The following is a 230,686-nucleotide window of genomic DNA, read 5'->3' as shown; positions in this document are numbered from 1 at the left end:
GTACAGCACTCTCCAAAAAGCCCCTACCCTACAATCACCAGCCGCTTACCTTCAAGCCTAAACTGGATATCCCCCGAACGCAAAATCTTCAGGATACTCGACAAGGGCAAACTTCTTTGAATTTTCCCTTTAAATATGCGGTCCGGTACTTTGCCTTCATAAACGATTTCCAAGTCATACCAACGGCCAATTTGCCTTAGTATTACCGGCAGCGGCGTTTGATCGAACTGGAAGTAACCGTTTACCCATGCAACGGACTGATCCACTTTTGCAGGTGCAATGGAAAGTTGCCCGGCCTTGTTATAGTTCGCTGCCTCTCCCGGGGACAGTTGCCCGGCCTGGTTCCCGGCTGTAATTTTCACCGAACCTTCCAACAAGGAAGTTTTAACCTCCGCTTCATCATCATAAGCATTAATATTAAAATGGGTACCAAGCACCGCTACATCAATTCCCTTGGCAAGTACATGAAAAGGTTTCGTCTTATCCTTGGCGACCTCGAAATAGGCTTCCCCGGTAATTTCCACAGTACGGGTAGATTCGATAAAGCTGGTGGGAAATTTTATCGAAGAGGCGGCATTTAACCAAACCTTAGTGCCATCTCTCAAAATTAATTGATACTGATTCGCTTTGGCAGTTGTTACCATGTTATAACCTGCTTTCGAGTTATTGCCAGCATTGCCACCTTCGTATGCAAGTTGCCCGTTCAGGTTTATGATCTTTACATTTCCCTGTTGGCTGATCGTGCCGGTAGCAGTGCTATCTAAAACAATCTCCTGCCCGTTGGCCAAGGTTAATACTGCTTGCTGAATACCGGGCTTTACCTTTCGGGCAGCTTCCATATTGTTGAGCGCTAACGTTTGTTTGCCCGGAGATTCTTTCCCCAGGTACATTATAGCAGCCGTTACAATTACTCCGGTCAACATAGCTGCCGCTGCGATTTTCCACCAATTTAACTGTATTACCGGGCGGGCATCCCGCTGTTCAGACTGAATAATAGCATGGTATAATTTCTCTTTATCGAATGATTTCAGGCTATTCGCATTATCTTTATTGGAAGATTTCAACCAAAGTTCATATAAAGGGGCAGAAAGTGTTACCGTATCTTCTTCGGGAATAGAAGATACCAGGACTAACAGCTCTTCCCATTCTTCGGGGCTACAGGTACCTTGCAGGTATTTATCAAACAAATGGTTTATATGTTCTTGTAAAGTCATCAATTTATCAGTTTACTGGTGGATGAAAACAGGCACCCCGGTTAACGTACATGCCAACCCGGAAAATAAGCGCTACCTATAAGAGCCTGGAATGACCGGATTGGTACTAATGTAGTAGCCATTTTTATTCACTCTTTTAAAATAGCATGCAAAATGCTGAAAACAAGCATGAATTGCTTGAATTTGTGATATTAATTGGTATTATTGTTATATAAATTTGCTCAGAAAATATGCCCGGCCACCTTTCCGAACCACTGCAAGATGAACAAGCTTTTAGAACGCTGTATGATGAGTATGCAGAAAGGGTGTACCAATATGCAAATGCCTTTACCCGCTCCCCCGAGCTAGCCGAAGATATTACGCAGGAGCTCTTTCTCATCCTTTGGCGGAAAAGGGATGATCTTCACCAGGTTGAAAATATGGACGGTTATATTTTCAGGATCGCCCGCAATCTTGCTATCAAGCTACTGAAAAAAGCAGCGCTGGATATCCAGCTTTCGGTAGAATTGTACCGCCATGCCATAAAGGAAAATAACGCGATAGATGAAGCTTTAGGTAGTAAAGCAGTTAAAGACTTACTCGAAAAAGCCGTTTTGGAACTGCCTCCGCAACCCAGGAAAATTTACTTGCTCAGCCGCAAAGAATTTATGAATTTCGACGAGATAGCTGAAGTAACCGGTTTGTCAAGAAATACCGTGAAAAATCATTTGCAAAAAGCATTGAATGAAATCCGCGATTACCTGGTAAAACATGGTTATCAAATCAGTATTGCGGCATTGATCGTCCGCGAATTTTACTTATTCTGATCGGGCACCCTGCCAACTGCTTACAAGAAGCGGTTTTTGTAATTCGTATGACCACTCCTTACAAAAACCGCTATACCCTGCTTATCTACAATTTTATTTAATATACCGCTGTAGTTGCTCCAACAGATCTTCCCCGCGCAAGTTTTTGGCGATTATTTTCCCTGAAGGATCTACTAAAACATTCTGCGGGATCGCTGTAATACCATACTTTACCGCGAGATCGCTTTTAAAGCCCTTCAGATCACTGACTTGTTTCCAAGGCATCCCGTCTTGCTCAACTGCATGCAGCCAACCTTTCTTTCCTTCATCCAGGGAAACACCTACGATCGTAAAGTTTTTGTCTTTCAAATGTTGATAGGCTTTCAATAAGTTCGGATTCTCGGCACGGCAAGGCTTGCACCAGCTTGCCCAGAAATCTACCAGGACGTATTGTCCCCTCAGTGACGAAAGCGTAAACTCCTTACCCTCAACATCAGTTTGGGTGAAGTCAATCGACTTCCCGATGAACAATTGCTTGGCTTTTTCATATTTCGCCGCTAACTTTTTACCATTGAAACTTTCCAATAAGGCCGGGTTCAATGATTTGTAGATGGGATCAAATTTTTCAGGCTCGATTACACTTGTTTTATTATAGTATACCAAATCTAACGATACGTAAGAGTCGGGATGATTATAAATAAAAGCATCCAATGTTGAATCCATCTTGTGCATCACGGGCGGCGCTGTTTGTTTCAACTTCTGCAACGTGGCGCTATCTTTTGCCCGGGATGCCGTATTATACTCATCCACGATGGCCCGCCATTGTTTCATCAAGGGATCCATCTGGGTATTATATGCTTTGAAATCTTCTTGTACCGGTGTACCCTTGATGTCAGCGCCGGAAATATGACCGGTACCTTTCACGGTATAATTACCTTTTGCGAGGTAAAAGTCCTGGCCATCGTAGGTTCTGCGCCGGGTCGTATCACGTTTTACCGGTTCTAACGAGAGGTAGGCTTTGTTTCCGTAAGCCGTAAAACCTTCAAATGAGAACCGCCCTTTTTTTAATAAGCAGGTGTCATTGACCTTTTCTCCATTACTATCTAAGTAATCCAACACGACCATCTTGTTGCCCTCGATACCGGAGATTTTCCCGGAGATTTTGAACTTATCCTGGGCCATTACCAAACCGGGCAACAATAGTAATAATCCCCACCAACTTTTATTATTCATCATTAATATTTTATTTTCATTATTGTCCGACTAAATTTTAACCGGGGAGCACTTGTGATCCCTCAATAGTTGGATTCAATGTTCTTCTGCCCGTTTCTTGTACTTTTTTGCTTGCTCAAAAAAGGGCACAAATTGGCCATCACGGCCGCCAATTTGATCGCTCGATCCAGCTTTTGTACTACTGTAACGCCCAGCTACCGTTCGCTATTAAAAGTGCGAAGTTCCACGGTTTTGTTGGCGGGGCTGAATAGATCATCTTTCGCTTATATCCTCGGCTAGAAAAGGATTTCAAGTACTTTTGAAGCAATTTTAGTCGGACAACAATATTTTATTTTATATACTTCTTTACCTGTTCCGTCAAGTTTTCGCCACGCAAGTTTTTAGCAACAACTTTTCCATCCGGATCTACTAAAACATTCTGCGGGATGGCCGAGATGCCATAATCTACGGCGATACCGGTTTTAAACCCTGTCATATTACATACTTGTTTCCATGGTAAACCATCTTGCTTTACTGCATACAACCAACCTGCTTTACTTTCATCTAACGAAACGCTGACGATCGTAAAGTTTTGATCTTTCAGGTCTTGGTAAGCTTTCAACAAGTTGGGGTTTTCCGCGCGGCAAGGTTTACACCAGCTTGCCCAGAAATCCACCAAAACATATTGCCCCCTGAGCGATGATAATTTAAATGGCTTCCCCTCTTCATCCATCTGGGTAAAATCCACGGTTTTACCGGCAAACAATTGCTTGGCGTTGTCGTATGTTGTTACCAATTTTTTCCCGGTGAAACTTTGCAGTAAGGCGGGGTTCAACGCATTGAATAGCGGATCAAAAGTTGCTGGTTCGATGGTTCCCGTCCGGTAGAAATACACCAAATCCACCGACAGGTAAGAATCCGGATGACTGTAAATGAACCCGTTCATCGTATCATCCAGTTTCTGTCTCAATCCGGGCGCTTCCTTTCTCAACTTCTGAATGGTTAGGCTGTCCTTTTCTTTAACAGCTTCGCTATACTCATCCGTTAACTTAATCCAGGCATTGGTAACCGGGTCCATCTTGGAACGGTACTCTTTAAATTCTTCCTGAACTTGAGTCCCGCTGATCTCAGCCGCGGACATTTTGCCATCCGAACCAGTAACTGTATAGTTTCCCTTGGCGAGATAAAATTCTTTTACATCGTAAACTCTACGCCGGGTAGTATCCCGCTTTAGCGGTTCTAAGGCAAGATGCGCCCTGTTGGCATAGGCAGTAAAACCATTAAAGGAAAATTTGCCACCGTGTAACAGGCTCGTATCGCGCATTTCCTTGCCATGATTATCAAGGTAACTTAAGACGACCATCTTTTGTCCTTCTACGCTACTGATATTTCCAGAAATCGTGAATTTATCTTGGGCTATTGCCATTGTTGGAAACAATAGCAATATGCTCCACCATTTTTTCAGTCTCATAAGTAATATTTAATAATTGGTTTCTTAAAAGTTTGGATTTTCCGCTAATATCTTCGGTGGAATATCGAACACGAAATCTTCCGGGTTATCAAAATTGATTGTTTGCGAAATTTCTCCCGCTTCCGAATACACGTAATGTTGAAAATTCTTATTACCGAATAAAGGATCCACAGATAAACGGCGCATATCGAACCAGCGGTAACCTTGCGTTGCAAATTCACGGATCCTTTCATCCATGATAAATTGTAACAGGGGGATCTTCGATGTAGCAATATTTGTAGGCACCATGGCTTTATCTGCCGGCATACGGTGTTTCCTGAAAAACTCCAAGTCGGCAACCGCACCTTGAAGATCATCTAAGCGGGCTTTCACCTCCGCCCTCAACAGGTATAATTCACCTACGCGAACGCCGATAGAAGTAGTGAAGGTATTCGCCCTTTTATATAAAGTAAGTCCGTTTGGATAAGTGTTCGTGATATACCATTTTTGCAATCTCAGGTCCGTTGAATCATACAAAGCAGCCACTTCCGGTTTTAACCAAAGTACACGGTTCGAGGTTCCGGTATAAGAGTTAAAAACTGTTTTGGCATAAACATTTTCGTAATCATTGACTACTGTCGGAAAGCCTTGAAACTCCGTATTAAAATCAACCAGTTTCGTCGTCGTCGTCGATGCATCAATATCATCTAATGCTTCATTTAGCACTGGCAAAGCATCCGGATAACGACCCATGAAAACATACACCTTTGCTAAAACTCCTTTTGCCGCGGCTTTAGACATCCTGATTCTATGCCAGGGCCCTACTGAAGATAAATTTGGGATAGCTGTTTGCAGGTCGCTGACAATGTGTTCATACACCGCTTGCACGGAAGCACGGGTAAAATTCTTCGTGTTGATATCCGCCTTGGTAATGATCGGGAATCCCGGATCTGTAGCCGCAGTTGCAGGATCATAAGGTTTGCCGTAATAATTGATCAGCAAGAAGTTTGTCCAGGCACGACCGGCATAAGCTTCGGCTTGCAAAGATTTCTTAGCGGCCTCGGTGCCATTAGTAGCATCCATTACTTCTGCGATGATCTTATTATACACGTATAATCCTTTAACCGGTGCAAGCGTTTCCTTGGCATCTTCATCCGCCCCGTAAACATCAGATTTCCATTGAAACAATTGTTTATCCCTGAAAGAAGCACCGGTCCAGATCGGCTCTATGGAAACCAGCTCATCTCCCATGGGAATAGAGCCATCAGCACCGATGTTAATCAGGTCAAGGTTATTTAACAGTAGGTCATAGTCAGAAGTTTTCGAAGCGATGACCTTTCCTTTAGGCTTTACCTCCAAGAATGATTTTTTACAGGATACGGCTAATGCCAATAGGGCAATCATACCGATCCAGCTACCTGTATGTTTATATATTTTCAGCATCGTAACATTTTTTATTATTAGAAACTAACATGGGCGCCTAATGTCAATGAATTTTGCTCACTAGGCAGTACTAAGCCTTGGAATTCGGGATCTATGCCCTGGTGATTCGCTTTCCAGATCATGACATTCGAAACTTGCGCGCGGAATGTAATACCATCTACTTTTACCCTGCTGAGCAGGCGCTTCGGCAAATCGTAGAACAAGGTGATATCCCTTAATTTAATAAAAGATGCATCCAGCACGTTCCTACTACCCTTCCTGAAATAATCGTAGTTCGCGAAACCGGAATTAGGGTTGGCATTCGTTATATAGGGCGGGATATCAGTCACCAATTCATCTCCTTTTTGCTGCCATCTTTCCAGGAAATCAACAGAAACATTTCTTTGGAATTGTCCGCCGAATGTGAGGTTACGCTCCCACCGCATTTTGTGTCCCATGTTATAAATCATATTTGCAGACAAGCGGAAATTTTTATAGCGGAAGTTGTTCATGAAACCGCCATTCCAAATGGGTTGCGTAGAACCCATGTATAATAGATCTTCAGGAGTTGTGATTAGCCTGTCTGTAGTAATTGTACCATCGGCCAACTCCACCAATGGAGCGCCCGTCTCGTCCAAGCCTGCATAGTTATAGGCAAAAAGTGTAAACGCGGGATAACCTTCTTTCACGATGGCATTCACCTGCTGGGCCCCCGTTGTAAAGGGCGCACCGGAAGTCAGCTTAATAATCTTGTTCTTATTGTATGCAAATACCAAGTTGGTACTCCAGCTAAAATCCCGGGTTCTGACATTCACCGAAGTCAGGCTTAGTTCGATCCCCCTATTGGAAAGGCTCCCCTGGTTGCCCACTACGGCTGGCCATCCCGTTAAGCTGTTCGGATAAATTAAACCGAGTAAGTTATCCGTTTTCTTATAATACAGATCCACACTTCCGCTCAAACGGCTGTCCAGGACCGCGAAATCAATACCCAGGTTGGTAGTCTTAGTACTTTCCCAGGATAATTGACCATTTCCCGGGGTCGTAATCCTCATCCCAATATTGCTGGGAAAGAAGGCGCTCCCGGAAGGACTGGTAATATCCTGCGAAGCGGCTACCCCCGGGTTCGGGGAGTTGCCCGTGATACCGTACGTCAACCGTAAAGACAAGCGATCTACCCAGGTAACCGGCTGCATAAATGCTTCGTTATAGGCATTCCACCTAATACCGGCGCTCCAAACCGGTTTATTTTGAGCAGCCTTATCTTTACCGAATAAGTTACTTTGATCAATACGCCAACTACCATTAATAGCATACCTACGGTCAAATGTATAAGACATATTAGCGTAGTATGATGTAAAGCGGGAAATCACTTCTGATGAGCGGAAATTATCATTAGACATGGTGCTTCCGTAGATGCTGTAGTTAGGCCAAACGGTGTTCAGGATCAAGCCTGTCAAGGTGTTATAATCAACGGAACCGTAAGTCAGCAAGTCTTCATCAAAACCGCGGACTACCGTTGTTTGGGAGGTAGACATCTGTTCTTGCGCTTCCTGCCCGGCCAACAATTTTAGTTCATGTTTATCCCAAGTATTATCATATACCAATTGATTCCGGATTGTCCAATTGCGTTGATCCGCGTTGCCCGTGGTTAACCTGCCACCATTGGTTGGCAAATAATATTTCGGAGTCGTGTTAGGATCGGGCGCCACGGTAAAAGTCACTATTTCCTTACGAACAGCAAAGCTCTGCAAGCTTTCGAACTGCCTTTGCTTATTATTCCCCTTGATATAACCATAATTGCCTTCAAACCTCAATCCTTTAGCAATGTCCAAGGTAGCTCCCGCATTAATCCTGGCCATCAATTGATCGTTCTTGGTATAACCATAATTAAACTCGTCCAAGGGATTATAATCCAGGCTGATGCGGCTACGCGCTTCCAAGGAAGCCAGGGTAGAATCAGACAATCCCGTCAAAAACGGAAGGGAAAGATTATTGCCATCAGCATCCCTGAACAGTTGGTAAGGGTAGAAATAATAATCTATATCCCTATTCCTTTTAGAAGAAGCGCTGTTGGTAGATAAATCGGTAATGACATGGAACCGTAAAAACTTGGCCGCCTTGATATCCTGGCGGAGATTTACCTTGTAAGTATTGTTTTTATCCCCCGGCTGATTACTTACATTATTTGTATAACTCAATGATCCGTAGAATGAATAGTTTTCACTACCGCCCGATAAAGAAATGGTATGATTCGTTAACAAGGCATTCCTATAAAACAGGTCGTTGATCTGCCCGTGGTTACTAATAGCAGCTAAGCTGTCCAGGCTTTTTTGCGCTTGTTCGGCAGAAATGAGTCCCCGTTGTTGATTGTATAAAATTAATTCGTGGGGTGCAATGCCGCTACCTCCGCCGCCGATAACCGATACCTGCGACCATGGGTATTGCTCGGCATAACCCGGCGTATTAAAAACATCCACCGCCGCATCGATATATTGGCGGGAATTGAGCATATCAAGATATCCCAGGTCCGGTTTGCCCTTGAAGCTAACGAAACCATCGTAGTTCACGCGCAACTTACTATTGAACGTTCCTTTTTTGGTGGTGATCACGATGACCCCGTTGGCTGCGCGGGAGCCCCAAATGGAGGCCGCGGTAGCATCTTTTAACACGGTGATATCCTTGACATCTTGCGGATTAATGGCAGAGATATCTTCCATCACCAAGCCATCAACTACGAAGAGCGGTTGGGGACTGGTGCCGCTATAATAACCGACGCCGTTAAGATCCGGCGCCCCGATCGTAGCCAAACCGCGGATCAGGAATTGGTTCTTGTTGGGAGCGTTATTGACCACCAAGCCTGGAATCAAGCCGTCCAGGCTCTGGATGATATTCATGGAAGTGGAGCGGTTGGCGACCACATCCATATCGGCCTGGGCAAAAGAGCCGGCGCTTCTTTCACGGGCCAGGGTTTGGTAACCCGTGTTCACGGTGACATTAATTTCATCGAGATCCGAAATCCTGCTTTTCGCTTTCAATACCCCGAGGTTTGCCCTGTTCTTTACAGCAACTTCCAGGCGATGGATTCCTAGTGCGGAAATGATCAAGGTGGCGTTCTGATCAATACTTTCCAGGTGGAAAACACCGAGGCTGTCGGTTGTCGTACCGGTATTGGTACCCTTTACGATCACCGTTGCCATGACAACGGGCTTCCCTTGATCATCCACGACCTTGCCGGTAACATCAATGGGTTGAGCCAGCAATACTTTATCTAAAGTAGATGAGAGGATACTTTTATTATCCTTGGCTATCACGATGGTTTTATCCTCGATAGCATAAGTAAATGGTTGGTTTTTGAAACATAAGTTCAGGAAAGTTGCCAAGGGCAAATTTTTTACATCGATAGATATAGGTTTTGCTCCAACAATTTGGCGGTAATCGTAAAAGACCACGTAACCGGTTTGTTTTTCTACCGCGGAGAAAGCGGTTTCCAGGGAAACATTTTTCCCGGAGAAAGTAATGGTTTGGGACCAGGCTCTAGCGTTGACGTGCAATGCGAATACCAGGAGCACAAAAGTCGTTAACTTCATAACCCGAAGCATTTTGGCGATAAAAGGCATAATTTTGTCTCTCAATTTTGGTTCTAAAATGGTTGCTATCCCGCCCAGCAGGATCAGCAGTCAAATTTGATGGGGCCACTGTTTCGCCTGCAACGCGGAACGGTGGCTTTTTACATCCCAAGTAAACCAAAGAGTTACAAAATCGTATTTAGTACTAACTAGGTACTAAATTTTTATTAAGTTTTCATTGTTGTTCGACTAAAAATGCTTTAAAGGTACTTGAATTCCTTACCTGGTCAAGGATATAAGCGAAGGATGATACATTCCCCCCCCGCCAAGAGAACCGCGGAACTTCGCACTGTTGATAGCGAAGGGTAGCTGGGCCATACAGTAGTAGAAAGACCGGATCGAGCGATCAAATTGCTTCCCGGTTAAAATTTAGTCGGACAATAATATTAAGTTTTTATAAAAAAGGGAGCTAAAGGATAAATGTTAGGCTAAATGAGCAGTTGGACATTGAATAGAACTTTCGAAGGGAGATGATAATTATTGAAAATTTAGTCGGGCAATAATAACAAAATATATAAATAATAATTAACATGAAGTCGTGGGGAAGCCATATGATTATAGCTTCGATGATTCATTTGCATTTTTGATTAACTGAAGGAATTGAAGTACTTGTCTATTAATAAATATACCTGACGAATCTCAAATCCCATATATACTCCCTGGTAGAGTTGCCATGAGATTGTACATATTGCCAAGAGCGACAAGGAACTTTGATTTTATCATCCCTTTAAAGCAAGAGAATATTAGCCAATTTATTGAACATTTCCAAGATGCCAAAAACCCATTATAAAAATATTTATATGCACATGCCATCAAAAGGGTGATATAGTCTTACCTATTTGAATATCTTTACATAAGCCATTCTTTCCAATAAGAGCGTAAGCAACACAGGTTAACTTATACATAGCACAATATTTCATCAAACTACAAAAGTCAATATTATTTGTCTATGAAAAAAATGAGCAGCACTAAGAAAATATTGATCATATTATTACTGGTCTTTATCGTTATACAAGTTATCAGGCCCGGCAAAAACGAAGGACAAGCAATGGGAACGGAAGATATTACTTCCGTGGTCCAGGTTCCGGATAGTATAATGGTTATCCTGAAAGCATCCTGTTACGACTGTCATTCCGATCATAGCGAATATCCCTGGTTCGACCAGGTAACCCCGGTCAATTGGTGGGTTAACCACCATATAAATGAAGGGAAATCCGAATTGAATTTTACCCACTTCGGTACCTATTCAGCCAAAAAGATGCATCATAAGTTGGATGAGATAGCCGAAACGGTTGAAAAAGGGGAAATGCCCCTTCCTTCTTACCTGTGGATGCACGGCGAAGCCAAGTTAAGTCCCGCTCAAAGAGAAGCCATCATCAATTGGGCTAAATCGGCTCAAGGTTCGCTGCAACTTCAGCAACCTTAAACGGGAGATAGATCTCCCCCGGAACAGTTATTAAAAACGGGATAAAAAACAAGGCAAACAATTATAAACCGTTTGCCCGGCGAGGTGCAATTTGATATTTTTACAAAAGTTAAGCAAAAGCCACTAATTTGTCCCCATGTAGCCCTTTCGATCGTCATAAAGATGAACAAAACTTTTTAAAATGAAAGAATTTGCATTGATCTTCAGGCTAAAAGACATCGATGATTTCAGGCCTTCCCCCGAACAAATGCAGGAGCGGATGAATTGGCTAGCCAACATTGCCGCCCAAAACAAGCTGGTAGATAAAGGCAATACCCTGATTCCCGCCGCGGGTAGCGCCAAAGTTGTCGGGAAGGATAAAATGGTAACCGATGGACCGTATACTGAAATCAAGGAGTTCATCAGCGGTTATATTGTTATCAGGGCAGAAAACATAGAAGAAGCCGTTGAACTCGCCAAGGGAAATCCCATTTACAAGGTCGGCGGAAATATCGAGATCCGGGAAATACTTAAACGCGATTAACATTGGCCCAAAACCCGGCATATAAAGAATTGTTACCGCATTTATTCCGGCAGGAATATGCTAAAATGACGGCAGTATTGTGCCGTCATTTTGGTTTAAAACATATAGAGATAGCCGAAGATATTGCCAGTGATACCTTCTTAAAGGCTTCTGAGCAATGGGCCATAGACGGCATTCCCAGCAACCCGGTAGCATGGTTATACACGGTAGCTAAAAATAAAGCCAAAGATTATTTCAAGCATGAAAGTATTTTTGAATCGAAGGTTAAGAACGGGTTAACTCCCGGCACTTATTCGTACGAAACTGGTTTTGAATTTAACCACCAAATTATTGCAGATAGTCAATTGGCCATGATCTTCGCAGTATGCAATCCCGCCAACACGCCGGAAAGTCAAATCTGCCTGGCCCTACAAATACTCTGCGGTTTTAGCGTTGAAGAAATCGCCAATGCTTTCCTAAGCAATAACGAAACGATTAAGAAACGCTTGTACCGCGCCAGGGCTAATCTTCGCAACAATAATTTCCAAATACATAATCTAGGCGGAGCAGACATTGAAGAACGTTTAGAAGTCGTGCTTAAGACATTATATTTATTGTTTAACGAAGGTTATTATTCGAAATCCGGCAACCAGGTTATCCGCGGGGAGCTATGCTCCGAGGCAATCCGCTTGGCGGTATTTTTGAGTGGAAACCCGCTAACTTTGAATACCAAGGTACAGGCGCTAATTGCCTTGATGTATTATCAAAGTTCCAGGTTATCGGCAAGAACCGGCGAACATGGCGAAGTCATATTATTTGATAACCAAGATCGACGCCAGTGGGATTCATCACTCATTGCACAGGGCCATTACTACCTGGTTAATGCATGCACAGGCGAGCAAATCTCAAAATATCATTTAGAAGCGGGCATCGCCTATTGGCATACCACCCCGGCTGATCAAAATAAGTGGCCACACATCCTGCAATTATATAATCAACTGATCCTCGTTGAATATTCACCAATCACTGCACTGAACCGGCTATTCGCCTATGCTAAAGTGTACGGAGCAGCAAGAACGATCCCGGAAGCGGAGCAATTACAATTAACGGATATCCATTATTACCACGAGTTACTAGGCTACCTCTATACAGAAATTGACACCTTCAAAGCGATTGAACATTATGAAAATGCTATCCAGCTAACGAAATCTCCGGTGGAAAGGGAGATGATTTTAAAGGAGCTGGGGAGGTTAAGGGAGGAAAAGATATAAAGCGGGTCCTGGTTACTACAAGTAAATTAAACTGATTCACATACATCAAATACATTCGTTTCCTTATGTATCGATTCCCAATTTCGACTTTAGTACGAAATAACAATCTTTTTTCTCGTCATATTTCACTCAAACTTGTTTCTCACGAATATTTATTTTAGTTTTGTAACTAAACTATTTAGTGAATGAACAAAAAAACTAAAGAGGAATTCCGGTCTGCGAGCCGTGGTTATTCGGATGCATCGATTTTTATGCATGAAGCTATTGCCCGGAAAGCAGGATTAACAGGTGCAGATCACAAGTACCTGGGACTGATCTTACAACATGAAAAGCTGACTGCCGGGGAACTTTCAAAACTCACGGGGTTAACGAAAGGGGCAGTAACGGGATTAATTGACCGGCTATTGGAAAAAAAACTCGTAGAAAGACAATTCGTTGAAAATGACCGGAGGAAAGTAATCATAGTACCCAATGTAGAGAATAGTATGAAGCTTTTGCAACCGTTTTTTACAGAACTGCAAGAAAAGACGGCCAAGCTCCTAAAGACTTTCTCCGAAACCGAAATACAGGCGATACAACGTTATTTTGTTGAAGCAACCAACATAATGAAAGCCACGACCGAAAAATTAAATAACAGCTAAATTTATAAAAATGCAACAGGTTACAACGAATTACTTAACGAAAGCAGAAATATGGCTCGGCCTCTCCATACTACTCTATTTCTTAATGAATGGTGCGCAAATCTTCGAAACATTTGTTTTCGTGCCTAAGTGGGTAGCTTCCCCTCCCCATAATTTCAACCTCTTGGTAGACGGGCAAGGCGCCAGTTTAAAGTTCTTTTGGATCATCATGCATTCATTACATGAAATTACCTTTATCCTGGCAATTATTTTCTGTTGGAAAATTGCCATGGTTAGAAATTGGCTGTTGATCTTATTCGCGATCCACTTTGCAGTGCGCGTTTGGACCCTTTCCTATTTTGCACCCAATATTATCGCGTTCCAGGGAATGGCAGAAAATCCTTCCTTAGCGAAAGACCTGGTAAGCAGCACCAAGTTATGGCAAACGCTGAACTACATTAGGGTCGCCATTTTTATTGCTGTTTCATTGGGTTTAATCCCGGTATGGTTGAAGTTGGTAGGGTTGAGAGGATGATAAATTCAAAACGTAGCCAATCAAGATTTTTTCCATGGTCAATTATGTTGAATTCCCACGCAAATCCTTGGTATGTGACCCGAAGATTTAGAAAATCTTCCATCTTGAGCATTCATCATTACAATAGTACAACGTTATTTAAAACATTGTCTTCGTTATAGAAGTCATGCTAATATTCACCAAATCTCCGTATATATCCGCAGTCAATAAAATTATTTGTACAGCTTTAAAGGAAGGGAACGATCTCTCTTTTTGTAACTATAAATTTACCAAGTAAAGTCAATGTTATTAGCATTGGCTTTTTTTGTATTTTAGTATTCCGACTTTAGCTTTTGTCAATAATTAAACACGTAAAACTTTATCCAACCTGAAAGTGCTGCGACATTCGTAATAACTCTATGCTTAATTAACCTTTTGAAAAATAAAATGATGACATTCAAAAAAAGGATCTATTTATTTTTTGTATTCATATTATGTATATCAAATGCTGTGGCACAGGTTAAAAATAATATGTTAGACAGCCTTACGGCAGATTTAGCCAGAGGAAAATATAACAACATTGATGGCATTATCTTATCTCAAAACGGAAGTATTTTTTACGAAAAATATTTTAACAATTACCATAAAGACAGTTTACATGATAGCCGTTCTGCATTTAAGTCAATAACGAGCTTGCTTATTGGGATAGCTATTGACAAAGGTTATATAAAAAGTGTCCGGGAAAAAGTATACCCTTTTTTCAATAATTATAAACCTTCGGGGAATTGGGATGAAAGGAAAAATAGCATGACCCTTCAACATTTATTGGAAATGAAATCTGGCTATGACTGTGAAGAATGGAATGGAAGTAAGGATTGTGAAAGCGAAATGGAAAACGCTAAGGATTGGATTCAATTCTCATTGGATTTGCCCTTAGCGGAACGTCCGGGGCAAAAATGGTCATACGCTTCTTCTAATGCGATGATTTTGGGTGGAGTTTTATCAAAATCGTCAAAAATGACGGTTACTGAATTCGCAAATAAATTCTTGTTTCAACCTTTAGACATTCAAAACTATCGTTGGACAAAAGACCCATCCGGACAAGAAATGACAGCAGGGTCATTTTACGTATTACCAAAAGATTTTCTTAAGATCGGAGAGCTAGTATTAAATAAGGGTACATACAAAAATCAAGCTATAGTTTCTAGCACCTGGATTACCCAATCTACAAAACCTATAACCGAGATTGAAGGCTTTTCTAATGTCAAAATCTCGAAAACAAATTTAGCCATCCCCCAACCAACATATTATGGTTATGGATGGTATAATGAGAAGATAAAAACTGATAAATACAATTACGATCTGATTTTTGCCTCAGGGAACGGTGGACAATACATAATGATCCTTCAAGAATTAAACCTGGTAGCGGTATTCACCGGCAATAGTTACAACTCATCAAAATCCAAATTACCTTTCGAGGTGCTGATAAAATATATTTTACCGTATCTACGACAAAATTAGTTTAAAAGACATCGTACAAAATCGTTGCAACAACCGGACGTAAAAAATGTCCGACAACATTAAATCGTTATCTTTGTGACGGCTAAGGAGTTCAGTTTGAACCTTCGGCCTCCCAAGCACCCACACGGGTGCTTTTTTTGTGACCAGCTTGTTTCTAGTATTAAAATATCCAATTGTCCGTCCAGTCGATCATTAGGCACTCCCCCCGATTTTTAAGTTTACACACTTATTGAAATAGTCCCCCATCGAGCTGCGGTCTAAAATACAAAGCTTCCTTTGGCTTATCTAACCTGGTAAAACCGTAGAGGTGCTGCTCAAGCTGGCAAAAGTCTTTAATGTCAGCGTAGATTTCCTCTTCGGAGAAGCTGAGCTGGCTAACTATTAATATTTTATAATTTTAGAAATTTGCTTAATGCTTTAAGTACTGAGGCACTTAATTCGACTTTTCTATAAATCTCCACCCATTTTCTAATATGAGCACGTTTCTAAATGGAATGTCAACCCATACTTTCACTCTAGGCAATTCTAGAAATACTGCAATCAAAATTAGCTTTCAATTTTGCCAACTTATTTACTATCAACTTATTTAAATGAAAACCGGGATTATTATCATCTATATATTCAACCTCAACATGTATGTTCAAGTTGTTGAATAAAACCAGGGGCTCAGATTCCGAATAAAAAATTAAGAATACCCTATTGATAAAATGTTCTATAAGAAATTCAACATTTCCTTCACATGGTAAATATTCTTCCGAATATTCATAAAACACATTTTGCTCTTTATAAAGAGTTTCTTTTAAAAACTCTTTTGAGGCTGTCTTTTGCAGCAAATCAACATTTATTCTGAAACGATCTTTAGACCCTAAAAAAATTTTATTTTCTTCAGCAACCCTTATTGCAATAATAGTTTTCTGCATGTTTTCTTAAATTAAATACTATCCGATCTAAAATAAAGATCCACATCAATTTCAGCACCTGTATTAGTCAAAAGATTAAATTCGTCTCTAGAAAATTGAAATCTCGCTTTATCATATTTAACAAAATATCCAGTTACAAAAAAAACAATATTAGCATACTTTTTAAGTTCTTTAAACCTATCCTCTCTTGTTCTTATAATACGGCTGATAAAATCCTTGGTATGATAAATATCATGGTCAATGTATTCTTCTCTATACTCCCAAAAATCATGATTCCACATCTTTCTTAAATGACCATTTTGGGTATTTAAAGTATATAAATCCCCCTTTCTATGGCTATAAGTTGGCTGAATATTTAGTAGAGCAGACACCTCTTCCATTGCAAGACTGCTTGATGTAATCTTAATTGCCAATGATATTTTACTCATGAAACTATAAGTCTTTAATATTATATTCTGTTTATCCCCCTGGTGCATTAGGGTTATTTATGGGTTTTATAAAAATATCACCAGTTTGTTCTTCAATAAATAAATCAACTTTTCCGGCATTATTACCGGACATCGTTTTCAACTTTTCAATAAACTTTTCCTCTCCTTCTCCATATTTATCAACTAACAACATTATCTGCCTATCTGTCAATTTTAAAAATGTGATTTTTTATTATCTCCAACTGCACCGTTATCATTATCTCTCTTTCTTCTTAATATTTCATCTTGATACAAATAATCTTGTACTACTGCTGTTCCATCCTTAATCCTTGCTTCTACTTCTTTATAATAAAAATTTGGCAACTTTGATGGATCATCGGTAACTAATATTAAAGGATCATCAGATGCAATTATAGGATGCTTCTTTGAAGATGAACCAGCATCATCATAATTGGCAGGGGCAAATACCAGGCAGGTAAACAATAGAAAAGGAGATTGGGTAACTGCGCGTACCGCAACTGTTTTAATTAATGCCTTTGTTGCCTCTCTTCTCAAAGTACTTCTCCCTAACCTTTCAACCTCTTCTAGAAGCTCCTTAGCTTCCTTTGTATTCAAGGTAGGGATTAATTTGAGGATATATGGTTTATTCGTTGCCGATAATTTTTCAGCCCCTTCCAGATCTATATTCCTAATAGGTTCATTTTCAGCAAAAGAATAACTACTATTCCACGGATATTCCCTCGTCAACGGATCCACGCTCAAAAACCGCCCTAACCTCGGATCATACACCCGCATCCCGTAATCCTGCTGGTTTCCTTCTCCCTTCACCTCGTTATCATTCTCCTGCCCATTAAACCCTTACCGATACCCTCCACCGTTAAACACCCCCCCGGCATCTGTATACCGAAAGGGTAATAATCCACCGCGCACTATAACACAAACCAAAGCTGGCTTTAAAAGCAAAACATTATACTGACTGAAAATGTAACCTTGGGGGAACTATATTTTCTTCAAAAATCTCCACAAATTAATCAACAAACAAACCCAATTTCTCGATCTTTGGCCACAGTGAACTTTCAATCTTCTTATTAGATATAAAATACATGTAATAGTCGTAACCAAATTCCACTCTACTCTTCTTATCTAATGACACTAATTCGCACCATATATACGCCCTTAGGTTCATTCTCACAATCATGGACAACTTGTCTAAAGAGTAAACTTGTTCATTAATAGCTTCTTCATAATTTTTAATATCTTCGCTTGCTAAATTTTCAATTCCATATTTTTCCAATTTTAACACCAGAAATTGGGTAATTCCTAATTCCTTAAAAAACAAATCAACAGCATTTATATATGCTCCTTCAACTTTCAAATATTCTTCTATACTTAGTACATTACCCCCTATATTTTCCCCAACATCAGTATAAGATGTCCATTCATCCTTGAGAAATCTCCCGGAAGTATCTCTATAGATTGGATTATATTTTGTTATTCTTTTTTCAGTAATAAATAATTTTTCAGGCATAATTTTAATTACCAATTTTATTTAAATCAGAATCATAAGTCTCATCTCTATGTTTTTTATTTTTACCAACATCATTTGGATTATCATATACTTTCCAAACCCCTCCATTATGCCCATCTTTATCAGGAGTAATCCACCGTTTGCCATCCGAATATACTTTCTGTTCATGAGAAACCAGATTAGTTTTTTTAAACCCTTTAGGTAGTTTTATAACTATTTTTTTAGCATTTGAACCAATCCCTTGTATAAATTGGACTATTTCATTCTCCTCCTTACCACTTAAATTACCTTTCTTCCTCTTTTTGATTTCATCCTGATATTGATAGTCTTGAGGAATTGCAGTACCATTATTAATCCTAGCGTCAACTTCCTTTAAATAAAAATCTGGTATTGCTACCCTGTAAATGCAGAAAGCCTACAGTTGCAACGGCTTCACTAACATTTTAGACACTATTTCACAAACAAAAACTTTCGGTATTTCTCTATTTCATTCTTCTCTTCTGCCACTTTTACTGTTGTTCTTTCACAAACATCTGTGTATAAAAAGGTTTTTACTTTAGGCCCTTCATTAAAATATCTTTTTCTTTTGTTTGCATATACAACATAACTCTTCCCGATTTCAAATTTATATCCACAATCACCGCTACCAACTCCCGTAGTAATTTCTATAGCACTCGTTTTAACTTTTCCTTTGTACCGTTTTTCTATCGTGAATGTGAACCTGTAGAAGTAATGATTAATATTTGTTTCTGTACCTGAAAGATTTTGTGTTATAGTGATTTTTTCCATAGATATCACTTTACCAATAAATACTATGTCGTTTTTTTTGAGAGCCTTTTTTACACTCATTTCACCTACACAACTACAAGCCCAAGTGCTACTATGAGCAAACAGCAAAAGTATTCCAAACATGAGACCTATTTGTCTATTCATTATCTTTTTTGTTAATGGTTGACTTTCTGTTAAATTAATTTTTCCGACTTAAAAAACGCTGCCATATCCGATTTAAACCGCTCCTTTTCAAAATCTTTTACTTTCTTGGGCAAGGCATCTAAATTGGATAAAGAGTTTAGAATTTCTTGGGCTAATATCTTTCTGCTTTCTGTTTCAGAAGCTGAAACAAACTCTTTAAATCGCTCACCTGTAACTTTTATACTGTAATGAAATTGCTTTTCTATTTCCATTTTATCTCCTGAAAATTTATTAATCAAAGCTTTATATTCAGTATATTTTGGTTTAAAATCTTTATGTAAATGCTCATACCCTTTTGGGGGATTGACTATGTACAAACTGACTAAGTATTGATAAATATCATTGCCGTATTTACGGTCTTTGATATAGCTATTTATCTGTCCAAAAAAATCATTTATGAGAAGCGACTTCTTTTGGGCTTCACTTTCTCCCATTGAGTGAGAATCTATCGTAAGTGCTAAAGAAAACTCCATCTTATCTAAATATTTTATTTCCTGGTGGCAAATGTCCATTTTGCAAGAAGTAACCGTAAATCTTGGTTTTCTCCATTACTTTTATTTGAACCTGATTGCCAAAAAACTCATCAAACTGTTGAACGCCCATACCATTTTTAAAAGATTCGGAATACCTTGTTGCAGGATTAATTGTTTCCCCATATTTCCATACATCACCTACACCTAAATTCATTGTTCCACTTCCACAAGTATAACAAGTATAAGGGCCTGTTGCTGTTGCCCTTAAAGAATATTGCACACCTTGTGGCCCTCCTGCACGTCTCATTATGCCTTCTATTTCGCCCTCCATCTTAGCAACATAATAAGCGGCTATACCGCCTGCAACCGCATAAGCTGCCCATTTCGGCCAGGCTGCATCCGTTGGTTCTGGTATTGCTGCATCTGTTGATATAAATCCTATAACTCCTGCAGAAGCTGTATAATTTCCTCTAACACCTGCAATTTGGCTTTGAGCATTTGCCATTGCTTGGGTTGGGTTTGTATATGCTAATGAATTTTGAGCTAAATCAGGTGACGAGAATATTTGTCCATTACTCTTAAAAAAGCCATAATCACCCAATTCAATATTTGCACCATTTGACGCAGTGTACGTATATCCGTTTGGTCTATAAGTCGCTCCTTCTCCATATAGAGCTGTTGCATCTGCCTGATTGGCTACCCTGTTATCATACATCATTTTACCGTCTTTCTCAATCCAATCTTCTGGGGCCATTCCTGTCGGGTCGGTAAATCGTAACGGATTATTATTGAACGCAGCATATGGTGACATATGAGGAAAGGAACTTGCTAATGGGTCAACAGATAAAAATTTTCCAATTCTGGGATCATATATCCTGAACCCATAATCGTATTGGTTTCCCACTCCCTTCACCTCATTATCATTCTCTTTCCCATTAAACCCATAACGATACCCACCACCGTTAAACACCCTTCCCGGCATCTGCATACCGAAAGGATAATAATCCACCGCGCTCAACAAATCTACATCATAATACGCAACCGTCATACCATCATTTTCATAAACCGGGATGCGCTTATCGCTGATCGTGGCCAGCACGTTGCCCAGGTGGTTCGTCAGCTCGTAGGTGCGGCGGCCTTCGGAGAGCCAGCTCGTGTCGATATCGAAGGTCGTACTTAGGTCCAAGCGGGGGTTCCACAGGCCGAGGCGGCTGCTGCCGTAGAGGTGCTGCTCCGCCCAGCGCGGCCCGCTGCTGCCGCTCTCCTGCTCGTACACGGCCAGCACATTGCCCGATGGCTCCCGGAGGTACCAGGTCGTCTTCGTGGCCTCGCCCGGCGGCGTGAAGGCTTTCGATACCCGCTGGCCACCGGCATCGTAGCCGTAATCGAGGATGCCGCCACCCGATTTCGTGATCTTCCCGATCTTGCCGTACACCGTCCAGCTGATCTTGTCGATGCCGCCGGAAAAATCCTTGACGAGGTTGCCCACGCGGTCGTAGGCATAGTTCTCCGGCACCTGCGTCTCGATATCGCCGCCGTAGGCGGCATCGTTCACCGCGTCCTCGACGTAGTTCAGGCGGTTGTCCAGGAGGCGGCCGTCCATGCCGCGGTTGTAGCGGTAAGAGAGGCGGTCCATCTCCGTGCCGTTGCCGCGGAAGCGGCGGTAAGTAAGGATGTTGCCGTTCGCATCGTAGGCGATATCCTCGGCGTAGGATTGCCCGGGCGAGAGCGCGTGCCAGGTCGTGGCTCCCGGCGACAGTGACCGTTGCCGCATCGATACCAGGCGGTTGAGCTGGTCGTAACCGTACAGGTTGCCCACCGTGGCGCCGTTGCCGATTCCCTTGATCGCAACGTTCATCCGCGAGATGTTCCCGTTGAACAGGTCACGGCCGATCGTATCGGCGCCGTTGACCTGGAAATGCAAGGGGAAGGCCCCCGCGTTATTACCCCCGATCGGCAGGTAATCCCCAGCGTAATAATCCAGCGCGTAGGCGTACGCATCGCGGGCCACCGTGGCCATCGGGCTACCGGGCTGCCCGTCGCCCCCCATCTCGGAAGATGCGTCCAGGTAATGGCCGTTCACACCTTTCAGCCATCCCTGCAAGGTGTAGGCATAATCGACACCCTGCACCTTGTTATCCCCCAACTCCAGGCGTGCCAGCGGCCCGTGCAAGTAATAGCGGTACTCGGCATCCGTTTTAGGGCTGTTGATCTTGTAACCGTCGAAGTTAGCGTGGACGCCGCTGGTCGCTTTCACCAGGCGGTTTTCCGCGTCGTACTCGTAATTGTACAGGAAATGATCCTTGGCGGAACTGTAGCTTAAGAGGACTATTCAAACCCTAAGAATTGTTTAGCAAACTCAAATAAATACTAAAATAGCAAACCCGGCCTTTGTACCGGGTTTTGTAAAAGATTAAATTTTATTAAAAAATCAACTTGTTTTAGTCCAAAAAGGTTTAAACATAATAGTTACGAGCTTTTTCATAAAGGTAATGTACCCTCAACTTTTTACGCTTCCAACCTCATTACTAAGTCGAGTAAGCAACACTGTCCAAATTATTGGAGCAATTAAAAACAAATACAACAACCAAAATACATTCCCAACCGCACTCAAATGCGTTACATAAGTGCCTAGTTCAGTAAACACATATATTCCGTAAGTAAGCAAAAATGTTAAAAGATAGCTTAAAAAAAATATCAAAACTTTACTGTATCCTTTACTAAAGGATAATTTATTAACCAGTATTATAACAATAGGTATCCAGACTAAAATTGGTAAAAAATACATGTATTGCTTATTTTAGTTTTCCCCTTCCCCCTCTCCTCGCTCTAGATCGGGAGCAGGCTTTTTATCAAAATTCAATTTATTCCAAGCACTTATCGTTGTCTCATTCCACGCTCCTTTTTCGCCCCCAAGCCACATCTTTCCAGTAAAATTACCTTTTGCATCTAGTTCAAATCTGAAAGATAGCGAACGCCTATAATCATATGAAGGGTTTAAGAGCTCCTTACCTAACTGCAACCTATCCGGCGCTGAATAAGTATGTAAAAAAACTTTCATTCCTGCTTCATCTTGTATAAAGCTTTCATAAGCAGGAAAAGCCTTACCTTTTACATTTCCAGCCACTTCCAATAATGTGGGTGTTACTACCGTAAACTTAAGCTCTATTTTCCAATCTATATCTGGCGCTACGCTTACTAAAGGATCTGACCCTTCGACCTGTTGTATTAAATTATTATTCTTAAAACTTTCTTTACCACTTGGTTTCGCAAATGCACTGTTTCTCTTGCCTTCCAACAAAATTTTTATAGCCAGTGGTTATACTAGCAAAGTGACCTTCTTCACTAACGCCATCTGTTCCTAAAGTAAACTTTGCCATGGAGTGCAAACGTGCCGTAGCTTTCATCACATCCCATCGAGAACCTGACTCAAACAAGGAAAAACCACGATCATCACCTTTAAAGCTTTTCTTAAATGTACCAAATGCATCTCCAAATCGTCTCCAGGGAGCAAATGATCTCTGAGTAACTTTAAACGCCTCCAACCCGTCTAAATCAACAGCCCAAATAGGCATATTAGTAGCGAACTGACAGGGTGTTAATTCAGGATATTGCTTAGTTATCGGATCCACGGATAAAAACCGCCCCAACCTCGGATCATACACCCGCATCCCGTAATCCTGCTGGCTCCCTTCTCCCTTCACCTCGTTATCATTCTCTTTCCCATTAAACCCATACCGATACCCACCACCGTTAAACACCCTACCCGGCATCTGCATACCGAAAGGGTAATAATCCACCGCGCTCAACAAATCTACATCATAATACGCAACCGTCGTACCATCATTTTCATAAACCGGGATGCGTTTATCGCTGATCGTGGCCAGCACGTTGCCCAGGTGGTTCGTCAGCTCGTAGGTGCGGCGGCCTTCGGAGAGCCAGCTCGTGTCGATATCGAAAGTCGTACTTAGGTCCAAGCCGGGGTTCCACAAGCCGAGGCGGCGGCTGCCGTAGAGGTGCTGATCCGACCAACGTGGGCCACCGTGGCCATCGGGCTACAGGTTTGGCCATTGTCTCCAACCTCAGAGGACGCCTTCAGGTAATGCCCGTTTACACCTTTCAGCCATCCCTGGAAGGTGTAGGCATAATCGCCCCCCTGTAGCTACCCATTGAGAGAAAACGAACAGGCTGACCTTTTTAAAGATTCCGCTATGCTCAAACGGTTTCAGGATATTGTAACGCTCCCCGAAAAGGAAAAGGAATGCCTGCTCACTACCGTTGACCACTTTATCAAAGCAAGTAAAATTTATCTGCAAAAATACTGCCCCTGTAAATGCAGAAAGCCGCTACAAGTGCAGCGGCTTATACAGTTCATTACAATCCCTAAAAAGTATCAGATAAAATTTCATACTATTGATAGCCTGTTACAAAATGCCAGAACTAAAAAGGCGTTCTCTCATAAATGATAAAACCCGGTCGTTAAACCGGGCTTTATCATTTTTTACCACTAAACAATTATTTTATTTTCTTTAAATAATCTTCTCTAATAGAGTCTGCACGATAAATGTATGAGTAATGATCAGAAACATAAATATAAAATTGATAATAAAATTCATTAACACTATCTACTGTCTTTTTGTCTAAGGTAGCCATATACCCATTACCATAAAGTGCTTCAATATAATGAATTTTAAAATACCTGTTCTCTAGTATAAATTTGCTGTCACATATAACCCGGGCATTATAATAATCAATATGAGCATGATTAGTCTCCATACACTTACAATATTTCTCCGCCACAGCAGCTCCGTCAAAGGAAGATTCTTTACATCCAATAACAAACAAAAAAGAAACTAACAAAATAACTTTAGTTCTAATTACTTTCATATCATTTACCATTAAGGTGATTCTTTATCATTATTTCCAGTTACAGTCCTATCTCCTGTCTGTCCTGTAGGAACCGGCGCCTTTTTCACACTATTATAGTAGTTATAAAAATTAGGAACGGTAGACATCCCAAAAGTAGTTGGTGTTCCCTTAAGCTTTCCAAATACCCCTTTAAGGATATCCATGTCTCTACGCTGTAGTTGAGCATCAGCAACCCTTGGATGTCTATAGCTAAATCTAGTACCAAAAGCATTGGCTTCAAATTCTGCCTCAGCTTCATTACTATAATCATCATCTCGCTGTCGTCCATTATTACCCCCCCATAATGTGCTGATTCATGCATAATAGTAGTCGTAACTATAAACATTGTCTCTGCAATTGCATCTTCATCGCCTTTCTTAACGGCAGTTTCCAAATTCTCAATCAGGCCATATCCTATAAATAGATTCTCAGGAAAGTAATTTCCATCAAATTCTCCTCCACCATCACCTGAAAAAACCTTATTTATTATAGGAATTCTATCTGTCTTTGCCTCTGACTCTGGTCGGGTAGGGCTTATCCATGGTCCATTACCATAAGTCACCATTTCATCAAAAGCTTTCCCTCCTGCCTCAATATCCTTATATCCAGAAGATTTTATCCAGGCATCTCTTACTGCGGGATTATCTTTAAGCAACGGCAGATAATATTTTATGATTTTAGCTAAAGTCGGATAACGTTTTGCAAAGAAGGGTGATATTTTAAACATCCCATTATAATCTACGTATGACACGGGGTTATTTCCTGCAAATCCGTATGGAGATTCTTCCAGAAACTTTCTCTCAAAGGGATCTGTAGATAAGAACCTTCCCAATCTCGGATCATAAATTCTCGCACCGAAGTCTAAACTATTCCCATCTCCCTTTACCTCGTTATCATTCTCCTGCCCATTAAACCCATACCGATACCCAACACCGTTAAACACCCTACCCGGCATCTGCATACCGAAAGGGTAATAATCCACCGCGCTCAACAAATCTACATCATAATACGCAACCGTCATACCATCATTTTCATAAACCGGGATGCGTTTATCGCTGATCGTGGCCAGCACGTTGCCCAGGTGGTTCGTCAGCTCGTAGGTGCGGCGGCCTTCGGAGAGCCAGCTCGTGTCGATATCGAAGGTCGTACTTAGGTCCAAGCCGGGGTTCCACAGGCCGAGGCGGTTGCTGCCGTAGAGGTGCTGCTCCGCCCAGCGCGGCCCGATGGCTCCCGGAGGTACCAGGTCGTCTTCGTGGCCTCGCCCGGCGGCGTGAAGGCTTTCGATACCCGCTGGCCACCGGCGGCGTAGCCGTAATCGAGGATGCCGCCACCCGATTTCGTGATCTTCCCGATCTTGCCGTACACCATCCAGCTGATCTTGTCGATGCCGCCGGAAAAATCCTTGACGAGGTTGCCCACGCGGTCGTAGGCATAGGCATCGCGGGCCACCGTGCCCATCACTCCTCATCTCGGAAGACGCCTTCAGGTAATGCCCGTTTACATCTTCAGCTAACCCTGCAAGGTGTAGGCATAAACGATCCTCTTGTAGCTACCTGTTAAGAGAAAACGAACAGGCTGACCTTTTTAAAGACACCGCTATGGTCAAACGGTTCCGGGTAATTCTCAATATCTTTCTCGATCTGTATTGGATCTCATTGAAATGACAATAGAATCACACATCATGCTACAGCGCAAGCAGAAAAATATCTCCCGGCTTGGCAAACGCATCAGCACCTCCGTAGATATCATCGGGCGCTATGAACGCGATGCCATGATGCCTTTTATCGAGGTCATTATTAAAATTGCGGATATACTGGATATCTCTATAGACTACCTGGTGGGCAAAACAAACCTGGTACTAGATCAGGCTACGCTTAAAAGACTGGAGGATATTAATGCGCTGGCACCGGATGCTAAAATTTATATCCTCGAACATATTGATATGACGATCAGGGATTTTAAAAATAAAACGGCTTACAGTAGGTAAGAACGCAGTATATTAACAGCATTCTTACTTACTATTAGTTATAATCATTCCACATTAAAGAAAAGTAAATTTGCACTGCTATCCAATACGCATGTATTAATGTCGCACATTTTTGAGATAAACCTCGCTAACCATAGAGAAAGATCATGCATTTGCCCAAGAGATAACTCATCACTACTCAACTCTGTCTGCATTTCGATTACATAGCCGTAGCCAGGTATTATACTAGCTTCATTTAACCAAATCTCAAAACCTAATGCCTCACATGAACCGGTAAGCTCATATGGAGGCTCTTCTCTAAATTTAACCGTAAAATTAGATAACAGTAACCCTTTACTAAGCACCTTTGATAGCCCTTCGAGGTTATCCTCATACTTCATAAACACTTTGGCTTGAGCTCCAAATATTTTACTCATACAATACTCTTTCTTCGATGGTTTAAATTTTATAGAGAATCCTTCTTTGTTAGGCTTTACTCCTTCAAATCCTGGAGTTTCACTTCATATCTTCCTAAATTCTGGATCCGCCCTAAGATTAGATCCATATTTTTCATACAAAATATCACTCTCAATCCAGAAATCAATATCAAATTTATTTAAGTCAACAGCTTGTCCAAAGGAAGCCTTATTGGGATTTCCAACCTTACCTGTTTTGAAAGATCCGGTATATCCGGATTTTAAATTAGGATCGTCTTTCAAATATTTTGGCAATAATTTCTGATTAACTAATTCCTCAAATGAACTCTGAAGGTTAAACAAACGCGTTTCAGCGACATCTACTACAGCCGCACTTAGTTGTGCCGTTTTAGGTGCAGTTACAAGCTTTGTACCTAACCAAATTTGCACCACAGCCTCATAAGACGACATGTTAGTTGCAGCCTCACCCAAATCAGAAAGCCGCTGTTTTAGTGGTGTCTTCGTAAAATACCTGGTAGCATCTTCCTGTGCTACCATAAAGTTATCAATCAAATCCTTTCCGGATACATGGTTGTATTCCCCTTTAAACAATCCAACACCAAAATTCCACACACTTTTTTCTGCCTCCATAAAACCGCCACCAGTGCTATTCCAGCACAGGGCAATAACATTATGAAGGGCATTCCCAATTCCATCTATTACAGTCGGAGCTTTTAGTACCGGTTTGTAATCTAACGTATACTGCGTAGAAACCTTTTCTTCCGCACCGTCTAGGTCTACTGCCCAAATCGGCTTATTCCCCGCGAACTGATAAGGCGTGTACCAAGGGAAGGACTTAATTAACGGGTCAACACTCAGGAACTTAGCAATACGTGGATCATAGACTCTTAGTCCATAATCCTGCTGATTCCCATCGCCTTTAACTTCATCATCATTCTCCTTCCCATTAAACCCATAACGATACCCACCACCGTTAAACAGCCTACCCGGCATCTGCATACCGAAAGGGTAATAATCCACCGCGCTCAACAAATCTACATCATAATACGCAACCGTCATACCATCATTTTCATAAACCGGGATGCGTTTATCGCTGATCGTGGCCAGCACGTTGCCCAGGTGGTTCGTCAGCTCGTAGGTGCGGCGGCCTTCGGAGAGCCAGCTCGTGTCGATATCGAAAGTCGTACTTAGGTCCAAGCCGGGGTTCCACAGGCCGAGGCTGCTGCTGCTGTAGAGGTGCTGATCCGCCCAGCGCGGCCCGATGGCTCCCGGAGGTACCAGGTCGTCTTCGTGGCCTCGCCCGGCGGCGTGAAGGCTTTCGATACCCGCTGGCCACCGGCATCGTAGCCGTAATCGAGGATGCCGCCACCCTGGAACAGATCCAGTTCATCAACGAACTGGACAAGGAAGTAGAAACCTTTCTCCTTAAACTCATGGAAACATTCGTCTCAAAAAAGCGCTTCAAAGATTACCTGCAAAAAATATTACTGCCCTGTAAATACAGAAAGCCGCTGATTACTCAACGGCTCCTATGTTCCATTTTTTATACTTACAGTTTGAACTTGTCCAACTCGATATCTATGCTTTGAGCAATAGTTATTTTTGTTTTCTCAACAAAGGATTCCAAAAATTCAGCATACGGGATATAAACCCTGCCTTTATTGTCCTTTACAACAGGTCGATAATAATTTGTTCCGCTAATCGGCTCCACATCCACTGATCCATTTATCTCTGCGGCGCATGCCTCACAGCTATAATACAAGATTGCATAAAACAATTCCCTTTCCTTCGCGATGTTTTCTATTTTTAATTTACTCACTGCTGATAAAGATTGCTGGCTGTAATCAAGGATCTTTCCTGCTTTCTCTTTAAGTAGCTGCAAACTTTTCTCTTTAATTGTTGGTAGGTTCTCTTTACTTTTAATCCAGCCCGTCATGTTAAATACCTCTGTTTCTTTCTCCACTTTAACCATAATTTCATTGACTTGTTCTAAAGATTTCCAATAAGCTCCTTTCCCATCCGGATTTTTGAAAATCACTCTGCCATCAGAAAATTTATATACTTCCATAAATTTTTCTTTAGACAGAGCCGTATCGTATACAGCCTCTCCGCTTTCAATAAAAGACTGTACTTCTTTTTTAGATAGCATTCTTGGAAATTTTTCTTCCTTCATCGTTTGTGATTTTAATTCACAGCTATAACAAAGCAACACAATTGCTAATATTTGCTTTAATGTACTCATTGTTCTACCTCCTCTACATCTGGATTTTTAGGATTCTCAGGTCTTACCCACCTTGGATTTAGCATGTATCCAAATTTTATATCAACAAGCTTTACAATTGGCGTTACATCAATTGGAACATTTTTCCCATTGACTGGAAGCGCTAAAGGAATAGGCGGAGAAAAGTGTATAGAGTTATCGTCTGTTTCTTGAAAAGAAAATACCTGATATACTTTCAGTTTGTTGGCCATTGCATATTCAATCACATCAGGTCCAATAACCGTATTAGCTGTTGTAATAAATGTCATTGTGCCAACGCCGGCCTTCCCGCCCGCTGTATTTTTTAATGCATCAAGCTCACCCCGTATTTGATGATTATTACTTGATAAACTTATAACCCCATTTACTGCTTTTACTTCAGCAAATGAACTATTAGGATAAATACTAGTCTTTAATCCAGGAGGAATCAGTCTGATCTGTATTTTTTTTGCAGACCGAACGCCATCGGGAATAACTGATGTACTTGTACCGGCAGTTGCGTAGCTTCTCTCGGTTGATGTGAAGCGTGTTGTATTCTCAGAACCAAATCCTCCGCCATAAAGCCCAATCATTTCAAATGCCTTACCTACTTTTCTATTAAACACAATACCAGTTCCAGTAAAACCAGTTTTCCTGGCCATATCCCTTAAAACATGAGTGGTTAATGGTCTTAGTGTATCGCCTAAAGGATCTGCATTAAAGATCGGATTATTTGCAAAAGCTGCGTAATCGCTAATGCCAACTGTAGGTTTAAGGTCAACATTCCAGCGACTTCCCAATCGTGGGTCATATTCCCAAAATTTAGCAGTATAGCTATTTCCTTCTCCTTTTATTTCATTTGACTTCTCCTGCCCATTAAACCCATACCGATACCCAACACCGTTAAACACCCTACCCGGCATCTGCATACCGAAAGGGTAATAATCCACCGCGCTCAACAAATTATCCTCATTCCCCGACTTTTGAATTTACACAGTTTATGAAATAGTGTTTTTTAAAAGAAAGTAATCATTAAGGCGAATCGTTCTTATTTGTTCTCTTGCGAAGAGACCGATTTACAACTCTTTATTTGGAATGAAAAAAATCCGCGTATTTAATCATTTCATCAATCGTAGATTTGCTATACTTATAAGGGATCAAAAGATTAATGACAACCTTTCTTTTGGTATTAAAATCAAAATCAGACCAGTTATTCAAACGCTCCAAATAACTTTCAACAACTTGTCGTTCATGTTCTCGATGCTCAATATATAATTGTTCCCCTATCACATTCGGACTATGCGACAATTTAATCAACTCTTCCTCTAATGCCCTATTTACTCGTTCAAAAACCCTTCCATAAAGCGGGCTATTAATCAGATCAACAACGTCCTCTTCCTTTCCAAATTTAAACACATATAAACACTGCCTGAGAACATTTAACTCTGCGAGATCATTTATAGAAAACATATCTTCTTTATTTCTCTTCATCTTTTTTAGGATTTGGGCCAATATAGATTAGATTCTTCTCCCTAATTTTCAGCGTACCACGATCATAAATGTATTCAAGAATATTAGATGGATCAGCCTGAATATTAGTATCTTGATCAGGATCAACAGCAAAAACAACCATATACTTACCTTTACCTTTCTTGTCGGGAATACCTAAAAATAAAAGTTCCTCAACCTGCTTTTCTGTTAATAAAGCTTTTGTTAAATAAACCTTATTTTTTTGTTTGGAATTAATACTCGAGTTCCCGCAATCTCAACAATACTTTTCCTGTCGGAATAATGTATATAAACATTTTTCTTCTCTTCATCTTTTGTAACATCCTCCTTTAAAGGTAATCCCATAAAATGCCCTTGCCTCTCCATTTCAGAATCCCATCCTGGTAAGTCTTTTCGATCAACAACGGGATCATTTTTGGGATTTATTCCTTTATACAATTCATCAGCTGTATGCTGATCGTTAGGAGAAGTAAAAAGCTCCATCACAATACTTAATGCCAGCCCTATAAGAGTAGAGCTCTTAGGCGATCCTACTTTCTTTGCTGCCTCCTCTGCCATTCTCTTAGCAGATTCAGCAGCCATCTTCTCAGCAGCCTTTTTCGCTTGTTCTTTAAGCACATGATCGGTCACCTTCTTCAGCGCAGCCTTACCCCGTTTAGTAGCAGTAACTACATTTGAATTTGCGTCCTCCAATCCATCTACATCTATATTTGTAACAGGACTGTTATTAGCATACTGATAAGGCGTAAGTTCTGGATAATCAGGCGATAAAGGATCCACGGATAAAAACCGCCCCAACCTCGGATCATACACCCGCATCCCGTAATCCTGCTGGTTCCCTTCCCCCTTCACCTCGTTATCATTCTCCTTCCCATTAAACCCATAACGATACCCTCCACCGTTAAACTCCCTTCCCGGCATCTGCATACCGAAAGGGTAATAATCCACCGCGCTCAACAAATCTACATCATAATAAGCAACCGTCATACCTTCATTTTCAAAAACCGGGATGCGTTTATCGCTGATCGTGGCCAGCACGTTGCCCAGGTGGTTCGTCAGCTCGTAGGTGCGGCGGCCCTCGGAGAGCCAGCTCGTGTCGATATCGAAGGTCGTACTTAAGTCCAAGCCGGGGTTCCACAGGCCGAGGCGGCTGCTGCCGTAGAGGTGCTCTTCCGCCCAACGCGGGCCGCTGCCGCCGCACTACTGCTCGTACACTGCCAGCACATTGCCTGATGGCTCCCGGAGGTACCAGGTCGTCTTCGTGGCCTCGCCCGGCGGCGTGAAGGCTTTCGATACCCGCTGGCCACCGGCGGCGTAGCTGTAATCGAGGATGCCGCCACCCGATTTCGTGATCTTGCCGATCTTGTCGATACCGCCGGAAAAATCCTTGACAAGGTTGCCCACGCAGTCGTAGACGTAGGCATCGCGGGCCCCACCGCACCCATCACTCCACATCTCGGAAGACGCCTTCAGGTAATGCCTTTCACATCTTCAGCTAACCCTGCATTGTGTAGGCATAAACGATCCTCTTGTAGCTACCTGCTAAGTGGAAACGAACAGGCTGACCTATTTAAAGACACCGCTATGGTCAAACGGTTCCGGGTAATTCTCAATAACTTTCTCGATCTGTATTGGATCACAGTAAAATGACAATAGGATCACACATCATGCTACTGCCCAAGCAGAAAAATATCTCCCGGCTTGGCAAACACATCAGCACCTCCGGAGATATCATCGGGCGCTATGAACGCGATGCCATGATGCCTTCTATCGAAGTCATTATTAAAATTGCGGATATGCTGGATATTTCTATAGACAACCTGGTGAGCAAATCAGACCTGGTGCTCGATCAGGCTACATTTAAAAGACTGGAGGATATTAATGCACTCCCACCGGAAGCTAAAGAGTACGTACTCGGACACATCGAAATCATGATCCGGGATTTCAAAAACAAAGTTTCCGGGGCAAACGTCTTCAAAAATCTCTGCAACCCATCTTTACACAGGTAGTATTACTATTATGCGAAGAAGGTGTTTTGAGTTTGAAAGAGCTTTACACCGACGGCACTAAAATCGAAGCGAATGCAAACAGGTACACTTTTGTATGGGGCAACTCCATAAAAACCAATAAAGCAAAGATAAAACCCATACCGGACAGACAAACTTACCTATAACCAGGAAAAAGACAGATATATATGCCCGTGTGGCAAAACGATGAAAAATATAGGTAGTTATGAACATGTTACCAAGGCGGGCTTTAAACAAACAATCACAAAATACAGGGCTGGGAACTGCAATGGATGCCCATTGCGCAGTGATTGCCATGGACAAAAGGATAATCGAATAATAGAGGTGAATCATAATCTAAATCGCCTGAAAAGACAAGCGGAAAAGAGATTGAAAACGAAGCGGGGCATCCAAAAACGTAAGCAAAGATGCCATGACACTGAACCCGTTTTTGCCAATATCAAGCATAATCACCTATTTAAACGATTTATGATGCGTGGTCTGGATAAAGTGAGTATTGAGGCGGGATTATTAGCATTAGCACATAATCTGCGTAAGAGGACCGCTTAAAATGACAGGCGAAGCCTTTATTTTTTCAATTCTAACATCAAATTGATAGAAATATTATTATAAACATAAGAAGCTGCCTCAATATTTATGAGACAGCTTCTCTTGCCTTTTATTACCGGCTTTTTCTTTATCCCCTTTTACCTCTCAACATTTATAGTACAAACGGAACGCTTGCACATGGTTCATGAATATTTACAACCTTGCGCCTGATTTGGGATATCTTCTTAGCATAATTACTAAATGTGCTGTAAAGCAAAATATCCAAAAGGCTATCAATAAATCTAATCTCTTGAATGTATTATATGCACTGTCTGTAAAAATATAGTTTATCGTTAATCCATAAGCAATAACCAATGCCACATCGTAAATGTTTATTTTAAATGAAAAAAACAGGTAGAATAATAATAAATAAACTAATCCATTGAACGGTAAAAAAGTTACTCGCCTAAAATCCAATAATAAGGAATAATTTTTTGATAAATATGCAATGGTGACAAAAAACAAAAATGTTCCAGCTATCACAAACCCTATGACGTTTGAGCTATTAGCAAAAGAATTATATTGGATAATTTTAACTAACAGAATTGAAAACCATATACCGAAAGTAGCAATAAAAAAAAGCCATATTGCCATATTAATTTGGGGCAGTAAATAATATAGTAGCCCAAATATGACACTACTGATAATTGGGATTAGAAATTGCTTAATCGTCATTGCCATATCTTTCTTTATAATATCTACCTGTGTCTTCTGTTGCATTATTCATAATAGTTTGTTTTGCTTTGTCGTCAATCTTTTGTCCGTGCATCTGATACATTAAAACTTGTCCTATAACCATTCTGTGTTTTATGCTTCCAAAATCAATATCACCACCTATGACTGAACTTGCAACGTTTAAGTAATGGTCTTTACCTTTGATAGCCTGAAATACTTTGAACCCTGCGTTGTATTCTCTTAAGTATTTGTCCAAGTCTTTTACATCAAGCGAATACATAAAATCTTGTATTTTGGATTGTTCATTATACAGCAATTCTCTGTCTAATGCCATTCCTCCTGTTTTACTATTAAAAGAACCTATGGAATTTAATTGGTTATATACTCCCATATTTTCTTTAAGCACTAAAGAGCCAATGTTGTTTAAAAATCCTTTCGTGTCTTTTGATAACATTACACCTGGGTCTAACTCTGTCAATCCTACCTCAAAAGGTCCAACAATTTTAGCATCCATTGAAAACCATTGAGTATTTACTTTCTTGTCATTCATTTGACTTTGTGCCCACTTATAATATTCCTCCTTTTGACCGAATGAAGAGTAAAACTGTGTATTAAGATTTACAGTATTAAATTGAGCAGCACTACTAAACGTTTTAGGGTCAGTTACATAAGTCGTATGACTACCAGACAAACCATTGTTTATATAGCTATAAACAAGCCACTGTGAAGATTTAGTAATTTTAGGATTACCTACTTTAATTCCATTAGCAAAATTGACATATAAGGGTTCAGCACCATCTAAATCTATCGCCTGTATAGGTGTATTACCTGCAAATTGGTATGGACTATACCACGGGAACTTACGTGTCAATGGATCCACACTTAAAAACCTTCCCATCCGGGTATCATAAATCCGCATGCCATAGTCCTGCTGGTTGCCCCATCCTTTTACCTCATTATCCTGTTCTTTGCCATTAAACCCATAACGATAACCACCACCGTTAAACACCCTCCCCGGCATCTGCATACCGAAAGGATAATAATCCACCGCGCTCAACAAATCTACATCATAATACGCAACCGTCATAGCATCATTTTCATAAACCGGGATGCGTTTATCGCTGATCGTAGCCAGCACGTTGCCCAGGTGGTTCGTCAGCTCGTAAGTGCGGCGGCCCTCGGAAAGCCAGCTCGTGTCGATATCGAAGGTCGTACTTAGGTCCAAGCCGGGGTTCCACAGGCCGAGGCGGCTGCTGCCGTAGAGGTGCTGCTCCGCCCAGCGCGGCCCGATGGCTCCCGGAGGTACCAGGTCGTCTTCGTGGCCTCGCCCGGCGGCGTGAAAGCTTTCGATACCCGCTGGCCACCGGCATCGTAGCCGTAATCGAGGATGCCGCCACCCGATTTCGTGATCTTCCCGATCTTGCCGTACACCGTCCAGCTGATCTTGTCGATGCCGCCGGAAAAATCCTTGACGAGGTTGCCCACGCGGTCGTAGGCATAGTTCTCCGGCACCTGCGTCTCGATATCGCCGCCGTAGGCGGCATCGTTCACCGCGTCCTCGACGTAGTTCAGGCGGTTGTCCAGGAGGCGGCCGTCCGTGCCACGGTTGTAGCGGTAAGAGAGGCGGTCCATCTCCGTGCCGTTGCCGCGGAAGCGGCGGTAAGTAAGGATGTTGCCGTTCGCATCGTAGGCGATATCCTCGGCGTAGGATTGGCCGGGCGAGAGCGCGTGCCAGGTCGTCGCTCCCGGCGACAGTGACCGTTGCCGCATCGATACCAGGCGGTTGAGCTGGTCGTAACCGTACAGGTTGCCCACCGTGGCGCCGTTGCCGATTCCCTTGATCGCAACGTTCATCAGCGAGATGTTCCCGTTGAACAGGTCACGGCCGATCGTATCGGCACCGTTGACCTGGAAATGCAAGGGGAAGGCCCCCGCGTTATTACCCCCGATCGGCAGGTAATCCCCAGCGTAATAATCCAGCGCGTAGGCGTAGGCATCGCGGGCCACCGTGGCCATCGGGCTACCGGGCTGCCCGTCGCCCCCCATCTCGGAAGATGCGTCCAGGTAATGGCCGTTCACACCTTTCAGCCATCCCTGCAAGGTGTAGGCATAATCGACACCCTGCACCTTGTTATCCCCCAACTCCAGGCGTGCCAGCGGCCCGTGCAAGTAATAGCGGTACTCGGCATCCGTTTTAGGGCTGTTGATCTTGTAACCGTCGAAGTTAGCGTGGACGCCGCTGGTCGCTTTCACCAGGCGGTTTTCCGCGTCGTACTCGTAATTGTACAGGAAATGATCCTTGGCGGAACTGTAGCTTAAGAGGACTATTCAAACCCTAAGAATTGTTTAGCAAACTCAAATAAATACTAAAATAGCAAACCCGGCCTTTGTACCGGGTTTTGTAAAAGATTAAATTTTATTAAAAAATCAACTTGTTTTAGTCCAAAAAGGTTTAAACATAATAGTTACGAGCTTTTTCATAAAGGTAATGTACCCTCAACTTTTTACGCTTCCAACCTCATTACTAAGTCGAGTAAGCAACACTGTCCAAATTATTGGAGCAATTAAAAACAAATACAACAACCAAAATACATTCCCAACCGCACTCAAATGCGTTACATAAGTGCCTAGTTCAGTAAACACATATATTCCGTAAGTAAGCAAAAATGTTAAAAGATAGCTTAAAAAAAATATCAAAACTTTACTGTATCCTTTACTAAAGGATAATTTATTAACCAGTATTATAACAATAGGTATCCAGACTAAAATTGGTAAAAAATACATGTATTGCTTATTTTAGTTTTCCCCTTCCCCCTCTCCTCGCTCTAGATCGGGAGCAGGCTTTTTATCAAAATTCAATTTATTCCAAGCACTTATCGTTGTCTCATTCCACGCTCCTTCTTCGCCCCCAAGCCACATCTTTCCAGTAAAATTACCTTTTGCATCTAGTTCAAATCTGAAAGATAGCGAACGCCTATAATCATATGAAGGGTTTAAGAGCTCCTTACCTAACTGCAACCTATCCGGCGCTGAATAAGTATGTAAAAAAACTTTCATTCCTGCTTCATCTTGTATAAAGCTTTCATAAGCAGGAAAAGCCTTACCTTTTACATTTCCAGCCACTTCCAATAATGTGGGTGTTACTACCGTAAACTTAAGCTCTATTTTCCAATCTATATCTGGCGCTACGCTTACTAAAGGATCTGACCCTACGACCTGTTGTATTAAATTATTATTCTTAAAACTTTCTTTACCACTTGGTTTCGCAAATGCACTGTTTCTCTTGCCTTCCAACAAAATTTTTATAGCCAGTGGTTATACTAGCAAAGTGACCTTCTTCACTAACGCCATCTGTTCCTAAAGTAAACTTTGCCATGGAGTGCAAACGTGCCGTAGCTTTCATCACATCCCATCGAGAACCTGACTCAAACAAGGAAAAACCACGATCATCACCTTTAAAGCTTTTCTTAAATGTACCAAATGCATCTCCAAATCGTCTCCAGGGAGCAAATGATCTCTGAGTAACTTTAAACGCCTCCAACCCGTCTAAATCAACAGCCCAAATAGGCATATTAGTAGCGAACTGACAGGGTGTTAATTCAGGATATTGCTTAGTTATCGGATCCACGGATAAAAACCGCCCCAACCTCGGATCATACACCCGCATCCCGTAATCCTGCTGGTTCCCTTCTCCCTTCACCTCGTTATCATTCTCTTTCCCATTAAACCCATACCGATACCCACCACCATTAAACTCCCTTCCCGGCATCTGCATACCGAAAGGGTAATAATCCACCGCGCTCAACAAATCTACATCATAATAAGCAACCGTCATACCTTCATTTTCAAAAACCGGGATGCGTTTATCGCTGATCGTGGCCAGCACGTTGCCCAGGTGGTTCGTCAGCTCGTAGGTGCGGCGGCCTTCGGAGAGCCAGCTCGTGTCGATATCGAAGGTCGTACTTAGATCCAAGCCGGGGTTCCACAGGCTGAGGCGGCTGCTGCCGTAGAGGTGCTGCTCAAGCTGGTAAAATAACAAAAGTGACACTGTCAGAATATCTAATAATGCAAATGGCTTTTATAAGCCTTCCCATAATCTACATAATATTCAAAATTATAATTGCCTTCTGAGTATCCACTACTTAATAAAAAAATATATTTTTTCTCTCTATTGTGGATAGTATCTTTCAAATAGTTATTTTCATAAAACTCAAAAATTTGATTTGTACTATCCTTACTTACGAGTTCATAAAAAGTAAATGTTTGATTTGGGTATGCCGTCCCTTGCTTAATAGGCAAAGCACTTAAACATTTTCCATCTTTAGGAATAGAATAAACAATACACCCATCTTTATCATACTGTTTTTGACCGTTCTTTTGATTAAAATAAACAGTAACCTTTCCAACATATCCACTTGGAATAAAATGTTTTTCGCAATGCAATGTGTGATCGCATGACATCAGCATAAAACTTAAACCAACAACAATAACCCATAAACTTATTTTCATACTAAGGAATTTTTTTTCCAGGTAAATCTCTCGCTGGAGAGGCATTGGATATTTGAGCATTATAAGTCGCAGGACTCACAACAACATCATTTCCATTTCTATCCTTGGTATAAACACCATTAAAATTTCCATCTAGATCTGTTGATATCTTGGTATTAAATGTTCTTGAAAGAGATAGCTCTGAACCTGATAATGCTTGAAGTATATTACTTTTTGCAGGCGAAGTATAGGCGCCTATAAACAATTTTGTACCCTTTGCATCTTCAATAAATGATTCAAATGCAGGAAAACCTTTCCCAATCAAACTATAAGAAACATTTATATATCCATCTGATATATGATTATCTATAGATGTTTTCCCTGTCCAAACTATCGGTTGATCAATCAATGAACTAATCGGGTCAAGTATAGGAAAGGGTACAAGTGGAGCCTGCCCCTCAATTCTGGCCTTTACTGAAACTTCACTCTCATTACGTTGTGCATTCCACATGATAACTTCTGGATTTACTATTGGCGCGGTCTTCAATGCCTCACCTGTTTCTCCATCATACCTTATTGTATTGCCAAATTGCTTGGCAACTGTTAAGGTAGCTTTTGCAGCAGATATATCTACAGTTATTGCAGTGGACACTTTAGTCTTGATCATATTATCTGACAAAATAGAAAATCCACGATGATCTCCAGAATACTTATACTGCCCTCCGCTAGCTATCTCTCCGAAAAACTCCCAAGGAGCAAAACTTCTTTGGTGTATAATATATTTTTCTAGCCCATCTAAATCTATACTTCTAATTACATCCCCCTCAGCGTACGAATATGGACAATTCCAGGGATAAGATTTCGCCAACGGATCTACAGATAAAAATTTTCCAATTCTGGGATCATATATCCTGAACCCATAATCGTATTGGTTTCCCACCCCCTTCACCTCGTTATCATTCTCCTTCCCATTAAACCCATACCGATACCCACCACCGTTAAACACCCTACCCGGCATCTGCATACCGAAAGGGTAATAATCCACCGCGCTCAACAAATCTACATCTTAATACGCAACCGTCGTATCATCATTTTCATAAACCGGGATGCGCTTATCGCTGATCGTGGCCAGCACGTTGCCCAGGTGGTTCGTCAGCTCGTAGATGCGGCGGCCTTCGGAGAGCCAGCTCGTGTCGATATCGAAGGATGTACTTAGGTCCAAGCCGAGGTTCCACAGGCCGAGGCGGCGGCTGCCGTAGAGGTGCTGCTCAAGCTGGCCAAAGTCTTTAATGTCAGCGTAGATTTCCTCTTCGGAGAAGCTGAGCTGGCTAACTATTAATATTTTATAATTTTAGAAATTCGCATAATGCTTTAAGTACTGAGGCACTTAATTCGACTTTTCTATAAATCTCCACCCATTTTCTAATATGAGCACGTTTCTAAATGGAATGTCAACCCATACTTTCACTCTAGGCAATTCTAGAAATACTGCAATCAAAATTAGCTTTCAATTTTGCCAACTTATTTACTATCAACTTATTTAAATGAAAACCGGGATTATTATCATCTATATATTCAACCTCAACATGTATGTTCAAGTTGTTGAATAAAACCAGGGGCTCAGATTCTGAATAAAAAATTAAGAATACCCTATTGATAAAATGTTCTATAAGAAATTCAACATTTCCTTCACATGGTAAATATTCTTCCGAATATTCATAAAACACATTTTGCTCTTTATAAAGAGTTTCTTTTAAAAACTCTTTTGAGGCTGTCTTTTGCAGCAAATCAACATTTATTCTGAAACGATCTTTAGACCCTAAAAAAATTTTATTTTCTTCAGCAACCCTTATTGCAATAATAGTTTTCTGCATGTTTTCTTAAATTAAATACTATCCGATCTAAAATAAAGATCCACATCAATTTCAGCACCTGTATTAGTCAAAAGATTAAATTCGTCTCTAGAAAATTGAAATCTCGCTTTATCATATTTAACAAAATATCCAGTTACAAAAAAAACAATATTAGCATACTTTTTAAGTTCTTTAAACCTATCCTCTCTTGTTCTTATAATACGGCTGATAAAATCCTTGGTATGATAAATATCATGGTCAATGTATTCTTCTCTATACTCCCAAAAATCATGATTCCACATCTTTCTTAAATGACCATTTTGGGTATTTAAAGTATATAAATCCCCCTTTCTATGGCTATAAGTTGGCTGAATATTTAGTAGAGCAGACACCTCTTCCATTGCAAGACTGCTTGATGTAATCTTAATTGCCAATGATATTTTACTCATGAAACTATAAGTCTTTAATATTATATTCTGTTTATCCCCCTGGTGCATTAGGGTTATTTATGGGTTTTATAAAAATATCACCAGTTTGTTCTTCAAAAAATAAATCAACTTTTCCGGCATTATTACCGGACATAGTTTTCAACTTTTCAATAAACTTTTCCTCTCCTTCTCCATATTTATCAACTAACAACATTATCTGCCTATCTGTCAATTTTAAAAATGTGATTTTTTTATCATCTCCAACTGCACTGTTATCATTATCTCTCTTTCTTCTTAATATTTCATCTTGATACAAATAATCTTGTACAACTGCTGTTCCATCCTTAATCCTTGCTTCTACTTCTTTAAAATAAAAATTTGGCAACTTTGATGGATCATCGGTAACTAATATATTAAAGGATCATCAGATGCAATTATAGGATGCTTCTTTGAAGATGAACCAGCATCATCATAATTGGCAGGGGTAAATACCAGGCAGGTAAACAATAGAAAAGGAGATTTGGTAACTGCGCGTACCGCAACTGTTTTAATTAATGCCCCACGGATATTCCCTCGTCAACGGATCCACGCTCAAAAACCGCCCTAACCTCGGATCACACACCCGCATTCCGTAATCCTGTTGATTCCATTCTCCCTTCACCTCGTTATCATTCTCCTGCCCATTAAACCCATACCGAAACCCTCCACCGTTAAACACCCTTCCCGGCATCTGCATACCGAAAGGGTAATAATCCTCCGCGATCTATAAACACAAACCAAAGCTGACTTTAAAAGCAAAACATTATACTGACTGAAAATGTAACCTTGGGGCGAACTATATTTTCTTCAAAAATCTCCACAAATTAATCAACAAACAAACCCAATTTCTCGATCTTAGACCAAAGTGAACTTTCAATCTTTTTATTAGATATAAAATACATATAATAGTCGTAACCAAATTCCACTCTGCTCTTCTTATCTAATGACACTAATTCGCACCAAATATACGCCCTTAGGTTCATTCTCACAATCATGGACAACTTGTCTAAAGAGTAAACTTGTTCATTAATAGCCTCTTTATAATTTTTAATATCTTCGCTTGCTAAATTTTCAATTCCATATTTTTCCAATTTTAGCACTAGAAATTGGGTAATTCCTAATTCCTTAAAAAACAAATCAACAGCATTTATATATGCTCCTTCAACTTTCAGATATTCTTCTATACTTAGTACCTTACCCCCTATATTTTCCCCAACATCAGTATAAGATGTCCATTCATCCTTGAGAAATCTCCCGGAAGTATCTCTATAGATTGGATTATATTTTGTAATTCTTTTTTCAGTAATAAATAATTTTTCAGTCATAATTTTAATTACCAATTTTATTTAAATCAGAATCATAAGTTCCATCTCTATGTTTTTTATTTTTACCAACATCATTTGGATTATCATATACTTTCCAAACCCCTCCATTATGCCCATCTTTATCAGGAGTAATCCACCGTTTGACATCCGAATATACTTTCTGTCCATGAGAAACCAGATTAGTTTTTTTAAACCCTTTAGGTAGTTTTATAACTATTTTTTTAGCATTTGAACCAATCCCTTGAATAAATTGGACTATTTCATTCTCCTCCTTACCACTTAAATTACCTTTCTTCCTCTTTTTGATTTCATCCTGATATTGATAGTCTTGAGGAATTGCAGTACCATTATTAATCCTAGCGTCAACTTCCTTTAAATAAAAATCTGGTATTGCTACCCTGTAAATGCAGAAAGCCGCTACAGTGCAAGCGATATTGTCAGAAAATAACTTAATCCTCAAACTGATAAAGAAGGAAGTTCTATAATATCCAGTTCTTTAAAATCCTCAAAATCTGTTTTATTTGCCCCATATATGTCCTCAATAATTCTAAACTCCTGAACGCTGTGCTTAAAATCTAAGTTAAGAATATACTCAATCGCCAAAATAAACTTACCCGATATTAATAAGTACATGTTACTATCATAGGTTATACGCACCTCATCAATATAAAGCTTCCCATACTTATTTCTTAGATTATCAATCTCACTACCACGATTCATTTCTCCAAACTCATTAAATTTTCTAAAGTCCAAACTTGTAATATTATATTTAAGCACCCCAAAGTTTGTTTCAAAAAAGATGTCCATGTACCCAGGAATATCTTTATTCTGGCGGTAAAATATATTTATTAATTCTAACTTACTCATGCTTCTTTTATTTGGCACTAACTTCTTTTGTAAATATATAATCATAAACAATCTGGGTTGCTGTTGAACCTGCCCAATAACCTAGAATGCCTCCAATAATACCTCCTCCTATTGCTCCGACTGCATTCCCCGCACCAGGCAAAATTGTTCCGCCTCCACCACCAACACTTGCTCCGTAACTTGCTCCAGCCAAAGCTCCTGCCCAACCTCCTACCTTTATATTTATGGTTTTAATAGCTCATTTATTGTCTGTATTTTTGCACAATCAAAGAGTTAAAGGCTTTTTAGTACCATAAATGCGTAGAACATGGATACATTCGGTAAAAAACTAAGGGAAGGAAGGGAAGCCAAGGGGTTTTCTCAGGCGGAACTGGCAAGGCAAATCAAGTCTCACCATTCCATTGTGGGCAAGTATGAACGGGACGAAGTAAAACCTACTATTGACGTGGTTAAAAAACTGGCGGATGTACTCGATACTACCGTAGGTTATCTGTTGGGGGAAACAGAGGACAGGGAACTTTTAAAAGATCCTTCCATGATGAAGCGGCTCAACGATATTGCAAAGTTACCTGAACAGGACAAACAATGTATCCCCTACGCCCTCGATGCCATGATTAATAATGTGAAGCTTAAAGCTATTCAATAAAAAAGCCCGGCAAGTCCGGGCTTTTGATTATGCTGTAAGTTCTGAACTCTTTAATTGCGATATTTTTTTGTCCTGCTTGTTTGCTTCTATCTGCTTTAAAAATTCATCTCTGTTAGATATTGTTGTCTGCAAACTTTGAAGCCATTCGTTTACATCTACACCACATGCTTTAAAGTGGTTTGTGTCCCAGTTTCTTTTGTTGATTTGCTCCAATACACTTTGAGCCTCTGTAACGCCTATAAACAAAGCCGTTTTTAGTTTTGCTTCCTGAAGGGCTGCCTGCAAGTAGGAGTTAGGAGCGGCACTCAATGGCGGTGTTTTGGAATGTTCATCTATTACAGATACTATTTTCTTTAAAGAAATATTGCTATCAAAGGGCAATGGAGTCTGTTTCTTTACACTTTCTATCACATCACTAATGAAAGTACTGTGCTTTGTATAAGGTATATCATATTGAAAACCCTTTTTGTTGGAATATTCTTGTAGTAATATTGGGCCGGCCAAACAAGCCTTAACATCATTTCCCATTTTATTACCAAATAAAGAATAGACAACAAAGTGCGGTCTGTATTCTTCTGTTCTTGGCAGCTTTATCAACTCTAAACCGATTATTACCGGGCCTACCACCTTATATAGTTTGTCTTGAGCATACAAAGTCAATTGAGGAAAGGCATTTTGCCAATCCTCAATCACTTTCTTTTTTAATTCTTTATCTATCGCCATTCTTAAATTAAGGTCTGATTATTTGGATTGAATATCCCTGAAAATTGTTTGAGTATTTCAGGAATTGACTGTTACTCATGACAGCATTACCAAACTTGTAATCATAAATTGTCATTGTTTGTCTGTTAATTACATCTAAGAAACCTCTGTTTCCGGGGCCATACAAAGCGTTGTTGTTAAAGTATTGATTAAATCTTAAACCTCTATCTCCGTAAATGCTCTGATAACGGCTTAATAGATTGTTGGCGTAAGTATGTTTAGCTGTTCCTGCAAACCTTCCTGTCCCTCCAATTGCAGTTTCCGCTTTCTGTGCTGCCCTTGTTACGAGCTGCAAATCGGTCATTCCCCCCTTAGCGGCTGTAGCCCCAGCTTTTGTTACTGTTACTTCCGCCTTGACCACTGTCGATGTAGCCTTTGCCGTATTCGCACCTACAGCCTCCAATCCGCCTATTGGAACCAATGATGTCCCTGCCGTCACAAATGCGGAAATATTTTCGCTTACTGTTGTTGATCCACCACCTAAATGATACGCATTGCCATCCCCAAAGGTATTCTTTATAAATAAATTTTGCGCGGTTACGTAAAAATCATCGGCAAAAGAATACGATACTGCTGCAAAAAAGTTCTTACTTTGACCCCAGTTATACAAAGCATTAGGTTTCCATTCATTGACCTCACCTGCCGGGTTTACTAAACTACCATTCTTATTAAAATATTGAGAACCTGACCAAACGTTTACAACACCATCCGAACCTGTAAAACTTTTTTGATATCTCACATATATGGACCGCTTCCAAATATTTTTAACTTCACCGCCGGTTCTCTCTGCAAATTCTCTCGCTGATTGCCGTTGAGAAGATGTAGAACCAAATAAACCCCAAAAATAATCCCCCTTGATATCTACATTATTAACTGGATTATTCCCCAAGGTCGAATAATCACTTAATGTAACCTGGGGCATAGGATCCAAATTCCACCTCCTTCCTAACCTCGGATCATACTCCCAAAACTGCGCTGTATAACTATTTCCAACACCCTTGATCTCATCACTCTTCTCCTGCCCATTAAACCCATAACGATAACCACCACCGTTAAACACCCTCCCCGGCATCTGCATACCGAAAGGGTAATAATCCACCGCGCTCAACAAATCTACATCATAATAAGCAACCGTCATACCATCATTTTCATAAACGGGGATACGTTTATCGCTGATCGTGGCCAACACGTTGCCCAGGTGGTTCGTCAGCTCGTAGGAACGGCGGCCTTCAGACTGCCAGCTCGTGTCGATATCGAAGGTCGTGCTTATATGCCAGGTAATACAACTTACTATAATAGTAAAACCCGGCACGACGGCCGGGTTTTACGTGGTATGTTAGATTAAGATGGTTGATATTCTTCAAAAACCACTATATTAATTTTTGATAATTCGCAAACATCCTCAATTACTTCCTTTACATCACCCCAATTTAGCCCGCCCAACCCTGCTCCAATACGAGGCAGGCCTATTTCCGCTATGCCGTATTGCTCAGCAGCACTTAGCATCTTTTTTAGACTTTCTCTAATTGCGGGCAACTCCGCCTTCGTACGCCAAGATTGCTGGGTTCCCAAGTTAAAAATGATAAATGGATCAGCCCTATAAATAAACACGCTTCCCAATACAAAATCGCCAATAGTACAAAGTGATTTATACTCCTTATACATTTCAGGGAAACGATTTTTAAACTCAACTGCGATCCCTTTCCCCATAGCACCTTTACAATTACAACCGTGAGCTAACGCTTTAAGGTTAGGCGTGTTAAACAAATCCCCCTTTACAAAAACTACAGACATATTACTTTCGGGTATTCCATATTTGAAAAAATTCTTCAGCACTTATTATATCAGACGGATCATAATCAAAATAACGTATTGATTGATCACCAAGCATATGCCCCTCTATCTCCGGATTAGCTTCGTCCAAAAAAAAGGTTGCTGTTGGATAAACCTCTATTTGCCTTATTATGTAATCTGCCTCAAACTCAAAGTAAAAAACAACCCACCCTTCATCTAACTCCGTTCCCTTTTTAAAATATTGCTTGTCTTTCATAGTATATTTTTTATTATCCCCCGCCTAATGTAAGACCACTACCCTTAATTCTTCCCCCTAAGTTCAAATTAGTATTTGATTTATTCAAAAATATCCCTGGTTTAGGATTAGATATATCAAGCCCTTTCACGTCAATCTGGATATAGTGTGTCATCTTTTTTGCATTATATGGTATACCATATAATTTTTGCGATGCCTGCCCTAATGAAATTTGACCAGAAGATATTTGCTCGGCTGACAAATCTTTCTTAGCGAAAGTAACAATATTATCAGGTGACATATCTGTAAAATACTGCCCATCACCATGTCGCGCATTCTTATAACCAATCGATGGTCTGAACTCCTGAGACTCCAAGATGCCATTGTATCCAGCCTCGTCTGTATAATGTGTTAATATTTGAGCTCCGTCATCAACAAGATCGCCTGTCACTTTGGATGGCGGCATAAATTTCAGACCTAACCAAAGTTGAGTTACCGCCTCATAAGACGACATATTTGTGGCAGCCTCGCCTAAATCAGAAAGCTGCTGTTTTAATGGTGTCTTCGTAAAATACCTGGCAACATCTTCCTGTGCAACCATAAAGTTGTCAACCAAATCCTTTCCGGACACATGATTGTACTCCCCGTTAAACAATCCAACACCAAAATTCCATACAGCTTTCTCTCCCTCCATAAAGCCACCACCAGTGCTATTCCAGCCCAGAGCAATAACATTATGAAGGGCATTGCCAATTCCATCTATGACAGTCGGCGCATTTAATACTGGTTTATAATCGAGCGTGTACTGCGTTGTAACCTTTTCCTCTGCACCATCTAGGTCTACTGCCCAAATTGGTTTATTACCTGCAAACTGATAAGGCGTATACCAAGGGAAGGACTTAGTTAAAGGGTCCACACTCAAGAACTTCGCAATTCGAGGATCATACATCCGCATCCCGTAATCCTGCTGGTTCCCATCTCCCTTCACTTCATCATCATTCTCCTTCCCGTTAAAACCATACCGATACCCACCACCATTAAACACCCTCCCCGGCATCTGCATACCGAAAGGGTAATAATCCACCGCGCTCAACAAATCTACATCATAATACGCAACCGTCGTACCATCATTTTCATAAACCGGGATGCGCTTATCGCTGATCGTGGCCAGCACGTTGCCCAGGTGGTTCGTCAACTCGTAAGTGCGGCGGCCTTCGGAGAGCCAGCTCGTGTCGATATCGAAGGTCGTACTTAGGTCCAAGCCGGGGTTCCACAGGCCGAGGCGGCTGCTGCCGTAGAGGTGCTGCTCCGCCCAGCGCGGCCCGCTGCTGCCGCTCTCCTGCTCGTACACCGCCAGCACGTTGCCCGATGGCTCCCGGAGGTACCAGGTCGTCTTCGTGGCCTCGCCCGGCGGCGTGAAGGCTTTCGATACCCGCTGGCCACCGGCATCGTAGCCGTAATCGAGGATGCCGCCACCCGATTTCGTGATCTTGCCGATCTTGCCGTACACCGTCCAGCCGATCTTGTCGATGCCGCCGGAAAAATCCTTGACGAGGTTACCCACGCGGTCGTAGGCGTAGGCATCGCGGGCCACTGTGCCCATCACTCCCCCAACTCGGAAGACGCCTTCAGGTAATGCCCGTTTACATCTTCAGCTAACCCTGCAAGGTGTAGGCATAAACGATCCTCTTGTAGCTACCTGTTAAGTGGAAACGAACAGGCTGACCTATTTAAAGACACCGCTATGCTCAAACGGTTCCGGGTAATTCTCAATGTCTTTCTCGATCTGTATTGGATCACAGTAAAATGACAATAGGATCACACATCATGCTACTGCGCAAGCAGAAAAATATCTCCCGGCTTGGCAAACACATCAGCACCTCCGGAGATATCATCGGGCGCTATGAACGCGATGCCATAATGCCTTCTATCGAAGTCATTATTAAAATTGCGGATATGCTGGATATTTCTATAGACAACCTGGTGGGCAAATCAGACCTGGTGCTCGATCAGGCTACATTTAAAAGACTGGAGGATATTAATGCACTCCCACCGGAAGCTAAAGAGTAAGTACTCGGACACATCGACATCATGATCCGGGATTTCAAAAACAAAAAAGCCTACGCTAAATAAGAAAACCGCAGCACATCGAGCTGCGGTCTAAAATACAAAGCTTACTTTGGCTTATCTAACCTGGTAAAACCTATGCTCTTCTCAATCTTCAGGCATAGGAGAATTATTAAGATACACTTTACATTCCTCTGCTTTTTTTAGTCTTTCAACAGCTTCCTTATATATTTCTTGTTCAAACGCACTACCGGATACCCCTATATTCTTTTCAAAGATGCTGAGAATTTGTCCTGCATTTTCATCATCCATCACAGAATATATTTGGAAAATGTCACCATTGGAAAGACCCACATACGTTTTATTTAAAAGATCATCTTGTCTTATATCTTCTATCTCAAAAAAAACCTTTTCTTGTTGTATAGAATATTCCAACTCTTTAAAAAATTCTGCTACGTCAATTAAAAATGCCTTGTAAATAAAATCAAACCCATCAAAATGTAGTGCTGTGCTATTTGTCTCATTATAAAAAAGCAATTCGATGCGCTTATACTCGTTATAAGCAAAATATATTTTAGTATAAATACGTTGTTGCAACATCATAAATTCTTATTTCATCCCGGTTTTTCGAACTCAACCTTCAATTACCTTAAACTCAGAACTCCCATCAACCCTTTCCAACTCGGTACCTTCCGGTAAATTTAAATATGGGATTATAGCTTTATCATAGTTCACAATAGTATTAACATCAAAAAAAGCCATGTTGTCGGGATCATCAATGTAATCCTGGCTTTCATTTCCAGAAAAGAAACGCCATTCTGAATCAAACTCTGTTTCTGGCTCCTCCCGATACATATATCTTACCAATTTGCCTTCCACGGTAATCTGATCAGATGCTATACAAGCTCCCATTGGTGTAATTATTTGCATTATTTGGTCTTCAGCTAACCTATACTCTTTTTTAATCTGCATACTTAGATAGTTAAAGTATAAAATATCTAATCCTTCTTCTCATGCTTATGAGACCTATTGCTACGTCTGTCTTCAAGCTGATACAAATCTGGATTATTTTCTTCCTATATTACTTTTTCACTTGCGCTACCCCTTTCTTCATGCATTTTCTTTCTCTTCCACCTTTCGTTTCCAGGCTTATGCCCTGTATCTATCTCACCAGGCTTTAGCACTTGCTTGGCATTTGGATCGATCATTTCGCCTTTATCGTTCCTTGGTTGAATCTCCTCTATTATCTCTTTAACATCCTTCCGAAGTTATACTCTTTTCTTCGTTGCATTACTAGCATCATTCACCAATTCCTTTGAAGCATCAGCCACATCACCTACCTTGGATGCTGCTTCCTGCGCGGTTTTAACATCGTTAATTTTATCAGCAGCCTTTACAACCTTAGTTAACTATTTAACCTTTCCTAAATAATCCCCCCATAATACGCTCTCTGGTAGAAAGCTAGTTCCCCGCTAAATCCTCTCCCGCTATTCCTTCAATTAGTCCTTTCAGAGATCCGACAACAGGTATAAAATCCAATGCCATTGATACTCCAGCTAGATCCCCATTACCAGCAGAAATAAACTCTCCATTCTGTTGTACATATTGAGGAATAGGTAATCTTAAGTGATCGTATACCTCCGCCATCAGACTTCATAAAGTCGGCTAACTTAGAATAGCGTATCCCATCTGCTATACCCATATATTCCAATGTTTGAGCTCGGAACACTGGTCGTATACCCGTGTTGTAAATAAGTCATTTACCTATATTGCCGCTGTATATTCGAATATTCCAAATTCCAAAATCCTTTAGAGTAGTTAACATACAACACTCTCTTACCAACAACAGGATAAAAATACACACAATTACCTCTTCTTAATAAAACAGAAATTTTAGGTAATTGATCATATTTGCTATAATTAATATCAATTAATCTTTTACTAGCTCCGATGGAAGGCGATGTTTTAATAATCGAATCAAAAACAAGAGTTTGGTTCAAATAAATCGTTACAGAGTCATCAAAATCTCTCTCAAAGATAATCCTGATCTTCCTTATAAGGCTATCACTAAAATAAAGTTCTCCATCCTCATTATCTCTATTACTTTCAATTGTAGGAATAACAAACTTATTACAGTTTCTATTTTGGCTGAATACATTACCGTATCCAAATAAAATGTAAATAATTATAATTACTAGACTATGGACGTTTTTCCCCTTTTTCATCTTTATCAATTTGAGTTTCTATTTGTGTGGCCTGACCTGGCCTGACCTTATTTCGCTCCAATTTATTAGGTACATAATCACTCACCTTTTACCCATTTATTTTAGTGTTACTATATACCATAATATTATGAATCACTTTCGCTAATATAGCTGAAGGACTCAACATGTGATCTATAACCAAAGTTCCGTCAACAGCTATCCTATCATTTCTTATTAGCTGTATATCCTCGGCCTGATTAGCACCATCAGGATGATTGGGCCCTGCGGTATGAATCAGTTCATGTACTATATCTTGAGCAACGTTTTCAGCAGCTCTTGGTGTACTAGCAGCAACACCCTTTCTCGAATCGTAAACATTGATCTCTGAGTTATTACTCTTAGGATTGACAAAAATAGAAGTTCCTCCAATCGCTTGATCTGCATCATCAATAAGTGTTGCTGAAAAATCATTAGGTTCCTTCGTGCCTAATGATATGTTAAGTGTGCCTGAATAAGTAGTTTTGGAATCTCCAATATCTTTAAATGCTTCTGAAAATTGCTTGGAAGCAAACTTCATCATATCATTTTCGTTTTTCAAAATTTCTGATCTATTAATCAATTTCAACTTCACATGAAATTGAATATTAGTACCCCCCGTTTTAGGATCATATGTTTTATTATATGTCCATTCTAGCCCATCACGATCGACACTATCAATTGGTCTATTACTTGCAAATTGATAAGGCGTCAACATTGGATACCCATTTGTCAAAGGATCAACGCTAAAAAACCGCCCCAACCTAGGATCATACACCCTCAGCCCGTAATCCTGCTGGTTTCCTTCTCCCTTCACTTCACCATCATCCTTCCAGTTAAAACCTTATAGTTCTATAATTTTCTACAACGTTTAAATATAAAAGACAAATCCGCGGACGGCTCACTAGGACCCTGCAACATCAATATTCTCAGACTAAACTCACCGCCTGGCATTGTAATTAGTTCGTGTGAATATATCTGCAAATAAACAAATTCTTTCAAATCCATAGTGATTGCTAACCGTCGAATTCCATCAAACTCAAATATTATTATGGCATCATCCAAACCTATATCAACAAAAATCGAGAAGGAAATTCTTATTACTTCTTCATCAAAATCAATTTCAATGTGCTCAATGCATTGATCGTGCAACTCTAGTTTTCTTAATTCATCAATAGTTCCCATAAAAAAGGACATAATTTATTTGTTTAGCTCACACGAGAAATCGATTTTTTCAGAAGCTTCTGTTCCTAGCACATATGTATCGAGCCACTCTTTTATACGATCAATAGCCTTTTTTTAAACCAACTTTTCCTTTCTAGCCAAGATTTTACAATTATTTCGTTTTAGATAATAATCCCTAAAGAGATTATATGAAACTAATATAAAGATAAAAAACAACAGGCAATTTCATATCCCCCCCTACCTCGGCAATATCCCCGCCGCTTCCTTGATTCGCTGTTCGGCAATATCCATCGAGATGGAATCCCTGATTTTAAACAGATCCATCACCGGCTGCTCCGAAGCCAGTATTTTATAATATAGAATCAAATGCTTCCTTGGCGGCACTTCGCTCCTGGGTTTCCCTACATATATAGCCACGGTATTCACAGCAGTTAACGTTTCCATAATCGAATTCCCTAAATAATAACGCGGGGTTCCATGAAGATTCATAATTATTATCGGGCCGACTTTTAAGCTAGGCTCATTTGCTTTATCTTGCACGGTTTTCACAGATTTTGAGGTCATATAATAACGCAATTATAAAGAAAATTTGCCACATGTTGCAAGTATGAGCAAAACGCTTACACAAATAGGCAAGAATATTAGGAAACTACGGAATGAAAAAGATTGGTCAATCCGTCACTTTGCTGATTTGCTTGAAACGGATTCTTCCTACCTTGGAAGGGTCGAAAGGGGACAACAAAATGTTTCTATTAAACAATTGGAGAAAATTGCCGATTTATTCAGTATTAAAGTAATTGACTTGTTTAAATGAGCGGATTAATTACTTTGGATTCAAATCTCCTAGTTTTCTTTCCCACTTCTCTTAAAGCATTATTTACACTGCATATTCTCAAACGTACTATCTATATACACTTCAAGGTACCGGGAACGTGTCCGGTACCTTGAGAAATTTTATTTATACCTGATCCTAGCAATTGAAGAATATAATGCCATCACTCATATGTTGGCCAGGACAACCTTCAATGCCTTTTCTTTCGCTGCATTTTGGAAGGTGTCATAAGCATTTTCAATATCGCTTAGTTTGAAATGATGGGTGATCAATTGCTTGGCGTTTAATTTTTTGGATTGCACCGTTTTTAACAACATCGGCGTCGTAACGGTATCTACCAACCTCGTCGTGATGGTAATATTATGCGACCATAGTTTTTCCAGGTAGAGCGTTGCGCTCTTGCCGTGCACACCGATATTAGCTATTGTACCGCCGGGCGCTACCAGTGATTCGCATAATTCAAAGGTTGCCGGGATACCTACCGCTTCAATTACAGTATCTGCGCCTTTATTTCCGGTAAGCTGTTTCACTTTCTCTACCGGGTTCACCGTGCTGTTATTAATAATATCCGTTGCACCGAATTTTTGAGCCGTAGCCAAGCGGTTATCATCCGGGTCAATCATGATGATCTGCGCCGGGGAATAAAATTGTGCGGTGAGCAATGCGGCCAAGCCTATTGGTCCACTACCTACAATTGCCACGGTACTCCCCGGCTGAACCTTCCCATTCAATACGCCGCATTCAAAACCAGTAGGCAAAATGTCGCTGAGCATCACCAGCGCATCTTCATCGCTACCCTTAGGAACATGGTATAGGCTGTTGTCGGCATGTGGTATGCGAACATATTCCGCTTGTGTACCATCGATTAAATGCCCTAATATCCATCCACCATCTTCGCAATGTGAGTACATCCCCCTCTTGCAATAGTCACATTTACCGCAGGACGTGATACATGAAATTAATACATGGTCGCCTTTCTTGAAATTGTTGACCGCGCTGCCTACTTCCTCGATGATACCGACACCTTCGTGGCCTATGGTTGTGCCTGCTGCCACATCGGGCACATCTCCTTTCAGGATATGAAGATCGGTGCCACAGATAGTCGTTTTGAGAATTTTCACCAGGGCATCTGTCGGCTTTTGTATTACGGGCATTGCCTTGTCTTCCCAAGATTTTTTCCCGGGCCCGTGGTAAACCAATGCTTTCATTTTTTGATGGTTGCCACCCTTCTTATGGGTTTCCCCTGGAGCCTGCACTGGCTTCCTAGTTTTGATTGGTGCTGTAGTTGCCATGTCTAATATTTTTAATTAATAATTACTTTTATCAATGATATAATGACTGGTAATACCACGTTAATCACGGGTATTTGATACCGCTATTATGAGCCCCCATAGGACTTATATAAGACTTTTAGTACTGTAATGAATCCGGCGATTTACAAATCGTCCTTCTTATAACCATCAAACCGGCTGCTTTTAGGTATTTATTAAAACTGGAATTGATAGCCGACATTTATCGCGGCTGCCCCGGTTTTATTCTTACCATTCACCTCCGTCTTCTGTATATCGATCAGCCCATAATTGCCGCCGGCTTCAAAAAAGACCTTTCCATTCCCTATTCTACAATCCACTCCCAGGTGCCCGCTGATTCCAGCATTAAAATGATGCAAATCATTCCTGATATTATCTTTGCTATTGAATGACTGGGGACTGGAAACCAGGGCTTGTGTTTCTTCTTTGTCGAGGTAAACCATGCTGGAACCTTTCGTTATGTTTTTAGCACTTAACAGGTAGCTTACAAAGGGACCTATAGCAACATAGGCCCCCCATTTTTTATCTAGGAGAGGATGAAATTTTGCTAAAATAGGGAGCAACAGGTAATTCATCCGTGCTTCGCTTTTATAGGTAGCATACAAATACGGGGGCGCCTGCCCGGGAGGAAATAGCGGCATCATTTCCACGGGTACCGTAAAGGCTTGTGTACCATCCTTTTTTCCACCTTGTGAGGAATATTCAAACTGCGGTTGAATAGAGAACCAGCCATTGATGTGAAATTCAATATGTACGGCCGCATCAACGTCCAATCGAGAACTGTACCCATTACTGATCGGGTTATCAGAACTCCCGGAAGTTAAATTCGGGATACTCAGCCCGGCTTTAAAACCGATTTCCGGGGCCGTTTGTGAAAATGAAGACCCAACACCAATGACTGTTGAAAGTAAAACCGTAATAAGAATATTACCTTTCATCTTCCCTGGATTTTATTATCGTATGTTTAACTTTGTACTGCATGGCAACCGGGCTCAGTCATTCAATTTCTGTGTTAAGCGGATAGCTTAGCCCGCCCTTCCGTCAGCCCTTCTTTAAGAGCTTCTTACAATCTTTGTGTACCACACCTTTCCGGTCACAGCATTCACCTTCCTTCAGCATGACCGTTTTTCCATTTTTCATTTTGCAGGTTCCGTTAGGCATGACTTTAACCCCACCCATATTCATTTCTTTCATAATTTCTGTTTCTTTCCCATCCTTGTAATGCATCATTTTACCGTCTTTCATCATGCAGCATTCAGAAATCATTTGATGTTGCTTTTCCATTTTTTGCTGGGGCTTCTTCATCGTCGAATCTTGAGCCATTATACCGGAGGTCAAGAAGCACAACAACACGGGTATTAACAATAACTTTTTCATTTTTTGTAGTTTTTAATTAAATAAAAAGTAAGTAAATCTACTATTACCCTTACTGACTTTACAATGATTCCGGTCATCCAAAATATTGATTTCAATCCGGCGAATCAAAACCTAGCTTAAGGCCATCTGTTCCAGTATAAACATATTTTCCGCTATATAAAACTTCATGATCAATCAGTGAAACTCACCGTTCTCATCGGTTTTCACCCGCAAACGTTTGGAACCGTTTTCCAAGATCAATTTATAATCCTTTTTAGCGCCGCTGGGTTCATTATATTTTACGAGGTAAATGTCTTTAGATATCTTCCATTGGGGGAACCTGTTTACCACGGCTTTTCTTACTGCCGGGGGAAGATCTATATCTTTAAAGCGTTCGGCAGTGCGCAATAGCTTACCGTCCTTATCATAAACGGCGAGAACATATCCTTCCGGGAGGTAAAAAGAGATATAATAAGTTTCATTGTCATCATCATAAAACTCGGAGTTCTTCACATCGTAGGCGGCGGCTTTCCGCTCCAATATCTTTACAGGTTCAGCGTCATTTTTATTATCCACTGACCTCAGATACTTATAATTTTTTGCCTCTACTACAACTTCGGGCAATGTTTTTACATCCTGTGCTACAACCTGCGTAGCAAATCCGGCAATAAATATGCCTAGGATGAGTGGCAATTTGACTTGTCTCATTTTTTTTGATTTTTAGCATATTAATAGAATATTTCACTAGCGAGTTTTATTGTTCAAACCCAAGAATTTGTCCCTTTCCATGTTTTTATAGCATAAAATTGATCATCGAACATTAGCCTTTTATACGGGACAATCCAATCATTAAACTCCACAGCTATCAGCCATCAAGAAAAAATAAATGTAAACAAGAGATATGCTAAGAATAGGGCGACAATAAAAACAATACTTTAAACATCGTTTTCATAATTAAATTGAAGAACATAATTACCGCGAATCTAAAAACGAACACAAATAATTTTTTGAAAAATTCTAGACTGGCATTTAACCTGCCCTAATTTTGAAAATAGAAAAATCAAGGGATTAGTAACCATATGTACTGACTGAACGGGCAGCCGCCAATACAAACACTCGAATCATTACTTCAATTTTGTTCTTGCCATTTTATTAACCGACACCAATCCACCCTTTCATAAGCGAAAAAATAATAAACCGCGTTTTCAAGGATTCAAATTTATGCCCCGGTGCATTACAATAAAAATGAGTCCCGTCAGCCTCCTTGCTGACCTATATCAGAGAAATATTTGGAGCAATACAAGTAATTGTAAATAAGAGAATTAATTCTATCCGGTTGGAAGTTTTCCGGGAAACGGCACCGTAGTTTTACCTATGAAAAAAGCCTTCATGGAATACATCCATAAAGGCTTGATTTTGTTCGTCGGGACGACTAGATTCGAACTAGCGACCCCTTGCACCCCATGCAAGTGCGCTACCGGGCTGCGCTACGTCCCGAACTCCCTGTATTTGTAAGACGGGGATGCAAATGTAGTAAATTATTTCATTTTACAAAATAATTAACCACAAAAACCAGGTATATAATTGAATATTACTTCTTTACAAACATTATGTTGATTAAAATCAAAACCTTATTCCAAAGTCAAATTTCTTATCTACGGCCCTTTTTACCATTCCCATTTGACCGCAATGCCACATAGTATGCTTAATATTCCAGTCCAATGCTTCGAACTTATTTTTGGCTACAGGATGCGCTACTCGGAATGGTTCCAATGGCGATACCAACGATGCTTCATCTAAACTTAGAATAATCTCAACTGATCGATCACCGATAAATTTTAAATATTCCAACAATTGATCCGGATCTACTTTACCGATCGACTTTGATGCCAAACCTTGTGTAAAATAACCATCATACTCCTTCATCGGTATTCTAGATAGTATATCCTGTTGATGTCCTTTCACGACGATGATTGAATGATAATAAATACTCATAATTAAATGACCGACCTGCCAAGAGATGCTGCTCTCGATACCTACAGGAATATTCTCCCAAACTTCCCGGGGTGTAGCGCTTGCAACTTTGTACGCCCATTTGTAAGCATCTTGCGTTTGATAGCCTAACATTTCAACCGGATTTTTCATAAACGTGTAGCTCATATAAACCTAAAGCTTTAATCTTGTTAATTTAAGCAATACCCGCTACACTTTCTAAATTTTAACCCCTGTAATACGCAGATCCTCCAAAAATAAAAAAGAATCTGTGCTACCCGATCCCTAAAAATCTGTGAACATGGATTGCAAGGCTGCCGAATCTTTCAAGGGCCGCATTGCAATGTCTAAATCAAACCACATCACCCTTGGCTGCCCCGGATCATAAGGTTCCCATTCAAGCATTCCTTCCGCGTTCGGACTACCTGTCTTGGCAAAATTCACCCAGTAAGCCGACATCTTACGCGATAATTCAAAATCTTGTTCGGTCCATGGCCGGTTGACAAATTTCAAATTACCGAGTACAAACGGTACCTCTGCTGTATGGAAAGCGCCGTAGTTCGTCGTTTCATCCGCATAAGGCAACTGCCTGGCAAAACGGTACAAGTAAACCTTAGTTCCTTGCTTAGCCGCCACATTGGCCCATCTAAAATTCTGCATGCCGAAGTGTCGATCCCTTGAAAAAGCAACCTGTGAACGCAGGGCAATGCTATCATTACCTGCCGGGTAATATGACAACATCTTCATAGCATTTTCTCCATATAACTGTTGTAACTGCTGCTTAAATTCTGCCGCGCTCTTAAAAGGTGGAAATACCAAGGCATCTTCCTGGTTCCAACCCGTAATTAGGTCGACCGGGTTCTGCCCACGGTTTTCGAATATCCTGTAAATCTGCTTGGGCAGAAAATGTCCATCTACAATAGGGCCGATCCCACCCGATGCCAGCAAGGCACTGGCCGGTGCTTTCCTGAGCGAGTCAATATCCGGAATGCCTAGCGCTGCCATCTTCTGAACGCCTAATTCTTCCGCTTCGCCCAAACCGGGGTAACCACCGGTAAAATGAGCCCCGCTTTCCGCGATAGCGTGATGAAATAGTCCTTTTGCCAAGGGCGAGGCTACCAAGCAATTTACACTCATGGAGCCGGCAGATTGACCAGCTATCGTTACATTAGCTGGATCACCGCCAAATTGCGCGATGTTATCCCTAACCCATTTCAATGCGGCCACCTGGTCCAACAAGCCATAGTTGCCTGATACATGCGATGCCGATTCTTTACTTAATTCCGGGTGCGCGAAGAAACCGAATAAACCTACGCGGTAATTAATACTTACAAAAACAAGGCCCTGGTCGGCCATGGCTTTACCATCATAAATCGGCACCGCGCTCCCCCCGCTTTGAAAACCGCCGCCATAGATCCATACAAACACCGGGCGTTTCTCGATTTTATTTTCGGCTGCCGTCCAGACATTCAGGTATAAACAGTCTTCGCTGATTGGTTGGGAAGGAATTAGATATTCTTCAGACCATACGTTAAATGGTTGCGGCGCTCTTTGCATGGGGCTAGGACCAAATGCCGTACAAGATTTCACCCCATCCCAGGGCCTGACGGGTTGCGGAGCTTTCCAACGTAAACTATCCACCGGGGGAGCGGCAAATGGAATGCCTTTGAAGATATGAACATTGCTGTCAGTAATACCGCTGATATATCCACCGGTAACTTTCAACTTACCCCAATCCGTTATAGAAATGCTGCAAGAATGAAAAATCGCAATGCAAATAATTAGGCTAATTGTTGATAATAAATAACGCATGATCATGTATTGGAGATAAAGGATAGATCTAATTTACTAAAATCGTGCGTTTATTTTTTCTAAAATAAAAGGGGGAAGTTCAAGGATAAAGAATTATCCCGGCTTCCCCCGTATCCTGTAATAACGGTTCTCTATTTAATCAATTCAAATGGTACGCTTCCCACTATAAATAGTTTCTGTATGGGTACCCCACCGTATTGGTTTGGGTTTTTAAGCTGCGCCGGCGAACTGAACCATGTTACGTCTGCCAAACGGTTCGGCGCCATTCTTTGCGCTGTTTTTATAAAATCGAAACCTGTACCCATCGTTCCTACAATTGGGATAATATTGGCGCCATCCGGTGGATCAGTTTTTCCTTTATAATACTTGAAGGTTATAGAGGAATTATAACTAGGCGGCCAACGCACCTGTACCGTAGGCGCATAGTTTGGAGTTGCGATCGGTGTCCTCGGGAAAATAATTGTATTCTCTGCGTCGGGACCAGGTACATAAAACTCGATCTCCCCATCCGTCGGTAGGTTTTGGCATTGCACCCCGACGTTTAACAAACCTCCATATTCTGCACCCATGATGGACGCATAATTTTCGATCGTAGGTTGTGTAGCATCTACTTCGGTGGTATTTTTCCAACCTATATTCGGATGTGTCAGGATAAAATTTGCCATATCATTAACAGTCCCGATACTGTACAAATCCGGTGGTACTAGTTGATCAGCTCCATCTTTAACCCAGGCGGCCAAGCAATAGTGATTATTATCCCTGGGCGGGATCCAGCTAAAAGGGCTTATCGTTGCAGCAAGCCCCTGGGGATCTGCTATAACCTGGGCCGCATTGATAGGAATACCCGGTTCATTAATGTGGGTAATCGTATCCATCTTCCAATTCTGTGGCCATAGCACAATACTTGTATCAACATAATATAAATAGATGGTTGCTGTCAGTGGATTATCCGTCGTATTTAGCCCCCTTACATACACGAAGTTGGATTGCAACGGAGTTTGATCATTCATGGAAGGTGATCCTTTATCGTATTGTTCCCGGTTGACCAAGACCTGGGGATCCGGTAAAGGCGTTGGGCCGCTTACACATATATCGGGCGATTGGGTCCAACTGGTACCCTTGGCGCCATCTGGCGTTTCTCCAACATAATCCCTTATAAAAAGTCCTTCATATGCCATAATTAAATCGGTTTATTTTATGAATTGATTTGTTTTAATTGCGCGATATTGCCACTATTCATACCCGTGAAGTAAATAGCGCTCGCATCCGGCACCATGGCGATTCCCATCGGGTAACGGATATTGGATTCATATGAAAGCGTTTGCACTATCCTTAGGTTCGTGGCGTTGATGATCCTGACGCCTGTCATGTCTGCATCGGTGGCAAATAAGCGGCTTCCATCCGGTGATATGGCAAGCCTTTGCAGGTTGAGAATTTGGCCGTAAGAAACAGGGTACGTATAGTTCCTTACTTCCATCGTTTCAATATCTAAAATTGTGAAGCCGGTTTTCAGGTTAATCTGTGTCAGGATATACAAAGTATTGTTGCTGGGGGAACAAATCATCGATTTGGCAATGGAACTGATCGTGATATCTTTATTTAACAATTCGAATGTCCCCCCTGCATCCCTTTTAACTGTATATAGATTGCCGCTAAATACATCAAGTACAAAAGCATGGTTCCCGCTGGGTGAATTTGCTAATAATACGAGGTTTGATTTCACCGTTGAATTAAATAACTCTTGATCAAAAATTACTTTGTATACATTCGACCCTATATCGCAAGAATATATGAGCATGGAGTAATTCCCTTTCGAATCCTTTGTTACTACATACATATTCTGACCGCTTGCCGAAATAGATATTGCATTTGGATAACGCTTTTCCCCGCTCGTAGCATCAGGGATGGGTATTTTCAATTCAGAGGTAAAATCGCTTGTACTGAGAACATCAATACTATTATTGCTTTTCGACACCATGAACATTTTAGTCACCGGTAACGCCTGGGAAAATACCGCATCGATCACCTCCGTATCTTTCATGGCAAGTGTAACGGTTCCCGTTAATGTATTGTAGATATATAGTCCCGGAACATCGGAATCATTCCCCATACTTATTAAGGCGCTATGCCAGGTAACGGCATACTTATTATCATTACTCACGATCACACCGGTCGGAGATTTTCCCACATCTGTAGGATTACCCTTCAATTGATAATTTACCAGGTTGATGATTGTAAATTTCTGTTCGGAATTACTGGCAACAAAAACCATCGTATCATCCATGGAAAGCGAAATTCCATCAGGATGCGCTACTACAGGGATACCTTGTTCTAAAATCTTACAATTACCTACACCTGCGCCACAGCCGATCAGGCTTACCGAATTTGTGCTATCATTTGTTATGAAAGCGTATGCCCTGTCATAAGTTACATCAATACTTACAGGCGTTCCACCCAAATCCAACTCTTGCCTATCTGAATACCCCCTGTCATCATGATTTATGGCAAGTAGCTTCCCGTTATTTTTACAAACTACCAGCAACGTATTTCCCAGCGGATCGGCTACCACGATATCTAAAGGATAGCCGCTGATATCCGAGATGGTATTCGTAATACTGAAATCATCATCGAAGGAATTATATGCGATCACGCTGACGGAGTCACTCCCGGCATTACAAACATAGATCATGGCCCCGCTTGGATCAGTTGCTATCCCGGCGGCATTCAAACCAATGGGTAAGTCACTTTTCACAGCGTAAGTACTGGGATCGAGCTGTTCAACAACCAGTAAATGCCCTTGTTGATCGCCGGTATCATTAGCGCTTACGTAAACATATTTATTTTGTTGCGATAGCGCCAAACTGGCCGGTTTAAAATCTAATTGAACCGTATTTAAAATATTGAAAGTATATATGGACGTCCCGGTATCGAAACTGATACCGATTACTACTAATGAATTATTTTCTAGTATTGTAAATAAATACGTGCCATCTTCCGAAAAGATTAAATCTATCGGCGCCGCACCTAACTGTATAGCCGGCGCATAAGAATCATAAGTCAATGAATTAATTATTTGGATGCTTTTACTTGCCGGATCCATCGCTGCAAGGAACTGCGCCGTTGGTGACGCTACGATTTTGCGGGGAACATAATTCAAGTTTGCATCCTTATGCTGCTGATCAAATGCTTCAATCAATACATTCCTCCTTAATTGAAACATATTGCTGTCGTTCTTTGGCACGATAGACCACATACCGGCTTGAGAAACGTCTTTGTAGAGGGTACCGGTTCTATCAACTACCTCCTTGGTATTTTCGCTGACATTAACAAGATAAACGGTTTCATTGGTATCTACATCCCAATAAAATTTCACCATATGGGGAAAATCCTTCTTATAAATATTGGTAGGTGTAGCGTTGAAAGAGTTGATCTCCGGCAACACGTTTGCCGATACCGTTTTCATCACGGTATTCGTTGCACCGCCGGGGCCATTAGCTACCAGGGTAATATCCAGGCTGGTTTCAAGGTCGAGATCGATACTATCCATATTCGTAACATCCTTGTAAAAAGGCATTAAGGTTAGTAGCACATAATGCTGTACTTTCCAACTAACGGTAACTTGCGCCTTACCGTTTTTAACCGTGGAAGGATTGGGCGTTACCGTGAGTTCATTGATGTCAACATGGGGAATTTTATTAAGTACGAGATAATAAGAACCGTCATTATAACCCGGCACATGGCTGTATTGTACAAACATCAGGGTGGGTCCGGGTTCAAAAGTGGTGACAATTTTTTGCACTTCAAATTGCACGACCGATTTTACCCCTTCACCTATAATGGGCGCTCCTGCCTTCGGCACTAAGTTCCAACTTGGGTTTTGCGCGTCGGGATCTTGGGACACCGCCCAATCTTCGGCATTTTGCCCTTGCCTTACCTCGATATTCAATGCTGTATCCGGGGTAGTTAAAGCGCCGTAACCGGGCCAAGCATCGGCATAAACAAAAGAAACCGTGAATACCGTATCGGGGCCGGCAAGTACATTTGCAGCCTTATTCCCGGGTTTGAACAAGAATGAGACCTGGTTGCTGACCGGTTCATAGCCATCGATAGAATTGAAAATATTACCGCTGCCGTTGAGGTCGCAAACGATAGCATCAGGCAAATTTTTCTTATTGCTTGGCGCTTCTTGCAACAAGACTTTAAAGAATGAAACCTGCGGTAATTTTCCAGTTGCGACGGGGTCTACCCTGAATGCCGTTACATTCAGGCTTGCACTCGGTGAAGAAGGCGGGTTTTCCATTACCAGGTTATTAATGGTAATAGAGAATTGATCTCCCACGCCACTGCCCAAGGATAATGATCTTGTAGGGGTCATACCAACAGTGAAAGTATCCGGGTATAATTTGAATGTCCAATCGGTAGCTGCCACTTCCAAGTTATTAAACTCGGTTGCACTTAATTGTAAAGCTTTCAAATCGAGGTATAACAAGGAGCCACTACTATCCGGGGCATCGATCTTAGGCACTAATGTTCCGGGAACAAACGTTGCCACACCCAAATTTAAGGTGATCAGCAGGCTCAATTTGTTTACGGTAGGATCATCCGTTATATAAATAGTATTCGGGGCTCCCGGGTTATTAATCGCATACGAAAGTTGTGGGCTGGAAATTTGCGAATCTTTCATAATCGTTATTTATACATGATATAATTGGTTTATCAACTAGTGAGTGTTATAAGGGAAGCATCCGTACCATCGTTCACACCTTGGATATTGATAAAATCAACATACACCTGGATCTGTATTTCACCTTCATTTGCTGCAACGTAAACCCTTGCTAAGTTGAAGCTGACAAAAGCGCCCTTATCCAGTATTAATCCTTCTTTCAGGGTGGCTACCCAATAATTGCCGAACCTTTGATCTGTCACCGCTTTAAAATCCCATCCGTCTGCACTGGGTTGTATGCCTGCAACCCTATCTTCCGGCACTAATGTTCCGAAATGGATAAAGAAAGCAGCACCGTTATTCGGCACACCTTCGGGTAATAGTTGCCCCGGGATGAATTTGAGCTGATTTGATTTTTCATTTTTCATGGTCAATACGAAAGTATTCTCTTGGCCAGGCACGGCCGTGGGCTGCCCGGCGGAATTGAGCAATGAAAATGATAAGATCTGCGGGGTTAATTTTAACCAGCCTTCCCGGATCGTTTGCGGCGTATACGCGGCGATGGCCTCGTTGGTATTAAATTTCAAGCCGGCAACGGTAGTCCATAATGGTTGATTGCCCAAGCTATCTTCTTCAACCCAACTCCATTGGTAACCCTCTTCTTTAGCCAAGGGAATATTCATACCGGTAACGCCCCTTAAAACGGGGGAAGCCAAGAAGGTCATTTCCAAGGTGCTGATTACATCTACATATTGATTGGCGGGAATCTCCAATTTGCATATCGGCTGAATCCCCGATGTAGCATAAATTGCAGCCCTGGGATCAACTAGCATCAATATTTTCATGGAACCCTTGGAAATATCTTCATAAGAATCGCTCATTAAAGCAGGACTAGGTGTGATCAGTATGTTCTTAGGGCCGGGCTTTTGCACCCCGTTTTCAGAAACCGCGGCTTCACAATAAAAATTACCGAAATCATAACCGCTTGTTCCTTCTTTAAAGTAACCGATCAACCCGTCGTTAATATTCTCCAGGTCTCCCAGTATCACTGGAAATTGTACGCCCGTATAATTGTTATTATTAGGATCAATCGTATTCCAAGCTTGGTTAACCTGGGATCCGCCCGCTATTTCCAAGCGTAATAGCGCTTGGGTTACAGCTACGGGTCGCCCTATCAATACAGCCAGGTCATTATTTTGAGAAAAGTTAGAAGGATTTACAAAATTATGCATATCATCTATCGCCTTCCAAAAACTGGAAAAGAACCCCGGCCCGTTTTCCATTAATGCATTTGCCAAGTCCGATAACACCGGGTCTTCATATTGAAAAACTTCCTGTACGCTTTTGCCGATGGTCTGATTATTTCCCGGCGCCGACAACCACAACACTTTCGAATGGTTACCGTCCAGGTAAATACTTCCCAGGGCTTTCCCCAGTTCATCATAAAAAAATAAGCTTTCATCGAGGTGGTTTGGCACGATCCATCCACAAACGGGCGTGGTAGCAGGCTGCACGTTCATCTCTTGAAAACCGCTGCTATCCGCGTTGGAGATCCACCTGAAGTTTAGCCTTGCAGGTTGACTCAGCCTAGGCGGTACGAAAATGACATCCTTAATCTGCTGACTATTAAAATAGCTGACCATCGAGCTGGCATTAACCTGTTGCTGTATTTTCAGCGACCTTTTCCTGCCGTAAACATCCACCACAAAAAAAGCAACATCCATGTACCCTGCCCTCAGCGGGTTAAAATGCCCGTTAGGACGTGGTGAAATATTGTATGCTTCGCCAACGATTTTGCTGACGCTTTCCGTAATGAAATAATAGGGATTACTTTCCGGAACCTTAATATTGAGTTGCAGCTCGTCTTCCTTCATCAACAAACCCGCGTTCAAACCACTCAATGGGAAGGATAAATATTTCCCGGTAGCCAGATCATCCAATATTTCTTGCAAGGTATTATCCGGATGTACGGCCAGATATCCCGCCAGCTGCTTTCCAAAGGCCAATGCCGCGCTGGAAGAAAGTATGGCGCTACCTGTATAGATCTCCTGCCCGAAACGGATGACCTGTTCTGGATCCGTCGCTCCTTTATAAGTGATAAATCCACCTTCATCCTGGTTGACCGTATAATTGTTTGTAAAGAAATTAGGATTGTATTCCTTAATCTCCCCATCCTGCCTGGTAGGTTGTAATGGCGAAAACCGGGCTTCCCACCCGGTGAGTATAGGATTCCAAGGATTTTCATCCCACCATTGCACCGCCTTTAAGATGGGGGGAAAGCCGGTAAATGTATACACTGTTTGATCGCGTCTTTGTAAAGCGAGCTTTAAATTTTCTTCCAGCAGGGCAACATCCAACCCGGTAATTTTACCCGCGATCGACGTATTTAGCAAACAGGCTTCCTGTAAAAGTTGATCCGATAATGCGGCATAGGGTAAATGATTCGGCTGGGGCAATAATATGGAATTAAAATCGCTAGCTGGTATGCCTGTTCCTTCAATTGCCAGGGCAGTTAATACTTGGTTGGTAACCCTGCATAATAACCAGCCCTCCGACTCCGAATTAATTTCAAGTTCTTCGAAACGCAAGGTTCCTTCAAAACTGGGGGCGGTCAATAAAATCACCGGCTCATTGGGCTGCCAATATTTATTAACAGCCGTGATCTTGAGTTCTAATACCGGAACAATGTCCCTTTCCGTATTTAAAGCCGCGATTTGATCATTTACCACTTCCAACTGATCCGTTAAATTCGTTTGCAGTCGTTGTAAAGTATCTTCGAGTTGATTTGTATACAAGTTGATTTGTTCCTGCAACAGTAGGTATAAATCATTTTTTTCATCATCGCCTTCCGCTTTCATCAAGCGGTACCAGTTTGCAAACAATTGGGATTTATATTGATCGATATAAGTAGTGAAATAATCTACTTGTTGCTGGTAAATATTCAATTGATTTAAGGCAATGCCCAACTGTAACGGCAAATCTGTTACGGGGCTTTCTGCTGATGGATCATTGATATTATCATCATCAGGTTTTCGAACCACCATGTAAATATTTCCGGCGTCCGTAGGATTGAACTGTTTCCCGTGTAGCACTTGTTGTAATAATGCTAATTGCCCGGCTGCCGGTTCTCTAAAAATGGGTAAGATACCGGTTTGGAATGCATTCAGCAGGTCTTCAAAAAAATCGATACCGGGGTGTATCCGCTCTTTAAAATACGCGGAAAAGGTTTCCGGCGGGTTATTCCCTATCGTTGCAGTAACCTCGATATCATTATTGCCGGCATCCACGATATAACTACGGTTCTCATCCCACTGGACGGATTGTGTTAGTCCATAATAAGTTGAATAGCCCGGTACCTCTTGACTGTCTTCAAATGTCCAGCCCAGGATATCTTGCAATTGCTCATTTGTTAATCCACCGTGTAAAGGATCATCTTCACTCACGCTATACCAGCCTAGCACTTGGTACATAATCTGAACAGGTCCTTTATAGCTTTCCAATGCATCATAAAAACCGAATACATTCCTACAATTAGGGTAAAATGCCGCGAAAGTAGAATCTCCATTAGCTACCGCCGAAAGCGGCTGCCCGGTTAAGTTTTTGAAGACCTCCGAGTTATTGGGCTCCGTCCATTCAGAACTAAAAACAACAGGTTTCCCGACGTATTGATAGTCCGTATCCGAGGGAGTTAGTTGCCGCACGGGTAAGGTAATTAACACGTCATCTTGTTGACTGCCGGGAACGGTTAAGGCATCGCTTTCGATGACCCATGTAGTTCTGCTGGGTTGACCATCCGTGATAATCATCCGGCTAATTAGCCAGCGGTTAGGCGTTGCCACAAAGCTGCTTGTATTTGTGCCGGGATCGAAATTCCCTTGCGAGAGGGAGGAAGGCAAAGCCCAATGTATATGAATACCTTTTTTTAGCTGATGCAAGGGAGCTTCCACTAATGTGCGCACGACATTGGAGCCGAGGAATGCATCGTAGATTCCCATTTGATTGATATATGATGTAGTGGCCCCGGCAAACTTGCTGGTACCATCGGGATCTTGTTGATCCTTGATCCCTACGCATAAAGCGGTAACATTTACGGGGACGATCAACCCGAAATTACTATCAGCCATTTTTTAACTTTTGTCGTTTACAAAATCAACTTTCACTGCTCCCTTCACCATCTCCAGTGCAAATTGCGAGGAATTAAAATCCTCTATACCTTCATTCAAAGGCGGGGCATTTAATACCGTTTTCATATTCTCCGCCGCGATTCCCATTTGCAAAGTAGCGGTTCCGTTGCGCGTGGGTATGTCGGCTCTAGCTCCTTCAATCCCCTTTCCCGGTGTACCTTCACCCTGTACTACCCGCAAACCGGTATAATAATCCGGGGCTTCACCGTCGACGCCAGAATGCAAAGATTCAGGTGGCTCGCGCAGGGAAACCCGCTGTATGTCACCGTTGAAAATGCAGATGATGACCTCGTCAGAAAGTCTATCCATTCTAAGTTTGCATATCTCGTTCCCAGCATCTTTATCGCTATAACCTACTATTTCCAACCCCGGCCAGCCAGCCAGCAGGGCGGAACGCAATAAACACCCGGTAATTATCCCGTCAACATTGTTGCAATCGCTTACCCTCGCTTTTCGCAACCTGAAACCGGCCGCCTTTCCACGCGCATGCATTTTCAATCTTTCCAGGTGTGGCGCTTCGATAGTCATAGATGCAGTTGTAGCTCTTCCAATGCTAAATGCACCGTCCATCAATGCATCGATCCAACAATTATCGATATAAAAAAAGCGGAGCGATTCCGGTGGCAACATGCGTTCATCCGGTACGAGGTAATTAAACGGTACACCGCACAGAAGGCTGAGCCTGCCCATCCATTCAACAATATTTTCCGGGATATCCAAAGTGGATTCCATCTTCGTTATCCGGCGGGAAAAAATATGTTCAAAAGCATTGATGCCCTTGTATTTATTAGCGATGATGGATTGTTCTGCCTCCAACACCTGGTACGCGTATAAACTCTTCTTCCAATTATATAATTCGGAAGAGAAACTCTTATTTTGCAAGGCTAACAATTGTCCCAATTGCCAAGCTGCGCCGTAAGAAACATCGAACATCCCCGTTTCAGGGTTGTAACCCGTTACGGCATCCGGGCAGGAAACCGGGAAGCCTAATTTGTTCACGATATTGAAAGACGTTAAGGGACCGCGGTACCAGGAAACAGAATGCCCACCGAAGCGCATCGAGTGACCATGAGGTGTATAACCCATCATAACAGCATTCTTAGCTAGAATTGTTGCGTCGGTGGTACTGAGACTACCTGATTTCTGCTTGGTCAAGGCGAGTTGTACCGCTTCATTACTGGGACTTTCGCCGTGGAACGGAACTTGTAAAACCGTCAACTCCTGCTTACCGTCCGCTGTTTTATTCAAACCTTCCAGTAAATCGGTAAAGGATTGATCTTGATGATTGGCGGTGTAACTCCAATTCATATAACTTAATAACCGGACTGTATTTTTACCTGCCGGGATATTATTCGTTCCATCATTTCCAGGTAAGTATTCACCGAAATCTTCCAATGAAACCAAGTATGCATAACTCGGTTGATCGACTTGCGGCAAACGGTTCCCGATAACGAGGGCGAAGTCTTCTAATAAATTAGCCAGCGCATCTGTTTTATCGAGCGTCTCCATTTGCCTGATGTGCGCCAGGTAAGGTAGATCTTGCGCTGATGGCGCCACTTGGTTGAATAAATCCAGCGGGATATCGATGACGTTGCAACTTTCATCCGGCGTTTCCCCGTAACTTAACTGCTGCAAACCGGGATAAGAAAAAATATTGTTCGCCATCGTACCGGTACCGGTAACGCTGGATCCGGCTACCGTGATAGTTGTACCGGCAGGAACAAGATCTTTTGCTTGCAACTTATTGATCTTAGGTTGAGATCCTTCATCGAATAACAATATAGCCAACCAGGGCGCCTTATCATTATTTTTAATACTGAACCGTTCCCAGGGTAAGTTCTTCTTGTTGAATAAAACATGTGGTACCGCCTTATCAAAAGAACCGTTGGCCAAATTCTGTGGAAATACCGAATCGATATCGTTCACATCGATAGAAAATCTTTCCGATGTAACGGCAAACTTCCGGGAGCTTGAGAAAGTGCCGGGATCTTGATTTGTCTCCTGCGTAACTTTCACGGTGTATTCTGCCGACTTCAGCGCCGGCATTTCGTACTCGATGAAAGTCATCTCCCTTTCAGCATCTTGCAAAGTTATTTTCATACGGTAGTTTTTTCTTCCCCCAGTAAACGCAACAAGGGTGCAGCTAATAGATAATATGTAGAAGGATCGGCTAATGTTACAACATCAACATTCGAATAAATATCAAACCCCAGGTCGGGAATTGCAGCGATTAACATGGAACGATTTTGTTGCGCCGCGGTATCCATGATGGTTCCGGGCACGGTTTCACCTTGAAAATCATCGTCCCCGGGTATGTATGTATTGACCCAGGAAAAATGTTGCTGCGGCGGGTTAACATTATATTGCAAATATTGCATCAAGACTGTTAAAGCCGTGGCTGGTGTTTCTATGAAGGGTTTCAAACTAAAACCTGTCAACACGTTGGTAAGCGTCGTATCATTTAACGGATCTCCTACATCGGGGTTGCCGGATCTATTGAAACTGATTTTCTGCCAGAGCCCCTTAGGAATATTTTTAAATACCGGTTCGGCGTGGAAAGTGTAAGCATCCCCGCTGCTTGAAGTGATTTGAACGATATGCTTCGATTGGAAATCAGCGGAAGCCAAGCCCACGGGTCGTACACCGAAATCTGTATTTGCCGAAGCGGCCTTCGCAAGATTTCTATGCACGATTTGGATTTGCGGCGACAAGCTATTTTTAATATCATAATCTTTAGAAGGTATGATCGATTCCGTTATAATTTCGAGTTGCGAGCTATTCACTACCCAGTTTAATTCACCTTCAACATCACTTAATTGTTGCAGTAATCCATTCGTTACTTTTATTTTACAGATATCCGGGTTTGCATTACCGGTTAGAGTCCTGTTACTGCCAGCCTTCTGGGGCAACATTTCCCCAATAAATTCATCCCAAGAAATAGATTTTTGAATATTTGTATCGCCCGCACCGAAGGAAATTGTGAAGGATATGATCGCTACTTTAATTTTTGCCTTACCGCTAAACTCGGGTCCCCAAACATGCAAACCCACCCCTACATGTATCGTGATGGTTTTCTTCGTAAATAATAAGTTGATCGTGAATGAAGCGCCGATATCCGTGTTAGCAACAATATCATAATGGAAGGGTTTCCACATAATCAGGAAGTCGGCTTGCAATATGAACCATGCCCTGATACCGCCACTGCTCCATACAGCCTCTAGCAGTCCCCCTGCCATCACGGCATTGGAGGTAAGTGCAAAGTATAAACTACCGCTGATTAACAAGTTGCCGTCTACCTTCCAATTAGCGCCCAACCTCGGTACCTTCGGGTAATTTCGCGGTACATCATAATTGGGATTATAACCACCGAGTGAAATCACGAAATCCCCTTCATGATCACCGCTAAACCAAAAATAAAATGCAAATCCACCCGTGAGATGGCAGGACCGGGATAACACGTACGAGTTTTCAGTAAGTTGTCCTTCGATAGATATTAACCCCGTTCCATCCACGTACGATGCTTTGATCGCCAGTTCCGCGAAAGCAACCGGCGGAATACCGGTGCTGCCACCCGAACCAGGCGGGATCACGATCCTAGATAAACCCAGCAGGTCAATTTCGAACCTCGTTCCGAATATCACGGTAACCAATACGAAGGAGTTGACCATCTCGAAAGAAGTAAAACAAATACCGGCCGCTAACCACGAGCTTCCAACTTCCGGTGCAACGATTCCCTTATTTTCGATATCGGCCAAAACACTATTGACCTGCGCTGCTAAATCCTTTGTAGGATCAGGCACCGGCGCACCGCTACCCGGCATGGCCCAAACAACGAACGGAAATGTAGACACCCCTTCTATCCCGGGAATCAGTAACTTCCTGTTAAATCCGAATCCCGCGGATAAACCCGTAATAAAGAAAAACGGCGGCCCGCCAATCGGGAAGTTTAATACGGCATACAAGAACATCGAAGGCTTCCCTTCCAACTCTGTATATCCGCCGATGCCCCCAATTGCCAGGGCAGATGTTTTAATCAGGATATCCCCGTATAAATTTACCGGGCTAAATGAGCCCATCAAGCCACCGCTGATTAATATAGGCCCGTTATTATAGGTTATGGAGATACCGCTTATCGTGAATGATATTTCGAAGGTGGTAACCGGTGAAGAAATTCCGAAGCCGTTCAGGGCAAGACTCAAGCCGCTAGCCGTTGCGGTGACGTTCACCATTACGTAAATCCGGGAGTCTTTATAACCCAAACCAATCTTATCGAAATAAAGCGGTCCGAAATTCTTCTGTATGTTGAACCACTTGGTTTTGACTTCTTCTCCACTGTCAAGCGTTACGAGGGCTTGGTCATTATTTGAACCGCCCAGTACCAGGTTAACCGGGTATAAGGTTCCGCCGATATTAACCGTCATTGAAAAGGATACGGTTCCGTCCATGCCTTCAGCAGGTAGCGCCGGGATATTCTTCTCATCCGGCAATAACGCCTTGATCTGTTGATTCAATAGCACAGCCAGCGCCGCAGATGTTGCCGTAGAAACGAAGTTTACATCGATAGCCGTAATTTCAAGTTTCCCGGCATCGATAAAAGTCAATTTATCGATGATCGGTAAGTTCGCCAAGTTGATGACCAGGTCTGAAGCGAGGCCGAAGAAGTACACCCATTGCTGATCCGCAGGATTCCGCATCGCGATAAACACCGCCTTACCGTAATTAGCAGATTGAATGGATAAAGCCAGGCTGGAATTTGTAAAATCATAAATGATGGTCGCCGCCGACAGGGCCAAGTCTAACCCTTCCGGGATGCTGGGAGCATTGAAACCGAAAGCATTCAGTAAATCTGCAAATTGCAAATATTCCGATGCATCCTTGGCTTTCCAAGCAGCGGTTAGTTTCGTGTTATCCGTACCGGTTTCAAAATCGATTTTAAATTCCGAAGCGCCGCCATCGATATGCTGAATCGTAATAATACCCGACAGTACATTTTTGTATTTACCGGCATCCTCATGTTGTAAACTGAATCCTACCTGGATGGCCAATTCGGTGGATGTAAATTTTATCTTGGCAGTTGCTCCGAATGAGAAGTCCTTGGTGGCCGAGTTAAAAGCCACCGATAAATCTTGTAAACTGGTAGTGCGTATCCAAGCCGGGGGTTGATCTACGCCGAATTTTTGCACGACGTATGCAATAACATCGCCAATCACGATAGGATCTCCCGGCTTTGTTTTGCCGGAGAATTGCCAACCGCTATCCGTAGTACTATTAATCGATGCTGATAAAAACACCCCTACACTTGCAATGTTCAAGGTGGTAGACACATTGCCTTGAATCGGGTTCTCGGCATCATCCGGGTTCCTGGAGAATACCAGGTCGAATGCATCTACTGAAATAGATTCCGTTATTTTCCAAACATCCGTTGAGCGGGCTTCGAACTGAAAAGATTGCTTTGAAGGAACAACCGTTATCAACAAGGTAGAAAACTTGAAATCAGGAATGCTCGCGGGTACGGTAACTTTTCCTTCAAATAATTGTAAAGCGATGGCGGTAAGACTCAAGGTCTTACCCGGAGGCAAACCGGCGGTAACCATCCAATCAGGGTTATCTTCCGTTTTATCGATAGAGCACATCAATAAATTCCCCGTACCGACTTCGAACAAACCATTGAGCGTCCCGTAAATATTTCTTGTCAGCGGATTGTTTACATCCCTGGTATCAAATGCTATGTAAATTTTTGCTATCGAAAAATAACCTTCGATAATAGGCCAACTACTACCCGTATTTACACCGAAAGCGAGGCGGGTCAATACATTCTTCGTTGCATCAAATTCTATCGCGAGCGTATTGACAATAATTTCCGGAATTTCACTGAGCCCCGAAGGTAAAGAGTTCAAAAAAACCTGTCCCCCGGCTAAACCCAACAAATCGGAAAAGCTTGGCAAGGTAACGGTAGTATCCGGCTGCAAACCGAAAGTCCAGGTAGTGGTACTCCCCATGATGGCGCCGAGATAAACGGGAACGTTTACACCTCCCAATACGAAGGTACCCAGGACCGATGCCGAAGTAAGCCAGTTGGACTTCTCGGTAAATTTAAAGAGCGATAAATTGATTTGAAGTCCCGGTAGCAATACCACGGCATCCTCCACGATTGCCCAACCGTTGGTCACACCGATCCCGATAGAGAAAAAATTGATGGTATGTAACTCCACGTTATACCGGGTAGATAAATTATTCAGGCTGAGACCCGCGAGGATATTCACCAATTGGGCGGGTAAAAAATCATCCACGGATTGTCCTGCCAACAACGCTACCAGTTGATCAATCGTGATGGCTTTATTATCATTACCGGTTAAATTGATTTCCCAATCAGCCGCGCCGGAATTTTGCAGTAAAACAGGTAAAGTTACATCCCGGTAGCTGGAACTGCATATACTGAAATCAAATTTAAAATCAACTACGGTATTCTCTTCGTACAATATTTTAGTAAAGGAAAGATCGGCGGCCTGCATCCAGTTAATTACCGGCAAAATGGGATTATAAGTAGCGGGGAATACAGCATAAACTTTAGCCTTCACCTGTTCATCTTCCTCGTAAAAACTAATTTCTAAAGCAAGGTTTATATAACCAAACAAACCGCTCTTCCCGTTAAGGGTTATGGCGGTATTTCCCGTAGCATTCTTTACCGCGTCCTGCAACACCAGGGAATCCTGTAATAAAACGTCGTTAAAAAATGCGGTCATGAACGGCAGATCGAAATCTGAAGCAGCCAAGGTCAAACTACCACCAGGTTCGATTGGGATAGCTTCGATATCATTTATGATTTGTTCGATTAAACTAGCCATGGGAGTTTAATTATTTATCGGGATTACGAGGGTCGGGTTCTTGATAGCATCATCTAATCCGTCACTAATGGAATTGGACAAGGCCAATTTCCTTTGCAGGAATAAAAGTGGGGTCGTTAAAATATTTAACTGTTGTGCTTGTATGATAGCAAAGGGTGGAATATTAGCCAGGAAGGTGTTTCTGCCGATATTAACGTTTTGCTGTACTGTAGCGGGTGGCGGGTTATTATTATCTATTTGAATTGTTGCGGGGATTTGTACCTGGTTGCCATCCGAGTCCAATATATCCTGCATCCCCACCCTGTAATAATATATAGGTATATCTAGCGCCAGCAAATCTGTTAAGCATTGTGCTCCATTCAATACTAAAAAATTGGGGTTTGCCGGTGCTTGATAGTTGTTAAACTTATCCGTTAAGGCCGTTTGCAACAACGTCGCCATAGCGGTATTACCCGTTGCATTTTGAGGGGACAAATAATACGTCGCAATAAAATTATTTTTGAAATATGCCGTTGGGAAAGGAATATAACGCACAACTACATCTTGTATCCTATTAAACCAGGCATTAAAATCATTATTACCTTGCGCTTCTTTTAATATGAGCATACCTTGATCAAAACCAGATTGTAAGACGTTTTCATTTACAGGTATATTTCTCTTGTAATAAGCTACATTCGCCCATTCCCAGAGCCTATTCTCGCAAAACTCCGGTACAGCCGTATAATCAAGACCCAGGTTTCTTCCCGTATTAGTCGGATCATTCACTTCCCAAACCATCTTCTGGGCTTCGAGGCAAATTCCATTAATCCCCCCTATTGCATCACCGAGTGCATTTGAAATAAGAACCGTATTTTCAATGATATCCGTTGGCTTGGTAAGGGATATTTCCATATCAATAAAGTAGGGCAAATAATTCTTAACCCTCAAGTTTTCTAAATGCAAATCTTGTATTGAAAAGGTACACGCGATAGCAGTCATCGCTCCCACCGTCCTATAGAAATCGTTGATAATCTGATTCTTGTCTAAGCTTTTAAAGATCAGGTAGTCGCTCTGGGCATAAGGGTAATAACCGAAAAACTGTATCCAGGCGCCATTTAGATCATGGTTCAAATATTCAATGTAACCGTAAGCGTTTCTAACAGGTAAGGGTGGACCTCCGCCATGTATAGATTGGTATACCATTGGCAGAATACCGTAAGTAGTTACCGGTAAACCATCAAAAGCGGGATTTGCAGCTTTATAAATACGTAGGCGTTCGTTATATATTTCGAATAGACTACGGTTCATAAAATTGTCATGGATAGCATTTACAACACCAGATTTTCCTGCTATCAAACAATCGAGTTCAATATCGCTTGGTTTATACACGAGTTTATAATCAGCATAAAAAATGGCCTGTTGCCCCTCATCATCAAGCCCTTCATAAGAACCTAGGTAGGTTAATATTAAAACTTGCTTACCTCCCTTATGAAAATCGGAACCGGATGATTTAATTTTTTTTAATGACCTGACGATTATTGCGCGGTTATAAATCTGTTCATAGAAAGTGGCTATAGAAGGACGATCATTGAAAACCCTAGTGCAAGCTTCCCTGATATTATTCCGGAAATGTTGATCAACCAATTGAAGCGCGGTAGTAGAAACAGTATAAGTATTTCTAAAAGCAGCCAAATTAGCAGCATAGTTATTTCCCAGGATGACATTATTAAAAAATTGTGCATAATCCCAATTATTGCCTGCATTCACAAATAATGCCTGCTCAACAGCCGCCCCGATGTAAAGGTCAAAAACCTCGGCCATCTCGTTGAGTAAATTTGTTGACCGTACAGCCGATCTTACAAAATTGTAATTATTCGCGGGAATATTCATTCCCGCCGCGCTGGAAAAATACTGCTGGGCAGCTTGCAAGTAATCGAGGTACAACGAGGCCCTGTAAGTATCGGGCGGGGTTACGCCCAAGCGCTTCAATTCAGCAACGAGTTCATTATAATTCATAACAAAACGGGGTCAAGCCCATTGGGCTGTTTTGGTAATCATTAATAAATAAAATCACGGCATGCCGCTTAATGACTATTTACGCGTAAATAGCAAGGAAAGTAATCGCATCAAACAATCGATTCAGAACATTTAAACAAACAATTCTCCTCCGCTCGTATTCCTGAACGTCTGAAATTATGGTTAACGTAATTTTTAATTTTGAACCGGGGTATTACAGAATAAAAATATAACTGCGATCTGTTTTCGAGTTATAAACAGTACTTGCTAAAGATATTCTTTCACGCTGCAATTCCTGTGCAGCGAGGCAACAAATACAGTTAACAATCTATTATCAAAATAAGAGCAATAAATTTATAATAACAAAGTTTTTTTTAAAGTATATATATTTTATATAATTCAAGATATAATAATCAATATCCTATCAATTATTGTTATTCATAATTGCTATAAATTCTTAATCTTTCTGTACACTTAATTATTATTTATCCAATGCGATTGTTGGTGTATCACCATAAAAAAGCTTAAACTCTTTTATAAAATGAGCTTGGTCATAATATCCCGCATCAAAAAAAAGTTTGTGCCTTTTTAGGCTGGCAACGGAAGGTTTTGCGCGGAGCAAATTTTGAAAACGGATAATTTTACTGAACAGTTTCGGTGATTCCCCTATATATTGATGAAACAAACGGCGCAATTGACGGTCGCTCAACCCGCAATACAAATCTTTTCCCAATTGCACGTTACCGTTTGTATCGATTATTTTTTTCAATGCATCCATTAAACGCATGTCGATTGTTGAAGGGCAATTTTCGATTAAAGTCGACCAGTACTGATCCAAAACTACTTTGTAGGTTCTAATGTTCTTCTTGCCGGCTAATAATGGTTTTAACTCCTTTGCTATACCGGGCAATACATCGCTCAATAGTTCGCACCTATCAGTTACCAGCGCAGCATCTAAACCGCAAATAAAAGGTAAGGCAACAGGCAGGAAACGGATACCGATATAATGAAATTCATTCCCGGTTTCAAAACTTGTGTAACGGCTCGAAAGCCCCATGATATAAGGAGCTTCTTCATTGCTGATATCAAAAAATATATCGATGCAACCATCTGCCACCACCCGGTAATAAAATGAGTCCGTCAATACCTGCCGCGTTCGTAATTCCCAATAACAATAAATATGGGATCTTAGGTTCATGGCGGGCTGCAATTCCGAATACGTGACTGCCGCCCCTGCTTTTACGCTTGGTTGCTGCGGTTGATAACATGAAGCGATACCGGGTAAAGTTGCCATTAAACCTAAACATTAAAATTATAAAGAACCGGTTATGGAACGATCTGCCTGCATAATTCGCGGATCTTCAAACTAGTTGGAAACGTTTTCTGTCCACCTTCCGTCAATATGAACGTAAAAATAATTCCTGTAATCTTCTTCCCCCTATTTATCCAGGGATGCGAACCGAAAGCGCCGGGGCTACTGTTCTCGATAAGTGTTCCGTCAGACGATAGCAAGTCCCTCCAGTTGCCAATCCCGTAAATCCCGCTGGCATCCAGCTTATCCACCGGGTAAGGACTATACAAGATAGTAGCATTCGCGGTTTGGTTGGCTTCCAGCTGCTGTACTGCCTGCTCACTCAAAACCTTGGTTCCGCCAGGGGCGATGCCATTTTGCATTAACATAACGAGGAAACGGAGATAATCGTTGGGAGTACTTCTTGCACCACCTGCTACCAATGGATTTCTCCCGCTGCCATAATCCGTTTGGGTCATCCCGCACGGATCAGCGATTTTATCCTTGAATAACGCTGACCATGATTTACCGCTCACCACCTCGCAAATTCGCCCCGCGATTTGCATGCCCACGCTGCCATAATTAAAAACGGTACCGGGTGTATGTTCCAACGGCACATTTTGGGCGATCTGGTTCACGGCAGTTTCCAAGGTAATCAACTGGTTATTCTCGTAACCTTCTTCCGATGCACCGGGGAAGCCGCTCGTATGCGAGAAACACTGTGCTATGGTGACATTTCCTTTGCCGTATTGCGAAAATACCGGCAGGTATTTCCCGATGGTATCAGACAGTTTGAACTTTCCTTCGTCGACCATGCTCATAACAACCGCACCGGAGAGCCACTTAGAGCAAGATGCTACCAATTGCCTCGTGTTGCCATCGTAGTTGCCATATCCTTTTTGAAACACTACTTTCCCATCCACGGCGATCAAAGCGAAACATTTTCCACCCATTACCCTTGGAACGGAATCATCCAATACTTTTTCAACGCTAGAAAAATCATATGAATCGCTAGAACCCGGTAAAGGATTATCTTTTTTGCAGGAATACAACGCCACACAACATAATAACAAGATCAAGGAAATTCTCATGGATATAAATATTTTCAACTTTGACGATGAAAATTACTTAAAGTTTAGAGCAATAGAAAATAAATCCATGGAACTAAATATATATCAAACTAAAAAAACTACTTGAACTTTTATCGATTAAAATTGTTCCTAGTTATTGTTCTTAGGAATGAAAAGAAGCCGGTAGATTACGAGCCTTATTTTATAATTGTTGTCCAGCTAAAAATGCTTTAAAGGCACTTGAATTCCTTACCTGTTCAAGGATATAAGCGAAGGATGATACATTCACCCCCCGCCAAGAGAACCGTGGAACTTCGCACCGTTGATAGCGAAGGGTAGCTTGGCCATACAGTAGTAGAAAGGCCAGATCGAGCGATCAAATTGGTGGCCGTAATAGCCAATTTGTGCCCTTTTTGGGTTCTTTTTTGGGCAAGCAAAAAAGTACAAGAAACGAGCAGATGAACATTGAATCGAACTATTGAGGGATCAAATTGCTCCCCAGTTAAAATTTGGTCGGACAACAATGTTATTTTATCATCAAATATTTACTGAATGATTTGGTTACAGTTTGCTATCCTGATCGTTGCCATACTGATAGGTTCCAGGATGAAAGGGATCGGTTTAGGCGTGATGGGAATGATCGGTATGCTCCTATTCACCTTGGGGTTTCATTTAGAACCTGCCGATCCACCGGTGGAAGTAATCTTGATTATCCTCTGCGTAGTATCAACGGCGGCAGCACTACAAGCAGCCGGAGGCATGGATTACCTGGTTAACCTGGCAGCGAAACTTTTACGCAAAAACCCCAAGCAAGTAGTATTCTTTGCACCACTAGCAACGTATAGCTTTACCTTGTTCGCCGGCACTTCGCACATTAATTATTCGATATTACCCATCATTGCCGAAGTAGCTACCAAGAGCCGCATCCGGCCAGAACGCCCGCTCAGCATAGCGGTAATTGCTTCGCATATCGCGCTCACGGCAAGTCCCGTTTCTGCTGCTACCGCTACGATGTTGGCCTTGATGAAAGACTATGCCAATTTCCAGCTGTCTGATATTATCAAGGTATGTATCCCGGCAACGATGATCGGTATATTTATCGGGATCTTATCAGTACTTAAAATGGGAAAAGACCTAGATAAAGACCCAGTGTTCCTAGAGAAGATGAAAGATCCCGAGTTTGCTAAGAACCTCGATGCAAAACAGCATACCGACCCGCTTCCCTTGAAACCGGGTGCGAAATTGTCGGTGTTATTATTCGGTCTAGGTGTAATCACGATTATATTGTTGGGATCATTCCCAGGGTTAATGCCTAACTTTTCCGGTAATGAAAACTTCAGCCCGAACCTAGTTGTAGGCGTTGATGGAAACATCCGCATGGCAGCCATGATACAAATGGTAATGTTATCGGTTTTAGCATTGATTATATTATTGACAAAGACTCCCGCCGTAGAAGTTGCGAAAGCATCTCTTTTCAGCTCAGGCGCCCAGGCGGCCATTTCGGTTCTCGGTGTAGTTTGGATGAGCGCTACATTTATGGCAGCTAATGAAGCGATGATCGAGCATGCCTTAGCCGATGTGGTACAAGCACACCCCTGGGCATTTTCATTTGCATTATTTGCACTGTGTGCATTATTATTTAGCCAAGCAGCCACCACCAGGGCCATGATGCCATTGGGAATCAGCCTTGGTATTGCACCGGCGCACCTGGTTGCGATGTTCCCGGCGGCAAACGGTGATTTCTTTTTACCGGGTTATCCAACCTTATTGGCAGCAATCGAGTTTGACAGGACGGGAAGTACCAGGATCGGGAAATATTTATTCAACCACAGTTTCATGCGACCGGGATTGGTTTCCGTGGCCAGTACGGTAGCAGCAGGTTTTGCCCTGTCGGCCATCCTATTATAATAATATGATAGGCTGCAACCTATTAACAGCAACCTTGTTTAATTTAGTGTACAGCCATACAATTCGAAAGGTTAGAATTGACCCTTCTTTCAAAGTGTTTCAGCAGGGATTCTCCAAGCCTTGCAGGAAATTGTTGTTGAAATTATACATAAAAACCTTCCCGTAGCAATGGGAAGGTTTTTATGTAAGTTATTTATTAACGTAGCGATTAACTTGTAAGGATGCTATCAAGCATCAACCAGTACCCTATCCACGTTTTCTCCCGCAAACAACACCACGATGTGATGCGAGCCGGCATGATATGTTTCGAAAGTTAGCTCCCATTCAACAGGTTCTATTTGCAAACCCGGGATATTGACATACACCAACTGGAACTCCCCGTGAAAATCCTTGATCTTAAAGCCGGGAATCCATTCTCCCAATTCATGTTCGATGTTACCGGTAAACTTGGTAATATAATTATCTATATGCTCTTCGATATTCTTGTAGAAAGACCGTTGTGCCGCCGTGGGTTTATCTGCGACGGCATCGAGCATAATCATCACTTCCACACCTGTTGGATGAAATTTCACCTTGCCCTCAAAGTAATTCTTACTGGAATCTTTGAATGTCACCAACCGAAGTTTCCCGAAATATTCGTCCTCGATAAATTTAGGACGCTTAAATAAACTGAATAATCCCATGGCTCAAATGCTTTGCGTTTTACAAACATACAAAGCAATTTTCAATTCGGTAAACTAGTTAGCATTCAAAATTTTAACGGGGTTCGAATCGGCAGCACGCATTGCTTGGAAGCCAACTGTCAACCAGCTTATCAATAAAGCCGTAACAGCCGCTGCAAGGAAATATAACAAATCTAAATGTACATGGTACTCAAATGTTTGCAGCCAGTTCGTCGATATCCAATAACTCAACGGGATAGCCAATATTATAGCAATAACCACGAGCCTTGTAAATTCCCCGGTGAGCAACAATACTATATTGCTCTTGCTCGAACCAAGTATTTTCCGGATGCTGATTTCCTTCATCCTGCGTTCGGCGGTATAAGCGCTTAAACCAAACAAGCCCAGGCAAGATATTAAAATAGCGAGACCTGCAAAGTACCTGGAAAGAATGGCCACGCGGATTTCGCTCGTGTACATTTGATCGTATTGAACATCCAGGAAATTATATTCAAACGGGAAACCGGGGTTTAAATCTTCATACAACTTTTGAATACGCGGCATAACGGCCTGTTCCTGCCCTTTCGCAATCTTAACAACCGCCCTCGGCATTCGATCTCCTTTGAAACGGAAAATCCAGGGATAGATAGGTGTATGTAACGAGGCATAATTAAAATCTTTAACAACGCCAATGATATGTTTCTTCTCTCCCCAAAATTGGATCTCTTGCCCGATAGGATTGTCTAAGTGCATGGCATTGGCTGCCGCCTGGTTAATGATCAAACCTTGGCTGTCGGTCGGAAATTGGCGCGAAAAGCTCCTTCCTTGCGCGAGCTCCATTCCCAATGCCTCGATAAAGTCGTAAGAAATTCCCTGTTGTCCAAATACCACCGATTCACCTGCTTGCTTTCCTTTCCACTCTACCCCTATGGTAGTTCCATATTCGCTCACGACTCCCCCGCCGGAAAGCGCGGCTTTTTCAACGCCTTTTATTTCCCTGGCCTGGGAAATAAAATGGTTCCCATCTTTCAACAGTTCACCATCCAAATTAAGGAAAACCACATTAGACCTATCGAAGCCTAAATGTTTCTCCTGAATAAAACGTATCTGGCGGTACGTCACCAAAACACCGACCACGAGAACAATTGACAATACGAACTGTAAAACCACCAAGGACTTCCTGGCCCATTTCTCTCCCCCGATTTTCAACATGCTCCCCCTCAAGATCGCGATGGGCTGGAACCCGGATAGATAAATAGCGGGGTAACTCCCAGCTAACAAACCGGTTCCGATGGTAATACCCAGCATTAGGGCCATGTTGGAGATAGAGAATCTCAAGTGTAAATCTTTCCCGGTAATTTCATTGAAGGTGGGTAAGAATATTTTGACGATCAGTACAGCGACGAATAATGCAACGCAAGCTAATAGCAATGATTCCAAAAAATATTGTTGCATGATCGTTTTCCTGCTGGCGCCGATGGCTTTTTTAACACTGATCTCTTTTATCCGCTGCGTGGCTTTAGCCGTAGATAAGTTCATGAAGTTTATGCAGGCAATCAAGAGAATAAAAATGGCAATCCAACCAAACAACCGCACATATTCAATTCTACCATCGGCAAGTTTCCCATCTTTATAGGTTCCGTATAAATAGCGTTCCGCGTAAGGTTTCAGGAATAAAGTGACCAAGGATTCGGGAAATTTCCCCTTGATAAAATTCTCGATCTTCGCATTTACCTTGTTGATATCTGTTCCTTCCTTTAGTTTAACCAAGGTTTGCGTATTATGGTTATCCCAATGAATGAATACGCCCCTATCTATAAACATCTGGTATGGCAATAGGAAGTCAAATTTCGAATCAGCATTCGAAGGCAGATCTTCAAAGACCCCACGAACAGCCAAAGATTTATCATGATTTAATTGGATAGCCTTACCCATGGCAGCTTGCGGGCTACCGAATAACCTTGTCGCCATGTTGCGCGACAATACTATAATATTGTTCTCCTGGAGGGCTGTTTCCCGGTTCCCCGTAATTAAATTCAAGGAAAAGATATCAAAGAAAGACTTTCCCGCGTATTCCCCCTTTCCTTTTATATTCTGTTCACCGTATGATAAGGTAAATGCCGCAGAGTAAAACTCGGGAACAATTTGCACGGCATCTTCAATTTCCGGTATTTCCTCCCGTAATGCTTCGGCCAATATACCGGGAGAGGCTTCCACCGTCATGATGCGGTTCGTTTGATGGTGGTTTTCCATTACGGTATATATGCGATCCTCATCCTCCAGGAAATGATCCATATGCAATTCGTCCTGTATCCAGAAATAGATTAACAAGGCACATGCAAGGCCGGAAGATAAGCCGAGCAAGTTGACAATGAAGGTTCTCTTGAAACGGAGTGCATTTCTATAGAATACTAACAAATGATGATGCCACATAATATATATATGAAATATTAGTTCCGGTATGGCCAACAACAGCCGTGCCACTAATAAAACCCTTGTAAATGACCGTTTTTAGGAATCATTATCCCTGTTACCCGTCCGTGAACGTACAGCTTTTGTCCGATATCGGACACATGTTATATAAAACTTGCCCGCCTGCGAGATCGCAAGCGGGTTTACCAAGGTTCAACTGCGTGTTATATATTTCATTTACTTACGGGTAATTGTTCCGGGCAAAAAATTGAATACCATGGGCATCTCCCCATCCATTGTAAACACCGGGATACCTGTATTGTTCATTCAATAAAATCGTGGTATTCTTCAATAAAAACATATAGAATTACATATATATAAATATCTGTTTCCTTAAAATTTGACTAATATCAGCAAAGCCGGTTTTTAGGATTAACACTTTTATACTACCTTTGCGAACGATTGGTTTTGAATGAAAAGATCATAATCCTGCAATGCAAATACTTCTTAAAAGCGCAAGAATCATTTCTGAAAACAGCCCATTTAAAGGGCAAACAAAAGACATCCTCATTTCTAACGGTATTATCCAAAAAATTGGTGATCGCATCCAGGCTGATGGCGCACAGGTAATCGAAGCTGAAAACCTGCACGTTTCCGGCGGCTGGATGGATATATTCGCCCATTTTAATGATCCCGGGCAGGAATACAAGGAAGATTTGCAATCCGGTAGCCGGGCGGCGGCAAAGGGTGGTTTCACCACCGTGCTGATCGTGCCCAATACGCAACCGGCCATGCAGTCAAAACCGCAGATCGAATATGTAATCAGCAAAACCCGCCATGGCGCCGTGCAAGTATTGCCCATGGGTGCGGTTTCTAAGAATATAGAGGGTAGCTCCCTCGCGGAGATGATCGAGATGAAAGAAGCCGGTGCGGTAGCTTTTACCGATGGGTTGAAGCCAATCCAATCACCCGGCATCATGCTGAAAGCGCTCCAATATGTGAAGGCTTTTGATGGCGTAATCGTCCAGGTGCCGGAAGATACCAGTATTGCCGGCCATGGTTTGATGAACGAAGGTATCCAGTCAACCCAACTCGGTATGCCCGGGAAACCGGCCATCGCGGAAGAACTAATGGTTAAACGTGACCTTGAATTGGCGGCATATACCGATTCCAAGATACACTTCACGGGTGTAAGCACGGCCGAAAGCATCCGGTTAATTGCCGAGGCCAAAGCCAAAGGTGTGAAGGTTACTTGCTCCGTTACGCCGTACCACCTGCTGCTGCATGATGGCTTACTCCGTAACTACGATACTAATTTAAAAGTCAATCCACCCCTCCGCACCGAAGCTGACGTAGCTGCCTTGAGGAAAGCGGTGGAAGATGGAACCGTGGATTGTTTTGCCAGTCACCACCTTCCGCAAGATTGGGATGCTAAAACGGTAGAGTTTGAATATGCCAAGAATGGAATGATCGGACTGGAAACAGCTTTCGGATTGGTCTCCAAAGCTTTACCAAATGTTCCGGTAGAAAAAATCATTTCCATGTTAAGCGATGTACCGAGGACGATCTTCGGTTTACCCGCGGTACAAATAGAAGAAGGCGCCCAAGCAAATATTACCTGCTTCGTGCCGGGATTGAAATATATTTTCGAACAGGAACATATCGGTTCCCTATCGAAAAATACTTACTTCCTCGGGGAAGAATTGCAGGGTAAAGTGATCGCGATCTGCAATAATCAACAATATGCTATCAATTAGGAGATTTACATGAATCAAAAGATACATATAAAATACGGTTTGGGAACAACCTTGATAGGCGCTATCTTGTTTAGCTTGTTCTATTTCCTGGACAAGCAACCGGATAATAATACTTTCAGGGGAGCTTTCGTGGTTATCACGATGCTGGGAATTATCCTTTCCACCCTTCAATTCAGCAAGCAGGCGGAAGGTAAAGCCAGTTTCGGGGCGTTGTTTTCAAACGGTTTCCGAACTACTGCCGTAATAATTGTACTGTTTATCGTGTTTTTGTTAATTTGTGTGACCATTGCCCCTGACTTGAAAGCTAAAATCTTGGCCGAGGCAGCGCAAGCCGATGCCGGTAGTCATTTATCTCCCGAAGCAATAAAGGAACAGCAAGAATTCGTGTCCAAGCAATTTATTCCTTTCATTTTCTCCGGGGTACTGATTACCTTGTTAATTATCGGTGGCTTTGCCTCCTTGATCGGCGCATTAATTGCAAGGAAAAAATAACCACCATCCTTACATCCATTAAAAACCGGTAATAATTTATGACAATCGATATATCTGTCATCATACCTCTTAAGAATGAAGAAGAGTCCTTGCCTGAACTAGCGGCATGGATCGAACGGGTGATGAACGAACACCATTATTCATACGAAATATGGATGGTTGATGATGGCAGTACAGACGATTCGTGGAGTGTTATCCAAAATCTCAGCAAATCCAACAAAAATATAAAGGGTATCCGGTTTCAACGGAATTACGGGAAGTCCGCTGCTTTGAACGAAGGGTTCAGGGTGGCCCAAGGCAACGTAGTGATCACCATGGATGCGGATCTGCAAGATAGCCCGGACGAGATTCCGGGACTGTATAAAATGATCGTGGTTGATGGTTATGACCTGGTGAGCGGCTGGAAGAAAAAGCGCTACGATCCTATAATGAAAACGATCCCGTCGAAGTTTTTTAATTGGACGACCACGAAGTTGAGCGGAATCAAACTGCATGATTTCAACTGCGGATTAAAATCATATAAGAAAAAGGTAGTAAAGTCTATCGAGGTTTACGGGGAGATGCACCGCTATATTCCCGTGATTGCTAAATGGGCTGGGTTCAGGAAAATAGGCGAAAAAGTGGTGGAACACCGTTCGAGAAAGTACGGGGTAACTAAATTTGGCCTGGAACGATTCATCAACGGCTTCCTCGATCTGGCCTCTATCATGTTCGTCGGCAAATTCGGGAAACGCCCGATGCACTTCTTCGGTGCTCTCGGCTCACTTTTTTTCCTGGTAGGTTTTATCATCGCCCTTTATCTTGCCGTGATGAAAATAGCTTACCTACAGTATAAAATGACCGATAGGCCACTATTTTTCTTGGCGCTCCTGATCATGATTATCGGTTCACAATTATTCCTTACCGGTTTTATTGCCGAGCTAGTGACCAGGAATGCCGCGGATAGGAATAGCTACCTGGTAGAAGAGGTTATCGATCATAAGAAACCGGAAGAAGTTCGCCTTTAATGAATTTTTATACAAATTAACATCCCCTTATCGACAGTAAATCAACGCGGTAAGGGGATGTTGCTTTTTACAGGATTTCGCTACACAATAGCCGGTTAGATTTCCCGTTTAACAAGAGAAATCATTTGGATTGAGTATTTTGCAAATATGAAGACGAAGATCATTCTACTATGCTTGGGTATTTTGACATTGGCCAACGCGGTAAAATCCCAAAGAATATCCCCGGAAGATTTAAAACGGTTGATGATTGAACAAGATACATTAGCCGACCTGAGCTATAAGATCGTGAATGCCTACAATGAAGAAGATAGGGTGAATGCGAATTATACTTTTATTCCCGCTTTAGTGAGATCCTTGAAAATCAAGAATTCATTTTATTTTCCATACGACAGCATTCAAACCGTTTCGATTCTATACCCCACAGATAGCACTTTCCGTATATTCACCTGGGCGCTGGCGAGGGATAACGGGAGCTTTCGTCATTTTGGAACCATCCAGATGAATACAAAGGACGGTAGCCTGAAAATGTTCCCTTTATTCGACAATTCCGATTTTATCCGCGATCAAGATACCATTACAAACCATCAAACCTGGTATGGCTGCTTGTATTACAGGCTTTTAACTACACGGTATTTTAATAAAAACTATTATACTTTAATGGGCTGGGACGGGAACAATATCCGTAGCAACAAAAAGATGATCGAGATGCTGAGTTTCGATGATAAAGGAATGCCTGTATTCGGGGCCCATCTGTTTAGTTTTATAGAAGATACTTTGAAAAGGCCGGTGCAAAACCGGTTCATCCTGGAATACAAGAAAAATGCAAGCGTCAGCTTGAATTATAATGCGGATGTTGACATGATCGTTTATGACCACTTAGTGCCTGAAGATTCTTTGCAAGCCGGGAAAAAATATACGTACGTTTCAGATCTGGATTACGAGGCTTTTAAATGGAAAGCTGGAAAATGGGTGCATGTTGAGAAACCATTCTCGATCAAGGTAAAGCAAGGACAATTCCCGGTTGAGCAGCCGCTCGATTTCAGGGCTAAAGATTCGTTATATAAAAAAGAAGACTAGCCATGTTCACGGATTTTATTAATGATTTAAGGATTCCACGGATTTTGTTTCAATTATGATTGATTTATAGAAACTGTTGCTTTGGAATGCCCTATAAATTCTTTGGTGAATGATTATCCTGAATGTTTTTGGCATCTGTGGAATCCGTGGAATCTGTTGAATCCGTGAACGTTGGAGCTTATTCAAGAATGATTGTTAGAAACAGTTGCTTTGGAATGCCTTATAACTTCTTTGGTGAATGATTATCCTGAGTTTTTTTGGCATCCGTGGAATCTGTGGAATCTGTTGAATCCGTGAACGTTGGAGCTTATTCAAGAATGATTGTTAGAAACTGTTGCTTTGGAATGCCTTATTACTTCTTTGGTGAATGATTATCCTGAGTATTTTTGGCATCCGTGGAATCCGTGGAATCTGTTGAATCCGTGAACGTTGGGACTTTAATTAATTCGCCTTTTTTATAGTATTCTTGACTCAATAGGTGACCCCGTTCGTCATACATTTTCCACCAGCCGTTTTTTACAGATTGACCATCAAACTCTACAGCTTGCATCTTGTTTTCATCCGTGGCGATATCATAAACGCGGGCAGAATCGCGGCGAATTTCTTGGGCTAAGTAACTTCCTTCTAAACTCAGCTGACCATTTGGGTAATAGTATTTTACAGGTCCATGCAATTTATCATTTCTAAAACTTTCCATGGAAATGATATCCCCGGCATGGTTGAACTTTTTCCAAGGGCCGTCTTTTTTACCATCTTTGTAAGTACCTTCCATTGTATAAGCCCTTTCCCCGCGTAAAGCAGGCATCTCCACGACCCAATATCCCTGCTTGCGGCCTTGTGCGTCTGATTGGTTAATTTTGTTCTGCCCAAAAACAGAGCAGCATAACAATACATAACAACAACATTGAAACACCTTTAACATACCTGGCAACTTATTGATCAATGATAAATGGATTTGAAACGATATAAAATTAAAAAAACAAAAATAATCTGCGGCTAATAAAAGAAGCCACCTACAAAATGCAGGTGGCTGAAATCAAAGTTTATATGTCTACTTTTCGAGGGTTATCGTCGGGATCTTGGTTTCTTTTCCACGATCTATTTGAATCCCAGTAATAGTTGTATCTCCATAACCATTAGAAGGATTTACAAATAAGCTATACTCCCCTACTTTTAATCCGCGGATTTTGTATTTACCGTCATGGAACGGGATAGCATATGCCGTATCCGTATCATTATAAACGGAAATCACCGGGTTCGCATCTTTCGGCAGAACGATACCGGAAAGGCTGCCCGTTTGTTTCAATGTCCAAACTAAAATATATGGCTTCAACACGAACGAATTATTCCTCAACTGGATGATAGAACGTTGAACATCAAAGTCTAACCATAGTCTTAACTGGTCTGTTGAATATTCTTCCCATTCGCTATGCCTAACTTTAACTATCAGCTTTGATTGCCCGGTAATTGTATTTAAAGGATAGGTCACCCCGTTTTTCACAAGCGAATTTTCCGAACCTATCGTAATACGGATCTTCGTAATATAACCTTGGTGCGCTGGTCCGCTAGCAAACATAGTATCGATACCGTTACGCAAGCTCAATAAATCATAAACCCCGGGATTAATCGCAAGGGTATCCCAAATACTGCATTCATCATCGAAACGGCCATCGTCCCAAGAGCAACGCTCATGATCATCCCATTTGCCATTATCACCATTATCTTCCATACAAGTGTCGACCAATACTTCCACGCTACGTATATCAATATTTACCTCGTCAAATAAACCGGGATCATCTGTTAGATAAATGCTCACTTTCTGCTTTCCCGGAGGAATTTCATCATTCCTTCCAGCAGAATTGTCTTTTGAACATGCAAAAATGATAAAGGAACAGCATGCCAGGGCTAGAGAGGGGAAGCCCCATTTTCGGAACATGTTTTTCATGATAAAGATGGTTTTATAAGTACTAAAGATTTGGTTTATTAATCAAACGGTTTGCTAATTATCTTATTGTATCCTAGTGGTAATGAAATTTTATACAGCAATCTTTATTCCAAACTTTTCACGGATTTTTAGATGGATTGAGCGGATTACGCGGATTTTTAATACCGAGGATTATTTAGGTCGGGATAATTGTGAGGACCAGCTCTTTAGGGTTATTTTAGACAGTTCTTATGAATAAGATCGATATCATAAATATAGTATAACTATAATTGTTACTATAATTGTTATTATTATTGTTACTATAATTGATATAATATAGACCTGTGTTGGTTTATCCTGGTATGAGATCCATTTTTAACTGGTTAAAATATTTTTTGACTTAAAGATGGCGGCGCCTAATGGGGGCACGTTTACTAATAATAAGTAGTCATCTCCATGCTTCCCTGGTAATAATTCTCCTTCATTTACGATCCCACTTCCGAAAAATTCTGTTGCATCACTGTTTAATATTTCAATCCAAGGTTCTTTTCCCTGTACTTTAATACCGTAATTATGCCTGGCTACCGGGGTCATATTTAGTACTATATATAGAGTATTTTTAGGGTCTTCGCTTTTGCGGGCATACACCATTACACTTTGGGAGCGGTCGTTTAAGTTGATCCATTCAAAGCCAAGCGGATCAAATTGCGTAGCGTAAAGTGATGGTTCTGTTTTATATAGATGATTTAAGCGTTTTACATAATGCTGTAAGCCTTGGTGGGAAGGGTACTGTAATAAAGTCCAATCTAATTGGGTGGCATCATTCCATTCATGAGTAACGCCCCATTCGTTGCCCATGAACAATAATTTTGTTCCCGGGTGGGTAAACATATAACTATATAGCAATCTCGTGTTAGCCATCTTTTGCCAGTCATCTCCCGGCATCTTGAATACGATCGGTGATTTTCCATGTACCACTTCATCATGGCTTAAGGGCAGCATGAAATTCTCTTTGAAGGCGTACATGATACTAAAGGTAAACTCGTCTTGGTGGAATTGCCTGAAATATGGATCTTTCTTAAAGTATTTCAAGGTATCATTCATCCAACCCATCATCCATTTCATACCGAAACCGACTCCACCTAAGTGCACCGGCCTAGTAATACCATCATAGCTCGACGATTCTTCAGCAATGGTTTGTACCCCGGGGTAATATTGATATACGGCCATATTAAATTCCCTTAAAAATTGCAGGGCCTCCAAATGTTCATTACCACCGTATACATTGGGCTCCCAATCGCCGTCTTCCCGGGAATAATCCAGGTGGATCATCGATGCTACCGCATCTACGCGGAAGCCATCGATATGATATTTATCCAACCAATAAAGAGCATTGCTGATTAGGAAGGAACGTACCTCATTACGCCCGTAATTAAAAATGTAACTATTCCAATCGGGATGGAAACCCTTCCTTGGATCTTCATATTCATAAACATGCGATCCATCGAAACGGTACAGGCCATGATCATCGTAAGGGAAATGCGAAGGTACCCAATCCAGCAAAACGCCGATTCCTGCCCTGTGCAAGCTATCCACGAAATACATGAAATCTTGCGGTGTACCAAAACGGCTGGTAGGTGCGAAATACCCGGTAATTTGATACCCCCAGGAGGCATCGAGAGGATGCTCCATCACCGGCAATAACTCCACGTGAGTAAAACCCATTTCCTGGATATAAGGCACCAGCATTTTGGCGATTTCGCGGTAATTGTAAAAAGATTCCCGGTCGAAAGCATCCGGTCGCCTCCAAGAAGCAAGATGTAATTCATATACCGACCAAGGTTTGTCGAGTGCATTTGTTACCTCCCGATCTTTCATCCATGCCTTATCTCTCCAACGGAAATCCAAGTTAGTAGTGATGCTAGCCGTTCTTGGTCTCTTCTCCCAGTGGAAAGCATAGGGATCCCCTTTGCGCAGCTCCGAACCATCCTTTGCACGGATAAAGTATTTGTATAACTCCCCTTCGGCAACCCCGGCAATGAAACCTTCCCAAATCCCGGAATTATCCCAACGGGGGAACAAGGTATGCGAGTAAGCATCCCAGTCGTTGAAATTACCGATTACCGATACGAAGACAGCGTCTGGCGCCCATACCGAGAAGTAAGTCCCTTCAACCCCTTCGTAATTCATGCGGTGTGCGCCAAATTTTTCATATAGGCGGTAATGCTTTCCTTCCCTGAATAAGTAAACATCCTGGGCGGTGAACAAGGTAAAAGGTTCAACGTTGGCAAGATTACGGAAAGGTTCTGTCGTTGTAGCCATTTCCTGTACTGGGTCTTGAGGTTTCGGTGTAGGTTTCACTTTGGCCTTGGAAGCAGCTTTTGCTTTAGGCTTTGCAGTGGTTTTCTTTTGAGTTCCTGCCTTGGATTCATTCTTTTTCGCTGTTGCCATAATTTCAATGATGGGGAGTTGATAAATGCCTTGCTTGTAACAATATACAAATTTCCTTCTCATTTACTCATAAAAACAAAAATGGAATCCCGTTTTCGGAATTCCATTTCAATCATTTATGAAAACGCATCAGCTATTTCTCATATTTCCTGCCCCTGAAGGAAGGACGACCACCGTATTCTTTTCTTTCACGGAAACCGCCTTCAGAACCTCCCCCGGACCAAGATCTCCTGCGACCGCCACCTTCATCACGACGGCCACCGCTACTGCGGCGTCTTCCGCCTCCGCCACCTTCGTTACCACCGTCTTGAGACATTTCAATACGAACGGCACGGCCGTTACGTTCTACTTTCTTAAAACCGGTAACAACTTTATCAACAGCTTCATTTTCAACTTCGAAGAAAGAATAAACTCCTTTCAGGTCGATGCGACCTACCTTGTTGCCGCGCAAGCCGGTATTATCGCAGATGAAACGCAACATGTCACCACGTGTGAAATCGTCAACGGAACCAAGGTTGATGAACAGGCGTGTAAATTTGCCATCACCGCTACCCCTACCGCTGCTGCTGCGTCCTTCAGAAGAACGGCGGCTATCTTCTTTCACATTCAGATCTGCTGCATCTTGATAATATTCTAAGAATTGGTTGAACTCGATAGAAGCGAAACGCTTGATCAGCTCTTCTTTGCTCAATTCGTTAAACTCTTCGTAGATACGTCCTAAGTACGGCTCGATCTGCTCTTCGTTTACAACCACGTTGTGTACTTTATGTACAAGGGCAAACAATTGTTTTTCACAAACGGCAACACCATCCGGCACCTCTGCCTTGATGAATTTCTTGCCGATCACCCTTTCAATCTGGCGGATCTTACCCAGATCCCTGCTGCTGATAATAGCGATAGATACACCGCTACGACCGGCGCGGGCAGTACGACCACTCCTGTGGGTATAGTTCTCGACATCATCCGGTAATTCATAGTTGATTACGTGGGTGATATTGTCAACATCGATACCGCGGGCAGCTACATCCGTAGCAACCAGCACTTGGATAGATCTTTCGCGGAAACGCTTCATCACCTTATCACGTTGTTGCTGGGTAAGGTCACCGTGCAAAGCATCGGCATTGTACCCGTCACGGATCAGGGATTCTGCAATTTCCTGGGATTCGATCTTGGTGCGGGTGAAGATAATACCGAAGATTTCAGGGTTGAAATCCACGATCCTTTTCAGCGCCGCGTATTTATCGCGTGGACGTACCACGTAATATTCGTGTTCGATATTAGCGTTACCGCTATTTTTAGTACCCACTGTTAATTCAAATGGGTCGGTCATGTAGTTTTTAGAGATACGACGCACCTCTGCCGGCATGGTAGCCGAGAACAACCAGGTGGTCTTGTTGTCAGGCGTGTTGGAAAGGATGCTGTTAATGTCTTCTTGGAAGCCCATGTTTAACATTTCATCCGCTTCATCCAATACGACGTAACGTACATTTTCGAAATTGATCGCGCCACGGTCGATGATATCGAGTAAACGACCGGGGGTAGCTACCACGATTTGGCCACCGCGTTTCAATTCACGCAATTGCATACCGATGTTAGCGCCACCGTAAACGGCCACGATGTTTACATCACCTACAAACTTGCTAAAGTTTTTAAGATCATTCGCGATTTGAAGACACAATTCGCGTGTAGGACATAAGATCAAGCCTTGAGGCTTCGTGACCTTCATATCAATTTGTTGCAAAAGAGGTAAACCAAAGGCCGCGGTTTTACCTGTACCCGTTTGAGCTAATCCTACGAAGTCCTTATCGCCACTTAACAAGATGGGGATCGCTTGTTCTTGGATTGGAGTTGGAGCTTCGAAACCTAGCTCTTGGATACCTTTAAGAATGGATTCATTTAATCCTAATGATTCAAATGTTGTCATTGATTTGATTTGTAGCAGGGTTTTATCTGTTCCCCGCGATGAATAACCGCTGCCGGATGCAGCGAGTCGACGATTTTAATACTTACGAGCTTACACCAGCTCGCCTTCGAGGTCGTAATCGTATGCTTTCGTGATACGAACATTCACGAATTCACCCGGCTTCAACCTGCGGTTTGTGTTGATAATCACTTCATTGTCAACTTCAACCGAATCAAATTCGGTTCTGCCAATAAAGCGACCAGCTTCTTTTTTATCGATGATTACCTTGTAGATCTTCCCGAGTTTCTCCTGGTTTTTCTCCAGCGAGATTTCCTGCTGCACTTCCATGATATCTTGCGCGCGGCGCTCTTTTTCTTCCGCCGGCACATCATCATCCATATCGTGAGCAGTAGTACCTTCTTCGTGGCTGTAAGTAAATACACCCACCCTGTCGAAGCGCACTTCTTCCAAGAAGGCTTTTACATCTTCTACATCTTCGAGGGTTTCCCCTGGGAATCCGGTGATCAGGGTCGTCCTCAAGCAAATGCCGGGTACCTCCTCCCTGATGGCCTTGATCAGATCCAGGATTTCCTGGCGGGAAATCTGGCGTTTCATGGCCTTCAACATGGGATCAGAGATATGTTGAAGCGGCATATCTAGGTAATTACAAATATTGTCACGTTCTTTCATGACCTGCAAAATCTCCATCGGGAACTTGGTAGGATACGCGTAATGCAAACGGATCCACTCCAAGCCTTCCACGTCAGCCAAGGCATTCATTAAATCTGCCAAGCGACGTTTTTTATAAAGATCCAGGCCATAGTAAGTCAATTCTTGCGCGATCAGCATGATTTCCTTGACGCCCATCTTTACCAGCCTTTCAGCTTCCGCAACCAATTCTTCGATTGGTTTGGAAACGTGTTTGCCACGCATCAACGGGATGGCACAGAAGGCGCATGTTCGGTTACAGCCTTCGGCAATTTTCATGTAAGCGTAATGCGAGGGCGTGCTGAGCATGCGCTCTCCCAACAACTCCACTTTATAATCCGCATCAAATTTCTTCAAGATCAGGGGTAGTTCCATGGTACCGAACCAAGCATCCACCTCGGGAATTTCTTTTTCTAGATCCCCGCGGTACCTTTCGCTCAAGCAACCGGTAACATATACTTTATCCAAACGCCCCTGGCGTTTAAGATCCACCTGGTCAAGAATGGTATTAACCGATTCCTCCTTAGCCTTGTCTATAAATCCACATGTGTTGACTACCACGATATTGTGATCACGTTTGCCACTTTCATGAACCACGTCAACATCGTTAGCCTTAAGCTGACCGCTTAATACTTCGGAATCAACCATGTTCTTAGAACAACCTAATGTGATAATGTTTACTTTGTCTTTCTTTAAAGTTCTTGTCTTCAATAGCGTTATTTTATTTAGTATGCAATCCTACGGATCGCTTTGCTACCGCCACGAAGACACCCAGGCACGATTGGAAAAACAGCAGACTACTGTTAGAAGTGTGACTTGAAGCCTTGTGGGCTGTGTAAGGAAGATGCAAAGTTATGAAAAATTTCAATGCAACGTGCAAAATATTGTTAATTAAGTGAAAATAATTGAAAAAAGTCGATCAAATATCGTTTTTTAATCATATGCTGTCCGACTAAAAATGCTTCAAAAGTACTTGAATTCCTTACCTGGTCAAGGACATAAGCGAAAGATGATCTATTCAGCCCCGCCAACAAAACCGTGGAACTTCGCACTTTTAATAGCGAAGCAATACAGTAGTAAAAAGCTGGATCGAGCGATCAAATTGGCGGCCGTGATGGCCAATTTGTGCCCTTTTTGGGGACTTTTTTGGGCAAGCAAAAAAGTACAAGAAACGAGCAGGTGGACATTGAATCGAACTATTGAGGGACCAAATTGCTCCCCGGTTAAAATTTAGTCGGACAATAATGCTTTTTATAATGAATCAAGTTTTGCAGGTAATCTATTGATAGCCCTGTCAGCCCGCCTTTTGGCGATATCCCTTTTCTTATGATACCACCATTCGGGAGCCAACTTAATTAATAAGTTATTAATGTTCCGCATACCGGCAATATGGTATAAGCCGTTTAACTTCCCGGCCAAGGTATGATCTAAGGCCCTTAGGCTCATAGCGAAGCCGCTTTCCATATATTCCATGTGGTGCCAGTAACCGCCCGGCATAAAAAGCGTATCGCCATGCTCCAGGATAGCCGTAAACCCGCGGGCATAATTCAATGCCGGGAAATGTTCCGTTTCCAAGTGGTCGGCCCAGTTAACGAAACTAGCGGCGCTTTCCACGGTATACGGCATCCGGTATATCAACTCCGATTGATTATTCTCCAATAGGAGCACACGTTTCCTGCCAATGAACTGCGTATGCATAATATGCGACATATCGATATCGTAATGCATGTGGGCAACCGAGCCCGCACCGCCGACAAATAGCATCGGGTACTTCTTCAAGAAGCCGCCCATAAACTCATCGGGCCAGGAAAAGTCTTCCACCAGTTGCGGGGCATGCTGAAATATGTTGAAAAGGAATATCCTCAGGGCAACAGGCCCCTGCTGGATCATATCGAGGTATTGACCGAAACGGATATATTCATCGGCGCCATTTACCGGCGTATTAGCCGAAGCACGGGTATTATTATATACCCCTACCGTTTTATCACCGACGATTGATTTAAAATATTCCCATGTCCATTTAGAAAGAGCAGACCAATTTTTTGAAAGACCTTTTATCACTAAAGGCCTCTTTGGCAAAAAGTAATCTTTTTTAAACTCCTCGATAGTAATCTCCTCTACGCGATCAATAGATTTCACTTGCATAGTGAACTACAGTTAATTTTAAGAAATGGTAATGATCACGGCCTGCCGGTGCAACTAAGTTGGCGGGCACGGGCGTCCGGGCATTTAAAATAAGATAGCCGGTATGTATAAAACATCCGGCTACCAAATTTTGTTAAATTTTCAAACAACTGCATATTATTACAATTGATGCATCATAAAAGTTCGAGAATTTATTACTTAAATATCATTTACTTTTTCAAGGAGTTCAATGCCAATTACTTAAGACTGAATAAGGAGTCAACGAATTCATGTTTGTCAAATACCTGTAAATCTTCCATCTTTTCACCCACCCCGATATATTTAACAGGTATTTTGAAGTTATTAGCAATTGCCAACACGACGCCCCCCTTGGCAGTGCCATCTAACTTGGTAATCGCGAGGGAACTCACTTCCGTGGCCGCCGTAAACTGCTTAGCTTGTTCCAGCGCATTTTGCCCGGTGGAACCGTCTAACACGAGCAATACCTCGTGCGGGGCATCCGGTATCTGCTTAGCCATGACCCGTTTAATTTTGCTCAATTCCTCCATCAGGTGCGCCTTGTTATGCAGGCGGCCCGCCGTATCGATGATGATGACATCCATATCCCTCGCTACACCGCTTTGAACGGTATCGAAAGCAACGGAAGCCGGGTCGGACCCCATGGATTGTTTCACGATGGGCACGCCGACACGCTCGCTCCAAACCGTTAGCTGGTCAACCGCGGCAGCCCTGAAAGTATCAGCAGCCCCTAGTAATACAGATTTCCCAGCCTTCTTAAAGTTATAAGCTAATTTACCGATGGTCGTTGTTTTGCCAACACCGTTGACACCTACCACCATAATTACGTAAGGTTTCTTACCCGGCGGCGTTTCAAAATCTTTATAATCGGGATCCGGGGCATCGATGAGCAAGGATGCGATTTCCTCTTGCAACACCTTATTTAACTCGTTAGTACCCAAATATTTATCTTTCGCAACCCGGGCTTCAATCTTCTCGATAATCTTGATGGTGGTATCGATTCCAACGTCTGCGCTCACGAGGGCTTCTTCCAAATTATCGAGCACTTCGGTATCTACGGTAGACTTACCGGCCACGGCCCTGCTAATTTTGGAGAGGAAACTTTCCTTGGTTTTTTGCAACCCTTGATCCAGGCTTTCTTTCTTTTCCCGGGAAAACAACTTATTAAAGAAACTCATACAGTCGAATTTAAGCCTAAGTCCAAGAGGTTCAGGCCAAATGAGCGTCTAAATTAGTGAATAAAAATGTAATGAATAAAAAAATCGCCACGGGGGCGAATTCCATCAATAGCCTTTGAAGCTTCTAGGTAAAACAAAAAGCCGTTCACCACAGGCGAACAGCTTTTATGCAGTATGATTAGTAAAGCCGAATTACTTTTCTTTCATGAACTCCTGCACTTTATCCTTGTGGATAATAGACTCTTTAAAGGTATACGCACCTGATTTTGGTGAACGTACAGCTTTAATTACTTTAGTCCATACCTTCGCGTCAGCTGCTGCTTTCGAGTCTTTCAGTTTTGAGTTTTTGGAAGCTGCTTTTGCCATTTCATTAAAAATTAATGGTGATCATTTGAGTTAATGCTGAATGTATTGTTGGCCGATTCCAACATTTCTTCGAGACCTTTAACCCGCTTACTTAATTTCTTTGTGAACAGTTACTTTCCTTAAAATAGGATTGTACTTTTTCAATTCGATACGTTCCGGAGTGTTCTTCTTGTTTTTAGTTGTGATATAACGAGAAGTACCTGGTTGACCAGAAGTTTTATGTTCTGTACACTCCAAAATTACTTGTACCCTATTACCTTTTTTTGCCATTGTTATGTATCAATTAAATTGCTTGATAAAAATTAGATCGTTTGACCAGCCGCACGTAAATCTTTTACTACAGCGTACAAACCTCTTTTGTTGATCGTCCTGATCGCATCAGATGATACTTTCAATGTAATCCAACGATCTTCTTCTGCCAAAAAGAAACGTTTCTTCTGCAAGTTAGGCAGAAATCTTCTCCTTGTCTTAATATTGGAGAAAGAAACATGGTGACCTGTGGTCGGCTTCTTTCCTGTCACCTGACAAACTCTAGCCATTTTCAAAAAAATTTTGGAATGCAAATGTGAGACTTTTTTGGCTAATAATCAAACATTGTGTTAATTATTTATCCACAATATTCAAATATTTGCCAATTTATCTCCCAACTGCAAGGTTAGAAAATAATGGGCCGTATCAATATTTATTTACAATAACTGCCACAAAGCAGTCACAATCAAGCAATTAAATCGATCACAACCTTATAAAAGAACTGCAAAGCTACGTAAAATTGCACTTAAACGAACAGCGTCTAGAATTCTTTGTTGTTCGGTGCCATGTTTCAGCAGTGCATCTTCATGCGAGGCCACGCACATTTCGCAACCGTTCAGGGCGGAAACCACCAGGCTCAACAGTTCAAAAAACTCCTTGCCCAAAACGGGGTTCGCCATGATGCTCATCCTGATACCTGCCGGGGCCGAAGTGTAAAATTCCTTGTTCACGAAATGGCGGAACCGGTAATACACGTTGTTCGTATTCATTAGCGAAGTGGCGCTAATCACTTCCGCGATCTCCTTGATATTTGCCCCTTCACGGGTTGCCAATTCTTTAAATGCAGCTTCAAGATCAGGTTGCTGCTCATTTACAGCAACCGCCAAACCGAGCAGGTAAGCTTCTTTCTTGCTGAGGGTAGCTGCATCAAGCGCATTGCTGATATTGATTTTCAAGTCCTTCAAGTACCTTGCATCCGCATCTGCCAAAGTTTGTAACCTGGGCGATACCTTCTCCTGGTCTAAACCTACCAAGGCTAATAACTGGTATACCGTATCAATCGTATTCGTAGCAAACATATAATTATTTTGTAATATTAAAAATTGTAAAGAAGGCGGCACGCAGGTGGCATCGATACCACCGGTACCGCCTTAATAAATTAAGCTACTTCCAAGGTAGCTTCACCTTTTTGCCAGTTGCAAGGGCAAAGCTCATCGGTTTGTAACGCATCCAGTACGCGTAATACTTCTTTCACGTTACGGCCAACGGAAAGGTCATAAACGGAAGTCCAACGCACGATACCTTGTGGATCAACGATGAAAGTTGCACGGTAAGCCACTTTCTCGTTCTCTTCCAAGATACCCAGCTCAGCTGCCAGTGATTTGGAAGTGTCGGCCAACATCGGGAACTTCAATCCTTTTAGATCTTCATGATCCCTTCTCCATGCCGCGTGTACGAACTCGCTATCCGTAGAAGCGCCGATCAGGATTGCATCACGGTCAGCAAAATCTTCAGCATGCTTGTTAAATTCAGCTATCTCGGTAGGACAAACGAAAGTGAAATCTTTCGGCCACCAGAACATTACCATCCATTTACCGGTTGCCTTTACAGCTTCCAATGAAATGTCTTCGAATTCTTTGCCTTTCTCGATAGAAACTACTGCCTTCTTGTTGAAATCAGGGAAACTTGTACCCACTGATAATACTGCGTTTTTCATGCTCTATTATTGATTTATTGTTTTGCTTTCTCAATTGCGACGCAAAATTGCCATTGTAAAACCTAAAAATCAAATAGATTTTTAAAGTTAAACTATCAAATTTATCTATACTTTTAAAAAAGTCTATAGACAATCATGCAATAAAACCCTTTACCCTGTTGGATTTAAGAACCCGGGAGCTGGCAAGCGGCACAAATAAGGGATTTTTTTATGTTTTAGGCTTAACCTTTTGGCACAGAATTTAGTTATATAAATAGCAAGTAAAAATTGGTAGGATATGAAAATTAGAACTGTACTTTTAGCAATTGTAACGATTGGCCTTGCCCTGATTCCGTTTTTCAAAAACAGTATCAACAAACAAGATGAATTTGATGCCACCCGCGATCTTTTCATCTGATATTGCGCCCAGGATCGACATAGTTTTACATCTTTTAGGCAACCCAGCAGTAATTGACCGTTTGCACTACTGTACCCGATTGAACAAGGATGGCAATGCCCATTGTTACGTTATCGCATGATTTAGAAATGTTCCGCCATGGAACCAGTCATTTGTTTGCTGCCCGGCTCGAAATGCTTCCAAATGGCCAAGGCTACCTTTCGCAATAATTGTTTTGCCTCGTTATCGCGACCCCAGCTTTGGTCAATGTTATTTTTAGTACAAATACAGTAAACATAATCGCCGGAGGGCGCATTTACCATGATCACCTCGGACCTGGATTCGTTGACAGCCCCATTTTTTGAGGCCGTACGGATGTTCTTCGGCACCATCGCCAAACCTTCTGTATCCCAAAAATTACGGGTAAGATTCCGGTACATGCGTTCACTTGTAACCGGGTTTATAAGTTCTCCCTTATAAATGCGCTTCATCAAATCTGCCATTTCTGACGGGCTGGTTTGTCCCCAACCGTAGAGCGCCTGGTTGGCCGCCCTACCCGGTGTCCTAGAATTTACACGGGTTATTTTATAGCCATGTTCTTCCAACCAGGTATTTATCCTGCTACCGCCCCCGGCCAATGACTGCAACCATAGGCTAGCCGTATTATCACTCATTGTCAACATCAACATCATTACCTTGCTTAGTTGAATCGTAGCTCCCTCCTTGAAGGAACCCAGGATATCTTCCCCAGGGTAGAGCAGGGAATCCTTGTAGATCAAGTCCTGGTGATATTGTAAACTATCCCGGTCGATCTTATTAAACACCCCTATCATAATCGGCACCTTGATCATACTGGCAGTTGGGAAAATGCTGTCTGCATTGATGGCAACGGTTTTGCCATTGCCGAGATGCTCCACGTAAATGCCTACCTGCCCGCGGAAGTCCTTTATAATCTGCGAGAGTTCTTTAGTGAGGGCTTTATCTGTTTTTTGAGCTAAAATTGCTTTTGATGCCAAGAGTAATGCGAGGAGAACCAGGATTTTTTTCATAGCTAAATAATGATTGTGCATTAAGATACATCAATAATCATGTAAATGAAATGGAAGCGCTGGAAAAACAAGGGGGCCCGGCATAAAAGCCCGCCCCACTGCCAATATTAACTCGAAACATCTTGATATGTTTATTCTGCCTTCACAAATACAACTTTACTTCCATCCGTATCACGGATAGCGTTCATATATTTGACGAATGCTTGGTAATCTGCCGCGGGGTATACTCCCTCTTTAAACTCTACCCTACGGTATAAATGCAGGATATCCCCTTCCAATTGCACATGGTAGGTGTATTTACCTACGGGGTTGTTGAGCGACACTTGCTTGGGTATTGTTTCCAGTTTATAACCTGCCGGAATTTTGATATTCACGGTATCTACATCTACATAAGCGTAGCTAAACTGGAAGTCAAACCTGCGTTCTTCCTTCTCTTCTAAAAATTTCGTCTTCTGTTTCGTGAGCATATTAGGCTCAACGAATAATCTTTTCCCGCTTTTTGTAACATAATTCCTTGCCAGCAACTCAAGGTCTTCCTCCAGTGCGGGCACTTCTTCCGGCGGGGGGATGGCATAATTATAGTTGACTAAGTCAAACGATGGCAAGTCTATCCTCTGCCGCAAATACTTGGTCATATCTTCCTTATTAAAAACCCGGTGGGCCATATAAGGATCATCATGTTGTAAGCCGGTATACATCGTTTTGGCAGAAAGTTTCACATTCCCACTTTGCGGGTCTATTTCAGCATTTACGATCCTAAGTTGTAAATTCTGATGGTTTTGATAAGCCGGCGTGTGTACCAATTTTCCACCGAAATCACCGTAAAGTAAAGTGGCACGGTCCGAAGTGAAGCCTCCCAGGTAGCCAAATTCTATATCTTGGCTCGTACATTCCAGCCAGGTGGTATCCCGCGCGGAAAATGGAACGCAAAGTATTACGTGGTTAAATTGGCTCGACGGGAAATCTTCCAATATAAACCCGCTATTATTCCCTGCATCGATCACGGAACAGTAAGCTTTGATCCCGGCTTCTTTGAGCAAAGCTTTCATGAAATTGGTCAAAGCTTTACAATCACCGTAATTATTTTCCGCCACATACGCTGCATCGTAGGTTTGCAGCCCACCGACGCCCAATTGCACACTAATATAACGGGTATTATTTTGCAGGTATCGGTATAAGATTCTAGCTTTTTCCTTAGGGTCTTGCACGTTGTCGGTAAGTTTGTGCACTACCTGTTTAACCTTTCCAGGTAATTCATCCCGTTCTTTATTCAGAGTATAAATAAATTTACCGAAGCTGTCCCAACTATCAACTTGGCCATCAAACTTCCCATACTGAAATTTCGAGCTGGCGATTAATACCAACGGGTATTTATCAACCTTGAACGCCTCCATTACCTCGGAAGGTTTCGCTTTGAAATTTTCGAGTTCCCAGGAATATGTCCAATTATTTTTGTGTTGCACCTTGGCAGGCACTCCCGTTATGCCAACTTGTTTATAGCGCAGGTTTCCATCCCCGGGAACTGAAACGTTAAAAGTTGCATGCTGTACGGAAACGTAATTACCCAAAACTGGCTGCCAGGTTGGAAGGAACAAGGCCGTGTTATAAGTTACATCCACATCGAACATGACGGTATAAGGATAATAACTTTGATAGAAGGTATATTTCTTAAACCTGGCATCTGACATCAAGGAAGCATCGTCTACACCGCTCAAATCGGAGATATCAGACTTTTTTAATTTTTTCACCTGCTTCCCCTGGGCGTTGTACAAGGCGCCCTGGATACTTTTTATCTCCTTCATCTTGCTGTAGTATTCATACAATGTTGCATAGTTCCTACCGCTTTCATTAAGAATTGTAATGGCATATTTATGTGAATACTTTACCGTACCGGGAGAAACGATTTGCACATCTTCGATGCTATACCGTACTACCGCGTCTGCCTTCTTCATTAAAGAATCGGGTATATTTCTAACATCGAGGTCAATATCCTGCGCGTAAGTATACGTGAGGCAGCATAAACTTGCTATAAATATTGTTAACTTCTTCAACATTTGATTTACGTTCTTCTGGAATTACTTTACATGGAACCGGCAACGGCGCCTTCTTTTTTCTTGAATACGATTTGTTCCGCGTGTTTTTTTACGATTACATCAAAGAACTGGCGTAGCGAGGCATAATCTTCACGGGCAAAGTTGGCTTTATTCAACTTAATCCGGGAACGCATCTGTATATAATTATCGCCTTTTTGCAAGAGGTATTGGAATACACCGTCGGCTTCATTTAGTTTAACAATTGTTGACTTCGGCACCTCTTCTATTTCGTACCCTTCGGGGATTGTAATATTGATCGTATAGTTCTCATCGATCGCGTAATCCATCTCTACCGGGTAAAACCTCTTTTCAGATTTGAAAGGGTTGCTTTTATAACTTTCCCCGAACATAGGGTTTAAGTAAATGATATCGCCCCCTTCTCCCGGCTCGCTAAAGTCGAAAGAAACTGATAATGGCTGATCCAACTGCTGCAACCTGTCCAGTTTGAACTTCGTCAGGCTAGCTTTTTCGCTGATAGCTTTTTTGTAGATTTTCTCAATAGATTCCGTCCCGTCTTTCTTTGAATTTTGACGGAGCTTAAGCGATTCAAAATATGAAGGTATCTGTTGTAGCGAACCTTTTATAGCTCCATCATTACCGATCACGATAAATAAATTCGTAAGTTTCTGTTGTAGCAATTTATTAGGATCAAAATCCAGTGGTTCTGCCCCTTCGCTCACGATCCGGGCGTGACCGTTGTAAACTTCGGGAGGCAACTTATTGAAACCGAGTTGATCATAAGAGGCATCGAGGTAGTAATAATTGCTATCCAGTTTGAGTTCTGCAATTGTATAGTTGAATTTGTCTACGATCGGGTATAATTCATAGGTTCGACCATGCGCCCTGGTGCTGAGCAAGACGGGATTCGAGAAGAAGCCGGCTTTTTGCAACATGGCCACCAACAAAAGGTTTAACTCAGTAACGGTTCCATTTTTACTTCTAAAAATTTCCTTTAGAGAACGGTCGATATACAAATCGCTATGGCTGGTGCAAGTATAATTGTCCCTCACGTATTTGTAAATATTCTTAGCCTTCTCAAGATTATCTTTCGCGTTCCAGGTCAATTCCTTCAACTGGTCTTCCAGGTAATTATTACCCTTCGACAGGTCGGCCCCGTAATAGTCTGATTTTAACAGGCTTTCCATCAAGCTGTTGTAAGTAGTTCGTACCGGTTTAAAGCCCTCGTTGGGCCAGCGGGTGCCAGAAAACTGGAAGGAAATCTGCGAAATATGGTTCATCGGCGTTGTTGTAAAGCTTTCGACCTTCAATGCCGGCAAATCCTTCATAACAAAGCGGTATTCGGTGATGCCCGCGTCTGCCCTGTAGGTATCGGAAGCACCGGCCCCGCGGGTATCGCGGAGGAGGAACATCTTTCTTCCATTCTTGGAATCCCTCAGGTGAAAAGGGAAATAACCTTGCGTTAGGAAAGTAAATTCAAAATACTGCGGGATCATAACATTATACTCGCTCCACAAGGTAGGAACGGAAGCCTTTTGAAATGACCAAGAAGGAATTTCATTCCAGTACGGCGAGCGGATGGTATAACTAAATTCGATAATAGAACCTTCCTTTACCGCCGGTAAAGTAAATTTCTTCACCATGTAGTTCTTGTTATACTTATCGGTAAAGACCTGGTCGTTATCCAACTTGGTAGTCACCACTTTTCCCCCTTCCAGGTTGTAAGTCGTACCCCTGATATTCAATACTTTTTCATATTCAGTATCTCCTTTATAAAAAAGCACCTCGATAGTGGATTCATCGAAGCCGTTCTTATTGAGAATATGAATGCGGCATTCCCTTTTAAAGACCACTTCGAAACCGTTATTGCCCCCATCGTAAATAGCCGATGCAACGTCTGCTATGACCACGGCGTTCGCAGAGCTATCAACGGGGTAAATTTTTTGTTTTAAATCATTCGCCGTTACTTTACCGAATTTAATACCGGGATTATCCTGGGAATGAACATTTAGAGTCAAAATAGTAAGTACAAGGATTACGGAACAAACAATCCTATTTTTTTGCTGAAACATAGTATAGGTTGATTAATTAAATGGGATAATTTTGCCAAAAATAAGAGAAAGTATTTTAAGATACTAATTTTTAGGCATATCTAACACAAAAGTCGTAGGGGTGCTAAACATAGAAAAAAATACACTTTTCGTTAAAGAACAAGCGAAAGCATTCGGTTTTGATCATTGCGGGATAGCGCAGGCAGCGGAATTAACCGGGGATGCCTTCCGCTTGGAAAACTGGCTGCATAAAGGGATGCATGGAGGGATGAAGTACATGGAAAACTATTTTGACAAGCGCATTGACCCCAGGAAGCTCGTTGATGGTGCAAAATCTGTTATTACTTTGTTACTCAATTATTACCCTTCGCAATTCCAGCAACCGGGGGCTCCCAAGGTAGCAAAATATGCATATGGAAATGATTACCATGAAATTATTAAAGAGCGGCTGAATAGTTTTTTACAAGTATTAAGATCCAAGTTAGGTGATATACAAGGTAGGGGCTTCGTAGATTCAGCCCCCGTGCTGGAACGAAGCTGGGCACAGCGAAGCGGCTTGGGCTGGATTGGAAAAAACGGGAACCTATTACATAAGCAAGCTGGTTCATTTTTCTTTATTGCCACTTTAATTGTAGATGTCCCTTTTTTATATGATGCACCTACGGGCGACTATTGCGGCAGCTGCACCCGCTGCCTCGAAGCCTGCCCTACCGGCGCGTTGGTATCGCCTAGCGTGGTTGACGGGAGCAAGTGTATTTCATATTTCACGATAGAACTTAAAGAACAATTGATACCGGGATCGATGCAAGGAAAATTCGAAGATTGGTTCTTCGGATGCGATATATGCCAAGATGTATGTCCATGGAATAGGTTTGCCAAGGCCCACCGCGATGAAGCATTCCGTCCTATCCCGGAAATATTGAACTTTTCAACCAGTGATTGGGAAGCCTTAACCGAAGAGGAGTTTAAAAATATTTTCAAGAAATCACCCCTGAAGAGAAGCAAGTATGCAGGTATCAGGCGGAATTTGAAATTTATCGAAACTAAGAATAGCGGCAAAGGCTAAATGCGCTGCTGTGCATTTTTAAACCATTACCGGGTTAAACCCTATCAAAATTTACACCTGTACCTTCTTCATCTTCGGCGCTAAGAAATGCATGGGCACCCAAGCGACTAGGTAAGCGGACCTACATATCACGAGCTCCACGCATCTTTCTAATACATAAGAAAAGGTTGGAAGGATATAAAGATGACTTGTAAAAACATCAAATTGCCATCAATGAAAACTTGATCAAATATTGTCATCACGGTGGAATGATCAACGGGAAGTTGCCCGGCAGTCCAATCCTTGTTCAAGGCGACGTTTTTACTAACCCTAACTTGTCCGGTTTATCGAGTTCCTCGCTAAGCGTTATCCGCCAGCCCATATTCGATACCGGTCAAGCAGCTACCGGGTTATTAACGAACGTGATAGAAATTAAGCGCCCTATCACGGAATCCGGTATAAAAATACTAGGTACGCATATGATTACCAGGGAATCTTGGCTTGGCAAAAAAAGCAGGGAAGTTTAATATATCCATTTTATTTATTTATATTTATTTGATTAAAAATATATTGAGAGGAAAATCAGTTTTTAATTTTTTTTACAAACAATTGAAAACCAAATTTTTATCTCGAAACCGGCCAATTAAATAAACCAAGGCTGTATCAAAACTGTTATTAGAATTGCACCGTGGAAAAACAGTGTCTAACCGTACACCGTGAGAACAGTATACAAATGAAACCATTATGCAAGCAAAAACTACCCCCGTTGAACGAAATATTTTAACTGAATTTCTAGAAACGTTAAGCCCCGAGCAATTGATACAATTCGAGGAATCCATGAAAAAACATGAGAATATCCAGGAATTGCTGCGGGCCATCGCGATACATAAAAATTCGACGGGCAGTAATAAAAACCAGGAAGCCGTTATCATCCCGATGAGCTTGCCGGAAGTGGATAGTAACCACCTGGAGGAAGAGCAAAAAATGAAAATGCTGACATATGTTGCCATAATTTTGCTCGTGACGAGCTGCATGGCAGGGTTCTTCGGTTACGCAACCTGGCGGAACCTGGAGGCCCAAAGCCAATTACATGGGCAACAAGGCCCGGCTGCACCTAATCACACGATCCTCGTAAAGCAATAAAGAAGATTTCCTACCCATCCACGTTTATTTGCGACAATTAGCTTCATAATTTGATGGACAGCAATAATTAATGGCCATTACAGGATGCCCATTTTATTTAAAAGGCCATCTAAATACTCACTAGCGTCAATTCAAACATTCACTAGAGCCATATTTCATTTTCATATAAAGAATTGGGCATTCGTTCAAACCCTTTACTACAGCATGTTTGACAGTTTTATCAAGATTTTTTTTCAATTTTTTGAAAAAAAGTTGACTTTTTTATAACCCATAATTTCAAAAAAAGACATTTATAAGTAGAAAGAGTAATCCATCTCACGTTCAAACGGTTTAAATTAGGTTAGACGTAATGTGCGGGCCTATAATCTTATAGGCCCCATCTTTTTAAAAGATAAATGGAACGTACTCATATTTTGCTACAAACAATAATTGATACTTATTATAAAAAATTGGAGGAATCAAAAACCAACTATCTGTTATGAAACACGAATTAAAGCCTGACATTGTTATCAATGTTGCTAATCATAGCATAGCAATGAAGTTCTCAATACATGACAATACCAATAAATTCGGCTGTCTACGTGCGCCTACAGGGTCATAAAACTGTAAGCAAACTATCTTGATATAGAAACTATGGATATAAATGGGTATTCATTTAAATAAAATGGTAACCATTCATGTAATTGGAAATTATTAAATCTACTCCTCAAGAACTACCAAACCACTTGTAATGGAATGATCTCAAAACATCGACAAACTCAACATAGATATAGGTTTTACCCATTCAATGTTGTTTTATTTAATGGTGGTTTTTATAGCAGCGCCGTTCACGGCGCTGCCACTTTTTAGATGTACAAAACCCCGTAAACTTTCAACTGCCTGAAAGTTTACATGTTTATACGTACATTTGCACAGTCAGGAAGTATTGGCTAGGCCATGCAAAACCAATTGTTAAAATTTTGTTGAAATTTGGATCATGCCAGCTTATTGCTGTTCGAGAATAACAACTAATCAACAACACCAACTTCAGCTCAATACCCTGCAAAAAACTGATCAGCCCACCTGCGCGGGCAATTTCACATAATCATTCGTTAACCTGTATAAGCTATCATCAATATTATTGTAGGCTTAACAGGATTTTAACTTGACTAGTTTTTTATTTATCAATTATATTTGTGTCAAATATTAGTTATGGCAGTAGAGAAAACAAGCGACATTCTGTTCAACACGATCGATGTGACTATGAAAAAATACCGTCAATTGATCCAGCAATCATTGGTAGCCCACAACGTAGATATCACGATCGATCAATGGATGGTGTTGAATGCGTTTAACGATGCCCCGGATGCTACCCAGCAACAAATTGCAAATACGATCAACAAGGATTACGCTTCTGTAACCCGTATGATCGAATTGTTAGTGCAAAAGAAATTGTTGAAAAGAACAGCCCACGCAACAGACAGGCGTAGGTTCAACCTTGCAATCACTAACCAGGCAGCGAACTTGCTAAAAGAATTACAACCCGTAATGAAAGCTAACCGTAAAGTAGCTTTGAAAGGCATCAAATCTCAAGATGTCGAGCACCTGAATAATTTGTTGATTAAGATCATCAACAACTGCGAACAATAGTTCATTCGCCCCTTTACAAAAATTAAACGACCGGCAGTTAACCAGCACTGCCTGCATCATATTGAAAAGCCCATGGATACATGTTCCATGGGCTTTTGTATATAAAATTGGTGTATATGATGCCTACCTGGTTTTATATGAGCGTATGTATTCACTCGGCGACAAGCCCGTAGTTTTCTTGAATACCCGGTTGAAGTTAATCGCGCTATTGAAGCCCGTTGCATAAGCAATGCCCGCGATACTTGAAAAGTCCCCGCTAATAATTTTCTTGCAAGCCTCGTTAATCCTGATCTCGTTCAAGAATGCCATATACGTTTTGCGGGTATGCTTTTTAAAATATTTACAAAATGCATGCGGCGTAATGTGTGCAATGGCGGCCACCTGCTGTAATGAGATTTGCTTATCGTAATGCTCCATCGTATACTGGAAAATGTCATTCATCCGTATGCCCTCTGAATCAGGGAAAGAGTATTTAGAAAAGCCGGTGGATAACGATTTCCACTCTTTTATTTCTTTTGAAAAGTGTTGTAATAATTGCAAGAAACTCATCAACCTATTAAACCCGGAACTACTGCTCACCTTCTTAATCAAAGGCGCCAACTCATCTTGAACCCGTAAGTCCAACACTTGTAACCCGTGCTGTGTTTTATCAAGAAATTTCTTGATATACTCCATTTCTTGCAGATGTAGCAAGTTCTTCAAAATCCTTTCGTGGTCAAAGAATATATGGATGGCATGTGCATTGTCATCTTTCATATTTAAAAAATGCAGCGGGTCGGATTTAAAGATATGGGGCTGGTTAGCTCCCATTACATACACGTTCCCCGGCTCGAAAGACTGGGTGTAGTTACCAGCAATCAAGGTGCCTGATCCTTTAACGATCAACGTTACCTGCATTTCTTTGTGCCGGTGCAAGTAATTATAAAAATTTGGCAAGATGTCTTCTTCTACCACGACTGAATCATCGGTAGACATTGGCACGGTAAATTGAATGACTTTCACTAACTAATATTAATCAATATTTCCGAAACCGACCAAATACAGGATAATATTTGTTTATCCTTTAACAATTATTGTTTGCCAAGCCTTCGGTTGATTTCCTTGTTAATTAGCTGTAATTCCCTTCCTGTTTCACCGGATACGGCACTATTTTCCTGTGCCCGGCGCATCAGGTAGGGTACCACGTCTTCAAGCGGTCCATATGGCAAATACTTGCTGGCATTGCAGCCCTTTTTAGCCAAATTAAACGTAAGATGATCGCTCATCCCGTATAATTGCGAGAAATGAATATGGGGATGCTGTATGGATACACCCTGCTTTTCAACCACGGAAGTGGCCATGGCAGCGCTTTCCTCATTATGGGATGCAATAATTATCGAGCAGTGATCCAAATTTTGAAGCGCCAATAAAATAGCAGCGTCAAAATCCCGGTCACTCGACTGCTTGTCTACTTGTATCGGTGATTCGTAGTTCATGGCTATGGCCCGCGCCCTTTCCTTTTCCATGTAAGCGCCACGGACAACCTTGGCGCCGAGGATCAACTTATTAGTCCCGGCCCATGCCAAGTTGCTTTCGAGGAATGACAAGCGGTCATGGCGGTACATTTGGTAGGTATTATACACGGCGCAGAAACCCTGGTTGTAATTTGCCATAGCCTGCAAGGCCAATGCATCGATCGTATTTTGAATCCAAGATTCCTCGGCATCGATGAGTACACCTACTTTACAGGCTGCCGCTTTATTGCAAATCCTGTCCAGCCTTAGCAAAACCTGCTGCCATTCCTGCAATTCGGAGATGCTGAGTACAGTGGTATCGACCTGTATCGAAGGATCGAACTTTATACAATCGTTGAGTTTTTCAAGGAGGGCAAAACGGGCAAAACCGGTAATTTTAATCCCGATAAAAGGAATGTTGGATTTTCCTGAAGCAAACTCCAGTAGCTTAATAAACTCTAGCGTAACTTTCTCGAAGTCATCTTCAGATTCCTTTCCTTCAGCCCCGTAATCCATAATTACCTGCACGTTAAAATCATTCAGCTTATCCACAACGGCGCTTACCTCTTGCAAGTTCTCGCCCCCAACGAACTGTTTGAAAATCGTTTTACGTAGTAGCCCCCTTACCGGCAAGTTCCATTCTATCGCCAAGGGAGTAAACCGCGTGGCCAGTTTTACAAGGCTGGGCATCCCCATCATATTAAATAAGAAGCGTGCTTTCTTTAATTCGGCATCCGATTTATAAGCAAAAGCTGTTTCCGTATCCGAAAAAAGCTGAACTGGTTGATTTGACATGAAATAATTTGCAGATTTTTTGCAAATGTTAGAAAGGAAGTCCATTTCACCAAGAAGCAGGCAATTATGGATAATTCTTGGATAATTTAAGCAACAATTTGTATAAAAAAGCCCCCTACCAAGGTAGGGAGCTGGATTGTTTCGGTGTTTGATGATTACTATAAACTGTATAATTTTAAGCAAACATACGAAGACTTCCTATACCGGAAAACTATTTGCAAAATCTGTTTAGCATTGGACTATATAATTCATTTTATAAATAAAAATTAAGTAAGTGCACTAATAAAATATTTTAAATTAGAAATCATTGTTGTCCGACTAAAATTGTATCAAATTTACTTGGATTCCTTACCTGCTCAAGGACATAAGCGAAGGATGATACGTTCAAAACCCGGGTTTACCCCGCCAAGAGAACCGTGGAACTTCGCACCGTTGATAGCGAAGGGAAGCTTGGCCATACAGTAGTACAAAAGCCGGATCGAGCGATCAAATTGGCGGCCGTGATGGCCAATTTATGCCCTTTTTTCGTGCTTTTTTGGGTAAACAAAAAAGTACAAGAAACGAGCAGATGAACATCGAATCGAACTATTGAGGGATCAAATTGCTCCCCGGTTAAAATTTAGTCGGACAATAATGATTATTAGAAATATGAAATAACAATGAATTATAAAAACAACGGATATATTTAACAATTTTCCGTAACCCAGCCGTTCAGACTTGTTCAAGGTTTATAAAGCTAAACTGACAATTAAAAAATTTACGCTTAGTATTCAATAAGCGAGCCTCCATTTCACGTTGTAAAATGGAGGCTCGCTTATAAAAAAAATTATCACTAGCTGGTAAGAAGCTTAACTTTACAAGCTAGAAGGAAAATTATATGGCATCCAAGTAGGATATTTGCTGAGCCTAGCTTTCACATCAGAGGATATAGGAATCCCCCATGCTTCGAAAAATGGCGCGATGTTCTTACCTGTTACTTCCGAGAAAGTACTGGCCCACAAGTCCCTTTTAGCTTCATCTCCCTTTACGTATGAACCTTCCGGATCAGCTGCCGCCAGGGCCTGGTATTTGCGGAAAAACGATTTAAAAGATTCCCAGCCAAATGCTTCTTGCAATTGGCGGAACATGACCAGGCCAAGGAAAGGATTGCTTTTCCAATCATCATAATTTGCCCCTTTCGTAAAATATTCGCGCATCATTTTCTGGGTCGTTTCATTTGAAATGCCACTGTGTGCGCCATCACGACCACCCAGCAAACGATCAAACATGTATAGCGAGAAGAAATTGCAACTTACCTCTGTAGTGCCGCCAAATACCCAATCCAAGTTCTGCATATTATGCCCGATCTCGTGGAAGAAACCCCAGTTGGCTCCCCCTTTGCTCGGTATTAATAACTTGGTGGGATCCGCGATAATATCTGCCGATAACAAGCCGCGGGAAGGCGAATGGTGAATCATGATAGGGTAACCACTATGCATAAAACCGCCACCGATATGTTCATCGATTACCATTCTTTGCGGGCGGTAAAATGGTAAAGGAATTTGTGCCAGCTCCATCTCTCCTTTTATAATTAAATCCCAGATCGACATCACCTTTGCAGGGTCAGCCAGGTTTTCCACGATGCCGCGGGGCACGGTTAGGATAATATTGCTTGTCGTCAATTCCACCCATGGAGCCTTGGAACGTTGCAATTGACCAGCCCAATCTTCAGCAGTAGTTTTGCCATAAACATATACGGCTGCTTCCGTAGCGCCGCCAATCTTGATATCTCCCGACCAATCTCCTTCCTTGGGATTACTAGCGATATAAATTAAGCCGCCGAAAGGGGAAGCCATTTGGAACTTCCGCTTGGTAACCTTCATCTTTTTCACGATCAATGGCATCCTCCTCCAATCTTCTTTACCTGCGACCCAATAACCCAAGTTATCGGAATGCGAGCCGATTTGAATAGAGATTTCCTTACCTACTAAAGATGCCGGCAGCTCGATGCTGATAGGTTTACCGGCAAATGCATACAGCCCGGTAGTATAAAGATTGTCATTCCATGGTCCCGAATACCTCAACCTGGAAACGATCGGCACTAAATCATCGGCTATCTTCCGATGGTCGATATGCACCACTTTATTAATGACGGCAGCCCCTTCTCCAACCGCGCCGGGGTAATAAGCAGCCGAAGCTTGCGCTTTAATTTTCTTTACATCCGTTTCCTTGGCTTGTGCCTCGCACCATTCCAGGATTTCCTTGCGGAGCTCTACCCTATCTTTTTTCAAAGTTTGTTGCGGGGTGATAACGAAGTTTGCCAAGGTATCTTGTTGTTTGGATTTCCTTTGTGCATGGACCAATACGGTGCCTACCAATAGAATACCGGCAACGAGTGTGAGTCTTTTCATAAAAAGTAGCGTATAGATTGATTGATATATTCTTTTCTCTGCCCAACAAAATAATTTGAAAGACATTGCTATCATAGCAACTGGGTATAACCGGTTATTTCAATATGAGAAAAGGTCGAGAAAAATTATAAGCGTACAAATGACACCCGTAATAATTCAGCTGCGCATAATGATGAAGCCAGGGTATAACAATCCCCACAAATAATTCGTAATCAATTTATTATAAACTTCAAATAGATCAACATGAACTGTTCCGTACAAATTATATTGCCCGCAGCTGGAAAATGACTGGTATAAATGAAATATTTGGTAGAAAAATTGTTATAAGATAGCGACCCCGGTTACATGCAAAGCTGAATCAATATTTAAATAAGATTATAAACTGTAAATGCAACAAAGTATGCTTCAAAAATTATATACCGCCCATGCTACTGCGACAGGCGGAAGGGATGGACATGTTAGTTCTAGTGACAGCATTCTGAATCTTGATGTTAGGGTACCGAAAGAAATGGGTGGTAACGGTGGCGCTTATACGAACCCCGAACAACTGTTTGCCGCGGGTTATGCTGCTTGCTTCGACAGCGCGTTGAACCACGTTACCAGGATGCAGAAAATAAAAACCGGCACAACAAAGGTAACCGCTTCCGTGAGCATCGGTAAAATCGATAACGGGGGATTTGGCTTATCTGTTGAGCTGGAAGCTGAGATACCGGGCATAGAGCAGGATTTGGCCGAAGAACTCGTTGCAAAGGCACACCAGGTTTGTCCCTATTCTAACGCAACACGCGGAAATATAGCGGTCAAACTGGTCGTAAAAGTAGCGTAACGTTATACCGGCCAATTCTATTACCTATTGAATCTAACAGAAAAAACTAAACGATGAAAGCAACAAAAATTGTATTGGCATCCAGACCTAAAGGTATGCCAACAGCAGCAAATTTCAGGTTTGAAGATTTTGAAATACCCAGCTTAAATGAGGGTGAATTATTGCTTCAACCATTATATATCAGTGTTGACCCGTACATGAGGGGCAGGATGAACGATGCTAAATCTTATGTTCCGCCATACGAAGTAAATGAGCCTATCTCCGGTGGTATTGTAGCCAAGGTGCTGGAATCTAAGAGTGAGCATATCGATAATGGGGATACCGTACTAGGTATGTTGCCTTGGTGTAATTACATTATCACGCATGAAAAGATGGTAAAAAAATTAGATGATAATGGCGTACCTCCAAGTTATTATCTCGGGATACTGGGAATGCCGGGGCTGACAGCATATTTTGGTTTAATGGATATCTGCAAACCCAAAGCGGGAGAAACCGTGGTGGTCTCCGGGGCTGCCGGCGCAGTGGGAACTATCGTAGGACAAATAGCCAAGATCCAAGGTTGTAACGTGATCGGCATTGCCGGCTCGGATGAGAAGGCCAGCATGCTCAAAGATGATTTTGGTTACGACCAGGTCATCAATTACAAAACGACTACCGACATGGGGCAGGCTATCGCGGAAGCGGCCACAAACGGCGTGGATATTTATTTTGATAACGTCGGGGGTGATATAACTGACGCGGTCATCGTGAATATCAATTTTCATGCGAGGATCGCTCTTTGTGGCCAAATATCATTATACAATGAGACGGGCGTTAGCAATGGTCCCAGGATTTTACCCATGATCTTAACGCGGAGCGCCCTGATAAAGGGATTCATAGTGAGCGATTACCAGGAACGTTTCGGTGAAGCATACCAGCAATTAGGTACCTGGGTCAAAGAAGGTAAGTTAGTGTATACGGAAACGATTGTTGAAGGGTTCGAAAAGCTACCCGATGCCTTCCTCGGCTTATTCAGCGGCCAGAACCAGGGCAAGATGCTGGTAAAAATTTAACAAGGCAACCTGGCAATACCTGGTATCACGATGGGTTGCCTCGAAGACTACCCATCGTGATATTGAAGATTATATCGTATCAAGAAATATGAACAGGAAATAGAAAATTATTCCTCAATCAATATTCCCATCTTGCCAACCTGGAAATCCCTCATCGCTTCCAAGATCGCGGTTTCCGTATGCATGACATACGGTCCATGGGCTACTACCTTCTCATGGATGGGTAGCCCCGATGCAAAAAACAAGCTGGCATCGCGGCTCACTTCGAATTGGATGCCCTCTCCATCCTGTTTGAATACAACTGTATTCCATGGCCCTACTTCTTCACCGCTCGTAAATTTCAAGGCCCCATCCAGGATGTACAGAAAAGCTTGGTGATCCCTTGGAAAGTCCCATGCTAATTTGGCCCCGGCTTTAGCTGATATCATGGCAGTATTGACAGGGGTAACCGTAGGAATCGCGCCCTTGGTTCCCAGGATATCACCGCTTACGACCCTGATCGTAGCTAAACCATCTTCCGTCTTGACAGTTGGCGTAGCGTCGGCATCTAAAGAAAAGTAAGAAGGTTGATCCATTTTATGGGCTATCGGTACATTTACCCACAATTGTATCATCTCCTGTTCACCCCCGATTTCCTGGATATCCGCCGGGGGGCGTTCACTATGGATGATGCCCATGCCTGCATTTAACCACTGCGTGCCACCTTCGTAAACCGTGTTATTATTTCCCCGGCTATCCCGGTGGTGAACGCCGCCTTTATAAACGAATGTTACGGGGGAGAAGCCCCTGTGAGGATGTGGAGGCACACCTGCATGCCTGGGTGAAACGTAGGCCGGCACTTTCATTTGCAGGTGATGCAAGAGTAAAAATGGATCGATCCGATCCTGGTGTGCCGTAGGAAAACCTTGCCATACCGGTACACCGTCCATATCTTTCAGGCTGGCAAGTACTATAGCCTGTATGTTTCGCAAGCTCATAAAAAACTCCTGAACAGTTTACGATTAAGTATCCTGCTTGTCTTTATTCATATAAAAACTCAATGCTCCAGATGGGCATTTTTTTACCTGCTCAATCAAAGCATCCGTTGATGCAGCATCTATTTTAATCCATGGCCGCTCCCTCGGTTGAAAAACCTGCGGAAGGCCCCTAGCGCAAATGCCGGTATGTTGGCAGATCTTAGGTTGCCAAACGATGGTCACCTCACCATTAGTATATTCAAACTTCGTTTCCATCCAAGATTAATTTAGTAATTATTTTATTGCTTCCTTCCAAGGCTTTATGAACGGGGCAAGCGTTTGCAATGTTCAACATCCTTTGCAACTGCTCACCGGTAAAATCTCCTTTCACCGTAATATTGCAAGTAAAGATCGGCTTCAAGTTAGGTGTGGCGGTTCTCTCTACCTCTGCACTGATTCCTCCCACCGGCCATTCTTTCCTATTGACATACATCTTCAGCGTCGCAACGGTGCAAGCGCCCAGGGCAGCGCAAAGCAACTCCATAGATGCGGGCCCGGTATCACCACCGCCAACTTTTGCCGGTTCATCTAGTAATATTTCATGTTGCCGCATTACGGCATTCATTTCGAAATCTGTATTCCCTAAAGTGACGGTTGCATTCATAACGTTTACAAAGAATTTTTAAATTTCTGGAATTCAACGCGCAGCTCATTAAATAAGCGGTTGAACCATTCCATGTCTTCTTTCATCTTTTGATGCCAAATCTCGACTTCTGATTCTTTAGCGGAATTTTCACTCATAACCTTGTCGGCTTTAACTACTTCCGCTAATTTCTCATTGATAACTTCTTTCTGCCGGATCAGTGAATTTTGTAAGTGCTCTACTTCCTTTTTTTGATCTTCCGATTGCGCGTCTTTTACCAATATAAGCAATTCTTCGTTCATAGATTTCACCTCTTTCTCACTTAAGAGTAAATTCTGTTTCCATTCTTGATGCAATTGGTGCGCTTCATTAAAATTAACGGGCATGACTAAACGTATTTAAATAATGTTATAGATTGATTCCATGTGCGAGTAAACGTTTCCAATCTGGATGCCTCCGGAGATAGCTGGCTACATAAGGGCATAAGGGCACCAGTTTGAGCCCCCTTTCTTCAACTATATGCAGCACTTTCTCTACCAATATAGCGGCTACGCCTTTGCCTTCCAAAGCCGGCGGCACCTCCGTATGAGTCAAAAAAATCCTGTCCCCGGTGATTTTATATTCGATTTTCGCGATCTTATTATCAATGCGCATTTCGAATTGGTTTGCGAGTTCATTATCCGTTACCGGAATTTGCTTCAAATCCATTAGCTTGAAATTTAACGATGATACTTAATAACCTGGGGAATGTTTCAAAAGGGTACAGATTGCACACTACTCCAGCATGCTTAACACAAAGTTAAGCAAAATAGTTGCAAGTTTATGTTAAATAGCTGTTTACACCTGGGGACAAAACTTATATACATTTAAATAATATTAAGGTATGCTGAGACCCGGTTAATTTCTCCCGTTTCGCCCCCGGCCAATTAAATTGATATCCGTCAGTTACTAAAAAGTGAAAACCCCTACCTTTGTCCGCATGAATAAAAGTTTAAGCCAAAGGGATCAAGCAGTAATATGGCATCCGTACACGCAGCATCAAACAGCCCCGGCCCCCATCGGAATTACGAGGGGCGAGGGAGCTTTGCTGTTTGATGAAGCGGGGAATGAATATATCGATGCCACCTCCAGTTGGTGGGTAAATATTCACGGTCATTCACATCCGCATATTGCTAAAAAACTAGCCGGGCAAGCTAATACCTTGCAGCATTGCATCTTCGCCGGTTATACCCACGAACCCGCGGTGCAACTAGCTGAGCGGCTGCTACCGATTTTGCCTGGCCAACAGGCAAGGGTATTTTATTCGGATAATGGCTCTACAGCGGTAGAAGTGGCGATCAAGATGGCGATTCAATACTGGAATAATACCGGGCAAAAACGTAATAAAATTATTGCTTTCCACCATGCTTATCACGGCGATACTTTCGGCGCCATGAGCGTAAGTGCCCGTAGCGTTTTCACCAAGGCTTTCGACCCTTATTTATTCGATGTCATATTTATCGATACTCCCAATCACGGGAATATCGCCGGGCTAAAACAACAGGTAAAAGAACTTGCCGGGCAAAGCATCGCTTTTATCTACGAACCGCTGGTTCAAGGTGCGGGAGGAATGCTAATGTATAGCGCTTCTCTGATGGACGAGCTGTTAACTATTTGCAAAGAGCAAGGTCTACTGCTCATTGCCGATGAAATCATGACCGGGTTCGGAAGAACCGGTAGAAACTTCGCCAGCGAGTATATGCGCACGGAACCGGATATCGTTTGCCTTTCAAAAGGACTTACCGGAGGGGCGATGGCGCTGGGTGTCACGACATGCACCCAGGCCGTTTATGGGGCCTTCCTTTCAGACGATGCCTTAAAAACCTTGTTCCACGGGCATTCTTTCACTGCAAATCCCCTGGCCTGTAGCGTTGCTTTAGCCAGCCTGGATATATTTTTGGAACCGGCTTGCCGGGAAAACAGGCTCAGGATACAACAGCAGCATCTCAACTTCAAGACCAGGTTAGAGCAATGCAATGAGGTTAAGCAGGTACGTATGCTGGGAACAATTATGGCCTTCGAGGTCGTGAGCCCCGGGGAAGATAATTACATCAACGGCTTGGCTAACTTATTACATACTTATTTTAAAAATAAACGTATCATGCTACGCCCATTGGGAAATACATTGTATATCTTGCCCCCTTATTGTATCACCAACGAGCAACTCGGCAAAGTATACCAAGCCATCCTGGACCTGGTGTCTGAATTAGCGCAAGGCGCCATAATGACAAAATGATCATAAATAGGCGCCAAAACAACTTTTTCAGCAGATTTTAATTATGTAAATGCTTAAAACAATAGTAGTTTTACGCCGTTTTGAAAAAATAATGTATGGCAGAAAATTACAGCCAATGGAAAGCAATGTTGGCGATATCGAAGGCAAGCATCAGGGCCATCTTTAGGAGTCCTTCCGCCGTGGTATTCAGCTTGGCTTTCCCTTTGGTGTTCATCTTGGTTTTTGGCTTTATCGGCGGTAAGTCCAGTTCGGTAAAAGTGGGTATCGATGCTACTTCTAATTTAGAAAACCCTGTTTACATGGGTTTGCTGAGAAATAAAACGATGAAGCTGCTCACCGGGAAGCCGGCTGACCAGCTGGAAGCTGATCTCCAGAGAGGTAAGATTGCCGCCATTATGAAAATTGATGCCAAGTCCGACAGTGGTACTTATAAAGTACATGTCAAAACCTCTACAGCAGCCGGGGCCAGCTATACCTTTTTCATGACCGAGCTTGCTGAAACCATAAATAAAATAGACCTTTCTACCCATCCGAGGCCTTCTATAGCCAAAATTGAATCGATCACGGTTCCGGGGAGAAAGTATAAGACCATCGATTTCATTTTACCGGGTCAACTGGGTTTTTCCCTTTTAAGTGCGGCGGTTTTCGGGACGGCCTTTTTATTCTTCAGCCTAAGGCAAACACTGGTTTTAAAAAGATTCTTTGCTACGCCTATTAAACGGTCGTACATTATACTAGGTGAAGGCTTGAGCCGCTTGGTATTCCAATTATTCGGATCAATTATCATCATCGGGATCGGTTATTTCGGGTTTGGCTTTACGCTCATCCACGGCTTTGCCACCTTTTTGGAGATGTTGTTTTTATCGGTCCTGGGTTTGCTCGTTTTCATGGGATTCGGGTTTATTGTAAGTGGAATAGCGAAAAACGAGAGCACGATACCACCCTTTGCTAATATCGTTACCCTACCCCAGTTTTTATTGGCAGGCACCTTCTTCCCTGTCGAGGATTTTCCCAATTGGTTACAACCGGTATGTAAGGCGATGCCCCTGACTTACCTCAACGATGCGATGCGGCAAGTGGCATTCGAGGGCTTGCATATCTGGGATGTTTGGCCACAAATCGGGGTTTTATTACTTTGGGGATGCATCGCTTACGGTATCGCCGTGAAAGTATTCCGCTGGGAATAAAATGTAAATTCAAAAGAATAGCTTAACTTTTACCCGGCAACCGGGTGCATTTTGCCTTTATCGAGGTAAACCTAAAAATTCTATCTATGCAAGGCTTATATATTTTACTGGGCGCCTTACTCCTAGTAATATTAGGTTTATTTATTTACGCGATGTTCCTCCCGAACCTCGTGAAAGTAGAACGAAGCCGTACCATCCCCTCCTCACAAGAACAGTTATTCGAGAAGATAAACGACCTTAAATCCTGGCCTTCATGGAGCCCATGGTTCGCGCTGGATCCGGGTATGCTCACCAAGTTCAGCGAAATATCACATGGAGCCGGGGCGCATTATACCTGGGAAAGTAAAAACCAGCATGTTGGGAAAGGATCGGTTACCATCCTGGAATCCAAACCTTACACGTTGATTATCACCCAAGTAAAATTCGTGGGACGCCGGGAATCCAAAAGTATGTTCAGGCTAGAAGCCATGGAAGGCAACCAGGTTAAAACGCGCGTTACCTGGACACTTGAATCCAATCTCGGGCAAAACCCGGTTAGCCGCATCTTCGGTAGGATGATGGATAAATTCGTTGGCCCGGATTTCGAAAAAGGCTTACAACGTTTAGAAGAAGTTACAACAAGTTAGAATTATTACCACTATATGCGAATCATTAAACTATTCATTTCCAGCTTATTAATTTTCGGGATACTGCTATTTTTAATATCCCTGCTATTTCCGTCCACGGCTAGTTCAGAAAGATCGGGAAGCATCAATGCCCCGATGAACGTAGTTATGGAACAAGTATCGGATCTTAAAAACTGGCATAATTGGAATCCCTGGAGCCCGGGGTTCGATGAAAAATCCGGCCTGGAATTAATCAGTATGTCAGCACCCAGCAAGGGCGTCGGTGCGCATTTTGAATACAAGAATCCCGCAAATGGTGAAATGGGTAAAGTAACCATCACGAAAAGTACCGCTACGGAATTGGAATACGGTGTTACTTTCGAAGGACGCAAGCCGATGAAGGGTATTATACAAATTAAACCTACTGTAGATCAAAAAGGAACGGCGATCCGCTGGGTGTTGGAAATGCACGTAGGCTTATTGCCCTGGTGGAAAATCCGCGGGTTCGTGATGGATCGTTTATACGGCCCCTACATCGAGCGAGGTTTGAACCATCTTGACAAAGTCTGCTCGGGACAATAATTTTATTCCATCAGCATAAGCCGGACAAAGGCATAAATAATTAAAGCAGGTCTACCCGGCCTGCTTTAATTATTGCTACTATCTCCCCCTATTGAATATTTTTAGGGGAGTACCCGTAATATTTCTTGAAGGCATGAGAAAAATGGGTAAGATCTTCGAAACCGAGGTCTAAATAAATGTCAGAGGATGATTTACCCTTTTTTGTAAGCAAGTAATATGCCTCTTCCAATCTTTTTTGTTGCAACCATTTCCGGGGAGGGCTATGAAAGATTTTCGAGAAATCCCTTTTAAACGTAGCTAAGCTCCTACCCGTCAGATAAGCAAAACGATCCAAGTTCACGTTAAAGTGATAATTCTGCATCATGAATGCTTCTAAATCGATTTTGAACGGATCGGAAAAATCAAATAATACATCCTTTAACCCGGGGTAAGATTGTAATAACAACAGTATGCCCTCGTTGATTTTCACCTTTACAAATTCGATATCCCCCAGGTATCCGGCTTCGCCGTAAGCAAGTAATGATTGTATATAAATTTCCAATGAATGGCTTTTCCCCAGGTCCCATACCGCCGGATTGTGCGTGGCTTCCCCGGCCTGAATACCGTGCAACAGGCTGAAATCTTTTAAGGACTGTTGATCGAGGTAAATGCTGATGGACTTAAATTGCCCGTCAACAGGCGGATACTTCATAAATTTCAGTAATTGATTCCTCCTGATAAAGCGGAAAGAACCCTTGGCAGATGGATACTCCCGCTGCCCATCATCCAAGATTAGGGAGCCATCAATTTGAAAACTTAGGGTATGCTCGGGAACAAATTGTTCTCCATCCTTATTCACGTTATGATAACATGAGTAAGTGATCCCCGGAATCGTTTCTTTTATCTTTCCTCCTTCCATTGAAACAATCATTTACATTGAAGCATTCTTGCAGCAATTACCATCATTAAATCTCCTGCAATCCTTTGAATTTACTTGATAAATTTAGCCCATTATATTTCAATTCCTTTCTGGGCAAGAAATTTTTTCCCTTCTTCCGTATCATAGAATTTTGCAGCATCATCGTCATCCGTTGAAAGACTAACATCCAACCATTTTTCAAGTTCTGCCTTCCTGTCCAGGTCCGCTTTTTGCAAAATGGCGATGGCTTCGCTACCTAAAACGAGGTGCATGGGAGGTTCGGGATGATCGGCAAGATTTATTATAACTTTAGCCGCTTTCCGCGGATCGCCTAGCGGATGGAATTTGCCGCTACTGAGAAATTCTTTAGTAGCTTCCACCGTATTGTCATAACCTTCTACATACGGCGCAAAAGTCATGGAAGCGCCAGCCCAATCCGTTTTAAATCCACCCGGCTCAATCGAAGTTACCATGATCCCGAGATGTGCAACTTCTTTTCTCAATGCTTCCGAAAATCCTGCCAACCCGAATTTGGCCGCCTGGTAAATGCTTAAGCTAGCATTTCCGACCCTGCCGCCAACGGAACTGATTTGCAATATCCTCCCCGAGCCTTGTTTTCTCATGATCGGCAAAACTTTCCGGGTGATTTCTATCGGCGCCCATAAATTAATGTTCAATTGACTATTCACCTGTTCATCGGTAAAGGCTTCCGCGGCGCCGGTAATTCCGAAGCCGGCATTATTGACCAAAACGTCGATCCGGCCAAAATGTTTATATGCTTTTTCTACCGCATCCGCTATCTGCAATGAGTCACTAACATCGAGATCGATCAATAGCACTTGTGCAGGATACATCCCGGGTAAGCCAGCCAAGCTACCGGTATTTCTAGCGGTAGCCACCACTTTATCGCCGTTATCTAAAACTGCTTCCAAGATACGTTTACCTAAACCCCTGGAGCTCCCGGTAATAAACCAAACTTTTTCCATAATTGTAATTTTTTGTTACAACAAAGTTCCTATAGAATTAGGAAATCCATTTGGCTGTATAGCTCTATTTACTTTGTTAAATAGCTCATATCCAACAAGCAGTTCCTATATATATTCAATAGTGAAGCAATAGTTACAAGCGTATATGTAGAACCGTATTAGCCTTCTCTCATCATTTTAATAGGAATAAAAAAATATTGATTAGAAGGGTAACAAAGTTTCAACTACGGTGATCTAGTATAAATCAATCAACAATTGGCGACTGCCGAAAAGCCAAAATAAAGTAGGCATCACTAAAACTATGTAATATGAAACACTTATTGAAAAGCATTACCGGGATTGCACTTTGTATAACTATATTTTCTGCTTGCAGTAAAAACGATCAACCGGCGCCCGACTCTTCTTCCGTTTCTTCTACCAAGGAATTCATCGAGCAGCTGGGGCCGCAGATACAACAATTTAATATGAATTCAAATGAATTGCCCAAAACCATTACGCTGGAGAGCGGTATGAAAATTACCATCCCTAGCGGTACTTTCAGGAAAGACGGTGCCGAATACAACGGGGCATTCAGCGTGGAAGTGATGGAGTTCATGGATCGTGCGAGCATGGTTGCAGGTGGACTGAACACACTTGAAATCAACGGTAACTTATTAGAATCTCAAGGTTCATTTTACTTTAATGCTACCGCCGGCGGCGTTAACCTCGATCCTAATCTTGCGAAAGGAATCGAAGTAGAACTCCCAGCTAAAGGTGCTGATTTTACGGTGATTTGGGCAGGCAAGGATACAGCGCAACAGTTTGCCTGGGGGCAACCCAATAACAGGTTGAACTTACCCATAGAGATGAAAGCAGAAGACGATAAGTTCATTTTCAGCTTCGGTGATTTAGGTTGGGTGAATTGCGACATCTTTTATCAATATGCCAACCCCAAAACTACCGTGACCGTTGAAGTACAAAATAATCCCGGCACGATGGCAACCTTTAGGGCAGCGGCTGGAGAGACATATGTTTACTTTATCGCGAAAAATGCGAACGTGGTAGCGCAACTTTATACAAGTGCCGGTACAAATACGGTGAAGAGTTATGACAACTCTATGCCAATCGGTGAAGAAGGAACATTAATGTCATTCAGTATTAAAGACGGCAATTTTTACCTTGCCAAGAAAGAAATTACGATATCTGCCGATCAAAGTGAAATACTAGTGTTACAACCTTCAACACAAGAAGCCATTCAAGCTGCGATCGATGCATTAAACTAATTCAATTCTTTAGTTAGGTATAGGTTTAACCCCAAACGGGCTTTTCTCTTGAATCCGCCACCTTTTTGCAAGGTGGCGGTTGCCTGTTTGTACCCTCTCATTTAGGGAAAATCTCAAGCAAGGAGGATGTGCTTCTTCATTTCCGCTACTTTTATTTATTCCCTTTATTGTGCGTGGGTCCGAGCTTGGAAGCTCGAACCAGCATGGTTTTAGGATAGCATTCATAAACCGAACACCCATCCCGAACATACTGGCATTTCCATGGCATCGAATACAAATGGCCGATCTTTCCAGGATCGGCCATTTGCAATATTGTAAATCAACGAAAAATTAATGGATCGTAAAATCGAAAGGTAACCTTGCTTGCGGTTCCCCCGTCATACTTTGAATCATCTTCAATTGCTTATAGATCGGGTAATTAATGCCAAGCTCATCTTTCAACATGGATTCTTTTACATGGGAATTGGACATCGATTCAACAATGGTGCTGAGTACATCTTTCAATTCGGGGTATTCCAGTAAATAATAGCTTGGTATATTCGCCATCTTTGCAGCGGAAGCAATTGCATCATCCAAGCCGCCAATCTTATCAACCAAACCTAATTTCAAGGCCTCTGTTCCACTCCAAACCCTTCCTTGAGCAATGGAATCTACCACCCCGCTGCTAAGTTTACGACCTTCAACCACCCGCGACTTAAAGCTGGCATAAATCGAATCAACCGACTGCTGAACTAACTTCTTTTCCGTCTCGGTCAAAGGGCGGGAAACTGTACCCAAATCAGCATATTGTGCTGTTTTAACCTCGTCAAAAGTAACGCCAAGTTTATTATTGAAAAAGCCCTGCATATTCGGCAATACTGTAAATACGCCGATGGAGCCGGTTAATGTATTAGGCTCGGCAAATATTGAATCGGCCATGCAGGAAATATAATAACCGCCGCTAGCGGCATAATCTCCCATTGAAACGATCACAGGTTTTTCTTTTTTAGCCAGGGTCAATTCTCTCCAGATCACTTCGGAAGCAAGGGCGCTACCGCCACCGGAATTTACCCTGAAAACGATGGCCTTCACTTCACTATTCATCCGCGCCTCCCGGATCATTCTCACGTACTCATCGCTTGCGATCGTTCCGATAGCTTTACTGGAACCACTTATGATATCTCCTTGAGCGTAAATCACGGCGATAGCCGGATCCCCCGCGTTGATAAAGTCATGGTAAACAGTTAAATAATCTGCCGCGGAAACATAATTAATTCTTTCGTATTTGCCCAATCCCAATGATTGCCTAATTTGTGCCTGAACCTGGTCATCATAATACAAAGCATCTATGAGCTTGTATTGCAAGGCATCCGAAGAAGAGCTGATCTTCGCTTCGTTGGCATAACCATGCAAAGTAGCTGTATCGATTTTACGGGCTGCCGCGATTCCCGATAAGTAATGGCCGTATAACTCACCGAGGAAAACAGATGTTTGTAAACGGTTGGCATCCGTCATACGTGTTTCACGTAATGGTTCCGTTGCACTTTTAAATTTACCGTTATAGAAGATCTGCGGTTGGATTTCCAATTTTGCAAGTGCATTTTTCAAATAAAATGTTTGCATGACGAAGCCGTTGAATTCGAGGCCGCCCTTGGGATTCAAGTAAATTTTATCGGCTACGGAAGCGACGTAATAACTTTGCTGGGTCATTACTTCGGCATAAGCATATATAAATTTCTTACTTTGCTTAAAGTCCTTCAAGGCATTCCTAATTTCTTCCGTGGCGCCAAAACCGTTGCCATTACCGCCTACTTTCAAGTAAATACCTTTGATATTGTCATCGATGGCAGCATTTCTGATCATGCGGGTCAATTCGTGTAAACCCGGCTCATCTTTCTCATGCGTAAGCACGGCAAAGGGTTTGATCAACCGCTGCTCACTATAAGAGCGGGATACATCAACTACGAGTACGCTGTTGGAAGCTACCCTAGTAGGCTCGATGGAATATAAGCTACCCAGGAAACCTGCGAAAAGGAAAAAACTGATGATAGTAAAAACGATAAGGGCTAATAGTGCCGCGAAAAAGAATTTGAGGAAACTTCGCATAATTTATATATAATTTATCAACTTGGCTGCCATATTTCATAGGAATTAGCAGCATTTCCAAGGGAAATTTGAAAAAATTTAATTATTTCCCGGCTCAAAGATGAAGAAAAATAAGGAATATAGCTACTTTTGGATTTCAAATATTCCATGAATCGTACAATTTTACTTTTAGGGGGCAACTTGGGCGATCGGATCGCCAACCTACAAAAAGCCGTTGAACTGATACAGGAAAAGGTAGGACAGGTATTGTCATGCTCAAAATTTTATGAAACCGCCCCGTGGGGTAACCCGGACCAACCGGATTTTATCAACCAAGCATTAGTAGTTGATACCCCGTTAAGACCTGTTCAGTTGATGTTGGCATTATTGGAGATCGAGAAATCGATCGGGCGTATCCGCCACGAAAAGTGGGGTTCCAGGTTAATAGATATTGACATTATCTTTTATAATGATGCGATTATTGAAGTGCATAGCCTTCAAATTCCGCACCCGAGGATGCAAAAGCGCCGCTTCGTGTTAGTTCCGATTGCGGAAATAGCGCCTTCTTGGGTTCATCCCGAACTCAAACAGGATATCGGTAACTTGTTAGCTTCTTGCGAAGATTCCCTCGAAGTGCGACCCATGTCGTCTACGGCACAATCTTAGATAACCTGATCCAGAGCTACATTTTACATGCACTACCCATTTATTACGATCGAAGGGAATATCGGGGCCGGGAAAACGACCCTATCGCAAAAACTGGCCGCGCATTATAATGCGAAATTGATATTGGAAGAGTTTGCAGATAACCCTTTCCTGCCAAATTTCTATAAAGATCCGGCTCAATACGCTTTCCCTTTAGAATTATTCTTCATGGCGGAAAGATATAAGCAGTTGAAGGAAATGCTGGTAGCGCAAGATTTATTTACAGCGGGGGTTGTTTCAGATTATTTGTTTATCAAGAGCTTATTGTTCGCTAAAATTAATTTAAGCGGGGATGAATATTCCCTCTACCAAAAATTATTCGATATCATCAATCCACAATTGAAACAGCCCGATTTACTGGTATACCTCAATTCTCCTATTGAACAACTACAACGAAATATTCATAAACGTAACCGCTCATACGAGCAGAATATAGCGGATCAATACTTGGAAAAGGTGCATGGTATGTACATGCAATATATCAAGCAACATCCTGTCAGGACCTTGATTATCGATACAACACAGGTGGACTTCGTACAAAGCGAACAGGACTTTTTAGCCATCGTAGCTGCATTAGAAAAAGATTATGAACCCGGTATACATTATTTTTCCCAAGATGGCCAGTAAACTTTAGGCACCTAGCATATGCCGGGAAAACATACATAAAATGACAAGGATGGACATAATAATAGTCCATCCTTGTCATTTATGAGGTAAGTTATTATTTTAAAATACTTTTTCAATATACCCGACATTCCCGTTGATGTCAAAACCTTGCACGATGACCCTGAAATGCTTGGTAAAATCATTGTTATAAAAACGGATTTTACCGGTTTGATAACGATCGATCTCGATCTCAGGCTCCCAGTACAAGGTCAGGCGTTTATCTCCCAATTCATGTTCTGGCTTCCTTAACGAGTAATCAGGATGATAAAACTCCTTCACGATGGTGAAGCCTGCTTGTTTGAAATTATCCAAACCCTTGAAATTGTCCTGGTTACTACGAACTTCATCTCCCCTGCGCGTGTATACGGCAATGGCACCTCCTGCGCCGCCGCCACCCGGACCCATAAACGGCGGGCGGAATACCTTGATCATAGCAATATCCTGGATAGCGATCGTGGATAACATGGAAACGTCCGATTGCATTTCATTCAGGTACAAAGTCGGCACGGAACCTCTCCAGCTTAAACTAGGATTATTTATATCACCGGTAATCTGCAACCCGGGCACCCGAGATTGCAGGTATTGGAATACGTTCATCGCGATCGGATCTTCGGTTACCAAATCGAAAGTATAGCCGTTGCTGGAAGTAAATAAGCCTGATACATACTTCTTTTCATCGATCCCCTGTTGTTTTTTCTCAACAACATTGAACTCTTTCAACTGTATCGTCTTATCAAGGATCCTTTTATTGATGACATTCCCCTGCTCTACCGTGGCCAGGTATGATTTCAACGAATCCGGATTCAAAGTTACAAGCGCCCTGATCGGTTTCGGCGAGTTGAATGCGGCTTTTACATCGAAGAAATGCGTATCGAATTTCACCCGGACGGTGCGCCCCATCTTATCATTATTTTGTCCTTGGTAATAAATACTTGCCGTATCCCTAAACATCAGGTTAGGCACTAAGAATTTACCATTCAAATCTGTTGGTGCGGATAAGATCGTTTGGAAGGAATCTTTCGGAACACTTACGATCAGGTTTACCGCGCCGTTAGCCAATGGAGTTCTTCCATTAGCAGTAGTAGCCGTACCGCTCACTTCAATTCCCTGTTCATAAGGATATTTTTTAACACTATTCGTATCATATGCCATCACGTCCTTCCAGGTGTACCTACGCCAGCCGTTGGTCATCATTACCAGGTCAAGCGCATGCAAGGTAGCTGCCGTCGTATCTTTAAAATACCAGTAAGGGTTGTGAACATACCCCTTGATCTCCGAGGTTAACAGTAAGTTGGAGATGATATTATCCCCCTGCAAGTTCATCTTCACAGCATCCGCATCAGTTACGGAAACCGACCATGAACCGATACTTGAATCCGGCACTTGCAACGTGATTTCGTTCATTTCCCTCGGGCCGCGCTTGATTTCATTTACATCGAGGAACATTAACATCCCATCATTTTTTTGCAAAAATACCAGGCGCTCCGCGAGCGGTTGTTTTAATTTATTAAAGATCGTGAGCTGTAAAATACCCGAAGGTAATTCCTTGGTAGGAATGAACCCGCTGATTCTACCTTCGTTGGCATTCAACATGGCCCTGTAAATGATCGTGTTTTTAAACTTGGCCACGATCATATAGTTTTCCGTTAAATCAGCATTAGGGCTCAAATTTGTTAGATAGAATACCCTATCGGCCCTACTGAAAACCTGCATAGCGATGCCGTTATCCTTGGCTGCCGGCAATGAAAACTGCTTGCTGGAAGATGCCGTTTGCACTTCGGCAGTATAGGTAATCCCGGCTTCCGGGGTCAGGGAGAATACCCCCATACCATCATGCTCGGTAATTATTTGTGCTACCACCTTGCCGTTACTGTCCTTCACCTTTCCCGTTACATCAACTGGGTATCCATTCTCATCAACGGCTTTAAAGGCCACGTTAGATTTTACACCGGTAATCATATCACCGCCTTCTGGAAAAAATTGTACGGAGTATTGCAAATTTGCAGCGGTATGTTTACCGCTAGCGGCTGCATTACTACCGGGTTTATTCCCTGTATCTTTTGCAGGCGGGGTATCATCCGATACGATTTCGATATTCCTGTAAAAATTAAAAGCATCATCGCCGTTCAGCATCCAACTGGTATATGCTCTCACTTGGTATAATCCCGCTTTCATATTTAAAGGCACCTGCATGCTGCCGGGTGCAACGCCACCGTTTACCAACAGCTTCTGTTTTTGCGTAACATTCCCATCCGGATCTCTCAACTCAACGTACAGTACTTTGGCGCGTATATCGGGTATATCTTGGATGGTAAGGTACCCTTTAAACCAGATGGTTTCACCCGGTGCGTAATAGTCTTTATCAAAATGAATAAACACTTTTTCTTGCGGGTTACGGGCAATATAATTCTGAAATGCAATGATTACTTCATCAGCCCAATCTATTGCCGGTTTAAATGCGAACAACGCGATGCAACCCAGCACAAAACTGCCAATAACGAGCCTTTTCCTGTTGAACCTTTTCTTTTGCTTTGACATGGATACCTAATGTTTAAAATACTGCGTGAAATTAATCACTTACATTTGTTCCTTATAAATATACACGGAAAATTAAGGAAACTCATGGGAGTTATCAGAAAAAAAGATGCGGAACTTAAAAAATTAGTGGTTATCGGTGGCGGCGCAGCAGGTTTCTTTTGCGCGGTCAATGCCGCCAGGTTAAACCCTCATTTGCAAGTTACGATACTGGAAAAGGGCACCAAGCTACTTTCCAAGGTCAAGGTTTCCGGTGGCGGGCGGTGCAACGTAACGCATCATGGATTGAGTATTACAGAAATGTTAAAAAAATATCCCAGGGGACAACAACTCTTGAAGAAATCGTTCCATCAATTCTTTGTCCCCGATACGGTAGCTTGGTTCAAAGAGCGGGATGTAACGCTTAAGACAGAGGCCGATGGTAGGATGTTCCCAACTACCGACAACTCCCAAACAATCATAGATTGCTTATTAAAAGAGGCTGATAAATATAACGTGCAAGTTGCAACCGGGCAAGAAGTCATGGCACTTTACCCGGGGTCAACATCCCCTTGGTTATTAGAGCTGAAGGGAGGCAAATTGGAACCTGCCGAATATGTTTGCATTGCCAGCGGGGGCTATTCTCAAATGCAGAAGTTCCATTGGCTCCAACAATTGGGACACAGTATCGCGGCCCCGGTACCCTCGCTTTTTACATTTAATATGCCCAGGCATCCCATTACGGAATTAATGGGTGTAACCGTACAAGGCGTACAGGTAAAGATCGCGGGTTCCAAGTTCATGGAATCAGGTCCCTTATTGATTACGCACTGGGGATTCAGCGGACCGTCGATCCTAAGGTTATCTGCTTGGGGTGCGGAATGGTTAGCGGAAAAGAATTATCAATTCCAAGTGATCGTGAATTGGTTGCCGGAATTTAATGAGCATACTTTACGGGAAGCATGGCAGGGGTTCAGAAGCGCGCATGGCAAGCAAAAAATTTATAACAAGTCCCCTTTTCAATTACCGGTGCGGCTCTGGAATTATTTACTGGAAACAGCCGGCATCCTTCCAGGGATGAGATGGGCCGATATACCGGCCAAGGAACAGAATAAATTTATCAAGATTTTAACTGCCATGGAGTTCGATATTTCCGGTAAAACAACATTCAAGGAGGAGTTCGTAACATGCGGCGGGGTGCAGCTCAACGAGATAGATGCCAATACGATGCAGAGTAAAATTAAAGAGGGTATATATTTTGCCGGGGAGGTATTGAACGTGGATGGTATTACCGGTGGATTTAATTTCCAGAATGCATGGACTAGCGGCTGGGTTGCCGCCACGGCTATAGCTTCCGCGGCAACAGGAGCTTAATAGGCAAGGATCGGGTTGCAGGCTGTAGATTTTTCTAGTAATTTTATCTTTCTTTTTGATTGTCTAACCAAGGAATTAAACAGGAATCATGGAACATATGCCCTCTATTGCCATAGACATGGACGAAACCATTGCAGATCCGATTAAAAAAGTTAGGGAACTGTATTATCAGGATTTTGGCACCCGCTATTCAGAAGAGGAAATGCACGGCAAATCATTTAGCCAGGTAGTACCCGGGCACCATAAACCTAAAATCACGGAATATTTAAACAGGCCGGGTTTTTTCAGGGATTTGGATATTTTCCCCGACGCGCAGCAAGTAATCGAAGCGTTGAATAAAAAGTACCGCGTGTACATCGTTTCCGCCGCTATGGAGTTTCCAAATTCCCTGCTGGATAAAGTACAATGGCTACAGGAATACTTACCCTTTTTGAACTGGAAACAATATTGTTTATGCGGCGACAAGAGCGTGGTGCAAACCGATTTTATGATCGATGATCTCACGCGGAATTTCGTAAATTTTAAAGGCAAAGCATACTTGTACCACGGTCACCACAACGTGCATGTTGAAGGATATGAGCGGGTGATGGATTGGGCTGATGTAGCGAATAAATTGTTGTAAGGCTCCATCCTCCAAGGCATAAATAAAATGAATGATGCATATGAAAAAACCGCCTTCAAACGAGGCGGTTTTTACTTTGAAAATAATAGGTTAGTCCTTTAACTTATTCAGGTAAAAAGATAATTGAAATAATAGCTCATCCTGCAATCCAGCGCGGAGTTTGGCCTCTTCATCCGAGATACCTAACCTCTTCAGCCTCTGGTAATGAACGTAAGATGCGCCTACCAATTCGAGGCATTCCTGTATATTTTCTTTTATTTCCTCTTCTTTAACACGTTTATCATATTCCCTTTTGGATAGAATCCGTTCCACGAAGAAGATAGGTTCTTTTTCTTCGACCCATTTTTTGCCGTCAAGAAATTGCGGTTTATAGATTTCCATGTAACAAGAATCGATCTTGAGAATCTGCCCGAATTCGGCTTTTAAGTCAACCACCAGGGGTTGCGGTACATCTTTAACGGAAAGCTTTTTCTTGATAGCGGTATTTATTTCCGCGCCCAAGGTATTGCCGGCGGCAAGTACTTGGCTAAGCTGCGAAAAATCCAGTACCAGGCTGATCCTTGTTAACTTCGTTCCGACCCTTATCTTACCGATGATGGTAGGTAAAGCTTTATCATCAAAAATGACATCTTCCACTTGTAATTTAGATATCAATTGAAAGTTGGGTTGGTAACCGGCATCAAGGCTGGCAGGTGATTTAGCAAGCGATGGGCGGGCAGAAGATTTGGTTTTCTTCTTGTGGCAAAATTGGACGAAGTCGTCTACGAAGATCAGTTTAAACTTCCTCAATTTCGCGTACAATACATGCTCCGTATGATCCTGCAACTTTGACAACAAGACGATCTCTTCCCAGCATTGATGTTGCTGAATTTTTTTCATCTCGTCAAGTATATCTTTTGCCGGGACGTTTCTTTTATATAATAGTTCCGACAATAAGAAGAGCGCGTATTCATTTACCGGGATACCGATTTCCGGTAATACATCGTAAGGGCTTTTCTTTTGATCTTTCGCCAAGACAAGTTGATCTATATCCGTCATTGCCGGGGCCAAGAGATATTTCCTGGCAGCCGTGCGCAGTTTTTGACTAACATTATCAATCAACTGTTCATTCATATTTCCGCTTTGTACGAAATCGTGCAAAATTTGTACGAAGCGCTTCGATGCCGGGAGCCCGAACTGGGAAAGGATATCTTGTTCCAGGTCGCCCATTTCAGCTTTTCCCCTAGCAGGTTTACCTTTCTCCTTGAAGCGGTTATAGTACTCCTGGAGTTTCAATTTAAGTTGATCCATATAAATATTTATTACAACAAATTTCAATTTATAAGTATGGCATGATCAAAAATCCGGCTTAGGTTAGAGCAGAAAATTGGCACATACTTTTCCCGTACTCTATACGGGGATAGAATTTAATGGCGGGTTAATAATAGTTTAGTGGATTAGTTAGTTAATGGGAAGTATTGCAAAGATAACCGATTTTTCAACGCACCCAAATGAGTCATTAACGGGGATTCATATATTAAAAATTGCCCTTACATAGACCCTTGGAATAGAAAATACTCCTACAATTCGGCCAGAAAATTTTTCTGTATAATTTTTAGAAAAATATTTGGATTTACTAATACAATTAGCTTATCTTTGCACTCCCTTAAACGGTATACGGTGGCTGTAGCTCAGTTGGTTAGAGCATCAGATTGTGGTTCTGAGGGTCGTGGGTTCGAGACCCATCAGTCACCCTGGAAGCGCTTGGCAAATTGCCCGGCGCTTTTTTTTTTGCAGCTAGCCCTGGTTAGCCATTATTATAAAAATATTAACCCTGACTAGTATTTTAATACAATTGCTAGTATCATTGGGGTAGTGAAAATCTGCCTCATGAAATATATCAATTCCTTTATTTATATAACTTTCATTTTTGTAACGCCTTTATTACTATGTGCCACGGCACTTTCGGCGCAATCTACGGCGGCTCATGCCGGGGCTCTCCTCACCGGGGGAAAGTCATTAAGCTTATATGAGAGGATTTCCGCAATAGAACAACGCTATAGTATTCAAATTCATTTCAGCGAGTTCCCAATTGATACGGGTAGGTTTGCAATATCGGCAGCTCCCAGGGAAACCGGGGCTCAAAAAAAATTAAAAACCAGGCACCCATATCAAAATAAGGATACTACGCAAGTTCCCAACCTGGTTAAACCGGGCGAACGGAAAACAAGGTTTGCTTACTTACAAGTGGCAGATAGCATTTACAGGGACTCCCTTCTGCAAATATTCTCCGAAGAATGGGAAAAATATCCCCCGGCGTTCATCCGCTCTATCGATATAAAAAATGTCTACTTCGTAAGAAACCTGCAAGTGTACGGTCAAACCCGGTACGCGATGCCCGATGGGGCTTCCAATGATTTATATTACAACACCGATTATGTAGGCATCCGCAAGGAAAGCTACCTAAGGCATTCCTTGCACCACGAGTTATACCACCTCATAGAAAAACAATTCTTCGGTGATTTTTACTACGTGGATGCCACCTGGGCTTCTTTTAACCCTCCCCTTTTCAGCTATAGCACTGGTGGCGCCGATGCTTATGCTAAGCAGCAATTCTCAAAACAGGTGCATCCCTACAAAGGTTTTGTATCCGGCTACGCGACCAGCGGCTTGGAAGAAGATAAGGCGGAAGTATTTGCTTACATGATGACCGGCAACCAGTTCTTACAATTATTGAGATGGAGCCAAGACGATATCATACTGGCGCAAAAGATGGCCTATATGATGGGGTTTACCAGGGGCATATGCCGGGAAATGGACATGGAATATTTTTTAAAAATCCATGAAATAAAAACCAAACAAGTATCACAGCCTTTACTTCCAAATGACATTTATTAAATCTCAAACAGCTCAAACAAGATAATTATGTAAAGTAATTGTAAACAATAATTATCTATCTGTTTACCTCTTTTATCCAAAGCTTTGATTAAGCAAGGTTTGCTTCTATTTTGGTAAAATAAACTTACTAGATATGAAGAAACTACTACTTCTATTCTTGTGCTTTGCATTTATCAACCAAATTTCTGCACAAAACCGGTCGGTCAAGGGGACTGTAACCGATGAAAACGGCCAACCTATTGCCAATGCTTCAATAGGCGTCAAAGGCACCACGCTTGGGGCCTTCTCTTCAGAGAAAGGTGAATTCAGCCTAGAAATTCCTACAACGGCCAAAGTAATCGTGGTATCATTCCTCGGTTATACCACGCGGGAAATTCAACTTACCGGCGAATCCTCCTACCAAGTACAATTGCAGCCAAGTTCTCAAAACCTTGAAGGCGTGGTCGTAACCGCTTACGGTACAACCAACCGGAAAGCGTTTACAGGGACTGCTACCACTATCACGAACGAGAAATTCAAGGACCTGCAAATCTCGACCATCACCGGAGCATTACAAGGGAATGCCAGCGGTGTATTATCCGTCACCAGCACCGGGCAACCGGGGGAAAATCCTACTATCAGGATACGGGGTATCGGGTCATTCAACGCTTCCAATGAACCGCTGATCCTGGTAGATGGCGCACCTTATTCGGGTAGCATCAACAATATCAACCCGGCTGATGTAGAATCGATCACCGTATTGAAAGATGCCTCCGCAACGGCCATCTATGGCTCCAGGGCGGCTAACGGCATACTCCAAATCGTTACTAAAAAAGGTAAAGGCAAAACTCGCTTTTCCTTCTCCGGCATTTCAGGTTATTCAAAAAGGGCGGTTAAAGAATATGAAAAAATCAGCCCCGCTCAAATGTATGAACTCACCTGGGAAACACTTAAGAACGATGCCATTGCCGACCCTAGTTTGCTGACGCAAAACAGTGTTGCCAGCCCGGAAGAATATGCCACGAAAGTTGTTGCGCCGAGGTTACGCTACAACCCCTTCGATGTTGCACAACCGGTAGGCATGGATGGCAAACTGGTTGACAACGCGAAACTGTTGTACCACGATGATTGGATCGATGAGTTGACCCGCACCGGTGTAAGGAATGATTACAATTTCAATATCTCCGGTTCTGATCCAGCTAATACGATCAGCTATTTCCTAAGCGGTGGCTACTTACATGACCAGGGAATTATCATCGAGTCAGATTTCAAACGTTACACCGGAAGGGCGCGCGTAGACATCAAACCTACCACCTGGTTAAAGTCCGGGGTTAATATTAACTTGGCCTACTCTAATCAAAACTATCCTTACCAGGGTAGCGGTGGAGGATCGGATGTACTCTCATTTGCCAGGAGGATCGGCCCCATTTACCCGGTTTACCTCAGGGATCGTACCACGGGAGATTATCTACTTGATGGCAACGGCAATAAAATCTTTGACTTCGGTAATAACAGTGCTGAATTGGGCATATTAAGACCTGCGGCTGAAACCAGGTTATACGTACCGGGGCAAAATCCGGCTGCCACTACCACCCTCAATCCCATTACGAATGAGAGGCTGACTGCGAACGGAATACTGTATGGCGAAGTTCAGCTACTGAAAGAGTTAAGTTTTTTATCGCAATACGCTATCAATTATAACCAGATAGATGCTAACCTATTCTGGAACCCTTTTTATGGGGATGGAACAACTTCCGGCGGGTATAGTTACAGGGGCATTACCAATCTTTATGCTCAAAATTTCACCAATACCTTTACATTCAAAAAATCATTCGGCAACATCCATTACCTCAACATTGTAGCAGGTATGGAAGCTGTAAAGAACCGCAGTGAAATTACAACGGCATCAACAACAGGTTTTACTTCTACCTATAGCACACAACCAAGTTACGGTACCGTGCAAAGTTCATCGGGCACATTAGATCAATCCAGGATGCTCGGTTTCTTCGGCAGGTTAAACTATGATGTTGCGGAAAAATACCACCTATCATTATCCCTGCGCCGTGACGGAACAACCCGCTTTGCTGACAGCTCCCGTTGGGGTACCTTCTACGCGGTAGGTGGCGCATGGAACCTTGATAAAGAAGCGTTCATGAAGTCGGCTGAATTTTTAAGTGATTTAAAACTGAAAGCGAGTTACGGAACTCAAGGTAACCAGTTCTTGCCGGGCAGTTTTCCTTACCTGGGAGTCTATCAATCCGGTTGGAACATCGGCAGCGCTAGCGGCGTGATCGTAAATTCTGTAAACAATGGATACCTCACCTGGGAAAAACAACAACAACTCGACCTGGGTGTTGAATTCGGTTTCTGGGAAGATCGTTTGACAGGTTCCGTGGTATATTTCCGTAGAACATCTGATGCCCTGTTATTTGATCGTCCGCTGGCGCCATCGTCCGGCATCAACGATGTAAGCGATAACGTCGGTGGGGTTGAAAACAACGGCATAGAAGTAGAATTGAACAGCCTGAATATTAAAAAGAAAAATTTTGAATGGCGTACTTCTTTCAATATCACGAAATTGAAAAACAAGATTACGCAACCTGCGCCGGGAACAACACAGGAAAAAGGCGGTAGCTGGTATTATTGGTACTTACCGGAATATGCCGGCGTTGATGCTTCCGATGGTTTACCCACCTGGTATATGGACGACCCCGACAACGAGGGCAAAAAAATCACCACCAAAGATTATAACCTCGCAACACGCTACCATGTTGGGAGCAGGTTACCGGATTATACCGGCGGTATTACCAACACGTTCCGGTACAAGGATTTTGACCTGACGATCTTAGCTTCATTCGCCTTAGGCGGAAAAATGTATGATGGCGATTACGCGGGACTCATGGGAGCCTTCAATTCGGGAACAGCGCTGGGTAGTAATGCCAGCATCGACATCTTGAACAGGTGGCAAAGTGTTGATAATCCCGGCGACGGCCAAACACCAAAATTAACCACCGCCGCGATTAATGCAACGGCAAGCTCCACGAGATTCCTGTATAATCTCGATTACATGAGGATCAGGAATATCACTTTAGGTTACAGGTTACCGCAACATTTATTGAGGCAATTCCATCTTGAAAACGCGCGTTTCTTCGTGGACCTTCAAAACCCATTCACATTTTTCGGCGGACCCAAAGGTACCGATCCCGAAGCCGGGGGATTAAACGCACAGAGTGGTAGCAACAACACGACTACCAACAAAACATTAGCGATCGGTATCAACATCGGTTTATAAAACGATAAAAAACTTTGATATGAAAATAAATCACCGGATAATACTTGTATTTGCATACATCCTTTTGGGATCGTCATGCAGCAAGGATTTCTTGAACGAAATCAAACCTGAAAACGGGGATGTTACGGAAGATGTCGTTTTCTCCAGTAAAGAAGGCGCCGAAAGCGCCATTACAGGCATGCTGGATATTTTCCGTGAAGAAAACTACAATGGATATCCAAACACCGGTAACCTGACGAACCGGGGCTTACAAACAACCATGTTCCTTTTCGAAGTACGTGCCAATGATGTTTTTGATGCGTATTATAGTTGGTGGCGGGCGGAAGGATCTTGGGAAGAGTCCGGCTACGGCCGCATCCAAACCGGTACCAGGACCAAGCAAATTTGGGATATGTTTTACAAGGTAATCAACAACGCTAACGTAATCATTAAGCGTGTTCCAGATTTAACGGACGTCGCGCCCGAACAGAAAGAAGCCTTTATCGCGGAAGCGAAGGCCGCCAGGGCATATGCTTATTTCTGGCTAGCCAGGGTATACCAGTTTACCTACGCTAAAGATCCCCAGGCTAAAGCGATCCCTATTTACATGGAACCGACAACAAGTGCTACCATAGGCAATCCGCGCAGTACATTACAAGAAGTGTATGATTTGATCCTGGAAGATTTGCTGTACGCGGTTGATAAATTACCAACAGATCGTACCGGGAAATTCAGGATCAATAAAAATGTTGCCAGCGGCATTCTTGCTGAAGTTTACCAGGAACTCGCACCCGGCAATGCCGCTTACTGGGAAAAAGTTAGCACTTATGCGCATGCTGCCAGGGAAGGTTTCCCTTTGACCTCTAACGCTGAATATAACTCCGGCTTCAACAGCGTTTCCAATAGCGGTTGGATCTGGGCGTTCCCGGTTCCGGATGAACAAAGTTTAAGTTATTATTCACAGTTCAGTTACATGGATCCATATTATGGTTATTATAGAAATATAGCTATCAATACAAGTTTCGTGAACCTGTTCAGCGCTACCGATATCCGTAAGAGCCGTTTCCTGTATTGGGGCGATGTAGCAGGTTACCCTGCCCTCGTTTACCAGACAACGAAATATACTTCACGTTCCACGAGCGCTATTCAAGGAGATATTTTATTGATGCGTTCCGCGGAGATGTTGTTGGCTGAAGCGGAAGCCTTAGCGCAACAGGATGAGCTCCAAGGAGCCATTGACCTGCTATTCGAGTTACAGGGCTTAAGGGATCCCAATGCAACGAAACTGGCCGCCAACACTCCTAAGCAGGATATCATCGATGCCATTTTACTGGAAAGAAGAAAAGAATTGTATGCAGAAAACGGCATGTCGTATTTCGACTTAAAACGTTATCAAAAAGACCTGGTAAGAAACGGCAACCACCCTTACCCGATCACGGTGCCTAATGATGATAAACGTTGGGTATTTCAAATTCCTTTGGCTGAAATAGATGCCAATCCTAATATTAACCCGGGAGATCAAAACCCGTAAGCATTATTCTTCAACATTTATTGATAGCAAAACGGGCCAAAGGTGTGGCCCGTTTTGCATAACAGGTAGTGCTAAACATTTACTATCTTTGGCGCTTTCTAAACCCCTAAACCTAACTTTACCTATGCTTAAAAAGTATTTATGGCTGCTTTTGTTCATTGCGTTGCCACTGAAAGCCGTTCATGCCCAAGACGATAAGAAAATAAAGCCCCGGATAGCAACAAGCGATGGATTTGAAGAACCGCAAACCGGTAGCGCCAGGGTCATCTTGCTGAAAAACGGTAATACTTTATTCCTAAACTTCTCGCTCAAAAATGGTATCACTGTCACCCTTTACGGGCCTGATCACAAGAAAAAAAGCCAATCGGGAATGGAGATCGAAGGGTTTAGACAAAGGGCTTTGAAAAACGCCGAACTAAAAGGTTATTTCGAAGCGGATGGCAACCTGTTGGTCTTTATAGAAAAACAGATGGGCAGTGAATTAAATCTCTTTAGAATACTCATCAGCGGTACCACGGGTAAAAAGATATCGGAAACCAGGATCAAAACGATAGAAAATGTTAGCCTGATGAGGTTAGGTGTAGTTGAATTCTCAACCATGGCCCGCTCGGGCTTCATCGTGCGTAAAGATCCCAATTCGGAATATTATGCCATACTAACATTTAACTCTTTCGAAAAGGGCAATAAAAGAGTGCACGTAAGCCACTATTCTCCTGGTAATAACTTGATCCGCGAATCTTTTTACGATTCACCCGGAAAGAAATTCACCTTTATTGACCCGGTAGATTTGTATGTAAACAAGGATCATTATGTTTGCTTGATTACCTATCTTTTTAATACCAGGCGTACCGGAGGGAAAGCATCTGCCGTAGGTATCGCCAAGCTGGATGCCGGTGATACCGATTTCCACGGTTCAATACTTGAAGATAGTGATGACTATACGGTTAAAAATGTTGCCATGAAGTTGAATAGCAACAATGGTAGCTTGTACCTCGTCAGCCGGATTGACCACAGGAAAAAGGGCAAAGGTGCGGTTAATCCAAATAGTAACGACCTCCTGAGGTTCAGGCGAACTAAATTGCTCGTCAATATTATTGATCCGGATAAGATGAAATCTACGGGCAGCTTTTTAGTTACCCAGGACCTGTTGAATCAATATGTAAATAAATACCTCGGATACAAACATGCTTATGGTGGCGAAATACAAGATTTTTTAATTAATGAAGATAACAGCATCACGCTGCTCTATGAAGAATTAGACAGGAAGGTGCATCATCATAGCTACCAGTCATCCGGCGGGTCCACGCAAGGGGGAATGGATACGTACAGTACCCGCTTAGGCGAAATCGGTATTTCCATCCTGGATACACGTGGCAAAGAATTAGATGCATATGCCGTTCCTAAAGCACAGATAACCGAGGGATCCGTATATGAATTTAACCTGTATAACAGGAATCAAACCGATTGGAAATTTAGACGGAAAATAACCCGGGATGAGGTTATGGGCTATTATTCTTACGATGCCTTACAGCTTGGCGGCAATCAAATTCTAATCTATAATGATTATATCAAGAATTTTAATAACGAACGAACCAATTACCGCTCTATTAAAAATGTGAAATATGTAAGCGAAACGAATACCCTATTTGCCATTTACGATGGGAAAAATATAGACCGGCAATTCCTTTTCGGTGAACCGGGCAAAAAAAACAGCAACTTCATCAACATGGAAATGATCTCCAAGAACCGGGACAATACCGGCTTCGCTACCATGATGGTGGAGAAAAGAGGGAAAAAGAAAGTGGCCAAGGTACTTTGGGTTGATTTTAAATAGTTGATTCAACCATCGTGACAAAAAATTGTTCTCAATTATGGGACATTTTTTTGGAAATAAGATTTCAATTCTCTTATATTTGCACTCCGAAAAAATAGATGGTGGCTGTAGCTCAGTTGGTTAGAGCATCAGATTGTGGTTCTGAGGGTCGTGGGTTCGAGACCCATCAGTCACCCCGAAAAGCACTGGGTAATTGCCCGGTGCTTTTTTTTATTCGCCCCAGGTATTGCCTAATTTTCAACTATTTATCTTTTCTTTGCAAGTCTAAATTGCTTGGTATGCTATATTTGATCCCTGTAATAAGTGCCTTTATTACCTGGTTTGTGACCTGGGTAATATTCAAGTTGATTTTTTCACCGATCCGCCCGGTCAACTTAGGGTTCTTCACGCTACAGGGAATTTTACCCAAACACCAGCCATCCATCGCCAATGACTTGGGAAAATATGTAGCGCAACAATTCCCTGTTGATTCCATCAAGCAATCCATCGCGTCCCCGGAAAAAATCAAGGCTATATTACCTTTCGTAGAACAACATATAGATGATTTCCTGAGAAATAAATTACCGAAAAAGATGCCCGTGATTGCGATGTTCATCGGTGACAGCACCATTAACCAGATGAAGGCAACCCTGATGGGTGAACTGGATGAGCTGATCCCGAAATTAATCGGGCAGTACCTCGACAAAACAGCGGAAGAAGTAGATATTGCGGGTTTGGTTGCTAAAAAGATCGAAACGGTTTCCATGGAAGAATTATCCCAAAATTTCTACGGAAAAATGGGTAAAACCATTACCGCGATACAATGGAGTGCCGCAGCATTCGGTTTCGTTGCAGGATGGATTCAATGGTGCATTGCCATTGGATTTTAGCCGGATTAACTACGCTTGTGTTAACGAATGTTAATACCTTTTGACCTCATTTTTAAGAAGTTCGTAGCGAAAATTCCCCCTTTCATCAAATACGCCCCCGAGCGACTCGATTTGCCACTACATTTACGGCCAGTTTATGTAAAAAAGGTCATTTAAATCAGTCGAAAAGCAAATTTGATAATGAAACTCAGTTACAACATCCTTGCTATCCTGCTGCTTTTTCAGCTCCAGGTATTTGCTCAAGCGCCGCAAGGAAAGAGGCCCGGGGGAATGCCCGGGGGAATGCCCGGGGGAAATATGCCCCAAATCGGTAGAGTTTACGGAAAACTATTAGATGCCTCTACCGGGAAGCCGATTGAATATGCTTCCGTAGCCCTACTCAAACAGCAAGATTCCAGCTTGATTACAGGGATGCTTACGCAAGGCAACGGCGACTTCAACTTCGAAAAATTACCCTTTGGCCCGATGATCGCCAGGATCAACTTCATGGGTTATATCACGATCTATAAAAAAGTAACGGTTACCCCGCGGGCAACGGACCAGGACTTGGGCAACATCAAGATGAAGCCCAATGTAAAAGAACTCGCTGCCGTTGAAGTAACCGGTCAGAAAAGCGATTTCCAGCTGGGGATCGATAAAAAGATATTTAACGTGGACAGGAATCTTTCCAGCGTTGGAGGAACCGCCACCGATGTTTTAAAAAACGTCCCTGCCGTTAACGTGGATATAGACGGGAATGTCAAGGTAAGAAATGCTTCTCCGACAATTTTTGTGGATGGCAGACCTTCCACCCTTACCTTAGATCAGATACCTGCCGATGCGATCGAAAGCGTGGAATTGATCACCAACCCATCTGCCAAATATGATGCGGAAGGTATGAGTGGTATTTTGAACATCGTACTGAAAAAAAATAAAAAAGCAGGGGTCAACGGGATGATCCAAGGTGGCATTGCCACCGGGGAAAAGTATAACGGTAGCGGTAACATCAATATCCGCCAAGGAAAAGTCAATTTCTTCGCCAATTACAGCATTAATGCCAATAGAAACTGGGGGCGCGGGGAAACCAATACGACCTATTTCCAACCGGGCAAGGATACTTCTTACCAGGATCAATCTAGTAATAGCATCAGCAAGGGCAGCTTCCAGTTCGGTCGTGCCGGGTTAGACTATTTCATCGATAACCGCAACACGATTTCCTTATCGCAGAACATCGTGGCAGGTAATTTTAAAAATACGGAGGATCTAAGAACAGTTTCATCGAATTATAACAAGGATCCCTTGATGGAAAACCTCCGTAACTCGATCAGTGAATTTGAATTTAGAAATTATACCACGCAATTGGGTTGGAAACATACTTATGCCAAACCCAAGAAAGAGTGGACGGCTGATTTCAGTTTAAGTAAAAGCAATAATTCTCGCGATGGTGATATATATACAGATTATCTCGATGGAGCCGGTAACACTACCCTACCTTCTAGCTTCCAATATCAACGAACCAAAGGTAGTAGCACTTTCGGCAGCCTGCAAACAGATTTTGTAAACCCGGTAAGCGAAAACGGTAAACTGGAGTTCGGTTTAAAAGGTACTTACCGCGATTATTCCAGCGATTACAAGGTATTTGATCGCGATAACGATAGTGGTGAGGACATTTACAACGATCGTTTGTCGAGCGCATATAAGTACAACGAACAAATCTATGCAGGTTATGTAAATTTCTCCAACAGCATTGGCAACTTCGGTTACCAAGCCGGCCTACGCGCGGAACAATATATTTATGCCGGGGAAAGCGCCGGGGTAAAATACAAACCCACCAAGGCTGTGCCCGGATTGTACCCCAGTGTATACTTATCACAAAGGTTAAAAAACGAGCAAGAATTACAACTGAATTATAGTCGCCGGGTAAATCGCCCTAACTTCTTCCAGTTGATTCCGTACAGGGACTTTACCGATCCGTATAACCAAAGGGAAGGTAACCCGAACCTGAAACCGGAATACACTAACAGCTTCGAATTTTCTTACATGAAAACATGGAAGCAACATAATTTCTTGGCCAGCGTTTATTTCAGGAATACCAACAACATGATCTCTACTTACACGGAACCAATCCAGGGAGATAGCATGTTGACCCGCTTCGTGAATGCAAACCGGAGTAATTCTTACGGCGCCGAGCTGACATTAAAAAATCAACTGTTTAAAATATGGAGCTTGACCACGAACGTGAACCTGTTCCAAACCGATTTGAGTATTAACACGAACAATGAGCAGTCCCAAAACTCCGGTTTCAGCTGGTTGGCAAAGATCAACTCGGAAGTTAAATTACCTTGGAACTTCACGTTCCAACAAAACTATCAATACCAGGCCGACGCGATTGCATTGCCGAGCAGCGGCGGCGGTGGCAGGGGCTACATGATGATCCCTACTTCCACCCAGGGAACGATCAAGGGATATCATACCTTGGATCTATCGATTAAGAAAGATTTCTTGAAGAACAAGGCATTATCCGTAACCCTTACCTGGTCGGATGTGTTCGATACCCGTGAATTTGGAATGGACTTAGCAACGGCAAGCTATAAGCAAAGCTCTTACCGCAAGAGGGAATCTGAAATCGGCAGGCTAAATATCAGCTACCGCTTCGGGAAAATGGACATGCAACTCTTCAAGAGAAAAAGTAATAAAGGAGAGAACGGCATGGGAGATATCCAGGCATTTTAGTTTTTTACGCGCTATAACAATCAAATCCAGGGAAGGAGCGGCCAATAGCCGTTCCTTTTCATTTTATAATCCATTGTAAGCACCGCTTATCACAAATCGGGAATATAGCGCGATCCGCTGCTTACTTTTACGGGCTAAACTATCTATCATCCCGTACATGAGATTCCTTGCTTACATCCTGGTCTTTAATATATTTCTAAGTGTAAACCTTTTTGCCCAAGATTCTATCCAGGCAAAAAATTACCAGGTAACAGGTAATATCCAGGATCAGCAAACCCGCCAACCCGTAGAATATGCCTCGATAGTACTCCTTCATGCAAGGGATTCAAGTTTACTCGGTGGAATATATTCAGATGTCAAGGGGCATTTCTCGATCCCCGTTCAAGAGCCAGGCAACTACGTGCTAAAGATCACTTTCATGGGTTATGAAACATATGAAGCAGCTTGTAACGTGGTGGCTGGCCAACCCAACACCCAGCTGGGGAAAATATTACTAGTGCCGCAGGGGAAAAAGTTAAACGCCGTTGAAATTACTTCGCAAAAACCTGCATTCAGCATGCAAATAGATAGGCAAGTATTTGATGGTAGCAGCATCATTACAGCCGAAGGAGGTACCGCCACCGATGCATTGAGGAACCTGCCGGGCGTTGACGTGGACATGGACAATAATGTGACGATCCGCGGTAAAAGTATCTCCGTTTATATTGATGGTAAACCTTCTCCCTTCGGAGATCCGCAAACAGCATTGGAAATAATTCCGGCAGAATCAATCGACCGGATAGAAATCATCAATAACCCTTCGGCAAAGTTCGAAGCCCAAGGAGGGGGCGGCATTATCAACATCGTTCTAAAAAGAGATCGTGCGATGGGTTACAATACGATGCTAACAGCGGGGATTGACAACCGCGGACAAAATAATGCTTCCGTAAATGGAAACTTAAGGGTCAGGAGATTCAATTTGTTTGGGCATCTAAATATGCGGAACGGTAACGGGAACGGAGAAGGACTAAGCCGCAGGAAAAACCTTTACCAAGACAGTAGCTCCTATTTCAATCAATCTACTTTTAACGATTACAGTAACCATAACTGGAACGGTAAAATAGGAATCGATTATTATATCAACAATCATAACACGGTAACGATTAGCCAAGGCCTTAGTAATTATTCCAACAGTAATAATGACAGCCTTTACCTCTCCTACCTCGACGAGCATTACATGCAAAGCCAATACCGCCTGCGCGATAATCACGGGCAAAGAACAGGGGGTAATAACAGTACCACGTTGTATTACAAAAGGACATATGAAAAAGCCGGCAAGGAACTAACAGCATATATTACCCACTCCGGTAATCATAGCGATCCATCCAGCGAATACAATACCGACGTATTCCGCATGCCGGCCGATACATTTATAAGGCGGGAACTTCGGACCAACACGGGCCGTAGCCGGCAACAATATTGGAATGCCCAGGTAGATTACACGACGCCCGTAGGAAATAAAGGTAAGTTCGAGAGCGGCGCTAAAGCGGTCAAAAGAGATCATTCCACCAACAACCTGGCCTTGATATACGATTTTGATCTCAAGCAATTCGACACCAGTGTAAATTTATCCAACCATTACGATTATGATGAACAATTGTTTGCCGCATACGGTACATACGCCAATGTGCTAGGCAGGATCGGTTACCAAGCGGGACTTCGCGTAGAACAAGTCACATTAGAAGGATATTCATATACCAAGAATTTACCGGTAAGCAATAAGTTCTTAAACTTCTTCCCGAGTTTATTTTTAAAATATGACTTGAAAGAAAATCGCAACCTGGTATTTAATTATGCCACGCGAACCGAGCGCCCGCGCTTTGACCAATTATTACCATATATCAATGATTCCGATCCGCAGAACCTGCGTACCGGCAACCCCGAACTACAACCCTCCTTTACCCATAAATTGGAATTAAATTATACAGAGTATTACCCGGAAACCAGGAATTACCTGAATACCGGGTTTTATTACAACCGGACGGAAGATCTCGTTGACCGTGTCAGTACGATCAACAAAACGACGGGCATTACCACCACGATGCCGCAAAACGTGGCAACCAACCAAGATTGGGGAATCATGGCCACCTACAGGTGGAAGATCACGGACTGGTGGACGCATACCACGACCCTTCACGGGGTTTATGCCCGCTTTGATGGCATTTTGGATACGGCGGCGTACAGCAGGGAAAATGCCAGTTTAAAGATAAGCTTCAACAGCCAATTTAGACTTCCACGCAAGTTCAGCTTGCAACTATCCGGAAGATATGCCACGGCAAACATTATGGCCCAGGGATCATCTAAACCAATGAACGGCATCGACCTTGGAATACGCAAGCAATTGATGAAGCATAATAAATTAGTTATCGCCGTAAATATCAGCGACCTATTGAATACAAGGCAGTACAGCTCCCATATAGAAACGGCTAACTTTATCCAGGATTACGAAAGAAAACGCTTGAGCAGGTTGATACGTTTGAATATACGTTACCGCTTCGGGAAGATCGATCCGAATCTTTTTAGCAGGAAAAAAGTTGCTGGCTAGCCATAAAGATTCCCAGGGGAATTAATACTGTTAGTTTAAGGATTTAATCTTGGAAAGATCAGCGGTAGAAAGAATAGTAATAAAGTAGATTAAGCCGTATTTGATCAGAATACTTTAACCATTTTTACCACTTAACATCGGTACGAAAGAGAAGTCATCGAAGGTTTCCGTATTGTATTCAGTTTCTCCAACTTTTGTAATACGGAGCATACGTTGTACATCCTTTTCACCGACGGGGATCACCATTTTGCCGCCAATTTTTAACTGCTGTAATAATTTGGTAGGAATACTGGGAGCAGCAGCCGTTACCAATACTTTATCAAACGGTGCATAAGTAGGGAGCCCCTCGTATCCATCACCGTAAAAGAAACGGATTGTCCTGTATTTGCTTAAGAAAGAAAATTGTTTGTTATGTTCGAATAATTTGCGTTGCCGCTCAATCGTGAAAACATTAGCTTTCAATTCAGCAAGCACGCAAGCTTGGTAAGCGCTCCCGGTGCCGATTTCAAGAATTTTTTCCATCGGCTTCACCTCCAGCAATTGGGTTTGATAAGCAACCGTATAAGGCTGGGAAATAGTTTGACCTTCACCGATTGGAAATGCCCGGTCTTCGTAAGCAATACCTTCAAAAGCATTATCGAGGAAGAAATGCCTGGGGATATTACCGATCGCGTTTAAAACATTCTCATCCGTGATTCCTTTAGCACGGATACCGTCTACCAGTTGTTTACGTAATCCTTTCTGTTTATAATCATCAATATAAGACCGCCTCATAACCGCAAAAGTAATTTTTTGGATGAACAGTTCCTCATACAATTTTAAAATAAGCGGAAAGTAAGGCTATGACGGTGGTAGCTGGAAATAAGTGGTAGGTTATTAAAGCGGGCTTCCAACTAGTCGCAGGATCGGGGATGAAACAGTTCTACATTCAAAAACGCCGGTAAACATATTATAAATGTAACCGGCGTTTATCACTGTAATCTGCCATCATAATCACGTTAGTTTAGTAGTGAAGGGATTTTTCACCGGAATTGTTCCAAGGAACATCTCCAGTTTCCCACGAAATGATTACGATTTCGCTTTAATGGAAATTTCAATCACCGGGTGGATGTACACCAACCCTTTCCAATCTTGCTTTGCAGAATCAGGCCAAATTTGCTCGTTCACAGTAGATTCCAATGTAATTTGAGGCCTGTTTGAGTTTGTTCCATTACAACTAGCGGCTAACACGATAGCACCCATCGCTACCAAAAATTTGATCTTTTTCATCTTTAGGGGTTGTTTTTTTAAAAAAATGTTTTTATACTTGCAATCGGAGATTTTCTATCTAGCAATTCCCCTAATTGCGCCGCAAAGATAGAAAGATTTTTGCATACGTACAACTTCCCTCAAAGCCTATTTAAATATTTCGACACCATCTATTAATATGGTAATTTCTCTTGATATTATTTAAAGTTTCTATTCATTTATTAGTAATATTTCACCTCCGCTGCAAAGCATCCTGATTTTTGGCTTACATTTTTTTATCGTTACTTTACATTCCCAATTTAAATAGTTGTTGAAAACTAGAATTATATGGATGCAAACATTCAGTCAAAAGTAAATTCCTGGTTGCAACCGCCTTATGATGAGGCCACGATAGCAGCAGTGAAAACCTTGGAGTCAGAACACCCGGAAGAATTAATGGATGCCTTTTACCGGAACCTGGAATTTGGTACCGGTGGACTAAGAGGGGTAATGGGCGTAGGAACCAACAGGATGAATAAATACACGGTGGGAATGGCCACGCAGGGTTTCGCCAATTACATCCTTAAAAGCGTTGTAAACGGCGTACCTAAAATAGCCATCGCGCACGACAGCAGGAATAATAGCCGTTACTTTGCTGAAGTTGCTGCCAATGTTATGGCTGCCAACGGCGTGGAAGTGTACCTCTTCGAAAGCTTGCGCCCTACACCCGAACTGTCTTTCACGATTCGCCACCTGGCATGCAGCGCGGGCATCGTCCTCACTGCCTCCCACAACCCGAAAGAATATAATGGATATAAAGCATATTGGGATGATGGCGCCCAGTTAGTTTCGCCGCATGATAAAAATGTTATCCGCGAAGTTGAACAAATCGCCAGCATCGATGATGTGAAATGGAATGGCGATGCCGCTCCTATCCACATCATCGGCAAAGAAATTGATGATGCTTACTTATCTATGCTACAATCGCTTTCGATTAACCCGGAAGTGAACCGTAAACAACATGATCTCAAGATCGTGTATACGCCGATCCATGGAACTGGAATCACCTTGGTACCGGAAATATTAAAACGTTTCGGCTTCGATAAAGTACATGTAGTAGAAGAACAAGCCAGCCCGGATGGCAATTTCCCAACGGTTGTTTACCCGAATCCAGAAGAGGCCGAAGCGATGAGCATGGGCTTAAAGAAAGCCAAGGAATTGGATGCTGACATCCTTTTAGGAACGGATCCCGATGCTGACCGTGTAGGCATTGCCGTTAAAAATTTAGAAGGCGACTGGATTTTGCTAAACGGAAATCAAACCGCTGCATTATTATTCAATTACATCATCGAACAACGCAAGCAAAAAGGTTTAGCCAAGCCGAATGATTTCGTTTGTAAAACGGTCGTAACCTCCGAATTGATCGATGTATTTGCCGCTGCACATCAAATTCAATGCTACAACGTGTTGACCGGCTTTAAATGGATCGCGTCTTTAATTCATAGCTTGGAAGGAAAAGAAAACTTCGTATGCGGCGGCGAAGAGTCGTACGGTTATATGATCGGTGACAATGTGCGTGATAAGGATGCCATTGCATCGGTGGCGATGATTTGCGAAATGGCTGCATTCGCGAAGGAAAGTGGCAAATCTTTATTTGAGCAGTTGATAGAAGTTTATACCAAATACGGTTTTTACAAGGAGCACTTGATTTCCATCACTAAGAAAGGCATGAAAGGCGCAGAAGAGATTGCTGCCATGATGCAAAGTTACCGTACTGCCCCCCCGGCCACTATCAACGGCTCGGAAGTGCTGAAGATCTACGACTATCAAACGCAACAGATCACGGAGTTGAAAAGTGGCCAAGTAACGGGAATAGATTTACCGGTTTCCAATGTTTTGCAATTTGTTTTGGCAGATGGCAGTAAAATTTCTGCTAGACCATCCGGTACCGAACCAAAAATCAAATTCTATTTCAGTGTATGTGCGCCGTTGGCTAGCAAAGGCGAATTTAATACGGTAGAAACCCAGTTAAATGAAAAAATAAAGGGTATAATTTCAGACATGAAGTTATAAGCCCCGCTAAATATTGAACTTTTTCCGTTCCCGGCGATACTTTTATTGCCGGGAACATCATTGAACTACGATCCTATTGAAAATGAACCTGCGGGCGATATTATGCTTACTGTTTGTCAACTTTTCCTTCATATTTGCTGCTCCCGCACAGCAACGTTTAAGATTTACAGATATTCCCGACACCACTGTACCTTCCAGGGTTTGGATCATGGGCGGATTTACTGCCGGGCTAACAGCCGGTTCGCTCGTTGCTCTCAATCAATATTGGTACAAGGATTATGATAAAACTTCGTTTCATTTTTTTAATGATGGCAGGGAATGGCAGCAGATGGATAAGATCGGGCATGCTTTCACCGCCTACATGACTGCAAAATACAGCAGGGAATTGTGGCGTTGGACCGGCATCCCGAAGAAAAAACAAATTTGGTTAGGGGCTGCCAGTAGTATTGTATATCAATCTGTCATCGAAGTATTGGATGGATACTCCAGCGAATGGGGCTTTTCTTGGAAAGATATGGGCGCCAACCTCCTAGGTACCGGCTTAATGGTGAGCCAAGAATTAGCGTGGGATGAACAAAGGATACATTTGAAATTTTCGTATCTAGGCGAAAAATATCCGGGTGATCCCGTTATCAAGAACAGGACGGATGATATTTTTGGTAATGGCTTTCCGGAAAGGGTATTGAAAGATTATAACGGGCAAACATATTGGCTGTCTGTTAACCTGTTTGCATTCTCCGCACAGAAAAATCACCGTTTAAAATGGCTTAACCTTGCCCTCGGTTATGGCGGCAAAAACATGTACGGCGGCGATGATAATACCTGGGAATATGATGGCGTTCATTACGATTATAACCACGTAAAACGGCTCCGGCAATTTTATCTTTCACCGGATATAGATTTCACGCAAATACCCACCAAGAAAAAAGGCTTGAAGATATTATTCCAAGTAATGAATATGATCAAAATTCCGGCGCCAACATTGGAATACAGAACAGACGGACACTGGAAAGGACATTGGCTCTTCTGATGTTCCCGGGCTGCGCGGATTTCACCGATGAATAATCCTTTCCCCCGGAAAATTATTTCATCGCCGAGTCAAGGCATGCCTCCTCTCTACCCCGCACGGATCAACCCCACGGTACCCGATCAAGCCCTATCACACCAAATACGCGGACACGATCTCTTCGCCATTTGTATCTACCATTACCATCTCCTGCAAAGTCGTTGCCAGGGAATAACCTACAAAATCGACCGACAATGGGAATGATTTGTGCTTACGATCCACGAGCACGGCAGTTTGAATCTTTCTTGGTAAATTATTAAGGAAGGGTTTTAATGCATATAACATTGTTCTACCGGAATTAGCTACATCATCAACCACCACGATTACTTTACCTGTAAAATCCATCTCCTTGGAAATATCAACTTGGGAAGGATTTTCTTTATTCAATTTCAATTCGATTAGTTCCACGTCGATATCGGAAATTTCTTTGAGCTGATCCGCTATTTTGCGGGCAATGATCGATCCCCTATCCCAGATACCGGCCAAAACAATACCTTTCTCGGCACTGTTATGTTCATATATTTCGTATGCGATGCGGATGATCTTTTGCGCGATCACCTCTTGCGACAGTATTACATTCTTATTTTCCATATCCTTGGTTATAACCGCTGTAAAAATACATAAAATGTTGGCCGATAATAACATTGTTAACAGATTATACATTAAATTGAAGCGTCAAATCGGAAGGAAATGTCTATAATGCAACAAATTTTATTCGTAATTGCTTTTGCAATTGCCGTCATCTTATTTTCTAAGAAGGTGATGCAAATACGCCGAAACATCTTATTGGGAAGAGACATTGACCTTACGGATAACCGGGGTCAACGATGGAAGAACATGTTATTACTGGCTTTTGGGCAAAAGAAGATGTTCCGTAATCCATTAGTGGGTTTATTACACTTTTTCGTTTATGCCGGGTTCGTGATTATCAATATCGAAATTCTTGAAATTATCCTCGATGGCATTACCGGTAAACACAGGCTTTTCGCGCCGCTTACAGGAAGTCTTTACACGGTATTAATCGGCTGCTTCGAAGTATTGGCCGTATTGGTAATTTTAGGCTGCGCGATCTTTTTAATCCGCAGGAATATCATCCATGTAAAACGCTTGGCCAACAAGGAACTGAATGGCTGGCCAAAAACGGATGCCAACCTGATCTTGATCACTGAAATTGTATTGATGTGCCTGTTCTTAAGCATGAATACTTCGGATCAAATCTTACAAGCCCGTGGCCACGAACATTATACGGCTACAGGCTCCTTTTGGATCAGCAGCCAATTGATCCCGGTATTTAGCGGTTTGAGCGATGCAAACTTGATCGGCATAGAAAGAGGCGCATGGTGGTTACACATTTTGGGGATATTAGCATTCTTAAACTACCTACCCTATTCCAAACACCTCCATATAATATTGGCATTTCCGAATGCCTTTTATAACCGCTTGGTTCCCAAAGGCGAAATGGAGAATATGCCTGCCATCCAGCAGGAAGTACTATATGCGATGCAGCCGGAAATGGCACCCACCGAACCTTCCACGGGAGAAATGCCGAAGTTCGGCGCCAAGGATGTCCAAGATCTTACCTGGAAAAACTTACTCGATGCTTATACTTGCACCGAATGCGGCCGTTGTTCCGCCGCATGTCCGGCTACAACCACCGGCAAGGCGCTGAGCCCGCGGTTAATCATGATGAAAACCCGTGACCGCGCCGAGTTGGTTGGCAAAGAGCTGAATAAAAAAGAAGATTTTAAAGAAGACGGCAAATCACTTTTATATGATTATATCACTGAAGAAGAACTGAGGGCGTGTACTACCTGCAACGCCTGTGTGCAAGAATGCCCTGTAAGCATTAACCCGCTGGATATCATATTGCAATTAAGAAGGCACCTCGTAATGGAAGCCTCATCGGCTCCTGCCGAGTGGACGAACATGTTCAGCAATATAGAAAACAACATGGCGCCGTGGAAGTTTTCCCCGGATGATCGCGACAAATGGGCTATAGAGATGAATGCCTAGTTCATCAAGATTCTTTTTCATTAAAAAAACTATTAACATGCATATAAAGTCAATGGCGGAATATACGGCGAGCGGGGAAACACCGGATATCTTATTCTGGGTGGGATGTGCCGGGAGTTTCGATCAAAGGGCACAGAAAATTACCAAGGCTTTTGCCATGATCCTCGATAAAGTAGGAATGAAATTCGCTATCCTAGGTAAAGAAGAAGCTTGCACGGGAGACCCGGCAAGGCGCGCCGGGAACGAATTCTTATTCCAAATGATGGCTTATAATAATATCCAGGTATTAAATTCATACAATGTGTCCAAGATCGTAACGACCTGCCCGCATTGTTTTAATACCTTGAAAAATGAATACCCCGAGCTGGGCGGTACTTACGAAGTTATGCATCACACGCAATTACTGCAACAACTCATCAATGAAGGCAAAATAACGCTGAAAGACGGCGGCACTTTTAAAGGTAAAAAAATCACGTACCACGATTCCTGTTACCTGGGCAGGGCTAATGATGTTTACGAAGCGCCCAGGCAAGTGCTCGAAATACTTGATGCCGAGCTGGTTGAAATGAAGCGATGCCGGAGTAAAGGATTGTGCTGCGGCGCAGGTGGTGCGCAGATGTTTAAAGAAGAAGAAAAAGGTAATACCCGCATCAATACCGAGCGCGGAAAAGAAGCCGTGGAAACCGGCGCTTCCGTGGTAGCCATGAATTGCCCTTTCTGTATGACGATGCTTACCGATGGCGTCAAAGAACAGGGCAAAGAAGATGATGTAAAAGTATTGGACCTGGCTGAAATTATAGCGGAAAGCATGCAATAAATTGGAATTCGTAACTTTGCCGTATGAAAACAAATTATCTCGATATATTACCGGGGGATTTTGCAGGTAACTCCAGGGTCTGGATTTATCAAAGCAACCGCCCGTTCATGGAACGTGAAGCGATAGAAATTACCGAACAACTGGATCAATTCGTGATGCAATGGAATGCACACGGTGCAGGCGTAAAAGGTTGGGGTAAATTATTATTTAACCAAACCATCATACTCGTTGCCGATGAAACGGAAACAGCGGTAAGTGGTTGTAGCACCGATAGTTCCGTAAGAATCATAAAAAGCATCGAAAGGCAGTATAATGTTAATATGTTCGACCGGCTCCTGTTGGGCTTCATCGTGAAAGATAAAATTGAATTATTGCCGATGGCCCAAGTTGGCTATGCCCTTGAAAAAGGCTATATCTCACCGGACACCTTGTACCTGGACAATACCGTTCTCAACCTGGAAGATCTCAAGAATAAATGGTTGGTGCCTATCAAGGATAGTTGGTTGAAAGATAAGTTATCAATATCAGCAGCTTAATACTGCATGATTATAAAAATTACCCGATCCCCGCTACAAAATGCTGCGGGGATTTTCATTTACAGGAAAATGATCTGATAAAACCAGGATTTCATCCTGTCATAATGTCATTTTTCGACTTATTTGATTATTTTTGCTGTCCAAAAATTGATGGAATGTTGGATCAAAAAGTGCACGATGAAAGTCGCCAAGGTGAAGCATACGCTCCCGGGGTAGAAACGGTAAATGAATTTGCGAAAAAATTCTATATAGAAAGCTATGGTTGTCAAATGAACTTCAACGATAGTGAAATTGTCGCTTCAATCTTGCAAAACGAAGGATTCGGGGCTACCAGGAATTATGAAGAAGCAGATTTTATATTGTTAAATACTTGCTCTATCCGCGAAAAGGCCGAACAAACGGTTCGTACACGCTTGACGGAATTCCGCAAGCTGAAACGCGGCAAACCGGGGATGCTAGTCGGGGTATTGGGTTGTATGGCCGAGCGGCTGAAGTCTAAGTTCCTCGAAGAAGAAAAATTGGTAGATATCGTGGTGGGTCCTGATGCTTACCGTACCCTTCCCGGGCTGATCCAAGAAGCCGAAACCGGGCAAAAAGCGATCAACGTGTTACTGAGCCGCGAAGAAACATATGCAGATATCAACCCCGTTAGACTAGATAGCAACGGCGTCACCGCCTTCGTATCGATCATGCGTGGCTGCAATAATATGTGCACCTTCTGCGTGGTACCTTTTACACGCGGCCGCGAACGCAGCCGGGATCCCCACTCGATCGTTGCAGAAGCGAGGGACTTATATGACAGGGGCTTCCGCGAAGTGACCCTGCTGGGACAAAATGTTGATTCTTACTATTATATAAATGGTGAGGACCAAAGCACCAACTTCGCGCAATTGCTCGAAAAAGTGGCTTTGATCTCCCCCTTATTACGCGTTCGTTTTAGTACTTCACACCCCAAGGATATTACGGATGAAGTACTCTACACGATGGCTAAGTACGAGAACATTTGCAAATACATCCACCTGCCGGTTCAAAGCGGCAGCACGCGGGTACTGCAACTGATGAACCGTACTTATACGCGCGAATGGTACATGAAGAAAGTAGATCGTATCAAGGAAATCCTGCCGGGTTGCGGCATTTCTACCGACATCATCACCGGTTTCTGCACGGAAACGGAAGAAGATCACCGGGATACGCTCGACATCATGGAATATGCCAAGTACGATTTAGCGTATATGTTTGCCTATTCGGAGCGCCCAGGTACATTGGCAGCCCGCAGGTACCAAGACGATGTTCCAGACGAAGTAAAGAAAAGAAGATTGACGGAAGTGGTAAGTCTTCACCGCAGGCACGCCTTGGAGGGCATGCAACAGGAAGTAGGCAAAACCTTGAAAGTGCTGATCGAAGGAACCTCCAAACGCTCCGAAGAACAATTATTTGGACGTACCGATCAAAACCGCGTTGTCGTATTCCCAAGGGAACATTACAAGAAAGGGGAATATGTCATGGTAAAAGTAAATGACTGCACGGCGGCTACCCTGTTGGGAGAAGTTGTAGAGCCCGTAGAAGCATAAACACAGGAGGGCATTAACCGGACAAATAAAAGCATATTCGACATGGATAATATTCAAAGCATTAAGAACAGGTTTGGAATCATTGGTAATTCAGCAGCATTGAATTATGCTTTAACCGTGGCCGCCCAAGTTTCCAATACGGATCTAACGGTCCTGATTGTCGGTGAAAGTGGTGTAGGTAAAGAAGTTTTCTCTCAAATCATCCATACATTAAGCGCACGCAAACATAATCCTTTCATTGCCGTTAACTGCGGCGCCATACCGGAAGGAACGATAGATTCCGAGCTATTCGGCCATGAGAAAGGGTCTTTCACAGGTGCGGTAGATAGCCGGAAAGGTTATTTTGAAACGGTGAATGGCGGTACGATCTTCCTCGATGAAATTGGAGAAATGCCGCTAGGTACGCAAGCCCGTTTGCTAAGAGTGCTGGAAACCGGTGAATATATCCGGGTAGGATCATCTAAAGTTCAGAAAACCGATGTGAGGGTTATCGCGGCTACCAACCGCGATTTACTGGATCTTACACAGGCGGGAAAGTTTAGGGAAGATCTATACTACCGTTTAAATACCGTACCCATCCGCGTACCTTCATTGAGGGATCGCAAGGAAGATATTCCCTTGCTGTTCCGCAAATTCTGCGTAGATTTTGCAGAACGGTATAAAACCACCGCTATCCAGTTGGATGATGAAGCTAAAAATATCTTGATCAATTACCCTTGGCGCGGTAACGTGCGGGAATTGAAAAACATGGCGGAACAAATCTCCGTTTTAGCGCAAGAAAAATTAGTTTCGTCGGAAGAACTGAAACGCTTTTTGCCGGAGCAAGTGCCCATGCAACAATTACCCGTCTTAGCCAACAGCGGTAACAAGTCACAAAATGGCGATTTCAATAGCGAAAGGGATATCCTGTACAAGCTCTTTTTCGATATGAAAAAGGATGTCAACGAATTGAAAAAAATGTTTTTTGATATCCTTCAAAATCCGAACATCGCCCATGCACCCGCCTACCAAGATGCGGATCTATTACATAATTACGCGCCGGCCGAAATGAATGCCGGTCAAAATGCGGGTAGCCATCAACCGATCTTGCTTTCGGGTGATAAAATAGCACAACATGAAGAGGTGGAAGAAACCCTGTCCATTGCAGACAAGGAGAAAGAACTAATCGTGAAAGCTTTGAAAAAACATAAAGGTAAAAGGAAGGATGCGGCACTGGAACTCGGTATCTCGGAAAGAACCTTGTACCGCAAGTTGAAAGAGTACAATATCAACGACTAAGTCCTTGGCCAATTTTCAATAAAATATGATAAAAAATTTTATGTTTTCTAAATATCCGCTTACATTTACAACTTCTATGGCCAAGTTTAGTAGAATATGGCTCTTGCTAGGATTGATTTTTATAATAGATGCCTGCTCAATAAAATATTCGCTGACAGGCGCTAGTATCGATAACGATGCCAAGACTGTAAATGTACACTTTATTGAAAACCGGGCTCCTTTAAATAACCCGACCCTCAGCCAAAGGATTACGGAGGGTTTGCGCCAAAAAATCATGTCGCAAACAAGGTTAACACAAACCAATGAAGCCAATGCTGATTATGATTTCAAAGGCGCTATTACCGGGTATTCCTTCTCCAGCGTAGCCGTAACCGATGTCGACAAACCGGCCAATGCCCGTTTGACGGTAACCGTAACGATTACATTTGCAAAAAGAATCGGGGATAAGAAAGGTTTCAGCAACCAGACTTTCTCCCGCTCGGAAGATTTTCCAGCGACGCAAACGCCCAGTGAAGCCGAACCCAGGCTGCTTGAGAAGATTATTCCACAGCTAGTCGACGATATTTTCAACAGGGCATTCGCGAATTGGTAACATTATTTTAATATTTTAGCAAAATGACCGCGAATAAGATTATCCACCATATTTTTCATCAGCAAAGCCTTCATCAAGTATCGAAAGCCGAGTTGGAACAATTAGTGGCAGCACATCCTTATTTTGCTGCGGCACATTTGTTACTTGCCCAAAAAGAATTTGCTGCCGAGTCTAACATGAATCTTCCCCTTATAAAGGAAGCGCGCTTGTATAGCTCTAACCAACATTACTTTAACCAGTTTATAACGCAACCCATAGAGGAAAGTATCCGGGAAATACCGCTGACTACTCTTCCATTGGAAGAAAGCTCTCCACTGGCAGAAGCGGATCAGCAGGACACTTCCGCAGGTATCGAACCCGGTTTTACAGAGGACCAGGATTTCAAACCATTCGATACGCCCAACTTTGAAAACAGTTTCGAAGATGAAAGCTCACCCGGTGATGAAATGGATATACTGCCCGCGCAAAATATTCACTTTGAAGGGAGATCAGCTGCCATTTTAGAAAAAGCGTATGACGAGAACAACATCGCGGATCCCGGCGAAGATGAATTTGTTCCCGAATCAGCATTTGTAGTACCCGCTGTTCCAAGCGGAAATACTGAAACTCCCCGGGAAGAAGAAGCCCCTATTGAAACTACAACGGCAATACCGGCTGATAATCTCCTGGAACAACACCCGAGGGAAGATGATGGGGAACAATGGGAAGCAGTCATCCCGAACCCTTCCGGGTCTACGGAAGATGACCTCTCTACGGAGGTACCCGGCCTTACGGCTGCTGAAATCAGCATAGAAGATAATGATGATGAATGGGAAGCGCCCCAAGCAATTATCCCTGTAACAGGTACACATGAAACAGATGGCGTTGAAGCGGAAGCGGGAATCGCAAACACAGGCGCCCCGGGAGAGCAAGAACCGCCGGAAACGGCTCCATTCAACCTTGCAGGAAACGAAGAAGAAATGGAGGCCGCAAACCAGGGGGGCATCGAAGAAGAAATCATTCCCCAGCAAGTGTTCACGACTATTAACGGAACCACTGCTACTGGGCAATACCACGATTTGATACAAGCGGAACAAGAGGAATCTACCGCCGTGGAACTTGAAGAAACAAGCAATGTAGAGCCATTAAGTTCGCAAGCGCATTTCCATGAAACGGAAATAGAGGAAGAAGACAGTAATTTTTACATTGAAAGCAGTTTAGATACGAAAACAATAGAGGAACCAGCGGAAATGGAATCAACAGTACAGGAAGAAGTCAGCGAAAAAACGGGTAACCCCGCAGCAGTGGAAACAAATACCATCTCGCAGCCCGCCTTCGAAGAAGCGGAAGTTCCCCAAGCAGAACAGGCATTACCGATCAAGATCCGCCCCTTCGAAGCCGAAGAGTTTACCGGCAACGAATTAACGTTCCAACCATTGTATACCGAGGATTATTTCGCCTATAAAAAACTAAAAAGTCCGGCGGATGCGGATGCGTTGGATGAGAAAGGCGCCAGGGAAATGAAGAGTTTCACCTCATGGTTAAGGCAATTAAAACAAAACTTCAGCGATAAATCGTCCAAGGATTGGTACCATCAGCAACTGGGTAAGATGTATGAGGATGAGGCGCCGGAAGTATCAGAAAGGGTTGAAAAAATGGCAATTGACTCTATTACACTCCAAGATGATATTATTTCAGAGACCTTGGCGGAAATATGGTCATCGCAAAAACAGTATAAGAAAGCAATTTCAGTTTACCAAAAATTAAGTTTGCTTTATCCCGACAAAAATCTTTATTTTGCGCAAAAGATCAAAGATCTAGAACTACAAATCAAGCATTTATAAATAAAACAGATTTATGTTAATTTTATTTGGAATACTTATCGTACTAACTTGTGTACTTTTAGGCGTTATCATCCTGATACAAAACCCTAAAGGTGGTGGATTAAGTGGTACATTAGGTGGTGTGGGTTCTCAAGTAATGGGTGTTCGCCAAACTACCGATGCCTTGGAAAAAGGTACTTGGATCTTGGCTACGATCATTGCAGTTTTATGCATGACATCAACTATTTTTACACCTAAAGGTGCTGGAGGGCAACAACAAAAAGGTATCATGGAACAAAATATAGGTAATACCGCACCGGCTCCCATGCCTAGCCAAGCGCCGGCCAATACGGCTACCTTGCCAACAGCCCCGGCTGATAGCCAAGCACAATAATTACGGCAAACTTAATAAGTCTAAGTATATAAGCTATTTTCTAAACCTCGCCTTTTTGTGCGGGGTTTTTTCATGAGAAACCCGCTACCCTTCCACCCGGCGTAGTTAAAAATATTAACTGGAGATGAACAGAAGAAAAACTCATATGCCCAAAAGATCGAACAAGCTGAGAATAATCGTCGCTATTCTCTGCCTTTTGGCAGGTGTTGCCGTTTACTTGGCATACCAGATCTTTGGCCCCACTTCTAAAGCATTCAGCGATAAGAATTATTTTTACATACATACCGGGAGCACTTATCAAGATGTAATCGATGGATTGACATCCGAACGTATCGTGACTCACCCGGATATCTTCAGCTTCGTTGCAAAACAATTAGATTATCCTGAGAATGTGAAAGCGGGGCGTTACCAGATCAAGAAAGGGATGAGTAATTTCGAGATCGTCAGGATGCTGAGAAATGGCAGGCAAGTTCCAGTTAGGTTGGTGATCAACAAACTACGAACCAGGGCAGACTTTTGCCGCCTCATCGGTAAAAATCTTGAAGCCGATTCCGCATCGGTTCAACATCTTTTACAAGATAATATATACTTGAGGCAATTCGGTTTAGACACCAATACCGTTATGTGTGCCATTATGCCGAACACATATGAATTTTTTTGGAACACCACGGCAACCAAGGCCTTCGAGAAGCTTCAAAAAGAGTATGATAAATTTTGGACATCAACACGTAAAGATAAGGCGCGTGATAAAGGTTTAAGCCCTAATGAAGCTATCATCCTGGCATCGATTATTGAAGAAGAAACCAATAAGAATGACGAAAAGCCTGTCATAGCCAGCGTTTACCTGAACCGTTTGCGGAAGGGTTGGAAATTGGGAGCAGACCCGACCGTTAAGTTTGCGTTGCAAGATTTCGGTTTAAGAAGAATTTACAATAAACACCTGGAGTATCCCTCGCCTTACAATACTTATTATGTAAAAGGGTTGCCTCCAGGCCCTATCTGCACACCTTCCACGGCCTCCATCGATGCCGTGTTGAATGCCGTGAATAGCGATTACATGTACTTCAGCGCTAAATCGGATTTCTCCGGCTACCATGACTTTGCCGTATCCTGGCAGGAACACCTCTCTAACGCGCGGAAATACCACAAGGCATTAGAAAACAGGAATATCAGGTAAATTTTATATATAGGAGATAGGAGTACGTATAAAAAAAACGTACTCCTATTTTATTGCCCCAATATTTCTAAAACCGTATTTTTACACCTAGTACTATCTACTTACCTACCCATGATCAATTTAGAACGGACATTAAAAGGTTCAGCCCCTTATCAATATCTACATAATAAGAGCAAAATATGGATATTGCCCGGTTTCGGTGGCGCTGCCCTTTACGATGTTTTAAAATTCTTCTTACAGGAGATCAAGAGTAGAAACCTGGCCGATAGGGCCGCTGCCATTGCTTTTAATTTCATGTTGGCTATTCCCCCGTTCTGCATTTTCCTATTTACATTGGTGCCGTTTATTCCCTTGCAAAACATTGAACCTACCCTTTATGACCTGGCTAAGAGCCTAACCCCGAACTATAATAGTTACATGATCGTCAGGGAAATGATCCACGATTTCCTGTACACGTATAGAAACGGTTTACTTTCCGTGGCTTTCGTGATCGGGTTTTACTACTCCAGCAACGGTGTTATGGGAATTTTGCGCTCTTTTCAAAAAATGCTACCGGGTTTTAAAAGACGTAAATGGTGGCAGAATCGACTTACAGCGATTAAACTTACCTCATTATTAGTGCTATTAGTACTGGCCACCTTGGTGTTAATAGTTACCCAGGGAAACTTATTCCGCTATATCCTGAAAGAATTGGGTATTATGAATGAATATACACGCATCCTGATAGGAGCCACGCGCTGGTTAATTATCGTACTGCTGTTTTTCTTCACGATTTCATTTATTTACAAGTTTGGTCCCGCTACTACAACGAAGTGGAAATTCATTACGCCCGGCTCTACCCTAGCCGCTTTTTTAATGATCTTGGTAACCCTCGGCTTTTCATTTTGGGTCAACAATTTCGGTAATTATAATAGGATCTACGGTTCAATAGGCACGATCCTTATCATGATGCTCTGGATATACTTCAATTCATTTATCATACTCATCGGTTTCGAATTAAATGCCAGCATCGGCGCCTTAAAAGAAATCAACAACGCGAAAGAGATAGAATTGAATGCCCAGGAGGAAGAAAATAATATGTTCCAGGAAGACGATGAATAGCCAACCTATTGATAGCCATGCCGATGCTTTTTGTTAAAAATCATTGAATACCCGCTCAACACATATATGTATTTCTTTTCATAAATTTTACTTAATTTAATCTTGGATCAAATCCATACACTATGAAGAGGACCATTGCATTGATTGCTTGCTCTGCATTGATGGCCACTGCTTTCAAACCTGCATGGGAAGAAGTTTCACTCGAAATTGGATCTACTGCTCCAAAGGCAGGTGTTAAAATGAAAGATGTTAGTGGGAAGACTGTTTCGCTGAACGATGCTAAGAAGGCTAATGGTTTATTGGTAATGTTTTCCAGCAATACCTGCCCTTATGTAATACGTAATCAAGGGCGTACGAAAGATGTATGCCAATTTGCACTGAAAAACAAGATCGGGGTCATACTAGTTAATTCAAATGAAGCCCAAAGAGATTATAGCGATTCTTACGATGCCATGAAGGCTTACGCCCAGAAGCAACAGTATGCCTGGTATTACGTGATCGATAAAAATGCGGAACTTGCCGATGCCTTCGCTGCGGATAGAACACCCGAATGTTTCTTATTCGACAAAAGCATGAAACTTATATATAAAGGCGCCATCGATGATCATCCCGGTAATGCGGCCGATGTAAAAGAAGCCTACCTGGTGAATGCCATCAAGGCGAATTTAGCAGGTAAAACAGTTTCTCCCAACGCTACGGCTTCTATTGGTTGTAACATTAAGAGGAAATTATACGATTGATTTTTTTATGCCCGCGTAGAGAGAAGGCATACCCGCTCTCTATACGCGGCTATTCTCCAACCAAGAACACCGCGTTGGCAAACAATAATTTTCCATTTTCCCAAAAACTCCTGAAAATCGGGTCATCGGCAAAAATAATAACCTGCCCCGCCCCCAATTCTTTGGCGCCGAGCAACATTCCTTGTTTCAACTTATCTTTCAAAGTAGCGCCTACAAAACCGCTTAGATAGTTGTCATCACGGATAACACCGACATTCCAACCATCTTTCATCCATTCGAAAACCTGGTCGTTCTGTTTAAGTGTGAAATACGTTGTACCGTATCCGAATGCTAATGGGTGTGTATTATCTATGTCAACCCGGTAAATTGCCCCCGGGATAAAATCTTTAACGCTCTCGCGTTCCCTTTCTGCATAAGCGGTTAGCTCCGGTACAACGGCCTTCTCATCTTTTTCCTTTTCTTCATTGTCCTTTCCTGATTTTAATTTAAATCCCCAATCGCCCGTGCCCAATTGTTGCGCTGCACCGTCCATCACGATCAATTTGCCACCGTTCCTGACCCAATCTTTCAACTTATCCGCACTTTCTTTCAGGGAGATAAAATTGTATCTACCATCCGCTAAAATCAGTACATCCAATTTTGACAGATCAATAGATGTTAAATCTTCTTGGTTTACTACGGTCAAGGGATAATCAAATTGTTGATCAAAAAGGTGCCAAACCTCCCCCATTCCTAGCGATGATACTCCTTTCCCTGCCAGCAATGCTACCTTCGGTGGTTTGATATAACGAATCTTGCTGGAACCAAAATCGGCGCCCTTATCTACAAACCCCGTGTTAACCGGTACAAGTTCAATATTGCAATCCTTTGCACCCGCTTGTATGATGGCATCGAAACGGTTGATATGATGATTTCCCGCGCGGGTGATAATTAATGAGCCCGCTGGAAAAGTACGGTTATTAGCAACAAAAGGTACTTCTGCATACCTCACCTTGATTCCTTCCTGTAACAGGCGGGATAAGAATTTCACGTTATTCATTCCTAACCATGGCGACACGTACGCATAATATTTTCCAGCTGTGATATCCTCAACGTTAGCTTGGGGCAATTCCTTATTTGCCGGCCTAATATCCTGCTTTAACCCGTAAGTTTCCAAACCGTATGCATAGGGCAGCGCCCAAGCCGTGATATCATAAGTGACGGAATCCGACAAATGCGACTTCGGTTCAAACAATACCTGCAACAAGGTACTGTGCGGTTGATAAGCTGAAATCACCATGTCTTCACCGGAAACTGTTACCGCGTTGGACTTCCCCGTAAGGTAGTTCCATCCATTGACACGTTGCACATCACTACCATAACCAAAGTCGATTTTATTGTTACGTAATAGTGTAGCCAATGCAGCCAAGCGTTGGGGATGATCTTTACCCTTGACTACATAAGACTTGAACTGCCCGGCAGGTTGCTTTAGAGCTTGTTGGTAATAGTCGCGGTAAGCATTCATTACCTCCCTTGCATGTAGGGAGGTAGTTTCGATGGTGGCTATGCCGGTTGTAAAATGATGTTCAATCCGACTTTCCAGAGTCAAAGTATCCCCGTCACTTTTCATCACGGCCAATCCCGCCGCACCGGATCCCCCTTGCTCATAAGTCATCCCGATGGCTCCATTATACAACGGGTAAGTATCCCCGTAACTCGGGTAAAACAGATCGAAGACTTCCTTGGTAAAATATAACCATCCATTTTCATCGAAATACCGAGCGTTATTTTTACCAATGGTAACCTGGAAAGACCGCTGCCAAGGCGTAATGACTTCATGAAAAGGTTCTGCTGCCGGGGCAAAGTAGTAAGGGTTATCAATCCCTTGTTCATGAAAATCTACATGTACTTGCGGCATCCATTCATGGTAAACTTTCAAACGCTCCTTAGATTCCACCTGCGTTTGCCAAGCCCAGTCCCTGTTCAGATCAAAATAATAGTGATTGGAACGCCCTCCTGGCCAGGGTTCCCTATGTTCTCGCGCAAACCGTGTAGCATCATATTTTTTACCGACGTTACTATTATAAAAATTGATATACCGCTCCCTACCATCTGGATTTAAGCAAGGGTCAATAACCACAACGGTATTATCTAATAACTTGGCGTAAGGCGCTTGCAATAAAGCATATAATGTTTTCATTGCCGCCTCGGAAGATACGGCCTCGTTGCCATGTACATTATAGCTCAACCAAACCACGGGAGGTAATTTCGTGTTGGCCTCGTTCCCGTTGGATAGGCTCAAATTATTTCCCCGGATTTCTTCAAGTTGGCTGTAATTTTGGGATGAGGTGATCGTAGCAATAATCAAGGGTCGCCCTTCGTAAGTTTCGCCATAATGTTGCAATTTCACATTTGGCGCAATGGCTGCCACTTTTTCAAAATAGCCGACAACTTTGTAATGAGGGGTAAAATGGCTCCCCAAGGGGTAACCTAAAAACGATTCTGGAGATGGAATTTCTTGTCCAAATGCACCCTGGATCAGCAAGGAGCATAAAATCATACTGGATAGCAAAAATCGCATAGCGGTTGATTAAATTGCTTTAAAGATACTGCAAAATTGTTCCTTCAGGTTACCACGGCAAGAGAAAAAACCCGGGTTATCAATTTTATACCTTGATCTTACACACTTTCCTATTAAATTTATTCTGAAATGTTTTCAACTATGATCATATCGGTATTACGCAAAACCGGCTTGCTTTTATTGCTGGCCAGCATTCAAATGCAGGTGCGGGCCCAAACGGTGCAAGCCTTCAACTACAAGGTTGAAAAACACGGGATATTCCGGGAGGCTGCCGTAGCGAGCGCCCACCCTTTAGCAAGCAAAGTAGGTCGCATGATCCTGGCAAAAGGTGGAAATGCTGTAGATGCAGCTATTGCCATGCAATGGGCATTGGCTGTAGTGTATCCACAAGCGGGAAACATCGGTGGCGGAGGATTCATGGTGGCACATTTAAACGATGGCCGCAATTTGGCGATCGATTACAGGGAGATGGCTCCTGCTGCGGCTTACCGCGATATGTACCTCGATGAAGACGGCTCGGTCAATAGCCGTAAGAGTATCGATGGTCACCTAGCTGTAGGTGTACCTGGAACCGTGGCCGGTTTATTCGCATCGCACCGCTATGCAAAATTGCCCATGGCAACATTAATCGCCCCAGCTATAGAATTAGCAAAATTGGGTTTCGCGGTGACGGCTGCCGAAGCCAGGGGATTGAATTCACTACAATCCCGCTTCAAGCAATTCAATACCAGCGGGAATGCATTTATTAGAGATGTGCCTTGGCAGGAAGGCGATACCTTGGTTCAAACCGATCTTGCCAATACTTTGATGCGCATCAGCGTTGCGGGAGAAAAGGGCTTTTACGAGGGGGAAACCGCGCAATTGATCGTAGCAGAAATGCAGCGTGGCCACGGCATTATTACCCTAGATGATTTAAAAAATTATAAAGCGAAATACAGGGACGCTATAATATTTCCATATAAAGGATACAAAGTTATCACGATGCCCTTACCCTCTAGCGGTGGGATCATTTTACAACAGATGATGGGCATGGTTGAGCCTTATTCCATCGGGAAATTCAAACATAATTCCGCGGAAGCAGTGCAACTAATGACAGAAATCGAAAGACGTGCGTATGCCGACAGGGCCGCATTTCTTGGAGATGAAGATTTTGTAAACGTTCCTGTTGCAGCTATCACTAACCCGGGGTACCTTACCCGGAGAATGCAAGGTTATCAACCGGGAATTGCCGGGAATAGCGAACAAATTCAAGCAGGACAAATACCCGATCCCAGCGAACAAACGACGCATCTTAACGTACTGGATGCAGCCGGGAACGCCGTTTCAGTCACAACAACATTAAATGGCAGCTACGGCTCAAAGGTCGTTGTAAGCCGGGCCGGCTTTTTCCTTAATAACGAAATGGACGACTTCAGTGCTAAACCTGGTGTAGCCAATATGTACGGGCTGGTAGGCAACGAAGCCAATGCCATTGCTCCCGGCAAACGGATGCTCAGCTCCATGACACCGACGATTGTTTTGAAAGAGAATCAACCGTACATCGTAACCGGCACACCGGGAGGATCAACAATTATAACATCCGTTTTTCAAACCTTACTCAATGTCATTGATTTTAAACTGGACGCCATGGAAACCGTAAATGCGCCTAAGTTCCACCACCAATGGTTGCCGGACGTAATCGATGTGGAGGCAGACTTCCCGGAGCCGGTGATAGAAGCCTTAGAAAAAATGGGATACAAGGTGCATAAACGGGGAGCCATTGGCAGAACAGAATTAATTATCAAGCACGGGGAGAATGGACAAATTGAAGCTGTTGGAGATAAACGTGGAGATGATAGCGTAGCAGGAATTTAATTACCTTGGTATCCAAATACAGAATGATGGACGCAAAAATTTACGTGGATAGCATGTGCAGGAGAATGGCAGCACAGAAAGTACTGGCGGAAAAAACGATCGCCCAGTTAAGCGACGAACAATTACTTTGGCAACCCGGCGCGGGTTCAAACAGCATTTTTATCTTGATGAAACACATCGCGGGCAACATGGTTTCCCGGTTTACAGATTTTTTGGATACAGATGGGGAAAAAACATGGAGAAACCGTGATGAAGAATTTAGCAGTAAAGATTTTCAAGGAAGAAAACAATTGTTGGAAGTTTGGGACAGGGCTTGGCAATGTTTCTTCAATACCCTGCATGATTTAGAAGATAAAGATTTTAGCAGGACCGTATTCGTTAAACAGGAAGCCCATACCGCGATAGATGCCATCAACCGGCAGGTAGTCCATTACGCTGATCATGTTGGTCAAATTGTATATATCGGGAAGATGCTTCAAAAAGAGCAGTGGCAATCATTATCTATCCCTAGAAAAGTTTAAGGTCAAAACATTTATTAGCATGAGATTAAAAATATATTATTCCACGTTGCTGCTCCTGTTTTTAGTAGCATGCAATGCATCGAAAACGGATCAGTTGCTAAAAAATAAAAAATGGCGCGTTTACGATGTACAGGTACCGCCGAATGACCCGTATAATCTTACGCAGGTAACGCAAGCGAAGGATTTTAAATCGGGCTATTACAGCAATGTATATTACCAATTTTTAGATAATAACGTTTTCATTGCTACTATCGATAATGTGCCCGATACGGGGCATTACGAACTACTGAGCAACGGGAAAATCATATCCGTTACCAGCGCTAAAAATAAAAGCCGTAAATCGGAACACCTTGTAAATATTGTACAACTTGATGACGATCATTTTGATATGAAAGTTTACACCGGGGAATTTCATTTTATCCTTAGAACTAAGCCAAGTAAATAATGTTCCACTCACTCTCCACGCCAGCTAGAACGGTACGCCAATCTGACAACGGCAAAACATGTTTATTTTTTTCGGGATTTGCCTATCTCGGGATGCATCAAAACAAGCAATTCCTTGGATATATGAAGGAAGGCTTGGATCATTTCGGTAGCTTGCACCCTTCTTCTAGAATTGCCAATATTCAATTACAATTGTACGATGAACTGGAACATGCGCTGAGCCGCAGCCTTTTCCAACAAGCGGCCGCGAGCTTTTCCAGCGGCTACCTTGCAGCGCAAGCTGCCAGCGCCTTCGCTTATACCAAGGGCACCGTTATTTATGCTCCAGGCACCCATAGCTCCTTGATACAAGGCGTAACAACTGTCGAAAATGCAAGTTGGGAAGATTGGTCGGCCAACTGCCTGGCCCAAATTAACGGCGGCGAAGACGATCAGTACGCAATTCTTGGGGATTCCGTGAATCCGCTGGCATCTAAAATCAATGATTACAGCTGGCTTGACCTGGTTGAGAAAAGGGTATGGTTAGTTCTTGATGACTCCCACGGGTTCGGCATCTTGGGCGATGAAGGGGAAGGAATTATCTCGCAACTACCTTCCAATGACAAGGTTCAATTAATGATAACGGCTTCCTTAAGTAAAGCCTTTAGTGCCGAGGGAGGAGTGGTTGCATCTTCCGCTGCCGCGATTTCGCAGTTGAAACATTTACCGCAATTTACCGCTTCCACGCCCATGATGCCCGCAAGCGCTTTTGCCTGGCTAAAAGCGGGTGAGTTGTATGATAATGCCCGCCTCAAACTCCTGGGCAATGCCCGCCAAATGCATGAACTCATGGAAGAAGTGGAACAGGTATGGCAACATCCCCAATTATCCATATCTTTATTACAAGATATACCGGGGAAAGAACCGATTTACCCGTTTTTGCTTTCACATGATATCCTGGTATCGTCGTTTGCTTACCCCAACCCTTCCGGTCCCCCTGTGAACCGGGCAGTGATATCCGCGGTACATGAACCGGGCGATATCGCTTTATTAGCTACATTAATTAAAAAATATTACGGCCTGATACCATGATAAAAAATTTTTTAGCCCTTTTCTTGTCGGTACTCGGTATCCCTGCCCTGAAGGCACAGGAAAAATCGTTGCTGTGGGAAATATCCGGGAAGGAGATTCAAAGTCCCAGTTACCTTTACGGTACCATCCACCTGGTCTGCGAACAAGATTTAAACATTAGTCCCGGGATCATCAACGCGGTAAAAAGCTCGAAAGTGATTTACCTGGAGATCGATATAGATGATCCGGAAATGTATACCAAGATGGCCCCGCATATGATGTTGCACGGCGACACGACCCTGCAAATGCTTTTCGGTGATGATTACCCGAAGGTCTCCCGTTTCTTCTCTGAAAATGTGAGCATCAACCTGGAGCAGGTGAAGAAGTTCAGGCCCTTTAGCATCATGAGCTTAATTATTTCCAAGCTGGCTAATTGTAAGAAAACAACATCGTATGAGAATATCTTCAGCGAAATGGCCAAGCAGCAGCATAAAAACGTGGAAGGACTTGAAACGGTGGAGAGCCAGTTAGAAATGCTCAACAGCATCCCAGACTCCAGCTACTGCCGTCAAATACTGGCCACCATCGAAGAACTGCCAAAACAAAAAGCTTCCTTTTCCCGCTTGCTAGATGCTTATAAAAAACAGGATATCGACGCTTTATATCAATTGGGCATGGAATCCCCGGACATGAAAGGTTTCGAAGATATTTTATTGACCCGCAGAAATAAAAACTGGATACCAGTAATAGAAGAAATCACCAAATCACAATCCGCCTTTATCGCCGTGGGCGCCATGCATCTTGGCGGACCGCAAGGGGTAATACGGTTATTAAGAGAAGCCGGTTATACGGTTAACCCGGTTATCATGTAAATGATCAATTTAAATCATGTGCTTACAAACCGCATTCTAGGCATAGCTTTTGTAAAATAATCGTGATTATAACCCGTTTGAACTACCAGGCGTCCCCCTTGGTAGAAATATTTGATTTTTGGCTCATTACCAAGGGTTAGGTGGTACATTTCAGTTATTTTTGCCGGATAAATGTCGATTGCACTGAGAAAGTTTCGCAAAATATTAGGAATCGTGGTGATCAGTTTGTTAGGGCTACTGCTGCTAACAAGCATCTTAGTGAATACACCTTTCATGCAAAATTTTCTTGTTAAGCAAGTAACCAAGCGGCTTAGCAATACCTTACACACCAAGGTTGAAATAGAGAGGGTTAACTTCCGCCTGTTTAACAGCTTCTTGATGCAAGGGGTATACGTGGAAGATCAAAAACAGGATACGTTGCTCTATGCCGGTAGGCTAACCATGCGCATCACCGATTGGTTTTTCTTCGTGGATAAACCGGAGGTGAAATTCGTGGGTTTACAAAATGCGAAAATTAACCTCACCAGGCCGCCGCATGATTCCACCTGGAATTACCAGTTCGTGATCGATGCCTTCTCCAACCCCACATCCCAAACACCTTCCGGGCAACAATCCAACCTCGCTTTCGACTTAAAAAAAATAGATCTTAAAAATATCCGGTTCAATTATGTTGACGGATGGGTCGGTCAAGACTACTATGTTTCTGCCAAAAGAATTTACATGGATGCCGACCGCCTCGACGTGAAAAACAAGGATATCCTGATCAATGATCTAGACTTAGATCAACCTTCCTTCGTGGTTAATACTTACGAGGCTACCAGGCCCAAACGCCCCAATACAACTAGCTCTCCGATGGCCAATACGCCGGCTCCCGGCGATTCCGTCAACATATTAAAACCGCTGCAATGGAATAATGACAACTGGAAATTAATAGTAAAATCTTTACACCTAAAAAATGGATTGCTTGGCGTTGATAGCTATAACGACAGTACGAAACCACGGAAAGGCGTATTTAAACCGGATTATATCAGGTTTGAAAAAATCAATTTAACCCTCACCAATAGCCACATATCGCAAGACAGCATTTTCGCAGATTTGCAATTAAGTACGAATGAAAGAAGCGGGTTCGAAATAACCAAGTTAACCGGCCGCTTTAAAATGTCGCCCGTGGAAATTGAACTGGACAATATGGATCTGGTTACTCCTAATAGCCATTTGAGAGACTATTTCACCATGCAGTACAATGATTTATCTGATATGAATGATTTCGTGGACAACGTTATCATGCGGGCGAATTTCAGAAATTCTTATTTATCATCAGATGATATCGCTTATTTCGCCCCCGAATTAAGCGATTGGAAAACCGATATTAAAATTAATGGTAAGGCCCATGGCCCGGTGAGCAACTTAACCGGGGAAAACTTTGAAATAACCGGGGGAACCGCAACCAAGGTAAAAGGTAACCTCGAAATGCGCGGGTTGCCTAACATATATGAAACATTTATCAGCTTCGACGCACAGGAACTAACCACGAATGGCCGGGATATCTTGCATTTCTTCCCGGAACTAGCCAATATCGACCCGGTACAAATCCATTTGCTCGATTTTATCAGCTTTAAAGGAAATTATACGGGGTTCATAAACGACTTTGTTGCTTACGGTAATTTCAGTACGAACCTTGGGAATTTCAACTCGGATCTAAACTTTAAAACCAGCGGCGATATACCTATATACAGCGGTAACATCAGGACAGATCATTTCGATCTGGGCGCCTTACTGAATAATAACAACTTTAGCGAAATTACGGCTAATGCGAAGATTGACGGCGCAGGATTTAACTTTCACAACCTGAGGGCCAGCCTTGACGCCCAAGTACAGGAGCTGAATATCAGGGATTACCCTTATCAAAATATCACGACCAAGGGAGAACTAAGCCGGAAATTTTTCAACGGTTCATTAGAAGTTGATGATCCCAATTTGGACTTGAGCTTTGCCGGCACCATCGATTTTAACGGCGCGTTGCCCCTGTTCCAATTCGATGCGGACCTGCGGAAAAGTGACCTCAAATCTTTACACATCACGGAAGATTCGATCACCTTGCAAGCCAAAGCTTACCTGAATTTTGCAGGGAATAGTATCGATAACTTCGACGGGATAGCGCGTTTGTACGATGTTTCCCTTTTTAAAGATCAAAAAAGAATTGAATTTGACTCCCTCGCCTTAAGAACAGAAGTGCTCGATAATCACCAGAAAGTCCTGAACATACAAGGAAGTGAAATCAGCGGCTATATTAAAGGCGACTACCACTTCATGCAATTCCCTAATACCTTGCAATTTTACCGGAACAAATATTTCCCGGCTTTCTATACAAAAAGTCCCGATGAACTGGTACCACAAGATTTCTCATTTGAATTTAACTTCGGTGCGATAGATAAGATTCTATCTTCATTCGATCGCAGTATTAAAGGTTTTAATGATACCCGGGTTTCCGGTACTTTAAATACGCAAAACGGCAACTTACAGTTACATGCCAATGTTCCCTACGCCGCTTATGCCGGCGTTGGAGCAAAGGATTTAGAGATCGTTGCCAAGGGGGATCTTGATAAGATAAACCTCAGCACGATGATCGGGGAATTAACTTGGCGAGATAGCACATTGTTCGAAAACCCGGGCCTGGTTGCCAGCTCAAGTAAAGATACCGCTTTTATAAAGCTCAACTTAAGGGATACGGATACCAGCGCACTAGACGGTTTCTATGCCAGGTTAATTACCGTTTCTGACGGGGTAAAAATCAACTTCCTGAACTCTACCTTCACGATGAATGAAAAAGAGTGGCAAGTTACCCCGGGCAGTGAAATTTATTGGTCAACTCATTTCTTAACCATCCATAACGTGCAAGTTTCACGGAACGATCAAAGCATAATTGTATCTACGAACGAATTTAGTCCCGATGAAGAGCGGTTCATCATTAACATAAAAAATCTTAACCTGGCCGATATTATCCCGGTTCAACTTACAGGGAGCCGTATCGAAGGATTAGCCAACGGAACGATTAATATTTCCAACCCGACAAGTCATTTAGAAGTAGATGCAGATATCAGGGCCGAACAATTTAGATATGCAGATGATTCAATTGGCGTAGTACAATTATCCGGCGACTATAACCAAAGAACCCAACAGGCGAACTTTCATGTACAATCCGACAATCAAATTGCCGATTTCTTGGCCGATGCCGCCATCGGGTTCGGGAATAATAATAAGTTGGAAGCCCGGTTGGATATGAAGGGTACCTCCATGTCATTATTACAACGTTTCATTGATCCGTATGTCAGTAATCTATCCGGTAAAATGACAGGTATTGTTACGGTTGGCGGAACTACGGATTTACCATCCGTGCATGCAACTAACTTGCAATTGGAAGATGTAGGGGTTACAGTAAATTATTTAAATACCGATTACAGGATTCCTAAAATGACGGTCAACATGGACGACAACTTATTGGAATTCGGCCGGTTTACAATGTTGGACAAGTATAACAATACCGCCACGGTGAACGGCTTTATCACCCATGACCATTTCAATAAAATGAACTTCGAATTTGATCTTAGCACGAATAAATTCATGTTCCTCAATACGAAGTCGACCGACAATGATCTGTATTACGGGGATGTAATAGCCAGTGCGAAATTATATTTCAATGGTCCGATCAACAATCTGCAATTGAACGTTTTGGCAAGACCATTAACCAATACGCATTTCTATTTGCCTATTTCAGATAGCCGCGATGTAGGTAAATATGAATTTATCAGGTTTAAATCTTATGGTAAAGAAGCGGTAGCGCCCAAACCGAAAAAAGATGAGACCAAGCTCAATATGCGTTTAGATATAGCCGCTAACCCGGACGCACAGATAGATGTAATCTTAGACCAGGTAACCGGCGACATGATTTCTGCGAATGGATCAGGCAACCTTCAAATCAATGTAAACCTCGATGGAGATCTTAGCATGATCGGGAACTACGTGATCAATTCTGGCTCATACAATTTCTCGTTACGAAATTTCGCCAATTGGAAGTTTGGAATCGAGAAGAACAGTAGCATTACTTTCAATGGAGATCCTTTGGATGCCAAGGTAAATATCGATGCCAAATACACGGTACCCAAGGTGAGCCTTTACAACTTATCCAATTCGGCCGCCAGCCAAACGGTGGATGAATTAGCCCGCAGATCACAAAGGGTTGATATTTTGTTGAATCTAACCGGGGCGCTGATGCAGCCTGACATTACTTACAAGATCGTTTTACCGGAAGTAGGCACCGTATCATATGAAAGTTCGGTAGTGGCCAGGTTACGTGAAATTAACCAGGACCAGAACAAGACATTGTACCAGATATACGGCTTATTGGTATCACAACAATTTTTACCGGATGACGCTTCCGCAGGTGGCGCCAACGTGGCGATCACGGGTAAGAATAGCGTGGGGCAAGCATTATCAGCCCAAGCATCCGCCATCTTAAATAACCTGTCTAACCAACTGTTTAAAAATAGCGGCATCGGGTTCACGATTAATTACAGCGCCTACAATATTGGCAACCAGGATAACGGCAGTTACGACCGGAACCTTGTTAGCGGCGGGATCAATAGTACCTTGTTTAATGACAGGATACGTTTGTATGTTGGGGGCGACTATGATTGGGGTAAGGTTTCCGCTACAGCCACCTCTAACCGCTTTGCCGGTGATTTCAGGATAGAATACCTACTTACCCCGGATGGCAGGGTACGGGTCAATGCATTCAGTAAGTCCGATTACGATGTGTATAACCTTTCGAACAGGAACCGGGGCGGCGTAGGTATTTCATACATCAGGGATTATAATACATTCTCCGAGCTATTCAGCCGCAGCATGAGATTAAGAGCTATAAAAGATTCAAGCCAACAGCAACAGCCCCCTGTGGATACACCTAAAACAACGCAATTGCCACATTTGGATAGCATAGCCCCGGCCCCGGCCAGGAAAGATACGATAGAGGATGATCTACCGGAGATATATAAAAGGATCGGCAGGTCAAAGCCATAAAAAAACCGGTTCTTTCGAAACCGGTCTTCCTGTATGCATTATGATATTTATCGAAATAAATTTATCCTTTCATGATTTCATGCCCTAACTTATCACGCTTCGTTTGTAAATAAAACTCGTTATGCGGGTTAGGACAAATTTCGATCGGAACATTTTCCACGATTTCTAAGCCGTAACCGCTTAATCCGGCACGTTTCCTAGGATTATTGGTAATTAAACGGATTTTGGAGATGCCGAGGTATCTTAAAATCTGTGCCCCGACGCCGTAGTCACGCTCATCCATTTGAAAACCGAGCGCCAAGTTGGCTTCCACCGTATCTTTCCCCTCTTCCTGTAACTTGTAAGCCTTCAATTTATTTAATAGGCCGATTCCCCTGCCCTCTTGGTTCATATAAAGTATCAAACCCTTCCCGGCTTTCTCAACCATTTCCATGGCCGCAGCCAGTTGTTCACCGCAATCGCAACGTAGAGAATGCAGGATATCTCCGGTAAAGCAGGAAGAGTGCACCCTTAGTAACACGGGCTCGTCCTTCTGCCAATCGCCCTTTTTCAAGGCCATATGCGTTTCACCGGAATTGAGTTGTTTAAAGGCAATAAGTTCAAAATTGCCGTGCTTGGTAGGCATTTGCACCCTTACTTCCTCTTCGATCAAGGTTTCAGTATCAAGCCTGTAAGCGATTAAATCCTTGATAGAGATTAATTTCAGGTCAAACTTTTCCGCGATTTCTTTTAACTGCGGCAACCGGGCCATGGAACCATCTTCATTCATGATCTCCACTAAAACACCGGCCGGTTCGAAGCCTGCCAAGCGGGCCAAGTCGATCGTAGCTTCCGTATGACCGGCACGTCTCAGTACGCCGCCTTTTTTAGCTTTCAAGGGAAAAATATGACCGGGTTTGCCCAGGTCTTGCGGTTTCGTAGCAGGGTTTATTAAAGCCTGTACAGTTTTGGCGCGGTCGTGGGCAGAAATTCCCGTGGTACAACCTTGGCCTAATAAATCTACCGAGATGGTAAATGGGGTTTGATGTAAAGCAGTATTATCGCGCACCATCAAGTCGAGACCTAACTCCTCGCAACGCTCTTCAATTAGCGGGGCGCAAATCAGTCCGCGACCGTGCGTACTCATAAAGTTGATAATTTCCGGTGTTACATTCCGTGCTGCCGTTACGAAATCGCCTTCATTTTCGCGATCTTCATCATCCACGACGATCACCAGTTTCCCATTCTTAATATCTTCTATGGCAGATGCTATACTATCCAACATAATATCTCCTAATAATTGATTCGCAAAGTTAGGTTATTCTTGCGTTACTTCTCCCGAACTTACAACCGGATTACAACAAGATGATACAGGTATAACAAAACTATGTTGCAGAGGGCGGTTCAAGAAATATGAAATATTTTAAATAGCTAGAAGTTAATCTTTATAAAATATATATAAGAAACGTTTACAATCCATTACAGATAAGACTTAGAGTAGATTTGACAAATATAAAAAGTTATATAATAATTTAAACATTTGACGACATATATGAGTTATAACAATGTTAAGTCTAATTTTTTCGCGATAGCAATGTAAAATAATCAACAGTTAACAATTTGTTAAAATTTAATTGGCCGATCTATTTACTTAATTGCCATCTTTGCGGCACAAATCAAATCTGTTGTTATGGGATTCAAAAAATTACTCATCACTTTTTTGCTTATGATGGGCGTTGTTACTACCTATGCCCAGGTAACAACCAGTAGTCTACAGGGCATTGTTAAAGATTCCAAAGGGGAAGGTTTGATCGGCGCGACCGTGAAAGCTACCCACGTACCGAGTGGAACCATATATGGTACCACGACCCAAGAAGGCGGGCGTTACACGATCCCCAATATGCGCGCGGGCGGCCCATATACCGTGGAAGTAAGTTATATCGGTTACGCTTCTCAAAAATTTGAAAACATCCAGTTGCGCCTGGGTACAGCATTCAAGCTGGACGCTACCCTCGGGGATGATTCCAAAACATTGCAAGAAGTAACGATTACAGGTACCCGGAACGGCATCATTAACCCGAACCACAACGGTACTTCCGTGAACATTTCCCGCAACCAGTTGGACAATTTGCCAACCGTAACCCGTAGTATCCAAGATTTTGCCCGTTTGAGTACGCAGGCAGTAACTTACAACAACGGTTCCGACGGTTCCCCGCTAGGTATTTCCTTCGGTGGACAGAACAACCGTTACAATCAATTCGCCATTGACGGCGCCAACACATCCGATGTATTCGGTTTATCAGGTTCAGGTACGAACGGCGGCCAATCCGGCGCTAACCCTATTTCCATCGAAGCGATCGACCAGGTACAAGTTGTCTTGAATCCTTATGATATCAAGCAAAGCGGTTTTACCGGCGGTGGCATCAACGCTATTACAAAGAGTGGAACGAACCAGTTTGTAGGTTCTATCTACGGCTTGTATCAAAACCAGGATTTCGTAGGTAAATCGCAATCAGGCGCCAAGTACGGCGACTTTAAAAATCAAATCTTCGGCGCTACGATCGGCGGTCCAATCGTGAAGAACAAGTTATTCTTCTTCCTGAATTATGAAAGGGGCAAACAAACCAGCCCGGTAGATTTTAACCCGGCAGATCCGAGCACAGGAAAGGCACCTTTCAGCGTGGATACCTTGCAACAAATTTATGATGTACTTCAAAGCAGGTACGGTTATGATGCCGGCGGATTCACCGCTTTGGAAAAAGATAAGCCATCTACCAATTTCTTGGCCCGTATTGACTGGAACATCAACCAAGTGCATAAACTGACCGTTCGTCACAGCTTGATGGATGCTGAAAATGTACTGGGTTCCAGGAGCAATACGAACGCTAAATATTACAACAACTTTTATACGTTCCCATCGACCAGTAACAATACGATCGTTGAACTGAACTCGAACTTCTCCAACAAGATGAGTAACGAGTTGAGGATCGGTTTTAACCGCACAGTTGATAAAAGAAAATATTTGGGAGAGATGTTCCCATCTGTAACAATCAACGGATCCGGTAATACTTCTATCAATTTCGGTTCCGAATATTCATCGCAAGTTAATGCCCTGACCCAAAATATCTGGACATTAACAGACAATTTGACTTTATATAGAGGTAATCATACGATCACATTAGGAACCAATAACGAGTTCTATTCAATTCAAAATGATTTCATTCAAAATAACTTCGGTAGTTATACTTATCGTAGTTTGGATGATTTCTTTAATGATGCCCAGCCTAGCAATTACCGCGTATCATACACTACTTCAGATCCTTCTAAACGGGAAGGCGTGAAATTCAATGCTATGCAATTAGGCTTCTATGCCCAAGACCAATGGGATATCAAAGACAATTTCCGTTTGACAGCCGGTTTGAGAATAGACATTCCTATCATCTCAACCGACCCAATCGCGAACCCAGATTTCGACAAGAACCCGATTTTCGCGGGATATTCAACTACAACTACTCCCAAAACCCGCTTGATGTTTGCACCGAGGGTAGGTTTCAACTGGGATGTATTTAAGGATGGTAAAACTCAAATACGGGGTGGATCCGGGATCTTTACCGGCCGTGTTCCCTTCGTATGGATATCTAACCAGTACAGCAATAATGGTTCTCTTTACACAAGTGTGAACTATTACCCTTCTACCGGGGATGGTTTTAAATTCAGGTTCGACCGAAATGATCCTTTCCTAGGCCAATACACCTTGGAAGAAATCCAAGCGCTCGCCAGTTCAGTGCAACCATTGGGTAGCAACGTCAATCTGACAAGCAGCAACTTTAAATTCCCGCAATCGTGGAAAAGCAACTTGGCAGTTGATCAACAATTACCTTGGGGAATCTTCGGAACAATCGAAGCTAACTTCACTAAAACAATTAATAACACTACCTGGACAAATGTCAATGTTGTAAAAGATGGTGGCAATGTTGATTTAGGTGATGGTCCCCGTCCTACTTGGGAAGTGCAAACCCGTGATTATGACCAAGTAATCGTACTTGGTAATACGAACAAAGGTTTTGCTTATAACCTGACTACGGAATTTACAAAATCTACTAAGAACGGTTTATTTGCCAAAATCGGCTATAGCTACGGTGAAGCCAAATCATTAAACGACGGTACTTCTTCAACTGCAAGTTCCAACTGGCGCTATTCAGCCAATACTATGGGTCTGAATGATCCTGCTTACGGTTATTCTAAATTCAGGATGGGTAGCCGCGTGATCGGCGTGATCAGCAAAACATTTCGCTATGGTAAAGACAAGGCCTGGGCTACCGGTGTTACCTTGTTCTACACCGGTCAATCAGGAACTCCATATACTTGGGTTTACTATAACAGCGGTTCCAATGACCCTACCCATGACGATTCTGGCACCAACGGTAACAACGACCTGATTTACGTAGGTACTAAGGACCAGGTAAACCAGATGAATTTCTTGCCGATTACTTCAAGTGGTAACGTAGTTCGTTCTACTGAAGAGCAACGTCAAGATTGGAATGACTATATTGATAGTGATAAATATTTATCAGATCGCCGCGGTAAAGCAGCTGAGAAATATGCAGCACGTACTCCTTTCGAAAACCTTTTCGATTTCAAATTCGTTCAGGATTTACCGATCGTGAAAGGACATAAAATTCAATTAACCTTCGACATATTGAATGTTGGAAACTTATTGAATAAAGAATGGGGACGCACTTACTTCATCAGCAACAACGTGGCCACACCTTTAACGATTACCCAAAGCGGCGGCCAAATTGCCTACCAATTTGACAAGAGAAGGTTAAATGATATAGATGGTAAAGCAAGACCATACTATATCAACAACTTTACTTCCCGTTGGAGAGGACAGATTGGTGTTCGTTATAATTTCCACCAATAGACTACCTTTTCATTCAAATAAAAACACCGGCAATTTTAAAGTTGCCGGTGTTTTTTTATAAGGAAAACTATAAATAACTCCCTATCCCATCCCACCTAACCAGTTCAGAAAACGGGGCATCGCAGTTGCCCAGGTCGCATAATCATCTTTCCCTCCTTTTATCTTTTCAAGGTGCAATTGTTCTCTCAGCTTATATCCTTTCTCTTTCATCAGCTTAATAAGATCTAAAGTATGGCTGGAAACCAGGTCATTAGCCCTCGCGTTATCAGGGTATTCAAAAAAGAAAGCCAGGTGTTGCCTGAAAGCGCCCTTTTTTACTTGCCGGTGCATCACCCGGCATTCATTTGCAACATCCCGATTACAACTCCAGCCCAGCATCCCCGAAAATACCCCGGCCCTGTCAAATATATCGGGGTGATTCCACACGATATCCAGTGCGCTTAGACCGCCGAATGTGAAGCCTGCAAAAGCCTTATGCTCCCAATCCCTATGAAAAAAATGCTTCAAAAACGGTAATAATTCCTTGATTATAAACCTCGTGTATAAATCAGCCTTACTACCCCGCCCTTCCGCTTCCATATAACTGGCCGTTCCATATTCCTGCACCTTGTTTTTATTGGCATGGATGGCAACAGTCCACAGGCCTTTACCTTCGGAATGCAATAGGTAATCCTGTAATATACCGGTGTACCCCAACTGGGCTAAATCTTGCCCATCGTTTAGTAACAACAAGGTATTCCGCTCAAAATGACCCTGCGGAATATACACATCGAAGACCACTTCCCGTTGCAGGAAAACGGAATATTGACTGAAGTTTTCTTGTTTGAATGCCTGTAGTATTTCCATATACTAAATTTAACAATTGCGGGGTGTAAAATGATCGCTTCAATAGAGATTTAACCCCGCGGTAACATATTTGTTCATCACATTTTATTTGATTTTTCGCGCCCGAAAGGATAAATTTGAGAAACTCGGTTTGTTCCCTTTTATTAGAACCATCTCATGTTTATTGAAAACTATCGAAAATGGTATTCACCGCATTTGGAGAGAGAATTTGAAATGCTGGTTTTCGGGGATCAAGGCTACCCGTTGATCATTTTCCCTTCCACGATGGGAAGATATTATGAACCTAAGGATCGCGGCCTTATCGACGCTGTGAAGTGGTTCGTAGAACAAGGCTTGATCAAAATTTATTGTGTAGACAGCATCGATGCTCTCAGTTGGTATAATACCCATGTACTCCCTGCTTCCAGGGCCTACAATCACGCTTGTTATGATAACTTGCTTTATCATGAAGTTTTGCCATTTATCCAATCCGATAGTGGCCACGAACGTATCGCCGTGGCCGGTTGCAGCTTCGGGGGCTACCACGCTTCCAATTTCGCGTTTAAGTACCCGGCGCGGGTATCTTACTTATTTTCGATGAGCGCCGTATATGATATCAAACCCCGCGTTGATGATCATTACGACGATAACGTGTATTTCAATAACCCGATCGATTACATGCCGGACAATGAAGATCCCGATCTTTGGCGCATGGGCATTATACTCGGTAGCGCTGCCAATGATGTTGCAAGACAACATACCGAGTTCATGAGCCGTGTCCTGGATTTTAAGAATATCAGTCATTGGCTCGATATCCGCCAGGATGCCTCGCACGATTGGCCAACATGGAAAAACATGTTACCCCATTATTTATCCTTGATAAAATGATATATCTACTTAAATACTAGTATGCAACATATCGGAATATTATTCGGAATGGAAAATAACTTTCCAAACGCGGTAATGGAGCGGATCAATCAAAAGCAGTCACGGCTTATTGCCCAACCGGTTCATATAAGCGATGTACTGGATAATCGACCACCTCGCTACCAGGTAATTATTGACCGGATTTCGCATGATGTACCCTTTTATCGATCGTATCTGAAACAAGCTGCTTACCAGGGCGTCAAAGTCATCAATGATCCCTTCTGGAATAGCGCCGATGATAAATATTTTAATACCGTTTTAGCCAGGCAGCAAAACATTCCCGTGCCAGCCACGGCCTTGCTTCCTTCTTATATAAAACCGGAAAGCACCGGGGAACAATCGTTCCGCAACCTGGCATACCCGATGCAATGGGAGGAAATATTCCACTATGTTGGATTCCCGGCATATTTAAAACCAATTTACGGTGGCGGCGGCAAGAACGTTTTCCGGGTCGAAAACGAACCGGAGTTTTTCGAAATATACTCCCAAACGGGAAAATTAACCATGATGTTACAGGCGGCGATAGACTACGAAGCCTATGTAAGGTGCTATTTCGTTGCCGGTCAAGGCGTTCATATCATGCATTACGAACCCAGGCTTCAAGAAATGGATCGGTATAAAGTTTTTTTTGACATCGACAATGACACCGCGCGCGCTGTCGAATACTATACCGAACTGTTGAATCGTAGTTTAAGTTACCAAATCAACTCCGTGGAATTTGCCATTAAAGGTGGGATACCCTATGCGATCGATTTCTGCAATCCCGTGCCGGATGCAGATGTGGAAAGAGTGGGTCTAATTAATGCCGAATGGTTCGTTGAAGCCGTGGCAACCTTGGCTATATCGCGTACCCAATGCGGGTAGCTCCTTAATATGCCAGACTTTCCCCTATCTTTGTACAGCAAAAAGCAGCATCCAAATTAAACCAGGTAATGGATTTCAAACACTTGACTCTCGGTATCGAAGAAGAATACATGATCATGGACCCTGAAACGCGCGAACTGCGTTCCCATGAACAAAAAATCGTTGAACAAGCGCATCGAATCATCAACGATAAAGTTAAAGCCGAAATGCACCAAGCGGTCGTGGAAGTGGGCACGCAAATTTGTGCCAATGTTGACGAAGCTTACGATGATATCAAGTTGCTTAGGAAAACGATCGCCGGAATTGCCAATGAACTAGGCTTTTCCATTGGCGCCTCGGGCACACACCCATTTTCTAAATGGGAAAAACAACTCATTACCGATCATCCACGGTACTTTGAAATCGTGAACGAATTCCAAGATACCGCGCGTTCTAACCTGATTTTCGGCCTGCATGTTCACGTCGGTATGGAAAACCGTGAAATAGCGATCCATATCGCTAACTCCGTCCGGTATTTTTTACCGCATATCTTTGCCCTCAGCACGAACTCACCCTTTTGGGAAGGAAGGAATACCGGGTTCAAATCATTCCGCACCAAGGTCTTCGATAAGTTTCCCAGGACCGGGATACCGGATTATTTTTCAAGTATCGAGGAGTACGATAATTATATCAAGCTATTGATCAAAACAAATTGTATCGATAATGCTAAGAAAGTATGGTGGGATCTCAGGGTTCACCCATATTTCAACACGGTTGAATGCCGGATATGCGACGTTCCGCTAACCGCGAGGGAAACGATTACACTTGCAGCACTTTTCCAAGCTGTTTGCGCCAAAATTTATAAACTTAGGCAGCAAAACCTGAACTTCATGATCTATAACAGGGCCCTCGTCAACGAAAATAAATGGCGTGCCAGCCGTTATGGAATCGATGGAAAACTCATTGACTTCGGCAAAGAGATGGAGGTAAATACCCGTGCGCTGATTTATGAATTACTGAATTTCATTGATGATGCCATCGACGAAATGGGCTCCCGTCACGTGATTGATCATGTACATACTATCTTAGAACAGGGAACCGGCGCGGACCAACAACTGAAAGTATTCGAAGAAAGCGGTCAACTGGAAAGTGTAGTAGATTTCATACAAATGAAATTCCTGGAAGGCATCGAGTGATCAAGGGGTGAAGATAATATCAAATCGCGGCCAACATTCCCCTGCCAAATTTGTAACTTTGCAACATGAGCGGTACTACAACAGTTTGGAAAGTAGCCATATTGGATATGTACGAAGGTGTGCCTAATGAAGGTATGCGTTGCCTTAGGGAAATATTACACCATTATGCCCAGGTAAAGCAGGTTGCACTCCAACTGGATGAATTTGAAGTAAGGGAACAAATGCAATTACCCGGATTAGATTATGATGTTTACATCTCGACCGGTGGCCCGGGTAGCCCGGTGGAAAGCGCCGGTAGTGAATGGGAAAACGGCTACTTCAAGCTCATGCAAGATATTATCTCCTGGAATGAACAGCACGGGAGGAAGAAATACACTTTCCTCATTTGTCATTCCTACCAACTGTGGTGCCGTCATTATGAACTCGGCAATGTTTGTAAAAGACGTTCCCCTGCTTTCGGCGTTTTCCCGGTACATCCTACCGCGGCAGGCCAGCAAGAACCGGTATTTTCAGGTCTACCCGACCCATTTTATATCGTGGATAGCCGCAATTGGCAAGTCATAGAACTAAATGAAGAGCAGTTTGAGAAGATGGGCGCCAAAGTGTTGGCCATTGAGAAAGAACGTCCGCATGTACCGCTAGAAAGGGCTACGATGGCGATCCGCTTTAACGATTATTGTATCGGTACGCAGTTCCATCCTGAAGCCGATGCACAAGGAATGTTGAAACATCTCCTGCAAAACAATAAAAAAGAAAACGTGATCCGCGATCACGGTATCGAAAAATACCAGGATATGCTGCAACAACTGAACGATCCCGATAAGATTATGCTGACGCATGATTTACTATTACCCAGGTTCCTTGATATTGCGCATTACAACTTTGCAGATAAAAACCCGGTCACGGTTGTATAACCTTTACAATTATTGTATGATAGCTGCTATTAGAGCACGATATAACGAAGATTTTACCAGGGAGAAATACCAAGCTTTCCTAGATGAAATTTGGAAAGATAATGGGCTGGAACCTGTTTTTAGAATTGCGGAAACCCCGGTATTTATCCCGGCAGATTTCTTAGCTATGATGAAATCGGCCAGCGATACGATCATCAATACCATCGGCCGACCAGATTACCTCAAGGCTTCTGATAAAGCGATCCCGAAACAATGGAAAGTACCGCATGAGAAAGATCGCCCCAACTTCATCGTCATAGATTTTGCCGTTTGCCAAGCAGGGAACGGCCGGTTAGAACCACGCTTAATAGAATTGCAAGGCTTCCCTAGCTTATTTGCCTTCCAAGATACCATGACACAAGCATTCCGGCATCATTTTAATATCCCTGCCGGTTGGGATAATTTCCTAAATAATTTTAACTCCGGTAGTTATAAGGAATTGCTAAAAAAAATGATCGTCGCAGATCATGACCCGAAGGAAGTAATACTCTTGGAATGGAAACCTTCCCAGCAAAAAACATTTATCGACTTTAAAATAACCGCTGATTGGCTAGGTATTAAAATTCTTTGCTTAACGGAACTTAAGCAAGATGGAAGAAAATTATATTATCTTGATGAAAAGGGTCAGCCCATCACCGTAAAACGCATCTATAACCGCCTCATATTCGATGATCTACAAACGGAAAAATCGGACTTGCCGGAACAGCTGGTGGATTTGACCCAAGATTTGGATGTAGAATGGGTATCGCATCCGAATTGGTTCTACAGGCTGAGTAAATTTACGTTACCCTTTATACAACATGAATATGTGCCCAAATCATGGTTCCTTGATGAAATCCCGGTACTTCCCAATGACTTGGAGCATTTTGTTTTGAAACCCCTGTTTTCTTACGCGGGTCAAGGTGTTAAAATAGATTGCAACAAGGAAGATATCGAGGCCATCAAAGATCCTCAAAACTGGATTCTCCAGGAGAAGGTTCAGTATGCACCCGCAGTTCAAACTCCCACGGGCCCCGCCATTACAGAAATCAGGTTAATGTACTTTTGGCCGGATGATGCAAAGCAACCCATCCTCGTTCATAACCTGGCCAGGATCAGCAAAGGAAAGATGATCGGCGTAGGGTTTAATGATGATGTAAATTGGGTGGGCGGAAGTTGCGCTTTCTTTGAAACCCGCTAATACATATACGTATGTCTAGAACAAATTTTTCTTCCGGCGCCACCTGGGAAAACCATGTCGGTTATTCCAGGGCAGTTAAAATTGGGAATGTTATCGAAGTGTCCGGCACTGTCGCGGCCGATGGCGACAAGGTTATCGGTGAAGGAGATGCTTACGCTCAGACCAAATATATCATCGCGAAAATAGAAGCGGTACTCATCAAAGCAGGTGCAAGCTTGCATGATGTTGTACGTACAAGGATGTTCGTGACGGATATTTCAGCATGGGAAGATATCGGGAAAGCACACGGGGAATTTTTCCAAGCTATTAAACCGGCTACAACGATGGTGGAAGTAAAGAGGTTGATCGATGACCGGTACTTGGTAGAAATCGAGGTTACCGCCGTTATTTAAAAAACAGGTAGTGATATGGCATGATTTTGTAGAGATAAGGCATGCCTTATCTCTACTACATAATATTATTTCCCGAACTTTTGTTCCCAAGCCAACATACCACCTTCCAAGTTCACAACATTGCTGAAACCCATTGTTTCCAACAACATAGCCGCTTGTCCACTACGGTTGCCACTGCGGCAATACACGATGACTTCCTCCTCCTTTAACGGCTCAATATCTTCCACGTCCATCATCCTGATTTGACCTAATGGCAATAATACGCCGCCGATATTAAATTCCTCGTGTTCATTCGGTTCCCTTACGTCAACTAAATTTACTTTCTCGCCACTATCAAGGCGTTGTTTTAATGCTTCTGAAGTTATGTTTTGCATTATGCGTTGATTTTTAATTTCTGTCAAAGTTACTGATTAATATCCGTTGAATCCTTCACTCCCCTTTCGGCCGACAACCAAATATCGATGCTTTCACCGGCGCGGATCAGGTTCAAGTCGCCCAGCCCATTTTTAGGTGTTGGCGTTTGCTTGGAGATAAATGCATTCAAGGTATCAAATACGGTTTCATCAACAAGCACGGTTCCTAATATCAGGCTCCGGGCTGCTAATAATTCCCTTGCTTCAACATAAGTCAATCCAACCAAATCTGGTACCGGGTTCTCGATGCTGCCCTTTCCACTACTCAGTACAAGCGTGATCCTACTGCCTTCCGGTATCATGGTGCCGGGCTTCACGATCTTGCCTTCCAACATTTGCTTTAACACGCTATTGGTTGCGAAATCGGGCTTATAAATTGTATCACCAACCCTCAGCCGGCGACTTTTCAGCGTCATCTCGGCACTCCGGTAAGTCAGCCCTTCCAAGTCGGGCATAGCCACCGTGGGTGCTACAACCTTATTAATAGTCAGGTAAATAGTCCTGTTTACTTTTACCACATCGTTTCTTTCCGGTGTTTGTTCCCACACGGCCAGCGGCTTCAGGGAATCTATATAAATAGAATCCCTTACTTCTACTTCGAAGCCCTTATTTTTCAGGATGGCAGTTGCTTCCTTGAGATCCTTACCCCTTACATCCGGCACGGTGATGGTTTCCCCGTGATGCGTCAAAAAGCCCAAGGAAAAAAAGAACAGCAATGCCAATACAAAAACGAATATAATGGCAGCGATTAAGTTGGCAATGAAAGATTTCTTCGTAATAAAATTAAACACTTTATAAATTTTTGTTTTGTTACCCTGGTGGGGGTAATGAAAGTATAGCGATCCTATGATTTGCGGAGGCATTCCTCGATCAAGTTACCATAGAATTGACCCAAATTCATGCCCGCAGCCCTTACCTGTTGCGGGATAATGCTGGCTTCAGACTGCCCGGGGGTCGTATTAACCTCCAAAAAATACAATTTATCTTTGGATTCATCCCAAATAAAATCGATCCTCACCATTCCTTTACAGTTCAATGCATCGTATAACTTGGCAATGATCCCCTGTGCTTTGGCAGCCATAGCCGGCGGTACATTGGCCGGCGTCACTTCCTCGCTCATGCCGGGTGTATATTTTGCTTCGTAGTCGAAAAATTCCTTTTTAGAAATAATCTCCGTAATAGGCAATACTTTTACAGCTCCTTGTTCCGTAAAAGCGCCGCAGCTAAATTCGCGGCCCGACATAAATTCTTCAACAAGCACCTGGACATCTTCCCGGAAGGCCCTTTCAATAGCGCCCGGTAGTTCCTCGGCGGTTTTTACCTTCGTCATACCGATACTGGATCCACCGCCGGCAGGCTTCACGAACAAAGGCAGTTCCAAGGCTTGCAAAATTGATGCCGTATCATAGGCTTTGCCTTTAAAAAGGTGGGCGCTTTTAGCAACGTGGATAATATCCAGTGCCGCCACGACCTTGTTACAATAGCTTTTATTAAAAGTGAGCGCCGAGCTCATCAATCCGCAGTTAGTATAGGGAATGTCCAGCATATCCAGGTAGCCTTGCAACAGGCCATCTTCGCCCGGGGTTCCATGGATAATAATAAATGCCGCATCAAATTTTATCTTTTCCCCATTAATAGTTAGGGAAAAATCGTTTTTATCAACCGGGATATTTTCCCCCGAAGCCCCTGTATAAGTCCAGTCTTTCTTCGTAATAACGATTTTGTATACTTCGTATAATTGTGCATCCAAGTGCTTCTGCACTGTATTTGCACTGTTCATGGAGACTTCAAATTCTCCTGAATAACCACCTGCTAAGAGCGCGATATTTTTCTTCATAAAGAAATTAGTGAAAGGCAAAAATAAAGAGGAGATTTTAAAAAAGAGATATCAAACTGTTAAATAAAAAAATATATCTATATATATATGCTTAATTCCCGATATCGACCACGAATCTCCAGTTCCCCCGGTTATTTTTCCGCCAAATGGAGCAGTAATTACCTTTTATAGAAGTATCGGTAGTGTTATATGTATAGGTACCGTAAGTATAGCCCAGTTCGCCGGAGGCGGCCACATCGGCAAATAATGGTTTCCAAGTCAAGGTAGCCCCGCTGTCCGAAGTTGCAGCTAAGATTGCCAAGGCATCTTTTCCTTTTACGGGCGGCTTCCCGGCCCTAATCAGGGTACCATCTGTACTATCGATATATGATAAAAAGGCCTTTTTATGGCCAATACCCGCCGAAAGCGCAGAAAAACTACTATCTGCCGCCATCAGTTCTTTTCGTAAGGCATCCCTGCCGGCGGCTGTACGCTGCACCCGCTGCTTACAGGATAAGGCTGTAAATAGTAGCAACAAAAGTAATACCTGGGATAACTTCATGGGTCAGCTGATTTATTATTACAATAAAAACGCCTTGTACTCATAAAATTGTACAAGGCGTAAAAAGTTCTGACAAAAAAAGTATTACAGGTGTAATTTATCTTTTTTAGCCATCAGTTCATCAACTGTTTCTTGGTACATTTCGTCCGGAACACAACAGTCAACCGGGCAAACGGCAGCGCATTGAGGTTCTTCGTGGAAACCTTGGCATTCTGTACATTTATTCGGAACAATGTAATAAGTATCTACGCTAATTGGTGCATTTCTTTGATCAGCATCCATCATAGAACCGTCCATTAGTGTAAACGCACCTTTTACTGTAGTACCATCGGCCAAAGCCCATTCTACACCACCTTCATAAATAGCATTATTGGGGCATTCCGGTTCGCAGGCACCACAGTTTATACATTCGTCAGTTATCTTAATTGCCATGATGTTAATTTTTATAAATTGATAGTAAAGCCGTTAATTCAGGACAAAAATAAAATATATCCTATTTAAAACATCAATTATTTGAAATAATAGTCTACAAAATAGGTAAACTTTTTGATTCGCGGGGAAGCTATTAACTTTGCGGTACATTTGCATTCGCTAAGAATAGCGTTTGATTCAATTTAAATACTTACATGGATATCAAGGAAAAAGTTGCTGCGCTGGTACGTTTAGGTAATTACTTGGCCAATGATGGCTTAACAGGATCGGAAGGCCCGTACGGGGAAAGCGCTTGGCAGGTCGCCAAAAGGAAAGCCACGCATGCCAACGGTTGGTTTACCCCCGAATTTATTGACCTTTCCGTTCAAAATATATGTCAACATTTCTTGCAAGAAGAGCTCTTACAAAATTGGCTCTTGCATTACCCCGGCGCCGGTCAACCGGGAGTTGTCAAAACGATAGGCGTGGTGGCTGCCGGGAACATCCCCCTGGTGGGTTTCCACGATTGGATGTGCGCCTTTTTGAGCGGCCACCGCTTGAAAATAAAGTTATCCAGTAAAGATGATATCCTGATGAGGCATATCATTGAAACGATGTCTTCCTTCTACCCGGGGCAACACACGGAAGTCGCGGAAGTATTAAAGGGCTGCGATGCTTACATCGCTACGGGCAGCAATAACTCTGCCCGCTATTTCGAATACTATTTTTCCAAGTACCCCCATATTATCAGGAGAAACCGTACTTCCGTTGCGGTCCTCACAGGTGAAGAAACGGCGGAAGAATTATCTTCGCTAGCTGATGATATCATGATGTATTTCGGCCTGGGATGCAGGAATGTAACCAAGGTATACGTTCCGCGTGATTACAATTTCGAACCTTTGCTCAAGGCCCTCGAAAAATATGCATACCTCGCGGATCATCACAAGTACAAGAATAATTATGATTATAACCTGGCCTTGTTATTACTCAACAACCAATTTTATATGAGTAATGACAACATCCTGATGCAAGAACAGGAATCTATCTTTTCTCCATTAAGTGTATTGCATTACGGTTATTATGATGACCAGCATGACATCACTGCAAACTTGCAACAGCACCCTGATGTCCAATGCTTGGTTTCCCGTGCCACGGTTATGTTCGGGAAAGCGCAGGAACCTTCCCTCTCTGATTATGCCGATGGGGTTGATACAATGCACTTCCTAAGTACTTTATAACAAATTGTCTGAAATATTGTTAAGTTGTCAGGGCTGTACATTAAAAATGTCAGCCCTTTTTCATGCAGATATTAATGTGACTTTAACGATTAATATAAAATACTGTTAAAGTGTCTTGTCCTAAGACCTAATGATTAAACTACACGTTTAAATTTGTATCAAAGAGCATAGAATTTGATGGAGTTATAGAGCACGAATATTATTTAACTTTTTAAAACAACCCTAATCATATGACATTCAAACAAGTTTTAGCGACCGTTCTAATTGCCGGTGCTACTTCTGTGGCTAGCGTGTTTGTTTATAACAAGTATTTTGAACAACGCAGCCCGGGTATTTACCAGAACGGGTCGACCAATATCCCTGTAAATTATACTAGTTACATTCCAAATGCTATCAAGACGAATGATAGCAATAATACACCATTCGATTTCACATACGCTTCGAAAGTCGCGGTACCCGGCGTGGTGCATATCAGGACCAAGACCAACCCGCGCCAAGTACAAAATTCTAGAAGACAAGCCAGCCCGTTGCAACAACTCTTCGGTGATGATGATTTTTGGGATGAATTCATGGGCAATAACCAACGGAAATATTATATCCCGGGACAAATGGCTTCCGGGTCAGGTGTAATAATATCAGATGACGGGTATATTGTAACCAATAACCACGTCGTTGATAATGCAGATGAAGTAACCGTAACTTTAGCCAATAGCAATAGAACGTATACAGCAAAAGTGATCGGTACCGATCCTTACACCGACTTGGCCGTTATTAAAATCGACGCCAAGGATCTGCCCTACCTCGTATATGGCAACTCGGATGATGTGCAAGTAGGACAATGGGTATTAGCCGTAGGGTATCCCTTAAACTTGGAAACTACCGTTACCGCGGGTATTGTCAGCGCTAAAAGTAGAACGATCGGTATCAACAAGGTAGGAACCAGCAATATTAGCCCGATCGAATCCTTTATCCAAACGGATGCCGCGGTAAACCAAGGTAACAGCGGTGGAGCATTGATTAATACCGGCGGCGAACTCGTGGGTATCAACTCCGCGATTGCTTCGCCTACGGGATCATTTGCTGGGTATTCATATGCCATTCCCGTGAACTTGGTGAAGAAGGTCGTAGCGGATATCATGCAATACGGCAGTGTACAGAGAGCCTTTCTTGGTATCAGTTACTACGATCCCAACAAGATAAGTGATAGCGATGCGAAGGAATTAAATATCCGTAAAGATGTTAACGGAGTCTTGGTGGCCAATGCACCCGATGGCGGGGCTGCCAGCGCCGCGGGCATCAAGGAAGGAGATGTAATTACGAAGATCAACGGTATCAATACATTGGGAATACCGCAGATGACCGAGCAATTAGCGCGCTACAAACCGGGGGACAAAGTAAGTGTAACTTACCTGCGGGATAACAAGGAGCATACTGTAAACGTTCTATTAAAGAACCGCGCGGGCACCACCGATATTGTAAAAAGTTACGCGATAGACAAGCTCGGCGCCGAGTTATATACCGTGCCGGCAAATAGGGCTTCGCAATTCGGGTTAAACGGCGGTGTATTAGTCGGCAAAATTAGTTCCGGTATAATCCGCAACCAAACAACCATGCGTCCAGGTTTTATTATCATCAAGGCAGGAGATTCCCAGGTTACCAGCTTGGAAGATCTGCAAAACGCATTGCAGGAAAACAGCAAGATCCGTTTAGAAGGAATTTATGCTAATAATTCCGGCAACGGCGTTTATTATTATGATATCAACACCAATAATTAGATAATCAAAGAATTTTCATATAGGTTTTATAGGTTAGGATGAATGGCCCCAGGTTTATACCGGGGCTTTTCTTTAGGCACGAAATAAAAGTAAACGGGTACGTTTTTTAAACGTACCCGTAATAATTTTAGGTGGATTTTGAATACCGCTTTCTTGAAGGTGGCAGCTTTATGAATATTTACAAAGTAAAATTTACCTTATCAACCTTGTTTATATTATTATAAATTGATCACACCTTTCAACTGGGTAAAAAATTCGTCTTTTTTCCTGGACGAAATAGGGATATTCTTCTGGTCGCTCATTACTACAGCCGTTCCAAGCCCCTTTATAATTTTCACGATATGGTGAATATTGATCAGGAATGACTTGTGTACCCGGTAAAAACCTTTATCCGATAACATCTCCTCGTATTCTTTCAGGGATTTCGAGATCAGGTGATTAACGTTGTTGATGAGTTGAATCTTGGTGTAACTATCGAAGGCTTCACAATAAATGATGTCCTTAAGATCAATTACATTGTAACCGTCATTTACCGGGATGACGATCTTAGAAAAGGCGTTGTCGTTGTTTTTCACGTAATCTTTCAAGATAGACGCCAGTTCATTGAGGCGCCCTTTCTTGCTTTTCTTTACTTTTTCCAACGCATCTTCGACCTCGCTCACTTTAATCGGCTTTAGCAAATAATCCAGCGCTGCAAACTTAATAGCTTGCAAAGCATATTCTTGAAAAGCAGTGATGAAGATTACTTCGAAGTTCAGGACAGGGAACATTTCCAATAACTGGAAGCCGTTGTGCGGAGGCATTTCAATATCCAGGAACAACACATCGATCGGATTATTCTTGATCATTTCTGCGGCTTCATGGATATTTTGCGCTTCCCCTATAACCTTCACATCCTTACAGTAATTCTCCAAAATGTTTCGAAGGATATGTATATTGCGGACCTCATCGTCAACAATGGCAGCTTTAATTATACTCATAACATCTTTACAATGGGAATTAGGATTTCAACCAAGGTACCATCCTTGCTGCTGAATCCAGAGTTAAATTTATCAATTATTTCCAATTTTCCAACACTTCCATTAAAAGATTTTATAATCTGCAACCTTTCCTTGATCACGCTTAATGCCGTCGATTCGTGCTTCATTAGCTTACCAGTCTTGATACTGTTGGAGCGATCCCAACCGATACCATCGTCTTCTACCGTGCAATATAATATGTCTTCTTTCATCCAAAATTTTACATCCAGTTGCCCGCTGCCGTTCTTGGGAGCTAACCCATGTTTTATGGCATTCTCGATAATTGGTTGTATCAGCATGGGCGGAATATAAACTGTATGGTCTTTCAATGCCGGCTCCAATTCAAATCGGTACATGAAAGAACTGGCAAACCTGATTTTTTCCAATTCCAAGTACCGGGTAAGAAAAGTGATCTCGTCATCCAACGAAATATACGATTTCCGGGAATTATTGAGCATTTGCCGCATTAAGGTAGCAAAATCCGCTAAAAAATTCAAAGCCTGCTTTTCTTCCTTTTCCAGGATCAAATGCTGCACCGAATTTAAGGAATTAAAAATAAAATGCGGGTTCATTTGATTGGTCAACGCTTTTGCTTCCAATTCCGCTATCCGCCTGTTGTACTCTGTTTTACGCTTTTCGGCTGCCTTGATACGGGTAATAATAAACCGTAAAATCAAGGTCACGAGCAATAATCCCAGCACCAAAAGTATTCCCCGCGCCCACCATTGCTGGTACCACTGGGGCCGGATGATAATTGACAATACCAACGGCTTTCCCCATTCGCTTTTATACTTCTTCGCCCGGATCAATAATTGGTAATTACCCGGTTGCAGGTTCGGGTAAGGGATTATATTTGATTTAGTAGTTACCCACCCACGGGCAGAATCGTTGGAAAAGTTATATTGATATTCTACCAGGTCCGGCAAATCGAAGGCAATCGCGCCAAATTCCACTTCAAAAGATCCTTTCCGTTCAAAAAGATGCTCAAAACTGGATTGGTGCATATAATAGGTGCTGTCGCCATAGCGGATTACATCGAGGTAAATTTTAGGCGGTACGGAATCTACCGGGATGTTGTCTTCGCGGAAATAACAAAGCCCGTTAGAAGTCGCTATAAATAACGTATCGCCCGACTTGCATACATTCCGTACATCATCACTCATCAAACCATCATTGGAGGTTATTTTCGTAATAAATTCCAACTTGTTGACATCAATTACCGATACCCCTTTATTGGTAGCTACATACAACTTATCTTTCCCGTCGTAATAAAGCTGTTGACAGATATCGCTCGTTAATCCATCTTTCGTGGTAAATTGCTTGATTACCTTCCGGTTCTGCATTACGCAGATACCGTTGTCACTGGTGCCGATAAATAATTTATCGCCCACCCATTTTAAATCCTTGATACTATGTTTGAGCAAACTATCCGTTGCTGATAAACTTATAAAGGGAGCACCTTCCCTACCTTCGTACAAGCCGTTGTTACTCCCTACAAAATATGCCGAATCACCTACCGATGATATAGAGGTAATCAGGATATCGGCCGGGGCTATATCCTGGATACCGCCGGGGACGGTTACCACCCTGTTGTACGTTGCAATCCTAAGTTTGCCGGATTTACTGACATCGATATCGCGAACAGCTTTTATAGATTCCAGCAGGCGTGGTTTCTGTTGATCCAGCAGGAAACTGAACACGCCGTTGTCGGTACTGATTACAACTTCGTTATTTTTATATTGTAATATGCTTAAAATGCTATTACGGATGCCCGAAGAATCCAAGTTAAATTGCTTCGAGACACCGCGGTTATCGATCGTGTTAAGTATCCCCGCGTTCTGCCCGACAAGCAGCAGGTCGGAAATCCTGCTATTTTTAAATACGCTGAAAACAGAATGGGAATATAAACCGTTGGTATTATCGAGGTAGCTGAAGTAGAAATTTTTATGAGGTATATAATAAACGCCATCGCCGTAGGTGGTAATCCAAATATTGCCTTCCCTGTCGTATAATATGGAGGTTACGTAATGATTTTCCAATAAACGGGTAACCTTCCTTTCCCCTTTAAAGAAATTCTTTACCATGTACAAGGCCCTTTGCGTACCGATCCATAGATGGTCGCCTACCACGCACACGGTACTGATATCTTCCGCTATCCCGATATTCTCTCCTGAAAGAAACGGGATGATCGACTTCTCGTTATAAGTATACAAGTCGTTGCCGTTGATCAAGATCGATTTAGAGCGGATCAGCGTTGCCAGCTGGGCAGTCATCGGGGCAATGGAATGGTAAATATTTAGTTTATTCGATGGAACGACTAATTCGTTAAGATTCGCGATATTATAATAAGGTTGCAGCGGTTTGAAGATCGAATCGTTCTTGAGCCAATAAAATAAGTTTATGGCGCTGAAACGATCATCGTTAATGGCTTTGCGGCCGTTATAACGGGTAACGGTATTATTGGACGTTTGAAACCATACCACCTTCGCAGCATCCTCGAAAGCATACAACATGAAATGCCCCCTGTTGTCGTACACTAGGGAGCTATCATTATTCTCATTATGGATATAATTATTGCTATAAAAAGATGGTTTCCCACTGTATGTAAAGAACCAAACGCGGTTTTTATCATCAGCAGCCAAACGGACAACCTCGTTATCGGGCAACCCGTCCTTCTTGGCATAATTGCGGAAGCGTTTGCCATCGAATCGGCTCACACCCGTCGGGGTTGCAAACCAGATAAAGCCATCGCGATCTTGTACAGCAGCAAAAACCGTGGCATTGGTAAGACCATCTTTCACATTGTAATTATGGATCAATAGCCCCTGTCCATGAGCCCACTTGCCGCACAAGCAACAGCTCAAGACAAAGACGATCATATAGCGAAATGATGGCATCAGGCTAATTTAATTCTTTACTAGCAAATTACGTATGTTAAGTTAAATGTATTTTATTGTTAATTTAAAACAAATAGTAATTCTTAGGTTAACCAACAAACATTTTATGCATTACGGGTCATCAAAAATACACTCATACCCGCACTATCGGCACGGGCATGAGTGTTCAAATCTTTAGTATGCTTTCGCGAACAACACCCTTTCTTTCGAAGGTTTACCCGTTAGGATACATTTTCCTTCTTCCTGGGGATTATTAAGCGGTATACAACGAATGGTCGCTTTAGTTAATTCTTTAATTTTTTCTTCCGTTTCAGTCGTTCCGTCCCAGTGAGCGGAAACGAAACCGGTCTTTTCCTCCAATAATTTTTCAAATTCTTCGAAAGTATCAGCTTTCGTGATATGCTCATCCCTAAACACCTTGGCCTTGTTAAACATGGATTGCTGGATATTATCAAGCAATTCGACCAGTTGCCCGGCCAGGTTATCGAGCGGGAGACTTTCCTTGCTGCGGGTATCCCTGCGGGCCACTTCCGCCACGTTATTTTGAATATCCCTGGCCCCGATGGCCACCCTTAGCGGTACACCTTTCAGCTCATATTCCGCGAACTTCCAACCTGGGCGTGCATTATCACCATCATCATACTTTACCCTGATCCCGGCCTTTTTCAATTCTGCCATGATCTCGTGAACCTTATCATCGATAGCAGCCTTTTGATCATCACCTTTATAGATCGGTACAAAAACGACCTGTATAGGAGCAATTTTAGGAGGTAAAATCAGGCCTTCATCATCGCTGTGGGCCATTACGAGGGCGCCGACCAAGCGGGTAGAAACGCCCCAGCTGGTAGCCCAGACGTAATCAAGTTTATTTTCCTTGTTAGAGAATTTAACATCGAAAGCCTTCGCGAAATTTTGACCGAGAAAATGCGAAGTTCCGGCTTGCAAAGCTTTACCATCTTGCATCAGCGCTTCAATACAATAAGTATCTACGGCGCCGGCAAACCTTTCCGAAGGTGATTTCACACCTTTTATTACAGGCACCGCCATGTAATTTTCAACGAAATCAGCATATACATCCAACATCTGCTTCGTTTCGGCCACGGCCTCTTCGGCGGTAGCATGGGCGGTATGACCTTCCTGCCAAAGAAACTCGGCGGTACGCAAAAACAACCTGGTCCTCATTTCCCAACGCACCACGTTGGCCCACTGGTTTACCAACAGCGGCAAATCCCGGTAAGATTGGATCCAGTCCTTGTACGTATTCCAAATAATGGTTTCAGAGGTCGGGCGAACGATCAACTCTTCATCGAGCTTCGCTTCGGGATCCACGATCACGCCACCGCCACCAGGATCATTTTTAAGCCGGTAATGCGTTACAACCGCGCATTCCTTGGCAAAGCCTTCCACGTGATCCGCTTCGCGGCTCAGGAAGCTTTTTGGAATGAATAGCGGGAAATAAGCGTTCTGGTGCCCCGTTTCTTTAAACATCCTGTCTAAAACATCGCGCATATTTTCCCAAAGCGCAAAACCGTATGGCTTGATCACCATACAACCCCTTACGGCCGAATAATCGGCCAAACCACCTTTCAGAATCAAATCATTATACCATTGGGCGTAATCTTGTGAACGTGCCGTGATCTCTTTACTCATATATTTTGAATTGCAATAAGTTCTTAACTTTTAACATTGAAAATCAACACTTTAACAACATAAATACCATTGCAAAATAAAAGATATTTTCTTAATATTTGGCGTAATTTTTGTTGTATTTCAAGTGTAACAAAGTGCGCTACCGGGACGTTGTATTACTGTAGGAACACCTGCCGGTGTGCGAAGATAATAAAACCCGTTAGCGTAAGCAGCTTTCTACGAAAAAATTCGTTTAATTTGATTAAATTTACACTATAAATAAACCAATGCAGATGAAACCTATACTATACGGAGCAGGTGTACTGCTGTTTCTCTTGAGCAGCTGTTCTTCTGCCTACAAAACAGCGAAAACGCCCGATGATGTTTATTATTCTTCGGGACGTTCGAAAAAAGCTTATGCTTCTAATAAATCGCCTGATAAAGCGATCGAATTAGAAGAAACTCAAAAATACGTTACTTATGACGATGATGGTAATGCCACGTATGTCAACGGTTCGGAAGATGAGAATGAATACGCACGCCGCATAAACAGGTTCCATAATGATTATTCCGGCAATTACTGGGATGGTTATAATTCAGGGTACAATGCCGGTTTCCGAAACGGCGCCTGGGCTAATTCTTGGTATTCTCCTTATAGCATGTGGTATTCTCCATACAGTTCTTGGTATTCACCGTATTATTCTTCTTGGGGATACCCAGGCTGGTCAATGGGATTTGGATTAGGATGGCGTAGTTCATTCTATTTCGGATACGGATGGGGCAGCCCCTTCTATAACTCCTGGTATTCACCGTGGTATTATCCCGGCCATTATTATTATGGCGGTGGTGGTTATTATGGTCACCCAGGATATTACACTTCCCGCCCCGGCAGCTCATGGGGACCCAGAAGTACCTCCAGGGGTTCTTATACCAGGACCGTTAGGACTGTAAATAATCAATTTACAAACAGCTCTGGCGCCCGTGCACCGAGAGTAGTAAGAAGCGCTAACGATGGCGGAAGAATTGCTGCACCGGGTACTTCATCCGGCATATCTTCTCCAAGGAGAGTGTTCCGTGGAGCGCCTAACGAAAGAGCAATTACCAGTCCAGCTTATAACAACTACAGGAGATCAACTAACAACGGAAGTTATTCTCCCCCATCTAGGCCAACACGCGTTTACCGTGATGTAAGACCAAGTAATTCCAATTACAACAGGAGCAGCGCCCCGACAAGGTCATATACTCCATCTAGGTCATCATCAGCGCCGGTACGTTCCGTGTCACCTCCAAGCAGCGGTTCACGCAGCAGCGGTGCAAGTAGGCCAGTACGTTCAAGAGGTTAATTTTACCGAAAAATATCGAATGCCCCGGTGTAAGCAAATGGTTACCCGGGGTATTTTTATACCATGATAACCCTGATTATCGTTATATAGTAGTTCAGTAATACTGCATAAACATAATTGACAATTGATTGTAATGATGAATATAAGATTGAAAAGGCTTCTATTAGCCGGTACCATGCTAACGCTCTCTACAACGATCCTCAAAGCCCAAGATGCTTCGGAAGCCCTCAGGTATAGCCAAACCGTTCCGGTAGGTACTGCCCGCTCGCAAGCTATAGGCGGCGCGATGGGTTCACTCGGTGGAGATTATAGCGCATCGAGTATAAACCCGGCGGGACTAGGGTTTTACAACACCAGCGAAATCGTTATCGCCCCTAATTTCTTCTTCAATACCAATACGACGAAGTATGCTTTAAGCACACAAAATCCTAATCAATTCGGTACTTACAAGGAGAATAAAAATGGATTGCAGGTTCCAACCATCGGGATTGTACTATCGATGCCGAATATGAAACCCAGCTCTCCGTGGAGAAACTTTACCGTGGGCATCGGCGTAAATACAATCGCTAATTTTAGGCGTGTAACTTACCTGGAAGGCGATAACTATAATTATTCAATGTCTGACAGGTGGGTGCAACAACTTACCGAAGACGGGGCTAGTTTAAGCGATGCCTTGACTAATTATGTTGATGGCGCAGGATTAGCGGTAAACACGTACCTGGTTGATACATTTAATGTTTCCCCTAATAACCCTTCCTGGTTTACCAGCGTAAACCCGACCACCGGTATACAACAACGCGACAGGAAGGTAGAATCAGGCGGAATCTATGAAACCAACCTTTCATTTGCCACGAATTATGGCGATAAGCTATACCTCGGGATGAACTTAGGCTATACCATCCTCCGCTATAAACAGGAACGCCTATATCAAGAAGACGATATTTCCGGTGATGATCTGAATGAATTTAAATATTTCGATTACAACGTGAACCAAGAGACGGAAGGCACGGGCGTAAACATTAAAATTGGCGCCATCTACGCCCCCGTTAGTAACGTGAGGATCGGCGTAGCCTTTCATACTCCTACCTGGTACAGCATGAACGACGTAACAAACAACAGCGTTTTGGCTAATACAGAAAACTTCCAAGTTAATGGATCTTCAGAAAGGATGACTGCTACCACCGATTTAAATGACGGTTACCCGTTGGAATTTTCTTATAACTACAGGACGCCGTTAAAAGCTACGGGAAGCCTCTCCTACGTATTCGGGACCTTCCAGGCAGCGAAGCAACAAGGTTTTATCACTGCCGATGTAGATTATATTGATTATAGCACCTCCCGCTATAAATTCCCGGGTTTTCAATCGATTTCGGATCAAGTGAACGAGGATATTAAAGCAACTTACAAGGCAACGTTCAATGCCCGCGTGGGTGGCGAATTGAAGTTTGATTGGTTTGCCGTACGTGCAGGATACGCTTATTACGGTTCCCCTTATGAGAACAGCGATTTCGATGCCAGCATCCAGCGCCTCAGCGGCGGTGTCGGCTACCGCGGGAAGGGCATGTTTGTTGATCTTACGTATGTGAATAGCATGCAGAAAGACACTTATTACCCTTATACTTTATTATACAAGTATTCCGATTTGCCGATTTCTTCCGGCAGCACAAAACTGAGCACCAGTACTATAGTTGCCTCCGTGGGATTCAAATTCTAAGCGATTATTTTAAATATTATAAAGCAGGAAATCCCCTCCCGTAATATTCACGGGAGGGGATTTTTTGTTTCAAGAATTTTAATATTTACTAAAAGGATTAAAAGTTGGTATCGATGATTAACTTATTCCGGTTGGCATTTGCGAAATCCATCGGGATGATACCAAATCTACCGCCGGTATTCGTTGTAAAATAAGTTTCCAGTTTCGGGTTAATATTATTCGAAACAGTTGTTATACTGGGAATACCAAAGATCAAAGGTTTATAACCACTACTGAAGTTTATATACAATGTACTGTTACTATTAGTAGCGGATTCATTGAATAGGTTCGTGATATTCGTCCACTTGGTATTGTTATCCGGCACTTGATACTGGTCCTGTACCCTTAATGATGCATTTGCATTAGAAATGCTGAAGGTGGTATTGTCGGCCCAGCTCGTTGCATCGATACCCTTAGGCGTCGTAGATGCACCGAACCGGCGCAACAAAACGATCTTTCCCCTTACATCACCCAAATCCGGTACTGATGCTTGCATGTACCACTTTGAGGGATTCAATTGTATATAAGAATCGAAGGTAGCTTCGAAGCTCCTCGTTGTATTCGAAGAATTGTATTCTTCCTTTACACTCATCACGATGGTTTCAGAAGGATGTGCATCGAGGAAGTCGTAACACATATTGAGTACATCGGTAAAGTTCATATTCTGATAAATAGAACCGTGATGAATGGCGAAGGCATCATCGATATGACGGCAGCGGATGTCAAGGAAACGGGTCCCGGCATTTAGTTGCTCCGAAATGGTGAGATCCTGGCATTTGGCCGTACCGCCGATCGGTTCAAAACGGGCGCCGCTATCATGTGTACCGGGGATGGACAGTTGTGTTAAGTTCATGCTACCCGGTAAATTCATCATCCATTCATTAGCGTTAACAACCAGGCTTTCAAGGGTTGATACATCGTGGGCTTCCAAATCTTGGGGTTCAACAGGACCGGTAAGCTCTTTTTGACAGCTCATAAAACTGAAGGCTAATAAGCCTAGCAAAAGGGTTTGTTTTTTCATAGCATAACATTTTATGTACAGGTAAGAACACTTTTGCCATGCCGAATAACCATCCCTTCCCGGGATTTAACAATCTCGTAATGTAAAGCCAAGGTATGCCTTGGCTCTACCCGCGCACGATCAATTCAACCACTTCAGACAAACCGGCTTGAAAACCTTGATCCGCTTCCCGGTATCCGACAACATCCCGGTGTGCATATCCCTTTCAAAAATCACGACCTCATTCGTATTTTGATTGGCGACTAATAAATACTTGGCACTAGGGTCGAAATTGAAATTTCTCGGCGCCTTTCCTAATACCGGTTGAAAGCTGATGCTTTTAATATTCCCGGACTGATTGTCCACTGCATATATCGCAATATTATTGGCAGTACCCCTATTGGAAGCATATAAAAAATTTCCATCCGGGCTAATATGAATATCGGCACTCCCGGCATCATGATTCATGATAGTAGCCCCGGGCGGCAATGATGAAATAGATTGTAACCTGGTTAACCTACCCTCGTGGTAAGCATATACTGTTACCGTACCGCTTAACTCTTCGACTAGGTAAGCAAATTTATTACCAGGGGAAAAAGTAAAATGCCTGGGACCGGAACCCGGCAACACCGACTCAAATGCCTGCTTGGCAGAACTTACTTTCCCGGTAACCTTATTAAAATTATAAATCATGATCTTATCGATACCAAGATCCATGATTAACAGGTATTTCCCATCGGGAGAAAAGGCGGCAGAATGTACATGCGCCTTCTCTTGCCTATTTTTATTGGCGCCTGTACCTTTATGCTGCACCACTTGCACCGCTGCGCCTATTGCACCATCCTTATCAACAGGGTAAATAGAAAAATTTCCACCCGAGTAATTAGACACTACTAACCAGCGCCCGCTTTTATCCAAAACAACATGGCATGGATGATCGCCACCGCTGGGGCGAGAATTGATAAAAGTTAATGTTCCGTTAGACGAATTAAATTGATATGCACTGACCGCCCCATTTCCACCGCCATTTTCATTTACCGCGTATAAAAATTTATTATCGGGCGATATTGCCAAGTAAGACGGGTTTACAGAAGGAGTCACCGATACTTCCTTTGTTTCGGCTGTATTTTCATCAAACTTAAGTACATGGATGCCCTGCTGTGCATTTTCCGTATAGGTACCGATGAATAAATATTTTTGTTGTGCTTGGCTGCCGAGTGCTAACAGGCAACACATACCGATAAAAAGACCTTGTTTCATAATGGAATTATTAAAGCAGTGTTATTTAACACCCAACTAATATAGCAAAAATTGTATCCAATTTGCCTATTAATTGGCCGGGGAAGTAATATTCACCATTGCTGCTATTCATTTTTGCATGTCCATCTCCTGGCAATAAATATTTCGTCGCATAAAATATTTATTTCTAAACGATCCATGGTGCACTAAAATCACCTTATTTTGACATGCCAAATAAATAGCCATAATAAAATCGATGTAACACTTCATGAAATAGCTTGCCAAACGGTAAAATGCATTGGCATGCAAAAGGCAATCCCTATAAGCTGGATTGCCTTTTATCCATGTTAATAAATTTTACTTGTAATTTATTCCTAAATATAATCTAACTATAAAATCATTATTGTTCGACTAAATTTTCAATGAAAAAATTATCGTCGCCTCAAAAGTTCGATTCAATGTCCACCCGCGATCCAGCTTTTGTACTACTATATAGCTTCGCTATTAACAGTGCGAAGTTCCACGGTGTTGTTGGCGGGGCTGAATAGATCATCCTTCGCTTATGTCCTTGACCAGGTAAGGAATCCAAGTAGATTTAATACAATTTTAGTCGGACAACAATGCTATAAAATGAATCATCCATCCGTATCAAATCCATATTTACGGTAAATTCTTTTTACCTCATCGGACTGCATAAAGTTAAAAAAATCAGTAGCAGCGCAGCTATGTATAGCATGCTTCAATTTCGCGATAACATAAGTTGCCCTGATATTTTCCGATGCCGGTATCTTTATTGATTCCACCGGGTGATGCATCCTTTCCTGGTAAAGCACCTCCGACAACCATACCGGGGCCACATCGCTTTGTTCATTTAATATCCTTAAGGGACTTTCCCTATGGTGGATCTTGGTGAGCCAAGTGCTACCATCCGCAACCTTTGTTTTCATGACTGCCTCCAGCAAGCGCTCACCCCCGGCAGCGATATACGCCTTTTCGATTTGTTTAGCGATGCCTTCCCACGCAGGGTTAGGCATACTGATGCGCAGATCTTCCCTTGATAGATCTTTCAAACCCGCCACCTTCTTAGGGTTCCCTTGATGCACCATCAAGCTTAAGGAATTATATGCATAGGTTGCCGTATCAGAAAACAATGTATTCATGGATGCCACCCTGGCCTTCCCGGCGGCATAAATATCCGGCTGCACGGTAATGCGCATATTCCCTATCGTTAAACTCCCACCCTGAATTTGTTTAGCCAATATCCCGGGAGGTAAAGTTTCAACAAGGACGCGCTTGTATTGCGGGTACTGCTTTTTAAAAGCAGCTAATAAATCGTCCACGCACATGAATTGATTCCCGGCAAAAAAAACAACAAGTTGCGGATCATTGATATCACCATAAATATCCGGGACATTATCAATACCGGGAACAGTAAAATTCACGGCGGCTTCCGGCGCATCGTTCCATGGTGGATCAAAACGGTGTTCTTGAGCTTGTACGGCGATCGTAATTATACCCGCGCCAATACAAGATATGATCTTTTTCATCTCCGATATTATTTAACTGCTTATGGTTTCACGATTACCCAACCATCACTACCCCTTATGACCAGTTCACCATTCCCCGAAGGAACGTAAGCAACGAAATCATACAGTTGGTCTTTAGACAGTTTCCTTTCCCTCATCGTGTTTTCGCATTGCGCGATTATGACTCCTTTCTCTGCCAACTCTCTGAATGCCTTCTCAAAACCGGAGTTCTTCAGATAAGCATCCGTTCCCTTGGAAAAAGCCACCAGTTCAACCTCAATTTTACCTTTCAAACGTGGGTCATTCAATAGGTTATTAATGTTCCTGATGGCCTTGTTTATTCTTCCAGGTACATTGGTGTCTAATTGGTAAATAGCCTTGTAGAAGGACTTCCCCGCTTTCGCACCGGTGAACTGTCGATGCTGTTCAATTTGACCTTGTGCGAATCCCGCCCGGGATACAACCACTAACGCTAACAACAGGAATAGATACTTTCTCATAATTATTGATTGAATATTGAATGACATATTTCTTTACATTGTAAATTTACCGGGATGCTTTCCTTTACCCAAGCTAAGTTTAACGGGCGGTAAAATATGGCCCATAGCGATGCTGTTCCCGCGGGATGTTATCCGCGTAAGGAGGGTAAGGACAATCTTTTGGTTTCTTCGCTAAATCGGGGTAATCTAGTTCCTTGTTCCTTTTTACCGGCCTGTCATGGCTATTCACGAAAGCCGCGACATCATACGCTTCTTCATCGCTGAGGATGGAAGTTGCCGCACTGGCTCCGAACGGCATATTTCCTTTAATAAATGCTGCCGCGGTAAGTAAACGCGCCATGCCGGCGCCATCGTTATAAGAATCATTACCCCACAAGGGCGGGTAAATATACCCTCCTTCTTTGTTGCCACCGGAACCGGGCAATCCTTGCCCATGATCGCCGTGGCAGGAAACACATTTCGCCTTGTATATTTTCGCTCCCGCTACCAAGTTAGCAGCACGGTTGGGTACCTCAATTTTGGTAAAGCCTTGTCCTTCGAGTCTTTTGCCAACACCTGTATTATAGCTCAGGTGTTTAATATAAGTTACGATCGCCCGCATTTCCTTGCTTGTATCAGCCAGGGCATGACCGTTCATACTCCTTTCAAAGCAACCGTTCACGCGCTCCTCCAGCGACTCAACTTTATTCTCCCGGCCTATATAAATTGGGAAGACACCCATTAACCCGATATAAGGGGCGGCGAAGGCTTTCGTCCCGGCATCTAGGTGGCAATTGGAGCAGGCCAGATGATTCCCCGTTATCTTCAAAGCGCTTTCCGGGCCGATGAACTTGTAAGTTTCGGTAATTAGTTTTTTCCCGTATTCGGCTAGTTTCCCTTCATCATTAGCAGGAAATGGCATGATAGGAAAGGCCGATACGGATGGTAATTGAGGAGCATTGCTTTTTAACTCCTCCGACGGTTGGGGGTTGGATGCTTGCCGCGGTTGATAAAACCAGTAAAAATTGGCCAGCATGGCCAGGGTTAAAATAACCAGCACCACCATTAAATTGATCAGCTTACTGATGCGCTTAACTGTTTGTTGTGGAATAGCCGCACTTGAATCTTGCGTTTTCATGCTCCAAAAATAGCTACCATGGCTTGTATTATCTCATTCATTTATATTATTGGTCATAACCTTAAGTTATAACCTTATTTGGTCAATTATAATTCCTAATGATTATTATAGCCCTTTGAAAAATCAACCTATTCCCGGGAAATACCCACTTCGGAAGTACCCCTACCCACCTTGGAAGTACCCCCTCCCACTTTGGAGGTACCCCCACCCACTTCGGAAGTACCCCCACCCACTTCGGAACTCCAAGCGAGGATCTTTTAACCGGATATTTGGATAAATTAGGTGGATATCCCCGTTTCCGAGGGCTTTCATCCGGGCAAAAACAGGCAAAAAACAGCTAAAAAAGCCGATTTTATTAAAATCGGCAGGAAGGTACCCACTTCGGAAGTACCCCCTCCCACTTGCCCGGAGGGTATAGACCTTCAAATAATCCCGAAACCGGAGTTCGGAAGTACCCACCCCCACTTCAGAGGTACCCCCACCCACTTCGGAAGTACCCCATAGGGCTTCCGAAGTGGGTAAATGCGGTTATTTTATCTTATTTCTATTACGGAAACACCCCTTCAAGGGCAAAAAGCGTAATTAATAAAAAAACGGGGAAGATCCCCGTTTCTCAAATCACATATATCTTTTTGTTCGCTTATACGTAAGGTTTCTTGATCAAGTAATCATAGCTTTTCTTGATACTTTCAAACATGTCTCCTTTGCTTACATCCTGTTCAACGAACCATTGTTCGAGCCCGGCTTTTTTCCTGGCGGCGAAGATCTTATCGAAGTTAATGACACCCCCGCCTACATTCGTGATATCTCCAGTGCCGGCTTCCATGTCTTTAACATGCCACAACGGGAAGCGACCGGGATATTTATCGAAATACGCCACCGGGTCATGCCCCGCTTTACTGATCCAATAAAGGTCCATTTCCATCTTTACCAGGTTCGCTTGCGTGCTGTTGACCAGGTAATCGTATACCAAGGTATCCTTATATTTTTCAAATTCGAAATCGTGGTTGTGATAGGCGAATTGAATACCGGCCTTCTTGGATTTTTCGCCAGATTTATTGAGCAGATCAGGCAATTTTGCATAATTCTCCGCCGTTCTTTCTTGCGGGAAAAGAAATGCGCAGGCCATATACTTCGCTCCCAGGCTATGGATATCTTCCACCGCCTTATCCCAACCATCGGTCAGTGTGCCTTTCATTTTCATGGCGATGCCGGTGGTGTGATGCGAGCTGATCACCTTCATGCCGGTATTATCCAGGATCCGTTTAAACTCGGCTGTAGTTTTGCCGAAGAATTTCCCATCGTAACCGTAGATTTCCAGCTTTTTATAGCCGATCTTGGCAAGTCGTTCCAAGGTACCTTCCAGGTCTTTGGCCACGTAATCCCTCACTGAAAAAAGTTGTAATCCCAAGGATTTACTATGGGGCGCCCTCGCAAATAAGGACGAAGTTGCGGACAAGCTAACGGCTCCAACCGCTAGTGATTGCAGAAATTGTCTTCTTCTCATAACGTGAAATATTTGTATTACAGGTAAATACTAAAGTCTAATTAGTTTGCTCACCACCGGTTACATAAAAAGCAGCTTGATATCAAAAATTCGGTTGCTACCAATAGCTATTATCCAAAAGCCTGTTCAAACATGAAATAAATATATTCATTTTTGGGATGCGCTGGCTCAAGTTTTCCAGATTTTAAGCTGAAATTAACCAGGGCCAGTGAATTTTTACACCTCGACCGGGTAGCAACAGCTTCATTGAATGGAATTTTTGCGTGAGGGATGCGGAAGGCGGCGACGCAGGCGCCGGTGCGTAGCACGGGAGCGAAGCGTACCCTGTAGCAGCCCGACCCGCAGGGGCACGCCATGAATACCCGGGGGAAAACTTTCTGAACCGGCGCGCTGTGTTATTTTGTCTTGGATTTCCGGGAAGCCTTGCTGGTAGGAGCTTACAAACTTGTATAGCATTTATAAAAAAGCCGGCAGTTATGTGAACTGCCGGCCTGCTAATTTATTTATTGAGGATAACCATCATTTTGTGACATATTGGGGCCGTTCCGTACCTCGTTGACAGGGATCGGAAACCTGAGCCAATCTTCATCCCAAACACCGCCTTTTACCGGTGTAACGACCGACATGATTTCTTCTGCGCGGGAAATAGCGGGGTTATTGATGCCCGGCCAGCGTTTCAGATCCATCCAACGCTGCCCCCATTCCAAGAATAATTCCAACTGCCGCTCATGCTCGATGGCTGCCATGATGCCTGCCCTTGTGCTTGGGACAGTGGTCGGCAACAATCTTGCCCGGGAACGAACCGTGTCAATGTCTTGGCGGGCGCCATCAAAATTATTTTGCCCGAGCCTTGCCTCGGCGCGGACCAGGTATTGCTCCGACAAACGGAGTACCATTAAATAATCCAAGGTACCTACGGCATCTATACCTGTTTTATATTTATATGGCACGTAGTATTTCCGGGTACCATCGTTCAAAGAATCAATCCAACTGGATTTGCGTGCATCGCCGGGTTCGAAAAGCGCCACGAAGCTATCCGGTATATAATTGCTCAGATCGTAACCGAAAGATTGCGGCCCGACACCGAAACTCTTGATGTAATTAACAGAAAAGCTACTTCCGTCTCCCGTATATAAAGTTTGCCCGTTGGTGGTAATACCGGGTGGCAGGTGCCAAATGGCTTCCCGTGTACCGGGTTTAAAAACATTGTTAAGGTTCGGATCCAGGATATAGGTAGCGGCTTGCGAGATTACTTCATTGGCTTGTAATTCCGAGTTAGGCCAATCTTCGAGGTATAAATAAACCCTTGCCAGCAAGGCCGTGGCCGCCCATTTGTTGGGGCGGATCCTTTTAGTGGTGGCGGCGCCCGTATTATCCAAGTAGTTGACCGATAACATCGATTTAGACAGCTTGAGATCTTCCGCGATATTATTTAAAATATTTTTCACCGGTTCGCGGGCAGCTTGCAAGTTTTTTTCGTAATCTGTCCCGGTGAGGAATGGTACATCCCCGAAAAGATTGACCAATTGAAAGTATAAAAACGATCTTAAGAAATATGCCTCCCCTAATATTTGGTTGCGGGCATTCGTAGACAAAGCCGTGGAACGGCTAGCGCCCTCGATGATAGCATTCGTTGCATAAATATGTTTGTAAGCGCGGTTCCATATTTCTGCTATGATGGTATTACCAGGCAAGAGGGTGTTGGTATATATTTCTTGGTAAGCGGGTTGTATTGAAACCGTGGTAAGTTCATCGGCCACCAGGCCACTTACGATGCTGATGCCACCGAAACCCTGGGAGAAAGAATTATATCCCCCGAGTTCCCCCAGGATGGAAGTAACCGCTGAAATGCCCGTGATATCGGATTGAAAAACCTTATCGGCTTCCAGCGAAGTATCCGGCGGGGTAAGTTCAACAAATTTTTTGCAGGATGCGCAGAGGGCGAATATAGAAAATATGATGATGATTCTTGACATAAACAAATGATTTAAAAGGTAAGTTGAATACCTACGGTTACTACTCTCAACAGCGGGATATTCGCGGATGCGTTTTCCGGGTCCCAGCCTTTGTAGTTCGTAATTGTAAACAGGTTCTGGGCTTGTGCATATACCTTGGCAGATTGCATCTTCCAACGTTCCATCAAGTTGCGGGGTAAAGCATAAGAAAGCGCCAGGTTCTTTAACCTCATAAAAGTGATACCAGTGTAGTAAGTCTCATTATAAGCGGAACCAACGTAGGTGTTGGCGGCGGCGGATGCAGGATTATTAAATAGCTTCGGCACATCGGTCATGTCGCCCGGCTGCGTCCAACGGCGTTCGTAAAGATCCAGGGGCATGTTAGCAATGCCGCCGCGCATGGTAGATGCCGGGAAATTTGCAAACGGGCCCACTTGCTTGGAAAAGTTAAAGAATACATCCAGTTGGAACCCTTTATAAGAAAAGCTGTTATTGATCCCGCCAAAAAATTGTTTGCCCACATTAATAGGTACCGTTAGGTCCGACAAGGTAAGCGCCCTTGCATTAGAGGTATCAACACCCGCCGCCGTGCGCCAAACGTAGAGCCCTGTTTTTTCATCTACCCTAACAAAATTGTAAGCTTTCTGTATGGATAATGGTTGACCTACGATGTAAGTATTTGCATAAGAGGAACCTTCGATATTGTCGTAACGTACCAGTTTATTTCTCGGTAATGCAACATTAAAAGATGTATTCCAGTGGAAATTTTTGCTCCGGATATTGGTGGTATTCAGCTCGAACTCGAAACCGGTATTCCTTACAATAGCGGGCATGTTTACCTGTACCCCGGCGAAACCTACGAAAGAAGGTAAAGGATAATTCACCAATTGATTGGAAGAGCGGTTATTGTAATAACTGGTGGCAAGGTAGATGCGATCATTGAAGAAGCCCAGTTCCAAGGCCAGTTCTGCCTTCCTGGTGGTTTCCCAGCTATAATCTTTGTTGGCCAAACCCGTTGGCGTTACACCGATGCTACCATCAAAATTATATGTTGAAGCCGTGTAGAGCGACATATAACCATAATCGGGAATTACATCGTTCCCGGTAGTACCGTAACTACCCCTCAATTTGCCATAACTGAGTAGCGGTACATTATTCTTAATAAAGTTTTCATCCGAGAATATCCATGCAGCGCCTATCGCGGCGAAGTTGCCAAAGCGGTTGCCGGGTGCGAAACGGCTGGAACCATCGCGGCGCGCGGTGAGATTCAATATGTATTTTTCGTCCAAGTTGTAGTTGATCCTACCGAATACCGCGTTGTATAAATACTTCGTATTTTCGGCATTCGGTGTACGTATCGTACCGAAAGCAGGGTTCCCCATTAGGCCATCATCAGAATATCCCTGCACTGTTAAGTAGGAACCTTCGCCCACGGTTTTTTGAAAGGTGGTACCGAGCAATACATTCAATTTACCGGGCCCTAACTTTCTTTCGTAATCGATTTGCGGCTCGATATTCCAGGTGGCGTTGCTTAGGTTCATATCAATGGTTTGCCGCAAATACTGTCCGCGGCTAACCCATTCTGCCGGGTTAAAAAAGTACTGTCCCCGTTTTGAAGAACTCCTGTTTTGCACCACGTTATAACCTAGGTTCGCCCTGATATGCAAACCGTCGATGATTTGATAACTGAGTACAGCATTACTTACCAGGCTAGACAGTTTGCCGTCATAGATTTCCTGTAAGCGGCCCAATGGATTTTGGTAAGCGCCATCTGTTGGACCCCAGTAAAGTTTTCCCGTGGAATCATAAAGAGGTGGAGCGATCGGTGGTAAGGTTAAGGCAAAACTGGCGATCGACCAACCGGGCAAACGGTTGTTATCAATACCATAAGTAACGCCGAGTTGAGCGGTAAATTTTTTATTCTTGGAACTGTGGTTAACGCTCAGCCTGCCATTATATTTTTCGTTGGCCAGGTCTACCGGCATGATGGTGGTTTCCCTGGAATACCCTGCATTGAAGCCGAAAGAAGTATTGGCATTGCCGCCGGAAAGAGAAACTTGCGCGCGGGTATATTGAGCGGTTCCCCCGAGAATTACATCCTGCCAATCGGTGCTGCGGGTTGTATCCCACTTTACCAGGTCGTACACGGAGCTGGCGGGCGCCGTCCCGATCGTTTGGCCATCATTTTTAATCGCTTCGTACCGCATATCCAGGTATTGTCTCCTGTTGAGTACCGGTTGCTTGCTGGCCATTTCCGCGAAGCCTGTAGAAGCGTTGAGATTGACCAGTGTTTTACCTTCCCGGCCTTGCTTTGTAGTAATGAGGATAACCCCGTTGGCGCCCCGGCTGCCATAAATAGAGGTCGCGTCGGCATCTTTTAATACCTCGATACTTTCGATATCGTTAGGATTAAGGCTATTCAGCGGGCTGATATCCACGTATCCTATAGGTGATGAACCGTTAACCGTATTAAAAGACCCGGCAGGATAAGCGGAGCCATCCACGATAATTAAAGGGGCATTCGCTCCAGGACGCACGCTGTTAAGCCCGCGTAAGCGTATCGTGAAGCCGGTACCGGGCAGCCCGCTTTGCTGGACGATGTCCAGTCCTGCTACGCGACCTGTAAGTGCAGCCAGGGGGTTGCTAACAGGTTGGTTTTCGATTACCTTGCTGGTAACTTTACTGACATTACCCGTATTGAGTCTCCGGGTAGTGCTATAATATCCTTTGTTAATAGTAACTTCTTTAAGACCTGTATTGCTCCATTTTAGAACCAGCGGTGTTCCATCCTGCAAATCTGCCGCGGCAACTTCAAGGGTTTCGAAACCTACGGAAGAAAAGATCAACACATCCCCCGGTGATACTTCGATCGAGAAACGACCGTTCGCATCGCTAACAGTACCCATTTTTTTTCCTTTCACACGGATGTTGATACCATATAACGGGGCGCCCGAGGTATCGACGATACGTCCATTTAACGGCGGCAGTGATTCCGGAACGGGTAGATTACCGTCATTAGAAATTTCGGAATGACTTTCCCCTACCCTCAAAATAATGGTCTTACCGGTTACTTTATATACAATATTTTGATACAACAATACTTTATCCAAAAACTCCAAAAGCGGTAAATGTTCCGCTTGGATGGTGACAGGTTTAGCATATTTCAAAATATCCTTATTGCTATAAAAAACGGCGTAGCCCGTTTGCTTTTCTACCGCATTAAACACCTGCTTCAATGGAACCGAAGCCCCTGAGAAAGTGACCGATTGCGCCCTCAGGGCTGCAAAAGTTTGTGCCAATGTAAATATGGTGATGAATAATGCCAGCTTCATGACCAACATGATTTTGATAATGGTTGAATACCGGGCAGGGCCGCGTTTGGGCAATAGGATTCCTGCACCGAAACAATACGCATTTTTTTGCATAAATTGCATTCGTTTTGGTTGATAAAAAGAGATATTTCCGTGTCACTTCTATTCAGCCTGATATTACCGGGAGTGTTAGCGCACTTCCGGTTTACTGTTTTATAGAAGATTCGATTTTGATTGCTTTACTTGGTAATGATCAATTTCCTTCCCGGCTCCCATCTAAATTTCAAATCCGTTCCTGCAAAAACCTGTAAAAGTTCATCCAGGCTGATATCGCGGCTGATCTTACCGGAAAAACTCATCTCCGGCACACCATTTTCATAAATAACCTCGATATCGTACCAGCGCTCGATTTCTTCCATAGCTTCTTTGAGACTTACATCTTCGAAGTTGAACATCCCGTTTTTCCAAGCGATCACTTTATCCAGGTTGGCTTTATTCACCTTTATTTGCGCAGGTGTGGCCACAGCCTGTTCACCGGGACTTAATAATATTTGCCTTCCATCTCTTATTATTCCTACGCTACCTTCCAACAAGGTAGTTTGAATATTTCCGGAACTTGAATATGCATCGATATTGAACTGGGTACCGAGTACCCGGATTTCCAAGTCATCGCCCACCTTTACTTTGAAAGGAGCCTGAACATCCTGCGCTACATCGAGGAAGACCTCCCCGCTTATTTCTATGCGCCTTTCATTTTCCTGGAATGCCAACGGAAAACGGATGGAAGACGCGGCATTGAGCCAAGCCCGGGAACCATCCGGCAATACCACTTTAAATTGTCCGCCTTTGGGTGTGCTCAATGTGTTGTAAACAGGGTTATCCTTCCCGTTACGTTTCATTTCATAGCTCAATAAGCCACCTGCTTGATGTACGGAAGCATTTCCTTGCTTGATAAACCTGTTCCCGGTGCTATCCAACAAAATAGTGGAACCGTCTGCCAGGGTAAGCACCGCTTTATCCGTACCGGGATGAATCGCTTCAACCACCCTTGCACGATCCGGTTTCCAGTAGAAATAAGTCAAGGCCGATATCAAAATTACGGAAGCGGCCACCCCGATCCATTTATAAACAGGATTCCTTACAGGACGGAGTTTAGTTGGCAAATCTTCCTCTAAGCCCAGTTTATGTTGAATCCTGGCTTCTACATCCAATAGCTGTCCCAATTCATGCTGGAGCATCGCCCGGTCCGTCAGCGCTATAAAAAGAGCTTCGTTAGCAGGATCGCGGCGTTTCCAGGCATCCAATTCGGCCTGTTCATCTTGCGAAAGCTCCGCTTTCATCGATTTAAAAATCAACGCGGCGATATGTTCACTATTAGAAGTGTAATCCATAGATAATATATATACTGGAAAAGATGATGAATGTCCCCTAAATTCCCGGGAAAATTTTTAAAATGCCGATCAGCGTGCAAGCAGGGCCCAGGCTAAGCCTTAATGCCCGGAGCGCTTCGGCCTTTTTATTGCGGACTGTTTTGTCTTTGATATTTAATATTTCCGAAATATCGGCATTCGATTTACCTTCGATATAGCTCAATTTGAAGACAGTTCTTGCCAGCTTCGGTAATTTTTCAATCTCGTCTAATACCATTTTATATAATGCGGCCCTGATATCATCCTGCTCATGGGCACCTAGTTCAAGACCATCCCCGGTGATATAATTAAATGCCTCTTGCTCAAGCTGTTCTTTTTTTTCTGATTTCAGCCAGTCAATACAAGCATTCCGAGTCATGATAGCAAGATAATTGGCGATGTGTGCCAGGCTTTCAAAAGACCTGGGTTGATGAAGCAGCTTGACATAAGATTCCGATACGATATCTTTGGCCGTATCTTCATCTACCAAGCGCTTGGCAATGAAATACAACCGGGTATACGTGAGTTTGTACACTTCCGCCAGCGCATATTTATCGCCGGAAGCAACTTTGACCAACAATTCATTTTCTTGATATGTACCGGGAGAAGGCAATAAAATAGGTATATTAATTATTCACGGCAAGCTACAATAAAAAAATAAAACTTTTTTACCCGATACAATTGATGGGTGATGGATGCCTTGAAAATAAGAATTATGGATAAGATATAAAACAGATGCTTACCATTTTAGCAGTATCAATTTCCTTACTTTTGAACCATGGAAAACCTTAGCCCATACATTTTTCAACACACGCAACATCATACTTTACCGATCAGGTTAGTTGCGCCGAATTTCGGCCAGTTGCCTTTAGCGGTAATCAAGCAATACAGCTTAACACACCGTAAGACGCATTATTTCTTCATCTTCATGATAGATGGTACTACCCGACACAGCGTGGACTTGCAACATTACGATGTAGCCTCCGGCGAACTTCTTTTTATTTTGCCCCATCAAATACACCAATTACCGCCGAGCAAGCAGGGAACCGACTATTATAAGTTGGCTTTTGACGAAAGTTGTTTATCAAGGTTGCCCAAGCAATACCCCTTTCTTATTAATCCCTTTAACCAACAAAAGATACACTTTACGGGAAATGCCGCCCAGCGATTGCAACACATCTTCGGTATGCTGGCCGAATTATTAAGTACGGCAGATGCGGATACGGAATTGATATTAGCCCATCTCAACAGCTTATTGACAGAGATCAATACGGCGTATTTTTTAAGCCGTGAAAACCTCGTGGAAGATAAGCTATCGAAATACATCGGCTTTAAACAATTCGTTGAAGAGCAGCTCAGGGAGCATCCAACGATTAATGACATCGCGGCAAAACTTGCCTTGAATACCAACAGCTTGTATTACATCGTTAAACATTACTCCGGCCTCTCTCCCAAAGAATTTATTACCAACAGGCTTATTTTAGAGGCTAAGCGGCGACTGTACTATTCTGAAAGCTCTGTCAAGGAGCTGGCATTTGACCTTGGCTATAATGATCCTGAATACTTTTCCCGCTTGTTTAAAAAAGTTACGGGAAAAACGGTTTCTGGCTTCGTTCAGGATTTGTCAGGGAAATAATACGCTTTGTCCGGGTTCCTTTTCTTCCAGATGTAGAACTTTGTTTTACAAATACTACATATTATGAATAGGAAACTTGGAACAAACGGGCCGCTCGTTTCAGCGGTAGGCTTAGGCTGCATGGGAATGTCAGGCGCTTATGGAGAAAGCGATGATGAACAATCTGTCGCGACCATTGAAAGGGCTTTAGCACTGGGACATAACTTCCTAGACACTGCCGACTTTTACGGCATGGGACATAATGAAGAAATTATTTCCAAAGCGATCAAAGGCAAGAGGGAACAAGCATTTATATCTTTAAAAACCGGGCAATTTAGATCCCCTGGACCTAATGGCAGCGTCGGCTTCGGGCCGGTAAACGCACACCCCGACTATTTACGCAACGCGGTGCTGTTCAGCTTGCAAAGATTGAAAACGGATTACATCGATTTATACACGCCGGCGAGGGTTGATCCCAATGTTCCGGTAGAAGAAACCGTGGGCGCTTTAGCGGACCTGGTACAAAAAGGTGTTATCAGGTACATCGGTTTATCGGAAGCATCAGCCGACACGCTGCGCCGGGCTGCAACTGTTCACCCGATTACAGCATTACAAATTGAATATTCATTATGGAGCAGGGATATTGAATCGGAAGTATTGCCAACAACTAAGGAACTCGGTATAGGACTGGTGGCTTATTCGCCCTTAAGCCGCGGATTTTTAAGCGGGGACATCAAGAATCCCGGGGACATCAAGGATCACCGGGTGCATATGCCACGTTTCCAGGGAGAGAATTTTTACAAGAACCTGGAACTGGTTAAGCGGGTAGAAAGCTTAGCGGCAGATAAAGGCTGTACTCCCGCACAACTGGCCATTGCATGGGTATTAGCACAGGGTGAAAATATCATAGCGATACCCGGTACGAAACGCATAAAAACCTTGGAAGAAAATATCGCTGCCGGGGATGTGAATTTAAGCGCCGAAGAGCTAAAAAGTATCGATGAGATTTTACCGGCGGGTGTGGTTTCAGGAACACGATATCCCGAGATGTTAATGGGAGCCTTGATGGCTTAATAATTATAAGGAGATCATGATACAGTTATTCCCGGTTAAACATTTCTGTTTGTTATGCAACATCCAAATTAATTTGCTATAACTGTACTACACCGGGTGTGTTGCTATAATCCTAGTTAAAAAATAAATGACAGGGACAACCACAAAGATGGTTGCCCCTGTCATCAGAGAAGTTGAACCGTAGCTTACCCCGTAATTCCTTTAATCCAATCCTTAAACTGGTTGATTTTTTCTACCAGGAAGGAATCTTGTTCCTCTTCTACATCTCCTACCGGCAAAATATGTTCAAAATAAGTGCCCTTTAATACCCTGCGGAGTAATCCTTCCCCGAGGAAAGTTTTGCCGTCGTTCAGCGTTTTCGCTGCTTTTAATAAATGGCGGATATCATATTGTAATGGATTGATATCAGGCACTTGCTTATTTAAATTCAACAGTTCATAAACCGCTATCCGGGCAGTCCTCACCGAACTTTCCATCGTAAATACGACATCGTTATTCGTTTCAACAAATTGTCCTATCAATGCCAAGTTTTTACAGCCATCAGGCACAACACGGGGCCGATCCCCTTTAGCTCTCGGCATAAACATGGAGGTGATATAAGGCATAAAGGAAGTCCTAACGATCGTATTTTTGATAACATCATCTAGCTGGTCAATGATACCCAGATGGTAGCATAGTTCAGCCAATATCTCGTCACCGGTACACATCGGCATGCGCTTTTTAACATAGTCGCCTTCTTTATCCATGAACAAAGCATATACCCATAAGACCAATACATCACCTGGCTGCCCGGGGAAATGCGGTTGCCGATTGCAAGTAAAACTCATCAACCAATTGGAATCCGTAATGGTAATAATTCCACCGGTAACCGTTTTACCAGAATATGGATCATTGACGGCATAAGCTTTAAGTTTTTCAACTAAAGCTGAGGGTTTACAGGTTAGTGTAACAGATTCCCATGCAGACTTCTCAATATTATTGCAAAACTTCTCCGGCTTACCGAACACGGTAGATTTGGCCGCAAGATTTTTCCATAACATCCACCCGGCGCTTTTGCCACTGGTGCTATTATCGATGGTAATTACCGGCGCATTCTTATTGTCGCCATACGCCGTATCTTCCGTCATGGAGCCTGTTGTCACGATCACAAAATCGTTTTCCCTTACCGGGATTCGAACTTCTTTTCCACCTTGGTCGGTGATGAGTTCTTTAACGACTTTCCCTTCGGTATTAACATGCATATCAAGATCCTTGGTCAACGTGTTAAATTGGATTTTAACACCCTTTGCTTTCAAGAAATTGCGCAAGGGGGTAACGAAAGTGTCGTATTGATTATACTTCGGGAAAACCAGGGAAGATAAGTCATTCAAACCATCGATCGCATGTAAGAACCGATGCATATAGAGTTTTAATTCCAAGAGGCTGTGCCAGTTTTCAAAAGCGAACATCGTACGCCAGAATGTCCAGAAATTGCTTGCCAGGAAAGATTCGCTGAAATAATCTTCGATCGTGATATTATCCAGGTCCTCTTTCTTCTTCAATAAAAGTTTGATGATGGCTAACTGATCCTTCTTGGCTAATCCGAATTTGCTAAAATCCTGGATCAAGCCTTTTTTATGAATCAACCTGGCCTTGGAGTAGTTGGAATCATTATCATTAACCAGCCTGTATTCATCTAAAACACTGTAAGGTGGCGGCATTTCTAAGGCAGGAATATCCTGGAACATATCCCAAAGGTTCTCGTAGGTCATATCCATTTCCCGGCCACCGCGAATTAGGTATCCCTCCTTTGCATTGCCGGAGCCATCCAAAGAGCCTCCCTCTATATGCAACTGTTCCAGGAAAGTGATATGCTCTGCCGGGATATGCCCATCGCGGATCATATAATAAGCCACTGCCATTCCTCCAATGCCACTCCCGACAATGAAGACTTTACTGTCATCAAAAGATTGGCGGGGCAGTCCTTTATTTCTTTGATAATTACCGATCTGGTCGGAGAAAGGCATCGATTTTTCGGGGGTGTTCCGTTGTTGTTCCTTGCTGGAATCCGGTTCGTGGTCAACTTTAAGACCTTTCGCGAAAGCTTTGAAATCTTTATCGAGATTAAACATGGCCGGGGATTTAAATTAAATGATAGTTGTACTTGTGATCCTGAAAAATAAAATCATACAACTATATAACTATTGATCCCCGATTTTGTTCTGCCCATCTTTCTAAAAACTAAAATTAACTAGTCGATTTAACGAAAGCATCCAAGTACAGTACATATAAATCATTCAGCATTATTTTGACTACGTTTATAAATCCATTCGCTTAAAAAACAACTTATGAATATTGCCAACGTAACATAGATGCCTGCCCTGTTTGAATTGTATTGTTGAGCAATAAGAATGGCCAATGCTGCCAAACACATAAAAAATCCCAGTAATGGAACAATTTTATTACCCTTGATAGATTGATATAATTTGAAACTGGCAAAGTTTACCGTTGCGAAAATAAATAAGAAACCCACGCTACCGGCAGTAGATATGCTCTCCAATTCCAGCAGATTGACTAAGACCAATGTAGATACGGCAGTAATCATCAATCCAACGGGTTGGTTCCACAGCATCATGGTGAGATGCTTCGGCAATTCATTATCTTCAGCCAGCTCGTAATTGACGCGGCTGCCACCGTACAAAGATGCGTTAATAGCTGAAAAAGTTGACAATAATGCCGCTACCGTGATAATGAAAAACCCGGCTTTTCCAAGCATCGGCTTGGCCGCTTCTGCAAGCACATAGTCTTCAGCTTTCGCAATTTCACCGAAAGGTAGCGAACCAACGGTAACGATAGCGATAAGAATATATAATATGATAACGAATATCACTGAGTAATAATAGGCTCTCGGGATATTTTTTTGCGGGGAAATAATATCAGGCGCCGCGTTGGCAATTAATTCAAATCCCTCGTAAGCAACGAAGATAACCATCCCACCTGTAAGAAATTTTACCGGCGTTACCCAGTGTGTTACGGCGAGTTGATCTATATTAGAGTTGCCGAACAAGCCGTACAAACCAATGATTACAAAAGTAATTAGGATAACCAACTTGATCGTTACCGCGTAAGATTCGATTTGTCCTACCACCTTGATACTATAATAATTGATCATAGTTGCCAAAATGATTATGAAACTCGCGTATATATGGAAGTCTATTTTCCTGCCGAATATCTCCAGCAAGTTAGGCGCGTAAGACCCAAAGGCCGATGCATAGAGGGATAGCATTATTATATAGCTGATCCATAACAGGTTATTGACGCCACCGCTAAACACCGATTCCCCGAAAGCCTCGTTAATAAAACGGACGGTACCGCCTTTATCAGGGTAAGCCAGGGAGAGTTTTACATAACTATAGCAGGTTATCAATGCAATGATACCCGCGAATAGAAATGCGACCGGCGTAGCGCCTTCTGCTAATGAAACCGCCAAACCAAGAACAGCGAATATCCCACCGCCCACCATCCCGCCTATCCCGATTGAAATAGCTTCTTTCAGGCTTATTTTCTTATCCATAGGCTGTAAATTTTATGTAGTAAAGGCAATAATGTTACAAAAATCGAATGCTGGTAATAAGTTGAAACGCATTGAACCTTCCCGGTGGTTAAATAATTGTTTCTATTAGATTATTTAATCATTAAGGTCTTTTCCAAGTATTTTGATGTATAATAATTCATTCTATTTTCACGTCCATATCATGTGATTGAATATATGGAAAATATTTAGTTAATATATAATCCAGTTCTTCAAATCATCAAATTATGGACCTACAACTAGTTAGCACGCCCGGCATAACGAAGCCTGCATATGTAAAGTTGCGAAAAATGAATCCATTTTTCATGCTTTTCATCTTTTGGAATATCGGTATGATCTTCATTTTCTTCAATGCCAGTAAAGAGCTCGCATTTATTTCCATCAACCATTTTAGAAGTTTCGCGGGCGATATTTTCTTCTCCGTATTTTCATTCCTTGGTAACGGAACGATTCTCATTCCGCTTGCATTGCTATTTATTTACCAAAAAAAATATAAATACTTAGCAGGACTTGTAACGAGCGCCTTATTGAATACATTATTGGTGAGTTGGTTAAAACATGCCTTCGACCATTTCCGCCCGCTAGCATGCTATGGAGAAAATGTTGTACAGACGGCAAGTTGGATTACTTTATATCAAAAATATTCATTTCCCTCCGGCCACACTGCTATCGCATTCTGTATTGCATTGTACATGTCGCTTGCCTATAGAAAGAATCCATACATCGCTATGGCGGCTTTCTTAGCAGCTTGCCTAACAGGATACTCAAGGGTTTATTTGGGGGAGCATTTCCTGGAAGATGTTTGGTTCGGATCCGCAGTGGGCGTTTGTACCGCATATATATCATTTATTGCCATTGAGTATATATTCAAAATAACATCCTGGAAGCGTAAATACAATACCTTTGAAACCATAAAAATTTAGATACGAAGTATTATCCAGCGTTCAAGCTTACATAATTCTTATTAATTTTATATTACAGCAAATAGCCGGGGAAGTTTCAAGTACAATTGGGATGCAAATATTACTGTTGATCAATAACGATATTATACATGTATAGCTTTAAATATTCCCGTTATACTTATTATATTATCATAGTATCTTTTGTTGCTAGGTGTATTCTTTCCATTTCATTTCAACTCGGAAACGACGAATCGTATTATTTCACATACGCGGTACAACCGGATTGGAATCACTTCGATCACCCACCGCTGGTTGGTTTATTCATAAGGATGTGTACGTTCAACCTGCATATCGTGAACGATTTCACGTTGCGGTTAACGGCTATTATCAGCGCGGCTGTCAGCACTTACTTAATTTTCTTAATAGGAACTTCCATTAAGAATAGCCGTACAGGGTTTATTGCAGCGGTTTTGTACAATGCATCCTTTTACAGCGGTATCATTGCGGGTTTATTTATCTTGCCCGATTCACCGCAAATGGTATTTTGGTTGGCGGCTATATATACCGCGATCAAACTAATAATTGGCAACGCGCCCACTAAAGAAAGGTTGTATTTTATACTATTCGGCCTTTACGCCGGCTTAGCTACGATGTGCAAGATACACGGCGCCTTCCTCTTCACCGGGTTGGGCTTGTACTTTTTACTATGCGACCGCAGCTATTTTAAAAAGCCAAATTTGTATATTTCCCTGTTAATTTACCTGCTTATTATTTCCCCGATCCTGCTTTGGAACACCGGGAATGATTTTATTATGTTCAAGTTCCAGGGGGAAAGGATCCAGGTACACCGTGCTTTTGTAAACTTCAATTCCTTCATCACAACACTATCGGGACAATTATTCTACAACAACCCGATCAACATAATTATATATATCCTTTGTGCCGGAAAAGTCAAACAGGTATTTCCCAAAAACAAAATACCTAACGCACTAAAATGTTTTGCCTTACCCATAATTATCGCGACCTGTTTCATTTCCCTGTTCAGAACAACCTTGCCGCACTGGAGCGGACCGGGATTTATTCCGCTTATGCTTCTTTCTGGTTCTGTTATAGATGCATATATTGACAAGGGCAAATATCGATTACAGCGCTGGATGTATGCTTCGGCAAGCTTAATGATTGTTGCGGTCATACTTTCTGTGCCCCTCATCAATTTTTATCCCGGTACGATAGGCAGTAAACAGATGCCCCGGTTTGGCGCCGGTGACTTTACCTTGGATATGTACGGATGGAAAGACATGAAAAATGAATTTTCGAAGATACGTCAGCTCGATATAGATAACGGCCTCATGTTGCCCGGCGATCCGGTCGTGATAGATAAATGGTTCCCGGCCTGTCATTATTATTTATATATAACTTACCCGCTTAAAATACGTACCGTAGGACTCGGAAAAATCAACAGCCTGCATAAGTTCGCCTGGTTAAACCGGTTGGAAGGTAATATCAAGAAAGGGGAAAATGCTTATTATATCAATACTTCGGAAAACTATAAAGATCCGGAGGCCATATATGTTAATGACTTCGAAAAGATAACGCTGGTAAAAAGAATTTGGCAGCAGCGTAATCAAAAAGAGGCCCGCTACTGGGAAGTATACCGGCTGGAAGGCGCCAGGAGGGAATTGGGGACGCCCGTAGAATAGTTAAACAAAGATATAGAATATACATATTTATACAATTGATTATCAAACATTTAATTATAAATAATACTAATTCAAATTTCCTTCGAATTTGGGGTTTAGGTTCGTAGCATGAAAATTCTGCTTATTGAAGATGAACGGGAATTAGCGCAAAGCATCATGGAGTACTTGGGCAAGGAAAATTATACCTGTGAACGGGCCTCCACGTTTAGAGAAGCAGTTGCCAAGATCGATGTTTATCACTATGATTGTATCCTCCTGGATATTACTTTGCCGGATGGTGACGGATTAAAAATTTTAGACCAATTAAACCGCGATGATAAGCAAGATGGCGTCATCATCATTTCCGCGAAAAATTCGCTCGATGATAAAGTGAAAGGCCTGCAAGAAGGAGCGGATGATTACCTCACCAAACCTTTCCATTTACCGGAGCTGACTGCAAGAATTTATTCTGTCATCCGCAGGAAACAGTTTAACAATTCCAATATTGTTCGCCAAGATGAATTAGAAATTGACCTTTTGGCTAAAACGGTTTCTTCTAATGGACAAATCATTGCTCTTACAAAAAAAGAATTTGGATTACTCATATTATTCATCGGCAACAAGAACCGGGTACTTTCCAAAAGCACCTTGGCAGAGCATCTTTCAGGAGATTTCGCGGATATGCTGGATAATTTTGATTTCGTATATGCCCATGTTAAAAACCTGAAGCGGAAACTTAACGAAGCAGGCTGTACACAGTATTTGAAAACCGTGTATGGCACCGGGTATAAATGGGAAAGTAATTAATATCATGAAACCATTACTGAGCAAAGCTACCAAGCCATTCTTGATATATGTCCTAATCGTGTTGGTAGTAAGTGTACCGATCTACTACCTAGTTGTTGACGCGATTTGGAAAGCGGAACTGGATGAACATAATAAAATTATCGCCGAAAAGACAGCATACGGATTGGGGCAACTCCAGCTTACGGCAGACAAGCTGGGTAAAAGCATCGAACTATGGAACAGCATCCAGCCCGGTACAAGCATCAGGCAATTGCAGGCCGGGGAAAATAAAGGGGATAGTACTTACACCGTGGAGAAACAAAGAGTATATAGCAAGAGCGAGATTATAGATCGCTTCCGTTGCTTGAATACAACTATAGCCATTAACGGGAAACCATATAGATTTTCCGTGGAAACGAACATCGAGGAATCCGTGGAAACGATCGCGGTCATCGCCGCCGTAACAATTTTCCTATTCTTATTGATCGTGACCGGGTTACTGCTATTAACGAGGAGACTTTCCAGTACCGTTTGGAAACCTTTTCATAATACCCTGGATACGTTGAAAACATTCCAGCTAAACAGTCATGCAAATATTGAATTTGAGCAAACAAGCACCCTTGAATTTGAAGAGCTGAATGCTTCCCTGGCTAAGCTGATCGATCACAGCGTAGCGACATATAAATCTCAGAAAGAATTTACTGAAAATGCTTCCCACGAATTGCAAACGCCATTAGCCGTATTAAAAAACAAACTTGATATTTTACTGCAAAGCGATGATTTAACTGAAAGACAATATAACATCGCGGAAGATATGAACAAAGCGCTGATCAGGAGCGCTAGAATTAATAAAAACTTGTTGTTGCTAGCCAAGATAGATAACAATCAATTTATAAATTCAGAAAATATCGTATTCGACCCATTAGTATTGCAATGCATAGATGGCTTAAAGGAACATTTTGAACAAAAGCATTTAAGCATTGAAACGTCCACCAGCGAAAATATCAGGCTAAAGGGCAACAGCAGCTTAACCGAGATTTTAATAAACAACCTGTTACTGAATGCTGTTCGTTATACCCAGCCGGGAGGCCGCGTTAAAGTGCGTATCTCGGGGCAGGGAATTTATTTTATCAACAGCGGTGAATCCCCCCTTAACCGGGATTTATTATTCAAAAGATTTACGAGATTATCATTTGATAAGAATGGTAACGGCAGCGGTTTGGGATTATCAATAGTAAGGGAAATATCGCGTTTTCACGGTTGGCAAGTAAACTATTCATTTGAAAACGGGTTTCACATTTTCGCTGTTATTCCCTGAAATAAACCTGCTGATATGCTAAACGATCATCCCGTGTTATTCATATTAAAAATACCTTAACATTCCCGGGGTATTGTATTAATCTCCCTTGCATTCAGATTTTCTTCTAAATCTCGAAATAGGTTTGTAAATAAAAGCTATGAAGCAGATAAACAAGGTAGCACCGATCACATTGCTATTCTGGTTAATGAAAATCGTGGCTACGACCCTGGGGGAAACACTGGGCGATTTCATTTCAATGACCCTGCACAGTGGATATATAGTAGGCATAATGATTACGCTCAGCATCTTCATCGTTGCACTCTTCGTACAACTATCATCCGAAGAATACGTCCCGGCAAAATATTGGTTCGTCATTATAGGCACTACAACCCTAGGAACAGAAATATCGGACTTCATGGACAGAACCTTACATTTCGGTTACCTATTGGGCAGCCTGTTCTTAATGGTCCTATTAGTAATCACCCTGGTACTTTGGCACAGGAAATTCGGAAACCTCGAAGTATACCCTATATACCGAAGGAACCAGGAAGTCTATTTCTGGACAGCAGTACTTATCTCTAACAGCCTCGGTACAGCTTTTGGCGATTTCCTCAGCGACAACCTGGGGCTCTCCTACTTGCAAGGATCTTTGGCAGCCGGGATCATTATATTGGTTGTAGTGATGCTGCATTATTTTACCCGGCTGAACTCGATCGCTTTATTCTGGATCGCCTTCATTTTTACAAGGCCTTTCGGTGCAACATTCGGTGATCTGCTCACCAAACCGGTATCCACCGGGGGGCTGGACCTGGGCACGCTCAATGCGTCCGTAGTTTGCATCGTATTAATGGCGATTATGATTATTATCTCGCATTCATTACATCCATCATCCAAGCAATCCGCTTGATGTTCCAAATATATTCTAAATCACTTCGGAAAATTGCATGGTACCATTAAAACACTCCATCATGAAA

Annotated in this window: 200 protein-coding genes, 3 tRNA genes and 2 pseudogenes (1 of these 205 only partly in view); 80 read left to right on the top strand and 125 right to left on the bottom strand. The window is 42.7% G+C overall.

Translation table 11 applies throughout. The features are described 5' to 3' along the window. Positions 1 to 23 precede the first annotated feature (23 nt). Positions 24 to 1,214, bottom strand: a complete 1,191-nt coding sequence (locus COR50_RS14310) for a FecR family protein (RefSeq protein ID WP_098194614.1) — start codon at positions 1,212 to 1,214, stop codon at positions 24 to 26. Positions 1,215 to 1,444: 230 nt separating this feature from the next. On the opposite strand from COR50_RS14310, the gene COR50_RS14305 reads away from it, so the two are divergent. Further along, positions 1,445 to 2,020 (top strand): RNA polymerase sigma factor, encoded by a 576-nt coding sequence (locus COR50_RS14305; protein WP_098194613.1) that lies wholly within the window; start codon positions 1,445 to 1,447, stop codon positions 2,018 to 2,020. Between the two features lie 93 nt (positions 2,021 to 2,113). Here the strand turns inward: COR50_RS14305 and COR50_RS14300 are convergent, their stop codons facing one another. The 4 genes from COR50_RS14300 to COR50_RS14285 all read right to left on the bottom strand — a co-directional run bounded on the left by COR50_RS14300 (position 2,114) and on the right by COR50_RS14285 (position 9,670). Continuing rightward, complete coding sequence (locus tag COR50_RS14300) at positions 2,114 to 3,235, bottom strand: TlpA disulfide reductase family protein (RefSeq protein WP_198405654.1); 1,122 nt, start codon at positions 3,233 to 3,235, stop codon at positions 2,114 to 2,116. 325 nt (positions 3,236 to 3,560) lie between these two features. Continuing rightward, positions 3,561 to 4,682, bottom strand: a complete 1,122-nt coding sequence (locus COR50_RS14295) for a TlpA disulfide reductase family protein (RefSeq protein WP_098194612.1) — start codon at positions 4,680 to 4,682, stop codon at positions 3,561 to 3,563. A gap of 24 nt (positions 4,683 to 4,706) precedes the next feature. After that, the gene (locus COR50_RS14290; RefSeq protein WP_098194611.1) at positions 4,707 to 6,104 is read right to left on the bottom strand and encodes a RagB/SusD family nutrient uptake outer membrane protein; all 1,398 of its coding nucleotides are present in this window, start codon (positions 6,102 to 6,104) and stop codon (positions 4,707 to 4,709) included. A 17-nt stretch (positions 6,105 to 6,121) separates the two neighbouring features. Continuing rightward, positions 6,122 to 9,670 (bottom strand): SusC/RagA family TonB-linked outer membrane protein, encoded by a 3,549-nt coding sequence (locus COR50_RS14285; RefSeq protein ID WP_157760874.1) that lies wholly within the window; start codon positions 9,668 to 9,670, stop codon positions 6,122 to 6,124. 988 nt (positions 9,671 to 10,658) lie between these two features. Between COR50_RS14285 and COR50_RS14280 the strand changes: the two genes are divergently transcribed. From COR50_RS14280 to COR50_RS14255, 6 genes are all read left to right on the top strand, one after another. Next, the gene (locus COR50_RS14280) at positions 10,659 to 11,135 is read left to right on the top strand and encodes a heme-binding domain-containing protein (protein ID WP_232516174.1); all 477 of its coding nucleotides are present in this window, start codon (positions 10,659 to 10,661) and stop codon (positions 11,133 to 11,135) included. Positions 11,136 to 11,316: 181 nt separating this feature from the next. Beyond that, positions 11,317 to 11,658 carry a YciI family protein gene (locus tag COR50_RS14275; protein WP_098194609.1) on the top strand — a complete coding sequence of 114 codons (342 nt, stop codon included), beginning with the start codon at positions 11,317 to 11,319 and terminating at the stop codon, positions 11,656 to 11,658. A 2-nt stretch (positions 11,659 to 11,660) separates the two neighbouring features. Then, positions 11,661 to 12,908 carry an RNA polymerase sigma factor gene (locus tag COR50_RS14270; RefSeq protein ID WP_232516173.1) on the top strand — a complete coding sequence of 416 codons (1,248 nt, stop codon included), beginning with the start codon at positions 11,661 to 11,663 and terminating at the stop codon, positions 12,906 to 12,908. Positions 12,909 to 13,093: 185 nt separating this feature from the next. Continuing rightward, positions 13,094 to 13,549, top strand: coding sequence for a MarR family winged helix-turn-helix transcriptional regulator (locus COR50_RS14265; RefSeq protein ID WP_098194608.1), 456 nt, complete (start codon positions 13,094 to 13,096; stop codon positions 13,547 to 13,549). Positions 13,550 to 13,559: 10 nt separating this feature from the next. Next, the gene (locus COR50_RS14260) at positions 13,560 to 14,063 is read left to right on the top strand and encodes a transposase (protein WP_098194607.1); all 504 of its coding nucleotides are present in this window, start codon (positions 13,560 to 13,562) and stop codon (positions 14,061 to 14,063) included. Positions 14,064 to 14,552: 489 nt separating this feature from the next. Beyond that, positions 14,553 to 15,563 carry a serine hydrolase domain-containing protein gene (locus COR50_RS14255; RefSeq protein WP_157760872.1) on the top strand — a complete coding sequence of 337 codons (1,011 nt, stop codon included), beginning with the start codon at positions 14,553 to 14,555 and terminating at the stop codon, positions 15,561 to 15,563. Positions 15,564 to 16,078: 515 nt separating this feature from the next. Here the strand turns inward: COR50_RS14255 and COR50_RS14250 are convergent. The 14 genes and pseudogenes from COR50_RS14250 to COR50_RS22460 all read right to left on the bottom strand — a co-directional run bounded on the left by COR50_RS14250 (position 16,079) and on the right by COR50_RS22460 (position 26,250). Beyond that, positions 16,079 to 16,483: a hypothetical protein gene (locus COR50_RS14250; RefSeq protein WP_098194578.1), complete on the bottom strand. Its 405-nt coding sequence runs from the start codon at positions 16,481 to 16,483 to the stop codon at positions 16,079 to 16,081. A gap of 11 nt (positions 16,484 to 16,494) precedes the next feature. After that, a complete protein-coding gene (locus COR50_RS14245) occupies positions 16,495 to 16,911 on the bottom strand; it encodes a DUF4279 domain-containing protein (RefSeq protein ID WP_157760849.1) in 417 nt (138 codons plus the stop codon). 31 nt (positions 16,912 to 16,942) lie between these two features. Continuing rightward, entirely contained in the window at positions 16,943 to 17,122 is a 180-nt protein-coding gene (locus COR50_RS22340) for a hypothetical protein (RefSeq protein ID WP_157760870.1), read from the bottom strand. Positions 17,123 to 17,124: 2 nt separating this feature from the next. Beyond that, positions 17,125 to 17,757: pseudogene (locus COR50_RS14240) on the bottom strand (RHS repeat-associated core domain-containing protein); the annotation flags it as partial. Between the two features lie 181 nt (positions 17,758 to 17,938). Further along, a complete protein-coding gene (locus COR50_RS14235) occupies positions 17,939 to 18,439 on the bottom strand; it encodes a hypothetical protein (protein WP_098194604.1) in 501 nt (166 codons plus the stop codon). Positions 18,440 to 18,443: 4 nt separating this feature from the next. After that, a complete protein-coding gene (locus COR50_RS22770; protein WP_157761075.1) occupies positions 18,444 to 18,650 on the bottom strand; it encodes a toxin C-terminal domain-containing protein in 207 nt (68 codons plus the stop codon). Positions 18,651 to 18,889: 239 nt separating this feature from the next. Further along, positions 18,890 to 19,351 carry a hypothetical protein gene (locus COR50_RS14225; protein ID WP_157760868.1) on the bottom strand — a complete coding sequence of 154 codons (462 nt, stop codon included), beginning with the start codon at positions 19,349 to 19,351 and terminating at the stop codon, positions 18,890 to 18,892. Positions 19,352 to 19,401: 50 nt separating this feature from the next. Beyond that, positions 19,402 to 19,884, bottom strand: coding sequence for a hypothetical protein (locus COR50_RS14220; RefSeq protein ID WP_098194602.1), 483 nt, complete (start codon positions 19,882 to 19,884; stop codon positions 19,402 to 19,404). Position 19,885: 1 nt separating this feature from the next. Beyond that, a complete protein-coding gene (locus COR50_RS14215) occupies positions 19,886 to 22,141 on the bottom strand; it encodes an RHS repeat domain-containing protein (protein WP_098194601.1) in 2,256 nt (751 codons plus the stop codon). A 543-nt stretch (positions 22,142 to 22,684) separates the two neighbouring features. Continuing rightward, on the bottom strand, positions 22,685 to 23,182 hold the full coding sequence (locus COR50_RS14205; RefSeq protein ID WP_098194600.1) for a hypothetical protein: 498 nt from the start codon (positions 23,180 to 23,182) through the stop codon (positions 22,685 to 22,687). Then, a complete protein-coding gene (locus COR50_RS14200) occupies positions 23,139 to 23,861 on the bottom strand; it encodes an RHS repeat domain-containing protein (protein WP_157760866.1) in 723 nt (240 codons plus the stop codon). The genes COR50_RS14205 and COR50_RS14200 overlap by 44 nt, the downstream gene beginning before the upstream one ends. Before the next feature lie 538 nt (positions 23,862 to 24,399). Further along, the gene (locus tag COR50_RS14190; RefSeq protein WP_157760864.1) at positions 24,400 to 24,771 is read right to left on the bottom strand and encodes a hypothetical protein; all 372 of its coding nucleotides are present in this window, start codon (positions 24,769 to 24,771) and stop codon (positions 24,400 to 24,402) included. 85 nt (positions 24,772 to 24,856) lie between these two features. Next, on the bottom strand, positions 24,857 to 25,813 hold the full coding sequence (locus tag COR50_RS14185; RefSeq protein ID WP_198405653.1) for an RHS repeat domain-containing protein: 957 nt from the start codon (positions 25,811 to 25,813) through the stop codon (positions 24,857 to 24,859). Between the two features lie 128 nt (positions 25,814 to 25,941). Next, a complete protein-coding gene (locus COR50_RS22460) occupies positions 25,942 to 26,250 on the bottom strand; it encodes a hypothetical protein (protein WP_198405652.1) in 309 nt (102 codons plus the stop codon). A 223-nt stretch (positions 26,251 to 26,473) separates the two neighbouring features. On the opposite strand from COR50_RS22460, the gene COR50_RS14180 reads away from it, so the two are divergent. Further along, positions 26,474 to 26,779, top strand: coding sequence for a helix-turn-helix domain-containing protein (locus COR50_RS14180; RefSeq protein ID WP_157760862.1), 306 nt, complete (start codon positions 26,474 to 26,476; stop codon positions 26,777 to 26,779). A gap of 44 nt (positions 26,780 to 26,823) precedes the next feature. Here COR50_RS14180 and COR50_RS14175 read toward each other — a convergent pair whose 3' ends face one another. From COR50_RS14175 to COR50_RS14145, 8 genes are all read right to left on the bottom strand, one after another. Next, complete coding sequence (locus tag COR50_RS14175; RefSeq protein WP_098194595.1) at positions 26,824 to 27,195, bottom strand: hypothetical protein; 372 nt, start codon at positions 27,193 to 27,195, stop codon at positions 26,824 to 26,826. Positions 27,196 to 27,279: 84 nt separating this feature from the next. Further along, a complete protein-coding gene (locus COR50_RS14170) occupies positions 27,280 to 28,392 on the bottom strand; it encodes an RHS repeat domain-containing protein (protein WP_098194594.1) in 1,113 nt (370 codons plus the stop codon). Between the two features lie 352 nt (positions 28,393 to 28,744). Next, the gene (locus tag COR50_RS14165; RefSeq protein WP_098194593.1) at positions 28,745 to 29,368 is read right to left on the bottom strand and encodes a hypothetical protein; all 624 of its coding nucleotides are present in this window, start codon (positions 29,366 to 29,368) and stop codon (positions 28,745 to 28,747) included. Between the two features lie 65 nt (positions 29,369 to 29,433). Continuing rightward, positions 29,434 to 30,384: a hypothetical protein gene (locus COR50_RS14160; protein WP_157760860.1), complete on the bottom strand. Its 951-nt coding sequence runs from the start codon at positions 30,382 to 30,384 to the stop codon at positions 29,434 to 29,436. A gap of 136 nt (positions 30,385 to 30,520) precedes the next feature. Continuing rightward, positions 30,521 to 30,925: a hypothetical protein gene (locus COR50_RS14155; protein ID WP_098194591.1), complete on the bottom strand. Its 405-nt coding sequence runs from the start codon at positions 30,923 to 30,925 to the stop codon at positions 30,521 to 30,523. After that, entirely contained in the window at positions 30,912 to 31,067 is a 156-nt protein-coding gene (locus COR50_RS22330) for a hypothetical protein (protein WP_157760858.1), read from the bottom strand. The genes COR50_RS14155 and COR50_RS22330 overlap by 14 nt, the downstream gene beginning before the upstream one ends. Before the next feature lie 80 nt (positions 31,068 to 31,147). Next, a complete protein-coding gene (locus COR50_RS14150; RefSeq protein ID WP_098194590.1) occupies positions 31,148 to 32,068 on the bottom strand; it encodes an RHS repeat domain-containing protein in 921 nt (306 codons plus the stop codon). A gap of 75 nt (positions 32,069 to 32,143) precedes the next feature. Next, positions 32,144 to 32,398: a hypothetical protein gene (locus COR50_RS14145; protein ID WP_098194589.1), complete on the bottom strand. Its 255-nt coding sequence runs from the start codon at positions 32,396 to 32,398 to the stop codon at positions 32,144 to 32,146. 191 nt (positions 32,399 to 32,589) lie between these two features. On the opposite strand from COR50_RS14145, the gene COR50_RS14140 reads away from it, so the two are divergent. Continuing rightward, positions 32,590 to 32,952 carry a helix-turn-helix domain-containing protein gene (locus COR50_RS14140; protein WP_157760856.1) on the top strand — a complete coding sequence of 121 codons (363 nt, stop codon included), beginning with the start codon at positions 32,590 to 32,592 and terminating at the stop codon, positions 32,950 to 32,952. A gap of 183 nt (positions 32,953 to 33,135) precedes the next feature. Further along, positions 33,136 to 33,519, top strand: a complete 384-nt coding sequence (locus COR50_RS14135; RefSeq protein ID WP_262496305.1) for a transposase — start codon at positions 33,136 to 33,138, stop codon at positions 33,517 to 33,519. A 192-nt stretch (positions 33,520 to 33,711) separates the two neighbouring features. Here the strand turns inward: COR50_RS14135 and COR50_RS14130 are convergent, their stop codons facing one another. From COR50_RS14130 to COR50_RS14060, 15 genes are all read right to left on the bottom strand, one after another. Beyond that, positions 33,712 to 34,278, bottom strand: coding sequence for a hypothetical protein (locus tag COR50_RS14130; protein ID WP_098194586.1), 567 nt, complete (start codon positions 34,276 to 34,278; stop codon positions 33,712 to 33,714). Continuing rightward, positions 34,223 to 35,371: an RHS repeat domain-containing protein gene (locus tag COR50_RS14125; RefSeq protein ID WP_157760854.1), complete on the bottom strand. Its 1,149-nt coding sequence runs from the start codon at positions 35,369 to 35,371 to the stop codon at positions 34,223 to 34,225. The genes COR50_RS14130 and COR50_RS14125 overlap by 56 nt, the downstream gene beginning before the upstream one ends. Before the next feature lie 77 nt (positions 35,372 to 35,448). Beyond that, positions 35,449 to 36,486: a hypothetical protein gene (locus COR50_RS14120; RefSeq protein ID WP_098194584.1), complete on the bottom strand. Its 1,038-nt coding sequence runs from the start codon at positions 36,484 to 36,486 to the stop codon at positions 35,449 to 35,451. Positions 36,487 to 37,029: 543 nt separating this feature from the next. Next, positions 37,030 to 37,527 (bottom strand): hypothetical protein, encoded by a 498-nt coding sequence (locus tag COR50_RS14110; protein ID WP_098194582.1) that lies wholly within the window; start codon positions 37,525 to 37,527, stop codon positions 37,030 to 37,032. Next, a complete protein-coding gene (locus COR50_RS14105) occupies positions 37,484 to 38,281 on the bottom strand; it encodes an RHS repeat domain-containing protein (RefSeq protein WP_098194581.1) in 798 nt (265 codons plus the stop codon). The genes COR50_RS14110 and COR50_RS14105 overlap by 44 nt, the downstream gene beginning before the upstream one ends. Before the next feature lie 11 nt (positions 38,282 to 38,292). Continuing rightward, positions 38,293 to 38,742 (bottom strand): DUF6843 domain-containing protein, encoded by a 450-nt coding sequence (locus COR50_RS14100; RefSeq protein WP_098194580.1) that lies wholly within the window; start codon positions 38,740 to 38,742, stop codon positions 38,293 to 38,295. A gap of 1 nt (position 38,743) precedes the next feature. Continuing rightward, entirely contained in the window at positions 38,744 to 39,766 is a 1,023-nt protein-coding gene (locus COR50_RS14095) for an RHS repeat domain-containing protein (RefSeq protein ID WP_262496271.1), read from the bottom strand. 21 nt (positions 39,767 to 39,787) lie between these two features. Further along, positions 39,788 to 39,943, bottom strand: a complete 156-nt coding sequence (locus tag COR50_RS22325; protein WP_157760851.1) for a hypothetical protein — start codon at positions 39,941 to 39,943, stop codon at positions 39,788 to 39,790. 247 nt (positions 39,944 to 40,190) lie between these two features. Then, positions 40,191 to 40,595 carry a hypothetical protein gene (locus COR50_RS14090; RefSeq protein ID WP_098194578.1) on the bottom strand — a complete coding sequence of 135 codons (405 nt, stop codon included), beginning with the start codon at positions 40,593 to 40,595 and terminating at the stop codon, positions 40,191 to 40,193. Positions 40,596 to 40,606: 11 nt separating this feature from the next. After that, positions 40,607 to 41,023, bottom strand: coding sequence for a DUF4279 domain-containing protein (locus COR50_RS14085; protein WP_157760849.1), 417 nt, complete (start codon positions 41,021 to 41,023; stop codon positions 40,607 to 40,609). A 31-nt stretch (positions 41,024 to 41,054) separates the two neighbouring features. Then, positions 41,055 to 41,387, bottom strand: coding sequence for a hypothetical protein (locus tag COR50_RS14080; RefSeq protein ID WP_098194576.1), 333 nt, complete (start codon positions 41,385 to 41,387; stop codon positions 41,055 to 41,057). A 162-nt stretch (positions 41,388 to 41,549) separates the two neighbouring features. Beyond that, positions 41,550 to 41,765 (bottom strand): RHS repeat-associated core domain-containing protein, encoded by a 216-nt coding sequence (locus tag COR50_RS14075; protein ID WP_262496304.1) that lies wholly within the window; start codon positions 41,763 to 41,765, stop codon positions 41,550 to 41,552. Between the two features lie 100 nt (positions 41,766 to 41,865). After that, positions 41,866 to 42,366 (bottom strand): hypothetical protein, encoded by a 501-nt coding sequence (locus COR50_RS14070; protein ID WP_098194574.1) that lies wholly within the window; start codon positions 42,364 to 42,366, stop codon positions 41,866 to 41,868. A 4-nt stretch (positions 42,367 to 42,370) separates the two neighbouring features. Then, positions 42,371 to 42,826, bottom strand: a complete 456-nt coding sequence (locus COR50_RS14065) for a toxin C-terminal domain-containing protein (protein ID WP_157760847.1) — start codon at positions 42,824 to 42,826, stop codon at positions 42,371 to 42,373. Then, complete coding sequence (locus COR50_RS14060; protein ID WP_098194572.1) at positions 42,823 to 43,233, bottom strand: hypothetical protein; 411 nt, start codon at positions 43,231 to 43,233, stop codon at positions 42,823 to 42,825. Before COR50_RS14060 ends, COR50_RS14065 begins: the two co-directional genes overlap by 4 nt. Before the next feature lie 307 nt (positions 43,234 to 43,540). Here COR50_RS14060 and COR50_RS14050 point away from each other — a divergent pair, with 307 nt between their 5' ends. After that, complete coding sequence (locus tag COR50_RS14050) at positions 43,541 to 43,879, top strand: helix-turn-helix domain-containing protein (RefSeq protein ID WP_098194570.1); 339 nt, start codon at positions 43,541 to 43,543, stop codon at positions 43,877 to 43,879. A 27-nt stretch (positions 43,880 to 43,906) separates the two neighbouring features. On the opposite strand, the gene COR50_RS14045 is transcribed toward COR50_RS14050, so the two are convergent. Genes COR50_RS14045 through COR50_RS14025 form a run of 5 tightly spaced genes read right to left on the bottom strand, consistent with a single transcriptional unit; the run spans position 43,907 to position 48,273 of the window. After that, positions 43,907 to 44,602, bottom strand: a complete 696-nt coding sequence (locus COR50_RS14045; RefSeq protein ID WP_098194569.1) for a hypothetical protein — start codon at positions 44,600 to 44,602, stop codon at positions 43,907 to 43,909. Between the two features lie 7 nt (positions 44,603 to 44,609). Continuing rightward, on the bottom strand, positions 44,610 to 45,953 hold the full coding sequence (locus COR50_RS22455) for an RHS repeat-associated core domain-containing protein (protein ID WP_198405651.1): 1,344 nt from the start codon (positions 45,951 to 45,953) through the stop codon (positions 44,610 to 44,612). Positions 45,954 to 45,982: 29 nt separating this feature from the next. Further along, positions 45,983 to 46,435 carry a macro domain-containing protein gene (locus COR50_RS14035; protein WP_098194568.1) on the bottom strand — a complete coding sequence of 151 codons (453 nt, stop codon included), beginning with the start codon at positions 46,433 to 46,435 and terminating at the stop codon, positions 45,983 to 45,985. A gap of 1 nt (position 46,436) precedes the next feature. Further along, entirely contained in the window at positions 46,437 to 46,691 is a 255-nt protein-coding gene (locus COR50_RS14030; RefSeq protein ID WP_098194567.1) for a hypothetical protein, read from the bottom strand. 13 nt (positions 46,692 to 46,704) lie between these two features. Further along, positions 46,705 to 48,273, bottom strand: coding sequence for an HYD1 signature containing ADP-ribosyltransferase family protein (locus COR50_RS14025; protein ID WP_098194566.1), 1,569 nt, complete (start codon positions 48,271 to 48,273; stop codon positions 46,705 to 46,707). A gap of 203 nt (positions 48,274 to 48,476) precedes the next feature. On the opposite strand from COR50_RS14025, the gene COR50_RS14020 reads away from it, so the two are divergent. Next, entirely contained in the window at positions 48,477 to 48,740 is a 264-nt protein-coding gene (locus tag COR50_RS14020) for a helix-turn-helix domain-containing protein (protein ID WP_098194565.1), read from the top strand. Between the two features lie 144 nt (positions 48,741 to 48,884). Here the strand turns inward: COR50_RS14020 and COR50_RS14015 are convergent, their stop codons facing one another. The 7 genes and pseudogenes from COR50_RS14015 to COR50_RS13985 all read right to left on the bottom strand — a co-directional run bounded on the left by COR50_RS14015 (position 48,885) and on the right by COR50_RS13985 (position 52,726). Beyond that, positions 48,885 to 49,340: a hypothetical protein gene (locus tag COR50_RS14015; protein ID WP_098194564.1), complete on the bottom strand. Its 456-nt coding sequence runs from the start codon at positions 49,338 to 49,340 to the stop codon at positions 48,885 to 48,887. A gap of 30 nt (positions 49,341 to 49,370) precedes the next feature. After that, a complete protein-coding gene (locus COR50_RS14010) occupies positions 49,371 to 49,709 on the bottom strand; it encodes a DUF2185 domain-containing protein (RefSeq protein WP_198405650.1) in 339 nt (112 codons plus the stop codon). A 26-nt stretch (positions 49,710 to 49,735) separates the two neighbouring features. Then, positions 49,736 to 49,804 (bottom strand): annotated as a pseudogene (locus tag COR50_RS22765) (GH-E family nuclease); the annotation flags it as partial. A gap of 693 nt (positions 49,805 to 50,497) precedes the next feature. Then, entirely contained in the window at positions 50,498 to 50,962 is a 465-nt protein-coding gene (locus tag COR50_RS14000; RefSeq protein ID WP_098194562.1) for a hypothetical protein, read from the bottom strand. Between the two features lie 88 nt (positions 50,963 to 51,050). Beyond that, a complete protein-coding gene (locus tag COR50_RS13995) occupies positions 51,051 to 51,794 on the bottom strand; it encodes an RHS repeat-associated core domain-containing protein (RefSeq protein WP_098194561.1) in 744 nt (247 codons plus the stop codon). Between the two features lie 35 nt (positions 51,795 to 51,829). Continuing rightward, positions 51,830 to 52,162 carry a hypothetical protein gene (locus COR50_RS13990; RefSeq protein ID WP_157760845.1) on the bottom strand — a complete coding sequence of 111 codons (333 nt, stop codon included), beginning with the start codon at positions 52,160 to 52,162 and terminating at the stop codon, positions 51,830 to 51,832. 237 nt (positions 52,163 to 52,399) lie between these two features. Further along, the gene (locus COR50_RS13985) at positions 52,400 to 52,726 is read right to left on the bottom strand and encodes a hypothetical protein (protein ID WP_098194559.1); all 327 of its coding nucleotides are present in this window, start codon (positions 52,724 to 52,726) and stop codon (positions 52,400 to 52,402) included. Between the two features lie 43 nt (positions 52,727 to 52,769). Between COR50_RS13985 and COR50_RS13980 the strand changes: the two genes are divergently transcribed. Further along, positions 52,770 to 52,976 carry a helix-turn-helix domain-containing protein gene (locus COR50_RS13980; RefSeq protein WP_098194558.1) on the top strand — a complete coding sequence of 69 codons (207 nt, stop codon included), beginning with the start codon at positions 52,770 to 52,772 and terminating at the stop codon, positions 52,974 to 52,976. Between the two features lie 185 nt (positions 52,977 to 53,161). Here the strand turns inward: COR50_RS13980 and COR50_RS13975 are convergent, their stop codons facing one another. From COR50_RS13975 to COR50_RS13905, 15 genes are all read right to left on the bottom strand, one after another. Then, entirely contained in the window at positions 53,162 to 54,286 is a 1,125-nt protein-coding gene (locus COR50_RS13975; protein WP_262496270.1) for a zinc-dependent alcohol dehydrogenase family protein, read from the bottom strand. Positions 54,287 to 54,480: 194 nt separating this feature from the next. Next, entirely contained in the window at positions 54,481 to 55,242 is a 762-nt protein-coding gene (locus COR50_RS13970) for a porin family protein (protein ID WP_098194557.1), read from the bottom strand. Positions 55,243 to 55,345: 103 nt separating this feature from the next. Then, a complete protein-coding gene (locus COR50_RS13965) occupies positions 55,346 to 55,681 on the bottom strand; it encodes a DUF6799 domain-containing protein (protein ID WP_098194556.1) in 336 nt (111 codons plus the stop codon). A 174-nt stretch (positions 55,682 to 55,855) separates the two neighbouring features. Continuing rightward, positions 55,856 to 56,368, bottom strand: coding sequence for a nicotinate-nucleotide adenylyltransferase (locus tag COR50_RS13960; RefSeq protein WP_098194555.1), 513 nt, complete (start codon positions 56,366 to 56,368; stop codon positions 55,856 to 55,858). 715 nt (positions 56,369 to 57,083) lie between these two features. Then, positions 57,084 to 57,157: transfer RNA gene (locus tag COR50_RS13955), tRNA-Pro, on the bottom strand. 126 nt (positions 57,158 to 57,283) lie between these two features. Next, positions 57,284 to 57,787 (bottom strand): DinB family protein, encoded by a 504-nt coding sequence (locus tag COR50_RS13950; RefSeq protein WP_198405649.1) that lies wholly within the window; start codon positions 57,785 to 57,787, stop codon positions 57,284 to 57,286. A 150-nt stretch (positions 57,788 to 57,937) separates the two neighbouring features. Next, positions 57,938 to 59,464 carry a carboxylesterase/lipase family protein gene (locus COR50_RS13945; protein WP_198405648.1) on the bottom strand — a complete coding sequence of 509 codons (1,527 nt, stop codon included), beginning with the start codon at positions 59,462 to 59,464 and terminating at the stop codon, positions 57,938 to 57,940. Positions 59,465 to 59,595: 131 nt separating this feature from the next. After that, positions 59,596 to 60,642 (bottom strand): hypothetical protein, encoded by a 1,047-nt coding sequence (locus COR50_RS13940; protein WP_098194553.1) that lies wholly within the window; start codon positions 60,640 to 60,642, stop codon positions 59,596 to 59,598. Positions 60,643 to 60,659: 17 nt separating this feature from the next. Continuing rightward, on the bottom strand, positions 60,660 to 64,148 hold the full coding sequence (locus tag COR50_RS13935) for a YncE family protein (protein ID WP_098194552.1): 3,489 nt from the start codon (positions 64,146 to 64,148) through the stop codon (positions 60,660 to 60,662). 32 nt (positions 64,149 to 64,180) lie between these two features. Further along, entirely contained in the window at positions 64,181 to 68,251 is a 4,071-nt protein-coding gene (locus COR50_RS13930) for a hypothetical protein (protein ID WP_098194551.1), read from the bottom strand. Between the two features lie 3 nt (positions 68,252 to 68,254). After that, on the bottom strand, positions 68,255 to 70,411 hold the full coding sequence (locus COR50_RS13925) for a hypothetical protein (RefSeq protein ID WP_098194550.1): 2,157 nt from the start codon (positions 70,409 to 70,411) through the stop codon (positions 68,255 to 68,257). Then, a complete protein-coding gene (locus COR50_RS13920; protein ID WP_098194549.1) occupies positions 70,408 to 75,156 on the bottom strand; it encodes a DUF6603 domain-containing protein in 4,749 nt (1,582 codons plus the stop codon). The genes COR50_RS13925 and COR50_RS13920 overlap by 4 nt, the downstream gene beginning before the upstream one ends. Positions 75,157 to 75,162: 6 nt before the next feature. After that, entirely contained in the window at positions 75,163 to 77,151 is a 1,989-nt protein-coding gene (locus COR50_RS13915; RefSeq protein ID WP_098194548.1) for a DUF4135 domain-containing protein, read from the bottom strand. A 481-nt stretch (positions 77,152 to 77,632) separates the two neighbouring features. Continuing rightward, positions 77,633 to 78,445, bottom strand: coding sequence for an AraC family transcriptional regulator (locus COR50_RS13910; RefSeq protein WP_098194547.1), 813 nt, complete (start codon positions 78,443 to 78,445; stop codon positions 77,633 to 77,635). 32 nt (positions 78,446 to 78,477) lie between these two features. Continuing rightward, on the bottom strand, positions 78,478 to 79,533 hold the full coding sequence (locus COR50_RS13905; RefSeq protein WP_098194546.1) for a serine hydrolase domain-containing protein: 1,056 nt from the start codon (positions 79,531 to 79,533) through the stop codon (positions 78,478 to 78,480). Positions 79,534 to 80,064: 531 nt separating this feature from the next. On the opposite strand from COR50_RS13905, the gene COR50_RS13900 reads away from it, so the two are divergent. Further along, positions 80,065 to 81,420, top strand: coding sequence for an anaerobic C4-dicarboxylate transporter family protein (locus COR50_RS13900; protein WP_098194545.1), 1,356 nt, complete (start codon positions 80,065 to 80,067; stop codon positions 81,418 to 81,420). Positions 81,421 to 81,647: 227 nt separating this feature from the next. On the opposite strand, the gene COR50_RS13895 is transcribed toward COR50_RS13900, so the two are convergent. Together COR50_RS13895 and COR50_RS13890 are read right to left on the bottom strand one after the other, a co-directional pair. Continuing rightward, positions 81,648 to 82,103, bottom strand: coding sequence for a hypothetical protein (locus COR50_RS13895; RefSeq protein ID WP_098194544.1), 456 nt, complete (start codon positions 82,101 to 82,103; stop codon positions 81,648 to 81,650). Positions 82,104 to 82,157: 54 nt separating this feature from the next. After that, positions 82,158 to 84,515: an ABC transporter permease gene (locus COR50_RS13890; RefSeq protein WP_098194543.1), complete on the bottom strand. Its 2,358-nt coding sequence runs from the start codon at positions 84,513 to 84,515 to the stop codon at positions 82,158 to 82,160. A 473-nt stretch (positions 84,516 to 84,988) separates the two neighbouring features. On the opposite strand from COR50_RS13890, the gene COR50_RS13885 reads away from it, so the two are divergent. The 4 genes from COR50_RS13885 (at position 84,989) to COR50_RS13870 (ending at position 88,827) form a co-directional block, all read left to right on the top strand. Next, the gene (locus tag COR50_RS13885) at positions 84,989 to 86,251 is read left to right on the top strand and encodes a dihydroorotase (RefSeq protein ID WP_098194542.1); all 1,263 of its coding nucleotides are present in this window, start codon (positions 84,989 to 84,991) and stop codon (positions 86,249 to 86,251) included. Positions 86,252 to 86,260: 9 nt separating this feature from the next. Beyond that, the gene (locus COR50_RS13880; protein ID WP_098194541.1) at positions 86,261 to 86,743 is read left to right on the top strand and encodes a DUF4199 domain-containing protein; all 483 of its coding nucleotides are present in this window, start codon (positions 86,261 to 86,263) and stop codon (positions 86,741 to 86,743) included. Positions 86,744 to 86,781: 38 nt separating this feature from the next. Then, complete coding sequence (locus tag COR50_RS13875) at positions 86,782 to 87,750, top strand: glycosyltransferase family 2 protein (protein WP_232516172.1); 969 nt, start codon at positions 86,782 to 86,784, stop codon at positions 87,748 to 87,750. Positions 87,751 to 87,897: 147 nt separating this feature from the next. Next, positions 87,898 to 88,827: a hypothetical protein gene (locus COR50_RS13870; protein ID WP_098194540.1), complete on the top strand. Its 930-nt coding sequence runs from the start codon at positions 87,898 to 87,900 to the stop codon at positions 88,825 to 88,827. 352 nt (positions 88,828 to 89,179) lie between these two features. Here the strand turns inward: COR50_RS13870 and COR50_RS13865 are convergent, their stop codons facing one another. From COR50_RS13865 to COR50_RS13790, 15 genes are all read right to left on the bottom strand, one after another. Further along, positions 89,180 to 89,749, bottom strand: a complete 570-nt coding sequence (locus COR50_RS13865; RefSeq protein WP_157760843.1) for a toxin-antitoxin system YwqK family antitoxin — start codon at positions 89,747 to 89,749, stop codon at positions 89,180 to 89,182. Positions 89,750 to 89,878: 129 nt separating this feature from the next. Then, a complete protein-coding gene (locus COR50_RS13860) occupies positions 89,879 to 90,772 on the bottom strand; it encodes a DUF4382 domain-containing protein (RefSeq protein WP_098194538.1) in 894 nt (297 codons plus the stop codon). A 354-nt stretch (positions 90,773 to 91,126) separates the two neighbouring features. Continuing rightward, positions 91,127 to 93,202 carry a 1,4-alpha-glucan branching protein GlgB gene (gene glgB / locus COR50_RS13855; protein ID WP_098196241.1) on the bottom strand — a complete coding sequence of 692 codons (2,076 nt, stop codon included), beginning with the start codon at positions 93,200 to 93,202 and terminating at the stop codon, positions 91,127 to 91,129. Between the two features lie 133 nt (positions 93,203 to 93,335). Continuing rightward, the gene (locus COR50_RS13850) at positions 93,336 to 95,126 is read right to left on the bottom strand and encodes a DEAD/DEAH box helicase (protein ID WP_098194537.1); all 1,791 of its coding nucleotides are present in this window, start codon (positions 95,124 to 95,126) and stop codon (positions 93,336 to 93,338) included. A 90-nt stretch (positions 95,127 to 95,216) separates the two neighbouring features. Beyond that, the gene (gene rimO, locus COR50_RS13845) at positions 95,217 to 96,524 is read right to left on the bottom strand and encodes a 30S ribosomal protein S12 methylthiotransferase RimO (protein ID WP_098194536.1); all 1,308 of its coding nucleotides are present in this window, start codon (positions 96,522 to 96,524) and stop codon (positions 95,217 to 95,219) included. 540 nt (positions 96,525 to 97,064) lie between these two features. Then, positions 97,065 to 97,958 (bottom strand): cupin-like domain-containing protein, encoded by an 894-nt coding sequence (locus COR50_RS13835; RefSeq protein ID WP_098194534.1) that lies wholly within the window; start codon positions 97,956 to 97,958, stop codon positions 97,065 to 97,067. 236 nt (positions 97,959 to 98,194) lie between these two features. Next, complete coding sequence (ftsY, locus tag COR50_RS13830; RefSeq protein ID WP_098194533.1) at positions 98,195 to 99,154, bottom strand: signal recognition particle-docking protein FtsY; 960 nt, start codon at positions 99,152 to 99,154, stop codon at positions 98,195 to 98,197. Between the two features lie 192 nt (positions 99,155 to 99,346). Continuing rightward, the gene (locus COR50_RS13825; RefSeq protein WP_098194532.1) at positions 99,347 to 99,520 is read right to left on the bottom strand and encodes a DUF4295 family protein; all 174 of its coding nucleotides are present in this window, start codon (positions 99,518 to 99,520) and stop codon (positions 99,347 to 99,349) included. Between the two features lie 87 nt (positions 99,521 to 99,607). Beyond that, positions 99,608 to 99,790, bottom strand: a complete 183-nt coding sequence (gene rpmG / locus COR50_RS13820) for a 50S ribosomal protein L33 (RefSeq protein ID WP_098194531.1) — start codon at positions 99,788 to 99,790, stop codon at positions 99,608 to 99,610. A 32-nt stretch (positions 99,791 to 99,822) separates the two neighbouring features. Continuing rightward, positions 99,823 to 100,059 (bottom strand): 50S ribosomal protein L28, encoded by a 237-nt coding sequence (gene rpmB / locus COR50_RS13815; RefSeq protein WP_098194530.1) that lies wholly within the window; start codon positions 100,057 to 100,059, stop codon positions 99,823 to 99,825. 201 nt (positions 100,060 to 100,260) lie between these two features. Further along, positions 100,261 to 100,848, bottom strand: coding sequence for a carboxymuconolactone decarboxylase family protein (locus COR50_RS13810; protein ID WP_098194529.1), 588 nt, complete (start codon positions 100,846 to 100,848; stop codon positions 100,261 to 100,263). Positions 100,849 to 100,928: 80 nt separating this feature from the next. Continuing rightward, a complete protein-coding gene (locus COR50_RS13805; protein ID WP_098194528.1) occupies positions 100,929 to 101,486 on the bottom strand; it encodes a peroxiredoxin in 558 nt (185 codons plus the stop codon). Positions 101,487 to 102,005: 519 nt separating this feature from the next. Next, positions 102,006 to 102,911 (bottom strand): serine hydrolase, encoded by a 906-nt coding sequence (locus tag COR50_RS13800; RefSeq protein WP_098194527.1) that lies wholly within the window; start codon positions 102,909 to 102,911, stop codon positions 102,006 to 102,008. A 131-nt stretch (positions 102,912 to 103,042) separates the two neighbouring features. Beyond that, positions 103,043 to 104,965, bottom strand: a complete 1,923-nt coding sequence (locus tag COR50_RS13795) for a DUF3857 domain-containing protein (protein WP_098194526.1) — start codon at positions 104,963 to 104,965, stop codon at positions 103,043 to 103,045. 26 nt (positions 104,966 to 104,991) lie between these two features. Further along, positions 104,992 to 107,034 (bottom strand): DUF3857 domain-containing protein, encoded by a 2,043-nt coding sequence (locus tag COR50_RS13790; protein WP_098194525.1) that lies wholly within the window; start codon positions 107,032 to 107,034, stop codon positions 104,992 to 104,994. A 100-nt stretch (positions 107,035 to 107,134) separates the two neighbouring features. On the opposite strand from COR50_RS13790, the gene queG reads away from it, so the two are divergent. From queG to COR50_RS13770, 4 genes are all read left to right on the top strand, one after another. Beyond that, entirely contained in the window at positions 107,135 to 108,079 is a 945-nt protein-coding gene (gene queG / locus COR50_RS13785) for a tRNA epoxyqueuosine(34) reductase QueG (RefSeq protein ID WP_098194524.1), read from the top strand. Positions 108,080 to 108,300: 221 nt separating this feature from the next. Next, complete coding sequence (locus COR50_RS13780; protein ID WP_157760841.1) at positions 108,301 to 108,585, top strand: hypothetical protein; 285 nt, start codon at positions 108,301 to 108,303, stop codon at positions 108,583 to 108,585. Positions 108,586 to 108,802: 217 nt separating this feature from the next. Beyond that, positions 108,803 to 109,201, top strand: coding sequence for a hypothetical protein (locus COR50_RS13775; protein ID WP_098194522.1), 399 nt, complete (start codon positions 108,803 to 108,805; stop codon positions 109,199 to 109,201). A gap of 1,191 nt (positions 109,202 to 110,392) precedes the next feature. Continuing rightward, entirely contained in the window at positions 110,393 to 110,830 is a 438-nt protein-coding gene (locus COR50_RS13770) for a MarR family winged helix-turn-helix transcriptional regulator (protein ID WP_098194521.1), read from the top strand. Between the two features lie 123 nt (positions 110,831 to 110,953). Here COR50_RS13770 and COR50_RS13765 read toward each other — a convergent pair whose 3' ends face one another. The 3 genes from COR50_RS13765 to COR50_RS13755 form a co-directional block, all read right to left on the bottom strand. Next, positions 110,954 to 111,832, bottom strand: coding sequence for an AraC family transcriptional regulator (locus COR50_RS13765; protein WP_098194520.1), 879 nt, complete (start codon positions 111,830 to 111,832; stop codon positions 110,954 to 110,956). Between the two features lie 68 nt (positions 111,833 to 111,900). Next, on the bottom strand, positions 111,901 to 113,118 hold the full coding sequence (locus tag COR50_RS13760; RefSeq protein WP_098194519.1) for a proline dehydrogenase family protein: 1,218 nt from the start codon (positions 113,116 to 113,118) through the stop codon (positions 111,901 to 111,903). 854 nt (positions 113,119 to 113,972) lie between these two features. Beyond that, the gene (locus COR50_RS13755; RefSeq protein WP_157760839.1) at positions 113,973 to 115,508 is read right to left on the bottom strand and encodes a M60 family metallopeptidase; all 1,536 of its coding nucleotides are present in this window, start codon (positions 115,506 to 115,508) and stop codon (positions 113,973 to 113,975) included. A 400-nt stretch (positions 115,509 to 115,908) separates the two neighbouring features. On the opposite strand from COR50_RS13755, the gene COR50_RS13750 reads away from it, so the two are divergent. Together COR50_RS13750 and COR50_RS13745 are read left to right on the top strand one after the other, a co-directional pair. Next, a complete protein-coding gene (locus COR50_RS13750; protein WP_098196240.1) occupies positions 115,909 to 116,334 on the top strand; it encodes an organic hydroperoxide resistance protein in 426 nt (141 codons plus the stop codon). 53 nt (positions 116,335 to 116,387) lie between these two features. Next, entirely contained in the window at positions 116,388 to 117,386 is a 999-nt protein-coding gene (locus tag COR50_RS13745; protein WP_098194517.1) for an NADP-dependent oxidoreductase, read from the top strand. Positions 117,387 to 117,493: 107 nt separating this feature from the next. Here the strand turns inward: COR50_RS13745 and COR50_RS13740 are convergent, their stop codons facing one another. From COR50_RS13740 to COR50_RS13720, 5 genes are read right to left on the bottom strand one after another with little or no spacing between them, the layout of a single operon-like run. Continuing rightward, a complete protein-coding gene (locus COR50_RS13740; RefSeq protein ID WP_098194516.1) occupies positions 117,494 to 118,363 on the bottom strand; it encodes a pirin family protein in 870 nt (289 codons plus the stop codon). Positions 118,364 to 118,387: 24 nt separating this feature from the next. After that, a complete protein-coding gene (locus COR50_RS13735; RefSeq protein WP_098194515.1) occupies positions 118,388 to 118,618 on the bottom strand; it encodes a (4Fe-4S)-binding protein in 231 nt (76 codons plus the stop codon). Continuing rightward, a complete protein-coding gene (locus COR50_RS13730) occupies positions 118,602 to 119,006 on the bottom strand; it encodes an OsmC family protein (RefSeq protein WP_098194514.1) in 405 nt (134 codons plus the stop codon). Before COR50_RS13730 ends, COR50_RS13735 begins: the two co-directional genes overlap by 17 nt. 5 nt (positions 119,007 to 119,011) lie before the next feature. After that, entirely contained in the window at positions 119,012 to 119,371 is a 360-nt protein-coding gene (locus tag COR50_RS13725) for a hypothetical protein (RefSeq protein ID WP_098194513.1), read from the bottom strand. 22 nt (positions 119,372 to 119,393) lie between these two features. Continuing rightward, entirely contained in the window at positions 119,394 to 119,693 is a 300-nt protein-coding gene (locus COR50_RS13720) for a GNAT family N-acetyltransferase (protein WP_098194512.1), read from the bottom strand. 271 nt (positions 119,694 to 119,964) lie between these two features. Here COR50_RS13720 and bioA point away from each other — a divergent pair, with 271 nt between their 5' ends. From bioA to COR50_RS13700, 4 genes are all read left to right on the top strand, one after another. Next, positions 119,965 to 121,260 carry an adenosylmethionine--8-amino-7-oxononanoate transaminase gene (gene bioA / locus COR50_RS13715; protein WP_098194511.1) on the top strand — a complete coding sequence of 432 codons (1,296 nt, stop codon included), beginning with the start codon at positions 119,965 to 119,967 and terminating at the stop codon, positions 121,258 to 121,260. 95 nt (positions 121,261 to 121,355) lie between these two features. Then, the gene (locus tag COR50_RS13710; RefSeq protein ID WP_098194510.1) at positions 121,356 to 122,447 is read left to right on the top strand and encodes an ABC transporter permease; all 1,092 of its coding nucleotides are present in this window, start codon (positions 121,356 to 121,358) and stop codon (positions 122,445 to 122,447) included. Positions 122,448 to 122,533: 86 nt separating this feature from the next. Beyond that, positions 122,534 to 123,073 (top strand): SRPBCC family protein, encoded by a 540-nt coding sequence (locus COR50_RS13705; protein ID WP_098194509.1) that lies wholly within the window; start codon positions 122,534 to 122,536, stop codon positions 123,071 to 123,073. A 15-nt stretch (positions 123,074 to 123,088) separates the two neighbouring features. Further along, the gene (locus COR50_RS13700; protein WP_098194508.1) at positions 123,089 to 123,634 is read left to right on the top strand and encodes an SRPBCC family protein; all 546 of its coding nucleotides are present in this window, start codon (positions 123,089 to 123,091) and stop codon (positions 123,632 to 123,634) included. Between the two features lie 88 nt (positions 123,635 to 123,722). On the opposite strand, the gene COR50_RS13695 is transcribed toward COR50_RS13700, so the two are convergent. Next, a complete protein-coding gene (locus COR50_RS13695) occupies positions 123,723 to 124,532 on the bottom strand; it encodes a helix-turn-helix domain-containing protein (RefSeq protein WP_098194507.1) in 810 nt (269 codons plus the stop codon). 92 nt (positions 124,533 to 124,624) lie between these two features. Next, entirely contained in the window at positions 124,625 to 125,518 is an 894-nt protein-coding gene (locus tag COR50_RS13690; RefSeq protein WP_098194506.1) for an SDR family NAD(P)-dependent oxidoreductase, read from the bottom strand. 308 nt (positions 125,519 to 125,826) lie between these two features. On the opposite strand from COR50_RS13690, the gene COR50_RS13685 reads away from it, so the two are divergent. Continuing rightward, complete coding sequence (locus COR50_RS13685) at positions 125,827 to 126,780, top strand: hypothetical protein (RefSeq protein WP_098194505.1); 954 nt, start codon at positions 125,827 to 125,829, stop codon at positions 126,778 to 126,780. A 330-nt stretch (positions 126,781 to 127,110) separates the two neighbouring features. Here the strand turns inward: COR50_RS13685 and sppA are convergent, their stop codons facing one another. Then, positions 127,111 to 128,865, bottom strand: coding sequence for a signal peptide peptidase SppA (gene sppA / locus COR50_RS13680; RefSeq protein ID WP_098194504.1), 1,755 nt, complete (start codon positions 128,863 to 128,865; stop codon positions 127,111 to 127,113). 147 nt (positions 128,866 to 129,012) lie between these two features. On the opposite strand from sppA, the gene folK reads away from it, so the two are divergent. After that, positions 129,013 to 129,510, top strand: a complete 498-nt coding sequence (gene folK / locus COR50_RS13675) for a 2-amino-4-hydroxy-6-hydroxymethyldihydropteridine diphosphokinase (RefSeq protein ID WP_098194503.1) — start codon at positions 129,013 to 129,015, stop codon at positions 129,508 to 129,510. A gap of 27 nt (positions 129,511 to 129,537) precedes the next feature. Next, a complete protein-coding gene (locus COR50_RS13670; protein WP_098194502.1) occupies positions 129,538 to 130,176 on the top strand; it encodes a deoxynucleoside kinase in 639 nt (212 codons plus the stop codon). 99 nt (positions 130,177 to 130,275) lie between these two features. Here COR50_RS13670 and COR50_RS13665 read toward each other — a convergent pair whose 3' ends face one another. After that, entirely contained in the window at positions 130,276 to 132,753 is a 2,478-nt protein-coding gene (locus tag COR50_RS13665; protein WP_098194501.1) for an MG2 domain-containing protein, read from the bottom strand. Between the two features lie 84 nt (positions 132,754 to 132,837). Between COR50_RS13665 and COR50_RS13660 the strand changes: the two genes are divergently transcribed. Next, positions 132,838 to 134,103 (top strand): BaiN/RdsA family NAD(P)/FAD-dependent oxidoreductase, encoded by a 1,266-nt coding sequence (locus COR50_RS13660; RefSeq protein WP_098194500.1) that lies wholly within the window; start codon positions 132,838 to 132,840, stop codon positions 134,101 to 134,103. 88 nt (positions 134,104 to 134,191) lie between these two features. Then, positions 134,192 to 134,725 (top strand): 5' nucleotidase, NT5C type, encoded by a 534-nt coding sequence (locus COR50_RS13655; protein ID WP_098194499.1) that lies wholly within the window; start codon positions 134,192 to 134,194, stop codon positions 134,723 to 134,725. 90 nt (positions 134,726 to 134,815) lie between these two features. Here the strand turns inward: COR50_RS13655 and COR50_RS13650 are convergent, their stop codons facing one another. After that, on the bottom strand, positions 134,816 to 136,015 hold the full coding sequence (locus tag COR50_RS13650) for a hypothetical protein (protein ID WP_098194498.1): 1,200 nt from the start codon (positions 136,013 to 136,015) through the stop codon (positions 134,816 to 134,818). A 369-nt stretch (positions 136,016 to 136,384) separates the two neighbouring features. On the opposite strand from COR50_RS13650, the gene COR50_RS13645 reads away from it, so the two are divergent. The 9 genes from COR50_RS13645 (at position 136,385) to COR50_RS13605 (ending at position 150,382) form a co-directional block, all read left to right on the top strand. Further along, positions 136,385 to 136,458: transfer RNA gene (locus COR50_RS13645), tRNA-His, on the top strand. Between the two features lie 136 nt (positions 136,459 to 136,594). Beyond that, positions 136,595 to 137,602 (top strand): putative zinc-binding metallopeptidase, encoded by a 1,008-nt coding sequence (locus COR50_RS13640; RefSeq protein WP_098194497.1) that lies wholly within the window; start codon positions 136,595 to 136,597, stop codon positions 137,600 to 137,602. A gap of 133 nt (positions 137,603 to 137,735) precedes the next feature. After that, entirely contained in the window at positions 137,736 to 140,873 is a 3,138-nt protein-coding gene (locus COR50_RS13635; protein ID WP_098194496.1) for a SusC/RagA family TonB-linked outer membrane protein, read from the top strand. Between the two features lie 19 nt (positions 140,874 to 140,892). Next, on the top strand, positions 140,893 to 142,383 hold the full coding sequence (locus tag COR50_RS13630) for a RagB/SusD family nutrient uptake outer membrane protein (protein ID WP_098194495.1): 1,491 nt from the start codon (positions 140,893 to 140,895) through the stop codon (positions 142,381 to 142,383). Positions 142,384 to 142,507: 124 nt separating this feature from the next. After that, positions 142,508 to 144,217, top strand: coding sequence for a hypothetical protein (locus COR50_RS13625; RefSeq protein WP_157760837.1), 1,710 nt, complete (start codon positions 142,508 to 142,510; stop codon positions 144,215 to 144,217). A gap of 101 nt (positions 144,218 to 144,318) precedes the next feature. Beyond that, positions 144,319 to 144,392: transfer RNA gene (locus COR50_RS13620), tRNA-His, on the top strand. A 103-nt stretch (positions 144,393 to 144,495) separates the two neighbouring features. After that, on the top strand, positions 144,496 to 145,086 hold the full coding sequence (locus COR50_RS13615) for a DUF445 domain-containing protein (protein WP_098194493.1): 591 nt from the start codon (positions 144,496 to 144,498) through the stop codon (positions 145,084 to 145,086). Positions 145,087 to 145,266: 180 nt separating this feature from the next. Then, positions 145,267 to 147,798 (top strand): outer membrane beta-barrel family protein, encoded by a 2,532-nt coding sequence (locus COR50_RS13610; RefSeq protein WP_098194492.1) that lies wholly within the window; start codon positions 145,267 to 145,269, stop codon positions 147,796 to 147,798. Between the two features lie 157 nt (positions 147,799 to 147,955). After that, on the top strand, positions 147,956 to 150,382 hold the full coding sequence (locus tag COR50_RS13605; RefSeq protein WP_098194491.1) for a TonB-dependent receptor domain-containing protein: 2,427 nt from the start codon (positions 147,956 to 147,958) through the stop codon (positions 150,380 to 150,382). 114 nt (positions 150,383 to 150,496) lie between these two features. Here the strand turns inward: COR50_RS13605 and COR50_RS13600 are convergent, their stop codons facing one another. Both COR50_RS13600 and COR50_RS13595 read right to left on the bottom strand, forming a co-directional pair. Further along, a complete protein-coding gene (locus tag COR50_RS13600; protein WP_098196239.1) occupies positions 150,497 to 151,156 on the bottom strand; it encodes a protein-L-isoaspartate(D-aspartate) O-methyltransferase in 660 nt (219 codons plus the stop codon). Positions 151,157 to 151,450: 294 nt separating this feature from the next. Further along, entirely contained in the window at positions 151,451 to 151,651 is a 201-nt protein-coding gene (locus COR50_RS13595; RefSeq protein WP_098194490.1) for a hypothetical protein, read from the bottom strand. A 306-nt stretch (positions 151,652 to 151,957) separates the two neighbouring features. Here COR50_RS13595 and COR50_RS13590 point away from each other — a divergent pair, with 306 nt between their 5' ends. Both COR50_RS13590 and COR50_RS13585 read left to right on the top strand, forming a co-directional pair. Further along, complete coding sequence (locus tag COR50_RS13590) at positions 151,958 to 153,682, top strand: phospho-sugar mutase (RefSeq protein ID WP_098194489.1); 1,725 nt, start codon at positions 151,958 to 151,960, stop codon at positions 153,680 to 153,682. An 82-nt stretch (positions 153,683 to 153,764) separates the two neighbouring features. Then, positions 153,765 to 154,712 carry a DUF2279 domain-containing protein gene (locus COR50_RS13585; protein WP_098194488.1) on the top strand — a complete coding sequence of 316 codons (948 nt, stop codon included), beginning with the start codon at positions 153,765 to 153,767 and terminating at the stop codon, positions 154,710 to 154,712. A gap of 129 nt (positions 154,713 to 154,841) precedes the next feature. Here the strand turns inward: COR50_RS13585 and COR50_RS13580 are convergent, their stop codons facing one another. Beyond that, complete coding sequence (locus COR50_RS13580) at positions 154,842 to 155,339, bottom strand: phosphoribosyltransferase family protein (protein WP_098196238.1); 498 nt, start codon at positions 155,337 to 155,339, stop codon at positions 154,842 to 154,844. A 99-nt stretch (positions 155,340 to 155,438) separates the two neighbouring features. Here COR50_RS13580 and COR50_RS13575 point away from each other — a divergent pair, with 99 nt between their 5' ends. The 11 genes from COR50_RS13575 to COR50_RS13525 all read left to right on the top strand — a co-directional run bounded on the left by COR50_RS13575 (position 155,439) and on the right by COR50_RS13525 (position 166,769). Then, positions 155,439 to 156,761 (top strand): (Fe-S)-binding protein, encoded by a 1,323-nt coding sequence (locus COR50_RS13575; protein ID WP_098194487.1) that lies wholly within the window; start codon positions 155,439 to 155,441, stop codon positions 156,759 to 156,761. Between the two features lie 37 nt (positions 156,762 to 156,798). Next, the gene (locus COR50_RS13570) at positions 156,799 to 157,578 is read left to right on the top strand and encodes a (Fe-S)-binding protein (RefSeq protein WP_098194486.1); all 780 of its coding nucleotides are present in this window, start codon (positions 156,799 to 156,801) and stop codon (positions 157,576 to 157,578) included. 23 nt (positions 157,579 to 157,601) lie between these two features. Further along, on the top strand, positions 157,602 to 158,114 hold the full coding sequence (locus COR50_RS13565) for a hypothetical protein (protein ID WP_098194485.1): 513 nt from the start codon (positions 157,602 to 157,604) through the stop codon (positions 158,112 to 158,114). 155 nt (positions 158,115 to 158,269) lie between these two features. Next, entirely contained in the window at positions 158,270 to 159,685 is a 1,416-nt protein-coding gene (miaB, locus tag COR50_RS13560; protein ID WP_098194484.1) for a tRNA (N6-isopentenyl adenosine(37)-C2)-methylthiotransferase MiaB, read from the top strand. Positions 159,686 to 159,727: 42 nt separating this feature from the next. Then, a complete protein-coding gene (locus tag COR50_RS13555) occupies positions 159,728 to 160,963 on the top strand; it encodes a sigma-54 interaction domain-containing protein (RefSeq protein ID WP_098194483.1) in 1,236 nt (411 codons plus the stop codon). Positions 160,964 to 160,988: 25 nt separating this feature from the next. Further along, a complete protein-coding gene (gene lptE, locus COR50_RS13550) occupies positions 160,989 to 161,555 on the top strand; it encodes an LPS assembly lipoprotein LptE (protein ID WP_098194482.1) in 567 nt (188 codons plus the stop codon). Between the two features lie 23 nt (positions 161,556 to 161,578). After that, positions 161,579 to 163,378: a tetratricopeptide repeat protein gene (locus tag COR50_RS13545; protein WP_098194481.1), complete on the top strand. Its 1,800-nt coding sequence runs from the start codon at positions 161,579 to 161,581 to the stop codon at positions 163,376 to 163,378. A gap of 13 nt (positions 163,379 to 163,391) precedes the next feature. Beyond that, positions 163,392 to 163,751, top strand: coding sequence for a preprotein translocase subunit SecG (secG, locus tag COR50_RS13540; RefSeq protein ID WP_098194480.1), 360 nt, complete (start codon positions 163,392 to 163,394; stop codon positions 163,749 to 163,751). A 124-nt stretch (positions 163,752 to 163,875) separates the two neighbouring features. After that, positions 163,876 to 164,928, top strand: a complete 1,053-nt coding sequence (gene mltG / locus COR50_RS13535; protein ID WP_098194479.1) for an endolytic transglycosylase MltG — start codon at positions 163,876 to 163,878, stop codon at positions 164,926 to 164,928. 111 nt (positions 164,929 to 165,039) lie between these two features. Further along, positions 165,040 to 166,029, top strand: coding sequence for a YihY/virulence factor BrkB family protein (locus tag COR50_RS13530; RefSeq protein ID WP_098194478.1), 990 nt, complete (start codon positions 165,040 to 165,042; stop codon positions 166,027 to 166,029). Between the two features lie 122 nt (positions 166,030 to 166,151). Continuing rightward, on the top strand, positions 166,152 to 166,769 hold the full coding sequence (locus tag COR50_RS13525; RefSeq protein ID WP_232516171.1) for a thioredoxin family protein: 618 nt from the start codon (positions 166,152 to 166,154) through the stop codon (positions 166,767 to 166,769). Between the two features lie 49 nt (positions 166,770 to 166,818). Here COR50_RS13525 and COR50_RS13520 read toward each other — a convergent pair whose 3' ends face one another. After that, positions 166,819 to 169,329, bottom strand: a complete 2,511-nt coding sequence (locus tag COR50_RS13520) for a M14 family metallopeptidase (protein ID WP_098194477.1) — start codon at positions 169,327 to 169,329, stop codon at positions 166,819 to 166,821. 129 nt (positions 169,330 to 169,458) lie between these two features. Between COR50_RS13520 and ggt the strand changes: the two genes are divergently transcribed. The 6 genes from ggt (at position 169,459) to COR50_RS13490 (ending at position 179,146) form a co-directional block, all read left to right on the top strand. After that, the gene (gene ggt, locus COR50_RS13515; protein WP_232516170.1) at positions 169,459 to 171,183 is read left to right on the top strand and encodes a gamma-glutamyltransferase; all 1,725 of its coding nucleotides are present in this window, start codon (positions 169,459 to 169,461) and stop codon (positions 171,181 to 171,183) included. A 23-nt stretch (positions 171,184 to 171,206) separates the two neighbouring features. Further along, complete coding sequence (locus tag COR50_RS13510) at positions 171,207 to 171,704, top strand: DUF1572 family protein (protein ID WP_232516169.1); 498 nt, start codon at positions 171,207 to 171,209, stop codon at positions 171,702 to 171,704. A gap of 19 nt (positions 171,705 to 171,723) precedes the next feature. Then, on the top strand, positions 171,724 to 172,149 hold the full coding sequence (locus COR50_RS13505; RefSeq protein ID WP_098194475.1) for a hypothetical protein: 426 nt from the start codon (positions 171,724 to 171,726) through the stop codon (positions 172,147 to 172,149). Beyond that, positions 172,149 to 173,219: an aminotransferase class I/II-fold pyridoxal phosphate-dependent enzyme gene (locus tag COR50_RS13500; protein ID WP_098194474.1), complete on the top strand. Its 1,071-nt coding sequence runs from the start codon at positions 172,149 to 172,151 to the stop codon at positions 173,217 to 173,219. The genes COR50_RS13505 and COR50_RS13500 overlap by 1 nt, the downstream gene beginning before the upstream one ends. Beyond that, entirely contained in the window at positions 173,216 to 174,070 is an 855-nt protein-coding gene (locus tag COR50_RS13495) for a TraB/GumN family protein (protein WP_098194473.1), read from the top strand. Before COR50_RS13500 ends, COR50_RS13495 begins: the two co-directional genes overlap by 4 nt. Before the next feature lie 273 nt (positions 174,071 to 174,343). Next, positions 174,344 to 179,146, top strand: coding sequence for a translocation/assembly module TamB domain-containing protein (locus COR50_RS13490; protein WP_157760833.1), 4,803 nt, complete (start codon positions 174,344 to 174,346; stop codon positions 179,144 to 179,146). Between the two features lie 61 nt (positions 179,147 to 179,207). Here COR50_RS13490 and COR50_RS13485 read toward each other — a convergent pair whose 3' ends face one another. After that, positions 179,208 to 180,410: a bifunctional 3,4-dihydroxy-2-butanone-4-phosphate synthase/GTP cyclohydrolase II gene (locus tag COR50_RS13485; RefSeq protein WP_098194471.1), complete on the bottom strand. Its 1,203-nt coding sequence runs from the start codon at positions 180,408 to 180,410 to the stop codon at positions 179,208 to 179,210. Between the two features lie 405 nt (positions 180,411 to 180,815). Between COR50_RS13485 and COR50_RS13480 the strand changes: the two genes are divergently transcribed. Continuing rightward, the gene (locus COR50_RS13480; RefSeq protein ID WP_098194470.1) at positions 180,816 to 184,049 is read left to right on the top strand and encodes a TonB-dependent receptor; all 3,234 of its coding nucleotides are present in this window, start codon (positions 180,816 to 180,818) and stop codon (positions 184,047 to 184,049) included. 81 nt (positions 184,050 to 184,130) lie between these two features. Here the strand turns inward: COR50_RS13480 and COR50_RS13475 are convergent, their stop codons facing one another. Continuing rightward, positions 184,131 to 184,895: an alpha/beta hydrolase gene (locus COR50_RS13475; RefSeq protein ID WP_098194469.1), complete on the bottom strand. Its 765-nt coding sequence runs from the start codon at positions 184,893 to 184,895 to the stop codon at positions 184,131 to 184,133. A gap of 195 nt (positions 184,896 to 185,090) precedes the next feature. Between COR50_RS13475 and COR50_RS13470 the strand changes: the two genes are divergently transcribed. The 6 genes from COR50_RS13470 (at position 185,091) to COR50_RS13445 (ending at position 190,365) form a co-directional block, all read left to right on the top strand. After that, on the top strand, positions 185,091 to 185,762 hold the full coding sequence (locus tag COR50_RS13470) for an alpha/beta hydrolase-fold protein (RefSeq protein WP_232516168.1): 672 nt from the start codon (positions 185,091 to 185,093) through the stop codon (positions 185,760 to 185,762). A 21-nt stretch (positions 185,763 to 185,783) separates the two neighbouring features. Beyond that, positions 185,784 to 186,665 carry an ATP-grasp domain-containing protein gene (locus COR50_RS13465; protein ID WP_098194467.1) on the top strand — a complete coding sequence of 294 codons (882 nt, stop codon included), beginning with the start codon at positions 185,784 to 185,786 and terminating at the stop codon, positions 186,663 to 186,665. 68 nt (positions 186,666 to 186,733) lie between these two features. After that, on the top strand, positions 186,734 to 187,840 hold the full coding sequence (locus tag COR50_RS13460) for a carboxylate-amine ligase (protein WP_098194466.1): 1,107 nt from the start codon (positions 186,734 to 186,736) through the stop codon (positions 187,838 to 187,840). A gap of 65 nt (positions 187,841 to 187,905) precedes the next feature. Beyond that, positions 187,906 to 188,754 (top strand): type 1 glutamine amidotransferase, encoded by an 849-nt coding sequence (locus COR50_RS13455; protein ID WP_098194465.1) that lies wholly within the window; start codon positions 187,906 to 187,908, stop codon positions 188,752 to 188,754. A 16-nt stretch (positions 188,755 to 188,770) separates the two neighbouring features. Beyond that, positions 188,771 to 189,973 carry a hypothetical protein gene (locus COR50_RS13450; RefSeq protein ID WP_098196235.1) on the top strand — a complete coding sequence of 401 codons (1,203 nt, stop codon included), beginning with the start codon at positions 188,771 to 188,773 and terminating at the stop codon, positions 189,971 to 189,973. A gap of 11 nt (positions 189,974 to 189,984) precedes the next feature. Then, positions 189,985 to 190,365, top strand: coding sequence for a RidA family protein (locus COR50_RS13445; RefSeq protein WP_098194464.1), 381 nt, complete (start codon positions 189,985 to 189,987; stop codon positions 190,363 to 190,365). Between the two features lie 65 nt (positions 190,366 to 190,430). Here COR50_RS13445 and COR50_RS13440 read toward each other — a convergent pair whose 3' ends face one another. The 5 genes from COR50_RS13440 to COR50_RS13420 form a co-directional block, all read right to left on the bottom strand. Further along, a complete protein-coding gene (locus COR50_RS13440; RefSeq protein WP_098194463.1) occupies positions 190,431 to 190,739 on the bottom strand; it encodes a rhodanese-like domain-containing protein in 309 nt (102 codons plus the stop codon). Between the two features lie 29 nt (positions 190,740 to 190,768). Continuing rightward, a complete protein-coding gene (locus COR50_RS13435) occupies positions 190,769 to 191,569 on the bottom strand; it encodes a PASTA domain-containing protein (RefSeq protein ID WP_198405647.1) in 801 nt (266 codons plus the stop codon). A gap of 53 nt (positions 191,570 to 191,622) precedes the next feature. Beyond that, positions 191,623 to 192,615, bottom strand: a complete 993-nt coding sequence (locus tag COR50_RS13430; protein ID WP_098196234.1) for a D-alanine--D-alanine ligase — start codon at positions 192,613 to 192,615, stop codon at positions 191,623 to 191,625. 91 nt (positions 192,616 to 192,706) lie between these two features. Continuing rightward, positions 192,707 to 193,156 carry a Cif family virulence factor gene (locus tag COR50_RS13425; protein ID WP_098194461.1) on the bottom strand — a complete coding sequence of 150 codons (450 nt, stop codon included), beginning with the start codon at positions 193,154 to 193,156 and terminating at the stop codon, positions 192,707 to 192,709. 84 nt (positions 193,157 to 193,240) lie between these two features. Next, complete coding sequence (locus COR50_RS13420; protein WP_098194460.1) at positions 193,241 to 193,588, bottom strand: 4Fe-4S dicluster domain-containing protein; 348 nt, start codon at positions 193,586 to 193,588, stop codon at positions 193,241 to 193,243. A 194-nt stretch (positions 193,589 to 193,782) separates the two neighbouring features. On the opposite strand from COR50_RS13420, the gene COR50_RS13415 reads away from it, so the two are divergent. Further along, positions 193,783 to 194,805, top strand: coding sequence for an acyl-CoA reductase (locus tag COR50_RS13415; protein ID WP_098194459.1), 1,023 nt, complete (start codon positions 193,783 to 193,785; stop codon positions 194,803 to 194,805). Positions 194,806 to 195,035: 230 nt separating this feature from the next. Then, complete coding sequence (locus tag COR50_RS13410) at positions 195,036 to 196,580, top strand: trypsin-like peptidase domain-containing protein (RefSeq protein ID WP_098194458.1); 1,545 nt, start codon at positions 195,036 to 195,038, stop codon at positions 196,578 to 196,580. Positions 196,581 to 196,798: 218 nt separating this feature from the next. Here COR50_RS13410 and COR50_RS13405 read toward each other — a convergent pair whose 3' ends face one another. The 3 genes from COR50_RS13405 to proS form a co-directional block, all read right to left on the bottom strand. Next, positions 196,799 to 197,560 (bottom strand): LytR/AlgR family response regulator transcription factor, encoded by a 762-nt coding sequence (locus COR50_RS13405; RefSeq protein WP_098194457.1) that lies wholly within the window; start codon positions 197,558 to 197,560, stop codon positions 196,799 to 196,801. Then, the gene (locus COR50_RS13400) at positions 197,557 to 200,496 is read right to left on the bottom strand and encodes a sensor histidine kinase (RefSeq protein WP_098194456.1); all 2,940 of its coding nucleotides are present in this window, start codon (positions 200,494 to 200,496) and stop codon (positions 197,557 to 197,559) included. The genes COR50_RS13405 and COR50_RS13400 overlap by 4 nt, the downstream gene beginning before the upstream one ends. Before the next feature lie 174 nt (positions 200,497 to 200,670). Continuing rightward, positions 200,671 to 202,146, bottom strand: coding sequence for a proline--tRNA ligase (proS, locus tag COR50_RS13395; protein WP_098194455.1), 1,476 nt, complete (start codon positions 202,144 to 202,146; stop codon positions 200,671 to 200,673). A gap of 272 nt (positions 202,147 to 202,418) precedes the next feature. On the opposite strand from proS, the gene COR50_RS13390 reads away from it, so the two are divergent. Continuing rightward, positions 202,419 to 203,468, top strand: a complete 1,050-nt coding sequence (locus COR50_RS13390; RefSeq protein WP_157760831.1) for a hypothetical protein — start codon at positions 202,419 to 202,421, stop codon at positions 203,466 to 203,468. 133 nt (positions 203,469 to 203,601) lie between these two features. Continuing rightward, positions 203,602 to 205,182: an OmpP1/FadL family transporter gene (locus tag COR50_RS13385; protein ID WP_098194453.1), complete on the top strand. Its 1,581-nt coding sequence runs from the start codon at positions 203,602 to 203,604 to the stop codon at positions 205,180 to 205,182. A gap of 97 nt (positions 205,183 to 205,279) precedes the next feature. Here the strand turns inward: COR50_RS13385 and COR50_RS13380 are convergent, their stop codons facing one another. The 10 genes from COR50_RS13380 to COR50_RS13325 form a co-directional block, all read right to left on the bottom strand. Further along, entirely contained in the window at positions 205,280 to 206,242 is a 963-nt protein-coding gene (locus tag COR50_RS13380; RefSeq protein WP_098194452.1) for a phosphatidylinositol-specific phospholipase C, read from the bottom strand. Positions 206,243 to 206,362: 120 nt separating this feature from the next. Next, entirely contained in the window at positions 206,363 to 207,481 is a 1,119-nt protein-coding gene (locus COR50_RS13375; RefSeq protein ID WP_232516167.1) for a lactonase family protein, read from the bottom strand. A gap of 614 nt (positions 207,482 to 208,095) precedes the next feature. Beyond that, the gene (locus COR50_RS13370; RefSeq protein WP_098194451.1) at positions 208,096 to 209,007 is read right to left on the bottom strand and encodes a substrate-binding domain-containing protein; all 912 of its coding nucleotides are present in this window, start codon (positions 209,005 to 209,007) and stop codon (positions 208,096 to 208,098) included. Positions 209,008 to 209,027: 20 nt separating this feature from the next. Then, entirely contained in the window at positions 209,028 to 209,486 is a 459-nt protein-coding gene (locus COR50_RS13365; protein ID WP_198405646.1) for a DsrE family protein, read from the bottom strand. A 79-nt stretch (positions 209,487 to 209,565) separates the two neighbouring features. Next, on the bottom strand, positions 209,566 to 210,603 hold the full coding sequence (locus tag COR50_RS13360) for a c-type cytochrome (protein WP_198405645.1): 1,038 nt from the start codon (positions 210,601 to 210,603) through the stop codon (positions 209,566 to 209,568). A 640-nt stretch (positions 210,604 to 211,243) separates the two neighbouring features. Next, entirely contained in the window at positions 211,244 to 212,110 is an 867-nt protein-coding gene (locus COR50_RS13350; RefSeq protein ID WP_098194448.1) for a sugar phosphate isomerase/epimerase family protein, read from the bottom strand. A 503-nt stretch (positions 212,111 to 212,613) separates the two neighbouring features. Beyond that, on the bottom strand, positions 212,614 to 214,086 hold the full coding sequence (locus COR50_RS13340; RefSeq protein ID WP_098194446.1) for a RagB/SusD family nutrient uptake outer membrane protein: 1,473 nt from the start codon (positions 214,084 to 214,086) through the stop codon (positions 212,614 to 212,616). Positions 214,087 to 214,097: 11 nt separating this feature from the next. Beyond that, positions 214,098 to 217,490, bottom strand: a complete 3,393-nt coding sequence (locus COR50_RS13335; RefSeq protein ID WP_157760829.1) for a SusC/RagA family TonB-linked outer membrane protein — start codon at positions 217,488 to 217,490, stop codon at positions 214,098 to 214,100. 125 nt (positions 217,491 to 217,615) lie between these two features. Continuing rightward, entirely contained in the window at positions 217,616 to 218,767 is a 1,152-nt protein-coding gene (locus COR50_RS13330; RefSeq protein WP_098194444.1) for a FecR domain-containing protein, read from the bottom strand. Positions 218,768 to 218,804: 37 nt separating this feature from the next. Then, positions 218,805 to 219,398 (bottom strand): RNA polymerase sigma factor, encoded by a 594-nt coding sequence (locus COR50_RS13325; protein ID WP_157760827.1) that lies wholly within the window; start codon positions 219,396 to 219,398, stop codon positions 218,805 to 218,807. Positions 219,399 to 219,563: 165 nt separating this feature from the next. Between COR50_RS13325 and COR50_RS13320 the strand changes: the two genes are divergently transcribed. Together COR50_RS13320 and COR50_RS13315 are read left to right on the top strand one after the other, a co-directional pair. After that, positions 219,564 to 220,421, top strand: a complete 858-nt coding sequence (locus COR50_RS13320) for a helix-turn-helix domain-containing protein (protein ID WP_098194442.1) — start codon at positions 219,564 to 219,566, stop codon at positions 220,419 to 220,421. A gap of 63 nt (positions 220,422 to 220,484) precedes the next feature. Further along, positions 220,485 to 221,474: an aldo/keto reductase gene (locus tag COR50_RS13315; RefSeq protein WP_232516166.1), complete on the top strand. Its 990-nt coding sequence runs from the start codon at positions 220,485 to 220,487 to the stop codon at positions 221,472 to 221,474. 185 nt (positions 221,475 to 221,659) lie between these two features. Here the strand turns inward: COR50_RS13315 and COR50_RS13310 are convergent, their stop codons facing one another. Together COR50_RS13310 and COR50_RS13305 are read right to left on the bottom strand one after the other, a co-directional pair. Further along, a complete protein-coding gene (locus COR50_RS13310) occupies positions 221,660 to 223,585 on the bottom strand; it encodes an oleate hydratase (protein WP_098194440.1) in 1,926 nt (641 codons plus the stop codon). Positions 223,586 to 223,746: 161 nt separating this feature from the next. Continuing rightward, positions 223,747 to 225,027, bottom strand: a complete 1,281-nt coding sequence (locus COR50_RS13305; protein WP_098194439.1) for an APC family permease — start codon at positions 225,025 to 225,027, stop codon at positions 223,747 to 223,749. 245 nt (positions 225,028 to 225,272) lie between these two features. Between COR50_RS13305 and COR50_RS13300 the strand changes: the two genes are divergently transcribed. The 6 genes from COR50_RS13300 to COR50_RS13275 form a co-directional block, all read left to right on the top strand. Beyond that, positions 225,273 to 225,968: a phosphatase PAP2 family protein gene (locus COR50_RS13300; RefSeq protein ID WP_098194438.1), complete on the top strand. Its 696-nt coding sequence runs from the start codon at positions 225,273 to 225,275 to the stop codon at positions 225,966 to 225,968. A gap of 128 nt (positions 225,969 to 226,096) precedes the next feature. Then, positions 226,097 to 227,647 (top strand): ArnT family glycosyltransferase, encoded by a 1,551-nt coding sequence (locus tag COR50_RS13295; protein WP_098194437.1) that lies wholly within the window; start codon positions 226,097 to 226,099, stop codon positions 227,645 to 227,647. A 108-nt stretch (positions 227,648 to 227,755) separates the two neighbouring features. Next, complete coding sequence (locus COR50_RS13290) at positions 227,756 to 228,433, top strand: response regulator transcription factor (protein ID WP_098194436.1); 678 nt, start codon at positions 227,756 to 227,758, stop codon at positions 228,431 to 228,433. A gap of 4 nt (positions 228,434 to 228,437) precedes the next feature. Beyond that, positions 228,438 to 229,730 (top strand): sensor histidine kinase, encoded by a 1,293-nt coding sequence (locus COR50_RS13285; RefSeq protein WP_098196231.1) that lies wholly within the window; start codon positions 228,438 to 228,440, stop codon positions 229,728 to 229,730. Positions 229,731 to 229,869: 139 nt separating this feature from the next. Further along, a complete protein-coding gene (locus COR50_RS13280; RefSeq protein ID WP_098194435.1) occupies positions 229,870 to 230,619 on the top strand; it encodes a COG4705 family protein in 750 nt (249 codons plus the stop codon). Positions 230,620 to 230,680: 61 nt separating this feature from the next. After that, positions 230,681 to 230,686 carry the 5' portion of a PepSY-like domain-containing protein gene (locus COR50_RS13275; RefSeq protein WP_157760825.1) on the top strand. Its footprint extends 423 nt past the window's final position, so 6 of the gene's 429 nt are visible here — the first part of the coding sequence; the start codon lies at positions 230,681 to 230,683; its stop codon lies beyond the right edge, outside the window.

It is taken from the genome of Chitinophaga caeni (assembly GCF_002557795.1).
Taxonomy (GTDB): domain Bacteria; phylum Bacteroidota; class Bacteroidia; order Chitinophagales; family Chitinophagaceae; genus Chitinophaga; species Chitinophaga caeni.
The sequence above is the reverse complement of the archived record's forward strand: the minus strand, read 5'-3'. Positions and strand labels throughout refer to the sequence as shown.

Coding starts and splice junctions, on each gene's coding strand:
- COR50_RS22460 (WP_198405652.1), bottom strand. CDS start 26,250: ATGGGCACGGTGGCCCGCGATGCCTATGCCTACGACCGCGTGGGCAAC.
- COR50_RS13570 (WP_098194486.1), top strand. CDS start 156,799: ATGCATATAAAGTCAATGGCGGAATATACGGCGAGCGGGGAAACACCG.
- COR50_RS14085 (WP_157760849.1), bottom strand. CDS start 41,023: ATGAGTAAAATATCATTGGCAATTAAGATTACATCAAGCAGTCTTGCA.
- COR50_RS13485 (WP_098194471.1), bottom strand. CDS start 180,410: ATGTTGGATAGTATAGCATCTGCCATAGAAGATATTAAGAATGGGAAA.
- COR50_RS14280 (WP_232516174.1), top strand. CDS start 10,659: ATGAAAAAAATGAGCAGCACTAAGAAAATATTGATCATATTATTACTG.
- COR50_RS13310 (WP_098194440.1), bottom strand. CDS start 223,585: ATGTTTAATCTCGATAAAGATTTCAAAGCTTTCGCGAAAGGTCTTAAA.
- COR50_RS13545 (WP_098194481.1), top strand. CDS start 161,579: ATGACCGCGAATAAGATTATCCACCATATTTTTCATCAGCAAAGCCTT.
- COR50_RS14285 (WP_157760874.1), bottom strand. CDS start 9,670: ATGAAGTTAACGACTTTTGTGCTCCTGGTATTCGCATTGCACGTCAAC.
- COR50_RS13735 (WP_098194515.1), bottom strand. CDS start 118,618: ATGGAAACGAAGTTTGAATATACTAATGGTGAGGTGACCATCGTTTGG.
- COR50_RS13590 (WP_098194489.1), top strand. CDS start 151,958: ATGGATGCAAACATTCAGTCAAAAGTAAATTCCTGGTTGCAACCGCCT.
- COR50_RS14295 (WP_098194612.1), bottom strand. CDS start 4,682: ATGAGACTGAAAAAATGGTGGAGCATATTGCTATTGTTTCCAACAATG.
- COR50_RS13755 (WP_157760839.1), bottom strand. CDS start 115,508: ATGAAAAGACTCACACTCGTTGCCGGTATTCTATTGGTAGGCACCGTA.
- ftsY (WP_098194533.1), bottom strand. CDS start 99,154: ATGAGTTTCTTTAATAAGTTGTTTTCCCGGGAAAAGAAAGAAAGCCTG.
- COR50_RS14220 (WP_098194602.1), bottom strand. CDS start 19,884: ATGGAGTTTTCTTTAGCACTTACGATAGATTCTCACTCAATGGGAGAA.
- COR50_RS13895 (WP_098194544.1), bottom strand. CDS start 82,103: ATGGGATTATTCAGTTTATTTAAGCGTCCTAAATTTATCGAGGACGAA.
- COR50_RS13890 (WP_098194543.1), bottom strand. CDS start 84,515: ATGTGGCATCATCATTTGTTAGTATTCTATAGAAATGCACTCCGTTTC.
- COR50_RS14265 (WP_098194608.1), top strand. CDS start 13,094: ATGAACAAAAAAACTAAAGAGGAATTCCGGTCTGCGAGCCGTGGTTAT.
- COR50_RS13725 (WP_098194513.1), bottom strand. CDS start 119,371: ATGCCCGTTAATTTTAATGAAGCGCACCAATTGCATCAAGAATGGAAA.
- COR50_RS13490 (WP_157760833.1), top strand. CDS start 174,344: ATGCAAAATTTTCTTGTTAAGCAAGTAACCAAGCGGCTTAGCAATACC.
- COR50_RS13405 (WP_098194457.1), bottom strand. CDS start 197,560: ATGAGTATAATTAAAGCTGCCATTGTTGACGATGAGGTCCGCAATATA.
- COR50_RS13385 (WP_098194453.1), top strand. CDS start 203,602: ATGATGAATATAAGATTGAAAAGGCTTCTATTAGCCGGTACCATGCTA.
- COR50_RS13650 (WP_098194498.1), bottom strand. CDS start 136,015: ATGGATCAACTTAAATTGAAACTCCAGGAGTACTATAACCGCTTCAAG.
- COR50_RS13415 (WP_098194459.1), top strand. CDS start 193,783: ATGGATATCAAGGAAAAAGTTGCTGCGCTGGTACGTTTAGGTAATTAC.
- COR50_RS13335 (WP_157760829.1), bottom strand. CDS start 217,490: ATGCAAAAAAATGCGTATTGTTTCGGTGCAGGAATCCTATTGCCCAAA.
- COR50_RS13630 (WP_098194495.1), top strand. CDS start 140,893: ATGAAAATAAATCACCGGATAATACTTGTATTTGCATACATCCTTTTG.
- sppA (WP_098194504.1), bottom strand. CDS start 128,865: ATGCGAAGTTTCCTCAAATTCTTTTTCGCGGCACTATTAGCCCTTATC.
- COR50_RS13700 (WP_098194508.1), top strand. CDS start 123,089: ATGCGAATCATTAAACTATTCATTTCCAGCTTATTAATTTTCGGGATA.
- COR50_RS13285 (WP_098196231.1), top strand. CDS start 228,438: ATGAAACCATTACTGAGCAAAGCTACCAAGCCATTCTTGATATATGTC.
- COR50_RS13905 (WP_098194546.1), bottom strand. CDS start 79,533: ATGAGAATTTCCTTGATCTTGTTATTATGTTGTGTGGCGTTGTATTCC.
- COR50_RS13750 (WP_098196240.1), top strand. CDS start 115,909: ATGCTTCAAAAATTATATACCGCCCATGCTACTGCGACAGGCGGAAGG.
- COR50_RS14050 (WP_098194570.1), top strand. CDS start 43,541: ATGGATACATTCGGTAAAAAACTAAGGGAAGGAAGGGAAGCCAAGGGG.
- COR50_RS13425 (WP_098194461.1), bottom strand. CDS start 193,156: ATGAAGTTATCCCAGGTATTACTTTTGTTGCTACTATTTACAGCCTTA.
- COR50_RS13300 (WP_098194438.1), top strand. CDS start 225,273: ATGGACCTACAACTAGTTAGCACGCCCGGCATAACGAAGCCTGCATAT.
- COR50_RS14290 (WP_098194611.1), bottom strand. CDS start 6,104: ATGCTGAAAATATATAAACATACAGGTAGCTGGATCGGTATGATTGCC.
- COR50_RS14130 (WP_098194586.1), bottom strand. CDS start 34,278: ATGCAACAGAAGACACAGGTAGATATTATAAAGAAAGATATGGCAATG.
- COR50_RS14185 (WP_198405653.1), bottom strand. CDS start 25,813: ATGACGGTTGCGTATTATGATGTAGATTTGTTGAGCGCGGTGGATTAT.
- COR50_RS13290 (WP_098194436.1), top strand. CDS start 227,756: ATGAAAATTCTGCTTATTGAAGATGAACGGGAATTAGCGCAAAGCATC.
- COR50_RS13500 (WP_098194474.1), top strand. CDS start 172,149: ATGTTCCACTCACTCTCCACGCCAGCTAGAACGGTACGCCAATCTGAC.
- COR50_RS13980 (WP_098194558.1), top strand. CDS start 52,770: ATGAGCAAAACGCTTACACAAATAGGCAAGAATATTAGGAAACTACGG.
- COR50_RS13660 (WP_098194500.1), top strand. CDS start 132,838: ATGGGAGTTATCAGAAAAAAAGATGCGGAACTTAAAAAATTAGTGGTT.
- COR50_RS13525 (WP_232516171.1), top strand. CDS start 166,152: ATGAAGAGGACCATTGCATTGATTGCTTGCTCTGCATTGATGGCCACT.
- COR50_RS13800 (WP_098194527.1), bottom strand. CDS start 102,911: ATGAAAAAAATCCTGGTTCTCCTCGCATTACTCTTGGCATCAAAAGCA.
- folK (WP_098194503.1), top strand. CDS start 129,013: ATGAATCGTACAATTTTACTTTTAGGGGGCAACTTGGGCGATCGGATC.
- COR50_RS14145 (WP_098194589.1), bottom strand. CDS start 32,398: ATGTGGAGTGATGGGTGCGGTGGGGCCCGCGATGCCTACGTCTACGAC.
- COR50_RS13790 (WP_098194525.1), bottom strand. CDS start 107,034: ATGTTTCAGCAAAAAAATAGGATTGTTTGTTCCGTAATCCTTGTACTT.
- COR50_RS14275 (WP_098194609.1), top strand. CDS start 11,317: ATGAAAGAATTTGCATTGATCTTCAGGCTAAAAGACATCGATGATTTC.
- COR50_RS14155 (WP_098194591.1), bottom strand. CDS start 30,925: ATGAAGAGAAATAAAGAAGATATGTTTTCTATAAATGATCTCGCAGAG.
- COR50_RS13860 (WP_098194538.1), bottom strand. CDS start 90,772: ATGAAAAACATGTTCCGAAAATGGGGCTTCCCCTCTCTAGCCCTGGCA.
- COR50_RS14010 (WP_198405650.1), bottom strand. CDS start 49,709: ATGCAGATTAAAAAAGAGTATAGGTTAGCTGAAGACCAAATAATGCAA.
- COR50_RS13825 (WP_098194532.1), bottom strand. CDS start 99,520: ATGGCAAAAGCAGCTTCCAAAAACTCAAAACTGAAAGACTCGAAAGCA.
- COR50_RS14025 (WP_098194566.1), bottom strand. CDS start 48,273: ATGGGCACAGTGGCCCGCGATGCCTACGCCTACGACCGCGTGGGTAAC.
- lptE (WP_098194482.1), top strand. CDS start 160,989: ATGATAAAAAATTTTATGTTTTCTAAATATCCGCTTACATTTACAACT.
- COR50_RS13510 (WP_232516169.1), top strand. CDS start 171,207: ATGATGGACGCAAAAATTTACGTGGATAGCATGTGCAGGAGAATGGCA.
- COR50_RS13615 (WP_098194493.1), top strand. CDS start 144,496: ATGCTATATTTGATCCCTGTAATAAGTGCCTTTATTACCTGGTTTGTG.
- COR50_RS13640 (WP_098194497.1), top strand. CDS start 136,595: ATGAAATATATCAATTCCTTTATTTATATAACTTTCATTTTTGTAACG.
- rpmB (WP_098194530.1), bottom strand. CDS start 100,059: ATGGCTAGAGTTTGTCAGGTGACAGGAAAGAAGCCGACCACAGGTCAC.
- COR50_RS13585 (WP_098194488.1), top strand. CDS start 153,765: ATGAACCTGCGGGCGATATTATGCTTACTGTTTGTCAACTTTTCCTTC.
- COR50_RS13475 (WP_098194469.1), bottom strand. CDS start 184,895: ATGGAAATACTACAGGCATTCAAACAAGAAAACTTCAGTCAATATTCC.
- COR50_RS14100 (WP_098194580.1), bottom strand. CDS start 38,742: ATGAAAATAAGTTTATGGGTTATTGTTGTTGGTTTAAGTTTTATGCTG.
- COR50_RS13870 (WP_098194540.1), top strand. CDS start 87,898: ATGAAGACGAAGATCATTCTACTATGCTTGGGTATTTTGACATTGGCC.
- COR50_RS13720 (WP_098194512.1), bottom strand. CDS start 119,693: ATGGATTTGAAGCAAATTCCGGTAACGGATAATGAACTCGCAAACCAA.
- COR50_RS14030 (WP_098194567.1), bottom strand. CDS start 46,691: ATGAAAGACAAGCAATATTTTAAAAAGGGAACGGAGTTAGATGAAGGG.
- COR50_RS13935 (WP_098194552.1), bottom strand. CDS start 64,148: ATGAAAGATTCGCAAATTTCCAGCCCACAACTTTCGTATGCGATTAAT.
- COR50_RS13670 (WP_098194502.1), top strand. CDS start 129,538: ATGCACTACCCATTTATTACGATCGAAGGGAATATCGGGGCCGGGAAA.
- COR50_RS14165 (WP_098194593.1), bottom strand. CDS start 29,368: ATGAAGGAAGAAAAATTTCCAAGAATGCTATCTAAAAAAGAAGTACAG.
- proS (WP_098194455.1), bottom strand. CDS start 202,146: ATGAGTAAAGAGATCACGGCACGTTCACAAGATTACGCCCAATGGTAT.
- glgB (WP_098196241.1), bottom strand. CDS start 93,202: ATGGCAACAGCGAAAAAGAATGAATCCAAGGCAGGAACTCAAAAGAAA.
- COR50_RS13440 (WP_098194463.1), bottom strand. CDS start 190,739: ATGCAAAACATAACTTCAGAAGCATTAAAACAACGCCTTGATAGTGGC.
- COR50_RS13915 (WP_098194548.1), bottom strand. CDS start 77,151: ATGAATTATAATGAACTCGTTGCTGAATTGAAGCGCTTGGGCGTAACC.
- COR50_RS13420 (WP_098194460.1), bottom strand. CDS start 193,588: ATGGCAATTAAGATAACTGACGAATGTATAAACTGTGGTGCCTGCGAA.
- rpmG (WP_098194531.1), bottom strand. CDS start 99,790: ATGGCAAAAAAAGGTAATAGGGTACAAGTAATTTTGGAGTGTACAGAA.
- COR50_RS13760 (WP_098194519.1), bottom strand. CDS start 113,118: ATGTCAAATCAACCAGTTCAGCTTTTTTCGGATACGGAAACAGCTTTT.
- COR50_RS13595 (WP_098194490.1), bottom strand. CDS start 151,651: ATGAAAAAGATCAAATTTTTGGTAGCGATGGGTGCTATCGTGTTAGCC.
- COR50_RS14140 (WP_157760856.1), top strand. CDS start 32,590: ATGACAATAGGATCACACATCATGCTACTGCCCAAGCAGAAAAATATC.
- COR50_RS14045 (WP_098194569.1), bottom strand. CDS start 44,602: ATGGCGATAGATAAAGAATTAAAAAAGAAAGTGATTGAGGATTGGCAA.
- COR50_RS13610 (WP_098194492.1), top strand. CDS start 145,267: ATGAAACTCAGTTACAACATCCTTGCTATCCTGCTGCTTTTTCAGCTC.
- COR50_RS13705 (WP_098194509.1), top strand. CDS start 122,534: ATGCAAGGCTTATATATTTTACTGGGCGCCTTACTCCTAGTAATATTA.
- COR50_RS13330 (WP_098194444.1), bottom strand. CDS start 218,767: ATGGATTACACTTCTAATAGTGAACATATCGCCGCGTTGATTTTTAAA.
- COR50_RS13555 (WP_098194483.1), top strand. CDS start 159,728: ATGGATAATATTCAAAGCATTAAGAACAGGTTTGGAATCATTGGTAAT.
- COR50_RS13390 (WP_157760831.1), top strand. CDS start 202,419: ATGAAACCTATACTATACGGAGCAGGTGTACTGCTGTTTCTCTTGAGC.
- COR50_RS13850 (WP_098194537.1), bottom strand. CDS start 95,126: ATGACAACATTTGAATCATTAGGATTAAATGAATCCATTCTTAAAGGT.
- COR50_RS14300 (WP_198405654.1), bottom strand. CDS start 3,235: ATGATGAATAATAAAAGTTGGTGGGGATTATTACTATTGTTGCCCGGT.
- COR50_RS13520 (WP_098194477.1), bottom strand. CDS start 169,329: ATGCGATTTTTGCTATCCAGTATGATTTTATGCTCCTTGCTGATCCAG.
- COR50_RS13745 (WP_098194517.1), top strand. CDS start 116,388: ATGAAAGCAACAAAAATTGTATTGGCATCCAGACCTAAAGGTATGCCA.
- COR50_RS14225 (WP_157760868.1), bottom strand. CDS start 19,351: ATGTTTGGAATACTTTTGCTGTTTGCTCATAGTAGCACTTGGGCTTGT.
- COR50_RS13880 (WP_098194541.1), top strand. CDS start 86,261: ATGAATCAAAAGATACATATAAAATACGGTTTGGGAACAACCTTGATA.
- mltG (WP_098194479.1), top strand. CDS start 163,876: ATGAACAGAAGAAAAACTCATATGCCCAAAAGATCGAACAAGCTGAGA.
- COR50_RS13710 (WP_098194510.1), top strand. CDS start 121,356: ATGGCAGAAAATTACAGCCAATGGAAAGCAATGTTGGCGATATCGAAG.
- COR50_RS13930 (WP_098194551.1), bottom strand. CDS start 68,251: ATGGCTGATAGTAATTTCGGGTTGATCGTCCCCGTAAATGTTACCGCT.
- COR50_RS13965 (WP_098194556.1), bottom strand. CDS start 55,681: ATGAAAAAGTTATTGTTAATACCCGTGTTGTTGTGCTTCTTGACCTCC.
- COR50_RS14190 (WP_157760864.1), bottom strand. CDS start 24,771: ATGAAAGTAATTAGAACTAAAGTTATTTTGTTAGTTTCTTTTTTGTTT.
- COR50_RS13565 (WP_098194485.1), top strand. CDS start 157,602: ATGAAAACAAATTATCTCGATATATTACCGGGGGATTTTGCAGGTAAC.
- COR50_RS13375 (WP_232516167.1), bottom strand. CDS start 207,481: ATGAAACAAGGTCTTTTTATCGGTATGTGTTGCCTGTTAGCACTCGGC.
- COR50_RS13770 (WP_098194521.1), top strand. CDS start 110,393: ATGGCAGTAGAGAAAACAAGCGACATTCTGTTCAACACGATCGATGTG.
- COR50_RS13495 (WP_098194473.1), top strand. CDS start 173,216: ATGATAAAAAATTTTTTAGCCCTTTTCTTGTCGGTACTCGGTATCCCT.
- COR50_RS13975 (WP_262496270.1), bottom strand. CDS start 54,286: ATGGCAACTACAGCACCAATCAAAACTAGGAAGCCAGTGCAGGCTCCA.
- COR50_RS13575 (WP_098194487.1), top strand. CDS start 155,439: ATGTCTATAATGCAACAAATTTTATTCGTAATTGCTTTTGCAATTGCC.
- COR50_RS13910 (WP_098194547.1), bottom strand. CDS start 78,445: ATGGCAACTTTACCCGGTATCGCTTCATGTTATCAACCGCAGCAACCA.
- COR50_RS13950 (WP_198405649.1), bottom strand. CDS start 57,787: ATGTTAGGCTATCAAACGCAAGATGCTTACAAATGGGCGTACAAAGTT.
- COR50_RS13635 (WP_098194496.1), top strand. CDS start 137,736: ATGAAGAAACTACTACTTCTATTCTTGTGCTTTGCATTTATCAACCAA.
- COR50_RS14015 (WP_098194564.1), bottom strand. CDS start 49,340: ATGATGTTGCAACAACGTATTTATACTAAAATATATTTTGCTTATAAC.
- COR50_RS13835 (WP_098194534.1), bottom strand. CDS start 97,958: ATGCAAGTGAAATCTATTGATCGCGTAGAGGAGATTACTATCGAGGAG.
- COR50_RS13775 (WP_098194522.1), top strand. CDS start 108,803: ATGCAAGCAAAAACTACCCCCGTTGAACGAAATATTTTAACTGAATTT.
- COR50_RS13885 (WP_098194542.1), top strand. CDS start 84,989: ATGCAAATACTTCTTAAAAGCGCAAGAATCATTTCTGAAAACAGCCCA.
- COR50_RS13945 (WP_198405648.1), bottom strand. CDS start 59,464: ATGCGTTATTTATTATCAACAATTAGCCTAATTATTTGCATTGCGATT.
- COR50_RS13655 (WP_098194499.1), top strand. CDS start 134,192: ATGGAACATATGCCCTCTATTGCCATAGACATGGACGAAACCATTGCA.
- miaB (WP_098194484.1), top strand. CDS start 158,270: ATGTTGGATCAAAAAGTGCACGATGAAAGTCGCCAAGGTGAAGCATAC.
- COR50_RS13445 (WP_098194464.1), top strand. CDS start 189,985: ATGTCTAGAACAAATTTTTCTTCCGGCGCCACCTGGGAAAACCATGTC.
- COR50_RS14090 (WP_098194578.1), bottom strand. CDS start 40,595: ATGCAGAAAACTATTATTGCAATAAGGGTTGCTGAAGAAAATAAAATT.
- COR50_RS13805 (WP_098194528.1), bottom strand. CDS start 101,486: ATGAAAAACGCAGTATTATCAGTGGGTACAAGTTTCCCTGATTTCAAC.
- COR50_RS13605 (WP_098194491.1), top strand. CDS start 147,956: ATGAGATTCCTTGCTTACATCCTGGTCTTTAATATATTTCTAAGTGTA.
- COR50_RS14175 (WP_098194595.1), bottom strand. CDS start 27,195: ATGAGTAAAATATTTGGAGCTCAAGCCAAAGTGTTTATGAAGTATGAG.
- COR50_RS13295 (WP_098194437.1), top strand. CDS start 226,097: ATGTATAGCTTTAAATATTCCCGTTATACTTATTATATTATCATAGTA.
- COR50_RS13430 (WP_098196234.1), bottom strand. CDS start 192,615: ATGAAGAAAAATATCGCGCTCTTAGCAGGTGGTTATTCAGGAGAATTT.
- COR50_RS13455 (WP_098194465.1), top strand. CDS start 187,906: ATGAGCGGTACTACAACAGTTTGGAAAGTAGCCATATTGGATATGTAC.
- COR50_RS13280 (WP_098194435.1), top strand. CDS start 229,870: ATGAAGCAGATAAACAAGGTAGCACCGATCACATTGCTATTCTGGTTA.
- COR50_RS13990 (WP_157760845.1), bottom strand. CDS start 52,162: ATGGGAACTATTGATGAATTAAGAAAACTAGAGTTGCACGATCAATGC.
- COR50_RS13875 (WP_232516172.1), top strand. CDS start 86,782: ATGACAATCGATATATCTGTCATCATACCTCTTAAGAATGAAGAAGAG.
- COR50_RS14035 (WP_098194568.1), bottom strand. CDS start 46,435: ATGTCTGTAGTTTTTGTAAAGGGGGATTTGTTTAACACGCCTAACCTT.
- COR50_RS13505 (WP_098194475.1), top strand. CDS start 171,724: ATGAGATTAAAAATATATTATTCCACGTTGCTGCTCCTGTTTTTAGTA.
- ggt (WP_232516170.1), top strand. CDS start 169,459: ATGTTTTCAACTATGATCATATCGGTATTACGCAAAACCGGCTTGCTT.
- COR50_RS13350 (WP_098194448.1), bottom strand. CDS start 212,110: ATGAGAAGAAGACAATTTCTGCAATCACTAGCGGTTGGAGCCGTTAGC.
- COR50_RS14235 (WP_098194604.1), bottom strand. CDS start 18,439: ATGCCTGAAAAATTATTTATTACTGAAAAAAGAATAACAAAATATAAT.
- COR50_RS14060 (WP_098194572.1), bottom strand. CDS start 43,233: ATGAGTAAGTTAGAATTAATAAATATATTTTACCGCCAGAATAAAGAT.
- COR50_RS13985 (WP_098194559.1), bottom strand. CDS start 52,726: ATGACCTCAAAATCTGTGAAAACCGTGCAAGATAAAGCAAATGAGCCT.
- COR50_RS13305 (WP_098194439.1), bottom strand. CDS start 225,027: ATGGATAAGAAAATAAGCCTGAAAGAAGCTATTTCAATCGGGATAGGC.
- COR50_RS13810 (WP_098194529.1), bottom strand. CDS start 100,848: ATGTTTGCTACGAATACGATTGATACGGTATACCAGTTATTAGCCTTG.
- COR50_RS13940 (WP_098194553.1), bottom strand. CDS start 60,642: ATGGCATATGAAGGACTTTTTATAAGGGATTATGTTGGAGAAACGCCA.
- COR50_RS13320 (WP_098194442.1), top strand. CDS start 219,564: ATGGAAAACCTTAGCCCATACATTTTTCAACACACGCAACATCATACT.
- COR50_RS14260 (WP_098194607.1), top strand. CDS start 13,560: ATGCAACAGGTTACAACGAATTACTTAACGAAAGCAGAAATATGGCTC.
- COR50_RS13450 (WP_098196235.1), top strand. CDS start 188,771: ATGATAGCTGCTATTAGAGCACGATATAACGAAGATTTTACCAGGGAG.
- COR50_RS13480 (WP_098194470.1), top strand. CDS start 180,816: ATGGGATTCAAAAAATTACTCATCACTTTTTTGCTTATGATGGGCGTT.
- COR50_RS13370 (WP_098194451.1), bottom strand. CDS start 209,007: ATGAAAAAGATCATATCTTGTATTGGCGCGGGTATAATTACGATCGCC.
- COR50_RS14250 (WP_098194578.1), bottom strand. CDS start 16,483: ATGCAGAAAACTATTATTGCAATAAGGGTTGCTGAAGAAAATAAAATT.
- COR50_RS13740 (WP_098194516.1), bottom strand. CDS start 118,363: ATGAGCTTGCGAAACATACAGGCTATAGTACTTGCCAGCCTGAAAGAT.
- COR50_RS13960 (WP_098194555.1), bottom strand. CDS start 56,368: ATGAGACAAGTCAAATTGCCACTCATCCTAGGCATATTTATTGCCGGA.
- COR50_RS13730 (WP_098194514.1), bottom strand. CDS start 119,006: ATGAATGCAACCGTCACTTTAGGGAATACAGATTTCGAAATGAATGCC.
- COR50_RS13665 (WP_098194501.1), bottom strand. CDS start 132,753: ATGTCAAAGCAAAAGAAAAGGTTCAACAGGAAAAGGCTCGTTATTGGC.
- COR50_RS13530 (WP_098194478.1), top strand. CDS start 165,040: ATGATCAATTTAGAACGGACATTAAAAGGTTCAGCCCCTTATCAATAT.
- COR50_RS13925 (WP_098194550.1), bottom strand. CDS start 70,411: ATGAAAATAACTTTGCAAGATGCTGAAAGGGAGATGACTTTCATCGAG.
- COR50_RS13900 (WP_098194545.1), top strand. CDS start 80,065: ATGATTTGGTTACAGTTTGCTATCCTGATCGTTGCCATACTGATAGGT.
- COR50_RS13970 (WP_098194557.1), bottom strand. CDS start 55,242: ATGAAAGGTAATATTCTTATTACGGTTTTACTTTCAACAGTCATTGGT.
- COR50_RS13580 (WP_098196238.1), bottom strand. CDS start 155,339: ATGGAAAATAAGAATGTAATACTGTCGCAAGAGGTGATCGCGCAAAAG.
- COR50_RS14305 (WP_098194613.1), top strand. CDS start 1,445: ATGCCCGGCCACCTTTCCGAACCACTGCAAGATGAACAAGCTTTTAGA.
- COR50_RS13795 (WP_098194526.1), bottom strand. CDS start 104,965: ATGTTGAAGAAGTTAACAATATTTATAGCAAGTTTATGCTGCCTCACG.
- COR50_RS13465 (WP_098194467.1), top strand. CDS start 185,784: ATGCAACATATCGGAATATTATTCGGAATGGAAAATAACTTTCCAAAC.
- COR50_RS13340 (WP_098194446.1), bottom strand. CDS start 214,086: ATGTCAAGAATCATCATCATATTTTCTATATTCGCCCTCTGCGCATCC.
- COR50_RS13600 (WP_098196239.1), bottom strand. CDS start 151,156: ATGAGGCGGTCTTATATTGATGATTATAAACAGAAAGGATTACGTAAA.
- COR50_RS22330 (WP_157760858.1), bottom strand. CDS start 31,067: ATGGTTGTTTTTGCTGTTGATCCTGATCAAGATACTAATATTCAGGCT.
- COR50_RS14245 (WP_157760849.1), bottom strand. CDS start 16,911: ATGAGTAAAATATCATTGGCAATTAAGATTACATCAAGCAGTCTTGCA.
- COR50_RS13365 (WP_198405646.1), bottom strand. CDS start 209,486: ATGAGAAAGTATCTATTCCTGTTGTTAGCGTTAGTGGTTGTATCCCGG.
- COR50_RS14180 (WP_157760862.1), top strand. CDS start 26,474: ATGCTACAGCGCAAGCAGAAAAATATCTCCCGGCTTGGCAAACGCATC.
- COR50_RS13695 (WP_098194507.1), bottom strand. CDS start 124,532: ATGGAAGGAGGAAAGATAAAAGAAACGATTCCGGGGATCACTTACTCA.
- bioA (WP_098194511.1), top strand. CDS start 119,965: ATGAATAAAAGTTTAAGCCAAAGGGATCAAGCAGTAATATGGCATCCG.
- COR50_RS13460 (WP_098194466.1), top strand. CDS start 186,734: ATGGATTTCAAACACTTGACTCTCGGTATCGAAGAAGAATACATGATC.
- COR50_RS13410 (WP_098194458.1), top strand. CDS start 195,036: ATGACATTCAAACAAGTTTTAGCGACCGTTCTAATTGCCGGTGCTACT.
- COR50_RS14310 (WP_098194614.1), bottom strand. CDS start 1,214: ATGACTTTACAAGAACATATAAACCATTTGTTTGATAAATACCTGCAA.
- COR50_RS13315 (WP_232516166.1), top strand. CDS start 220,485: ATGAATAGGAAACTTGGAACAAACGGGCCGCTCGTTTCAGCGGTAGGC.
- COR50_RS14020 (WP_098194565.1), top strand. CDS start 48,477: ATGACAATAGGATCACACATCATGCTACTGCGCAAGCAGAAAAATATC.
- COR50_RS14000 (WP_098194562.1), bottom strand. CDS start 50,962: ATGAAAAAGGGGAAAAACGTCCATAGTCTAGTAATTATAATTATTTAC.
- COR50_RS13400 (WP_098194456.1), bottom strand. CDS start 200,496: ATGCCATCATTTCGCTATATGATCGTCTTTGTCTTGAGCTGTTGCTTG.
- COR50_RS13865 (WP_157760843.1), bottom strand. CDS start 89,749: ATGTTAAAGGTGTTTCAATGTTGTTGTTATGTATTGTTATGCTGCTCT.
- COR50_RS13920 (WP_098194549.1), bottom strand. CDS start 75,156: ATGGCTAGTTTAATCGAACAAATCATAAATGATATCGAAGCTATCCCA.
- COR50_RS13625 (WP_157760837.1), top strand. CDS start 142,508: ATGCTTAAAAAGTATTTATGGCTGCTTTTGTTCATTGCGTTGCCACTG.
- COR50_RS14070 (WP_098194574.1), bottom strand. CDS start 42,366: ATGACTGAAAAATTATTTATTACTGAAAAAAGAATTACAAAATATAAT.
- COR50_RS13380 (WP_098194452.1), bottom strand. CDS start 206,242: ATGAAAAAACAAACCCTTTTGCTAGGCTTATTAGCCTTCAGTTTTATG.
- secG (WP_098194480.1), top strand. CDS start 163,392: ATGTTAATTTTATTTGGAATACTTATCGTACTAACTTGTGTACTTTTA.
- COR50_RS13690 (WP_098194506.1), bottom strand. CDS start 125,518: ATGGAAAAAGTTTGGTTTATTACCGGGAGCTCCAGGGGTTTAGGTAAA.
- COR50_RS13360 (WP_198405645.1), bottom strand. CDS start 210,603: ATGAAAACGCAAGATTCAAGTGCGGCTATTCCACAACAAACAGTTAAG.
- COR50_RS13685 (WP_098194505.1), top strand. CDS start 125,827: ATGAAACACTTATTGAAAAGCATTACCGGGATTGCACTTTGTATAACT.